Genomic DNA, 213,730 nt, shown 5'->3' with positions numbered 1-213,730 from the left:
CCTATCATCCGGCCCCTACGCTGCGCTGCGGGGTTCCCTCACTCCGGCGCCTTCCGGGCCCGCGCGGCCTACGACTTGCTGCGCAAGTCTACATCTCGCGCCTTCGGCTACGCCGAAGGGGTGCTGCGCACCCTGGCCCTCCAGACGCCTGCGCTCGGCCTCCTGAAGTCGCACTCAGCGTCGCCTGGGCTACCGCGCGCTTAGAAGCAAAATCAACAGCGAGAGCCAGAGCCAGAGCCAGAGCCAGAGCCAGCCGGGGCCGAGTACTGGGCAAAAAAAACCCGGGTTCTGGGGGGGGAATCCGGGTTAAGACCATTAGGAGTAAAACAAAGGTACGCGGTCCCTGAGCACCTTTATCAGCGCGCCACTTGGGGGGGATGCGCCGCGCCAACACTTCAAGTATTGGTCAGGTTTGGCACAGTGCCAGTGATTCTCTGTTCGTTTTTTAAACAGATTTGGAATACGCCCGCCGTCCCTTCCTCCTTCAAGGCATTCCCCTGTGCCTTGTCGGGTACCGTTTGCTCGATCCGCTGAAGGCAAACTCATCGTGAAACACAGACATGGTTGGATGATCCGTGCAATTTGCTGCAAGTTAGGCATAATAAACCGCTTCAATGTCATCCAGTCCTTCCTATGCAGAAAGAACCTCGTAAGGTCCGTGAGTTTCGCCGTCGCGAACAGGAAATCCTCGATACAGCGCTGAAACTGTTCCTCGAACAGGGTGAAGACAGCGTCACCGTCGAGATGATCGCCGACGCTGTAGGTATCGGCAAAGGCACGATCTACAAGCACTTCAAGTCCAAGGCGGAGATCTACCTGCGCCTGATGCTCGATTATGAGCGTGACCTGAACGCGCTGTTGCACTCGGCCGATGTCGATCGCGACAAGGAGGCGCTGTCGCGCGCCTACTTCGAGTTCCGCATGCGCGACCCGCAGCGCTACCGGCTGTTCGACCGCCTGGAAGAGAAGGTGGTCAAGGGCAACCAGGTACCGGAGATGGTCGAGGAGTTGCACAGCATTCGCGCCTCCAACTTTGACCGCCTGACCCAGCTGATCAAGGGCCGCATCAGCGAGGGCAAGCTCGAAGATGTGCCGCCGTACTTCCACTACTGCGCCGCCTGGGCGTTGGTGCACGGCGCCGTGGCGCTGTATCACTCGCCGTTCTGGAGCAATGTGCTGGAGGACCAGGAGGGCTTCTTCCAGTTCCTCATGGACATCGGCGTGCGCATGGGCAACAAGCGCAAGCGTGACCCGGAAGCCACCAACTAAAGGCACTCGTCATCATGGAGTGAGCCTGGCATGAAATGGGACTTGCAAAAACTTGAACCATGAGTCAAGTTTTGCCAGCCCCGATTTATCCATGCCGGAGTCATCCATGATCGTCGATCGTCAAGGCAGGCGTTTTCGCAACCTGCGCGTCAGCCTGACGGCTGCCTGCAATTACGCCTGCAGCTACTGCGTGCCGGATGGCAAGCGCCTGGTCGCGGCCCAGGATGAGCTGTCGGCTGAGGCCTTGGCCCGGGGCGTGGCCTACCTCATCGAGGCCGCTGGTATCGAGCGTTTGCGCATCACTGGTGGCGAGCCGCTGGTCAGCCCTCGGCTGGATGCCTTTCTGGCGGCGGTAACCAAACTTGACCTTGACGACATCGCGCTAACCACTAACGGCCAGCTGCTCGCCCGCAAGCTGCCGCAGCTGCAGGCGGCCGGTATTCGCCGGCTTAACGTGTCCCTCGATACCCTCGACCCTCAGGCTTTTCGTCGCATCGCCCGTGGCGGTGACCTAGCCAGCGTGCTGGCGGGCATGGACAAGGCCAGCACCATGGGCATGCGCATCAAGGTCAACATGGTACCCATGCGGGGGCAGAACCTCGATCAGGTGCTGCCGATGCTCGAGTACTGCATGGCGCGTGGTTTCGAGCTGCGTTTCATCGAGCTGATGCGCATGGGGCACTTGGCCCGGGACAGCAATGCGTTCCTGCAGCAGTTTGTCGGGCTTGATGCATTGCTCGATGTGATAGGCGCCCGTTATGGCTATCAACAGGTCGACGCCCCTCTCGATGCCACGGCGCTGCGCTACCAGATCCCGGGTCAAGGCCACTTCGGCGTCATTGCCAACGAAAGCGTGCCGTTCTGCCGGACATGCTCGCGGCTGCGCCTGTCGTCTACCGGTTGGCTGCACGGTTGCCTGTCTTCGGGCAATCGCCACTTTGTCGGTGACCTGCTAGAAAAACCACGCCATCAGGCGTTGCCAGGCTTGCAGCGGTTGCTGGTAAAAGCCCTGGCAGACAAGCAGGAGCTGGCGTTTTCCGGGGGTGTGACGGTGATGAAGGTGATTGGCGGCTGAAGCTGGCGCAAAAGCTGCATCCGCCGGCTATTCGCCGGTTTTTCGTCACCGGCCACTGGAGGAAAGATGCGTAGCCTGGTCTTGCTGCTGACGCTGATGGCGTTGGGCGGCTGCATGAATGTCAGCGATATGGGCGAGGGCGTCCGTTACCACATGAGCGATGCCGGCTTGCTGGACCACAGCGATACCCGTCGTACCCTGTCGATTCGCCTGCAGCCTGATTCGTTCATCTTCATCGGTCAGGGGGCGTTCATGCCGCCGGGCAAGGGCCCGCTGCCGAAGCAGAATGCGGTGGCCGAGGAGGCATTCAAGAGTTTCATCGAGTATTTCCCGCTGGTACGCCGTGCCCAAGGGCCGCTGGGCCTTGAGGAAGCCATTGCCCAGGCCCGTTCGGTCGGCGCCGATTATGTGCTCTACACCCGTTTCGCCCGCACCGACGACCGTATCGGCAATGGCGATGAATGGTATGACGAGCAGGCCGTCGACCGTCTGGGTTGGGACACCGGTGTGGTGCAGATGATGCTGATCGAGACCAACACCCGTTATCTGATCGACACCGCCCGGATCAAGAGCCGTGGCGGTTTGTTGACGTTCCACGACCAGTCACCGCAAGATTTGCTTGGCGCACCGATGCGCGAGTACGCTCGTAGCCTTCTGGGCATGAGCGAGTGAGGGCAGGGTGATGACGGATTCCGGCAAGGCCAGCGATCTATTGGCGCAGATCCCCAAGCACAAGGGGCTGCCGCCGGTGCATCTGTGGAATCCGGATTTCTGCGGCGATATCGACATGCGTATCGCCCGCGATGGCACATGGTATTACCTGGGTACGCCGATTGGGCGCAAGCCGATGGTCCGGCTGTTTTCCACCATCATGCGCCGCGATGGCGATGATTATTTCCTGATCACCCCGGTGGAGAAGGTCGGTATTCGCGTCGACGATGCACCGTTCGTGGCGGTGGCCCTTGAGGTGCTGGGCAGTGGCGAGGCGCAGGTGCTGCGCTTTACCAGTAATGTCGAGGATCAGGCCGAAGCGGGGCCGCAGAACCCGTTGCGGGTTGAGATCAACCCCGATACCCAGGAACCGTCGCCCTACGTGCTGATGCGCAGCAACCTTGAGGCGTTGATTCATCGCAATGTGTTCTACCAGTTGGTCGACCTGGCAGTGCCGCGGGTGATCGATGGCGACGAGTGGCTGGGCGTGTGGAGCCATGGCGTGTTTTATCCAATCGGGCGCAACTGCTGAGCGCGTCACGTCTGGCCTCCTGCTTTTCCTCCTGATTGGCCGTTTGCGCGCAGCGTCACCGGGCCTAACCTGCAGGCACTTGCCAACCAGGAGAAGCTCCGTGAAATCTGCCAACTTTTCGTATGCCTTGCTCATTGCTGCTGGATTGCTAGGTGGCCAGGCCACTGCCTGGGCTCACGGCGATGCCGCTGACCAGGTAAAAGTCCTGCAGCAACAACAGCCCTCGAACGCCCCAGGCAAGAACGCCGTCATGCTTACGGTCAGCTATGCTCCCGGGCAAGCGTCGCCTGGCCACCAGCATCCGGGTGCGGTCATGGCCTATGTGCTGGAAGGGGCAGTGGTATCGAAGCTCAACGACGAACAGGAAAAAACTTACAAGGCCGGTGAGTACTGGTACGAAGCGCCCGGCACCGTGCACAGCGTTTCGCGCAATGCGAGCAAGACCCGGCCTGCCAAATTGCTGGTGTGGAGTCTGGTGGATGAAGGCAAGCCGGTGACTGAGCCACTTGGCAAGTGAGGGATAGGGCTGAAAATCATCCGCCAGACAACGAAAAAGCCCCCGATGCTTGCGCATACGGGGGCTTTCTCAGTATTTGGCTCCGCGACCTGGACTCGAACCAGGGACCCAATGATTAACAGTCATTTGCTCTACCGACTGAGCTATCGCGGAATCTGCGCGTATCTTACCGATTGCCAGGAGGAAGTCAAGCGACCTCCTGACAAATCAATCAGTTACAGCACTTCAACGATGGCCTTGGTGACCACGTGAATGTTGCTCTGATTCAGCGCCGCGACGGCGATGCGGCCGGTGTCCAGGGCGTAGATGCCAAAGTCGTTCTTCAGGCGGGCAACCTGCTCAACGGTCAGGCCCGAGTAGGAGAACATGCCCACCTGGCGGCCAACGAAGCTGAAGTCGCGATTGGCGCCGTACTCGGCCAGCAGCGAGACCATCTGCTTGCGCATGCCGTGGATGCGCTCGCGCATTTCGCTCAGTTCGGCTTCCCACATCTGGCGCAGCTCGGCGCTGTTCAGCACGGTAGCGACGATGGTCGCGCCGTGGGTTGGCGGGTTGGAGTAGGTGGTGCGAATCACGCGCTTGACCTGCGACAGCACGCGGGTGCTTTCGTCTTTCGAGGCGGTGACGATCGACAGCGCGCCGACGCGCTCGCCGTACAGCGAGAACGACTTGGAGAACGAGCTGGAAACGAAGAATTCCAGGCCTGACTCGGCGAACAGGCGCACAGCGAAGGCGTCTTCAGCGATACCGTCACCGAAGCCCTGGTAGGCCATGTCGAGGAACGGTACGTGGCCCTTGGCCTTGACCACTTCCAGCACGTTCTTCCAGTCGTCCAGGGTCAGGTCGACGCCGGTCGGGTTGTGGCAGCAGGCGTGCAGCACAACGACCGAGCCGGACGGCAGGGCGTTGAGGTCTTCGAGCATGCCGGCACGGTTGACGTCGTTGCTCGGCGCGTCGTAGTAACGGTAGTTCTGTACCGGGAAGCCAGCGCTTTCAAACAGCGCACGGTGGTTTTCCCAGCTCGGGTCGCTGATGGCTACGACCGCGTTCGGCGAAATGCGCTTGAGGAAGTCGGCACCGATTTTCAGAGCGCCAGTGCCGCCAACGGCCTGCACGGTGACCACGCGGCCAGCGGCCAGCAGCGGCGACTCGGCACCGAACAGCAGCTTCTGCACGGCCTGGTCGTAGGTGGCGATACCATCGATCGGCAGGTAGCCGCGCGAGGCATGCTGGGCAGCACGCTGGGTCTCGGCTTCAATCACGGCGCGCAGCAGCGGAATGCGGCCTTCCTCATTGCAGTAGACGCCTACGCCCAGGTTGACCTTGTCGGTACGTGGGTCGGCGTTGAATGCTTCGTTGAGGCCCAGGATAGGGTCGCGGGGTGCCAGCTCGACAGCGGAAAACAGGCTCATTGTTACTTCGGCTCTGATTGGAGAGTGATAGGGCGTACACGCTCCAGCCGAATGCACTGAAGCGGTGCACAAACGGGGAGTCAGTATAGTGATACCGACCGGTCACTGCGACAGTCGGGCGCAGGTTTTCCGGCGATTTGCGCAAATATTTTTCGACCATTGGTCGAAATGCCCGGTCCACCGTAATGCGCACTCACAGCTTGGCCTTGAATCCGGCCCCTGGCGGGCGCATTTGGGTATAGACTACTGGCTAAATTTACAGTTGCTGCGTTACCGCGAGGTCCGTCATGTCCGAGTTCCAGCTCGTCACCCGTTTCCAGCCGGCCGGCGACCAGCCCGAGGCCATCCGCCAGATGGTCGAAGGCATCGACGCGGGTCTGTCGCACCAGACCCTGCTCGGGGTGACCGGTTCGGGCAAGACCTTCAGCATCGCCAACGTCATCCAGCAGGTGCAGCGGCCAACCCTGGTACTGGCGCCGAACAAGACCCTGGCGGCACAGCTGTATGGCGAGTTCAAGGCATTCTTCCCGAACAACGCGGTGGAGTACTTCGTTTCCTACTACGACTACTACCAGCCAGAAGCTTACGTGCCGTCGTCGGACACCTTCATTGAGAAGGACGCCTCGATCAACGACCACATCGAACAGATGCGCCTTTCGGCGACCAAGGCGCTTCTGGAACGGCGCGATGCGATCATCGTCACCACCGTGTCGTGCATCTACGGCCTGGGCAGCCCCGAGACCTACCTGAAGATGGTCCTGCACGTCGACCGCGGCGACAAACTCGACCAGCGCGCGCTGCTGCGCCGCCTGGCCGACCTGCAATACACCCGCAACGAAATGGACTTCGCCCGTGCCACCTTCCGCGTGCGCGGTGACGTGATCGACATCTTCCCGGCCGAATCCGACCTCGAAGCCATACGCATCGAGCTGTTCGACGACGAAGTGGAGAACATTGCTGCCTTCGATCCACTGACCGGCGAGGTTTTCCGCAAGCTGCCGCGCTTCACCTTCTACCCCAAGAGCCACTACGTGACCCCGCGGGAAACCCTGCTGCAGGCAGTGGAGAACATCAAGGAAGAACTCAAGGACCGCCTCGAGTACCTGCACAAGGCCAACAAGCTGGTCGAGGCCCAGCGCCTGGAGCAACGCACCCGCTTCGATCTGGAGATGATCCTCGAACTGGGTTACTGCAACGGCATCGAAAACTACTCGCGCTACCTCTCCGGGCGCCCGGCCGGTGCAGCACCGCCCACCCTGTACGACTACCTGCCGGCCGACGCGCTGCTGGTGATCGACGAGTCCCACGTCAGCGTTCCGCAGGTCGGCGCCATGTACAAGGGCGACCGCTCGCGCAAGGAAACCCTGGTCGAATACGGCTTCCGCCTGCCGTCGGCGCTGGATAACCGGCCGATGCGTTTTGACGAGTGGGAGGATGTCAGCCCGCAGACCATCTTCGTATCGGCCACTCCTGGCCCGTACGAAGCCGAGCATGCAGGCCGTGTAGTCGAGCAGGTGGTACGCCCGACCGGCCTGGTAGACCCTCAGGTCGAGATTCGCCCTGCGCTGACCCAGGTCGATGACTTGTTGTCGGAGATTCGCAAGCGTGTCGAGGCAGGCGAAAGGGTACTCGCCACCACGCTGACCAAACGCATGGCCGAGGACCTCAGTGATTACCTGGCCGACCACGATGTGCGAGTCCGTTACCTGCACTCGGACATCGACACCGTGGAGCGGGTAGAGATCATCCGCGACCTGCGCCTTGGGACCTTCGATGTGCTGGTGGGTATCAACCTGTTGCGCGAAGGCCTGGACATGCCTGAAGTGTCGCTGGTGGCGATTCTCGATGCCGACAAGGAAGGCTTCCTGCGTTCCGAGCGCTCGCTGATCCAGACCATCGGCCGCGCCGCGCGGAACCTCAATGGCCGGGCGATTCTGTATGCCGACAACATCACCGGTTCCATGCAGCGCGCCATCGACGAAACCGAACGGCGCCGCGAAAAGCAGATCGCCTTCAACCAGGCCAACGGCATCGTGCCCAAGGGCGTGGTCAAGGACATCACCGACATCCTGGAAGGCGCCACCGTGCCTGGTGCGCGCAGCAAGAAGCGCAAGGGCATGGCCAAGGCGGCGGAGGAGAGCGCCCGTTACGAGGCCGAGCTACGTACCCCGGGCGAGATCACCAAGCGCATCAAGCAGCTGGAAGAGAAGATGATGCAATTCGCCCGCGACCTGGAATTCGAAGCTGCCGCGCAATTGCGTGACGAAATTACCCAGTTGCGCGAGCGCCTGATCACCAGCTAAAAATCCATTACCTGTGCTGGCCTTTTCGCGGGTCAAGCCCGCTCCTACAGAGACGCCACAACTTTTGAGAGCTGTGAAGCACCTGTAGGAGCGGGCTTGACCCGCGAAGAGGCCAGTACAGGTTAATGAGCTTCCCCAGCTTTCAACCCCTCCGGCAGCTTCCGGGTCAACAGCACCGCCACCATGCTCACCGCCAGCCCAATACCCACAAAGTGGAAGGCATCGTTGTAGGCCATGATCAGCGCCTGCTGGTGGGCAATCTCGCTCAACTTGCCCAGTGCCGCATTGTCATTGCCCAACCGCTCCGCCAACTGCGCCAGCCGCTCCGCCACCTGCGGGTTGCTCGGCACCACCGATTCGCGCAGATAGTCGAAATACACCTTGGTTCGCGCATCCAGCAAGGTCGCCAGCAAGGCAATGCCGATCGCGCCGCCTAGGTTACGCAGGATATTGAACAGGCTCGATGCAGACCCGGCATCCTGCGGCTGGATATACGCCGTGGCGATCAGTGAAATGGTCACCATGATCATCGGTTGGCCAAGGGCGCGGATGATCTGGATATGGTTGAATTGCGGCCCGGCAAAGTCCGGGTTCAGGACCCCCGAACCAAAACTGGCGACACCGAACAGGCAGAAGCCGATGGCGCACAGCAATTTGGGCGACACCACCTTCATCAGCTGTGGCACCAGCGGAATCAGAAACAGCTGCGGGACGCCCATCCACATGATCACCTCGCCGATCTGCAGGGCGTTGTAGCCCTGGATCTGCGCCAAATACAGCGGCAGCAGGTAGATCGAGCCATAAAGCCCTACGCCCATGCCCAGGCTGGCAATGCTCGACAGGCCGAAATTGCGGTTGCCGAGGATGCGCAGATTGATCAGTGGGTGGGGCTTGGACAACTGGAGGATGACGAAGGTGATCAGGCTGATCAGGGCGACAGTCGCCAGACCGACGATCAGGTTGGATTCCAGCCAGTCCTTGCGGTGGCCCTCTTCCAGAAACACCTGCAGGCATCCCAGGCCCACGCCGAGGGTGACGATGCCGGCGTAGTCGGTGCTTTTCAGCAGCTCCCAGTGCGCCTCCTTCTTCTCCAGGCCGTAGAGCAGGCCGGCGATCATCACGAGCCCGGGCGGGATGTTGATGTAAAAGATGTATTCCCAGCCCCAGTTTTCGGTCAGCCAGCCACCCAGGGTCGGGCCGATCGATGGGGCGAACGTGGCGGTCATGGCGAACATTGCCATGCCTTTGGCGCGGTGGTGCTCAGGCAGCTTGATCAGGGTCAGGGTAAATGCCAGCGGGATCAGCGCGCCGCCAGTGAAACCCTGCAGGGCGCGGAACAGGATCATGCTCTCGAGGTTCCAGGCCATCGAGCACAGCAGCGAGGACAACAGGAAACCGCCTGACACCCAAACCGCCAGGCGCCGCGCCGAGAGCAGCTGCACCAGCCAGGCGGTCAGCGGAATCATGATGATCTCCGCCACCAGGTATGAAGTGGAAATCCACGAACCTTCCTCCAGGGTCGCCGACAGCGCGCCCTGGATGTCCTTGAGCGAGGAGTTGGTGATCTGGATGTCCAGCACTGCCATGAAGGCACCCAGCATCACGCTCATCACCGCGATCCAGTCGCGCCGGGTTGGCTCCGCAGTTGGGCGCAGCAGTTGATCACCGGCCATCGTGGCCTTCGTCTTCACGGCGCAGGTCGACGGTGGCGGTAACCGACATGCCGGGGCGAATGCGCCCATGCAGCGGGTTGTCGGCGGCGAAGGTCAGCTTGACCGGAATGCGCTGTACCACCTTGGTGAAGTTGCCGGTGGCGTTGTCTGGCGGCAGCAGGCTGAACTGCGCCCCGGAAGCGGCGAACAGGCTTTCGACGCGGCCCTCGATCGGGGTGTCGGGGTAGCTGTCGAACAGTAGCTCGGCGCGCTGGCCTGGCTGCATCTTGCCAATCTGGGTTTCCTTGAAGTTGGCCTGCACCCAGATGTTTTCATCGGGCACGATCGACAACAGATAGGCGCCGGCCTGCACCACCTGGCCATTGCGGGCATTGCGCTGGCCAATGGTGCCGCTAAGCGGCGCACGGATCTCGCAGCGGGTCAGGTTCAGTTCGGCCTGGGCCAGGTCGGCACGGGCATTGGCGATTTGCGCGTCAAGGCGCTTGAGGTCGGCATTCAGGGCCGTGACCTGCTGCCGCTGGCTTTGCAAGTCGGCGCGGGCCTTGTCGACCTGGGAGCCGGCCACATGGCTGTCCGCCGACAGGGTTGTAACCCGTTCCTCGGAAACGTAGCCAGGCTTGCGCAGTTTTTCGGCGCGGCCAAGGTCCAGGCGCGAGCGGTCGTAGGTGGCCTGGTTGGCGGCCACCTGCGCTTGGCCGGCGGCGATCAGGCTGCCTTGTTGGGTCAGGCGGCTCTGCGCCTGGGCATATTCGGCTTCGCGGGTGGCCAGGGCGGCGCGGGCGCGCTCGATGGCCAGCTCGAAGTCGGCGGCCTCCAGACGTACCAGCACGTCACCCTTGTTGACGTGCTGGTTGTCGTCGACCCGCACCGCTTCGATGCGTGCGCCGAGCTGGCTGGAGATACGAGTGATTTCGCCCTGCACGTAGGCGTTGTCGGTGCTCTCGTAGAAGCGACCTTTGAAATACCACTCGGCCAGAAAGGCGAGGGCGATGATGGCCACCAGGGTGAAGAAGATCGCCAGGCGGCGTTTGAGTTGGGCAGGCATGAGGACTATCGTTCCAGAAATGTAATCAAATTTAACAGCGGCAGATGGCCAGTCGACAAGTGGCGTTCGCGCCATTGCTGGAGCCCGGTGCCTGCTCCCTGCTAACATCCCGCCTTTGTTTCATCTTTCGTTCGAGACTCTCATGACCACCGTTCGCACGCGTATCGCGCCATCGCCCACTGGCGACCCCCATGTTGGCACCGCCTACATCGCCCTGTTCAACTACTGCTTTGCCAAGCAGCACGGCGGTGAGTTCATCCTGCGTATCGAAGACACCGACCAGCTGCGCTCCACGCGCGAGTCGGAACAGCAGATCTTCGACGCCCTGCGCTGGTTGGGCATCGAATGGAACGAAGGCCCGGATGTCGGTGGCCCGCACGGCCCTTACCGGCAGAGCGAGCGTGGCGAGATCTACGCCAGGTACGCCAAGCAGCTGGTCGATGCCGGCCACGCGTTTTACTGCTTCTGCACCGCCGAAGAGCTGGAGCAGATGCGCGCCGAGCAGATGGCCCGTGGTGAAACCCCGCGCTACGATGGCCGTGCACTGCTGCTGAGCGCCGAAGAAGTGCAGCGCCGCCTGGCCGCCGGCGAGCCACACGTGATCCGCATGAAGGTGCCGAGCGAAGGCATCTGTGTGGTCCCGGACATGCTCCGTGGCGATGTCGAGATTCCTTGGGATCGCATGGACATGCAGGTGCTGATGAAAAACGACGGCCTGCCGACCTACTTCCTGGCCAACGTGGTCGATGACCACCTGATGGGCATCACCCACGTGCTGCGTGGCGAAGAGTGGCTACCATCGGCGCCGAAGCTGATCAAGCTGTACGAGTATTTCGGCTGGGAACAGCCGAAGCTGTGCTACATGCCGCTGCTGCGCAACCCGGATAAGTCCAAGCTGTCCAAGCGCAAGAACCCGACATCGGTGACCTTCTACGAGCGCATGGGCTTCATGCCCGAGGCCATGCTCAACTACCTCGGCCGCATGGGCTGGTCGATGCCGGACGAGCGCGAGAAGTTCTCCCTGGCCGAGATGGTCGAGCACTTCGACCTGTCGCGTATCTCCCTGGGTGGCCCGATCTTCGACATCGAGAAGCTGTCCTGGCTCAACGGCCAGTGGCTGCGCGAACTGCCGGTGGAAGAATTCGCTGCGCGTGTACAGAAGTGGGCGTTCAACAGCGACTACATGATGAAGATCGCCCCTCACGTGCAGGGCCGGGTCGAGACCTTCAGCCAGGTCGCCCCACTGGGTGGCTTCTTCTTCGAGGGCGCGCTCAAGCTCGACGCCAAGCTATTCGAAAGCAAGAAGCTGTCCGCCGACCAGGTGCGCCAAGTGATGCAGCTGATCCTGTGGAAACTGGAAAGCCTGCGTCAGTGGGAGAAAGAGCGCATCACCGGCTGCATCCAGGCCGTGGTCGAATCGCTGGAGCTGAAGCTGCGTGACGCCATGCCACTGATGTTCGCCGCCATTACCGGCCAAGCCAGCTCGGTATCGGTGCTCGATGCCATGGAAATCCTCGGCCCCGACCTGACCCGCTACCGTCTGCGTCAAGCCCTGGACCTGCTCGGCGGTGTGTCGAAAAAAGAAAACAAGGAATGGGAAAAGCTGCTGGCCAACATCGCCTGAGGCTTCCCCCTGTCACGTGCAGGAGCGGCTTTGTCTGCTCCTGCAGGACCGAATACCCTCGCGACAGCAGGGCAGGGCGGTAAGTGATTGTTATCTGTGAAAAAAATTTTGAGTATTTTCAAAATTTAGTTTGACAGCCCTGCAATCCGATCTTAATATGCGCCCCGTCCACAGCGATGAACGAAAACGAAACGCCAGCCACCCAGGCAGCGCTTCTGTTCAAAGCGACATTGTGGGGCTATAGCTCAGCTGGGAGAGCGCCTGCATGGCATGCAGGAGGTCAGCGGTTCGATCCCGCTTAGCTCCACCAAATTCCGCTTGGCAGCCGAGGCTGTCGAGCAAGATCGGGTCCAGCAACCGGGTCTTGAAGGTGAGAAGGTTCGTCCCCTTCGTCTAGTGGCCTAGGACACCGCCCTTTCACGGCGGTAACAGGGGTTCGAGTCCCCTAGGGGACGCCAGTTTTACACAAGCGATGTTTCAGGATGTCGCTGGGCCGAGAGGCTAGAAATCCGGGGCTATAGCTCAGCTGGGAGAGCGCCTGCATGGCATGCAGGAGGTCAGCGGTTCGATCCCGCTTAGCTCCACCAATTTTGCCGCGGTTCGTGTAAACGGATCGGCACGAAGGTTACGTCCCCTTCGTCTAGTGGCCTAGGACACCGCCCTTTCACGGCGGTAACAGGGGTTCGAGTCCCCTAGGGGACGCCACTTTTACCCGCGTTTTGCGGGACTTAAAAAGGCTCGTTCGCTTATTGAATGAGTCTTTTGTTTCGGGGCTATAGCTCAGCTGGGAGAGCGCCTGCATGGCATGCAGGAGGTCAGCGGTTCGATCCCGCTTAGCTCCACCAATTCTGCCAGGGTTCGATTCATCGAATCTTCGCGAAGGTTACGTCCCCTTCGTCTAGTGGCCTAGGACACCGCCCTTTCACGGCGGTAACAGGGGTTCGAGTCCCCTAGGGGACGCCACTTTTACCCGCGTTTTGCGGGACTTTAAAGGCTCATTCGCTTATTGAATGGGCCTTTTGTTTTTTCTCTCTTCCCAAAAATCCTGGCGCCGACAAGCGGTGGGAGATTCTGCTTGCTTAAAAATATGATAAGCATAATATTTCGATCATCATATTTTGTTCGGTGAGCTGGCGAATGAGCGACAAGAAGAGCAAGACCCGCGAACGTATTCTTGAGGCTGCGCGCAGCGCGTTGATCCAGCACGGCCCAGCCGAGCCGAGTGTCAGCCAGGTAATGGGCGCGGCTGGCCTGACCGTTGGCGGTTTCTATGCGCATTTCGAGAGCAAGGACGACCTTATGCTCGAGGCCTTCCGCCAGTTGCTGGGCGAACGGCGTGCCTTGCTCGCCCAAATCGACCCAAACCTCGATGGGGAGGGGCGTCGGGCCCTGGCGAGTGCGTTCTACCTGTCGCGCAAGCACCGTGACGCCGAAGTGCATGCCTGCCCGCTGCCCAACTCGCTCGGCGAGATGCAGCGCCTGCCGGAAGCGTTTCGGGAGGTGCTGGCCGAGCATATCGAGCTGATGACAGCAGCCATGGTCGACCGCCCGGAAGACGCCGACAAAGCCTTGGCTGATCTGGCCCTGATGATTGGCGGTCTGGCGCTGGCACGTGCCCTGGGCTCGGGCGAGTTGTCCGACCGCATCCTGCGTGCCGCCAAGTCGGCAGTTCTCTGAAACCCCTGATCCTGGAGCAAGGCGATGACTACCCTGAGCTGGATTCGTGGCGTGAATGGCACCCTGGGCCGGCTAGCCCCCGAGCACATCGCCGGCAAGATGCGCCGTGCCTTCATGACCCCGCGCAACCTGCCGCCCCGGCAATGGGAGCTGCCGCTGCTGGCCAGTGCCGAGCGCATCACCTTGCGCTTCGGCCTGTCGGCCTTGCGCTGGGGTAAAGGGCCGACGGTGTTGCTGATGCATGGCTGGGAAGGGCGCCCGACCCAGTTTGCGGCGTTGATCGAAACCCTGGTGCAGGCCGGGCACACGGTGGTGTCGCTGGAAGGCCCGGCCCATGGGCGCTCGCCCGGCCAGCAGGCGCATGTGGTGCTGTTTGCCCGGGCGTTGCTCGAGGCGGCCGCCGAACTGCCGCCGTTGCGTGCGGTGATCGGCCATTCCATGGGCGGCGCTAGCGTGCTACTGGCGTTGCAGATGGGGTTGCGTGCCGAGGCTGCCGTGAGCATTGCGGCGCCAGCGCAGCTGCTGGGTGTGTTGCGTGGCTTTGCCCGTCACCTGGGCTTGCCAGCGCGGGCCAGGGCGGCGTTCATCCGACAGGTCGAACGGGATGTCGGCATGCAGATCGCCCGTCTCGATGTCAGAGGCTACCAGTTAGAGCTGCCGGGGCTGGTGGTGCATGCCGCTGACGACGCGCTGGTGCCGGCCGGTGAGGCGCAGGTCATCCACAAGGCCTGGTTCGACAGCCGGCTCATGCTGTTGGAGGAGGGTGGGCATCAGCGTGTGCTGGCTGACCCGCGCCTGAGCGAGGCGGTGCTGGAGCTGCTGGCCCGTGAACCTTCGCGGCAGAGCGCTTGAACATCCGTTACACTCGGCCCGTTCACTGATATCGGGAGCGGGCATGAGCTGGGACCTGGCAACGCCATTCATCATCGACTTGCGCGTCGGCAGCGAGGACATCGACGGCCTCGGGCACGCCAATAACGCGGTCTACGTCACTTGGCTCGAGCGCTGCGCCTGGCGCCACTCCCAGCGCCTGGGTCTGGACCTGGCCGAATACCGCCGTCTGGACAGGGCCATGGCGGTCGTGCGCCATGAAATCGACTACCTTGCCGCCGGCTACGAGGACGACGAGTTGCAGCTGGCCACCTGGATCATCGACTGGGACCAGCGTCTGCGCATGACTCGGCGCTTTCAACTCAAGCGCCCACGCGACGGCGTGACCTTGCTGCGCGCGCAAACCACCTTCGCTTGTATCGAGTTGTCCAGCGGCAAGCCCAGGCGCATGCCGGCGGAATTTGTCGACGGCTACGGGCCGGCGCTGATCGGCAGCTGAAGCTGCGTCTTTTTTTGCTAGACTGCCGGCTTTTTCCGCCGAGACCCAGAAATGCAAATTGCCCTGGCCCCCATGGAGGGGCTGGTCGACAACATCCTGCGCGACGTCCTGACCCGAGTGGGCGGCATCGATTGGTGCGTCACCGAGTTCATCCGCGTATGCGACCGCCTGCTGCCGGCTTCTTCGTTCGACAAGCTCGCCCCTGAGCTGCGCCAGGGTGCACGCACGGCAGCGGGCGTGCCGATGCGCGTGCAGCTGCTGGGGTCGGACCCGGTATGCCTGGCGGAAAACGCCGCGCTGGCCTGCGAACTGGGCGCACCGGTCATTGACCTGAACTTCGGCTGCCCGGCCAAGACCGTGAACAAGTCGCGCGGCGGTGCGGTGTTGCTCAAGGAGCCGGAGCTGCTGCATGCCATCGTGCGTGAAGTGCGCCGCGCGGTGCCGGCTCATATCCCGGTCACTTCCAAGATGCGCCTGGGTTTTGACAGCCCGGATGGGGCGCTGGATTGTGCCACGGCGTTGGCCGAGGGCGGTTCGGCGCACCTGGTGGTGCATGCGCGGACCAAGGTGGAAGGCTACAAGCCGCCCGCTCACTGGGAGTGGGTGGCGCGGGTGCAGGATGTGGTCAAGGTACCGGTGTTCGCCAATGGCGAGATCTGGACCGTCGACGACTGGCGGCGTTGCCGCGAGGTCAGCGGTGCCGAAGACATCATGCTCGGGCGCGGCCTGGTGTCGCGGCCAGACCTGGCCCTGCAGATCGCTGCTGCGCGGGATGGGCGTGAGTACCAGCCGCTGAGCTGGGACGACCTGCTGCCGTTACTGCGCGAGTTCTGGCGCCAGGCCCAGTCCAAGCTGTCGCCGCGCTATGCTCCGGGGCGGATGAAGCAGTGGTTGGCCATGCTGACCCGAAGTTATCCCGAGGCAGTGGTGCTGTTTGCCGAGTTGCGCCGAGAAGATGATTGCGCCCGCATCAGCCGGTTGCTTGGGCTTGAGGCGATCTCCTTCGAGCCATGTGTCGCCTGATCCGGCCTCTTCGCGGGCTCGCCCGCTCCCACAGGTATGGTGCTGCCTTCAGGGCCTGTGAAATGCCTGTGGGGGCGGGCATGCCCGCGAAGAGGCCAGCACCGATTTCAAATTTTTTCAGGGCTCCCCTTGAAAGCTTTTCTGTAGGCCCTATCTCTTGAGTACGCGATGCCGAAGTCGGGTCGCGCAGTGACTTTACTTGCTGAACCTCAGGAGTTTATGACCATGACTACCGCTTTCTCTCTCGCTCCACTGTTCCGCCATTCCGTTGGCTTCGACCGTTTCAACGATCTGTTCGAGTCCGCGGCACGCAATGAGGCGGGTAGCAGCTACCCTCCCTACAACGTGGAAAAACATGGCGATGACCACTATCGCATCGTGGTTGCCGCAGCCGGCTTCCAGGAGCAGGACCTCGACCTGCAAGTCGAAAAAGGTGTCCTGACCGTAATCGGTGGCAAGCGCGAGAACGGCACCGCTGAAGTGACCTACCTGCACCAGGGCATTGCCCAGCGTGCCTTCAAGCTGTCGTTCCGCCTGGCTGACCATATCGAGGTCAAGTCGGCCGGCCTGGCCAACGGCCTGCTCAGCATCGACCTGCTGCGCATCGTGCCGGAAGAGGCCAAGGCCAAGCGCATCCCGATCAATGGCGACCAGCCTGCACTGAACTGATGCTTACGGGCTAGGTTCACTAAGAAGAAAGGGCACCTTCGGGTGCCCTTTCTTCGTTTCAGTAGTCCGCCGGTGCTTCCAGCAACATCTGCCTGAACTCCGGCAGCGGCAGTGGCCGGCTGTGCAGGTAACCCTGGTACAGGTGGCAACCCAGGCGTTCGAGAAACGCCAGTTGCTCAGTCAGCTCCACCCCTTCGGCAATCACCGCCAGGTCCAGGCTTCGGGCCATGGCCACGATGGCACGCACAATTTCGGCATCGTTGGGGTCATCAGGGGCATCGCGGACGAACGTCTGGTCGATTTTCAGTGCATCCACCGGCAGGCGCTTGAGGTAAGTCAGCGAGGAGTAGCCGGTGCCGAAGTCGTCCATGGCAAAGCTCACGCCGTACTGCTTGAGTTCACGCATCTTGCTGATGGTGTCGTCCAGGTTCTGGATGACAATGCCCTCGGTGATCTCCAGCTTCAGCATCTGCCGTGGCAGGCGGTAGTCGTCCAGGCTGCGCAGCACCCGCCCGACGAAGTCGTTCTGGCGGAACTGACGCGGGCTGATGTTCACGCACAAGCTGAAGTCATTGGCGTCGATCAAGCCGTCTTCCAGCATGCGTGCGCAGGCATCACAGGCTTCGTCGAGGATCCAGCTGCCAACTTCGAGGATAAGGCCACTTTCTTCCAGTACCTGGATGAACTGTGCGGGGGGTTGCTGGCCCAGTTGTGGGTGGTGCCAGCGCAGCAGCACTTCGGCACCGACGATGCGATTGTCGCGGGCATCGACCTGGGGCTGGAAATGCAAGGCCAATTCGCCGCGGGCCAGGGCCAGGCGCAGGTCGCTTTCCATGCGCAAGCGCTCGCTGGCGGCCTTCTGCATGGTGGTGTGGAACAGTTCAGTGGTGTTGCGCCCGGAGTCCTTGGCCCGGTATAGGGCGATGTCGGCGCGCTTGAGCAGGTCGGCCGGCGTGGTGCCGTGGTCGGGGATCAGCGCTACGCCGATGCTCGGCGTCACCTGCAGGCGCTGGCCGTCCAGCGACATCGGTTCGGCCAGCAGTTCGCGCAGGGTGTCTGCCAGTTCGCGGACCTTGCCTTCCACCGCTTCGCGGCTGCCTTCCAGGCCGCTGAGCAGCACCACGAACTCATCGCCACCCAGGCGCGCCACGGTGTCTTCCAGGCGCACGCTGGCTTCCAGGCGTGCGGTGATGATTTTCAGCACGGTGTCGCCCACCGGATGCCCGAGCGAGTCGTTGATGTGCTTGAAATGGTCGAGGTCGAGGAACAGCAGCGCGCCACGCAGGTTGTGCCGGCGCAGCAGGGCGATCTGCTGGCTCAGGCGGTCCATCAGCAAGGCGCGGTTGGGCAGGTTGGTCAGCGGGTCGTGGTAGGCGAGGTGGCGGATCTGTGCCTGGGCGTTCTTCAGCTGGCTGACATCGCGGGCGTTCAGCAGCAGGCAGTCGACCTCGTTCAGGCTGATCGGCTCCACCGACACCTCCACGGTGAGGATGTCGCCGCGCTTGTTGCGCCCGAGCATCTCCCGGTGGTGCACCCGGCCACGTTCCTTGAGCTCGCTGAGCAGGGCGCTGCGCTGCTTGTCGTCGGCCCAGATGCCGATATCGTACACGCTGCGGCCGATCACCTCGTCGGCACTGTAGCCGGTCAGCCGGCAGAAGCCGTCGTTGACCTCCAGGTAGCGGCCGCTGCGGCGTTCGGTGATGGTGATGGCGTCGGGGCTGGAGTGAAAGGCCTTGGCGAACTTCTCTTCGCTGGACTTGAGCGCTGCCTCGGCACGTTGCTGCTGCGTGATGTCGCGCAAGGTGGTGACGCTGCAAGGCTGGTCGTCGACACTGATCAGGCGACTGGCAATCACGCAGGTCAGCGGCGCGCCATTGCGGTGGTTGACCACCACCGCAACATTGCTCAGCGCCTGTTCGCGGATCACCTGTTCGATGCGTCGGGCACGCTCGATCGATTCGGCCCACAGGCCGATCTCTTCGGCGGTGCGGCCAATCACCTGTTCGGCACTCCAGCCGAAGGTCTGGGTGAAGGCCGGGTTGATCTCGATGAACTGGCCAGTGTCCTGGCGCGTCACGCAGATCGGGTCGGGGCTGGCCTGGAACAGGCTGGCGAACTTTTCTTCCGAGGCGCTCAGGCGCTGTTCGCGTTCTACCTGCTCGGTGATGTCGAGCAAGGTGCCGGCCATGCGCAACGGGTTGCCTTGATCGTCGCGGTACAGGCGCGCACGGCTTTCGATGTAGCGCGAGGTGCCGTTTTCCAATTGCACGCGGTAGGTGATCTGGTAGTTGCCGGCGGGCCCTTCGCGCAGGCTGCGGTAAGCCTGGCGCATGCTGGCGCGCTCGTGCTCCGGCACGCCTTCGAAGAACGAATCGAACGACTCGTGGAACGGTACCGGGTCCAGCCCGTGCAGTTGCGCGGCGCGGGCCGAGCCATAGAGCATGCCGCTGGGAATATGCCAGTCCCAAGTGCCCAGTTGCGCCGAGTCCAGTGCCAGGTCGAGGCGTTCCTGGCTGTCTTTGAGGGCCTGCTCGGCGCGTTTGCGCTCGGTGGTGTCGACGAAGGTGCTGATCAGGTAGGTGACACCCTCCATTTCGATGCTTTGGGTGCACAGGATGCCGTCGTGGAGCTTGCCGGTGCTGGCGCGAAACTGCACTTCCATGATCGCTGGGCCGTGGCTGGCGCGGGTGGCCTCGATGACCTGGTGGCGTTGTTCGGGGTTGACCCAAAGGCCCAGCTCGAGGCTGGTCTTGCCGATCACCTGGCCGCCGGGCCAACCGAACATGTCCTCGAAGTGCTGGTTGACCTCGATGATCATGCCGTCCTGGCGACGGCTCAGCAAAATGGCGTTGGGGCTCAGGTGGAACAGCGTGGCGAAGCGCTTTTCCGAGTTGATCAGCGCGGTTTCCCGCTCGCGTTGGCGGGTGATTTCGCGGATCACCCCAATCATCTGTCGGCGGCCATGGCGGTCGTGGGTCAGGCTGCCGTTGATTTCCAGCCAGTGCAGGCTGCCGTCCGGCCAGCGGATGCGATGGCGCATGGCCTGTTCCACCGGCTCGCCATTGACCACGGCGTGGAACAGCTGACGCGTGCGGGCGCGGTCTTCTTCCGGCAGCAGGTCGAGGTAGTCGATGTCGTTGGGCAGCGGGCGTTGCGGGTCGAAGCCGAACAGCGCCTGGGTACCCCGTGACCAGCTGACCCGGCCAGTGTCGATATCCCACAGCCAGGCGCCCAGGCGTGCACCATTGAGCGCGGCCAGCAGCTGCGGAGCATTCTGCCAGGCCTGTTCCGATTCCTGGGGGTCGGCCGCAGGGATGCGCGGCAGGCGCGGAAAGCGATTAGCGGATTTGGGCATGGGTACCAGACCTTTGGCGTTTGACGCGTCCATGAGTTGGAAATGCCGTGCTGACGACCGGTCAGGCGGACCCTGCGTGGCTGTCGAGCAGGGCCATGAAGGCCCTTGCAGCGTTCGATAGCGTGCGCTCTGTATGCAGAATGTAGCCTAGCTGGCGCGACAGCTGTATGCCGGGCAAGGCGATGGGTGCAACCTGATCATCCAGCATAGTCCGGGGCAGCACGCTCCACGCCAGGCCAATCGACACCATCATCTTGATGGTCTCCAGGTAGTTGGTGCTCATGGCGATGTTCGGTGTCAGGCCCTGGCTTTCGAACAGGCGCTGGACGATGTGATGGGTAAAGGTGTTGCCGCCGGGGAACACCGCCGGGTGGCGAGCGACGTCGGCCAGGCTCACGGCTTGGTTGCTGGCCAGCAGATGCTCAGGCGCCGCCACGAAATCCAGGGCGTCGTCCCAGACCGGTATGGCCTTGACCAGATGGTGAGGCTCGGGGGCGAGGGTGATGACGGCAATTTCAGCGCGGCCATGGAGGATTTCATCGTAGGCCTGTTCCGAATCCATGAACTGAATATCCAACGCCACAGCCGGATACTGCCGGGTAAAGGCCCGTAATAACGGGGGCAGGCGGTGCAAGCCGATATGGTGGCTGGTGGCCAGGGTGAGACGACCGCTCACTTCCCCGGTCAAATTGGTCAGCGCCCGTCGGGTATCATCGAGGACGTTGAGGATCTGGTAGGCGCGGGGCAGCAGGGCGCGGCCGGCTTCGGTCAGGGTCACTTCGCGACCCAGGCGATCGAACAGGCGCACGTCCAGTTGCTGTTCAAGGCCAGCGATGCGTTTGCTGATCGCCGGCTGGGTGAGGAACAGGCGTTCACCTGCACTAGAGAAACTGCCGGTCTCGGCGATGGCGATGAATGCGCTCAGGTTGGCCAGGTCCACGATTTCGGATTCCTTTTGGTTATCCAAAGCATAAAAATTATGAATTTGAGTTATTCAATCTAACCCCATAGCATCGTCCGTACAAGCCAAGGGGTCTTTGGCATAGAAAGACGCTGATGAGGAACAGTCTGATGGCTGGCAAAACGCTCTACGACAAACTCTGGGAAGCCCATGAGGTCAAGCGCCGTGATGACGGCTCGTCCTTGATCTACATCGACCGCCATATCATTCACGAAGTGACGTCGCCCCAGGCCTTCGAAGGCCTGCGCCTGGCCAACCGCAAGCCGTGGCGCATCGATGCCAACATCGCCACCCCTGACCACAACGTGCCGACCACGCCAGAGCGCAAGGGCGGTATCGAAGCCATCGTCGACCAGGTGTCGCGCCTGCAGGTGCAGACCCTCGATGAGAACTGTGACGAATACGGCATCGTCGAATTCAAGATGAACGACGAACGTCAGGGTATCGTTCACGTCATCAGCCCGGAACAGGGCGCTACCTTGCCCGGCATGACCGTGGTCTGCGGCGACTCGCACACCTCCACCCACGGCGCGTTCGGTGCCTTGGCCCATGGCATCGGTACCTCCGAGGTCGAGCACGTGCTCGCCACCCAGTGCCTGGTCGCCAAGAAGATGAAGAACATGCTGGTGCGTGTCGAAGGCCAGTTGCCGGCCGGCGTCACCGCCAAGGACATCGTCCTTGCCGTGATCGGCAAGATCGGCACTGCCGGTGGTAACGGCCATGCCATGGAATTCGCTGGCAGCGCCATCCGCGAATTGTCGATGGAAGGCCGCATGACCATCTGCAACATGTCCATCGAAGCCGGTGCCCGTGTGGGCCTGGTAGCGACCGACGCCACCACCGTTGCCTACGTTGAAGGCCGGCCGTATGCGCCGAAAGGCGAGGACTGGAAGCGTGCCGTCGAAGCGTGGAAAGAGCTGGTTTCCGACGACGATGCCGTGTTCGACACCGTGGTCGAGCTCGACGCCGCGCAGATTAAGCCGCAAGTCAGCTGGGGCACTTCGCCTGAGATGGTGTTGGCCGTGGATCAACGCGTGCCGGACCCGGCCGCCGAGCCAGACCTGATCAAGCGTGGTTCGATCGAGCGCGCCCTCAAGTACATGGGCCTCGCCGCCAACCAGGCGATCACCGACATCAAGCTCGACCGTGTATTCATCGGTTCGTGCACCAACTCGCGCATCGAAGACCTGCGCGCCGCCGCCGAAATCGCCAAGGGCCGCAAGGTCGCCGCGACAGTCAAGCAGGCGCTGGTCGTACCGGGCTCCGGCCTGGTCAAGGCTCAGGCCGAGCGTGAAGGCCTGGACAAGATCTTCGTCGAGGCCGGCTTCGAGTGGCGTGAGCCCGGCTGCTCCATGTGCCTGGCGATGAACCCGGACCGCCTGGAAAGCGGCGAGCACTGCGCGTCCACCTCCAACCGCAACTTCGAAGGCCGTCAGGGCGCGGGTGGCCGTACCCACCTGGTCAGCCCGGCCATGGCCGCCGCTGCCGCGGTGACCGGTCACTTCATCGATGTCCGCGAGTTGATCCAAGGGAGCGCAGCATGAAAGCCTTTACCCAGCACACCGGCCTCGTCGCGCCGTTGGACCGTGCCAACGTCGACACCGACCAGATCATCCCCAAGCAGTTCCTCAAGTCGATCAAGCGCACCGGTTTCGGCCCCAACCTGTTCGACGAGTGGCGTTACCTGGATGTCGGCCAGCCGTACCAGGACAACAGCAAGCGCCCGCTGAACCCGGAATTCGTGCTCAACCACGCACGTTACCAGGGTGCCAGCGTACTGCTGGCGCGCGAGAACTTCGGTTGCGGCTCGAGCCGTGAACACGCGCCGTGGGCGCTGGACGAATACGGCTTCCGCAGCGTGATTGCGCCGAGCTTCGCCGACATCTTCTTCAACAACAGCTTCAAGAACGGCTTGCTGCCGATCATCCTCAGCGACGAGGAAGTCGACGAGCTGTTCAAGCAGGTCGAAGCCACCCCGGGCTACCAGTTGACCGTTGATTTGCAGGCGCAGGCGGTGACCCGTCCGGATGGCAAGGTACTGCACTTCGAAATCGACGCGTTCCGTAAGCACTGCCTCCTGAATGGCCTGGACGACATCGGCCTGACCTTGCAGGACAGCGACGCGATCAAGGCGTTCGAAGGCAAGCACCGCGCCAGCCAGCCTTGGCTGTTTCGGGATGCCTGAAGTTCGTAGTTAGCACTACTGGCCTCTTCGCGGGTAAACCCGCTCCCACATAGGTACCACAGGGCCTTAGGGCAGCGTTGTACCTGTGGGAGCGGGTCTACCCGCGAAGAGGCCGGTACAGGCAAAAAAACCAAAAGGATTTAGCCATGACCAGCACCACCCACACCGACGTGGTCCAACGCCAGTTCGGCGAACAGGCCAGTGCCTACCTCAGCAGCGCCGTGCACGCCCAAGGCAGCGAATTCGCGCTGCTGCAGGCCGCACTCGCGGGGCAGGGCAGCGCCCGCGTGCTGGACCTGGGCTGCGGTGCCGGTCATGTCAGTTTTCACGTCGCGCCCTTGGTTGCCGAGGTGGTCGCCTACGACCTCTCGCAGTCGATGCTCGACGTGGTCGCCAGCGCCGCCAGCGAGCGTGGCCTGGGCAATATCACCACCGAATGCGGTGCCGCCGAACGCCTGCCGTTCGCCGACGCTTCGTTCGACTTCGTCTTCAGCCGCTATTCGGCGCACCACTGGAGCGACCTCGGTGTGGCCCTGCGTGAAGTGCGCCGGGTGCTCAAGCCGGGTGGCGTGGCTGCGTTCATCGACGTGATGTCGCCGGGCAGCCCGTTGCTCGACACCTATTTGCAAACGGTCGAAGTGCTGCGCGACACCAGCCACGTGCGCGACTACTCCGCCGCCGAATGGCAGCGCCAGGTCAGCGAAGCCGGCCTGCACGTGCGCAGCCACACCCGCCAGCCGTTGCGCCTGGAGTTTGCCAGCTGGGTCGAGCGCATGCGCACCCCCGAGCCGATGCGCGTTGCCATCCTCCAATTGCAGCAAGCCATGGGCGAAGAAGTGCGGCAGTATTACCAGATCGAAGCCGATGGCTCGTTCAGCACCGACGTGCTGGTGTTGTGGGCCGAGCGATAAGAACTTTTCGGTGGGGCCCGCTTGGCCGCACCGCGTGAATGGATAGAGGAAAGCATGAGCAAGCAGATTCTGATTCTCCCAGGTGATGGCATTGGTCCGGAAATCATGGCCGAAGCGGTCAAGGTGCTGGAGCTGGCCAACGACAAGTTCCAGCTCGGCTTCAGCCTCGAGCACGACGTGATCGGCGGCGCCGCCATCGACAAGCACGGTGTGCCGCTGGCCGACGAAACCCTGGAGCGTGCCCGCCAGGCCGACGCCGTGCTGCTGGGCGCCGTGGGCGGCCCGAAGTGGGACAAGATCGAGCGTGACATCCGCCCGGAGCGCGGCCTGCTGAAAATCCGTTCGCAACTGGGCCTGTTCGCCAACCTGCGCCCGGCCATCCTCTACCCGCAACTGGCCGATGCGTCCTCGCTGAAGCCGGAAATCGTCTCGGGCCTGGATATCCTCATCGTCCGTGAACTGACCGGCGGCATCTACTTCGGTGCCCCGCGCGGCCAGCGCGAGCTGGAAGGCGGCGAGCGCCAGGCTTACGACACCCTGCCATACAGCGAAAGCGAAGTGCGCCGTATCGCCCGTGTCGGCTTCGACATGGCCCGCGTACGTGGCAAGAAGCTGTGCTCGGTGGACAAGGCCAACGTCCTGGCCTCCAGCCAGCTGTGGCGTGAAGTGGTCGAAGACGTGGCCAAGGACTACCCGGACGTCGAACTGAGCCACATGTACGTCGACAACGCTGCCATGCAGCTGGTCCGCGCACCGAAGCAGTTCGACGTGGTAGTGACCGACAACATGTTCGGTGACATCCTGTCGGATGAAGCTTCCATGCTGACCGGTTCCATCGGCATGCTGCCTTCGGCCTCCCTGGACGCCAACAACAAGGGCATGTACGAGCCTTGCCACGGTTCGGCGCCGGACATCGCCGGGCAGGGCATTGCCAACCCGTTGGCGACCATCCTGTCGGTGTCGATGATGCTGCGTTACAGCTTCAACCAGCACGCTGCGGCCGAAGCGATCGAGAAGGCGGTCAGCGTCGTGCTGGACCAGGGCCTGCGTACCGGTGACATCTGGTCGGCCGGCTGCGACAAAGTAGGCACGCAGGAAATGGGCGACGCAGTAGTCGCAGCGCTGCGGAATCTGTAATCTCTCTGGCCCGCCACCAAAAACTCGAGGTGGCGGCCCACTTTTAGCAAAGGTGTAGTTGCGATGAAACGTGTAGGTCTGATCGGTTGGCGCGGTATGGTCGGTTCCGTGCTCATGCAGCGGATGCTGGAGGAGCAGGATTTCGACCTTATCGAGCCAGTGTTCTTCACCACGTCCAACGTAGGTGGCCAGGGCCCGAACGTGGGCAAGGATATTGCTCCGCTCAAGGACGCTTATTCGATTGAAGAACTCAAGACCCTCGACGTTATCCTGACCTGCCAGGGCGGCGACTACACCAACGAGGTGTTCCCCAAGCTGCGTGAAGCCGGCTGGCAGGGTTACTGGATCGATGCTGCTTCGTCGCTGCGCATGCAGGACGACGCGGTCATCGTACTGGACCCGGTCAACCGCAAGGTCATCGACCAGCAGCTCGATGCCGGTACCAAGAACTACATCGGCGGCAACTGCACGGTCAGCCTGATGCTGATGGGCCTGGGTGGCTTGTTCGAGGCCGGTCTGGTCGAGTGGATGAGCGCCATGACCTATCAGGCGGCCTCGGGTGCCGGCGCACAGAACATGCGCGAGCTGATCAAGCAGATGGGTGCGACCCATGCGGCCGTTGCCGATGACCTGGCCAACCCGGCCAGCGCCATCCTCGACATCGACCGCAAAGTGGCTGAAGCCATGCGCGGCGAAGCGTTCCCAACCGAAAACTTCGGCGTGCCGCTGGCCGGCAGCCTGATCCCGTGGATCGACAAGGAACTGCCGAACGGGCAGAGCCGTGAAGAGTGGAAGGCCCAGGCCGAGACCAACAAGATCCTCGGTCGCTTCAAGAACCCGGTCCCGGTCGACGGTATCTGCGTGCGCATCGGCGCCATGCGCTGCCATAGCCAGGCGCTGACCATCAAGCTGAACAAGGATGTGCCCCTGGCCGACATCGAAGGCATGATCAGCCAGCACAACCCGTGGGTGAAACTGGTGCCGAACCAGCGCGAGATCAGCATGCAAGAGCTGACCCCGACCAAGGTCACCGGTACCTTGAACATCCCGGTTGGCCGCCTGCGCAAGCTGAACATGGGTTCCCAGTACCTGGGCGCGTTCACCGTGGGTGACCAACTGCTGTGGGGCGCCGCCGAACCGCTGCGCCGCATGCTGCGGATCCTGCTGGAGCGTTGATCCACACTCATCGCCGATGAGTGGCGCGTTATGAAATGACCCTGCAAGGTTGCGCCTTGCAGGGTTTTTTTTCTATTTTTGTATGGGGCTGGCAGAGCCGGAAGAGACGGGGGCGTAGGAGAAAATCTGAGTTTGACTCCAGTCCAGTGGCTCCAGCGATACTTCGCCGCTATCTGATACCTGCAGAAAACGCCCGTTCTTCATGTTCTGAAGACGGATTTTCCCTTCTGTGGTTTCCAGGTCTTTTCGGGGGTTCCAGCTCAGGCTGTCGGTACGAGGAAATGCGCAGCCACGCAGGATGAGTTCGTCGTCCAGGCATTGACCATCTGAGGTCATCAGCATGAATGAAGGCATTTTGTCGGGGAGGTCGTTGCCCATGATGTCCACCAGATACCATCCGTACAACCGGTTGGCGCGGGTCGTGGCGACCGTCCTGCCGCGGCCTTCAAGCGAGTGGCTGCCTTGTGTCAACGAGAATAGGGGCAGATAGTGCTTTTCAAAGCGCTGCTGGTCGGGATTACCCAGCGGCTCGAGTTGTATGGTTTCGCTTCCCTGGCGTGCGGTAATGAAACGGCCGGTCTGCGGATCCTGAAGGTAGATCTGCGGGATGGACGAAGCAAGGTCGGATCGAGTCCACCAAAGCGTATCTTTCTGTGGGTATTTACACGTGGTGGATGCCTGCTGGTAATCAATGCACTTGCCCATCATGTCCACAGGTTGGTAAGCATCGAACACGAACGGATAGGCATTTTTCTTTGGCAGCCGCCAGATTGCGTTTTCGTCGCATGCGGCCAGTTTCGTTCCCCGCTCGGTCGAGGCAAGACAGGTCCCGTACTTGGGCAGGTATAGCCATTGCGGTGGCGATGCCTGGGGGATTTCCTCGCCATGCTCGGCCCCCATGCGGATTACCTCAGGTAGCAGGTTGTCCTCAAGCTCGCGCGTCTGAACAGTCTGGTCATCCACTTTCAAAGTTGCAGTTCGGGGTTGGCGTCGAGAGTTGACGTTGATCGCTGCTGTTTTCAGCACATCTTTTGCGATGAGGGCATCGTACAGCATATGGGTGTCGACGCTTTTGTCTGCGTATTCAATATCGACGCTGTAGCGATGGGGGGTGCGATCGTCACCGGGGTAGAAAACCCCCAATTCATTCATATCGCTGTTGGCTTGCAGTTGTAGTGTGCCTGTGGGGGTAGGGGTAATGAATCGACCACTATGGCTTTCCTGAAGTTTGAATAGACGATCACTTTGAGTAAGGTCTTTGCGAGCCCGCCAGCGAACCTGTGGTTCTTCCGGGGTGCAGGTGCGAAATGCAAGATCGAAGTCCAGGCACTGTTCGGCTTTGTTACGGATGACTACCACTGGCGCGAGCTCCCTTTCGTCTGAGTCAAGCGGTGGCATTATCTGCAGTGACAGGTTGGTGGATGCCTCATGGCAGGCTTTGAGTACGAGGCTGCTCTGCTCCGACGCCAGGCACTGGCCTGCGACCGTCACGAGCGCAGAAGTATTGAAGGTGCTGGAAGTTGCATGTCCTGAAACAGGGGCGCGCAGCGGGGAATAGACATTGCCATAGTTGCTCACGATGGCAGGGTAGATCTGATTGATGCCATCCTGATTGTGGGAGGGGTCGGAAAAAGTCAATACCAGGGTGTGGACCGGCACCCCTTTTTCGGTGGGGCTTTCATCCGTCGTGGCTGAAATGACTGCGGGTCCGATGCGTGGGGTTTCAATTCCGGTGTCCGGAAGGGTGGGCCGTTCCGTGCTGGGCGCCATGGAGGTCAAGGCTTGGGGGGGCGGGGGCGCTCTGTGGTCATCGCCGATGCCAGCGTATTCGACGCCCTCGGGCAGGCTTCCGAATCGCTGTTGCACACGTAACGTCTGTTGGTGCGTATAAGGCGCGATGTAGCGCTTCCAGCTGGAGCCTTCCCGTGAGCCCAAACCCAGACTTTCGAATTCGTCGATCAGTGGTGCCGATGCGGTGCTTGGATGCCAAGGCGGGGCTGCAAGTGAGCCAAGGACATGCCCGAAATAGTGCTTGCCCAGATAGTCCACCGGCAATCCATAGGCCTTGGGGTTGGGGTGAGTATTGGGCAGGAAGACATTGTCATACGCGCGGTATGACCAATCCTCGTATCGGCCCGGGGTGTCATGGGGAAGGCCAAGGCCATGGCCGGTTTCATGCCAGAAACCATCAGGGAAGTACGGGTAGTTGCAGCTGCTGCCGCTGCAGCTAGCACCGACGCCGGGCGGGAGTACCGGCATGCCGTCCGGTACGTCCAGCAGTTGACCGGAAATCGCGACCGGATAACCTGGCTTCTTGTCGCCGAGAACCGAGGCCGCGCGCCAGTAGTTGCCCATGCCGGCCTTGGCGGGCAGTGTCTTGTCGCCGAAGTCGGCCCACTCCATTCCATTGATCTTGTCATACACATGGGGTTTGCCATCGCGCCCCATGGCCACGATTCGTGGCCAATAAGCTTTACCCACTCCTAGGTAAAGGCGTTGGGTCGGCAGCTCGGAGAGCATTTCCCGCGCTGCGATGCGTGCCGCGACAGGGTTGAGTTCACTATCGTACTGGTCGACCGTGGTTCTGCAGGTTGCCTCTTCCTTGAACAGGCATCCCTTGATGTTCATCAGCACCAGACCTTCGCTCTCCGGCGTCATGAACAGCAGCTTGTCCTTTGGCAGTGAACCCTGGTTGGCCTCATTCCCGACTTGCCGGAAGCTGATTTTCGTGTTGGCAGTGAAAAGATTCCAGGGAATCGTGTAGGAGAATGTCTGCTCCTTAAAATGTGGGTACTCGCCTTTGATAATTTTTCCTGAGAACGTGTTCTCCTCGTCGTAAAACGCAGCGCCAGGAAGGGCGTCTGGCCGGTTCATAGGAAACGTGGTTTGTTCCCCATCAAGTTCCACTACCAAATAAACATCGGTCATTGGAGTCTGGGGTCTGAGCATCACCAAGGTATCTTTATTGGGAACCAGAAATGGGTCGAAGATCCTTCGTGTCGCCGCGATCACGTGGGTCTGGGCAAAGTCAACCTGACCCGCCAGTGGGCCCAGCAAGTCGTTTCTGAGTGTTTTCGTGGGTAATGTCTGTGTCGGGCCATCCGGCGCCGTTACCGGTATTTGAGGCTGAGCGTAAGTGGGGGTCATGAAGCTCAGGGTTACCAAGAGGCCAGAGAATGCTCGCATGGCTGTACCTTTATGGGTTTCGATTCCCGGTCATTCTGAAAGGTGCAGTGGGTACGCGAAAACTGGTAGAAATATCAGGTGGGTGACATAGGGCGATGTGATCGATGGTTTACGGTATTCCCGGACTGATATTCCGGGTAAAGTGCCGCCCCCTTCCAGTAGAGGAATCGATATGACTCAGCCCATTGATGTTGCCGTAGTAGGCGCCACTGGCACCGTAGGCGAAACCTTGGTGCAGATCCTCGAGGAACTGGCCTTCCCGGTCGGCACTTTGCACCTGCTGGCCAGCATGGAATCGGCGGGTAGCAGCGTGATGTTCGCCGGCAAGAAGCTCAAGGTGCGTGAGGTCGACAGTTTCGACTTCGCCCAGGTAAAACTGGCCTTCTTCGCCGCCAGCCCCGCCGTCAGCCGTAGCTTTGCCAGCAAGGCCGAGCAGGCCGGCTGCACGGTCATCGACCTCTCCGGCGGCCTTGACGATGCGCTGGTCGTGGTGCCCGAAGCCAATGGCGACAGCATCGCCAACCTGAAGCTGCCTGCACGCATCACCAGCCCCAGCTGCGCAGCCGTTGCCGTGGCGGTTGCCCTGGCGCCGCTCAAGGGCCTGCTGGACATCGAGCGGGTGCAGGTCATGGCTGCCCTGGCGGTGTCCGCACAGGGTCGCGAGGCAGTCAGCGAACTGGCCCGGCAAACCGCCGAGCTGCTCAATGCCCGCCCGCTGGAGCCACGTTTCTTCGATCGGCAGATGGCCTTCAACGTGCTGGCCCAGGTCGGTGCTGTCGATGAGCATGGCCATACCGCTGTGGAGCGCCGCTTGGTGGGCGAGTTGCCTGTGCTGTTGGGCCTGCCGGAACTGAAGATTTCGGTGAGCTGCATTCAAGTCCCGGTGTTTTTCGGCGATAGCTTCAGTGTGGCGGTGCAGAGCCGCAACCCGGTCGATCTGGCACAGGTCAACCAGGCGCTGGAACACGCCGAAAGCGTCGAGCGGGTGGAAAACGATGATTATCCGACCCCGGTCGGTGACGCAGTCGGCCAAGACGTGGTCTATGTTGGTCGTGTACGCCATGGAATTGACGAAAACCAGCAGCTCAACCTCTGGTTGACCACCGACAATGTGCGCAAAGGTGCTGCGCTAAACGCCGTGCAGGTGGCGCAATTGTTGATTAAACACATGGCGTAAAAGATACTGGCGAGCACTTTTGTCCCGCGCCGCAGCAGGTTTTTGGGACGATTCATACAAGGGAAGAGGTCATGCTTCGAATTCGCAAACTGGTTCTGGCCATGGCGGCAGCGTCTGCGCTGACGTCGGGCATGGCGAATGCCCTGGGGTTGGGTGAACTGACATTGAAGTCGGCGCAGAACCAGCCTCTGGATGCCGAGATCGAACTGCTCGATGTGCGCGACCTCACCGCAGCCGAAGTGGCGCCGAGCCTGGCGCCACCGGAAGAGTTCAGCAAGGCCGGGGTGGAGTTTCCGAGTTACCTGGAAGACCTGACCTTCACCCCGGTGATCAACCCCAACGGCAAGAGCGTGCTGCGGGTTACCTCCAGCCAGCCGCTGCCTGGCACGGTGGTCAAGTTCCTGGTCCAGGTCATGTGGCCTCAGGGCCGCCTGCTGCGTGACTACAGCGTGTTGCTCGACCAGGCCAAGGCCCAGGGCCAGCAGCCCGCCGCGGGCAATGTCAACCCGGCTACCAGCAGCGCGGGCAGCTATACCACCAAGCGCCGCGACACCCTGTGGCAGATTGCTGCCCGCAATACGCAGGGTGGTGGTTCGGTGCAGCAGACCATGATCGCCATCCAGGCGCTCAATCCGGATGCCTTTATTGGCAACAACATCAACCAGCTGAAGGTTGGCCAGGTCCTGCGCCTGCCCGACCAGCAGCAGGTCCAGAGCATTCCTCAGGGCGAAGCCAATCGTGAAGTGGCCGAGCAGTACGCGGCCTGGCGTGAAGGCCGGCGTCTGGGGCCGCGTGCGAGGCAGCTGGATGCTACCCGTCGAGGCGCCGCCGACGCAGCACCCGAGCGGATTACCCAAGGCGACAACTTGCGCTTGGTCAGCCCCGGCAACCAGGCGAGCGGTAACAGCGCCAAGGCCATCAACGACAAGCTGGCCGTGGCCCAGGAAAGCCTGGACACCAGCCGTCGTGACAACGACGAACTGAAAAGCCGGGTGTCCGACCTGCAAAGCCAGATGGACAAGCTGCAGAAGCTGATCCAGCTGAAGAATGACCAGTTGGCGCGCCTGGAAGCCCAAGGCGCGGCACCTGAAGCACCGCCTGCGGCCGCCTTGCCGGGTGAGCCGGCACCTGTGCAGCCCCCGTCGGCTGATGCGGCCCCGGCCGAGCCGGTGGTGGCGCCAGCACCTGCAGCGGTCGATACCGCGCCTGCTGACGAGGCCGCTACCACACAGCCGAGCGCAATCGACGAGATGCTGGCAAACCCCGTCATATTGGGGCTGATCGCCGGTTCTGCGTTCCTCGTGCTGCTGCTTTTGCTGTTGCTGCTGGCGCGCAAGCGCAAGGCCCAGCAAGAAGCGGAGAAACATCTGCGCATGGCCCGCGCGCTGGCCGAGGAGGGCGAGCGCAACCCGGATCTCGACCTGCCACCGAGCAGCTTCGATGAGCTGGAAGTGTCCGCGCCGAGCGTGACCCTGTCGCCTGCCGTGGTGGCCGCCTCGGCTGCAGCCGCTGTCGCTGCAGAAAAGCTGGCTGCGCCTGCGGCTCCGGTTGTCGAGCCCGAGCCGGCCCGGGACCCGAATGCCGAGCTGTTGGCTGAAGTCGATCTGAGCCTGTCGCGAGGCCGTCTGAATCATGCGGCTGACCTGCTGGAAACGGCAGTGGCGGCGCAGCCGGAAAATGACACCCTGCGCCTCAGGCTGATGGACGTCTACGCCCGCCAAGGCGACCACAGTGCCTTCGTCGAGCAGGAGCGCAAGCTGCCTGCCACCGAAGCGAACACTGCTGAGCTCAGTAGCCTCAAGGAGCGCTACCCGGCCATGCTGGGTCTCGCTGCCGCCACCGCAGTTAGCGTGGGTGCTGCGGCGCTGGCCGCCGAAATGGGCGAGCAGTATGTGCAGGAGTTGCTTCAGGAAGAGCCGCAAACGCCAGCCGAAGTTGAAGCAGAGCCTGAACCTGAGCCGCAGGCACTCGTCGAGCCAGATTCGGCGCCAGAGCCAGAGCCAGAGCTTGAAGCCGCCGCCGAGGCCTTTACCGAGACCTCCGTGCTGGATGACAACGACCTGGACAGCGCTTTTGACCTGAGCCTGGGTGATGATCTGCCAGCGGATGATCAGCTCGAGCCGCCGATGCTGGACGAAGCACCACGGTTCGAGGCGCAGGCAGAAGCCGAGCCGGCAGCCGCAGAACCGGAAACCGACGCCGATGCCGATTTCGAAGCCTTGCTGGCCCAGGCCCAGGCCGAGCCGCAGAGCGTCGACGACCTGGATGATTTCGACCTGGCCGATTTCGATCTGGACAGTGGTGAAACAGCCGCCCCGGTCACGGCGGAAGAAGAGCCGGTGGATGTCGCCGCCGAACTGGCAGCCTTTGACGCCATCCCGGAATTCGACCCGATCTCCGAGCTGGAGCTGCCGGACGACTTCGACCTGTCGCTGTCGCTGGATGACGACTCGCCGGCAGCCAGGAGCTTTGCCTCGGAACTCAATGACGTCAACGCCGAACTCGACAAGCTGTCGCAGAGCCTGGAGTCGCCCTCGCTGGAGCCGCACTTCACCGCCGAAGACGCCGCCGCCGAGCCCGAGCCGCTGGATGACCTCGATTTCGACTTCTTCTCCGGTGCCGACGAGGTAGCGACCAAGCTTGACCTGGCGCGTGCCTACATCGACATGGGCGACCACCAGGGCGCCCGCGACATCCTCGACGAAGTGGTCAAGGATGGTGATGACGGCCAACGCCAGGAAGCCGAAGAGATGCTCGCGCGTCTCGTCTGACTCTGCTTCAGGCAGCAACGACCACGACGGCAGCCCTATACGGCTGCCGTTGTCGTTATAATCCCCGCCATTCCGTATCACCCACAGGTTTCACGCTCTTGGACATCATCGACACCGTCGCCACCGAATCGGCCGCTGAAGGCTTCACCCGCATTGCCCTGGGTGTGGAATACAAGGGCTCGCGCTATCGCGGCTGGCAGCGCCAGGCCAGCGGCGTGCCCAGCGTGCAGCAGGCCCTCGAGCAGGCGCTGTCGAAGGTGGCCGACGAGCCGATCAGCGTCATCTGTGCCGGGCGCACCGATGCCGGCGTGCACGGCTGCGGGCAGATCGTGCATTTCGACACCCGTGCCGTGCGCGACGAGCGCGCCTGGACCCTGGGCACCAACTTCAATCTGCCCCACGACATCAGCGTGGTCTGGTCGCGGCCGATGCCGGCGGACTTCCATGCGCGCTTCAAGGCCTGTGCACGGCGCTACCGCTACGTGATCTACAACGACCCGATCCGCCCCGCGCACCTGGCCGAGGAAGTGACCTGGAACCACCGCCCGCTGGATGTCGAGCGCATGGCCCAGGCTGCCCAGTACCTGCTGGGTACCCACGACTTCAGCGCCTTCCGCGCCAGCCAGTGCCAGGCCAAGTCGCCGATCAAGCATATCCATCACCTGCGGGTCACCCGCCACGGCCAGATGATCGTGCTGGACGTGCGAGCCACCGCCTTCCTGCACCATATGGTTCGCAATATCGCCGGGGTGCTGATGACCATCGGTGCCGGCGAGCGCCCGGTCGAGTGGGCCCGTGAAGTGCTGGAGGGGCGCAACCGCCGTGAAGGCGGGGTGACTGCCCACCCTTATGGCCTGTACTTGGTGCAAGTGGAATACCCGGAAGCGTTCGAGCTGCCAAAGCGTTACATCGGCCCACACTTTTTGACCGGTTACGAAGCGCTGGCCGACTGACGCGTCAGAAGTCATTTGCTACCATCGGGCCTTTCACCACTCACTCAGGGTTTGCTGTCCATGAGCAACGTTCGCAGCAAGATCTGCGGGATCACCCGCATCGAAGACGCGCTGGCCGCCGCCGAGGCGGGGGCCGATGCCATCGGTTTCGTCTTCTATGCCAAAAGCCCGCGTGCCGTGGACGTGCGCCAGGCGCGGGCGATCATAGCCGAGCTGCCGCCGTTCGTGACCACGGTCGGGCTGTTCGTAAACGCTTCGCGTTGCGAGCTGAACGAGATTCTCGAGGTGGTGCCGCTGGACCTGCTACAGTTCCACGGCGACGAAACCCCGGCCGATTGCGAGGGCTATCATCGCCCCTGGATCAAGGCCCTGCGTGTGCGCCCGGGCGATGATCTGGAAGCCGCCTGCCAGCACTATGCCGGCGCCCGCGGCATTCTCCTCGACACCTACGTGGCCGGTGTGCCTGGCGGTACCGGCGAGGCCTTCGACTGGTCGCTGGTGCCGGCGCGGCTGAGCAAGCCGATCATTCTCGCGGGTGGGCTCTCGGCCGATAACGTCGGCCAGGCGATCGCCCAGGTGCAGCCGTATGCGGTGGATGTCAGTGGCGGCGTGGAGCAGGCCAAGGGCATCAAGGATGCGGCGAAAATCGAAGCCTTCATGCGTGCGGTGAAACAGGCGTGACGGCAGATGTGACGGCTGGCGGCGCGCCATCGTCCATAGGTTTCGCAGCCCTGCGGGGCGGCCAGCGGCATGCCGTGTGGCCAAACGACAGATTGAAGACGGCGCGGTACAGCGGCAGCCCCAGCGGCCGGGCCGTCATCGTTTCATAGAAGAATTTGAGCTCAAGGGCAGGGCATGGCCGGCCAGTCCGGTCCCCGTCCGCCAATACTGGAGAAAGAAAGCATGAGCAACTGGTTAGTCGACAAACTGATCCCTTCGATCATGCGTTCCGAGGTGAAGAAGAGCTCGGTGCCGGAAGGCCTGTGGCACAAGTGCCCGGCCTGCGAGGCCGTGCTGTATCGTCCGGAGCTGGAAAAGACCCTGGATGTCTGCCCCAAGTGCAACCACCACATGCGCATCGGCGCGCGTGCCCGCATCGACATCTTCCTCGACCCCGAAGGCCGCGCCGAACTGGGTGCCGAGCTGGAGCCGGTCGACCGCCTGAAGTTCCGTGACGGCAAGAAGTACAAGGACCGCCTGACCGGCGCGCAGAAGCAGACCGGCGAAAAAGACGCCTTGATCTCCATGAGCGGCACCCTGATGGGCATGCCGATCGTGGTCAGCGCCTTCGAGTTCTCGTTCATGGGTGGTTCGATGGGTGCCATCGTCGGTGAGCGCTTCGTGCGCGCCGCCAACTACGCCCTGGAAAACCGCTGCCCGATGGTCTGCTTCTCCGCCTCCGGCGGTGCGCGCATGCAGGAAGCGCTGATCTCGCTGATGCAGATGGCCAAGACCTCGGCCGTGCTGGCACGCCTGCGCGAAGAAGGCATTCCGTTCATCTCGGTGCTGACCGACCCGGTCTACGGCGGCGTTTCCGCCAGCCTGGCAATGCTCGGCGACGTCATCGTCGGCGAGCCAAAGGCCCTGATCGGCTTCGCCGGCCCGCGCGTGATCGAGCAGACCGTGCGCGAAAAACTGCCGGAAGGCTTCCAGCGCAGCGAATTCCTGCTGGAGCACGGTGCCATCGACCTGATCATCTCCCGTGGCGACCTGCGTCCGCGCCTGGCTCGCCTGCTGGCGCAGATGACCGGCCAGCCAACCCCTGAGCAGGCTCTTGAGGTCGCTGCGGTCGCGTGATGAAACAACGATCCCTGGGCGAGTGGCTCGCCTACCTCGAGCAGTTGCACCCCTCGGCCATCGACATGGGCCTGGAGCGGTCGCAGAAGGTGCTTGCCCGGCTGGCGCTGGGCAAGCTGGCGCCGCGAGTGGTTACGGTAACCGGCACCAACGGCAAGGGCTCGACCTGCGCCTTCGTGGCCTCGTTGCTGCGCGCCCAGGGGTTGAAGGTAGGCGTGTATAGCTCGCCGCACCTGTTGCGTTACAACGAACGGGTACTGATCGATGGCCACGAAGCCACCGATGAGCGCCTGTGCGAAGCCTTCGCCGCCGTCGAGGCGGCGCGGGGCGAAATTTCCCTGACCTACTTCGAGATGGGCACGCTGGCAGCGTTCTGGTTGTTCTACCAGTCGCAGCTGGATGCCGTGGTGCTCGAAGTGGGCCTCGGTGGCCGCCTGGACACCGTGAACGTGGTGGATGCCGACCTGGCGCTGGTGACCAGCATCGGCGTCGACCATGTCGATTACCTGGGCGACACCCGCGAGCAGGTTGCCTTCGAGAAGGCTGGTATCTTCCGCCAGGGCAGGCCTGCGCTGTGCGGCGATCTCGATCCGCCACAGCCCTTGCTGGACAAGGCCGCCGAACTGGCGGCGCCGCTGTTCCTGCGCGGCCGTGATTTCGACCTGTCAAGCAGCGATTGTGGTTGGGACTGGCGCGGAGTCACTGCGGACGGCAAGCCGGTAGCGTTGCACGGTCTGCCACTGCTTGACCTGCCCATGGAGAACGCCACCCTGGCCCTGCAGGCCTATCTGCTGATGGGCTTGCCGTGGGAGGCCGGGCAAATCCGTCAGGCATTGCTCGACACCCGCATCACCGGGCGTCTCGACCGTCGCCAGTTGACCTGGCAGGGCAGGGCTGTGGAGCTGCTGCTGGATGTCGGGCACAACCCGCACGCTGCGGAGTATCTGGCCCGCCGCCTGGCTGCGCGCCCGGTGAAAGGTCGTCGCCTGGCAGTGTTCGGCCTGCTCGCCGACAAGGACCTGCCGGGCGTCATTGCGCCGCTGCGCGAACGGGTGGACGACTGGGCGGTTGCACCGTTGCACACCCCGCGCAGCCGTCCGGCTGCCGAATTGGCCGCTGCCTTGACGAACCACGGCGCAGCGGTGAAGTCTTACGCCAGCGTCGACGCCGCCCTTGAAGGGCAATGCGCGCAGGCAACGGCGGATGACCAGATTCTGCTGTTCGGTTCGTTTTTCTGTGTCGCCGAGGCCCTGGAATGGCTGGAGCGGCAGGCCCTGGAGGGGTGATTAGATGGCAGTGCTGGACAAAGGGATGAAGCAGCGCATGGTGGGTGCGTTGGTGCTGGTGGCGCTGGCGGTGATCTTCCTGCCGATGCTGTTCACCCGCCAGGACGAAATGCGCCAGGTGCACGTCGACGCCCCGCAGGCGCCGGCTATGCCGACCCTGCCCGAGGTCAAGGTGGAGCCAGTGGCAGTGCCTGAGCCACAGCCGCTGCCTGAACAATCCGAGCAGCCTGAGCAGCCGCCGGTGGTGGTCAGCGAGTCGACCGCGCCGCTGAAAACGCCGAGCCAGCCGATCACGCCGTCGCCGCAGACCCAGCCTCAGGCGCAAGCCCAGCCCAAGCCCCAGACGCCAGTGCCGACGTCGACGCCAGCGCCCGCCGCCAAGGCAGCAGCGCCAGTAGCAACTGCGCCTGCACCGTCGAAGATTGACGTCAACGGCCTGCCGGTGAGCTGGTCGATCCAGTTGGCCAGCCTGTCCAGCCGAGCCGGTGCCGAGAACCTGCAGAAGACCCTGCGCAGCCAGGGTTACAACGCCTACATCCGTTCGGCTGGTGGTCTCAATCGGGTGTATGTCGGGCCGTTGATCGAACGTGCCGAGGCTGACAAGCTGAAAGACGTGATCAACCGCCAGCAGAAGCTCAATGGCTTCGTGACGCGTTTCCAGCCTGAAAAAGGCTGAAGCAGCGGCACGCCCACAGAGGGGCGGGGCAGGGCTGAAAACCTGACCCGCCGATCCACCTGACATTCCGCTTACTCCCAGCCTTTTGCTCTGATAAAATGCGCCGCCTCAAACGTCTGCAGGCAGCACCGTGGCCTTTACCCTGGTTGATTGGGCGATCATCGCGATCATCGCCGTCTCCACACTGATCAGTCTCAAGCGCGGCTTCGTCAAAGAGGCCTTGTCCCTGCTCATCTGGATCGTTGCAGGGGCGGTCGCCTGGATGTTCGGTGGTTCGCTTTCGGTGTACCTTGAAAGCTATATCCAGACGCCGTCGATGCGCACCATCGCCGGCTGCGCCATTCTTTTCGTCGCCACCCTGCTGGTGGGGGCCATGCTCAACTTCCTCATCGGCGAGCTGATCCGCGTGACCGGGTTGTCGGGCACCGATCGTTTCCTCGGCATGGCGTTTGGCGCCGCGCGCGGGGGCTTGTTGGTGGTGGTGGCCGTCGGCCTGCTCAGCCTGGGGCCGGTGCAACAAGACACCTGGTGGCAGGAATCACGCCTGATACCGCAGTTTCTTTTGGTCGCTGACTGGTCGAAAAACCTGATCCTGGGTTTCACCCATCAGTGGTCTTCCAGTGGGGTGATCAGCGCTCCGGCTGATCTTCCATTCAAGGAGCAGTTGCTCGGGCCGGCAAAGCCCTGAGCGCTGTTCGTTCAAGTTTCATCAAAGTAGGGGTTGCGTCGCATGTGTGGCATCGTCGGTATCGTCGGTAAGTCGAACGTCAATCAGGCGCTGTATGACGCGCTTACGGTCCTCCAGCACCGCGGCCAGGACGCTGCCGGTATCGTGACCAGCCACGACGGCCGGTTGTTCCTGCGCAAGGATAATGGCCTGGTGCGCGACGTCTTCCAGCAGCGCCACATGCAGCGCCTGGTCGGCAGCATCGGCATCGGCCACGTTCGCTACCCGACCGCGGGCAGCTCTACGTCGGCCGAAGCCCAGCCGTTCTACGTCAACTCGCCATACGGCATCACCCTGGCGCACAACGGTAACCTGACCAACGTCGAGCAGCTGGCCAAAGAGATCTACGAGTCTGACCTGCGCCACGTCAACACCAATTCCGACTCGGAAGTGCTGCTGAACGTGTTCGCCCATGAGTTGGCCGTGCGTGGCAAGCTGCAGCCGACCGAAGAAGACGTGTTCGCCGCGGTTTCCCACGTGCACAGCCGTTGCGTCGGCGGTTACGCCGTGGTCGCGATGATCACCGGCTACGGCATCGTCGGCTTCCGTGACCCGAACGGCATCCGCCCGGTGGTCTTCGGCCAGCGTCACACCGACGAAGGCGTGGAATACATGATCGCCTCGGAAAGCGTCGCCCTCGACGTGCTCGGCTTCACCCTGATCCGTGATCTGGCACCGGGCGAAGCGGTGTACATCACCGAAGAAGGCCAGCTGTTCACCAAGCAGTGCGCCGATGCACCGAAGCTGCAGCCGTGCATCTTCGAGCACGTCTACCTGGCGCGCCCGGATTCGATCATCGACGGTATCTCGGTGTACAAGGCCCGTCTGCGCATGGGTGAAAAGCTTGCTGACAAGATCATGCGCGAGCGCCCTGAGCACGACATCGACGTGGTCATCCCGATCCCCGACACCAGCCGCACTGCCGCGCTGGAGCTGGCCAACCGTCTGGGCGTGAAGTTCCGTGAGGGCTTCGTCAAGAACCGCTACATCGGCCGTACCTTCATCATGCCCGGTCAAGCCGCACGCAAGAAGTCGGTGCGTCAGAAGCTCAACGCCATCGAGCTGGAATTCCGCGGCAAGAACGTCATGCTGGTAGACGACTCGATCGTGCGCGGCACCACCTGCAAGCAGATCATCCAGATGGCCCGCGAAGCTGGCGCCAAGAACGTCTACTTCTGCTCCGCAGCCCCTGCGGTGCGCTACCCCAACGTCTACGGCATCGACATGCCGAGTGTTCACGAACTGATCGCCCACAACCGTACCACCGAACAGGTGGCCGAGTTGATTGGCGCCGACTGGCTGATCTATCAGGACCTGCCGGACCTGATCGACTCGGTCGGTGGTGGCAAGATCAAGATCGATCACTTCGATTGCGCGGTGTTCAACGGTGAATACGTCACTGGTGACATCGACGAAGCCTACCTCGAACGCATCGAGCAGGCCCGTAACGACCTGGCCAAGGTGAAGAACCAGGCGGTCAGCGCGATCATCGACCTCTACAACAACTGATTTGGGAGCGACGGCATGACGGATCAATGGGATGCCGGGCGATTGGACAGTGACCTCGAAGGTGTCGGTTTCGACACCCTCGCGGTGCGCGCCGGTCAAAACCGTACACCGGAGGCCGAGCACAGCGAAGCGCTGTTCCTGACCTCCAGCTATGTGTTCCGCACGGCGGCCGATGCCGCTGCGCGGTTTGCCGGCGAAACGCCGGGCAACGTCTATTCGCGCTACACCAACCCGTCCGTGCGTGCGTTCGAAGAGCGCCTGGCGGCCATGGAAGGCGCCGAGCAGGCCGTAGCCACCTCCACTGGCATGGCGGCGATCCTCGCCGTGGTCATGTCGCTGTGCAGTGCCGGCGACCACGTGCTGGTGTCGCAGAGCGTGTTTGGCTCGACCATCAGCCTGTTCGAGAAGTACTTCAAGCGCTTTGGCGTGCAGGTGGACTACGTGCCGCTGGTCAACCTCGCTGGCTGGGAAAAGGCCATCAAGGACAACACCAAGCTGCTGATCGTGGAGTCCCCCTCCAACCCGCTGGCCGAGTTGGTCGACATCCCTGCGCTGGCTGAAATTGCCCACGCCCGGGGTGCCATGCTGGTGGTGGACAACTGCTTCAGCACACCGGCCTTGCAGCAGCCACTGAAGCTGGGGGCTGACATCGTGTTCCACTCGGCCACCAAGTTCATCGACGGCCAGGGCCGTTGCATGGGGGGTGTGGTTGCCGGCCGTGCCGAGCAGATGAAAGAAGTGGTGGGCTTCCTGCGTACCGCCGGGCCGACCCTCAGCCCGTTCAACGCCTGGATCTTCACCAAGGGTCTGGAAACCCTCAAGCTGCGCATGCGTGCGCACTGCGAGAGCGCCCAGATCCTGGCCGAATGGCTGGAGCAGCAGGAGGGCGTGGAGAAGGTGCATTACGCCGGCTTGCCAAGCCACCCGCAGCACGAACTGGCCAAGCGCCAGATGAGCGGCTTCGGTGCGGTGGTCAGCTTCGAGGTCAAGGGTGGCAAAGAGGGCGCCTGGCGCTTCATCGATGCGACCCGGGTGATCTCGATCACCACCAACCTGGGTGACAGCAAGACCACCATCGCCCACCCGGCCACCACCTCTCACGGCCGCCTGACGCCGCAAGAGCGTGAAGCAGCGGGTATCCGCGACAGCCTGATCCGGGTTGCCGTGGGCCTGGAAGACGTGGCTGATCTGCAGGCGGACCTCGCCCGTGGGCTGGCGGTGCTGTGATGGAAATCCGTAGCGGTGTACCCGGCCATAACGGCCGGGTTGCCCTGGTGACCGGTGCCGCTCGTGGCATTGGCCTGGGCATTGCCGCTTGGCTGATCTGCGAAGGGTGGCAAGTGGTGCTCAGCGACCTTGACCGCCAGCGCGGTGCCAAGGTCGCCAAGGCCCTGGGCGATAACGCCTGGTTCATCACCATGGACGTGGCCGACGAGGCCCAGGTCAGTGCCGGCGTGTCCGAGGTACTCGGCCAGTTTGGGCGGCTGGATGCGCTGGTGTGCAATGCGGCCATCGCCAATCCGCACAACCAGACCCTCGAAAGCCTGAGCCTGGCGCAGTGGAACCGGGTACTGGCGGTCAACCTCAATGGCCCGATGCTGCTGGCCAAGCACTGTGCGCCGTACCTGCGTGCGCACAATGGTGCCATCGTCAACCTGACCTCGACCCGTGCCCGGCAATCCGAGCCGGACACCGAGGCCTACGCGGCGAGCAAGGGTGGCCTGGTGGCCTTGACCCATGCTCTGGCCATGAGCCTGGGCCCGGAGATCCGCGTCAATGCGGTGAGCCCGGGCTGGATCGATGCCCGTGACCCGTCCCAGCGACGTGCCGAGCCATTGACCGAAGCCGACCATGCCCAGCATCCAGCGGGCAGGGTAGGGACGGTGGAAGATGTGGCGGCCATGGTCGCCTGGCTGTTGTCGCGCCAGGCCGGGTTCGTCACCGGCCAGGAGTTCGTGGTCGACGGCGGCATGACCCGCAAGATGATCTACACCTGAGCAGACAGCTACAAGGGAGGGGGGCCGAAAGGCCCCTTTTCCGTTTTTACCTTTTTTGAAAAAAATTCAACGGGGCTATTGACTTAGCATCGGTACCTGCGTAAATTTCGCGGCCTCAGCGAAGCAAACGCAACAAGCAACATCGCGAGGGTGATTAGCTCAGCCGGGAGAGCATCTGCCTTACAAGCAGAGGGTCGGCGGTTCGATCCCGTCATCACCCACCACTTCCTGAGATTGTTTCTGGTGCTGGACGCTTCTGATGAAGCCATAGCCGGAGAGAAACGCACTGCGCAGCGGTAGTTCAGTCGGTTAGAATACCGGCCTGTCACGCCGGGGGTCGCGGGTTCGAGTCCCGTCCGCTGCGCCATTTTTCAGTAACAGATGGGTGCCTGGCACCGGTCTGAAGCCAAAGGCGAAATGCCTGAGGCTGATCCCAGTTTCAATCGGGCGCAAGCCTGAACGATACGCAGCGGTAGTTCAGTCGGTTAGAATACCGGCCTGTCACGCCGGGGGTCGCGGGTTCGAGTCCCGTCCGCTGCGCCATCTTCGTTTCGAGGTCCCTAGAACACCTTGAAGCAAACACAAATGAAGCGATCACCTATCGCTTTTTTTGTGCCTGCCCTGAGGCCATCGCGCCGGAAGGGTAGACCCAGGTTTCAATCGGGCGCAAGCCTGAATGATACGCAGCGGTAGTTCAGTCGGTTAGAATACCGGCCTGTCACGCCGGGGGTCGCGGGTTCGAGTCCCGTCCGCTGCGCCATCTTCGCCTCGAGGCCCCTTGAACGCCTTGAAGCAACGAGAAAGCGACCTTCGGGTCGCTTTTTTCGTTTCTGCGCCTTGCCTGGGGCCAGATTTACACGATCCTGACACACTCTTCACCGATCAACGGTTCCTGTGCCTGCCTGCAGTGATGCACAATAGGCCTCTTTTGACTTACCCGGAATTCGCAATGACCAGATCCTCCGTCTTTGGTGCGCTCGGGCTGGCCCTGGTGCTGGCGGGCGTGACCGGTTGCTCTTCGAAGAAAGCCGCCATCTACGAACACGAAAACTTCGACGACTCGGGGACTTACTCGCGCAGCTTTGCGGTGAGCGATGCCGGCTCCTGCGAAGCGGCCCGCCGTGCGTTGCTCAGCCAGGGCTACATCATCACCAGCAGTGGCGCCAACCAGGTGATGGGCAACAAGAGCTTCCAGCAGAACAGCGAAAACCACCTGCAGATCAGCTTCAACGTGACCTGCGCGCCAGACGTCAACGACGACAAGCGTTCGACCATGTTCGCCAACGCGCTGCAGGACCGCTACAGCCTCAAGAAGTCCAACAGCTCGGCCAGCTTGGGTGTTGGTGTACTCGGCTCGGTATCCATGCCGATTGGCTCCAGCGACGACTCGATGGTCAAGGTGGCCAGCGAGACGGTGACAGCGGCGCAGTTCTACGACCGTTATTTCGCCCTGGTCGAAAGCTTCCTGCCCAAGCCGAAGAAGGTTGCCAAGGCCAAGGTCGAGGCACCCGTGCCCAAGCCCGAGAAGCCAGCGCCGGACCTGGGCTTGCCGGACCTGGGCTTGCCGGAGCAAGCCTCGGTGGCTCCGGTCGTTACAGCGCCAGCTGCTGCCCCCCTGGTCGAGGGCGCTCCGGCGCCTGCGGCGGCTGCACCTGCCAGTGAAGCTGCGGCCAAGCCAGTGGTCGATGACAGCCAGAGCTCGCAACCGGTGGCACCGCCGGCGGAAGCCGCACCGATTCAAGTGCAGCAGGACGCCCAGCCTGCACCGTCGTCGCTTTAATTCGCTGTTACAGATGAGCGGCGATAAGTTCCGGAACACCTGCTACGTTTACCTCTCATGAGCTTGTCATCATTCCTTCACCCGGCCCCCTTAGGTTGAAGGCATGACCAACGAAGACAGATGAGAAGAGGACGCAGGGCGATGGATGAGTATCAGGAAGAGTTGCTCGAGTTTCAGGCATACGAACTGGATCCACCGGAACCGGCAGACGACGCGACAGAGCTTTAACCTGCCCGCCGCTGGCTGCGGCGAAACTCCCCCGGCGTAAGGCCCGTCCAGCGCTTGAATGCGCGCTGGAAGGCCTCAGCCGATGCAAATCCCAACAGATAGGCGATTTCACCAAAGGCCAGCTCCGTATCGCGGATATAGGCTTCGGCAAGGTCGCGCCGTGTGTCATTGAGCAGGTCGCGAAAGCGCGTGCCTTCTTCAGCCAGTTTGCGCCGCAGTGTCCAGGTTGGCAGTTGCAGGTGCAATGCCACTTCTTCCAGGTCGGGTTCACGGCCACCATTGAGCAACGGCCCGAGCAAGTGGGTAATGCGCTCGCTCAGGCTGCGTACCCGGGTGCGCTGAAGCATTTCCGTTTCACACAACTGCATCAGGTGGCTGAAGGTGCTCGGGCAGTGTTCAGGGTTGACCCATTCAAGCGTGCTGCGGCCCAGGCGCACGCGGTTGGCGCTGGCGCCGAACTGCACGGGTGTGCTGCAAAGGGCCTGGTATTCGGCGGCATAGCCGGGCGCATCGAATTCGATTTCCAGTCGCTCGGCCAGTAGGGACGCGCCAGCCAGGGCGGCCAACTGGGCCAGCCAGCCGGCCAGCAGCGAATCGACCACAAAGCGGTTGTAGTCGTTGTAGGGGCTGATGGAGTAGAAGCGCAGCCATGCGCCCTGTGAGTCTTCCTGGTAGCTGGAGTGGCCACGGTAGTTGGCGGCATAAAGTGGCTCGAAGCGCAGCAGCGTGCGTGCCGCCTCGCCCAGGGTAGGGGCTTGGGCTGCCGTGACGCCGGCCAGCCCGGCCTGGGCCAGGCGACTAAGGCGCCCCATGCGCAGGCCCAGCGCTGGCTCGCCGCACAGCGCGATGGCTGCATGGCCAAGGTGCATGTAGCGCGGGATCGACAGGCGTGCGCCAGCTTCGGCCAGGCGTGTGGCATCGAGCCCGTATTGCTGCAAAAGTGGAGCCGGATCATGACCTTGCTCGCGCAGGGCTTCTGCCAGGGGCTGGACGAAGCCGACCGAAAGGTCGCCCAGGCGCACGCGGGGGCGGCTCATGTGCCTACAACCACAGGTTCAACAGGCGCGCGCCGTGGCTGGGAGGGCCTGCCAGCAACTCACCTGCCTGATGGGCGAAGCCCTGGCCGTCGCTGCCCTGTTCCCAGAACTGCCCACGCATGAACACGCTCATGCTGCTGACACCGTCACCTGCGGCCTGGGTCAGGCGTTGCCAGGCAGTCTGCTCGCTGACCTCGCCGCGTTGCAGGCTCAGCTCGGCAGTGGCGTCCTGGTGGCGATTGCCGCGCCAGGGTTCATCCCAGCTACCCTTGCCGCTGAGGAACACCGGGTTGGCGATCAGCTGGACCTGCTGTTGTTGCATCTGACGCTGGTTCTCGGGGTACCAACTGTCGCTGCCGATCAGCACGCCAAGGCGCCCGGCGGGGGTCTGCAATACCTGCAGCGGGAAATGCCGGCCGTGATGGATGTAGCGCCGTGTTTCGCTGTCAGGGTATTGCTGGTGTTGCGGCTGACCCAGCGGCGAGCCATCGGCGCCGAAGACCAGGCTGCTGTTGAACAGTGGCCCGTGGCCAATGTGCAGCACGCCCTGCTCGACGTACGGGGCGGGCAGCACGATCGAGCCTGCCACCAGGGTCACGCCGAACTCCTTGGCCAGGCCGCCGAACAGTTGCTGGTAATCGCTGGCCATCTGCTGGGCTTTCATGCGCAGGTGGGCATCGGCGCGCCGGTCATCGGCATTGGCGCTCAGCATCGCCAGGCCATAGCGCAATGGGTTGCTCAGCTCCAGCCACTGCTCGGCGTCACGGTTGCGGGTGACCTGGAACAGCTCGTTCTTCTCGCCTCGCGCCCATAGCCAGGTGCCGATGTGTTCCGGCAGCACCACGACCGTGCGTGGGCCAACCAGGCCATTGGCGCGTGCCTGCTCCAGGTAGGCGGAAAGCTTGCGGTGCAGGCGTTGCAGGTTCTGGTAGTCGCTGGGGAACAGCAACGGCTCGATACCCAGCAGGTTGCCATGCTCGCCAGGCACGCCATGGTTGAGCGCCAGTTCGATGCGCAGGTCGGAGAGGTAATGGCCTTCCGGGCGCTGTTGGGTCCAGAAACCGTAGCCGCACAAGGCGGTGATCGTTACCAGCGCCAAGGCGCCTGCCAGGAGTTTTCGCATCAAGCGGTACAGCACCTTGGGAATCGAGGGTTCCCTAGGGTAGTCCTGCTGCACGGGAGGATCAATAACTTGTCAGTTTCGATCATTGAGCGCGTTCAAACAGCTGTTTAATGTCGCAGGCAGATAAACGACGGGGCCCGTTGAGGTACCCGCATTCCGTGATCACGCCACCTGGGGAACCTTCCATGGCTGCCGACCGCTACCCGCATTTGCTGGCCCCGCTCGATCTGGGCTTCACCACCTTGCGCAACCGCACCCTGATGGGCTCGATGCACACCGGCCTCGAGGAACGCCCGGGCGGTTTCGAGCGCATGGCGGCCTATTTTGCCGAGCGTGCCCGGGGTGGTGTCGGCCTGATGGTTACAGGCGGCATTGCGCCGAACGATGAAGGTGGGGTGTACTCCGGGGCTGCCAAGCTCAGCACCGAGGAAGAAGCAGACAAGCACCGCATCGTCACCGATGCCGTGCATGCCGCTGGTGGCAAGATCTGCCTGCAGATCCTGCATGCCGGGCGCTACGCCTACAGCCCGCGCCAGGTAGCGCCTAGCGCGATCCAGGCACCGATCAACCCGTTCAAGCCCAAGGAACTGGACGAGGCGGGTATCGAGAAGCAGATCGCCGACTTCGTCAATTGCGCCGCACTGGCCCAACGCGCGGGCTACGATGGCGTCGAGATCATGGGCTCGGAAGGATACTTCATCAACCAGTTCCTCGCTGCCCACACCAACCACCGCACCGACCGCTGGGGCGGCAGCTACGAGAACCGCATGCGCCTGGCGGTGCAGATCGTCACCCGTGTGCGTGATGCAGTCGGGCCGAACTTCATCATCATTTTCCGCCTGTCGATGCTCGACCTGGTCGAGGGCGGCAGCACCTGGGACGAAATCGAACTGTTGGCCAAGGCCATCGAGCAGGCCGGCGCGACGCTGATCAATACCGGCATTGGCTGGCACGAGGCGCGGATCCCGACCATCGCCACCAAAGTGCCGCGTGCGGCATTCAGCAAGGTCACCGCCAAGCTACGTGGCGTGGTGAACATCCCGCTGATCACCACCAACCGCATCAATACCCCGGAAGTGGCCGAGGCGGTGCTGGCCGAGGGCGATGCCGACATGGTCTCCATGGCCCGGCCGTTCCTCGCCGACGCTGATTTCGTCAACAAGGCGGCCGAAGGCCGTGCCGACGAAATCAACACCTGCATCGGTTGCAACCAGGCCTGCCTGGACCACACCTTCGGTGGCAAGCTCACCAGTTGCCTGGTCAACCCGCGAGCTTGCCACGAGACCGAGCTTAATTACCTGCCGGTACGCGCCGTCAAGCGCATCGCCGTGGTCGGCGCCGGCCCTGCAGGCCTGGCAGCAGCGACCGTGGCAGCCGAGCGTGGTCATGAGGTGACATTGTTCGATTCCGCTGCCGAAATTGGCGGGCAGTTCAACGTGGCCAAACGGGTGCCGGGCAAGGAGGAGTTCCACGAGACCCTGCGCTATTTCCGCAACAAGGTGAAAAGCACTGGTGTTGACCTGCGCCTGAATACCCGGGTCGATGTGCAGGCGCTGGTAGGCGGTGGTTACGACGACATCATCCTCGCCACCGGTATCGCGCCACGTACCCCGGCCATCCCGGGTGTCGAGCATGCCAAGGTGCTCAGCTACCTGGACGTGCTGCTTGAACGCAAACCCGTGGGCAATTCGGTCGCGGTGATTGGTGCGGGCGGCATTGGTTTCGACGTGTCCGAGTACCTGGTGCATCAGGGCGTGGCCAGCAGCCAGGACCGTGAGGCGTTCTGGAAAGAGTGGGGGATCGATACGCAGCTTCAGGCGCGTGGTGGTGTTGCCGGGATCAAGGCCGAGCCGCATGCGCCAGCGCGGCAGGTGTACCTGTTGCAGCGCAAGAAATCCAAGGTCGGCGACGGGCTGGGCAAGACCACCGGCTGGATTCACCGTACCGGGCTGAAGAACAAGCAGGTGCAGATGCTCAACAGCGTCGAGTACCTGCAGATCGATGACGCCGGCCTGCACATTCGCGTGGGTGACGGCGAGCCGCAGCTGCTGGCAGTGGACAATGTGGTGATCTGCGCCGGGCAAGAGCCGCTTCGCGAGCTGCATGAAGGGCTGGTCGCGGCAGGGCAGTCAGTGCACCTGATCGGCGGGGCCGATGTGGCGGCCGAGCTGGATGCCAAGCGCGCGATCAACCAAGGGTCGCGCTTGGCCGCTGAACTCTGAGATCGGCGGGGCCGCTTTAGCGGCCCCATGGCATTCACTGATAAACTCCGCTCCATGTACTTGAACTTACCTCAAGCGCCTCTACAGATCCTGGATCTGCCTTGGCTGGCGAACGCCAAGATCGAATTAGCTATCCTGCGCCTGGACCTGATCGACCCCCTGATCAGCGGCAACAAGTGGTTCAAGCTCCGCCATCACCTTCAGCAAGCCCATCAGTCTGGTGCCCCCGGCCTGATCAGCCTGGGCGGCAACCATTCCAACCACCTGCACGCCCTGGCTGCCGCCGGCAAACGTTTCGGCTTCGCCACCGCCGGCCTGCTGCGTGGCCACCCGCAAGACACGCCCACGGTGCGCGACCTGCAAGCCATGGGCATGGAGTTGCACTGGCTGGGTTACGGTGGCTATCGGGCACGCCATGACCCGGGCTTCTGGGAGCCTTGGCAGGCCCGTTATCGGGGCTGGCATTGCATTCCCGAGGGCGGTGGCGGGGTGGCGGGTGCCGAAGGCTGTGCGCTGATCGTCGAGCAGGCCCGTTCGCAACTGTCGGCGCTGGGATGGTCGGGCTATGACGCCTGGTGGCTGGCTGCAGGTACCGGTACGACAGCGGCTGGTCTGGTACTTGCCGAGGCAGGGGAACACGCGGTGCATGCTGCCCTGGCGGTGCCGATGGATCACGGCGTGCCGGCGACAGTCGCTGGATTGGCTGGCTCACAGGGCTACCAACTGCACGATGCTTGCCGAGGTGGCTTCGGGAAGTTCGATGATGACCTGCTGGCTTTCGTCGCCGAGAGCGAGCGGCACAGTGGCGTGCCGCTGGAAGCCCTGTACACCGGCAAGGCCTTGCTGGCCCTGCGCGATCAGGCCGAGGCCGGGCTGCTCGCGCCCGGTACCCGCCTGATCTTCCTGCACACTGGCGGCCTGCAGGGCCGGCGCGGTTACTTGTAGGGCAGCATGCGCAGCAGCGTGTTGTCGCGCTGCACGTAGTGGTGGTACAGCCCGGCCAGCGCATGCACGCCGATCAGCCAGTAACCCCAGGTTGCAACCCGCTCATGCCAGCCCTTGATGAATTTGGCCTGGTCCGGGTCCGGGCCGATCAGGTGCGGCAGTTCCAGGCCGAAAAACGGTACCGGCTTGTCGGCGGCGCTGAGGATCAGCCAACCGGCCACAGGCAGGCCGATCATCAACAGGTACAGCGCCAGGTGCACCAGGTGCGCAAGGCCGGTCTGCCAGGCGGGTGGCTTGGGCACGATTGGCGGGGTCGGACGGCTCAGGCGCACGGCCAGGCGCAGCCAGACCAGCACGAACACACTCAGGCCGAGCATGAAGTGCAGGTCCTTCATCAGGTTGCGTTCGGCGCTGTCCTTGGGGAACAGGCCGCGAAATTCGATACAGGCGTACACGGCCGCCAGCAATAGCAACATCAGCCAATGCAGGGCGATGGAAAGGCGTGCGTAGTGGGGCGCAGGGGTGGATGAAACCATGATCGGTCCTCGTCATCAGGTCGGAATGGCGCTCTTGCTGGCGCTCAGATAGCACTCTAATGGCTATTTGAAACAAATCTTTGCGCTGGATCTGTGAAAATTCTGTTGTCTGGCAAATTTGGCCAACTGTCCGCCACCAGAAACACGCGCTCGACTTCTTGCCAGGCCCCTTCGCCATCCGGCTCCAGCCTGACCAGCAACTGCGCGGGTGCGTGCTCGTCCAACTGCGCCAGCCAGGCCTCGAACTGTGCCAGGGTCCAGCATGCCTCTTGCTCTGCCCGTGCCGGTGCTAGCCAGGCATGCCGCGGCAGCGGTTGCCAGTGTTCGTCTGCCGTCGCTGCCCAGTTCTGCCGTCGTATCCAGCGCCCGCGCAAATGCCGAGGGTTGGCACCCGCAGGCGGCTCGGCGTGCTCTGGCCACGGATAGAACAGATAGCCGCCCAGCCACAGGTGCGCCTGCACCTGATCGACCCCTACAGCGGCCAACGCTTCGCGACTCTGCGCCTCTGCCGACATAGGCAACTGATGCCCGGCCAAGTGTGCCAGTTTGGTTCCGAGGCGATCGTGGCACCCAGGCCCGAGCCAGTGCGCCGGGTCGTGTCCGTCGTCTTGGGTTGGCCCAAGGTAAAGCTTTATGGCCAGCTCCAGATGATGAGTGCCTTCGCCATCGCGCAACAGAATATCCAGCTCGCCCAGGGTCCGTCCCCGCGTGCGAATCGCCAGGTTGGACGCCAGCAGCTCCACCCCAGGCGCCTGTTTCAGGGCGAACTGCCACAGACCTTCGTAATACAGCCCCAGGCGCCGGCTGGTGATCGTTGCCAACCAGTTGCGCAGGGGCAGGTCATCGGCATCCAGTGCGTGCAGCCAGTCGTGCAAGCGCTGCGGATCGCCCGCCCAGGCACTGCCCGCCAGCGGATGGCGCTGGGGGCAGGGCGGGGCGCTCAGCAGCGCGGGCGACAGCAGGGTCCAGGCCAGGTCGCGCACGGCAGGGCGGCGCAAGCGGCGGGGCAGCTCATAAAGCTCGGCAAATGGCATCATGTTGCGAGCATAGCCGGTTTGCCGCTGCCCGGTCGTTTCGCCCATAATCGCGACATCGTCACCCCGCCGCAGAGCCTCGCAGGAGCCCCATGGAGCAATTTCGCAATATCGGTATCATCGGCCGCCTTGGCAGCTCGCAGGTGCTCGACACCATTCGCCGACTGAAAAAATTTCTCCTCGAGCGCCACCTGCACGTGATCCTCGAGGACACCATCGCCGAAGTGCTGCCCGGCCACGGCCTGCAAACCTCCACGCGCAAACTGCTTGGCGAGGTCTGCGACCTGGTCATCGTGGTCGGTGGCGACGGCAGCCTGCTCGGCGCCGCCCGCGCCCTGGCCCGGCACAATGTGCCGGTGCTGGGTATCAACCGCGGCAACCTGGGCTTCCTCACCGACATCCGCCCGGACGAGCTGGAGCAGAAAGTCGCCGAGGTGCTCGACGGTCACTATCTGGTGGAAAACCGCTTCCTGCTGCAGGCCGAGGTGCGCCGCCATCATGAGGCCATCGGCCAGGGCGACGCGCTCAACGATGTGGTCCTGCACCCGGGCAAGTCGACGCGAATGATCGAGTTCGAGATTTACATCGACGGCCAGTTCGTCTGCAGCCAGAAGGCCGACGGCCTGATCGTCGCCACCCCGACCGGTTCCACCGCCTACGCGCTGTCGGCCGGCGGCCCGATCATGCACCCCAAGCTCGACGCCATCGTCATCGTGCCGATGTACCCGCACACCCTCTCGGGGCGGCCGATCGTGGTCGACGGCAACAGCGAGCTGAAGATCGTGGTGTCCAAGGACCTGCAGATTTACCCGCAGGTGTCCTGCGACGGCCAGAACCACTTCACCTGCGCCCCGGGCGACACCATCACGGTGAGCAAGAAGCCGCAGAAGCTGCGCCTGATCCACCCGCTCGACCACAACTACTATGAGGTGTGTCGCACCAAACTCGGCTGGGGCAGCCGCCTGGGAGGCAGGGACGACTGATGCTCGATCCGGCGCGCAGTTTCGACATCATCGGCGACGTGCACGGCTGTGCACTGACCCTCGAACGCCTGCTCGACGCCCTTGGCTACAAACGCGTCGGCGGCGTCTGGCGTCACCCTCGGCGCCAGGCCCTGTTCCTTGGCGACATCGTCGACCGTGGCCCGCGCATTCGCGAGGCGCTGCACATCGTGCATGACATGGTCGAGGCCGGCCAGGCGTTCTGCATCATGGGCAACCACGAATACAACGCCCTGGGCTGGGTCACCCCGGCACTGCCAGGCAGCGGCAAGACGTTCGTGCGCGAACACACCCCGCGCCACGCCCGGCTGATCGATGAAACCCTGACCCAGTTCGCCCACCACCCTGGCGACTGGCACGACTTCGTCCAGTGGTTCTACGACCTGCCGCTGTTCGTCGACGCCGGGCGCTTCCGTCTGGTGCATGCCTGCTGGGACCCACGGCTGATCGAGCCGCTGCGCCAGCAGTACCCGGGCGGGCGTATCGATGAACACTTCATCCAGGCCTCGGCGGTGTCTGGCAGCTTCGCCGCCACCGTGTGCAACCGCCTGCTGCGCGGCACCGACATGCGCCTGCCGGATGGCCTGACCCTGACCGGTGGCGACGGCCTGACCCGCGCCTTTTTCCGCACCAAGTTCTGGGAAGAAGACCCGCAGACCTACGGCGACATCGTCTTCCAGCCTGATGCGCTGCCCGAGGACGTAGCCCGCACGCCACTCAGCCACACCGAAAAAAATGCCCTGCTGCGTTACGCCGAGGACGAACCCATGCTGTTTGTTGGCCACTACTGGCGCAGCGGCCGCCCGGCGCCGATCCGCGCCAACCTGGCTTGCCTGGACTACAGCGCGGTGCTGTACGGCAAGCTGGCGGCCTACCGGCTGGATGATGAAACCCGCATCGACCCGCACAAGTTCGTCTGGGTCGACGTCGAACGCCCACAGGCCAACCAATGAACATTATCGAAGTGATGCGCCTGCCGCTGTCGGTCGACCTCAGCGGCTTTGTCCATCTGTTGCAGCGCCTGCAGGTACCGCACCGGGTCAGCGAGGAGGGCGAGGAGCAAGTGCTCTGGGCCCCCGACACCCTGGTTGCCGACGTGCGCGAGCTGTATCAGCGCTTCCCCGACGGCAACGCCGATGTGGGAGCGGATTTATCTGCGATGGCCCCCACACAGCCCTCCCTGGCCGACCAGGCCAAAGCCTGCAAAGTCACCGCCACCGTACTGGTCCTCTGCATGATCGTTGCCGGCCTCACCAGCCTCGGCGACAACCTCAATGCCATCAGCTGGTTCACCTTTCTCGACTTCCGCGTCCAGGGCGACTACCTGCATTTCACCCCATTCGCCCAAGGCCTCGCCGAAGGCCAGTGGTGGCGGCTGGTGTCGCCCATGCTGCTGCATTTCGGCGTGCTGCACCTGGCCATGAACGGCCTGTGGTACTGGGAACTGGGCAAACGCATCGAGCTGCGCCAGGGCCCCTGGCTGCTGCTGGGCCTGACCCTGCTGTTCAGCCTGGTGTCCAACCTGGCCCAGCATTACACCAGTGGCCCGAGCCTGTTCGGCGGCCTCTCCGGCGTGCTCTACGGCTTGCTCGGTCACGTCTGGCTGTACCAGTGGCTGGCGCCCAACCCTCACTTCAACCTGCCCAAGGGCGTGCTGGTGATGATGCTGATCTGGCTGGTGATCTGCCTGACCGGCGTGGTCGGCCAGCTCGGCTTCGGCCAGATCGCCAATGCCGCCCACGTCGGCGGGCTGCTCATCGGATGCCTGACCGGGCTCTTGGGCGGGGCGCTGGCCCGGCGTAAACTGTCGGCTTGAATCAGGAGACACTATGTCCACTTTCGCGCAAATGATCGAAAACATTACCCCGGAAATCTACGAGAGCCTGAAACTGGCCGTGGAAATCGGCAAATGGTCGGACGGGCGCAAGCTCACTGCCGAGCAGAAAGAACTGTCGCTGCAGGCGGTGATTGCCTGGGAGATGAAAAATCTGCCCGAAGAGCAGCGTACCGGCTACATGGGCCCGCAGGAATGCGCGTCGAAGTCGGCACCCATCGCCAACATTCTGTTCAAGTCGGACTCGGTACATTGATCGAACTCGCTCGTGGCTCTTTGAGCAAGATGGCGGTCAGCCTGCAGGCACCGGTGGTGCAATACAGCTTCCGCCTGGATGACACCCAGGTGCCGGTCAACCCGCTGATCGGCCAGCGCCTGCGCCTGGAATACCTCGGCGCCATTCACTGCAGCCATTGCGGCAAGCGCACCAAGACCAGCTTCAGCCAGGGTTACTGCTACCCGTGCATGACCAAGCTGGCCCAGTGCGACGTGTGCATCATGGCCCCGGAAAGATGCCACTACGACGCCGGCACCTGCCGCGAGCCGTCGTGGGGTGAACAGTTCTGCATGACCGACCACGTGGTGTACCTGGCCAACTCGTCGGGGATCAAGGTCGGCATCACCCGTGCCACCCAGCTCCCCACCCGCTGGCTCGACCAGGGCGCCAGCCAGGCGCTGCCGATCCTGCGCGTGGCCACCCGCCAGCAATCGGGCCTGGTCGAAGACATCCTGCGCAGCCAGGTACCGGACCGCACCAACTGGCGCACGCTGCTCAAGGGCGACGCCGAAGTACTCGACCTGCCGGCCGTCCGCGAACAGATCTTCGAAGCCTGTGCCGACGGCCTGCGCGAGCTGCAGGGCCGCTTCGGCCTGCAGGCGATCCAGCCGCTGACCGACGCCGAAGTGGTGCAGATACGCTACCCGGTCGAGGCCTACCCGAAAAAGATCGTCAGCTTCAACCTCGACAAGGACCCGGTGGTCGAAGGCACGCTGCTGGGTATCAAGGGCCAGTACCTGATCTTCGACACCGGCGTGATCAATATTCGCAAGTACACGGCCTACCAGTTGGCCGTGCTCCAGTAAAAAGGACCTGCACATGCGTACCGAACAACCGCAAGTGATCTACCTCAAGGATTACCAGGCGCCCGAGTACCTGATCGACGAGACGCACCTGACCTTCGAGCTGTTCGAGGACCACACCCTGGTCCACGCGCAACTGGTCATGCGCCGCAACCCGGCACGCGGTGCCGGCCTGCCGCCGCTGGAACTGGACGGCCAGCAGCTGGAGCTGCTGCGCGCCTCGCTGGACGACCAGGAGCTGCAGGCAGGCGACTATCAGGTCGACGCCGACAGCCTGACTGTTTACCCCAAGGCCGAACGCTTCACCCTCGACACCAGCGTGAAGATCCACCCGGAGAGCAACACCGCGCTGGAAGGTCTGTACAAGTCCGGCAAGATGTTCTGCACCCAGTGCGAGGCCGAGGGCTTCCGCAAGATCACCTATTACCTCGACCGCCCGGACGTGATGAGCACCTTCACCACCACGGTGATCGCCGAGCAGCATCGCTACCCGGTGCTGCTGAGCAACGGCAACCCGATCGGCAGCGGGCCGGCAGAAGACGGCCGCCACTGGGCGACCTGGGAAGACCCGTTCATGAAGCCGGCCTACCTGTTCGCGCTGGTGGCCGGTGACCTGTGGTGCGTCGAAGACAACTTCGTCCGCCAGTCCGGCCGCGACGTGACCCTGCGCATCTACGTCGAACCCGAGAACATCGACAAGTGCGACCACGCCATGGTCAGCCTGAAGAAGTCCATGCGCTGGGATGAAGAAGTCTACGGTCGCGAGTACGACCTGGACATCTTCATGATCGTCGCGGTCAACGATTTCAACATGGGCGCCATGGAAAACAAGGGCCTGAACATCTTCAACTCGAGCTGCGTGCTGGCCCGCGCCGAAACCGCCACCGATGCCGCCCACCAGCGCGTCGAGGGCGTGGTCGCCCATGAGTACTTCCACAACTGGTCGGGCAACCGCGTGACTTGCCGCGACTGGTTCCAGCTGTCGCTCAAGGAAGGCTTCACGGTGTTCCGCGATGCCGAGTTCAGCGCCGACATGAACTCGCGTACGGTCAAGCGCATTGAGGACGTCGCCTACCTGCGCACCCACCAGTTCGCCGAAGACGCCGGCCCCATGGCTCACCCGGTGCGCCCGGACAGCTTCATCGAGATCTCCAACTTCTACACCCTGACCGTGTATGAAAAGGGCGCCGAAGTGGTGCGCATGGTCCGCACCCTGCTGGGCGCCGAGGGCTTCCGCAAGGGCAGCGACCTGTACTTCGAGCGCCATGATGGCCAGGCGGTGACCACCGACGATTTCATCAAGGCCATGGAAGACGCCAACGGCGTCGATCTTACCCAGTTCAAGCGCTGGTACAGCCAGGCCGGTACCCCGCGCCTGGACGTCAGCGAGGCTTATGATGCCGCCGCGCAGACCTACAGCCTGACTTTCCGCCAGAGCTGCCCGCAGACGCCGGACAAGGCCCAGAAGCTGCCGTTCGTGATCCCGGTGGAGCTGGGCTTGCTGGACGCCGCCGGCAACGACCTGCCGTTGCAACTGGTGGGTGAGTCCGCAGCTGCCGGCACTAGCCGCGTGCTGTCGGTGACCGAAGCCGAGCAGACCTTCACCTTCCAGGGCGTCGCCGCCAAGCCGCTGCCTTCATTGCTGCGCGGTTTCAGTGCGCCGGTCAAGCTGAGCTTCCCCTATGACCGCGACCAGCTGATGTTCCTCATGCAACACGACAGCGACGGCTTCAACCGCTGGGAAGCGGGCCAGCAGTTGTCGGTGCAGGTGCTGCAGGAACTGATCGGCCAGTATCAGCGTGGCGAAGCGCTCAAGCTCGACCAGCGCCTGATCACCGCCCTCGGCACCGTGCTGGGCAACGAATCGCTGGACCCCGCCATGGTCGCCGAGATGCTCTCGCTGCCGGGCGAGGCCTACCTGACCGAGATCAGCCAGGTGGCCGACGTGGACGCCATCCACGCCGCCCGCGAGTTCGCCCGCCAGCAGATCGCCGAGCAGCTGTTTGATGCCCTGTGGGCGCGTTACCAGGCCCACCGCGAGGTGTCGCGCAACACGGCCTACGTGGCCGCCGCTGAGCACTTCGCCCGCCGCAGCCTGCAGAACATCGCCCTGTCGTACCTGATGCAGAGCGGCAAGCCGCAGGTGCTGGAGGCGACCCTGGAGCAGTTCGAGCACTGCGACAACATGACCGAGCGCCTGACCGCCCTGGCCGTGCTGGTCAACTCGCCGTTCGAGGCCGAGCGCGCCAAGGCCCTGGAAAGCTTCGCCGAGCACTTCAAGGACAACCCGCTGGTGATGGACCAGTGGTTCAGCGTGCAGGCCGCCAGCACACTGCCGGGCGGGCTGGCGCGGGTCAAGGCGCTGATGCAGCATCCGGCGTTCACCCTGAAGAACCCGAACAAGGTACGCGCGCTGATCGGTGCTTTTGCCGGGCAGAACCTGGTCAACTTCCATGCCGCCGATGGTTCGGGGTATCGCTTCCTGGCGGACCTGGTGATCGAGCTGAACGCGCTGAACCCGCAGATTGCTTCGCGTCAACTGGCACCGCTGACCCGCTGGCGCAAGTATGACGATGCGCGGCAGGTGTTGATGAAGGGCGAGCTGGAGCGGATTCTGGCTTCCGGTGAGCTGTCCAGCGATGTGTATGAAGTGGTGAGCAAGAGCCTGGCTTGAGTTTTCGATAGCCTGAACTGGCCTATTCGCGGGACAAGCCCGCTCCTACGCAGTCCCTGTAGGAGCGGGCTTGTCCCGCGAAGCTTTTGGGCGGTTAACAAAACATAACGTCCCGTTCGTTGTAATCGCGCAACCTTCCCCGATACGATCCCCCCAAGCCTCTAACACAGGCTTTTCACAGCACAGACCCACCAAGAAGAACACAACAGGGGATGGTCATGAAGCAGCGGGTGATGACGCAGGCCAGGCGTGGTGCCTGGCCATTGGCGGCCGGCGCGATGCTGGCGCTGGCACTGGGGATGTGGGCTGACAGCGCGCAAGCCGCTGCCGCCGATGAATACTCGACCGAATCAGCCAAGGCCAGCCAGAGCCTGCTGATCGGCGCTGCCCATGCCGGCAAGCGCCTGGTGGTGGTCGGTGATCGTGGCCACATTCTGTTCTCCGACGACCAGGGCAGCACCTGGACCCAGGCCCGGGTACCCACCCGGCAACTGCTCACTGCCGTGTTCTTCCTCGACGACAAGCGTGGCTGGGCGGTTGGCCACGATGCGCAGATCCTCGCCAGCAGCGACGGCGGCGCCACCTGGAGCAAGCAGTTCGAAGACCTGACGCGCGAAGCGCCTTTGCTCGATGTCACCTTCCTCGACGCCCAGCACGGCTTTGCCGTGGGCGCCTATGGCGCGCTGCTGGAAACCAGCGACGGCGGCCAGCACTGGCAGGACATCGCCGAGCGCCTGGACAACCCCGACCAGTTGCACCTCAATGGCATCACCCGGGTACGCGACGCAGGCCTGTTCATCGTTGGCGAGCAGGGCAGCATGTACCGTTCCGGCGACAACGGCCAGACCTGGGCCAAGGTCCAGGGCCCTTACGAGGGCTCGCTGTTCGGCGTGATCGGCACCGCCAAGGCGAATACGCTGCTGGCGTACGGGCTGCGTGGCAACCTGTTCCGCTCCGGCGATTTCGGTGACAGCTGGCAGCCGATCGCGCTCAAGGCCGCGCGCGGCGAGCTCGAATTCGGCCTGGCAGGCGCTACGCTTGTCGAAGATGGCAGCCTGGTGCTGGTGGGCAACGGTGGCAGCGTGCTGCGCAGCACCAATGATGGCCAGACCTTCAGCGTCTACAACCGCAGCGACCGCATTGCCCTGGCCGGGGTCAGTGGCCTGGCCAATGGCGGTTTGCTGCTGGTGGGGCAGGGTGGTGTGCACCTGGCCAACGCCGAAGGTGCTGAGCCGGCTAACCAGGAGGTGCGTCCATGACCAGCAGGGAGAGCATTACCATGCACCCGCATCATCAGGACAAGGCCACGCTGCTCGAACGGCTGATCTTCAACAATCGGCCGGTGGTGATCGCCCTGTGCCTGCTGGTCAGCATCTTTCTGTTCTGGCAGGCCACGCAGATCCGCCCCTCGACCAGCTTCGAGAAGATGATCCCGCTGCAGCACCCGTTCATCGAACAGATGATGGAGCACCGCAACGACCTGGCCAACCTGGGCAACACCGTGCGCATCTCGGTCGAGGCGGTCAACGGTGACATCTTCGACAAGGACTACATGGAAACGCTGCGGCAGATCCATGACGAGGTGTTCTACATCCCCGGTGTCGACCGCGCCGGCCTCAAGTCGCTGTGGAGCCCCAGCGTGCGCTGGAGCGAGGTCACCGAGGAGGGGTTCTCTGGCGGCGAAGTCATCCCCAACACCTACAACGGCTCCCAGGACAGCCTCGACACCCTGCGCGACAACGTGCTCAAGTCTGGCCAGGTCGGGCGCCTGGTGGGCAACAACTTCAAGTCCAGCATCGTCGACATTCCGCTGCTGGAAAGCTTCCCCGACCCGCAGGACCCCGGCAAGCAGGTCAAGCTCGATTACCAGCAGTTCTCGCACCAGCTGGAAGAGAAGATCCGCGACAAGTTCCAGGCGCAGAACCCCAACGTGAAGATCCACATCATCGGCTTCGCCAAGAAGGTTGGCGACCTGATCGACGGCCTGGTGATGGTGGCGATGTTCTTCGGCGTGGCCCTGGTGATCACCTGGGTGCTGCTGTACTGGTTCACCTGGTGCATTCGCAGCACTATCGCCGTGCTCATCACCACGCTGGTGGCGGTGGTCTGGCAGCTGGGCCTGATGCATGCGGTGGGCTTCGGCCTGGACCCTTACTCGATGCTGGTGCCGTTCCTGATCTTCGCCATTGGTATTTCCCACGGGGTGCAGAAGATCAACGGCATCGCCTTGCAGTCCAGTGATGCCGACAATGCCCTGACCGCCGCCCGGCGTACCTTCCGGCAGTTGTTCCTGCCGGGCATGATCGCCATCCTCGCCGACGCCGTGGGCTTCATCACCCTGCTGATCATCGACATCGGCGTGATCCGCGAGCTGGCCATCGGTGCTTCCATCGGCGTGGCGGTGATCGTGTTCACCAACCTGATCCTGCTGCCGGTGGCGATTTCCTACGTCGGCATCAGCAAGAAAGCCATCGAGCGCAGCAAGAAGGACGCGACCCGCGAGCACCCGTTCTGGCGCCTGCTGTCGAACTTTGCCAGCGCCAAGGTGGCGCCGGTGTCCATCACCCTGGCACTGATCGCCTTCGCCGGTGGGCTGTGGTACAGCCAGAACCTGAAGATCGGCGACCTTGACCAGGGCGCGCCAGAGTTGCGCCCTGACTCGCGCTACAACCAGGACAACAACTTCATCATCAGCAACTACTCGACCAGTTCCGACGTGCTGGTGATCATGGTCAAGACCCCGGCGGAAAGCTGCTCGATCCACTCGACCATGGCGCCGATCGACGAGCTGATGTGGACCATGCAGAACACCCCGGGCGTGCAGTCGGCGATCTCCCTGGTGACCGTGTCCAAGCAGGTGATCAAGGGCATGAACGAGGGCAGCCTGAAGTGGGAGACGCTGTCGCGCAATCCGGACATCCTCAACAACTCCATCGCCCGCGCCGACGGCCTGTACAACGCCGACTGCTCGCTGGCGCCGGTGCTGGTGTTCCTCAACGATCACAAGGCCGAGACCCTGGAACGTGTCACCGCAGTGGCCAAGGCATTTGCCGACAGCCACAACAAGGAGGGTTTGCAGTTCCTGCTGGCGGCGGGCAACGCGGGGATCGAGGCGGCCACCAACGAGGTGATCAAGTCGGCCGAGCTGACCATCCTGATCCTGGTCTACCTCTGCGTAGCGGTGATGTGCATGATCACCTTCCGCTCGTTCGCCGCGACCCTGTGCATCGTCCTGCCGCTGGTACTGACGTCGGTGCTGGGTAATGCGCTGATGGCGTTCATGGGCATCGGCGTCAAGGTTGCCACGTTGCCGGTAGTGGCCCTGGGCGTGGGCATTGGCGTGGACTACGGCATCTACATCTACAGCCGCCTGGAAAGCTTCCTGCGTGCGGGGTTGCCATTGCAGGAAGCCTATTACCAGACGCTGCGCTCGACCGGTAAAGCCGTGCTGTTCACCGGCCTGTGCCTGGCGATCGGCGTGTGCACCTGGATCTTTTCGGCGATCAAGTTCCAGGCCGACATGGGGCTGATGCTGACCTTCATGCTGCTGTGGAACATGTTTGGCGCGCTGTGGCTGCTACCGGCGCTGGCGCGGTTCCTGATCAAGCCGGAGAAGATGGTAGGCAAGGAGGGTGGATCGATCTTCGCCCATTGATGTATCCCTGAGGGCCGCAATGCGGCCCTCGGGTTATACTGGCCGCTCATTTTTGATCGGTATCCCCATGTCCCCCCTCGCCACCGCCCTCGCATCCTGCGACATGCTCCTGATCGACGGCCTGCACGCCTTCGACTTCACCTGCGACGAAGCCGGCCTGACCATCGAGTGCATCGATGGCCGCCAACTGCGTCGCTGGACCTTCACCCCCGAGCAGATCGCTGCCGCCGTCGGTGCCGCTGATGAATGGCAACTCAACGATGCCCAGGGCGAGCATCGTCTAGTCTGTATGAGTGCCTTTCGCGCCCCGGATGAAGACGACGATGAACCGGATCTGGACGAGCCTGCTGACCACTAGCCTGATGAGCCTGACAATCACCGCCCATGCCGCCACACTGCTGGTGGGCAGCTACACAGACGGCCAGAGCCAGGGCATCTACCGCTACCTGTTCGACAGCAAGACGGGGCAGATCGACCCGACGCCGCAACAGGTGGTCAAGAGCGTCAGCCCGTCGTGGCTGGTGCTGTCGGCTGACCAGCGCCAGTTGTTCACGGTCAATGAAACGCCGAATGGCCATGTCAGTAGCTTCAGCGTCAGTGCCAAAGGCGAGATCAAGGCGCTGAATCAGGTGGCCAGCCGTGGCGACGAGCCGACCCACGCTAGCCTGAGCCGCGACCAGCGCTACCTGTTCGTCGCCAACTATGCCGTCGCCCCCGACCCGGGCGGCAGCCTGGTGGTGATCCCGGTAGCCAAGGACGGCAAGCTCAAGGACGTGGTGCAGCAGTTGCGTCACAAGCCCAGCGGCGTCAACCCTGAGCGCCAGGCTGGAGCCCATGTACATTCTTTGGTGCTGTCGCCCGATGGCCAGCATGTCTATGCCTGCGACCTGGGTGCCGACAAGGTGTTCATCTATCGCTACGACGGTGCCAGCGTCGATCACCCACTGAGCGCGGCAATCCCGGCGTCGGTGGACTTGCCGCCCGGGAGCGGGCCGCGGCATCTGCTGTTCGATGCCAAGGGCCGGCATGCCTACCTGACGCTGGAGATGAGCGGTGAAGTGGTGATGTTCGAGGTCAAGGACGATGCCTTGCTCGAGCGTCAGCGCCTGCCGCTGACCGACCACCAGGACGCCGCCGCCAAGGCCTCGGGTGGCCTGCACCTGTCGGCGGACGGGCGCTTCCTGTACGTCAGCAACCGCGGCACGGCGAACGAGATCGTGGTGTTCAGCGTGGGCAAGGACGATGGTCAGCTGGCCTTCCTGCAGCGCCGCTCGGTGGAAGGCGACCACCCGCGGGAGTTCGCCCTGGACCCGAGCGGCAACTTCCTCCTGGTGGCCAACCAGAAGAGCAACCAGATCGTGGTCATGCGCCGCGATCCGCGCAGCGGCAAGCTTGGCGAGACGGTGCAGACCTTTACTCAGGATGCGCCTTCGGACCTCAAGTTCATCGATTGAGGCTCGCTGCAAGACTATCGACAGCAGTGATAACGCTTACCAGCGCAATGAATTTCTGCGGGCGACCTCAGCGGCGTAAGTTTGACCCAAGGCCCAAGCGGCTGAACGTCAAACCCCATACGTCGAGGTCAGCCACCATGAACTTCAATCTCTTCCCTGTGATTGCCGCATCCGCCATCTCCGCCTCCGTTGTGCTGCCGGCCCATGCCCATGCCGACAGCAGCAAGGCCACCACGACTCACAGCTACACCGAGCAGTACCTGCGTCAGAGCGCCAACTTCCATGCAGCCTTGAGTGGCAAGCACAGCCACTGATTGAAGCCTTGCACGGCCCCTGTGGGAGCGGGCGTGCCCGCGAAGCAGACACCGCGGTGTGTGGCACCGGCTTTGCAGGTGTTCGCGGGCAAGCCCGCTCCCACAGGGATCGAGTTGCAGCCTGAAGCGTATTACCGAGCCATCACTGCCTTGAACAGGTCCGAAGCCAACCATCCCTCCAGCCAGCTCCGCACCCGCGGATAAGCCGCCTCGGCGAACCACTGCGGTTCGACCCCGGCAAACTGGCGCATCAAGGGCAACAGGGCGGCATCGACCAGGCTTGGGTGATCGGCCAGCAGGTACGGCCTGCCTTCGAGCAACTGTTCAAGCTCCGCCAGCCAGGCTTCGGCCTGCTGGCGATAGTGCGCGCGTGAATGCTCCGGGTAGCGTTCGGCGTACTTGTACAGGTTCACCTGCAGTTTAAACGTGCTGTCGTTGCGGGCAATCAGCGCCTCGGCGTGCTGCGCGGCTGAGGCGTCGGCCTGCAGGCGCCAGTCTTGCGGGTCGTGCTGTTCGAGCGCCCAGCGCATGATGTCCAAGCTCTCCTCCAGCACGGCAGCACCGATATCCAGCACCGGCACCGTGCCCTTGGGCGACAAGGCCAGCAGTGCTGCCGGCTTGTGCTTCATCGCCACCTCGACGATCTCCACCGCGCAGCCGGCATAGCGCAGCGCCAGGCGCGCACGCATCGCCCACGGGCAGCGGCGGAATGAGTAGAGGATCACCCGCACACCTCCACATCGCTCAGGCCATTGCCCTGGCGGCGCACCTGGATCTGCACTGGAATGCGCTCATGCATCTCCTGCACGTGGGAAATCACCGCGACCTTGCGGCCTTGCGCCTGCAGGCCGTCGAGGGCATCCATGGCCAGTTGCAGCGACTCCGGGTCAAGGCTGCCGAACCCTTCGTCGATGAACAGCGACTCGATGCGCAGGGTGCTCGAGGCCATCGACGCCAGGCCCAGGGCCAGCGCCAGCGAGACCAGGAAGGTCTCACCGCCGGACAGTGAGTGCACCGAGCGCAGCTCGTCGCCCATTTCGGTGTCCAGCACCAGCAGGCCCAGGGCGCTGCCGCCGCGCTTGAGGCGGTAGCGGCGCGCCAGCTGGCGCAGCTGGGCGTTGGCGTGGTGCAGCAGCAGGTCGAGGTTGTAGCCTTGGGCGATCTTGCGGAACACGTCGCCCGAGGCCGAACCGATCAATGCATTGAGCCGTGCCCAGCGTTGCCATTGCTGGTAGGCCTGCTCGATTTCCCCGGCCAGCGCCTGGCTCGCCTGTTGGCGGCGCTGGTCGTCGGCCTGTTGCGCTCGCAGTTCGGCGCATTGCTGTTCGTGGCCGGCCAGCCGCTCGCGCAGCTCGGCCAATGCTTGCTCAAGGTCTTCGACCGAAGCCTCGACACTCATCTGCGCAGCGTGTTGCTGCAGGCGCTGTTCGCGTTCCTGGAGCAGCACGCGGCTTTGCTCAATGGCCTTTTCGGCAAGTTGCAGGCGCTGGCGCAGCGCGTTCAACTGGGCATCGTCGATGGCCAGCAGGCGGTCCAGCCCGGCGTCGTCCAGCTCCGGATGCTCGGCGCGCCACTGGGCGATCTCGCCTTGCAGCTGCTGGCATTCATGCTCCAGCGCCTGCTGTTGCTGGATATTGGCCTTGAGCTCGCTGGCCAGTTGCACGCCTTGGGTGCGCAGCTCCTGCAAGCGCTGGGCGGTGTCTGCATCATGGGCGCGGGCCTGCTCCAGCTGGTTCTCCATGTGCTGCTGCCAGGCCTCGGCGCTGGCCTGTTCGCCAAGCAGTTCGGCCAGCGCGGCCTGGGCCTGCTGACGCTGCGTGTCGAGTGCGGCGAGCTGTTGCTGCGCCTGCGCAAGGGCCTGCACGCGCGCCTGTTGCTGGTCGCGCAGCTTGTCCAGCTGCAGCTGTCGCGCCTGCTGCTCTTCCTGCTCGTCCTTGCGCTGCTCCAGTTGCTGCAGGCGCTGGGCAATTTGCTGGTCGAGGGCCAGGAAGGCATTGGCCGGGTCATCGCCAAGGGCTTTGAGGACATCGCCAGGGAGCACGTTGGCCAGGTCATTGAGACCCTGCTCCAACTGTTGCTCATCGCTGGCCAAGGCTTGGTGCTGCTGGTCGAGATGGCGCTGGGCCTGCTGGTGGGCTTCCTGCGCCGCCTGCAATTGCTGGTTGAGGCGAGCGGCATCTTTCTGCAGGGCGAGCAGGGCACTCTGGCGCTTCTCGTCCTTGCCGATTTCTTCGTCCAGGCGCCTTAGCTGGCTGTCGAGCCAGATGCTGCGGGCCTTGTCGTCCTGCGGAGCGAGGGTGGGCCAGAGGCTGTGCGCTTGCACCTGCGCCACCAGGGGTTGCAACTGCTCGCCCAGGTGCTGCTGTTGCTGCTGGTAATCCTTGAGCTGAGCGTTGACCACACCCAGTTGGGTGCGCAGCTCGACCAGCTTGCCGTTGAGGGTTTCGACCTGTTTCTGCGCAGCTTCTTCTTCAGCCTGGTCATGGCGACCGAGGCTCTGCAACAGGGCTTCAGGTTGATGGAACGGGTGTTCGGCGCTGCCGCAGACCGGGCAGGGCTCGCCGTCGCGCAACTGGCCGCGCAGCTCTTCGACGCTGGTATTGCGTGCCAGACGCTGGCGTTGCAGCAACTGGCGGGTGAGGTTGAGCGCCTGTTCGGCAGCTTCCAGCTCAGCTTTGGCCGCCGTGCCCTCGCCGATCAGTTGCTGGCGTTGCTGCATGGCCTGTTGCTGCCGCTCGCGCAGGGCATCGAGCTGCTGGCGCAGTTCCAGTTCACGACCGTGCAGGCGCGACAGTTCCTCGACGGCGCGGTGCTGTTTGCGGTTGTCCTGCAGCATGTTGCCGAGCAGGTCGATCTGTTCGGCCAGGGCCTGGGGTTCAGCCTTGGCTTCGCGGAACAGCAGCTCGAAGTGATCACGCTGGGTCTGCAGCTGTACATTGGCCTGGCTGGCCTGGGCCTGCAGGCCGGGTAGCTCCTCGCGGCCTTTGGCCAGACGGCCGCCGATCAGCATCACCTGCTTGAGTTGCGGCAGGTAGGCCTGCCAGGCACTGGCCAGACCAGCCAGGTGCTGGCTTTCGGCCAGGGCGGTGTCGATCTGGGCCAGTTGCTGCTGGCTGCGCTGCTGGTTTTCTTCCGTTTGCTGCAGTTGCTGCTGGCCTTCGGCAACCTGCTGTTCGGCTTGCTGACAGGTCGCTTGCTGCTCCAGCTGTTGCTGGCCAAGCCGCGCCAGGCTGTCCTGGCCGGCGAAGGCCTGACGCAGGCGCGGGGCATTTTCGCTGTGCAGGGTCTGGCTTTGCGCCAAGGCTTCGCGAGCCGCCTGCAATGCCTGTTCCAGCTCGTCGGTGCGGGTCTGCAATTCGGTTTGCTGGCGCTGTTGCTCGGCAATCTGCGCCGCGAGCGGTGCCAGTTGCACGCCGAGCATCTGCTGGCGGTGGAACTGGTGGCGCTGCGGCGCCAGGCGCTCCAGACGCTGCAGGTCGAGGCGCTGCTCGGCCAGCTGCTGCCAGTCTTGCTCGGCGGCTTGCAGGGTGGCGCTGGCTTCGGCGTGCTGGGCGTGCAGCTGGCGGTGTTCGTTCAGCCAGTTGCGTTGCTGTTCCAGCTGGCGCTCGCCGGCCTGGTCGGCCTTGAACTGCTGCAGCGCCTGCTCCAGCTGCTGGTCAAGTTCGGCGCGGGCTTCGGCGGCCATCGGCAGCAGGTGGCTGGCGCGGTCACTGAGGGCTTTGTGTGCTTCGCCGGTTTCCCGCGCCTTGCTGAACGCGCGCTGGCCGAGGCGGGTGTAGATGGCAGTGTTGGTGAGCTTTTCCAGCAGCTCGCTGCGCTCTTTGTCGTCGGCCTTGAGGAAGGCGCCAAACTCGCTCTGGGCCAGCATCACCGCGCGGGTGAACTGCTCGAAATTCAGGCCCAGGCGGGCTTCGATCAGTTGCTTGTATTCGTTCTTGCCGCTGCCCAGCACCTGCTCGCTGTCCAGGTCGTACAGGCTCTGGCGGCTGAGCTGCAGCTTGCCGTTGGCCTTGTCGCGGGCGCGGTTGGCTTCCCAGCGGGCGCGGTAGCGGTGGCCGTCGATGCCGACGAAATCGACTTCGGCAAAGCCGCTGCCGGTGCCGCGGCGCAGCAGGTTGCGCGGGTCGGAGGTGGGGATTTCGCCGTCGGCGTCCGGCACCTTGGCTTCACGGCCGATGTCGTTCAACCGCGGCACGGTGCCGAACAGGGCCAGGCACAGGGCATCGAGCAAGGTGCTCTTGCCGGCGCCGGTCGGCCCGGTGATGGCGAACAGGCCGGCGCTGGCCAGGGGCTCGGCGGTGAAATCGATGTCGACCGGGCCGGCCAGGGATGCCAGGTTCTTCAGGCGGATGGCAAGAATCTTCATGGCTGTTCCTCTTCCAGCTGGACGTCCTGCAGCAGCAGGGCGAAGTCGGCCAGGGCCTGCTCGTCGACGGGGTTGCCGTAGGCCTGTTCCCAGGCGCGGCTGAACAGGTCCTGCGGGGTCATTTGCGCCAGTTCGACGAATTGCAGGTCATCGTCTTCGCGGTTGTTGCGGCCGGCGTATTCGGCGCTGATGCGGACCAACCGCACGGCCTTGCCCTCAAGCGCCGTTTCGATCTGCTGGCGCAGGTCGGGTTGCGGCTCGTCCAGCACGGCCCGCACCTCCAGCCAGGGCTGACGGTTGGGGTCTTCGAGCAGGTCGATCACCGGCAGCTCGGCCAGCTGTTCGAGCAGCTCGCCCAGCGGCGCCGGGCCGACCCGCTGCAGGGCCACGGCACGCGGCACCGGGCGCGGCTCGACGCTGACCAGCTCACTGCCTTCGAGCTCGACTTCCAGCACCTGGTGCGGGTAGTTGATTTCGGCGAACGACAGCGGGATCGGCGAGCCGCTGTAGCGGATGCGGCTTTCGCGGTTGACCTTCTGCGGCTTGTGCAGGTGGCCGAGCGCGACGTAGCTGATCGACTTGTCGAACAGCTTGGCCGGCAAGGCCTCGGCATTGCCGATGATCAGGCTGCGTTCGGAGTCTTCGGACACCGCGCCACCGGCCATGTGCGCATGGCTGATGGCGATCAGCGCCTGGTCTTTCTTGCGCTTCTTCTGCGCCGCGCCAATCAGCTGCTGGTGTACCTGGGTGATGCCTTGCAGGTAGTCGTCGCCCAGCTGCGGGCCGGTCACTTCAGCCGGGCGCAGGAAAGGCAGGGCCAGGCACCAGGCGGCGACCTTGCCACGGCCATTGGTCAGCGGGATGAGCAGGCGCTCGGCATCCAGCTGGCCTTCGTCGAGCCAGTGCACGCGCCCCAGCGCGTGGGTGCGCAGGCGGCGCATGAGCGCGGCGGGCAGCTCGATGCGCGAGCCGGAGTCGTGGTTGCCGGCGATCATCACGATGTCCAGCTTCGGCTGCTGCTCGTGGGCCTGGACGATGAAGTCGTAAAGCCGCTCCTGGGCTTTGACCGGCGGGTTGACCGTGTCGAAGATGTCGCCGGCGATCAACAGCGCGTCCGGCTGGCGCAGGTGCAGCTGGCCGAGCAGCCAGTCGAGGAAGCAGGCGTGTTCGAAGTCGCGTTCCTGGCCGTGCAGGCTTTGGCCAAGGTGCCAGTCGGAGGTGTGAAACAGACGCATGGATGACCTGTTGGTGTCGAGTCAGCAAGCCGGGGGCTTGGCGTGAATGATGGGCTTTTGCGCAGGCGGGTATGGTAACTCATTGCCCGGGTGGCACGGCAGAGCAAAGGGCTGGAAGTCGATTGAGGGGCAGGGTTGTTTGAGCTGTTGATCGCATCAGGGCTGACAGGTGCATTTCAGGAGAATTTCAGCGCCTGTGAGATCGAGCGCCGCCCGCGCGGCGCTTCGCGGGGCAAGCCCGCTCCTACATTTGTTTCGGGCCAATTTTTCCTGCCACCATTGGCGCGCGTACCCTTGTTTGTCCCCTTCGATATCGCGTCGTGCACCAAGGGGGCGCGCGCCGGTGGATGCAGAAGAAACTGGCCCGAAACAAATGTAGGAGCGGGCTTGCCCCGCGAAGCGCCGCGCGGGCGGCGCTCGATCTCACAGGCGCTGAACATTTGAAGGCATGCACCTGCGAGCCACACCCGTCACTTCGGATAAAGCGGCGGCAAGCTCCCACTCTCGCCCGCAGGCAACAACACCTGCTCCGCCGGCGGAATCGTCCCAATGGCCCGCCACAGATCCTCCCCCTGCCAATACTGCCCACTCTCGCTATACAGCGCCCCGTTCAACCCATCCAGCGCATCCGACAGCGGCACGAACCGCGCCGCCATCTCGGCCAGGGTCTCCGGCTGCTGCCGCGCCCAAGCGTCCAGCGCCTGGCGCGTAGCCTGCGGGTCGTTGGCCTGGCACGCGCGCTTGAGGTCATCCAGCAAGGTACGCGGGCTCGGCCCGTTCTGCGCAGCACGCAGCACCGCCGGTTGCGAGCGGGCACGCCACCACAGGGCGAACCCCAGCACCGTGGTCAATGCAAGCACCAGGGTAGCCAGCTGCCAGGGCCAGAGCAGCTGATTCGCACTGCCAAGTTCGCCAACCGGGCTGTCGGCGCTCAGGGCCGGGTTGTCCTGCACGTCCAGCGTGCGCGCCGGCAGGCTGCTGTGCTCCAGGTGGTCTTCGCGGGTGTTCCACCAGGTGACTTCCAGCGCCGGCAGTGCCAGGTTGCCGCTGTGGGTCGGCACCAGCGCTTCACGTTCTTCGCGGTTGGCGGTCATGCCGCGTTCGTTGATCTCGTTGCGCAGTACCGGCTGGTCCGGGTAGCGGCGCAGGCCGACAATCTCGGTGGCGGGCAGCTGCGGCAGCTGGGTGCTCGACAGGCCTTCGGCGCGCAGGGTGATGCTGCGCGTCAGCGAGTCGCCGATCTGTGGCTGCTGGCTGGCCGGGTCGGGGTTCCAGTGTTCTTCCAGGGTCAGGTCACGTGCCGGCAGCCAGGGGACGTTGGCGGGCCAGTCGGCCGGGATCGGGCGCACGGTCAGGCGCAGCGGCAATGAACTGACCTGCACCTGGCGGCCGACCCGGGTGGTGCCAGCGGGTTGCTGACCATTGTCGGCGGCGGTGGCGGTGAAGGTCAGCGGCGGGATGTCCAGGTCGCCGCTCTGCTGCGGGTACACCGCGTAGCGGGTTTCGATCACCCCGTGGCGCACGCCGTTGATTTCCTTCTCATAGGTGCGCGACTCACCCAGCGGCTCGACCTTGGCGTTCTCCAGCTGCAGCGGACTCAGGCTGCTGTCGTCGTACAGCGACACCGAATGGTAGATGCGCAGGGTCAGCACGGCCTGGGCCTGGACGTACACCGCGTTGCGGTCCAGGGTCGCCTCGACGAACACCTGCGAAGCGACTTCCGGGCGGCTGCCGTCGGCCTGCAGCACTTGCAGGTCGATGGCCTGGCTGCGCGACTGGCCCAGCTGCAGCTCGGGGATGCGCAGGCTGCCGCTGCGCCGGGGCAGCAGGGTGATGATCCAGCGGGTGCTGGCGCGGGTTTCGCCGTCGAGGGTGTGCAGGCTGTTCAGCTGGCGCGTGCCGCGCACTTCGAAGTCGTTGTCCAGGGTGTGCAGGTCGGGTTTGCCGAACTGGGTCACGTCCTGGCTTTCGAGGGTCAGCTCAAGGGTTTCGCCGGCCTCCAGGCGTGTGCGGTCGACGCTGGCCTGCAGCGTGGGGAGGGCCTGGGCCATGACGGCCCAGAACAGGCCGAGTACAAAGACGCCGAAGCGACTCATCGTGTTTTTTCCTGATGCAATTGCTGTTCATACCAGAATTTGCGCCGCAACAGTTCCGCCGGGTTGTCGGGGATCTCGCGCAGCCATTGTTCCAGGGCTTGGCGCTGTTCGGCATCGAGGCTGGTCGATACCGGGCGCTGCGGCGGCTGGGTGATGCTGTCGTCATCGCCCCCCTGGTTGCCAGGCGCCGCCTGGCTGTTGCTGCTACCTTCACCGGGTTTTTCGGCGTTGGCCTGTTCATCACTGCCGGGCGTCCCTTGCGCGGGGCTGCTGGCCGAGCTGCTGTTGCCCTCGGTTTCACTGCCGGGGCTGCCTTGGGCGTCGCTGTCGGCCGGTTTTTCTTCCGCCTGGGCTTCGCGTTGCTGCAGCAACTGCTGTACCAGCGCCTGGTTGGCCAGCGCCGGTTGCAAGTCGGGCTGGCGCTCCAGGGCCTGCTCGTAGGCATCCACCGCCGCTTCCAGCTCGCCGCTGCGGGCCAGGGCATTGCCTCGATTGTAGTGGTCTGCGGCGCTGTCGCCCTGGGCGAAGGCCTCGGCGGCACCGGCGTAGTCGCCCGCCTGGTACAGCGCCATGCCGCGCCACTGCGGGTTCTGGAAGTGCCGGGCGGCGTCTGCCGGGTGCTGCTTGCGCAGCAGCATCTGGCCCTGTTGGTCGGGGCGCAGCCATAGGTCGTTGAATTCGAACGCCTGGCTGGGTTGTGGCAGGACCACCAGCAGTGGCAGGCAGAATAGCCAGCCGCGGCGCCCGGCACAGGCGGCCAGCAGCAACAGCGGCAGCAACAGCCAGTAACCCTGGTCGGCCCAGCTGTCCAGTTGCAGGGTCTGGCCGGCATCGCGCAGATGGCGGGGGTTGTCGAACAGGCCCAGGCCGCGCAGGTCGAGGTCGTCGATGCGGGCGTGGCGGTAGCGCCCACCGGTGCCATTGATGAAAGCCTTGAGGCTGGCGCTGTCGAGGCGTGGCAGGAGGATGCCACCTTGGTCATCCTTGAGGAATTCACCATTGGCCTGGCGTACCGGCGCGCCGTCGCTGGTGCCGATGCCGAGCATCAGCAGGCTTGGGCCCTGGCGGCCGAGGGCCTGGGTGATGCCCTGGCGTTCCGGTGCGCTCAGGGCCGAACCGACCAGCAGCAGACGGCCCTGGCCGAGGCCGCTCTGGGCCAGCAGGGCCAGGCCTTTCTGCACGGCCAGGTCGGCGCGCTGGCCGGGTTTGGGCATGATCGACGGGTCGATGGCTTCCAGCAGGTTGCGCGTGGTACCCAGGTCATCCGAGAGCGGCACCAGGGTGTGTGCACTGCCGGCATAGACGATCAGTGCGGTCTGGCTGTCGTGGCGGTGTTCGAGCAGGTCGAGGATCTTGCGCCGGGCCTGTTCCAGGCGGTTGGGGGCAACGTCCTCGGCGAGCATCTGCGGGGTCAGTTCGAGCAGGATCACCAGCGGGTCGGCCGGGCGCTGGCGGGTTTCTTCCAGGCGTTGCCAGCTCGGCCCGAGCAGGGCCAGGACCACCAGCAACCAGGCCAGGCCCAGGGCCACCCACGGCAGCTTGCTGTTGCTGCCGCTACCGCCGCCAAGCAACACCGGGTGGAAGGCCGGTGGCAGGATCATCTGCCAGCGCCCGGCGCGCTTGCGCCGGTGCCACAGCTTGAACAGCAGCCAGGCGAGCAGGGGTACCACCAGCAGCCAGAGCGGGCGCAGCCATTGGGGCCAGAGATCGATCATCGCCGTTTCCTCAGGCGCAGGCGTTTCAGGCGCTGGCGCCATTCCGGATGGGGCTGCAGGAATCGCGGTTTGCGCAGCACCTTGTGCAGCAGGTTGTCGGGCCATTGCGCCGCCACCACCAGCAGCACGCTGAGCAGCAGGGCCAAGGCCAGCGGCCAGGCATACAGGGCCTTGGCGGTACGCGCCTGGGTTGGTTGCTGGGCCACTGGTTCAAGCTGGTCAAGGGTGTCGCCAATGGCATTCAGTTCGGCGCCGTCGTGGGCGCGGAAGTAGGCGCCATGGGTGATGTCGGCAATTTCTTTGAGTGACGCTTCGTCGAGGTCCAGGCTCGGGTTCAGGCCGAGCAGCCCGGGCGTGCCGCTGGCCTCGGGGTTTGCGCCAATGCCGATGGTGTAGATGCGCACGCCTTCCTGGGCGGCCAGGCGGGCGGCGGTCAGTGGGTGGATCTGCCCGCCGTTGTTGGCGCCATCGGTGACCAGTACCAGCACCCGGCTTTGCGCCGGGCGTTGGCGCAGGCGCTTGACCGCCAGGCCGATGGCATCACCAATGGCGGTGTTCTTGCCGGCGATGCCGATCTGCGCCTCGTCGAGAAAGGTGCGCACGGTGCGCCGGTCGAAGGTCAGCGGCGCCTGCAGGTAGGCCTGGCTGCCGAACAGGATCAAGCCAACACGATCGCCTTGGCGGTCCTGCAGGAAGTCGCCGAGCAATGCCTTGACCAGGTCGAGGCGGCTGATGTCTTCGTCCTTCCACTGCATGTCGGGGAAGTCCATCGAGCCCGAGACATCCACCGCGACCAGCAGGTCGCGGCCACTGGAGGCCACCGGCACCGGTTCGCCAAGCCATTGCGGGCGCGCGGCGGCCAGCAGCAGCAACAGCCAGATCACCATATAGGGCGCTTGTTGGCGCAGGGTCGGCAGGTTCAGGCGTGCACGGCGCCCGGCCAGGCCTTCCAGTTCGTCGAGGAAGCCAACCTTGAGCACTGGCTCGCCGCTGTCGGCGGCCGGCAGCAGCAGGCGCGCCAGCCACGGCAGCGGCAGCAGCGCGAAGATCCACGGCCAGGCCAGTTCAAACATGTTTGCGAATCCAGGTTTCGACCGCCTGGCTGAGCCCGGCGATGGCCTTGTCGTCGAGCTTGCATTCGGGCTTGTAGGCGCCTTCGACCAGCACCATCCAGCGGGTCAGGCCGGCGGCGGGGCAGCGGTTGTCGAGAAAGGCCAGCCACTGGCGGCCGTTCAAGGTATGGCTGTTGGCGCCCGGGTAGTGGTTGCGGCACAGGCGCTTGAGCAGGGCGTTGATCTGCTGCAGCCAGGCGCCGGCCGGCGCGCCGTCGTAGGGGCGGGGCAGGCGGGCAAGCTCGGCCAGGGCTTCCAGGCGCACCGGGTCGAGCGGCAGCTCGGCACGCACCACCGGGCGTTTGCCCGGGCGCCAGCGGCGCACCCGCCACAGGCCCCAGGCCAGCAGCGGCAGCAGTGCGAGCAGCAGCCACCAGCCCGGCGCCGGCGGCCACAGGCCGATCGCCGGCGGTGCGATCAGCGGTTGCAGCTGGTCCAGCGGGTTCATTGACCGCTCCCGGGGCGTTGGGCGTTCAGGTATTCGCGCAGTTGTTCGATCATCTCGCTCTGGGTGCTCAGCGGCATCAGTACCACGCGCAGCTTCTGCGCCATCAGCTCCCAGCGTTCGATGCGCGCTTCGGCCTGTTGACGGTAGGCCTGGCGCAGGTTGGCGTCTAGGGTATCGAGCTCCAGCTGGGCGCCGCGCTGGGCGAAGCGCAGCAGGCCGGCAGCGGGCAGCGCGTGGTCGAGCGGGTCGGACACCGGCATCAGCAGCAGGTCGCAATGGCGCGAGAGCATGGCCAGGTGTTGCTCGGCCTGGGCGCTGAGCGAGCGTTCATCGCAGATGACGATGGCCAGGCTGCCGGGGCGCAGCACTTCGCGGGCGCGGCGCAGGGCCAGGCCGAGGCTGTCGGTCTGGGGCGCGGCTTCGGTGTGCAAGGCCTGGTTGACCTTGGCCAGGCGGTTAAGCAGCTGCAGCAGGCTTTGCTTGCTGCGCCGAGGTTTGATCTCGTGGTGCTCGTTGTCGCCGAACACCAGGCCGCCGATGCGGTCGTTGTGGCCCAGGGCGGCCCAGCCGAACAGCGCGGCGGCTTCGGCCGCGAGCACCGACTTGAACATCAGCCCCGAGCCAAAGAACAGGCGCTGGCTCTGTTCGACGAGGATGAAGATCGGCCGTTCGCGCTCTTCATGGAACAGCTTGGTGTGCGGCTCCTGGGTACGTGCGGTCACGCGCCAGTCGATGTTGCGCACATCGTCACCGGCCTGGTACACGCGCACCTGGTCGAAATCCACGCCACGCCCGCGCAGCTTGGAATGGTGCAGGCCAACCAGCGGGCTGCGCTGACCGGGGCGGGAAAACAACTGGATTTCGCGCACGCGGTGGCGCATGTCGATCAGTTCGGCGAGGCCGATGCGGATGCCGGGTTCGGCCTGCGGCGCGGTGGGCATGGGTCAGGCGACGGCCACGACGTCGAGGATGCGCTGGACCACGCGGTCCTGGTCGATCCCCGCCGCTTCGGCTTCGAACGACAGGATGATGCGGTGGCGCAGCACGTCGAACAGCACCGCCTGGATGTCTTCGGGGCTGACGAAGTCGCGCCCGGCCAGCCAGGCATGGGCACGGGCGCAGCGGTCGAGGGCGATCGAGCCGCGCGGGCTGGCACCATAGGCGATCCAGTCGGCCAGCTCGGCGTCGAACTTTGCCGGGGTGCGGGTGGCCATGACCAACTGCACCAGGTATTCCTCCACGGCGTCGGCCATGTACAGGCCGAGGATTTCCTTGCGCGCGGCAAAGATCGCCTGCTGGCTGACCCGGCGCTCGGGTTTCACTTCGCCGCCCAGCGCTTCGCCACGGGCCTGGGCCAGGATGCGGCGCTCGACGGCGGCATCGGGGAAGCCGATCTTCACATGCATCAGGAAACGGTCGAGCTGGGCTTCGGGCAGCGGGTAGGTGCCTTCCTGCTCGATCGGGTTCTGCGTGGCCATTACCAGGAACAGCGGTGACAGGTCGTAGGTACTGCGGCCCACGCTGACCTGGCGCTCGGCCATGGCTTCGAGCAATGCCGATTGCACCTTGGCCGGGGCACGGTTGATTTCGTCGGCCAGCACCAGATTGTGGAAAATCGGCCCCTGCTGGAACACGAAGCTGCCGGTTTCCGGGCGATAGATCTCGGTGCCGGTGATGTCGGCCGGGAGCAGATCGGGGGTGAACTGGATGCGATGGAACTGCGCCTCGATACCTTCGGCCAGCTCTTTGATGGCCTTGGTCTTGGCCAGGCCCGGTGCACCTTCGACCAGCATGTGGCCGTCGGCCAACAGCACGATCAACAGCCGCTCGACCAGCTTCTCCTGGCCTAGGATCTGAGAGGAAAGAAAGGTGCGTAGCGCGATCAGCGCTTCACGGTGTTCCATCGGCGGCGGTTCCTGGATTTGCGCCAGGGTGCGGGCAGCCTGGCAGGGGGGGATACTTTAATCTATCCGCGGTGCCGCGTCGAAATCTGCACGCAGGCATTGCGGGGTTGGCTGATGTTGCCCGTGGGCTGTTTGTCGTTTTCTGTCGCCTCCAGAGCGAACAGGAATACGACCATGGGCAAGCAATACAGCGGTGTGCGGGTGGGTATCTTCTTTGACGGTACAGGCAACAATCAGGGCAATGCCACTCAGCCTCCCAGCAACATCGCACTCTTGCATGGGCTTTACCCGCAAGGGCAAGTGGGTGCCCAGCAGTTCATCAAACTGTATGTAGAAGGCGTCGGTACCACCACGGGGGCGCCAGATTCGCTGTATGCGCAAGCAACCGGCAGAGGCGCAACGGGTGTGCAAGCGCGTGTGTCCCAGGCTTTGACGGGGGTCGCCGAGCAGTTGCGCCTGCTGGCAGTGCCCGAGCGGGTCGAGTTCGACCTGTTCGGTTTCAGTCGCGGTGCGGCCGCTGCCAGGCATCTGGCCAACCAACTGGGCACCGAAGAGGACCTGCCGGCCGAGCTGCAACGGGCGCGCGCGATTAACTTCATCGGCCTGTTCGACACGGTGGCTGCCATCGTCGACCCCCTGCGCGGTCATTTCGACCCCGCCGATGGGCACCAAGGTGACCTGCGCCTCGGGTTGCCCGCAAGCATTGCCCGGCAAGTGGTGCAGTTGGTGGCCAGGGATGAGCATCGGCACAATTTTGCCCTGGTGCGTAGCTGCAACGACATCATCGTGCCTGGCGTGCATGCCGATATCGGCGGTGGCTATCCGGAGTCGATGCAAGAGCAGGTGTTGTTGAGCAGACCCTTTTCGAACCAGGTGACGCAGGCAACGCCAGCCGAACGAACCCAGGCCTATGCCAAGGCCAGTGCTTCGCTCGCCGACTTTGGCGAACCGTTGCCGCGGGTGTTGACCTGGGAGGTGCCCGCCAATGGGGGCAGGGCGCAGCGGGACGAGGTGCAGAAACACGTGTACGCGGCGGCTTACCGGGAGCGCCAAGTGAGTGGCCATTTGTCGCGGGTCTACCTGAGCATCATGCGTGAACTGGGGCTGCGCAATGGCGTGCCTTTTCTGCCAGTGGGCGATGTCGAGGCTCACAGGGTGCCGGAGGAGTTGCAGGGCGTCAGCGGCACGCTGCACGATCACGTGCTGAACGGCGGTGCGGGGTTGTCTGCTGAGCAAGAGACGTTGTTGCAAACAAGGTACATACATGCCTCGGCACACTGGAACGCATTGAAGGGATTGCACAGCAGTGGGCTGGATACGCTGTTTGTCGACCGGCCGGCGCAGGGTGGGCGGGTGGTGCATGACAACCCTGTTGGCTGAAGGATTGCGCCGACGGGGCCTGCCTCATCGCCGGTCTGGCGATGAGGCAGGAGCCGGCTTCAGTTCTTCGCGCTGGAGTGCTTGCGGCCCTGGTCGCACAGGGCGAACACCACCACCAGCACCCCGGCAATCGCCAGGATCAGCGCCACGCCATCGGTGGAATGGGTTGCCGAACTGGCCACCAGGGCCAGCCCGCCCAGTGGCGCCAAGCCGCCGGCCACCGCCGTGCCGATCTCGCGACCGGTACCAAAGCCGGACGAGCGTGTCTGGGTCGGGAACTGACGACTGAGAAACGAACCCTGCGGGGCGAACATCATCGGTGCGAGGATGCCGGTGCCGATCGCGATGGCGATGTAGATCTGGGTCGGCTCACCGGTGCTCAGCAGCTGCAGGAACGGGTAGGCGAACAGGGCCGACAGTACCCCGCCGAGCATCAGCACGGTCTTGCTGCTCCAGCGGTCGCACAGCCAGCCGAAGAACGGCACGGCGAAGATCGCCACCAAGCTGGCGATGGTCACCGACAGTGAGGTGACATGCGCTTCGACGCCCTTGAACTGGGTCAGGTAGGCCAGCGAGAAGGTCTTGAAGATGTAGCTCAGGGCGTTGTAGCCGATGGCCACGAAGAACACCACGGCCAGGCCCTTGAGGTCGTTCCTGAACAGCAGCTTCAGCGGCGACACCTGCGGCTTGCTGCTGTCGGCCTTGTCCAGCTCCTTGAAATCCGGTGTCTCGGGGATGCTCTTGCGCACCCACAGGCCGATCGCCACCAGGGCGATGCTGGCGATGAACGGGATGCGCCAGCCGCCGGCGAGCAGGAATTCGTTGCCGTTCATGGTCAGCAGATACACCGTGAGCGACGACAGCAGCAGGCCCAGGTTCAGCCCCAGCGCCGGCCAGGCGCCCTGGCTGCCGCGCTTGCCTTCGCTGGCGTGTTCATAGGAGGTGACTGCCGCGCCGGACAGTTCGGCACCGGCACCCAGGCCCTGAATGATGCGGATCACCACCAGCAGGATCGGTGCCCAGATGCCGATGCTCGCATAGCTCGGAATCAGCCCGATCAGCGCCGTGCACACACCCATCATGCAGAAGGTGATCACCAGCACATGCTTGCGCCCGAAGCGGTCGCCCAGGTAGCCGAACAGGATGCCGCCGAAGGGGCGGGCGATGAAGCCGATGGCAAAGGTGGAGAAGGCCAGCAGCGAGGCTACCGCCGGGTTGCTGGCATCGAAGAAGATCTTCGAGAACACGATCGCCGCCATGGTCGCGTAAAGGTAGAAGTCGTACCACTCCAGCATCGAGCCGAAGATGGTCGCCGCCGCCACCTTGCGCAGGCGCTGGCGTTGCTGTTGTGGGGTTTCGTGCGCGGCCGGGGCCGCCTGGTGTACCGACATGAGGGTTCCTTATTGTCTTTGTAGTTGTGGGTGCGGCAGGTTTCAGCGGGCCTTGAGGATCTTTTCGGCGATCATCTGGCCGATGGGAATGGCCGAGGTGGCAGCCGGCGACGGTGCGTTGCAGACGTGCACCATGCGCGGGGTCTCGGCGAACAGGAAGTCATGCACCAAGGCGCCGTTGCGCATCACCGCCTGGGCGCGGATGCCGGCTTCATAGGGCAGCAGGTCTTCCACTTGCAGCGACGGGCAGTACTTGCGGCACTGTTCCAGGTAACCGCGCTTGAACAGCGAGTTCTTCATCTCGGTGGTGCCGGAGCCGAGGTTGTTCCAGATAGTTTTCCAGAAGCCCGGAAAGCTCGCGTACTCGGCCACGTCGCGCCAGTTCACCGAAAACTTGCGGTAGTTCTCGCGGCCAAAGCCGAGCACGGCATTCGGGCCGACGGTGACGCTGCCGTCGATCATGCGGGTCAGGTGCACGCCGAGGAACGGCAGCTCCGGGTCGGGGATCGGGTAGATCAGGTGGTTGACGATCTGGTTTTTGCTCGCCGGCAGGCGGTAGTACTCGCCGCGGAAGGGGATGATCTGGTGGTCGATCTTCACCCCGGCCAGGCGCGCCAGGCGGTCCGACTGCAGGCCAGCACAGGCGACCAGCTGGCGGGCGCGCCAGGTGTGGCTGTCGGTGGCGATGGCGACGTGGTCGGGGTATTCCTGGATAGCGTTCACCCGGGTCGACAGGTGCACCTCGCCACCGGCCTGGCGGATCACCTTGGCCATGGCGTTGCACACCTGGGTGTAGTCGACGATGCCGGTGGCATCGAGGAACAGCGCGCCCTTGCCGACGATGTTCGGCTCACGTTCAGCCAGCGCGGCGGCGTCCAGGCGCTCGACCTTCAGGCCGTTCTGCTGCGAGCGCTCGTACAGCGCTTGCATGCGCTGCACTTCCAGGTCATTGGAGGCCACCAGCAGCTTGCCGCACACCTCGAAGGCGATGCCGTGTTCGCTGCAGAAGTCCTTGGTCGCCTGGGCGCCGCGCTTGCACAGTTCGGCCTTGAGGCTGCCCGGTGCGTAGTAGATGCCCGCATGGATCACGCCACTGTTGTGGCCGGTCTGGTGGCGGCCCAGGCTGGTTTCTTTTTCCAGGATCAGCAGGGAGGCGCCCGGGCGCTGTTCGAGCAGGGCCATCGCGGTGGCGAGGCCGACGATGCCGCCGCCGATGATGCAGTAGTCGTAGGTCATGCAGGGGTACCTTGGTGTTCTTGTCGGTGGATCTGCTTATCAGGTTGTCAGACTAATTGATGCGTAAAAGGGCCCGCGTCAGGCCGCGTCGGTATCTCCGGGGTCAGTCGAGGGCGGGGAGTTCGATCTTCAGGCGCTTGGCCGAGGCGCGCAGGTGCGCTTCGGCGCAGGCTGCGGCCGCCTGGCGGTCGCCATCGGCAATAGCCTGATACAGCGCTTGGTGTTCGCAGTTGGCATCGGCCGAGCCACCCACCGAGTGGGCGGCTGAGTTTTCCCAGGCGGTGCGCCGGGCGCTGGCCAGCTGGCCACCGAGGAAATCGTGGAAGGCCACGAAGTAATCGTTCTTGCTGGCTTCGGCAATTGCCCTGTGGAAGGCCACGTCGGCGGCCGAGGCGGTGGCGAAGTCGCTGCGTTTGTCGAGCATTTCCTTCAGGGCCTTGGCCATGTGAGCCAGGTCCTGTTCATCGCGACGGCGGGCGGCGATGGCGGCGGCCTGGGTTTCGATCCACAGGCGCATTTCGAACATTTGCACCAGGTCCGGCTTGCGGCCCTGGCTGCCGGGGAAGCGGAACACGGTGCCGGCTGGGGTTTGCGAGATGTAGGAACCGAGCCCCCGACGGGCGATGAGCACGCCGTCGGCCTTGAGCTGCGCCACGGCCTCGCGCACCACCGAGCGGCTGACGTTCAGCTGTTCGGCCAGTTGCTGTTCGGTGGGCAGGCGCGATTCGGCGGCCAAACGGCCGGAATCGATTTCGGCGCGGATGGCACTGACAACCCGGTCTACCAAGGTGTCGGGGCGCTGGAGCTCTAGCATGGAAACGGTTGCCTAGTTATCAGGTTGTCAGACAATGCCTGTGGTGGGGCAGGGTGTCAATGGTTTCAGCAGGTTATGAGGCAGGCCCGGCCCTTTCACGGGCACTCCCGCTCCCACAGGTTCGGTGGCAATCCATCCCTGTGGGAGCGGGCGTGCCCGCGAAGAGGCCGGAACAGGAAGACTCAGAGCTCGCTGACGAAGGTGCCGGTGCCGTCGAGGATGTTCCTCAGGGTCAGCGCCACTTCCTCAAGGTCGGTCCCCGCCGAAGTCAGTACGATCTCCAGCGCCTCATCGCCTTTCAGCGCATCACGATCCCCGGCCGCCACCTCGATCAGCAAGCGTTGCGCACTCAAGGTCACCTTCAGCCCATCCAGCGTTGATGGCTCGTCATCCAGGGTCAGGTCGACAGTGTCTTCATCCGGATAACGAGTCAGCAGAAACATCTGCCCCTTGTCGCTGTGGCAGCACAAGGTCGCCATGTTGTCTTCCTCGTCGTCGCAAGGGGTGGCGAACAGCAGGGCGGTCTTGATTTGCATGGCAACGGCTCGGGTTTGTGGAAATGAGAGGGAATTCTGACAGCCTTGAACACATCCATAAACGTAAAGTTGCCAGCCCTTGACCGAAATTGTCGCAGCCTCGCAAGCGGTAATGACCGCTCAGTCGTTAAGCTTCGGCGAGCCCTGAACGTGCCTGCCACGTTCAACGTCTGGTTTTTACCGTCCGGCTTGCCATGGGTTGGCTATCGTTGATCCGTACATGGCGGACATGCACGACGCTTCAACTATTACAAAGCCCAAGCGGAGTACCACAGATGGCGTTCTTCACCGCAGCCAGCAAAGCCGACTTCCAGCATCAACTGCAAGCGGCCCTGGCGCAGCACATCAGCGAACAGTCCCTGCCACAAGTGGCGCTATTCGCCGAGCAGTTCTTCGGCATCATCTCGATGGACGAACTCACCCAGCGCCGGCTTTCGGACTTGGCCGGCTGCACCCTGTCGGCATGGCGCATCATTGAGCGCTTCGACCCCGAATACCCGCAAGTGCGGGTGTACAACCCCGATTACGAGCGCAATGGCTGGCAGTCGACCCATACCGTGGTCGAAGTGCTGCACCACGACTTGCCGTTCCTGGTCGACTCGGTGCGCACCGAGCTGAACCGCCGCGGCTACAGCATCCACACCCTGCAGACCACGGTGCTGAGTGTGCGCCGGGGGGCCAAGGGCGAGCTGCTCGAACTGCTGCCCAAGGGCACCCAGGGCGAGGGTGTGCGCCATGAATCGCTGATGTACCTGGAGATCGATCGCTGCGCCAATGTCGCCGAATTGACGGTGCTGACCCGCGAGCTTGAACAGGTGCTGGCCGAAGTGCGCGTGGCAGTGGCCGATTTCGAGCCGATGAAAGCCAAGCTGCGCGAAGTCGTCGCCGAGGTGGAAAACACCGCCTACGGCCCGGTCCAGCATGAAAAGGGCGAGGTCAAGGCCTTCCTCGAATGGCTGCTGGACAACCACTTCACCTTCCTCGGCTATGAAGAATTCACCGTTCAGGCCGACAGCTCCGGCGGCCAGATGGTCTACGACGAACAGTCGTTCCTCGGTTTGCCGCGCCGCCTGCGGGTGGGGCTGACGGCAGAAGAGCTGCGCATCGAAGACTATGCCGTGGCCTACCTCAACGAGCCGCTTCTGCTGTCGTTCGCCAAGGCCGCATTGCCCAGCCGTGTGCATCGCCCGGCCTATCCGGACTACGTGTCGATCCGCCAGCTGGATGCCGATGGCAAGGTCATCAAGGAACACCGCTTCATGGGCCTGTACACCTCGTCGGTGTATGGCGAGAGCGTGCATGCCATCCCGTACATCCGCGTGAAGGTCGCCGAAGTCGAACGCCGCTCCGGCTTCGATCCCAAGGCGCACCTGGGCAAGGAGCTGGCCCAGGTGCTCGAAGTGCTGCCGCGCGACGACCTGTTCCAGACCCCGATCGACGAACTGTTCAACACCGTGATGTCGATCGTGCAGATCCAGGAGCGCAACAAGATCCGCGTGTTCCTGCGCAAAGACCCATACGGTCGCTTCTGCTACTGCCTGGCCTACGTACCGCGCGAGATCTACTCCACCGAAGTGCGGCAGAAGATCCAGCAGGTGCTGATGGAGCGCCTGAAGGCCAGCGACTGCGAGTTCTGGACCTTCTTCTCCGAATCGGTGCTGGCGCGCGTGCAGCTGATCCTGCGGGTCGACCCGAAGAACCGCATCGACATCGATCCGCAGCAGCTGGAAAACGAGGTGATCCAGGCCTGCCGCTCTTGGCAGGACGACTACTCGGCGCTGGTCATCGAAAACTTCGGCGAAGCCCAGGGCACCAACATCCTCGGTGACTTCCCCAAAGGCTTCCCGGCGGGCTACCGCGAGCGTTTCCCGGCGCATTCCGCCGTGGTCGACCTGCAGCATGTAGTGGCGTTGTCCGAGAACAAGCCACTGGCGATGAGCTTCTACCAGCCGCTGACCCGCCTGGGCGACCGCCTGCTGCACTGCAAGCTGTACCACGCCGACACCCCGCTGGCGCTGTCGGACGTGCTGCCGATCCTGGAAAACCTCGGCCTGCGCGTGCTCGGCGAGTTCCCTTACCGCTTGCGCCATACCAGTGGGCGCGAGTTCTGGATCCACGATTTTGCCTTCACCTACAGCGAAGGCCTGGACCTGGACATCCAGCAGCTCAACGACACCCTGCAGGATGCTTTCATCCACATCGTCAAGGGCGACGCCGAGAACGATGCCTTCAACCGTCTGGTGCTCACCGCCGGCCTGCCATGGCGTGACGTGGCGTTGCTGCGCGCCTATGCCCGCTACCTCAAGCAGATCCGCCTGGGCTTCGACCTCGGCTATATCGCCAGCACCCTGAACAACCACACCGACATCGCCCGCGAGCTGACCCGGTTGTTCAAGACCCGCTTCTACCTGGCGCGCAAGCTCACCACCGACGACCTGGACGACAAGCAGCAGCGCCTGGAGCAGGCGATTCTCACGGCACTGGACGATGTCCAGGTACTTAACGAGGACCGCATCCTGCGCCGCTACCTGGACCTGATCAAGGCCACCCTGCGCACCAACTTCTACCAGCCGGACGCCAACGGCCAGAACAAGTCGTACTTCAGCTTCAAGTTCAACCCCAAGCTGATCCCCGAGCTGCCCAAGCCTGTGCCGAAGTTCGAGATCTTCGTCTATTCGCCACGGGTCGAGGGTGTGCACCTGCGCTTCGGCAACGTCGCCCGCGGCGGCCTGCGCTGGTCGGACCGCGAGGAAGACTTCCGCACCGAAGTACTGGGCCTGGTGAAAGCCCAGCAGGTGAAGAACTCGGTGATCGTGCCGGTCGGTGCCAAGGGTGGCTTCCTGCCGCGCCGGCTGCCGCTGGGCGGTACCCGCGACGAGATCGCTGCCGAGGGCGTGGCGTGCTATCGCATCTTCATCTCCGGGCTGCTCGACATCACCGACAACCTCAAGGACGGTGGCGTGGTGCCGCCGGCCAACGTGGTGCGCCACGATGACGACGACCCGTACCTGGTGGTGGCCGCCGACAAGGGCACCGCGACCTTCTCCGACATCGCCAACGGCATTGCCATCGACTACGGCTTCTGGCTCGGCGACGCGTTCGCCTCGGGCGGCTCGGCCGGTTATGACCACAAGAAGATGGGCATCACCGCCCGTGGTGCCTGGGTTGGCGTGCAGCGCCACTTCCGCGAGCGCGGCATCAATGTGCAGCAGGACCCGATCACCGTGATCGGCATCGGCGACATGGCCGGTGACGTGTTCGGCAATGGCCTGCTGATGTCCGACAAGCTGCAACTGGTGGCGGCGTTCAACCACCTGCACATCTTCATCGACCCGAACCCGGACCCGGCGACCAGCTTCGCCGAGCGCAAGCGCCTGTTCGACCTGCCGCGCTCGGCCTGGAGCGACTACGACGCCAGCATCATGTCCGAAGGCGGCGGGATCTTCCCGCGCAGTGCCAAAAGCATCGCCATCAGCCCGCAGATGAAGGAACGCTTCGCCATCGAGGCCGACCGCCTGACCCCGACCGAACTGCTGCACGCGCTGCTCAAGGCGCCGGTCGACCTGCTGTGGAACGGCGGTATCGGCACCTACGTCAAAGCCAGCAGCGAAAGCCACGCCGATGTCGGCGACAAGGCCAACGACGCGCTGCGCGTCAATGGCAATGAGCTGCGCTGCAAGGTGGTGGGCGAGGGCGGCAACCTCGGCATGACCCAGCTGGGCCGCGTCGAGTTCGGTCTGAACGGCGGCGCCACCAACACCGACTTCATCGACAACGCCGGTGGCGTGGACTGCTCCGACCACGAGGTCAACATCAAGATCCTGCTCAACGAAGTGGTGCAGGGTGGCGACATGACCGAGAAGCAGCGCAACCAGTTGCTCGGCAGCATGACCGACGAAGTGGGCAATCTGGTGCTGGGCAACAACTACAAGCAGACCCAGGCGCTGTCGCTGGCAGCCCGCCGTGCCCGCGAGCGGATCGCCGAATACAAGCGCCTGATGGCTGACCTCGAAGGCCGTGGCAAGCTGGATCGGGCCATCGAGTTCCTGCCGTCCGAAGAGCAGTTGGCCGAGCGCCTGGCCGCCGGCCATGGTCTGACCCGCGCCGAACTGTCGGTGCTGATCTCGTACAGCAAGATCGACCTCAAGGAGCAGCTGCTCAAGTCGCTGGTGCCGGACGACGATTACCTGACCCGCGACATGGAAACCGCCTTCCCACCGTCGCTGGTCAGCAAGTTCGCCGAGGCCATGCGCCGTCACCGGCTGAAGCGCGAAATCGTCAGCACCCAGATCGCCAACGACCTGGTCAACAACATGGGCATCACCTTCGTCCAGCGTCTGAAGGAATCGACCGGCATGAGCCCGGCCAACGTCGCTGGGGCCTATGTGATCGTGCGCGACATCTTCCACCTGCCGCACTGGTTCCGCCAGATCGAGGCGCTGGACTATCAGGTGCCAGCGGAAATCCAGCTGACCCTGATGGACGAGCTGATGCGCCTGGGCCGCCGCGCCACCCGCTGGTTCCTGCGCAGCCGGCGCAACGAGCAGGATGCCGGGCGCGACAGCGCGCACTTCGGGCCGAAGATCGCCCAGCTGGGTCTCAAGCTCGACGAGCTGCTGGAAGGCCCGACCCGCGAGCGCTGGATGGTGCGTTACCAGAGCTTCGTCGACGCCGGTGTGCCGGAGTTGCTGGCGCGCATGGTGGCCGGTACCACCCACCTGTACACCCTGTTGCCGATCATCGAGGCTTCGGACGTGACTGGCCATGACCCGGCGCAGGTGGCCAAGGCGTTCTTCGCCGTGGGCAGTGCACTGGACCTGACCTGGTACCTGCAGGAAATCAGCAACCTGCCGGTGGAAAACAACTGGCAGGCCCTGGCCCGCGAGGCGTTCCGCGACGACATCGACCTGCAGCAGCGGGCGATCACCATCTCGGTCCTGCAGATGGCCGATGCCCCGGATGACATGGATGCCCGTGTGGCGCTGTGGGCCGAACAGCACCGGGTGATGGTCGAGCGCTGGCGCGCCATGCTCGACGACCTGCGCAATGCCACCGGCACCGACTATGCGATGTACGCGGTGGCCAACCGCGAGCTGGTCGACCTGGCTTTGAGCGGGCAGGCGGCGGTGGTGCCGTCCTGATCCTGGCGCTGAAATGAGAAAGCCCCGGCAGTGATGCCGGGGCTTTTTCGTACCGCCAGAACCGGCCTCTTCGCGGGGCAAGCCCGCTCCTACAGGTACAGCGCGGACCCTGTAGGAGCGGGCTTGCCCCGCGAAGAGGCCGGTATCGGCTTACTTGAATCTGCGCTCGACGCCTTTCTCGACCAGGATCTTCGCCGAAATCTCTTCCACGGAAAAATGCGTGGAGTTGATGTTGGGAATGTTCTCGCGACGGAACAGGTTCTCCACCTCGCGCACCTCGAACTCGCACTGGGCAAAGCTCGAATAGCGGCTGTTGGGCTTGCGCTCGTGGCGGATGGCGGTCAGGCGGTCGGGGTCGATGGTCAGGCCGAACAGTTTGCTGTGGTGCTTTTTCAGCACCGCCGGCAGCTGCAGGCGTTCCATGTCGTCCTCGGTCAATGGGTAGTTGGCGGCCCGGATGCCGAACTGCATGGCCATGTACAGGCAGGTCGGGGTTTTGCCGCAGCGCGACACGCCGACCAGAATCAGGTCGGCTTTGTCGTAGTAGTGGGTGCGCGCGCCGTCGTCGTTGTCCAGGGCGAAGTTCACCGCCTCGATGCGTTCCATGTAGTTGGAGTTGCCACCAATCGAGTGCGATTTGCCCACGGAATACGACGAATGGGCGGTCAATTCCTGTTCAAGCGGGGATAAAAACGAAGAAAAGATGTCGATCATGAAGCCGTTCGACGTTGCCAGGATCTCACGGATGTCTTGGTTGACAATGGTGTCGAAGATGATCGGCCGCATGCCGTCCCGCTCGGCGGCGGCGTTGATCTGCTGCACCATGGTCCGCGCTTTTTCCGGGCTGTCGATGTACGGACGGGTGAATTTATTGAACGGAATGCTCTCGAATTGAGCGAGCAGGCTCTGACCCAGAGTTTCGGCAGTGATGCCGGTGCCATCGGAGATGAAGAACGCGGTTCGTTTCATTTGCGATCTGGGCCTTAAGCTGATGACGTTTCTTGGATATGATAAGTTCGGTTTGCCGAATGCGGCTGTCGCCATTCTGCCATATTTTGCGAACCTATTTTCCAGGTACAGGCCACAAGCGTCCGGCCCAGTCAACGAAGGCAGGCGGGCGCCCTTGAGCTTTTCCAATACAGTTAGTGGAGAGATCACCTTGGTAGAGTACGTAGTTTCCCTCGATAAGCTCGGCGTCCACGATGTGGAGCATGTGGGGGGCAAGAACGCATCCCTCGGCGAGATGATCAGTAACCTCGCTGGTGCCGGCGTGTCGGTGCCGGGCGGCTTTGCCACTACGGCTCAGGCGTACCGTGATTTTCTCGAACAGAGTGGCCTGAACGACCAGATTCACGCCGCCCTCGACGCACTGGACGTGGATGACGTCAACGCCCTGGCCAAGACCGGCGCGCAGATCCGTCAGTGGGTGATGGAGGCCGAATTCCCGGCGCGTCTGGATTCGGAAATCCGTACCGCCTTCGCCGAGATGTCCAAGGGCAACGACAACATGGCCGTGGCCGTGCGTTCCTCGGCCACCGCCGAAGACCTGCCGGACGCCTCGTTCGCCGGCCAGCAGGAAACCTTCCTTAACATCCGTGGCGTCGACAACGTGATCCGCGCGGCCAAGGAAGTGTTCGCTTCGCTGTTCAACGACCGCGCCATCGCCTACCGCGTGCACCAGGGCTTCGACCACAAGCTGGTGGCCCTGTCCGCCGGCGTGCAGCGCATGGTCCGTTCCGAAACCGGCACCGCCGGCGTGATGTTCACCCTCGACACCGAATCGGGCTTCCGTGACGTGGTATTCATCACCGGCGCCTACGGCCTGGGTGAAACCGTGGTGCAGGGTGCGGTCAACCCTGACGAATTCTACGTACACAAACAAACCCTGGAGGCCGGCCGCCCGGCCATCCTGCGTCGCAACCTGGGCAGCAAGGCGATCAAGATGGTCTATGGCGACGAAGCCAAGGCCGGTCGCTCGGTCAAGACCGTCGAGGTCGAGCGCGCCGAACGTGCGCGCTTCTGCCTGAGCGACGACGAAGTCAACGAGCTGGCCAAGCAGGCGATGATCATCGAGCAGCACTACCAGCGCCCGATGGACATCGAATGGGCCAAGGACGGTGACGACGGCAAGCTGTACATCGTCCAGGCCCGCCCTGAGACCGTGAAGAGCCGCGCCAGCGCCAACGTCATGGAACGTTACCTGCTCAAAGAGAAGGGCACCGTGCTGGTTGAAGGCCGCGCCATCGGCCAGCGCATCGGCGCCGGCAAGGTCCGCGTGATCAACGACGTGTCCGAGATGGACAAGGTGCAGCCGGGCGACGTGCTGGTCTCCGACATGACTGACCCGGACTGGGAACCGGTCATGAAGCGCGCCAGTGCCATCGTCACCAACCGTGGCGGCCGTACCTGCCACGCGGCGATCATCGCTCGTGAGCTGGGTATCCCGGCCGTGGTCGGCTGCGGCAATGCGACCCAGGTGCTCAAAGACGGCCAGGGCGTAACCGTCTCCTGCGCCGAAGGCGATACCGGCTTCATCTTCGAAGGCGAGCTGGGCTTCGACGTCAAGCAGAACTCGGTGGACGCCATGCCGGAGCTGCCGTTCAAGATCATGATGAACGTCGGCAACCCGGACCGCGCCTTCGACTTCGCCCAGCTGCCGAACGCGGGTGTAGGCCTGGCGCGTCTGGAATTCATCATCAACCGCATGATCGGCGTGCACCCCAAGGCGCTGCTGAACTACGCGGGCCTGCCAGCCGAGCTGAAGGACAGCGTCGACAAGCGCATCGCCGGTTACGACGACCCGGTCGGCTTCTATGTCGAGAAGCTGGTCGAAGGCATCAGCACCCTGGCTGCGGCCTTCTACCCGAAAAAGGTCATCGTGCGGCTGTCGGACTTCAAGTCCAACGAATACGCCAACCTCATCGGCGGCAAGCTGTACGAGCCGGAAGAAGAAAACCCGATGCTGGGCTTCCGCGGTGCCTCGCGCTACATCAGCGAGTCGTTCCGTGACTGCTTCGAGCTCGAGTGCCGTGCGCTGAAGCGCGTGCGCAACGAAATGGGCCTGACCAACGTCGAGATCATGGTGCCGTTCGTGCGTACCTTGGGCGAAGCCAGCCAGGTCGTCGACCTGCTCGCCGAAAATGGCCTTGCCCGCGGCGACAACGGCCTGCGCGTGATCATGATGTGCGAGCTGCCGTCCAACGCCATTCTCGCCGAAGAGTTCCTCGAGTACTTCGACGGCTTCTCGATCGGTTCGAACGACCTGACCCAGCTGACCCTGGGCCTGGACCGCGACTCGGGCATCATCGCCCACCTGTTCGATGAGCGTAACCCTGCGGTGAAAAAGTTGCTGGCCAATGCCATCCAGGCGTGCAACAAGGCCGGCAAGTACATCGGCATCTGCGGCCAGGGCCCATCGGACCACCCGGACCTGGCCAAGTGGCTGATGGAGCAGGGCATCGAAAGCGTGTCGCTGAACCCGGACTCGGTACTCGAGACTTGGTTCTTCCTGGCTGAAGGCCAAGGCGCGGCCTGATGCGGTAAGTTGCGGGGGGCGCGTCTGGCGCGCCCCCGCCTGGTTATTTCCAGGGCGAGTTCCAGTGATGGATCCCGCCCTTTTTTGTGCACCAAGCAACCTTATGCAAAGCAGCAGCAACCTTTTTCCCGTGGCCTTGCTCAGTGCCGAGCGCCGCGGTGACCTCAGCGAAGACGTGTACCGGATCAAGGCCGGCAACAGCCCTGACCCCACCGTCGAGCTGGCCATTACCCGTCTGGGCCTGGCTGATCTGGGCCGGGCCCAGGGCGTGCCGGTGATTCTGCTGCATGGCAGTTTCTCCAACCGGCGCTTCTGGTATTCGCCCAAGGGCATTGGCCTTGGGGCCCATCTGGCGCGTGCCGGGTTCGACGTGTGGATCCCGGAGATGCGCGGCCACGGCCTGTCACCGCGTAACCGCAACTGGAAACACAACAGCGTGGCGGACTATGCCCGTGACGACCTGCCGTTGATCGCGGCGTTCGTGCGCGAGCAGTCTGGCCAGTCGCCGCATTGGGTCGGCCACTCCTTGGGTGGCACCACCTTGGTGGCGGCCTTGGGTGGCGGCTTTCTCAAGGCAGATCAAGCCGCCAGTGTCGCGCTTTTCGGTACCCAGATCAGTCGGGTCTACTGGCCGCTTAAAGTCCCGCCGCTGACCTGGGGGGTGAAACTGCTGCTCAAACGATGGGGGCAGATTTCCGGGCCGCGTTTCAAGCGTGGGCCGGAGGACGAGCCGATCGGCCTGGCGCTCGAAAGCATGCGCTGGCATAGGCTGTTCGGGCGTTTTGGCGACAAGCAGAACGACTGGTGGGCGGGGTTGGCCGACGTGGATGTGCCGTTGCTGGCGGTGGCCGGCGCGGGGGACTTCCAGGACCCGGTCTGGGCCTGCCGCAAGCTGTTCGATCAGCTCGGTGGCGAGCGCAAACAGTTCCTGCGGCTGGGCCGTGAAGAGGGCTTCGAGGCCTTCGGGCATGTCGACATGCTTGTAAGCAAGGCGGCGCAGGCGCAGGTCTGGCCGCTGGTGGAGCGCTGGTTGCGCGATCCGCTGTTGCCGGTGCATGAGTCGACGGTGGTGCGCGAGCCTGTCCCTATCGGTTGAGCACAACTGACTGCCCGGTCCCGGATGACTGCGACAGCGTCTACGGTGTAGCCTTGGCCGACACCCGCTTTCGTTGTGACTGACAGGAGCTTCCCATGCAGCATTACGTAACGCCCGACCTGTGTGACGCCTACCCGGACCTGGTTCAGGTGCTGGAACCGATGTTCAGCAACTTCGGAGGTCGCGATTCCTTCGGTGGCCAGATCGTCACCATCAAGTGCTTCGAAGACAACTCCCTGGTCAAGGATCAGGTCGAGCTCGATGGCAAGGGCAAGGTCCTGGTGATCGATGGGGGGGGGTCGCTGCGCCGTGCGCTGCTCGGTGACATGCTCGCGGAAAAGGCGGCCAAGAATGGCTGGGAAGGCTTGGTGATCTATGGCTGCGTGCGTGACGTCGACGTGTTGATCCAGACCGACGTCGGTGTGCAGGCCTTGGCCAGCCATCCAATGAAGACCGACAAGCGCGGCATTGGCGACCTCAACGTGGCCGTGACCTTTGCCGGTGTCACCTTCCACCCGGGTGAGTACCTGTACGCTGACAACAATGGCGTGATCATCTCGCCAAGCCCGTTGAAAATGCCAGAGTGACGCGCAGTACGCGCTGATGGAGCTTTGATGTTCGAGGAAGACAACGCGCAGTGGGGGCTGGTGCATGCCCTGGTGCTCGATGGCAAAGGCGGCGCGCGTTCGATCGCCCGGACCGAGCTGGACGGCTTGCAATTGCAGCCGCAGGAAAGCCTGTGGTTGCACTGGGACCGCAGTCATCCGCAGACCCGCACCTGGCTGTTGCAGGACAGCGGCCTGAGCGAGTTCGCCTGCGACCTGCTGCTGGAGGAAAACACGCGGCCACGGTTGTTGCCGCAACCTGGGGAGCAGCTGCTGCTGTTCCTGCGTGGGGTCAACCTCAACCCGGGCGCCGAGCCCGAGGACATGGTCTCGGTGCGCATCCATGCCCAGGCGCAGCGGGTCATCTCGTTGCGCTTGCGGCCGTTGCGTGCCAGCGATGAAATCCTTCAGCAGCTGGAAGAGGGCAGGGGGCCGAAATCGGCGTCTGAACTGTTGCTGTTGATGGGCGAATTGCTGACCGAGAAGGTCCAGAGCCTGGTCAGCGACCTCTCGGAACTGGTCGACGACGAAGAAGAAAAGGTCGAATCCGACGAACGGTATACCCCGGAGCATGGCAGCCTGCAGCAGATTCGTCGCCGCGCCGCAGGGTTGCGCCGCTTCCTGGCGCCACAGCGGGAAATCTACGCCCAGCTGTCACGCAGCAAGTGGAGTTGGTTCTGCGATGCCGATGCCGATTACTGGAACGAGCTGAACAACAGCCTGATCCGCTACCTTGAAGAACTCGAACTGACCCGCGAGCGGGCAGCGCTGGTGCTGGAAAGCGAAGACCGCCGGCGCAGCGAGCGGATGAACCGGACCATGTACCGCTTCGGCATCATCACCTGCATCTTCCTGCCCATGAGCTTCATCACCGGCCTGCTGGGCATCAACGTCGGTGGCATTCCGGGAGCGAGCAATCCCTATGGTTTCCTGTTGGCCTGCATTGTCGTGCTGGCCCTGGCAGTGGGGCAGTGGTGGTTGTTCCGGCGGTTGCGTTGGGTATGAAGGTGTCGAGTCATCTTGAAACATTCGTCGCATGGCGATGTGTGACCCATCGCCTGGCCATCTCGTCTCTGAGTGACACTGCGCGAGGTGCCTATGCACGATCCGTTTGAACAATCCCTGCGTGACCTGCTCAACGCGTCGCCCTCTGGTGAGGAGCGAGACGACGCCGCGTGCCTGGGTCGCGTGCTGAAAACCGCCAACCGCCAGGTCGGTGCCGGTGATCTGTTCAGCTTGCTTGGCCGCTGGAGCCAGGCGCTGCTGATCGCCGTGAACAATGGATCGGCGCACGTTGCGCCGGTGCGTCGACACTCTACCCGCAACGCTGCCAAAAGCAGCAAAGCAGATAAGGCCGATTGACTATGGAACTGAATCTCTGGACCCAGAGCCTGCTCACTGCGATGACCGCTCTATGGACCAAGGTAGCTAACTTCATCCCCAACCTGTTCGGCGCGCTGGTCGTGGTGCTGCTTGGTTTCGTGGTGGCCAAGCTGCTCGACACACTGCTTTCCAAACTTCTGGCCAAGTTCGGCCTGGACCGCCTGATGGCCGGTACCGGGCTGACCAAGATGCTGGGCCGGGTTGGCATTCAGGTGCCGATCTCGACCCTGATCGGCAAGATCGTCTATTGGTTCGTGTTGCTGATCTTCCTTGTCTCGGCGGCTGAATCGCTGGGCCTGGAGCGCGTGTCGGCAACGCTCGACATGCTCGCCCTGTACCTGCCCAAGGTGTTTGGTGCAGCCCTGGTGCTGCTGGCCGGCGTACTGCTGGCGCAGGTGGCCAATGGCCTGGTGCGCGGTGCTGCCGAAGGTATCGGCCTGGAATACTCCGCAGGCCTGGGCCGCATCACCCAAGGCCTGGTGATCATCATCAGCATATCGGTGGCCATCAGCCAGCTCGAGGTCAAGACCGACCTGCTCAACCACGTGATCGTCATTGGTTTGATAACCGTTGGTCTGGCCGTTGCGCTTGCCATGGGCCTTGGCAGCCGCGAAATCGCCGGCCAGATCCTGGCCGGTATCTACGTTCGCGAACTCTACCAGGTCGGCCAGCAGGTGCGGATTGGAGAGGTTGAAGGCATGATCGAAGAGATCGGCACGGTCAAGACGACGCTGCTGACCGATGATGGCGAACTGGTGTCGCTGTCCAATCGCGTGCTCCTCGAGCAGCGAGTCAGTAGCCGCTAACCGCACAAAAGCTGTTAATGTATGCCGCCGCGAAAATCGCCCCATGGGGCTGAGCGGCGACATTGACCTGACTGTCGGCCAGATCCGTTTTGAATAAAGTTCAATCGCCGCCCATGCGTTATGACCCACGCGAACTCACCGACGAGGAGTTGGTGGCGCGTTCGCATGAGGAGCTGTATCACGTAACCCGCGCCTATGAGGAGCTCATGCGGCGCTACCAGCGGACCCTGTTCAACGTCTGTGCGCGTTATTTGGGGAACGACCGCGATGCTGATGATGTCTGTCAGGAAGTGATGCTGAAAGTGCTGTACGGTCTGAAGAACTTCGAGGGCAAGTCCAAGTTCAAGACCTGGCTCTACAGCATTACCTACAACGAATGCATTACCCAGTACCGCAAGGAGCGTCGTAAACGCCGGTTGATGGATGCCTTGAGCCTGGACCCTATAGAAGAGGCGTCCGAAGAGAAGGCTCCGAAACCGGAAGAAAAAGGCGGGCTGGACAAGTGGCTGGTGCATGTGAACCCGATCGATCGGGAAATTTTGGTGCTGCGCTTTGTCGCGGAACTGGAATTTCAGGAAATCGCCGATATCATGCACATGGGCTTGAGCGCAACGAAAATGCGCTACAAGCGCGCGCTAGACAAGCTTCGTGAGAAATTTGCAGGTCTGGATGAAACTTAGTCCCTTGTAAATATCTCTAACGGATCGGCGAGTTCTGCTAGACTTGCCGTCGAGTTGTCCCCCGGATGTTGGTGGGACTGCTTAACTATCACCAGATGGGGATTTAACGGATGAAATTGAAAAACACCTTGGGCTTGGCCATTGGCTCGCTCGTCGCAGCTACTTCGTTCGGCGTTTTGGCTCAAGGCCAAGGCGCAGTCGAAGTCGAAGGCAACGTGACCAAGCAGTACTACGACAGCGAGCGTAACTTCAAGAACGACGGCACCAACCCTGGTGTTCGTCTGGGTTACTTCCTGACTGACGACGTATCCCTGGACCTGGGCTACAACGAGACTCACAACGCTCGTGGCGAAGTCTTCAACAAAGACATCAAAGGTTCCAAGGCCAAGCTGGACGCTACCTACCACTTCGGTACCGTCGGCGACGCTCTGCGTCCGTACGTTTCCGCTGGTTTCGCGCACGAGAGCCTGGGCCAGGCCACTCGTAACGGCCGTGACCACTCCACCTTCGCCAACGTTGGCGCTGGCGCCAAGTGGTACATCACCGACATGTTCTTCGCCCGTGCCGGCGTTGAAGCCAACTACAACATCGACGACGGCAACACCGAGTGGGGCCCAGTCGTGGGTGTTGGTCTGAACTTCGGTGGCAGCGGTGGCAAAGTTGCTGCAGCGCCTGCTCCAGTCGCTGAAGTGTGCTCCGACTCCGACAACGACGGCGTTTGCGACAACGTCGACAAGTGCCCAGACACCCCAGCCAACGTTACCGTTGACGCTGATGGCTGCCCGGCTGTTGCCGAAGTCGTTCGCGTTGAGCTGGACGTCAAGTTCGACTTCGACAAGTCGGTCGTCAAGCCAAACAGCTACGGCGACATCAAGAACCTGGCTGACTTCATGAAGCAGTACCCACAGACCACCACCGTGGTTGAAGGTCACACTGACTCCGTGGGCCCAGACGCTTACAACCAGAAGCTGTCCGAGCGTCGTGCCAACGCTGTGAAGCAGGTTCTGACCCAGCAGTACGGCGTAGAATCCAGCCGTGTTGACTCGGTTGGCTACGGCGAAACCCGTCCGGTTGCCGACAACGCCACCGAAGAAGGCCGCGCTATCAACCGTCGCGTTGAAGCTCAGGTAGAAGCCCAGTCCAAGTAATTGGCCTGAAGCTTCAATGAAAAACCCGGCCTCGGCCGGGTTTTTCTTTGCCTGAAATTTGTGCCGTCAACCGCGAGCGAGTTCAGCCCTTGAGCAGGGCGAAGAGCAGAATCAGGTTGAACAACAGGGACAGCAGGGCCAGGGTTTGCCAGACCTTCAGTGGCTCGCGCTCGAGCAACGGGCGCGGACGGCTTGGCAGTGGCTGGCGGTCGCCGCGTTCGAGCAGAAGCAACCACTGTTCGGCGGTTTCAAAGCGTTGCGCCGGGTCCGTCTCCACGGCTTGCTGCAGGTTGTGCTGCAGCCATTCAGGCAAGTCGGGGCGATAGCGCGAGGCGTTGACCGCCTGGCCGAAGCGGGGGCGCTGGAAAGCCTCGATCTCGCCGTAGGGGTAGTGCCCAGTCAGCAGGTGATAGAGGGTGACGCCGACCGCGTACAGGTCCTGGCGTGGGCTCGGCGGCTGGCCTTCGAAGGCTTCCGGGGCAATGAACGAGGGCGTGCCGGGCAGTTCGTGCAGCGGCTCTTGGGAAAGGCCGGGGCAGTACGCCAAGCCGAAATCCAGCAGCCGCAGCTGGCCGTCATCACCCAGGTGCAGGTTGTCGGGGTTGATGTCACGGTGCAGCAGGTTGCGCCGGTGCAGCACGCCGACCGCTTGCAGCAGTTGGCGGGCGATTTCCATCCACTGGGCCAGCGCCAATGGACCCTGCTCGGCGACGTGGGCCGCGAGGGTCTTGCCGCTGTGCTCGCGCATCACATAGTAAAGGTGCTGGCGCTGGCTGGCAGCATGCAGCTCGGGAAAGTGGCGGCCTGCAACCCGGCGCAGGAACCACTCCTCCAGCAGCAGGGCTTGGGCGGCGCCGGGCTCCTGTTCGCGGTGCTCAGGCAGGGTCTTCAGCAGCCATGGCCGGCCTTGGGTGTCGCGTACACGATAGAGCAGTGACTGGCGGCTTTGTTTCAGGCGCGTTTCAACCTGCCAACCATCGATCGTTTGGGTGTCCCGCAGCGGGCCTGGCAATGGCCACTGCTGCAGTTGCACCAGGGTGTCGCCGAGGTTGGCCGTACCCAATTGCTCGACCCGCACCAGCAAGGCACTGGCATTGTCCTGGCTGCCATTGTGATGGGCGCTGGCAACCAGGGTATCGGCGGCCACCTGCAGGTCGGGCTGCTCGCGCAGCACGGCCTGGATGTGCTGGTCGCCCAGGCTGGCCCATACACCATCGCTGAGCAGCAAGTAGCATTCACCGGCCTGCAGTTCGCCGTCCAGGTAGTCGACCAGCAGGTGCTGGTCCAGGCCCAGCGCGCGCTTGAGCACGTGCTGCATGCCGGCTTGGTCCCAGACGTGGTCTTCGCTCAGGCACTGCAGGCGCCCGGCGTGCCAGCGATAGGCCCGGCAGTCGCCCACGTGTGCCAAGGTGAAGCGGCGCCCGCGCAGCACCAGGGCGCTCAGTGTGGTTAGCAGCGGTTGATTGCCCTGGGCGCGCAACCAACGGTTCTGTGCCAGCAGCAGGCGGTCCAGGGCCTGGGCCACGCCCCAGGTGGCGGGCGTGGCGTAGTAGTCCATGGCCAGTGCCTGCAGGCTGGCGCGGGCTGCGAGGCCACCGTCGGCGCACTGGCTGACGCCATCGGCGAGCGCAAACAGGTAACCCTTGCTGGCGGCCAGCTCCGGCGCCGGCGTGACCAGGCGCAAAGCGTCCTGGTTCTCCGTGCGAGGCCCGGTGGCGCTGGCCTGGGCAAAACTCAATTGCAGGCTCATGGCGCTGCCTCAGACCCGTGCCGCAGTAACCGCTGCCGAGCCCCAGGTGGTGCGCCAGCGTTGCTTGACCCCATGCAGGCCGAACCAGGCAATCAGGCCAAGACTGGCAAACAGCCACAAGCCCAGTTGATAGTCGCCGGTGTGCTGCTTGAGGGTGCCGAGTCCTGCTGCCAGCAGGAAGCCACCGATGCCACCGGCCATGCCGATCAGCCCGGTCATCACGCCGATCTCTTGACGAAAGCGTTGCGGTACCAGCTGGAACACCGCGCCATTGCCGGCACCGAGGCCGAGCATCGCGCAGACGAACAGCGCCAGGGCGGCTGCGGCACTTGGCAGGTTGAAACCGACCGCGGCGATGCAGATGGCGGCCACGCTGTACATGGCCAGCAGGGTGCGGATGCCGCCGAAACGGTCGGCCATCGCGCCACCCAGCGGGCGCATCAGGCTGCCGGCGAACACACAGGCAGCGGTGTAGTAACCGGCGGTGACCGGGCTCAGGGCGTACTGGTCGCTGAAGTAGCCGGGCAGCGCGCTGGCCAGGCCAATGAAGCCGCCGAAGGTGACGCTGTAGAAGAACATGAACCACCAGCTGTCACGGTCGCCAAGGGCCTTGAGGTAGTCGGCCGCAGCTTTTGGTTTGGGCCGTTGTGGGGCATTGCGGGCGAGCAGGGCGAACAGCGCCAGGGTCAGCAGCAGCGGCAGCACGGCAAAGCCGAACACATTGTTCCAGCCAAACGCAGCGGCGAGCACCGGCGCCAGCAGGGCGGCGAACACCGTGCCGGAGTTGCCCGCGCCAGCGATCCCCATGGCCTTGCCCTGATGTTGTGGCAGGTACCACTGCGAGGCGAGCGGCAGCGACACGGCGAACGAGGCACCGGCAACACCGAGGAACACGCCCAGCAGCAGGGCTTGCCCATAAGTGTGCACGCCCAGGTACCAGGCGCCGGCCAGGGCGACGATGACGATCACCTGGCCAATCAGGCCGGCGGTCTTCGGCGACAGGCGATCGACCAGCACGCCCATGACGAAGCGCAGCACCGCACCGGCAAGGATCGGCGTGGCCACCATCAGGCCACGCTGCTGGGCGCTCAATTGCAGGTCGGCAGCGATCTGCACCGCCAGCGGGCCCAGCAGGTACCAGACCATGAAACTCAGGTCGAAGTACAGGAACGCGGCGAACAGCGTGGGCACATGCCCGGATTTCCAGAAGCTGGTACTCATCGAACACCTCACTCGGCAAAGCAACGGGAACGAAAAAAGACGCCGCTACCCGGTCCACTGGCGTGGAGGGGAGAGCGACGTCTTTGTCGGGAGTCTTATGAGGCAACCGCCGTTGGCTACCGGTGAAGTATTTTGAGCAAGAGCTGGGCCAACTCGATCAGCCGAGCATTTCATGCATGGCAATGATCTGTTCGGCCACCTGGATCAGCTTCTGCTGCCGACTCATGGCCTGTCGGCGCATCAGGGTGTAGGCCTGCTCCTCGTTGCAGTCCTTCATTTTCATCAGCAACCCCTTGGCCTGCTCGATGCGCTTGCGCTCGGCCAGTTGCTGGTCGCGTGCGAGCAGCTGGGCCTTGAGCGCCTGGTCGCTCTCGAAGCGGGCCATGGCCACATCGAGTATCGGCTGCAGCCGGGCGGCATGAATGCCTTCCACGATGTAGGCGCTAACCCCGGCCTGGATCGCCTGGCGCATCATCGCCGGGTCGTGCTCGTCGGTGAACAGTAGGATGGGGCGCGGCTGGTCTCGGCTGACCAGCACCACCTGTTCCATGACATCGCGGTCGGGTGAGTCGGTATCGATCAGCACGACATCCGGGCGCACTGTTCCGACGCAAGCGGGCAGATCAATGGTCAGGTCTGGGGCCTCGATCACTTCGAACCCCGCTTCGCGCAGTGCGGCCTTCAGGCGGCCAAGCTTTTTTTGGGTATCGTCTATCAGCAAGATGCGCAGCATGGCCATGGTCCTCACAGACCGATCCGGGCATCGGGCATTTCGCCCAAGGCGTGCAGGTGGAAGCTGCGGGCATAGGCATACGGATCACTGCCGTCCCAGCGCGTGCCGTCGATCAGCAGGCTGCTGCGCATCGCTGACGCGGGGCAAGGCACGCCGAGTGCGGTAGCGGCCTCGATATACAGCTCCAGCTGCTGCACCTGCCGCGCCACGGCTAGGTAATCGGGGTCGTCGCGCAACAGGCCCCAGCGACGGAACTGGGTCATGAACCACATGCCGTCCGACAGATAAGGCAGATTGACGCGGCCCTGGTCGTACAGGCGCAGGCTGTGACGGTCGTGCCAGGCGTTGCCCAGGCCGTCCTGATAGTCGCCTAGCAAGCGCGGCTCGAGGTTTTCCAGCGGCGTGTCCAGGTAGGGGCTGCCGCTGAGCAATTGTGCGGTGCTGCGCAGGTTCTCTGGACTCTGTTCGATGAACCGGCTGGCAGCTAGCACTGCCTTTACCAGAGCGCGTGCGCTGTTGGGATAGTGCTCGACGAAGGCGCGGGCGCAGGCCAGTACCTTCTCCGGGTGGTCGGGCCAGATCGACTGGCTGGTGGCCAGGGTAAAGCCCTGGCCTTGGCTGACGGCAGCGGCGGACCAGGGTTCGCCGACGCAGAAGCCGTCGATGCGACCGGCCTGGACATGTGCCGCCATCTGGGCCGGTGGCACCACCACGCTGTTGACGTCGTGCAGCGGGTGGATGCCCTGGCTGGCCAGCCAGTAATACAGCCACATGGCGTGGGTGCCGGTGGGGAAGGTTTGGGCAAAGGTCAGTCGTGCGCCTTGCTGGTGCACCAGCTTAGCCAGTGCCTCAGGGCTGGTCACGCCCCTGTGCTGCAGGGCCGGCGACAGGTTGATCGCCTGGGCATTCTGGTTCAGCCCCATGAGCACCGCCATGTCGCTGGCCGGCACACCACCGATGCCCAGGTGCACGGCGTAGACCAGCCCGTAGAGGCAATGGGCGGCATCCAGTTCGCCGCTGGCCAGCTTGTCGCGCAGGCCGGCCCAGGAGCCCTGACGCTTGAGGTTGAGGGTCAGACCGTGTTGCTGGGCGAAGCCCTGGGTGGCGGCGACCACCACCGAGGCGCAATCGGTCAGGGCCATGTAGCCGATGTTGAGGCTGGGTTTTTCCGGCGCGTCGCTGCCGTTTACCCAGGCTAGGGGAGCGGTATTCACAAAGGTCCTCGCCCGTACGCAATAGGCTGATGGCGAGGGAAGTAGCAACCCATGTGCCAAGCCCCTGTCATGCCGGGCGCGCGCTGGCTATAATCGCTGCCTCACTCACCCCGAGCCTTCCCCGCCCATGTATACCCTGGCCCGCCAGCTGCTGTTCAAGCTTTCCCCGGAAACCTCCCATGACCTGTCCCTGGACCTGATCGGCGCCGGTGGCCGGCTTGGGCTCAACGGTGTGCTGTGCAAACAGCCGGCCGCGCTGCCGGTGACCGTGATGGGCTTGAACTTCGCCAACCCGGTAGGGCTGGCGGCGGGCCTGGACAAGAACGGTGCGGCCATCGACGGCTTCGCCCAGCTGGGCTTCGGCTTCGTCGAGATTGGCACCGTGACCCCGCGCCCGCAGCCGGGCAACCCCAAGCCGCGGCTGTTCCGCCTGCCGCAGGCGACGGCGATCATCAATCGCATGGGCTTCAACAACCTGGGCGTCGATCACCTGCTCGAGCGCGTGCGTGCTTCGCGCTATGACGGTGTGCTGGGCATCAACATCGGCAAGAACTTCGATACCCCGGTCGAGCGGGCGGTCGACGACTACCTGATCTGCCTGAACAAGGTCTATACCGAAGCCAGCTACATCACCGTGAACGTCAGCTCGCCAAACACGCCTGGCCTGCGCAGCCTGCAGTTCGGCGACTCGCTCAAGCAACTGCTCGATGCTCTGGCCGAACGCCGGGAGCAGCTGGCCGCCGAGCATGGCAAGCGCGTCCCGCTGGCGATCAAGATCGCCCCGGACATGAGCGACGAGGAAACCGCACTGGTGGCAGCGGCGCTGATGGAATCGGGAATGGATGCGGTAATTGCCACCAACACCACCCTGGGCCGAGTGGGCGTCGAAGGGCTGGAGCATGGTGGTGAGGCCGGTGGCCTGTCGGGTGCGCCAGTGCTGGAGAAGAGCACGCACATCGTCAAGGTGCTGGCGGGCGAGCTGGGTGGCAAGCTGCCGATCATCGCCGCCGGTGGCATTACCGAAGGCCGTCATGCGGCAGAGAAGATCGCCGCGGGTGCGAGCCTGGTGCAGATCTACTCGGGCTTCATTTACAAGGGGCCAGCGCTGATTCGCGAAGCGGTCGATGCGATCGCCGCAATGCCCAAAGCCTGAAGGCGGACATAAAAAAGGGCCCCTTCAAGGGGCCCCTGGGCCGAAGCCCGCCGCCCGGATAGGGCGCGCATGGTGACTCGAATTCAGTGTCCTCGTTCAGCCAACGGCGTGATTTTCGTTGAGTCTATGGATGCCAGCGGTGCCAGTCATTCCGTCCCAGTTATCACCGCGCCCTTCGCGCCAGCCGTTGATCCAGGCTTGGCGAACAGAAGGAAGAGTAAAGGGGCAAAGTTCGCGGGATTTGCCGGTGACCCCGTATTGGTAGCCACGTGAATATGCTCTTTCCAACGGATCACGCTTAAGTCTTCTCATAGGGTGTTGCCCTCACTTGTTGACTGTAATGTCCCGTCGGCCTCTCCGAGGCCGGGCAGAGTCTTTCTGCCGGTTTTGCGCTCGCTGCCGGCGTGGCGAGCTGAAAGTGCCGCCTCGTTGCGAAGCGGCCTGAGACCAGTTCTAACGAATGCGAGTCACCCTGTGAATGATCGATTTGTCATAAGCACGTAACCTTTCCAAGGGTGAGGGGATAAGTAAATAAATGCGACTCAACCTTGTTTGACGTTGAGCCCGCTATGATCGGGGTTTGCCGAACCTTGACGTCATTTCGCCAGCGTTGGCGCGGTATGACAGAAATATTTGGTAATGCGACGAAGGGTCACACCGGCCCCGACGTCGACGGAAATTATTGGTACTGCCTGATGATCTAAGCTGTTTTTGCCACCTGGCGAGCAGCAGATCGATCAGGCGGCCCGGCCCCCCGGCTGCGATGGCGCACTGGGGAAGGCCACTCGGACGCTTGCTGGAAGGGCGTTCGGGCAAACATCGGCCAGGCGATGCGTCGCCTCGTCACTTACATAGCCCAAGGCGCTGGAAAACTCATGTCGGACCGTTTCGAACTTTATCTCACCTGCCCCAAAGGCCTGGAAGGCCTGCTTGCCGAAGAGGCCCGAGGCCTCGGCCTGGATGACGTGCGTGAGCACACCTCGGCCATTCGCGGCGCCGCCGACATGGAAACCGCCTACCGTCTGTGCCTCTGGTCGCGTCTGGCCAACCGCGTGTTGCTGGTGCTCAAGCGCTTCTCGATGAAGAATGCCGACGACCTCTACGATGGCGTGAATGCCGTCGACTGGGCCGACCACCTGGCCGCAGACGGCACTCTGGCCGTGGAATTCAGCGGCCACGGTTCGGGCATCGACAATACCCATTTCGGTGCGCTCAAGGTCAAGGACGCAATCGTCGACAAGCTGCGCAACCGGGAGGGCCTGCGCCCGTCGGTGGAAAAGGTCGACCCGGATGTGCGCGTGCACCTGCGGCTGGACCGTGGCGAGGCGATCCTCTCGCTCGACCTCTCCGGCCACAGCCTGCACCAGCGTGGCTACCGCCTGCAGCAAGGCGCCGCGCCGCTGAAGGAAAACCTGGCGGCGGCGGTGCTGATCCGCGCCGGCTGGCCGCGCATCGCCGCTGAAGGCGGCGCCCTGGCCGACCCGATGTGCGGTGTCGGTACCTTCCTGGTGGAGGCGGCCATGATCGCCGCCGATATCGCGCCCAACCTCAAGCGTGAGCGCTGGGGCTTTAGTGCCTGGCTCGGCCATGTGCCGGCGACCTGGCGCAAGGTCCATGAAGAGGGCCTGGCGCGCGCGCAAGCCGGCCTTGCCAAACCGCCGCTGTGGATTCGCGGTTATGAAGCCGACCCGCGTCTGATTCAGCCCGGTCGCAACAACGTCGAGCGTGCTGGCCTGGGCGACTGGGTGAAGATCTACCAGGGCGAAGTCAGCACCTTCGAGCCGCGCCCGGACCAGAACCAGAAAGGCCTGGTCATCAGCAACCCGCCGTACGGCGAGCGCCTGGGGGACGAGGCCAGCCTGCTGTACCTCTACCAGAACTTTGGCGAACGCCTGCGCCAGGCCTGCATGGGCTGGGAAGCGGCGGTGTTCACCGGCGCGCCGGAACTGGGCAAACGCATGGGCATCCGCAGCCACAAGCAATATGCCTTCTGGAACGGCGCCTTGCCGTGCAAACTGCTGTTGTTCAAGGTCCAGCCTGACCAGTTTGTCACCGGCGAGCGCCGCGAGGCCCAGGCCGACAATGGCGAGACGCGTAACCCTGCGGCGGTTGCCAGTGAGCCGGCACGCCTGTCGGAAGGCGCGCAGATGTTCGCCAACCGCCTGCAGAAGAACCTCAAGCAGTTCGGCAAGTGGGCCCGCCGTGAGCAGGTCGACTGCTATCGCCTTTACGATGCCGACATGCCTGAGTATGCCCTGGCAGTCGACCTCTACCAGGACTGGGTGCACGTGCAGGAATACGCAGCCCCGCGCTCAATCGACCCGGACAAGGCCCAGGCGCGCCTGCTCGATGCCCTGGCGGCGATCCCCCAGGCACTGAACATCGACCCGCAACGCGTGGTGCTCAAGCGCCGCGAGCGCCAGAGCGGCACTCGCCAGTACGAGCGTCAGGCTACCGAAGGGCGTTTCCAGGAGGTCCACGAGGGCGGCGTGAAGCTGCTGGTCAACTTGACTGACTACCTCGACACCGGGCTGTTCCTCGACCACCGCCCGATGCGCATGCGCATCCAGCGCGAGGCCAACGGCAAGCGCTTCCTCAACCTGTTCTGCTACACCGCCACCGCCACCGTGCATGCGGCCAAGGGCGGTGCGCGCAGCACCACCAGCGTCGACTTGTCAAAAACCTACCTGGACTGGGCGCGGCGCAACTTGTCGCTCAACGGCTTCTCCGATCGTAACCGCCTGGAGCAGGGCGATGTCATGGCCTGGCTGGAAGCCAACCGCGACAGCTATGACCTGATCTTCATCGATCCGCCGACCTTCTCCAACTCCAAACGCATGGAAGGCGTATTCGACGTCCAGCGCGACCATGTGCAGTTGCTCGACCTCGCCATGGCCCGCCTGGCACCCGGTGGCGTGCTGTATTTCTCCAACAACTTCCGCAAATTCCAGCTCGACGAGCATGTGAGCACGCGCTATGCGGTGGAGGAAATCAGCGCCCAGACCCTGGACCCGGACTTCGCTCGCAACAACCGAATCCACCGCGCCTGGCGCCTGCAGTTGCGTTAATTCGACGAGGCGCATTGCGCGCCTAATGGCCAATAGCTATAACTCTGCACAGGGCCAGAGAATTCGCAGGACGCTGACGTGATGAGATCGATCTATGTCGAAGTTGGGCGTGCGTGCGAAGGTGCTGGGCCTGTGCAGCGAGGCGATGGCTGCGTGGGCAGTGGCGCTGGTGGCGCTGGTGGCCGGCGTTTTGCTGTCGGCTGGGCTGGCGCTGGCCGCGCAGGCATTCTACAAGCAGCAGTTGCGCCAGCGCTTCGAGCTGCTGGCCAGCGAGCGCCATAGCCGCATCGCCGAGCGCTTCGACGACCAGGAGCAACGCCTGGATGGCTTGCGGCGCTTCTTTACCTATTCCAACGAAATCACCCCGAACGAATTCAATGGTTATGCGCGGCCCTTGCTGCAGCGGACCCAGGCCTATTCCTGGGCGCCGCGAGTCGAGGCCGGCCAGCGCCGCGAGTTCGAGCGCCAGGCCAGTGCCTGGCTGGGGCAGGATTACTTGATCCGAGAGCTGGATGGCGCCGGTAACTGGCACCCTTCGCCACGGCGCGATCATTATTACCCGGTGCTCTACACCCAGGCCGGCACGTTGCAAGGCCAGCCCTACGGGCTCGACCTGCGCAGCCAGCCGGCCCGTGAGCAGACCTTGGCGCGGGCAATGCAGCCTGGCAGCATGGCGGTTTCCGAGCCGCTGGACATGCTCAACGTCGCGCCCGGCCTTGGCCGCGGGCTGTTGATGGTCGCACCGGTCTTCTCCGATGCACGGCCGGATGATCCGCCAGCAGGGTATGTCATGGCCTTGCTGAACATGCGTCAGCTGGTCACCGAAGGCCTGCCCGTCGCTGCGGATGACAACCTGGTGGTGCGCATCATCGACCCGAGCGGGCGCGATGGCCGCGAAGTGCTGTTCGATTCGCAAAACCCGGTGGCGGCACTGGCCATGTTCAGCACGCAGTTGCTACGCCTTGCCGATCATTCTTTTCAGCTCGATATTCGCCCGAGCCAGGCCTTCCTGCAGGCTAACCAGTCCGCCGCCGCCTTGGCCGTGGGGCTGCTCGGCGGCTTGCTGAGCCTGCTGCTGAGCGCGTTGCTGTACAGCCTGTTCAGCCAGCGTCAGCGTGCCTTGACGCTGGTCGAGCAGCGCACGGCGCAATTGCGCACCAGCGAGCAGTCGTTGCGCCATACCCATAACCAGTTGCGCAGCGTGCTGGATGCCGCAACCCAGGTGGCGATCATCGCGACCAGTCTCAAAGGCGAGGTCAGCACCTTCAACGCCGGTGCCGAACGCATGCTGGGCTATTCAGCCAGTGAAGCCATCGGGCACCTGCAACTGGAAGATCTGGTGATGCCTGAAGAGCTTAGCCAGCGCGCCCGTGCCTTGAGCCTTCGCTATGGGCGGCACATCCCCGGTGGGCAGGCAATGTTCGCCGAGACCATCCAGGACAGTGGGGGCGAGCCGGGCGAGTGGACCTTGGTGCGCAAGGATGGCAGCCAGTTGCTGGCCAACATGCTGGTGACCGCCGTGCTCGACGAGCAAGGCCTTTGGGTGGGCTACCTGGCGATCTGTATCGATGTCACCGAGCGGCGCCGTGTGCACGAGGCGCTGGCGCTGCGTGATCGCTTGCTGGAGAAACTCAGTGCCGAAGTGCCCGGCGGGATCTATCAGTACCAGCTCAATGCCGATGGCCATTCTTGCTTCCCCTATGCCAGCCAGGGGCTGTTCGACATCTACGAAGTCGACCTGCAACTGCTGCGCGAGGATGCCAAGGCGGTATTCGAGCGCATACATCCCGATGATCTGGAGCGCGTGCGCCGTTCGGTGCGCTATTCCGCCGAACACCTCTCGCCGTGGCGCGAAGAATACCGGGTGTGCCTGCCGCGTGCCGGGTTGCGCTGGGTGCGTGGCGAAGCGACGCCGGAGCCCGGCGAACACGGTTGCACGCTATGGCATGGCTACCTCACCGATATCTCCGACCTCAAAGGGGTCGAGGAAGAGCTGCGAGCGTTGTCGGTGACCGATGCGCTGACCGGTATTCATAACCGCCGCTATTTCCAGGAACGGCTCAAGGTCGAGCTGGACCGCGCCCAGCGCGATGGGCTGGACCTGGCGGTGATCATGCTCGATATCGATCATTTCAAACGGATCAACGACCAGTACGGCCATGCTGTGGGTGACCATGTGCTGCGCAGCTTGTGCCAACGGATCGGGCAGCGTTTGCGCCGCACCGATGTGTTCTGTCGGTTGGGTGGTGAAGAATTCATGGTGCTGTGCCCAGGCAGCAATGTCGAGCAGGCCCGGATGCTGGCCATGGAGCTGTGGCAAGGGGTGCGCGGTGTGCCGGTCGAAGGGGTGGGCAAGGTGACCGCAAGCTTTGGGGTGGCCGGTTGGCGGCTGGGAGAAGGGGCGGACGCCTTGCTGTTGCGGGCCGATGCGGGGGTGTATGCGGCCAAGCAGGCAGGTAGAGACAGGGTCGAGGCAGAGCTGACCTGACGCCTGCGCCGGCCTTTTCGCGGGCTTGTCTGCGAAAAGGCCGGAACACGTTATCGCAGCATCAAGGTGCCGCTGCAGTCGCGCTGTTGTTCAGCTTCGGCTGGCGATACAGGTCAAGCAGCACTTGATCGAGCACCTGCGAGGCCCCCCAGGGCTTGGGGTCGTTGAGGATCGCCGCCACCGCCCAGGTGTTGCCGTTGCTGTCGCGGCTGAAGCCGGCAATCGCCCGCACGGTGTTCAGGGTACCGGTCTTGATGTGACCTTCACCGGTCATGGCGGTGCGCTTCAGGCGTTTGCGCATGGTGCCGTCCATGCCCACCAATGGCATCGAACTCATGAACTCGGCGGCGTACGGGCTGTTCCACGCCGCTTGCAGCAGTGCCGCCATCTCGCGGGTGCTGACCCGCTCGGCACGCGACAGGCCGGAGCCGTTCTCCATCACCAGGTGCGGCGCGGTGATGCCTTTCTTGGCCAGCCACTGGCGTACCACGCGCTGCGCAGCACGGGCATCGTCGCCATCGGCGTCGGTGCGGAACTGAGCACCCAAGCTCAGGAACAGCTGCTGAGCCATGGTGTTGTTGCTGTACTTGTTGATGTCGCGGATCACTTCCACCAGGTCGGGCGAGAAGGCCCGGGCCAGCAGGCGTGCGCTCTTCGGCACGTTCTCGACGCGGTCACGGCCCTGGATGCTGCCACCCAGTTCGTTCCAGATCGCCCGCACGGCGCCAGCGGCATAGGTCGGGTGGTCAAGCAGCGACAGGTAGGTTTGTGAGTTGCAGCCGTCGCCCAGTTGGCCGGTGACGGTCACGCTGATGCCGTCGGCCTGCTGCACCGGGTTGTAGCGCACGTCGCCGCTGCACTGCTTGGCCGCCACGGCCTTGACCTGGTTGTCGATGTGGATGCTGGCGATCGGTGGTTCGACCGCAACGGTGACCTTGCCGCCGTCGTTGCGCGCAACGAAACGCAGGGCCTTGAGGTTGATCATCAGCGAGTCGGGCTTGACCAGGAATGGCTTGTTGACGTCGCCGCCGTCATCGTCGAACTGCGGCAGGTTGGGTTGCACGAAGTGGCTGCGGTCCAGCACCAGGTCGCCGGTAACGGTGCGTACGCCATTGGCGCGCAGGTCACGCATCAGCAACCAGAGCTTTTCCATGTTCAGCTTGGGGTCGCCGCCGCCCTTGAGGTACAGGTTGCCGTTGAGCACGCCGTTGCTCAGGGTGCCGTCGGTGTAGAACTCGGTTTTCCACTGGAAGGTCGGGCCTAGCAGTTCGAGGGCGGCGTAGGTGGTGACCAGTTTCATGGTCGAGGCCGGGTTGACCGATACATCGGCGTTGAACACGGTGGCCGGGCCCGGACCGTTAAGCGGCAGCATGACCAGCGACAGTGCGTTGTCCTGCAACTTGTTGGCCTTGAGCGCCTGCTGGACTTTCGGCGGCAGGGTGGTATTGACGGCGGCAGCCTGGCTTGGCAAAGCGAGCGGCAGCAGCAGGCTGGCGAGAACGAGGGGGCGGAGCTTTTTGATCATATGGATTAAATACCCTGCGGACGAGGGAAAAAGACAATGGGGCTGTAAGAGATGATCACCCCAGGACAAAATATAGTGCGCATTATGCCCCAAGCGCAGCGTTCATGTGCCACGTTCGACGGAAAAGCGCCTTTGTAGCGCGGAAACTGGTAAAGTGCCGCGCGTTATTACTCAAGAGGATTGTTTCATGGCTACCAACCGTTCCCGTCGTCTGCGCAAGAAGCTGTGCGTTGATGAATTCCAGGAGCTGGGTTTTGAACTGAACCTGGGTTTCAAGGAAGACCTGTCCGACGAAGCCATTGATGCCTTCCTCGACGCCTTCCTGGCAGAAGCCATGGATGCCAACGGCCTGGACTACGTCGGCGGCGATGATTTCGGCTTGGTCTGCCTGGCCAACCGCGGCTCGGTCAGCGAAGAGCAGCGCGCTGCAGTCGAAGCCTGGCTCAAAGGCCGCAGCGAACTGACCAGCATCGAAGTCAGCCCGCTGTTGGACGCCTGGTATCCGGAAAAGCCGATCAACCCGGCTTCCTGATGCGTGCGTGAGCGGCGGCCCGCGCGGGCGCCGCTCCGTCAAGCCCTGGCCAGTTCCCTGGCCAGCGCTTTCTCCGCTCGGCGCATATGCCGTGCCAATACCTGCCGCTGCAGTTTGATGCAGGACGCAGGCGATTGTTGCTCCTCCAGGGCCGCGCAGGCCTTCATCATGCCCTTTGCTTCCAGCAGCCGTGCGGCGCTGAGGATCTTGTGCGCCTGCTCGCGTATTTCGGCGGCTTGGTAGAGGGGGTCGAGGCTCATCAGCAGCGCCAGGTCTTCCTGCAGGCTCGCATGCAGGGCGGTGAGAAAACGGTTACGGCTTTCGGCGTTGTCGCCGACGATGCCGGCCAGGCCCACAAGGTTGAACGGTGGGGGCGCGACATGCCGTCGACGGGGCGTGATCCTGGCCAGGCATTGGCTGAGGGTACGCAGGGTGATGGGCTTGAGCAGGCAATCGTCCATGCCGGCACTGAGGCACTTCTGCCTGACTTCTGGTTGGGCGTTCGCGGTGTAGCCCAGGATGACGCAACGCGGGCGCCCGCTCTGGCGTTCTTCGCAACGAATGGTGGTGGCAACCTGGTAGCCGTTGATGTGCGGCATATTGCAATCGAGCACCAGCACGTCGAACGGGGTGTGGCGCCATTTTTCCAGGCCTTCGCGTCCACCGCTGGCACTGGCATGGCTGAGCCCCAGGTAACCCAGTTGCTGCGCCATCAGCATCAGGTTGGCAGGGTGATCGTCGATGACCAACACCATCAAGTCGGGAGCGGGTGCCTCGACCTCTTCTACCTCCAGTGCGGGTGCCGGCGGGGTGTCGACGCGCTCTAGCGGCAGCATCAGGCGAACCTGGGTACCCAAACCCGGATGGCTCTTGATGCTCAGGTTTGCGCCCATCATCTCGCACAGGCTGTGGCAGATCGCCAGGCCAAGCCCGGTACCTGCACGAGCACCCTGGCTGTGGGGGTTGGCCTGGACGAACGGGTTGAACAGCCGCTGCAAGTCATCGTCATCAATGCCTATGCCACTGTCACGCACTTCGAGTTCCAGCGTAGGCCGCACGCCTGGGCCTTCGTCACGCAAGCCCAGCGTGACGTGGATCTGACCTTGCTCGGTGAATTTGATGGCATTGCTGACAAGGTTGGACAGGATCTGCTTGAAGCGCAGTGGGTCGAGTGATGCATGGCCGCGGGCGCTGGGGTGGATGCTGACGTGCAGGGCCAGGCCTTTCTGACGCGCTTGACCATCGAAAACGCGGCCAACCGACTCGACCAGTACCGCAGGGTCGACCGCTTCCGGACTGAGCGACAGATGGCCGGACTCGATGCGCACGATATCCAGGATATCGCCAATCAGGCCAAGCAGGTCCCTGGCCGAGTGGTGGGCGACTTCCAGCGACGAGGGGTCCGCTTGCCCCTGCAGGGCGCGCCTCAGTGCCAGTTCGAGCATGCCAATGACGGCATTCATCGGGGTGCGGATCTCGTGGCTGATGGTAGCCAGGAAGGTGCTCTTGGCGCGGTTGGCGTCGTCGGCCAGGCGCTTGGCTTCGCGCAGTTCCTGCACCAGCTTGCGGCGCTCGCTGATGTCGATCCAGCCGCCAATGATCCCTTGCACTTCGCCCAAGGAGTCACGATAGGGCAGGATCCAGTGGTAGATGGTGATCTCCCTGTCCTTGAAACGCACAGGCCGATCAATGATCAGCGGCACGCCAGCAGCCATTACCTGCTGGTAGTCGGCCTGGATCTGGCGGGTGTTTTCTGCACTCGAGAACGGGCTCTCGTCCAGGCGCTTGCCAACCACTGCTTCAAGCGTGGATTGGACGGCATCGAGGTAGCTGGCGTTGCAGCTTTGCAGGCGACCTTCGCGGTCGCGCACATACATCGGATGCGGGGTGCCGTTGAGCAGCGCACCCATGAACTCCAGCTGATCGTTCAGCGCGCGTTCGGCGTGTTGGCGCTGCTTGATCTGGCCCCGAAGGCGGGCGTTCCAGATCAGGGCCAGCAACAGCAACACGCCAGTGCCCAACAGCACTTGCAGGACCAGGCGGCGCAAGGCTGGCCAGCTGGCATTTTCATGCACATCGTAGCCGCGCCAACGACTGTTTATGACCCCCAGCTCTTCCGGCGAAATACTCAGCAAAGCCTTGTTGAGGATGGTGGCAAGCGGCATGTCCTGTTCGCGGGTGGCCATGGCGAAGATCGCCGGCTCGCCGCTCACCGTGCTGCGAATGATCAGGTCGCTGTCACCGGCCAAGGCGTGATTGGCGTCGATCAGGGGCGTGATCACCGCATCGACGGCACCACTGCTGAGCAGTGCCACGGAATAGTAGGGGCTCTCGGTCTCGACCCAGCCGATTTGTGGAAAGCGGGTAGCCAGCAGATCGTCCAGGTTGCTGTAACGGGAAATCGCAATGCGATGCCCGTTCAGTTGCTCCAGTGAGCCGAACTGTTTGTCTGTAGCGCGGGTAACCAGCACATGCGGGCTTTCGAGATAGGGGCGGCTGAGGAGCAGGCGTTTGTCAGTGATCCCATCGCTGGCGATCGCGGCAATCATGTTTACCCGACCGTTTTCCAAGCGGGCAAGCATGTCAGCAATACCATTGGCCCGTTGCACCTCGAAGCGAAGGCCGGTACGCAGACGTAGCAGGTCCAGCAGGTCGGCGGTTATCCCGCGAAAATGGCCACTGCCATCGAAATAGGAAAGCGGAGCCGCCGTTTCGTCGATGGCAACCTGCATGATCGGGTGGCTGAGCAGCCACTGCTCTTCCTCGGGCGTCAGCTGGAGTTTGCGATCGCTCAGCAGCAGATCGCCGCCCGCGCTCCAGCGCTTTTGAATGCTGGCCCGCACGGCACTGGACTGACGGTCGAGCGTTGCATTGACCAGGCGCTTGAGCTGCGCGTCTTCAGCGCGCATGGCAAAACTGAAACCCACGTTTTCGTGCTGGCCGAAACTGGCCATGCGCAAGCGTGGCAAGTGACCGCGATTGAGTTGGTAGTGTGTCGAAATGGTGTCGCCGATGAACACATCGGCCTGGCCAAATGCTACGGCATTGAGTGCCTGGGTGGAGGAGCCGAACGCCAGCACCTCGGCCTTGGGGTAGGCTGCATGTACGTGCTCCTCGGGCAGGTAGTGATAGAGCATGCCCAGGCGCATGCCGGCCAGGCCACCGTTGAGGGGCTGCTGTTCATCCTCCCGAGTGACCAGCACGGGCTGGTCAACGGCATAGGGGTGCGAAAGCGCCAGTCCCTCGGTTGCCGCTTCATAACCATTGGCACTACCTAACAGGTCGATTTCGCCTCGTTTGAGCGCCTTAACCGCCGCTTGCCTGTGCGGGTAGCGCATGACCTGCACCGGGAGGTTCAGCGCCTTGCCGATCAGGCTGGCATATTCGGCGGTGAGGCCCTGGTAGACCTGGCCGCCTCCAGTGATGTCGAAGGGTGGATAGTCGGGCGCCGAGGTGCCCAGGACCAAGGCGTGCCGGCCCTGCAGCCACTGCGATTGCTGATCCGTCAATGGCGGGCTTTGCGTCACGGTTGAAGAACGGGCCAGCAGTGTATAGGGCACAGCTTCATGGGATGAAGCCTGCGCCAGATCGCAGGCCAGCGCCAGGACCAGGCCCAGGCAGGTAGTCAATTGCACCATCAAGACCTCAGACCAGCGCGTTGCGTTTGGCCATTTCAATCAGATCGACCAAGGAGTTGACCTGCAGTTTCTGCATGAGTCGCTTCTTGTAAGTGCTGACGGTCTTGTTGCTCAGAAACATCCCTTTGGCGATCTCCTGATTGCTGCGGCCTTGGGCAAAAAGTTGCAGGACCATCAGTTCCCTGTCGTTAACGAGTCGGAAAAGGCGCAGATCGGAATCCGCTGTTTCGTGGTTGCTGTGAATGGCCTGACTGGGGAAATAGTTATATCCAGCAAGCACGGCTTTGATCGCACTGAGCAGTTCGCTCAAATCCTCCTGCTTGCATACATAGCCTGCCGCGCCTGAGTGCATGCAACGGACGGCGAACAAGGCCGGGGACTGCGCGGTGAGGATCAGAACCTTCAGCGGCAGGGCCATGGCCTGGAAGCGCGACAGTACCTCCAAGCCGTCAAGCCTGGGGATGCTGATGTCCAGTATCACCAGTTCTGGCTGGGTTTCACGAATCAGCTGCATGGCATCCACGCCGTTGTCCGATTCGCCCACGACCTTGTAATTCTGGTTTTCAAGCAACATGCGAACAGCAAGGCGGATGACGGGATGGTCATCGACAATAAATACAGTATTCATGTTTAAGTTCCCTGCGGCGGATGGCGGAGGCAGGACGCACCTTACCCCAGTTGCAAGTCATCAGGGGCACGCGGCATGGAGATTCGCTATATATGGGAAACGGCTTACAGCTGAAGTCAAATTGGGCTACGAAGTGTAAGAATTTACTTCGCAGCCAACGGTGTTTTGGTAACTTTTTGTCTCCTGTTTAGTTGCTGTTTAGTCAGCTAGCGTTACTTGTAGGAAATTTCCGAACAGCAAGGAGCGCCGCTTGGCATTGCACCGGGCGACGCTGCCGTGTCTTCAGATGGGGCTGGAATGCCCGGTCATTTCCCGAGCCATTTCGCTGGCATAGCTGTCGGTCATGCCGGCGATGAAATCGATCATGCGCAGGAACGCCTTGTGCAGCGAGTCGCGTGGGTTGGGGGCGTTGTTGCCGATCAGGTCGAGCACACGCCGGCTCTTGAACGAAGGGGCACGCCCGCCGTGCTGCTCCAGGGCGGCACCACAGAACGTGTTGAGTAGAATTTCCAGCGTGGTGTAGGCGCCGATCTCATGCAGCGTCTTGCGTTTGTCCTGGAAAATCTTGTTGCGCGCCATGTCTTTGGCCTGCAATACGCAGCGCTTGGCCGGGCCGTGCATGTGCTCGACCAGGTCGCCGCTCAGGTGCCCGCTCAGCAGCGCCTGCTGCTGCTCGACAAAGGCGCGGGCAGCCGCGTTGGTCAGGTGTTCGATAGCTTTGCCACGCAGTATGGCCAGTTTGCGTCGACGGGAGTCGGCAGGGCCAAGCTGGCGATAGGTTTCCGGCAAGTCGTCGCCCACCAGGTCGAGCAACAGCGCCTCGACTTCGGCGTAATGCAGCAGCTCCATCTCCAGGCCGTCTTCCAGGTCGATCAAGGCGTAGCAGATGTCATCTGCCGCCTCCATCAGGTAGACCAGTGGGTGACGGGCCCAGCGCTGATCTTCGAGCAGCGGTAGACCGAGCTTGCGGGCAATCTGTTCGAGCAGTGGCAGTTCGCTCTGGTAGCAGCCGAATTTGTGCTTCTTGTACCCGAGGGCGTCGGCGTGCCGGGCTGTCCAAGGGTATTTGAGGTAAGTGCCAAGGGTGGCGTAGGTGAGCCGGGTACCACCATCGAACTGGTGGTATTCGAGCTGGGTGAGTACGCGAAAGCCTTGGGCGTTGCCCTCGAAGTTGAGGAAGTCGCCACGTTCGTCGTCACTCATGTCGTCCAGCCAGCCACGCCCGGCTGCCTGCTGGAACCAGTGGCGGATGGCATCTTCGCCGGAGTGGCCGAATGGCGGGTTGCCGATGTCGTGAGCCAGGCAGGCTGATTGCACGATCATGCCCAGGTCGCTGGGTTCGCACCAGTCGGGCAGGCTGCCGCGCAGTGTTTCACCCACGCGCATGCCCAGTGAGCGGCCTACGCAGCTGACCTCCAGGGAGTGGGTCAGGCGCGTGTGGATATGGTCGTTGCTGTAAACGGGATGGACCTGGGTCTTGCGCCCCAGGCGGCGGAAGGCCCCTGAGAAGATGATCCGGTCATGGTCTTTGTGGAAAGGGCTGCGGCCCAGTTCTTCGGCGCTGTAGAGGGCTTTGCCAAGGCGTTCGCGGGTGAGCAGGGTGTGCCAGTCCAAGGCGCGGTCTCCTGTCGATCGAAGGGTATAGCTTCCGGTGTCGTGAGCAGGCGTGCAAGGGGGAGATCGAAACCGGCCCTGTGGGACCAGGGCCGGTAAGGGCGTTCAGGGGCGCCGGTTGCCCTGCAGGTAGAGGCGCACCAGCGGCAGCAAGCTGGTGCCCAAGCGGACCAGGCGGCTCAGGTTGCCGCTGCGTACCCCTTTGCCGGTCAGGAAGCCCAGCGCGACGACGGCGCCAATGCCCCACAACGGCGCGTGCTTGATGCCCAACCCGTCGTGCAGCGAGCTGCCCATGCCGCGCAGCCGCTGCAGGGGCTGCAGCAACTGGCCGGACTCGTGGCGTATCTCCTGGCGGTGCATTTCCATGCGCAGGCGCAGCAGTGCCTTGCGCAATTCCCGTGGGTTGCGGGTATTCGGCAGTTCAGGCAGGTTCATGGCAACAGGCGCTCCCGGTCCTTGGCCAGTTCCTCGAGCGTCGCACCAAATGGCGATGACTCATCGAACACGGCAGCTTTGAGACGCAGCCCGCAGTACAGCGCCGCCAAGCCATAGAAGATGCACAGGCCGATGATACCGGCCAGGCGATAGCTGTCCCACAGCAGCACCAGCAACAAGCCCGACAACGCGGTCAGCAGCAGCAGTGCGAACACCAGTGCCAGGCCAGCGAACAGCAGCAGGCTGAGTGTGCGTCCTTTCTGCTCCTGCAGTTCGATGCCGAACAGTTCGATATGGCTGTGCAGCAGCCCCAGCAGCGCCGCGCCCAGGCGCTTGCCCGAGGCGCTGGTGCCTATGCTGTCATTCTCCATGAGAGCTCCTCAACGCCGATTGGCCAGCAGGCCGATCAGCAAGCCGACGCCTGCGGCAATACCAATGGCCTGCCAGGGGTTTTCCTGGACGTACTGTTCGGCGCTGCCCAGTGCGGCCTGGCCGCGCTCGCGCACTGAATCCTGGGTCAGTTGCAGGGTTTCGCGGGCTTGGGTCAGGCGGTCGTGGATCTGCTCGCGCAGCTCGTCGGCCTGATCGCCCGCCAGGTTGGCGGTATCGGCCAGCAGTTTCTCAGTATCACGGACCAAGGCCTGGAAGTCAGCCATCAGTATCTCTTGTGCAGTCTTTGCCGATTTGCTGGCCATTGAGCTCTCCCTGTGTAGGTGTGGTAGGTAGTTCGAGTGACGGGGTGCGTGGAAGGTTCACTAGCGGCGCTGGTATGACCCTTGCTATTGAGATTTGCCACAACGCGGGGCGTCCCCCGGTGCGGTGCGCCGAACCGGGGCGACGACCTTGGCGCATACCGATAAACCTTAACCCAATCCACGACAAACCCAAGAAAAAACCACGCAGGCTGCGCCCATTTCGGCAAAACAGGGTAGAAGCTGGCACCGATTCGGTGCAGGGATGCAGGTTCTTGAACTGTCCTGGTGCTTTCTTTCAGCAGGTCTGCCACTTACATGGAAAACATGCACAGCGCGATGGACTCTCTGGTCCACGGCTCCAATACCCTGTTCATCCTCATGGGCGCCATTCTGGTGCTCGCCATGCACGCCGGGTTCGCCTTCCTCGAAGTGGGCACCGTGCGCCACAAGAACCAAGTGAACGCGCTGTCGAAAATCCTCAGCGACTTCGCTATCTCTGCGCTGGTGTACTTCTTTATCGGCTACTGGATCGCCTATGGCGTGAATTTCTTGCAGCCTGCGTCGCAGCTGGCCATGGATCACGGCTATGCACTGGTCAAATGCTTTTTTCTGCTGACCTTCGCTGCGGCGATTCCCGCGATCATCTCGGGGGGGATCGCCGAACGCGCGCGGTTTGCACCGCAGCTGTGCGCCACGGCGCTGATCGTGGCGTTCATCTACCCTTTCTTCGAGGGCGTGGTGTGGAATGGCAATTTCGGCGTGCAGGCCTGGTTGCAGGCTCGTTTCGGTGCGCCATTCCATGACTTTGCCGGCTCGGTGGTGGTGCATGCCATGGGTGGCTGGCTGGCACTGGCGGCGGTACTGCTGCTGGGGGCTCGGCGTGGGCGTTATCGCGACGGTCGCCTGGTGGCCTTTGCGCCGTCGAGCATTCCGTTTCTGGCGCTGGGCTCGTGGATCCTGATCATCGGCTGGTTCGGCTTTAACGTGATGAGCGCCCAGACCCTGCAGGGGGTCAGCGGCCTGGTGGCGATCAACTCGCTGATGGCCATGGTCGGCGGTACCCTCGCGGCCTTGCTGGCCGGGCGCAACGACCCGGGCTTCCTGCACAACGGGCCGCTGGCCGGTTTGGTGGCGATCTGTGCCGGCTCCGATCTCATGCACCCCATCGGTGCGCTGGCCACCGGCTTGGTGGCAGGTGTGCTGTTCGTCTGGAGTTTCACCGCCGCGCAGAACCGCTGGAAGATCGACGATGTGCTTGGTGTCTGGCCGTTGCACGGTTTGTGTGGCCTGTGGGGAGGGATCGCCTGTGGGGTGTTTGGCCAGGCGGCACTGGGTGGCATAGGCGGGGTCAGCTTGATCAGCCAGCTGCTTGGCAGCCTGGCAGGGGTCTTGGTCGCTCTGGTCGGTGGTTTCGCCGTGTACGGCCTGATTCGGCAGGTGCATGGCCTGCGTTTGAGCCATGAACAGGAGTTTCAGGGCGCAGACCTGTCGTTGCACCGGATCGGTGCAACCAGCCAGGATTGAGCAGGGTCAGGTGCAGAGGGGGCAGGACAGACTTAGAATGAGTGCTTCCTACAGCCAAATCGGGTTTTGCCTCCCATGCTGCCTGAATGCCAACTCTTCGGTACCGTCGGGTGCCACTTGTGCGAAGTGGCCGAAGCCGTGCTGATGCCCTTTGTTGAACACGGCTTGCTGATCGAGTTGGTCGACATCGCCGATGACCAGGCGTTGTTCGAACGGTATGGATTGGTCATTCCGGTGTTGCGGCGCAGCGATACTGCGGCGGAGCTGCACTGGCCATTCGATGCCGAACAGGTAGTGGCCTTCCTTGCCCAGTGACGGGCAGCGGGAATGCTTGCCCTCGTGCATGGCCTACAGGCCAGAAATGATGATGTCGCACCGTTGAATGGTTCATCGGTACTTTTGCATCGTCGTCGAGAGCCTTGTCATGCTGATCACGCCACATTTCACCCTGCAAGAACTGATTACTTCGCAAATTGCTGCGAGGGAGGGGTTGGACAATACCCCGACGCCTGAAATCGTCAGTAATTTGCGCCTGCTTTGCCAGGTGCTTGAGCAGGCCCGGGGGTTGTTCGGTCGCCCCCTCATCGTTAGCAGCGGATATCGCAGCGCGCAGGTCAATGCGCGTGTCGGTGGGGCACGAGGCAGCCGGCATCTGGAGGGCCTGGCTGCGGACTTCACGATAATCGGCGTCGACAACCGGGAAGTGGTGCGGCGGATCAGCAACAGTGACCTGGCGTTCGACCAGTTGATCCTGGAGTACGACAGCTGGGTTCATCTGTCGGTATCGGCAGCCGCGCCGCGCCGTGAGGTACTGACCATTCGCAAGGGTTCGGGCTATCTGCCTGGCTTGCAATAGCATTCGAGCGATTGACGCAGTGGTGTCGCTCTTCGTATGCTGTATATAAATACAGTATCGAGGTGAAACCATGCTCAACGTCGAGCAACTCAAGTACAGCGTCAACCGCATGCCGGTGGAGCGGGTGTGCGACGCTGTGCTGGAATTGCGCCTCGAAGGCCTGGTCACCGATGACCGCACGCCATTCGGCAAGGTGCATTTCAACACCTGTTTTGCCGAGATCGAGGCCTTGTTCCAGCGTGCCGGTTACCACCGGGGGCTGGATGTCGTGGGTTACCAGGGCCTGGTCTATGCACTCTATGACCCCGGGCGTTGGGAGCCTGTGCAGGTACTGCGCTGGTTGAAGGCCTACAGCGAGGGGATGGTAGAGGCTGGTTGAGGCGTCTGGCTTGGGGGATAATGTTCAGCTTTGATTGCTCGAGCCCTGCCATGACCACGCCTTTCGACCCCGCCCACCAGCAAGCCAGCACGGTCTGCCTGCCGCCCGGCAACTGGGCGACCGTGCTCGATTGCTTGTGCGACCATTTCAAGGCCATCGAACGGGCGCAGTGGCTAGACCGCTTCGCGCGCGGTCGGGTACTTGACGCCCAGGGCAGGGCGATTGCCGCCGACTTGCCGTACCGTCGTGGCATGCGCCTGCACTATTTTCGCGAGGTGCCCAACGAGCGACCCATTCCGGTGCAGGAAACCCTCCTGCATGTGGATGAGCATCTGGTGGTGGCTGACAAACCGCACTTTTTGCCGGTGACACCCACCGGCGAGTACGTCGAGCAAACCCTGTTGCGCCGCCTGATCCGCCGCCTGGACAACCCGCATCTGGTGCCGTTGCACCGCATCGACCGGCACACCGCTGGGCTGGTGCTGTTCTCTGCCAATCCACACACGCGCAGCGCGTATCAACGGTTGTTCCCGGAGCGGCGTATCGACAAGCGCTATCAAGCAATCGCCGGTGCCTTGCCACAGCATGCTTTCCCGTTGGTGCACAAAAGTCGTCTGGTGCATGGCGAGCCGTTTTTCCGCATGCATGAAGTGGCAGGCGAAACCAACAGCGAGACCTTGGCTGAAGTGCTGGAACAGAATGGCGAGTTGTGGCGTTACGGCCTGTCGCCCGTAACGGGCAAGACCCACCAGCTGCGAGTACACATGGCGGCCCTGGGGGCGGGGATTTGCAATGATCCGTTCTACCCTGAATTGCTCAAGGAAGAAGATGATTACCAGCGGCCGTTGAAGCTGCTGGCGCAAAGCTTGCGATTTGCCGATCCATTGACCGGCGAGGAACGCTACTTCGAGAGCCGGCTGACGCTGGACTGGTAGTGCTCGCGGCCTTTCTGTGGGAGCGACGCGGGGCCGCTCCCACAGTGACTGCGCAGGCCAGAACTAGCGGTTGAACCGCTCCACCAGTGAATACTGGCTGCCGGCAGTGGTGGTCAGCTCTTCGCTGAGCAGCGCCGAGTGTTGCGCCTGCTCGGCTGTCTGGTCAGCCAGTTCGGCGATGGTGCTGATGTTGCGGCTGATCTCGTCGGCCACCGCAGTCTGCTCTTCGGTGGCGGCGGCAATCTGGGTTGCCATGTCGGTGATGTTGGCCACCGCTTCACTGATCCCGACCAGCGCCTGGTCGGCTTGCATGACGCGGTCCACGCCTTCCTGGGCTTGGCGGTGGCCGGTTTCCATGGTCAGCACGGCGTTGTTGGCGGTCTGTTGCAGCTTGGCGATCAGGCCGTGGATCTGCCCGGTCGATTCGGCGGTGCGCTGGGCCAGCTGACGTACCTCGTCGGCGACCACGGCGAAACCACGGCCCATCTCGCCGGCACGGGCTGCTTCGATGGCAGCGTTGAGCGCCAGCAGATTGGTCTGGTCGGCGATACCCTTGATCACATCGACCACGCCACCGATCTCGTCACTGTCCTTGGCCAGCTGGGTCACGGTCTGGCCAGTTTCGCCCACGGCGGTCGACAGGCGCTCGATGGCATCGCGGGTTTCCCCGGCGATCTGCCGGCCCTGGCTGGTCAGGCGGTTGGCTTCCTGGGTAGCGTCAGCGGTGCGCTGCACGTGGTTGGCCACTTCCTGCGTAGTGGCGGCCATCTGGTTGACAGCGGCGGCGACCTGTTCGGTCTCCACGCGCTGGCGCTCCAAGCCTGAAGAACTCTTGTGGGCCAAGGCATCGGACTGGCGCGCCTGGTCGCTGAGGTGCTCGGCGCTGTCCTGCAGGCGAGTCAGGCAGGTCTTCATGCGCGCGTCCTGGCTGAGCATGGCCATCTCCAGGCGTGCTTGCACCCCACGGCTGTCGGTGTACATCTGCGCGATCAGCGGGTCGGAGGTGGTCTGTTCGGCCAGGCGCAGCAGGCGCTTCAGGCCACGTTGCTGCCAGCTCAGGCCGAGCAGCCCGAGCGGTACCGACAAGCTGGCGGCCAGTGCGAAACCCCACGAGTGACCGAGCCAGTTGCCAATCAGGAAACCGACCTGGCTGATCAGGATGAACGGCAGCCAGTCCTGCAGCACGGGCAGCCAGCGATCGCGGCGCGGTATGGCGGTCTTGCCATCATTGATGCGCTGGTAAAGGGCTTCGGCGCGGCGGATCTGCTCGGCGGTAGGCTTGACCCGCACCGACTCGAAACCGACAACCTGGTTGTTTTCGAAAATCGGGGTGACGTAGGCGTTTACCCAATAGTGGTCGCCGGATTTGCAACGGTTCTTGACGATGCCCATCCACGGCAAGCCCTGCTTGAGGGTTTGCCACATATGGGCAAACACCGCAGTCGGCACATCGGGGTGGCGAACCAGGTTGTGGGGTGCACCATTCAGCTCTTCGCGGGTGAAACCGCTGATCTCGACGAATGCATCGTTGCAGTAGGTGATCACACCCTTGGCATTGGTGGTGGAGATCAACCGTTGTTGGGCAGGGAAAGTCCGTTCCCTCTGGGTAATCGGCTGGTTGTTACGCATGAGCTGAAGAGTCCGTAAGGCTTTCGACAGATATCGGCAAGCCACTGGTTTTATTGAATGGATATTTAATCTGCTTGATCTGGGGCAATTTGCTGCTCTTGCTGATGCGCTATGCGAACCTTGGGGTTTGCAGCAAATCGTCTATGTTTGTGACCAATTCGTGACAAATTGCGGGAATGATGACTTACGGGCCATTAAAGTGCTACTGCTAGGTGCCTGACGTTCTTTTTGTAGAGGCGCATAGATCGAGCGCCGCCCGCGCGGCGCTCGATCTCACAGACACTACAACTCCCAAGCCAATCAGCTGCGAATCATCTGCCGCAGGACGTAGTGCAAGATCCCGCCTGAATTGAAGTATTCCACTTCGTTGAGTGTGTCGATTCGGCACAGCACTTCGATCTGCTGCTGTTGCCCATCTTCGCGGGTAATACGCAGCGGCAGGGTCATGCCCGGCCTGATCTGCGCGCCGTCGAGCCCCAGCAGGTCGATCTGCTCCTTGCCAGTCAGCGCCAATTGCTTGCGATCCTGCCCGGCCTTGAACTGCAGCGGCAGCACGCCCATGCCCACGAGATTGGAGCGGTGGATGCGCTCGAAGCTCTCCGCCAGTACCGCCTTGACGCCCAGCAGGTTGGTGCCTTTGGCCGCCCAGTCGCGGCTTGAGCCGGTGCCATATTCCTGTCCGGCGATCACCACCAACGGTGTGCCTTCGGCCTGATAGCGCATGGCGGCATCATAGATCGACAGCTTCTCACCGCTGGGCACATGCACCGTATTGCCACCTTCTTCGCCGTCCAGCATCTCGTTGCGGATGCGGATGTTGGCGAAGGTGCCGCGCATCATGACCTCATGGTTGCCACGCCGCGAGCCGTAGGAGTTGAAGTCCCGTGGTTCGACGCCTTTGCTGCGCAAGTAGCGTCCGGCCGGGCTGTCAGCCTTGATGTTGCCGGCCGGGGAGATGTGGTCGGTGGTCACCGAGTCGCCGAGCAGGGCGAGGATACGTGCACCGTGGATGTCTTTGATCTCGGGCAGCGGCCCGCCGATGTCATCGAAGAACGGTGGGTGCTGGATGTAGGTGGAATCGTCCTGCCACACATAAGTCGCCGCCTGCGGTACTTCGATGGCCTGCCATTGCGCATCGCCAGCGAAGACCTCGGCGTATTCCTTGTGGAACATGGCGGTGTCGACCTTGGCCACGGCGTCGGCGATTTCCTGTTGGCTTGGCCAGATATCACGCAAGTACACCGGTTGGCCGTCCTTGCCGGTACCCAGTGCATCCTGGGACAGGTCGACGCGCACGCTGCCTGCCAGCGCGTAGGCTACCACCAAGGGCGGGGAGGCCAGCCAGTTGGTCTTGACCAACGGGTGCACGCGGCCTTCGAAGTTGCGATTGCCCGACAGCACCGAAGCCACCGTGAGGTCGGCACTGCCGATGGCTTTCTCGATAGCCTCGTCCAGGGGACCAGAGTTGCCGATGCAAGTGGTGCAGCCGTAGCCGACCAGGTCGAAGCCAAGCTGGTCGAGGTAGGGCGTAAGGCCTGCGGCCTTGTAATAGTCGGTGACTACCTTGGAACCGGGCGCCAACGAACTCTTGACCCAGGGTTTGCGCTGCAGGCCTTTTTCCAGGGCTTTTTTCGCCACCAGGCCGGCCGCCATCATCACGCTGGGGTTGGAGGTATTGGTGCACGAAGTGATCGCGGCGATCACAACGGCGCCGTCGCGCAGGGTGTAGGTCTGTCCGCCATGGCTGTAGTCGATTTCGCCAGCCTGGTCGGCGTTACCGACCGCCACGCCGCCGCCACCTTCACTCTCCAGGCGGCCAACTTCCTTGGCCAACGGTTTGGGCTGCAGCTCGATGAAGTGGTCGAACGCCTGGCTGACCTGGCCGAGAGCAACCCGGTCTTGTGGCCGCTTCGGCCCGGCCAGGCTGGCCTCGACGTCATCCATGTCCAGCGCCAGGGTGTCGCTGAACAGCGGTTCTTGCCCAGGCAGGCGCCACAGGCCCTGGGCCTTGCAATACTGTTCGACCAGTTGCACCGTTTCGCTGGGGCGGCCGGACAGGCGCAAATAGTCGAGGGTGACCTCATCGACCGGGAAGAAGCCACAAGTGGCGCCATACTCCGGTGCCATGTTGGCGATGGTCGCGCGGTCGGCCAACGGCAGATCGGCCAGGCCATCGCCGTAGAACTCGACGAATTTGCCCACCACGCCTTTCTTGCGCAGCATCTGCGTCACGGTAAGGACCAGGTCGGTGGCGGTGATGCCTTCGCGCAGCTTGCCGGTGAGCTTGAAACCGATCACTTCCGGGATCAGCATCGACACCGGCTGGCCGAGCATGGCCGCTTCGGCCTCGATGCCGCCCACGCCCCAGCCGAGCACGCCGAGGCCGTTGATCATGGTGGTGTGCGAGTCGGTGCCGACCAGAGTGTCCGGGAAGGCGTAGGTGCGGCCCTCGGCTTCGCGGGTCCAGACCGTGCGCCCGAGGTATTCCAGGTTGACCTGGTGGCAGATGCCGGTGCCTGGCGGTACCACACGGAAGTTGTCGAACGCGCTCTGGCCCCAGCGCAGGAAGGCGTAGCGCTCGCCATTGCGTTGCATCTCGATGTCGACGTTTTCGGTGAAGGCCTGTGGCGTGGCGTAGCGATCGACCATCACCGAGTGGTCGATCACCAGGTCCACTGGCGACAGCGGGTTGATCCGTTGCGGGTCGCCGCCGGCCTTGGCCATGGCGGCGCGCATGGCGGCAAGGTCGACCACCGCCGGCACACCCGTGAAATCCTGCATCAGTACCCGCGCCGGGCGGTACTGGATCTCGCGGTCGGAGCGGCGCTCCTGTAGCCAGGCGGAAAGGGCGCGCAGGTCGTCGCCGGTAACGGTCTTACCGTCTTCCCAGCGCAGCAGGTTTTCCAGCAGTACCTTGAGCGACAGGGGCAGGCGTTGCAGGTCGCCAAGCTGCTGGGCGGCTGCGGGGAGGCTGTAATAGTGGTAGGTGCGGTCAGCCACCTGGAGGGTCTTGAGGGTGTTCAGGCTATCGAGCGAGGGCATTGCCAACTCCTTTTGCGGCGGTGCCCGGCATGGCTGGTTATGGCCGGTGCCACCGCGCTGTTTCGGCCCGCACGGCACGGACCTGGCTGAAGGGTCAGGTTAGCCCCGTTTGGCGCCCCTGACTCTATTCTGGACCGGCGGGGCATGTTGCAGGTTCCGATCTTCCTTTATCATCGCCGCCCTGCCGGCGCCCGTGGTGCGCCAGCCGTAGTGGAGTGAGAGATGAATACCCTGTTCATGCATTGCCGGCCCGGTTTCGAGGGTGAGGTCTGCGCCGAGATCAGCGAACATGCCGCCCAGCTGGGTGTGACCGGCTATGCCAAGGGCAAGGCGCAGAGCGCTTGTGCCGAGTTCGTCTGTGCCGAGGCCGAAGGGGCCGAGCGCCTGATGGCCCAGCTGCGCTTCGCGCAACTGATTTTCCCGCGCCAGTGGGCCCGCGGCACTTATATCGAGCTGCCGGAGAGCGACCGCATCAGCGTGCTGCTGGCGCATCTGGCTGAACACGGGGTGTTTGGCAGCCTGTGGCTGGAAGTGCTGGACAGCAACGACGGCAAGGAACTGTCGACCTTCTGCCGCAAGTTCGAAGTGCCGTTGCGCAAGGCCCTGGAAAAGGCTGGCCGACTGGTCGACAACCCCAGCCTGCCGCGCCTGCTGCTGACCTTCATCAGCGGCCGCCGGGTGTTCGTCGGCATGGCTGAGGCGAACAACAGTGCGCTGTGGCCGATGGGCATCCCGCGCCTGAAATTCCCGCGTGAGGCCCCCAGCCGTTCGACCCTCAAGCTGGAGGAGGCGTGGCACCAGTTCATTCCGCGTGATCAGTGGGAACAGCGCCTGAATGATGACATGACCGGGGTCGACCTGGGGGCTTCGCCGGGTGGCTGGACTTACCAGCTGGTGCGCCGTGGCATGTTGGTTACGGCCATCGACAATGGGCCGATGGCCGAAAGCCTGATGGACACCGGTCTGGTACAGCACCTGATGGCCGATGGTTTCACCTGGCAGCCGAAGCAGCCGGTGGACTGGATGGTCTGCGATATCGTCGAGAAGCCGGCGCGTACTACCTCGCTGATCGAGACGTGGTTGGGTGAGGGGTTGTGCCGTGAAGCGATAGTCAACCTGAAGTTGCCGATGAAGCAGCGCTATGCCGAGGTGCGCCGCTTGCTGGATCGCATGGAGGCGACGTTCAAGGCGCGTAAGGTCAAGGTGTCGATTGTCTGCAAGCAGCTGTATCACGACCGCGAGGAAGTGACTTGCCACCTGCGCAGGCTGGACTTGAAACAACGCTGACATCCGCCGTTGCCGTTGATCTTGTTTTTGCTTTTGCTTCTAAGCGCGCGGTAGTTCGGCCTCCTGAAGTCGCACTCAGCGTCGCCTGAACTACCGCGCGCTTAGAAGCAAGATCAACGGCAACGGCAACGGCAACGGCAACGGCAACGGCAACGGCAACGGCAACGGCAACGGCAACGGCAACGGCAACGGCAGTCAGAGCTGGCGCTCATGAATGGCTATTGGTCCTTGTGGCGCGATGCGCCACAATAGCGATCATTTGCGGAGCCCCCCATGACTGATTTCACCCCCGATGCGATCCTCGACGCCACCGGCCTGAACTGCCCGGAGCCGGTGATGATGCTGCACCAGCACGTGCGCAACCTGGCCGCAGGCGGCCTGCTCAAGGTCATCGCCACCGACCCGTCGACCCGCCGTGACATCCCCAAGTTCTGCAATTTCCTCGGCCACGAATTGCTGCAGCAGCAGGAAGAGGCCGGTACCTACCTGTACTGGATCCGCAAGAAAGCCGACTGAACCGCGCTGGAACACACCTCGCGTAGCGCCTACACTGCGCTCCCCAGACAGGAGAGCGCCATGCTGATAGTTGCCGACGAGAATATCCCGCTGCTCGATGCCTTCTTCGAAGGCTTCGGCGAGATCCGCCGTTATCCCGGCCGCAGCCTCGACGCCGCCAGCGTCAAGGACGCCGATGTGCTGCTGGTGCGCTCGGTGACCAAGGTCGACCGGCAACTGCTCAAAGGCAGCAAGGTGCGCTTCGTGGGCACCTGCACCATCGGCACCGACCACCTTGACCTGGACTACTTCGCCGAAGCCGGTATCCACTGGAGCAGCGCGCCGGGCTGCAATGCCCGTGGCGTGGTCGATTACGTGCTCGGTAGCCTGCTGACCCTGGCTGACCTGGACGGCGTGGCACTGGCGCAACGCACCTACGGTGTGGTGGGCGCCGGCGAGGTCGGTGGCCGCCTGGTGCGCGTGCTCAATGGCCTGGGCTGGAAGGTGCTGGTCTGCGACCCGCAGCGCCAGGCCGCAGAGGGCGGTGACTATGTCAGCTTGGCGACGGTCCTAGAACAGTGCGACGTGATCAGCCTGCACACCCCGCTGCAGCGCGGCGGTGAGCATCCGACCTGGCACCTGCTCGGCGCCGCACAGCTGGCGCAACTGCGCCCCGGTGCCTGGCTGATCAACGCCAGCCGTGGGCCGGTGGTGGACAACGCGGCGCTGCGTGAGCTGCTGCTGGATCGTGAAGACGTGCACGCGGTGCTCGATGTCTGGGAAGGCGAGCCGCAGGTCGACCTGCAACTGGCCGACCTGTGCACCCTGGCCACGCCGCACATCGCCGGCTACAGCCTGGATGGCCGCCAGCGCGGCACAGCGCAGATCTATCAGGCTTTGTGCCGCTACCTGGGAGAGGCCGAAAAGGTACAGCTGGCCGACCTGCTGCCACCGCCGCCGTTGGCGCACATCGAACTGGATGGCGCTGCGGAACCTGCCTGGGCCCTGGCAACGCTGTGCCGGGCGGTGTATGACCCCCGGCGTGACGATGCCGATTTCCGTCGCAGCCTGAGTGACGATGTGGCTGAACAGCGGGCGGCGTTCGATCAGTTGCGCAAGCAATACCCACCGCGGCGGGAGATTGAAGGATTGGCGGTACGCGTCAGGGGCGAGGCACCGCAGTTGGCGCAGATTATCAGCGCCCTGGGTGGCGTGCTGGCCTGATTACGGGCCCGCAATAAAAAACCCGGCATAAAGCCGGGTTTCAAAAGATTCATGCTTCAGCCGTGGCGAACTTTCTTCACGCGGCTGTCTTCCAGGGCCTTGCAGGCCTGCTGGATCATCTGCTCGGTGATCTCGACCTCGCGGCCCTGAGCGTCGATGATCGAACCACAGGCCTTGGGTTGTGGTTTGCTCTGGGTTTTCACCGTGTCGCTGCCATGTTGCAAGCTCATTGAATATCTCCTCATCAGGTTCTGGCTCAGGTTAAACCTGTGCCATGAATGGCCTGTTACAAAAAGTTATCGGGCACCAAGGCCTGCACAGTCCACCAGAAAGCTCGGCAAAGCTCCAGAGGCCTGTTAGAACGATGGGCTATAGGCACTGCCAGCATGGATGAATGGTAGTCTTCAATCTCCTTGCAATTCTGGTTCACGCCATGCCCGATCCGGCTTCTTCCCGCCAGCGCCGCGCCCTGCGCCTGGCCTGGCAGTTCATGCGTCCCTACCGCCGGCAGGCGCTGCTGGCCTTGCTGGCGCTGGTGGTCACCGCTGGCATCACTTTGTCCATGGGCCAGGGCATCCGTTTGTTGGTCGACCAAGGCTTCATGACCCGCTCGGCGCACCAGCTGAACCAGACCATCGGCCTGTTCCTGGTGCTGGTACTGGCCCTGGCAGCGGGTACGTTCAGCCGCTTTTACCTGGTGTCGTGGATCGGCGAACGCTGCGTTGCCGATATCCGCCGCGCGGTCTTCGATCATCTGGTGGGCTTGCACCCAGGCTTTTTCGAGGACAACCGCAGCTCTGAAATCCAGTCACGGCTGACCGCCGACACCACCTTGTTGCAATCGGTGATCGGCTCGTCGCTGTCGATGTTCCTGCGCAATGCACTGATGGTGATCGGTGGCGTGGTACTGCTGTTCATCACCAACCCCAAGCTCACCAGCATCGTGGTGGTGGCGTTGCCACTGGTGCTGGCGCCGATCCTGCTGTTTGGCCGGCGGGTGCGCAGCCTGTCGCGGCAGAGCCAGGACCGGGTAGCCGACGTGGGCAGCTATGTGGCCGAGACCCTAGGGCAGATCAAGACCGTGCAGGCCTACAACCACCAGGCACGCGACCGCGAGCTGTTCGCCGATACGGTGGAAGCCGCGTTTGCCGTGGCCCGGCAACGTATCGCCCAGCGCGCCTGGCTGATCACCCTGGTGATCGTGCTGGTGCTGGGTGCGGTCGGGGTGATGCTGTGGGTGGGCGGCATGGATGTGATCGCCGGGCGCATTTCCGCAGGGGAGCTGGCAGCGTTCGTGTTCTACAGCCTGATCGTCGGCAGTGCCTTCGGCACCCTCAGTGAAGTGATCGGCGAGTTGCAGCGTGCCGCCGGGGCCGCCGAGCGCGTTGCCGAGCTGTTGGCAGCGAACAGTACGATCCTGGTTCCCGAGGCCCCAGTGACGCTGGCACAGCAGCGGGCCAGTGGCCGCATCGAACTGCAGCAGCTGACCTTCGCCTATCCCTCGCGGCCATCGGTGGCTGCCATCGATCGCCTCAGCCTGACCATCGAGCCGGGCCAGACTGTCGCATTGGTAGGGCCGTCGGGGGCGGGCAAGTCGACGTTGTTCGACCTGCTGTTGCGTTTCTACGATCCACAGCAGGGGCGCATCCTGCTCGATGGCCAACCGATCACGGCGCTGGCCCTGAACCACCTGCGCGGCCAGTTCGCCTTGGTGGCGCAGAACCCATCACTGTTCCGCGGCACGGTCGAGGCCAACATCCGCTACGGTCGGCCCGAGGCGACCCTCGCCGATGTCGAGTCGGCAGCCCATGGCGCCCATGCCGACGCGTTCATCCGGCAACTGCCACAGGGTTACCAGACGCCGTTGGGCGAGGGTGGCGTCGGCCTTTCCGGTGGCCAGAAGCAGCGCCTGGCAATCGCCAGGGCGCTGCTGGTAGATGCGCCAATCCTGCTGCTCGACGAAGCCACCAGTGCCCTCGATGCGCAAAGCGAGCACCTGATCCAAGAGGCGCTGCCGAGCCTGATGGCCGGCCGTACCACGCTGGTCATCGCTCACCGCCTGGCCACGGTGCAGCACGCCGACCGCATTGCGTTGATCGACAAGGGGCGTGTGATCGCGGTCGGCACGCACCGGCAGTTGATCGAGGAAAGCCCGTTGTATGCGCGCCTGGCCGAATTGCAGTTCACCACGGGCTAGCTGTCGCGCGGCTGTAACATTTATGTAGCAATTGCCTGAGAGTATTGTGTTCAACTGTTGCGTAAGTGCTCGACCTGGCTGCTATCGATTGATGGCAGCTTTTTTTTGGCCAGCGAACGAGGACAAGGATGTCTGTCGCGGCGCTGCAACGGCGCGCCGTTTCCTTATTCCTTGTTCCCGAGATCCGCGATGTTGCGTAAATCACTCCGAGTGCAATTTCTCACCCTGCTCGGCGGCAGCTTGGCGGCGATGCTGCTGATCGCCCTGGTGTGCTTCCAGTTCCTGTCCTCCAGCGTCCGTGGCTATGGCGAACTGGTGGACGGGCCGCTGCGGGCTTCGCAACTGATCGATGAAGCCAACCTGCAATTCAAGATTCAGGTGCAGGAATGGAAGAACGTGCTGCTGCGTGGCCGCCAGCCAGCCGAGCTGGACAAGTACTGGCAGCAGTTCCAGGCCCGGGAGCAGCAGGTTCAGCAACTGCTCGGTCAACTGATCGACAGCAGCGATGTCAAGCTCAAAGCACCGCTGCAGCAGCTGCGTGAGAGCCACCGCCAACTCGGCCAGGCCTACGAACAAGGGCGTCTGGCATTCCTGGCGGCGGGGGGCGACCCGGTCGCTGGCGACCAGGCGGTAAAGGGCGTGGATCGTGCTGCCAGCGAGCAGATGAGCGCACTGGTCGAGCAATTGCGCGCCGAAGCGCGTGATCGTGCTGCCCAGATCAATGCCGCTGCAGAACGCACCGTGTGGTTAGGCGTGTTGGTGATGCTGGGCTCGGCATTGCTGGTTGGCTTGCTCAGCCTGTGGCTGCTCAACCGCAGCCTGATCGAGCCGATCCGCCAACTGATCGAATACGTTGCGCAGCTTAGCCAGGGGCGCTTCGCCGCCCGCGTCGACAGCCGCCGTGAGGACGAACTGGGCCGCCTGGCGCGTGCCGCCAACACCTTGCGTGATTTTCTTGCCGAGACCGTTGGCCGGCTGAAGGACAACGCCCAGGAACTGGAAGGTGCCAGTGGCCAGTTGCGCACTATCGCCGGTGACATGGCCCGTGGCACGCACGATCAGTTCCAGCGTACCGATCAGGTGGCCACGGCCATGCACGAAATGTCCGCCACTGCCCAGGAAGTGGCCCGTCACGCCGCGCAGGCCGCACACGCCGCTGACGATGCCGACCAGAGTGCGCAGGCGGGCGAGCAGGTAATGCAGCAGACCATCGACATCATCGGCGTGGTCAACCGAGAGATCGCCGGCACTGCCGCCGTGATTCGCGACCTGGAAAATGACAGCTCACGCATCGGCAAGGTGCTGGAAGTGATCCGCGGTATCGCCGAGCAGACCAACCTGCTGGCGCTCAATGCCGCCATCGAGGCGGCGCGCGCCGGTGAAGCCGGGCGCGGCTTTGCCGTGGTCGCCGACGAAGTGCGCAGCCTGGCCCAGCGCACGGCGGCGTCGATCGCCGAGATTCAGCAGATCATCGAAGCCGTGCAGTCGGGCGCGGTGGAAGCAGTCAAGGCCATCGAGAGCGGCCAGCAGCGCAGCGAGGAGGGTGCCGAGCAGGTGCAGCAGGCCGGGCAGATGCTGCAGCGCATCACCTTGGCGGTGGAGGCGATCCGCGACATGAACCGGCAGATCGCCACGGCGGCCGAAGAGCAGACCAGCGTCGCCGAAGACATTTCGCGCAACCTGATTGAAATCACCCGGATTGCCACCGCCAACCAGGAGGCGGTGCAGCATACCGAGCAGGCGGGGCAGCGCCTGCATGGGCTGTCGGGGCAGTTGGGTGAGGTCACCTCGCGCCTGACCGCTTGATGGTTTGCATGGGCTGCGAAGTGGGCAGTACCGGAAATACAGTTTTCAGGCCCAACAAAAAGCCCGCACAAAGCGGGCTTCTTGTAGAGATTTTGGTCGGAGAGACAGGATTCGAACCTGCGGCCTTCTCGTCCCGAACGAGACGCGCTACCTGGCTGCGCTACACTCCGATGAACAAAATCCTACTGCATGGATTTTTCAGGCGCAAGCCCTTGCAGTTCAAGGGCGAGCGCCAATAAAGCGTGCGGGTCAGAGCTCCTTGACGGTGCGGATCTGGTCCTTGTTCAGGCGCGTGCGCTTGCCGTCGAGCTGTTCGAATTCGTAGAAACCGGAGTCCTCGTCAAAAGAGGGGGTATCCACTGCCTGGATTTCGCGGCCGTCGTTCAGGGTGATCACGGTCGGCGATGCACAGCCGGCGAGGGCGCCAAGGCCCAGGGCGAGCAGAAAGGCGGGAAGGGTCCGTTGAATCATCGTGTTTCTCCAGTGCGATGGTGCTAGATGACGTTATGACGCAGGGCGTCCGCGCAAGTTCCTTTTACATTCCAGCATAGCGGCAAGCCGGGGATATTGACCTGTGCCTGCCTGCACTGCCGCCTGTGATATAACTGCGCCCATTCCCTTTTATTGCGACGGACACCCATGAAAGCCAAGGCCGATACCCCCTTCGTGGCGCTGAACATTGCCGTGCTCACGGTCAGCGACACCCGTACCTTCGAAACCGACACCTCCGGGCAGACCTTCGTCGACCGCCTTACCGCCGCTGGTCACACGCTGGCAGCACGGGTGCTGCTCAAGGACGACTTGTACAAGATCCGCGCCCAGGTCGCGACCTGGATCGCCGACGACAATGTGCAGGTCGTGCTGATTACCGGAGGCACGGGATTTACCGGCCGTGACAGCACGCCTGAGGCAGTCGCCTGCTTGCTGGACAAGCAAGTCGAGGGCTTCGGCGAACTGTTCCGGCAGATTTCCGTGGCTGATATCGGTACCTCCACCGTGCAGTCGCGCGCCTTGGCTGGCCTGGCCAACGGCACCCTGGTGTGCTGCCTGCCCGGCTCGACCAATGCCGTGCGCACCGGTTGGGACGGCATCCTCGCCGAGCAACTGGATGCCCGCCACCGGCCGTGCAACTTCGTTGCCCACCTGAAGCAGGCAGCGGCCTGTGACAGCCGTGGCTGAGGCGCCGGCTGCCCGGCCACTGATGGCGGTGGAAGAGGCCCTGGAGCGCCTGCTGGCACTGGCCGAGGCCGCACCGATCAAGGAAATCGAACGTGTCTCGCTGGCCGAAGCCGAAGGCCGTGTGCTGGCCACCGAGCTGGTGGCCACGCTTGACCTGCCGCCGTGGCCGAACAGCGCCATGGACGGTTATGCCTTGCGCCTTGCCGACCTCAAGGGCGAGCCGTTGCCGGTCAGCCAGCGGATTTTCGCCGGGCATGCGTCCGAGGCTCTGCAGCCCGGCACCTGTGCACGGATCTTCACCGGTGCGCCGATGCCGGCAGGTGCCGACTGCGTCGAGATGCAGGAAAACACCGAGGTGCTGGAAGATGGTCGGGTACGCTTCCTCAAAGCGCTGGCGCTTGATCAGAACGTTCGCCCACAGGGCCAGGAAACCCGCAAGGGTGAGCAGGTAATGGTCGCGGGCACGCGGCTTGGGCCCATCGAGCTGGGCCTGGCGGCGACCCTGGGGCATGCCGAGCTGAACGTGGTGCGGCGGGTGCGGGTGGCAGTGCTGTCCACTGGCGATGAGCTGGTCGAGCCTGGCCTGCCACTGGGCCCGGGGCAGATCTACAACAGCAACCGGCGCCTGCTGGTCAGCTGGTTGCAGCGGCTGGGCTGTGAAGTGCGCGACATGGGCATCCTTCCCGATGACCTTGAGCGTACCCGCGAGTGCCTGGGCAGCCTGGGCGATGTCGACTTGATCCTGTCCACCGGCGGCGTTTCCGTAGGTGAAGCCGACTACCTCGGCGCCGCCCTGCGCGAGGCGGGCGAGTTAGCGTTGTGGAAGCTGGCGATCAAGCCCGGCAAGCCGTTGACCTTCGGGCATTACCGTGGAGTGCCGGTGATCGGCCTGCCCGGCAACCCGGCGTCGACCCTGGTCACCTTCGGCCTGCTGACGCGGCCCTACCTGCTGCGCCGCCAGGGTGTGGCCGATGTCACCCCGCTGCGCTTCGATGTGCCTGCCGGGTTCCAATGGACCAAGGCCGGTACCCGCCGCGAGTACCTGCGCGCGCGTATCGACAATGGCCAGGTGCGCATCTACAAGAACCAGAGTTCCGGCGTGCTGCGCAGCGCGGCGTGGGCCGAGGGGCTGGTGGAAGTGCGTGAAGGCAGCACTCCGCAACCGGGTGACAGCGTGCCGTTCATACCGTTTAGCGAACTACTCGGCTGAGCGCCCGAGCCAGGCGCCACGGCCTTGCGTGGCGTCGGCCGGTGCCGACTGGGTGAGGCGCATGTGCACCGTCTCCAGCTGCTGGGCGGCCACGCTCCAGTCGTGGCGGTTGCGGGCAAACTGGCGGCCGGCCTCGCTCAGCTGGCACATGCGCCATGGCTGGTTGAGCAATTGCGTGATCAGCAGCGCCAACTGGTCACCGTCATCACTGCCCAGGTAATGCTCGCTGTTGTTGGCGGCCAGGCTTGATATACCTTTGTTGGTGCTGATCACCGGCAGCCCGGCGGCCATGGCTTCGAGGATCTTCACCTTGGAGCCACCGGCATAGCGCAACGGTGCGAAGAACAGTGCAGAACGGCGTTGCAGCTCGCGCAGGTCGGGGCGATAGCCAACCCACTCGATACGCGGGTCGTTCCAGCGCAGTTTCCAGCTGACCGGCAAGGCATGCCCGGCGATGGCCAGGCGTACCGCCGGATTGCTCATCCACACCTGTGGCAGGATTTCTTCCAAGGCCCATTCGATGGCCTCGACGTTGGCGGCGTACTCGAAATTGCCAACGAACAGCAGGCGCTGGCTGTGCAGGGCCGGGTGGACGTTCTGGTAGTAGTCGCAATCGACGCCATTGACCACCACGTTGACCGGGCGGCCGCTTACCTGGCTGATCAGATCGGCATCGTGTGGGCTTACGGCCACCACCTCGGTGGGCTGGCGCAGCACGCGCTGTTCCCAGCGCCGATAACGCCAGCGGTCGAAGGCGTTGAGCGGGCGCAGCCACAGCGGCAGGCGGTCATGGCAGGCGGCGCCGGTGACGGACTCCAGGTTGTGTTCGCTGAGCATGTAGGGCAGCTCGCGTGCCTGCAGCGCTTTTTCGAAAGGCTGGAAGCTGTAGCTGTGTTCGATCTGGATGACATCCCATGGCTCGTCCAGCAGTTGCTCGAACTGATGGCGCAAGCCAGGGGCGAGGCCGTTGATGATGGCCCGCATCGGGTAATCGATGATCGGTGAGGCGAACAGGTTGAGCGGACTGTGCAGCGGACGCCTGGGCAGCACGATCAGGCGTTCGAGCAAGGGTTCGAGGGCTTCGCGGGCGGCATCGCATAACGGGATTTTCGACTGCACCAGCAAGGTGATCCGGTGGCCCTGCTGCGCGAGCGCGCGCAGCAGGTGGTATTGCCGGGTCTTGCTGCCACTGGTGGTGGGCCAAGGCAGGTAGGGCAGTGTCCAGAGAATGCGCATGAACCGGAAACCTCGCTGAAGGCTGCGGACAAAAAACGCGTCCGCCAGCCCTCAGCCGATGGCTGCTGCCGGGACGCGTCCATAAATATCAGTAAAGCGCACGATGTCGTCTTCGCCCAGGTACTCACCGCTTTGCACTTCGATCATTACCAGGTCGATGACGCCGGGGTTGGTCAGGCGGTGGGTGCGGCCGGGTTTGATGAAGGTCGACTCGTTGGTGTCGAGCAGGAATTCTTCTTCGCCGTTGGTCACGCACGCCATGCCGCTGACGATGATCCAGTGCTCGCTGCGGTGGTGGTGCATCTGCAGCGACAGCGATTCGCCTGGGCGCACCATGATCCGCTTGATCTTGAAACGCGGGCCTTCTTCGAGCACGGTGTACATGCCCCAGGGGCGCGTGACGGTGCGGTGCAGGCGGTAGGCTTCGTGGCCTTGGTGCTTGAGCTGCTGGGCGATCACCTTGACATCCTGGCTGCGCGCGGCATCGGCGATCAGCAAGGCATCTGGGGTGTCGATGACGATCAGGTTGTCCAGGCCGACCGCGCCGACCAGGCGTTTTGGCGAATCGATGTAGCAGTTGGTCACATCGTGCAGCACGGTTTCGCCATTGCAGTGGTTACCGTCGTCGTCGGTGTGGCGCAGTTCGCGCACCGCTTCCCAGCTGCCGATGTCGCTCCAGCCCAGTTCGCAAGGCACCACGGCCACCTTGTCGGAGCGCTCCATCAGGGCGTAGTCGATGGAGATATCCTCGGCCAGGGCAAAGCTGGCCGGATCCAGCTCCACCTGCAGCGCCTTGCCGCCTTCCTTGGTCGTGCTCTGTTCCAGGCAGCAGGTCACGCAGGCCAGCAGCTCCGGGGCATGCGCCTGCAGTTCGGCGAGCACGGTGCCCACGCGCAGGCAGAACATGCCGGCATTCCACAGGTGGCGGCCGCCTTCGAGGTAGTCGCGAGCGGTGAGGGCGTCGGGCTTCTCCACGAAGCAGCTGACTTGATGCGCATGTTTGCCGATGGCTTCGCCTTGCTCAATGTAACCGAAGCCGGTTTCGGCGCGGCTGGGCAGCAGGCCGAAGGTGGCCAGCCAGCCATCGTGGGCCAGTTGCCGGGCGTGCTCGACGGCGCTGGTGAAGGCCTCGGCGTCTGTAATCAAGTGATCGGCCGGCAGCACCAGCAGCACGCTGTCGTGGCCGTAATGGCTGGCACAGTGCAGCGCGGCTGCGGCGATGGCGGGGGCAGTGTTGCGGCCGTTGGTTTCCAGCAGGTAGTCGAGGGCAAGGTTGTCCGGGTTGACCTGGCGGTACTCGTCCTGGGTGCGGAAGAACACTTCGCGGTTGGTCACTGTCAGAACGCGCTCGACGCCGGGTAGCGCGGATGCGCGGGCGAAGGTTTTCTGTAGCAGGCTCTGGCCATCGGGCAAACGCATGAAGGGTTTTGGCATGGCTTCTCGAGAAACCGGCCACAGGCGGGTGCCGGCACCGCCAGCGATGATGCAGGGGATCAGAACGCTCATTTCACAGCCTCGACGCTAGGCGCTGGTTACAGCGCAGTGAAGGGAAACTTCGCGACCTGTCACGGTTTTGGCGGAAAAGTCAAAAAACCGACTTTTCGATGCAGCTTCGTCCATGAAGGCCAAATATTTGTCGATCATGCGCCGAGTGAGAAAAGCTTTCAATGATATTTATGTGAATCAGGCTGTTTCTTGTTCGATCCATGCTCCAGCTCAACGCGCGATTCAGGGCAGTTTTCTTGCGTTGTGCAGTATTTCGGTGAAGTTTGTGGTCGAGATCTGGATGGAACGATCCCTACGGAGAAGCACGATGCCAAAGCGCAAGGCAATCTTGATCCTGCATGGAAAGCAGGCGATGAACGAAGCGGTGCGCCAGGCTGTGGGCGCCATGCGCGAGCGTGGCTGGACGCTGGATGTGCGGGTGACCTGGGAAGGCGGCGATGCCCAGCGGCTAGTAGGTGAAGCGCTTGCGGCCGGGTACAGCCATGTGATTGCTGGCGGTGGTGATGGCACGTTGCGTGACGTCGCCGAAGCCATGGGCCGGGTGCGCAGCGAAGCCAGCCTGGCGCTGTTGCCGCTGGGGACGGCCAATGACTTCGCCAGGGCAGCCGGCATTTCACTGGAACCTGCCGAGGCGCTGGCATTGCTTGAATTGCCGCCAAGGCCGATCGACCTGGGCCAGGTTGGCGACCAATTGTTTTTGAACATGGCCACGGGCGGTTTCGGCAGCCAGGTTACCGCCAGCACGTCTGAAGACCTCAAGAAGATGCTTGGCGCCGCGGCCTACCTGTTCACCGGGTTGTCGCGCTTCAGTGAGCTGCAGGCCGCCTCGGTCGAGCTTTCAGGGCCTGGGTTCGACTGGCAGGGCGACCTGCTGGCGCTGGGGATCGGCAACGGTCGTCAGGCCGGAGGCGGCCAGGTACTGTGCCCGGATGCGCAAGTCGATGATGGCCTGCTCGACATCGCCATCTTGCCGGCGCCCCAGGAAATGGTCGGCGCGCTGCGCGATTTGCTGGCGGGCGAGGGGTTGTTCGTGCGGGCGCGTTTGCCGTGGGTCGAGATCACCTGCTCGCAGGGGCTCGACATCAACCTCGATGGCGAGCCCCTGCAGGCCGACAGCCTGCGCTTTGCCGCAGTGCCAGCAGCACTGAAGCTGCATCTGCCGTTGAATTCGCAGCTGATCAGTCGTCCAGGCTGATGATCTTTTCGCGTACGGCGAACAGCACCAGGCCGGCCACGTCGTAGATCTGCAGGCGTTTCATGATTTGCGAGCGGTGGGTTTCCACGGTCTTGATCGACAGACCCAGGCCGGCAGCGATTTCGCGAGTGGATTTGCCGCGCACGATCAGGCGCAGGATCTCAAGCTGCCGTGCGGTCAGGTTGTGGCGGTCGACACCAGCAGGCTGCCTGCCGTGTTGCGCACGCATCAGGGCCTGGTTGATCACGGTGTGGGCGATGGCCGGGCTGAGGTAGCGCTCACCATTGCGCAGGGCGGCAAGGGCCTGCTCCAGTTCGGTAGCCGTCGTATCCTTGAGCAGATAGCCATGGGCGCCGCTTTCCAGGGCTCGCATGATCAGGTCCGGGTCGGTATGCATGGACAGGATCAGCACCCGACACGTATTACCTGTGGCGCGCAACTGGGTAAGGGCATCGAGGCCGCTGGTGGAGCGCATGGAGATGTCCAGCAGGACAATGTCGGGTGCCAGGTGGCGAACCTGCTCGAGCAGCTGGTCGCCGTCATCGGCCTCGCCGACCACGGAATAGCCGGTGATATCAGATACCAGGGCACGGACCCCGGCACGAATCAGCGAGTGATCGTCCACCAGCAGCAATCTACAGGTCATGTTGAAGCGATAGTCCTGGCGCGTTCATGGGTACGGGGTGGCCACGGGAACAGCACGTCGATCGTCGTGCCCAGGCCGAGCTGGCTGGTGATTACCAGGCTGCCGTTGAGGGCGGTGGCGCGCTCCTGCATGCCGGCCATGCCGCGCTGGCCGGCCTCGGCGGGGTTGGCTGAAGGGACGAAGCCTTGGCCGTCGTCCTGAATTGAAAGGGCAAGCCCTGCGGCGCTGCGCTGCAGGCGGATGGTCAGGTTGCGCGCCCGGGCGTGGCGTAGCATGTTGGTGACCGCCTCCTGAGTGATGCGAAACGCTGCCATGGCGACTTCTTCTGAAATACCGCCCAGTCGCTGGTGGCACTCCAGGCTCCAGTGCACATCGGTGCTGTCCAGCGTACGCACCAGGTGCGCACGCAGGCTGGCTTCGAGGCCAAGGCTGGCCAGTTGCCGTGGGTTGAGGATGGCGGAAACGTCGCGCACCTTGCTCAGGGTGTCTTCGAGGGTGCTGCGCAAGCTGCCACAGTGCACCTGCAAGTCGTTCGGGGCACGGCGTTGCAGCCATTCCAGCTGCATCTTGGCGGCGGTGAGCAACTGGCCGATGTCGTCATGCAGTTCGCGGCTCAGGTGCTGGCGCTCGGTTTCCTGGACTTTGAGCATGCGCCCGGCCAGCTCCGCCGGGCGCAGGCTGATCGACTTGGCGCCGTGGCTCAGGTGCCAGCAGACGCCAAGCGTGGCCACCAGTTGCAGGAGCAGAAGGCTGGCAGGCATGCCGTGCCCACCAGCAAACAGGATCAGATTGGCAAGCAGGGACACCACGCACAGCAATGCCGTCGCCCAGCGCAGCAAGGTGGTGCGTGAACGGCAGCGCAGAGATATCTTCAAACGTGGGAACATAAAATTGAGAAGCCACTGAAGTCTTGCTGATGGGGGCGTGCACAGGTCTCGGCAGAGGCTTTGGCGTCGTGCTTGCAACAAATGACAAGCCTGGGTTGATGCGATAAATGGATGGCCGGCCGACATTTGTTTGCGCGCATCTTAACACTTCGGTTCGTTTTGGTCGCGGCTGGGTAATGCTTTGAAACCACAGTATTCCCGGGCTTGGAGGAGGGGTTCGGCAGGACTGATGCTTGTCAAAATGCCACTATTCAATCGAGTGATTGAAGCCACAAGTTCAACTTGCGCAAGACCGATCAAGTGCAAGGGGCTGAACTAGCGCGGTACTCCAGAAGTTCAGGCTTCTTCAGCTTGAGTCATGAGCTTAGTTGCTTCTGCCACGCCGGTTAGTGGCGCTGCGCAGGTCGGTCGGTTGACGGGCTGAATGACGCTGTCGGATGCGGATGCACGCATTGGCTGCCGTTGTCGTTGCAAGGCGCACACGTTTGCGGCAAGGGCTGATTGAGGGCGGCAGCCAGTTCGCTCAGCAGCGTCATTTGCTCGCAGGTGTCGAGGGCGAGCCGGCCGGTGTGCGGGTCAATCAGCTCCAGTTGCCAGGCCAGCAAGGTCAAGCAGGCATTCAGCATCGGCAGGGCTTCGTTGGCCAGGCACCGCTGCTGGCAGGCCGGGGCGAGCAGCTGTTGCAAGACGCTAGCATAGTGGGCGACTTCGAGCAGGCCCAGGGCGCTGGCGCGTCGAGCCAGGGTATCCAGGGCGCCGTTCAGGCATTGGCAGGCGTCCGGATCATTGGCGATGAGTTCCAGATGTTGCAGGCATTCCTGGGATTGGGTCAGCAAGACCTGGGCATCCAGCAGGAACCCCTGCAGGGTGTCGGTGTTAGAGACGCTGCTGTGCATCAAAACACTCCGGCGCGTAGGGCTGGAGCAGGGGATGGACACGCCATGTCGATCGCTAGCAAAAGCCTGACTCCATTCATGCAGTGAGAATGGCGTCACATTAATGGCTAAAGGATAGCGCGAACATCAGGTTGCACCTGATTGCTCCTAGGGGTTTCCCTGAGGGCGCCTAGGGGGCGACAGGTAGTTCCGGAATGGATCCAAGCGTGGCATGTCGCAGTTAAGCATGATGGTAATATGATATCAATTGCCCTGCGACGCATTTTCTTTCAAGGGTCAAGATGCGCAGCAAAGCGCCGATATAGAACGGATAATTTCATACTTTTCGCTACAACCCTGGGGGTTTTCCAATGGCTGGCATTCTCGACACGGTAGACCAACGCACGCAATTGGTGGGTGAGAACCGTCTGGAAATCCTGATGTTCCGGCTGGCTGGCCGGCAGTTGTTTGCAATCAACGTATTCAAGGTGCAGGAAGTGCTGCAACTGCCCAAGCTGACCCTGATGCCGCAGCGCCACGCGTTCGTCTGTGGCGTGGTCAACCTGCGTGGGCAGACGCTGCCGGTGATCGACCTGTCCCAGGCGATCGGCATGCGCCCGCTGCAGCCCGGGCCGGATAGCACCATCATCGTCACCGAGTACAACCGCTCGGTGCAGGCGTTTCTGGTGGGGGGCGTTGATCGCATCGTCAACATGAACTGGGAAGCCATCATGCCGCCGCCTGCCAGTGCCGGGCGCCAGCATTACCTGACGGCCATCACCAAAGTGGATGACAAGCTGGTCGAAGTGATCGATGTGGAGAAGGTGCTGGCCGAGATCGTGCCGTATAACGCCCGGGTCTCCGGCGACAAACTGGCCGACCCGGTACTGGCCCGTGCGCGCGGCCGTGAAGTGTTGCTGGTGGACGATTCCAGTGTGGCCCTGGCGCAGCTGCGCGATACCTTGTCGCAACTGGGCGTGAAGTTGCATGTGGCCAGCGATGGCCTGAAAGCGCTGCGCCTGCTCAAGGGCTGGGCTGATGCGGGGGAGGATGTCTGCGAGAAACTGCTGATGGTCTTCACCGATGCGGAAATGCCAGAGATGGACGGCTATCGGCTGACCACCGAGATTCGTAGCGATGCACGCCTGCGCAGGCTTTACGTGGTGCTCCACACCTCCTTGTCGGGCAGCTTCAACGAGTCGATGGTGAAGAAGGTCGGTTGCGACAATTTCCTCTCCAAGTTTCAGCCCGACCGTTTGGTCGATGTGGTCAAGCAGCGTCTGCTGCTGGATACCAGCAACGCGTGATCCCGTTGCCGGCCAGGTATAAGCTTGGCTTTTGACAAGGCATGAGGCGGGCAGGGATGTTTCTCAGTGAGTTGTATCGATACCCGGTGAAGTCGGGGCAGGCGCAATGTTTGCAAGCTTCGCCGGTGGGCCTTTTGGGGTTGCAGGGTGATCGACGCTGGATGGTGGTCGAGGAAGAGAATGGACGCTTCCTCACCCAGCGAGCCTGGCCACAACTGGGCCAGCTGAAGGCCAGCGCGGGCGAGGCAGGCGAACTGCTGCTTGAGCTGCCTGGGCAGGCGACACTGCGGGTGGCGGTGCCAGGCGCGGACGATGCGCTGCGCGGCGTTACCCTCTGGCGCGATACCTTGCGTGTGCCGGACGCGGGCGACGAGGTGGCCGCCTGGTTGTCGCAATGGCTCGGCAAGGCGGTGCGCCTGGTGCATTGCCCGGAGCAGCGAGCACGCTACCTGCCCAATGGTTACGGCCTGAACAGCGACCGTGCGGCGTTCCCTGATGGCTTTCCGTTATTGCTGATCGGGCAAGGTTCGCTGGATGACTTGAGCCGGCGGATTGGCCGGCCCATGGAGATGCTGCGCTTTCGGCCAAACCTGGTGGTGCAAGGGGCGGAGCCGTTTGCCGAGGATGGCTGGAAGCGGATTCGCATTGGCGAGCTGGAGTTTCGAGTGCTCAAGCCCAGTGTGCGGTGCATCTTCACCACGCTCGACCCGGCGACCGGAGAGCGCAGTGCTGACCGTGAGCCGTTGACGACCTTGAAGACATTCCGCGAGAAGGAAGGCGACATCCTGTTCGGGCAGAACCTGGCCGTGGATGGCAGTGGTTGGCTTGAGGTGGGGATGAAGGTCGAGGTACTCGAGTAACCTGTATTGGCCTCTTCGCGGGACAAGCCCGCTCCTACAGGGAGCGCGTATCCCTGTAGGAGCGGGCTTGTCCCGCGAAGAGGCCAGTACAGGCTCAGCTGCAATCACATGTCATCGAAATACCGCTCATGCCAGTCCACCAGCGGCTGCGGCACGTTTAGCTTCTGCCCGTAGATCACCGAATACGACAGCACGTTCTGCACATATTGGCGCGTTTCGTCGAACGGGATCGACTCAACCCACACGTCGAAGCTCAAGTGCTTGGCGCCCTTGAGCCACTGTCGCACGCGCCCCGGGCCGGCGTTGTAGGCCGCAGACGCCAACACCCGGTTGCCATTGAACTGGCCATGCACCTGGCTCAGGTAGGCCGCACCGACCTGAATGTTCTTCTCCGGGTTGAACATCTGCTGCGGCGAGGCCAGCGGGATGCTGAACTTGCGTGCGGTTTCCTTGGCGGTGGCTGGCATCACCTGCATCAGGCCGCTGGCACCGACGCTGGAGCGAGCATCCTCCATGAACGCGCTTTCCTGGCGGGTGATAGCGAACACCCAGCTCGAGTGCAGCCCGCGCACTTTGGCTTCACGCACCAGGGTGTCGCGGTAGGCCATTGGGAAGCGGATATCCAGGTCGTCCCAGTACTGCGCCTGGCTGATGGTGCGGATGGCCGGGAAGTACCAACGCATGTCGTAGGCCAGGCGCGCCTGGGCGACCATCTCATCGCGGTTGAAGTGACGGCTGACGTGGTACCACTCGCGGCGGCCTTCGACCACTTGGCCACGTGCGTGGAACTCGAGGGCACGCTGAATGCCTGGCGTGTTGCGCACCTTGTTGACCAGTTGCGGGCTCAACACCAGTGGCCTGTTGTTCAGTTGGTAAGGCGTTTTGGCCCGGTCAGCCGCGAGGAAACCGTAGAAATCACGTTCGCGAGCCACGTTTTTGTACAGCAACGGGATCTGCGGGTTGTTCGGTTGGGCGAGTTCCAGGGTGCGTGCCTGCCAGTACTTCCAGCGGTTGCTGGTGGCCAGGTCCTGTGGCAGGCGTTTGGTCAGCTCGTAGGCGTCTTCCCAACGGCCCAGGCGCAGCAGCAGGCGCAGGCGCCATTCGCTGACTGTGTTGTCACGCAGTTCGGGGTCGTAGCGGGTCATCAGGTCCAGCGCGCGCGGGTCGTAGCGGCGGGCAAGGGTCAGGCCGATCTCGCGGGCGATGGCGACCTTCTCGTCACGTGAGAAATGCATGCGCTGGGCGTAGTCGTCGAGCAGTGCCATGGCCCGATCAGGGTCCTGCCTGGCCAGGCGACGCAGGCCGAGGCTGACCACGTCGGACATGGCCTCGTTGGCAGGGGAGAAGCGCGAGGGCTGGTTGAGCAGTTCCGGCTTCTGTGCCACGTCGATTAGCAAACGGCCCTGCGGCCCGAGTGTGGTCAGGCCCTGCACCATGTTGTTGGCCAGCGGGTAGTTGCGTGCCTGGGCCGCAAGTTTGGCGCGGTTCCAGCGCTTGGCCTCGGTCAGCTGGCCTTCTGCGGCCCACATGCCGAACAGGGTGTCGCAGGCAGCCGGTTGCGTCTTGCCGACGTTCCACAGTTTTTCGGCGCTGGCAAAGCCTTCGGCGCGCTGGCCGTGGCTCAGCTGGTACTGGCCATTGAGGCAGTCCAGCTCAGTGAAATTGAGCTTGGGGTCGTAGTACTTGGCGAAGGTGTTCCACTCGCCACGTTCGGCCAGCCAGCGCAGCCAGCGCAGTTTCATCCAGTTGGCCTGGGGCAGGTCGCCGTGCTTGGCGAGGAAACCTTCGATCTCCTCGTTGCTGGCACTCTTCAGGCGCGCGGTCAGCTCGTCGTAGGCCAGGTACGGCGTGAGCGGGTAGTCGCGCAGTTGCTGGGCGTAGCGCAGGTAAGGGCCTTTGTCGCCCTTGGCCAGCGCACGCTTGGCCTCGTCGTAGTACTGGCGTTGCGTGGAAAGGTCGATGGCCTGCGCCGCACTGGCAGTGGCGGCGGTGAGCAGCAGGCAGGAAGCAATCTGTAACAGGCGGCTGCGCATGATACGTCCGGGCAGTTGAACCATGGGGAAGTGACGGCGAAGCCAGCACTGTTGAAATCTGATTGCCTTAGCTTAGCCGTTTGCCGGCGGCGGGTGATAGCGCTGTGCTTGTAACCAGGCGTTAACGCTGACCGGGCGTCGCCAAGCCCCTGAACAACCGTCTACTTAATGCCGGAAAGGGCCAAGTCAGGTAGAATGCGCGCCCGCTTTCTGGAGACGAACATGACCCTGCTCAAATTCAGCGATGTGTCCCTCGCATTCGGCGCGATGCCGCTGCTGGACAAAGTGTCCTGGCAGATCGCCCGTGGCGAGCGGGTGTGCATCATCGGCCGCAACGGTACCGGCAAGTCGAGTATGCTGCGCCTGGTCAAGGGTGAGCAGAAGGGCGACGACGGCGAGATCTGGCGCGCCCCTGGCCTGAAAATCGGTGAGCTGCCGCAGGAGCTGCCGGTCGCCGACGAGCGTACGGTGTTCGACGTGGTCGCCGCTGGCCTGGATGGCGTTGGCGAGTTGCTGGCCGAATTCCATCACCTGAGCCAGAACATCCAGGGCGATGACGATCTGGAAAAGCTCATGCACGTCCAACACGAGCTGGAGGCCCGCGACGGCTGGCGCTTGCAGCAGGTGGTGGAAAGCACCCTGAGCCGCCTGCAGCTGCCTGCTGACAAGACCCTGGCCGAGCTCTCCGGTGGCTGGCGCCGCCGCGTGCTGCTGGCCCAGGCGCTGGTGTCCGAGCCGGATCTGCTGCTGCTCGACGAGCCGACCAACCACCTGGACATCGGTGCCATCGCCTGGCTCGAAGAAGCCCTGCGCGGCTTCAACGGCGCGGTGTTGTTCATCACCCACGACCGTTCCTTCCTGCAGAACCTTGCCACGCGCATCCTCGAACTGGACCGCGGTGGCCTGATCGACTGGAACGGCGACTACGCCAGCTTCCTGGTGCACAAGGAGGCCGCGCTGGCCGCCGAAGAGACTGCCAACGCATTGTTCGACAAGCGTCTGGCCCAGGAAGAAGTGTGGATCCGTCAGGGCATCAAGGCCCGCCGTACCCGTAACGAAGGCCGCGTGCGTGCACTCAAGGCCCTGCGCGTGGAACGTGGCGAGCGACGCGAGCGCCAGGGCAAGGCGAACATCCAGATCGAAGCGGCGGACAAGTCCGGTAAGCAGGTGATGGTGCTGGAGAACGTCAGCTTCCATCACGCCGATGGCCCGCTGCTGGTCAAGGACTTCTCCATGGTCCTGCAGCGCCAGGACCGTATCGGCTTGCTGGGTGCCAACGGAACCGGCAAGACCACCTTGCTGAAGATGATGCTCGGCGATCTGGAGCCTACCTCAGGCAAGGTCGAGCGCGGTACCAAGCTGGAAGTGGCCTACTTCGACCAGATGCGTCACCAGCTCGACCTGGAGAAGACCGTCATCGACAACCTCGCCGAAGGCCGTGACTTCATCGAGATCGACGGCCAGAACCGGCATGTCCTGAGCTATCTGGGCGATTTCCTGTTCAGCCCGCAGCGTGCGCGCACGCCGGTCAAGGCGCTGTCGGGTGGTGAGCGTGCACGCCTGCTGCTGGCCAAGCTGTTCAGCAAGCCGGCCAACCTGCTGGTGCTCGACGAACCGACCAACGACCTGGATGTGGAAACCCTCGAGCTGCTCGAAGAGGTACTTTCCAACTACAAGGGTACCGTGCTGATGGTCAGCCACGACCGGGCCTTCCTCGACAACGTCGTCACCAGCACCCTGGTGTTCGAAGGTGAGGGCAAGGTGCGCGAGTATGTCGGTGGCTATGAAGACTGGATCCGCCAGGGCGGGTCGGCGAAGTTGCTTGGTGTGACCGAGAGCAAGGGTGGCAAGTCCGAGCTCAACAGTGCCGTGGTCGAGAAGCCGGCAGAAGTGGCAGCGCCTGCGCCAGCCGCGCCGGTGGCAGATGCTTCGAAGAAGAAGCTCAGCTACAAGCTGCAACGCGAGCTGGAAATGCTGCCGGGGCAGATCGATGAGGTCGAGCAGCGCATGGCCGAGGCGCAGGAAGAAGTGAACGCTGCCGGTTTCTATCAGCGGCCGATTGCCGAGACTTCGGCAGTGCTGGCCAGGATCGAGAAGCTGCAGGGTGAGCTGGATGCCTTGGTAGAGCGCTGGGCTGAGCTGGAAGGCTGATCAACCTGTACGGCCCCATCGCGGGTGCACCCGCTCCCACAGGTACTGCACCAGTCTTCAGATCTGTGCGATACCTGTGGGAGCGGGTTTACCCGCGAATAGGCCGGTACTGGTTCATTCTTTCTTCAGCAGTCGTACCGCCAGCACATCGCATGGCGCGCCGTGCAGCACGTCATTGGCGGTGGAGCCCAGCAGCAACGCCAGGCCATGCCGACCATGGCTGCCCACCACGATCAGGTCGCAATGCTGCTCCTTGGCCAGCTGGTGAATTTCCTGGCGCGGCTGGCCATAGGTCAGGTGCGAGTCGCCACGATTGATGCCGGGGTACTTGTTGAACAGGCGGTCCATGCGCTCCTTGGCCTGGTCGAACTGCTGCTGTTGCAGTTGCGACAGGTCCATCGGCACGTCGCCGCCAAAGGCCATGGCCATCGGTTCGACGATATGCACCAGCGAGACCTTGGCGCCTGTGGGCTCGGCGAGCTTCATGGCACGTTTGATCACCGGGTCGCATTCCTCGGTGAGGTCGACGGCGACCAGAAGGTGTTCGTAAGACATGAGCTGTACTCCTGACAATCGCGATAGTAGAAGTATGGTCGCTTTCCGGCAGGTCATCCGTGAATACTGAGTAACCCGCTCATTTGCAACGCTTTATGGAATCTACAGATATGACGGTATGGCTGGTTGTGTCAATCCTTGCGCTGATTCTCAGCCCGCTTTCCTGGTTGCGCCTTTCACGCAAGCAGGGGCAGCAGATGAGCCTGCGCATGGAGGCGCGGCGCATGGGCCTGGCCATGCAGCTGGCACCGCAGCAGTGGCCGCACTGGTTCGAGCAGGAGCCGCCGAGCCCGTGCCCGCAGTACCATCGCGGGCGCCGCCGGGGGCATGAAGACAGCTGGTGCTATTGGCAGGTCAGCCCTGGTGTCTGGTTGAACCAGTGGAAGGAAGTGTGCGAAGAGCCGCGCCTGAACGAGGTGTTCGCGCGCCTGCCGGAGACCGTGTACAAGGTCGAGGCTGACAAGCGCATGATCGCCCTGTGCTGGAGCGAGCGCGGTGATGAATCTGTATTGCAGGATATTGCCCACGCCTTCGACACCCTCGCTTGAAGCCCCACAACGACGAAGCGGCAACCCGGTAGCTACCAGGTTGCCGCTTCGTCGTTTCTGCAGTGCAGAAAAGGCCAGGCAGGCCGGGAAATTTCTGAATTCAGTCGCAGTGTAGCCACTGCTTGGCCGGTTGCATGAAAAAAGATGCAGCGACGGCCGATTCCCTGTGGTCAATCGCTGACGTGAATGATCGGCAATCACTGTCATCATGTTTTGCTCCCCAGCGATACAAAATGACCGGAAAGTCGCGTTTTCACCCCGTTCGGGAGCATTTGACAATGCCGATCTTTTCGGAGAATGTGTGCATACCCAAATCAAACGGGCGTATGAATTGAGCGTTTGTATGTCATCTCGCTCATACAGAATCCCGACTAGCGCGCTGACGGGTGTGCCTGGGGCAGGGGCGGCAAGGCCAGCTCTTCCACCAGCGTTCGGCGTGTACAGTTCAGCTTCCATATCGTGGAGATCAGTTGATGATTTACGAAGGTAAAGCCATCACGGTTAAGGCTCTTGAAAGCGGCATCGTCGAACTGAAGTTCGACCTCAAGGGTGAGTCCGTCAACAAGTTCAATCGCCTGACCCTGGACGAGCTGCGCCAGGCCGTCGAAGCCATCAAGGCCGACGCCTCGGTGAAAGGCGTGATCGTCAGCAGTGGCAAGGACGTGTTCATCGTCGGCGCCGACATCACCGAATTCGTCGATAACTTCAAGCTGCCCGAGGCCGAACTGGTTGCCGGCAACCTGGAAGCCAACCGCATCTTCAATGCCTTCGAAGACCTCGAAGTGCCGACCGTGGCGGCCATCAATGGCATCGCCCTGGGTGGCGGTCTGGAAATGTGCCTGGCGGCCGACTACCGGGTCATGTCCACTAGTGCCAAGATCGGCCTGCCGGAAGTCAAGCTGGGCATCTACCCGGGCTTTGGCGGCACCGTGCGCCTGCCGCGCCTGATCGGCTCGGACAACGCCATCGAGTGGATCGCCGCCGGCAAGGAAAACCGTGCTGAAGACGCCCTGAAAGTCGGCGCCGTCGATGCCGTGGTCGCCCCTGAGCTGCTGCAGGCCGGTGCACTGGACCTGATCAAGCGCGCCATCAGTGGCGAGCTGGACTACAAGGCCAAGCGCCAGCCCAAGCTGGAGAAGCTCAAGCTCAACGCCATCGAGCAGATGATGGCTTTTGAAACTGCCAAGGGCTTTGTCGCTGGCCAGGCTGGCCCGAACTACCCGGCGCCGGTCGAAGCCATCAAGACCATCCAGAAGGCTGCCAACTTCGGCCGCGACAAGGCCTTGGAAGTCGAGGCCGCAGGCTTTGCCAAGCTGGCCAAGACGTCGGTTGCCGAAAGCCTGATCGGCCTGTTCCTCAATGACCAGGAGCTCAAGCGCAAGGCCAAGGCCCATGACGAGATCGCTCACGACGTGAAGCAGGCCGCTGTACTCGGCGCCGGCATCATGGGTGGCGGCATCGCCTACCAGTCGGCGGTCAAGGGCACCCCGATCCTGATGAAGGACATCCGCGAGGAAGCCATCCAGCTGGGCCTGAACGAGGCCTCCAAGCTGCTCGGCAACCGCGTCGAGAAAGGCCGCCTGACCCCGGCGAAAATGGCCGAAGCACTCAACGCCATTCGCCCGACCCTGTCTTACGGCGACTTCGCCAACGTCGACATCGTCGTCGAGGCCGTGGTCGAGAACCCGAAAGTCAAGCAGGCCGTTCTGGCCGAAGTGGAAGGCCAGGTGAAAGCGGATGCGATCCTTGCTTCCAACACCTCGACCATTTCCATCAATCTGCTGGCCAAGGCGCTCAAGCGCCCGGAAAACTTCGTCGGCATGCACTTCTTCAACCCGGTGCACATGATGCCGCTGGTGGAAGTGATCCGTGGCGAGAAGTCCAGTGAAGTGGCCGTTGCCACCACCGTGGCCTACGCCAAGAAGATGGGCAAGAACCCGATCGTGGTCAACGACTGCCCGGGCTTCCTGGTGAACCGTGTGCTGTTCCCGTACTTCGGCGGTTTCGCCAAGCTGGTCAGTGCGGGCGTCGACTTCGTGCGCATCGACAAGGTCATGGAAAAGTTCGGCTGGCCGATGGGCCCGGCCTACCTGATGGACGTGGTCGGCATCGACACCGGCCACCACGGCCGTGACGTGATGGCCGAAGGCTTCCCGGACCGCATGAAGGACGAGCGCCGCTCGGCCGTCGACGCCCTGTATGAGGCCAACCGCCTGGGCCAGAAGAACGGCAAGGGCTTCTACGCCTACGAGACCGACAAGCGCGGCAAGCCGAAGAAAGTCTTCGATGCGACTGTGCTGGATGTGCTCAAGCCAATCGTCTTCGAGCAGCGTGAAGTGACCGACGAAGACATCATCAACTGGATGATGGTGCCACTGTGCCTGGAGACCGTGCGCTGCCTGGAAGACGGCATCGTCGAAACTGCCGCCGAAGCCGACATGGGCCTGGTCTACGGCATTGGTTTCCCTCCATTCCGGGGTGGTGCGCTGCGCTACATCGACTCGATCGGTGTGGCTGAATTCGTTGCCCTGGCCGACCAGTACGCCGACCTTGGGCCGCTGTACCACCCGACCGCGAAGCTGCGTGAAATGGCCAAGAGCGGCCAGCGCTTCTTCAACTGAGTGGTCAACGAGCTAGAGCGAGAGATTTGATATGAGCCTGAATCCAAGAGACGTGGTGATTGTCGACTTCGGTCGCACCCCCATGGGCCGCTCCAAGGGTGGCATGCACCGCAACACCCGCGCTGAAGACATGTCCGCGCACCTGATCAGCAAACTGCTGGAGCGCAACGGCAAGGTCGACCCGAAAGAAGTCGAAGACGTGATCTGGGGCTGCGTCAACCAGACCCTGGAGCAGGGCTGGAACATCGCCCGCATGGCGTCGCTGATGACCCAGATCCCGCACACCTCGGCCGCCCAGACCGTCAGCCGCCTGTGCGGCTCGTCGATGAGCGCGCTGCACACCGCCGCTCAGGCGATCATGACCGGCAACGGTGACGTGTTCGTGGTCGGCGGCGTCGAGCACATGGGCCACGTCAGCATGATGCATGGCGTCGATCCCAACCCGCATATGTCCCTGTATGCGGCCAAGGCGTCCGGCATGATGGGCCTGACCGCGGAGATGCTGGGCAAGATGCATGGCATCAGCCGTGAGCAGCAGGACCTGTTCGGCGTGCGTTCGCACCAACTCGCCCACAAGGCGACGGTCGAAGGCAAGTTCAAGGATGAGATCATCCCGATGCAGGGCTATGACGAGAACGGTTTCCTGAAGGTCTTCGATTTCGACGAGACCATTCGCCCGGAAACCACCCTCGAGGGCCTGGCGTCGCTGAAACCGGCGTTCAACCCGAAAGGCGGTACCGTGACTGCCGGTACTTCGTCGCAAATCACTGACGGCGCTTCGTGCATGATCGTCATGTCCGGTCAGCGTGCCATGGACCTGGGCATCCAGCCACTGGCGGTGATCCGCTCAATGGCGGTGGCCGGTGTCGACCCTGCAATCATGGGCTACGGCCCGGTGCCAGCGACCCAGAAAGCCCTCAAGCGCGCCGGCCTGACCATGGCTGATATCGACTTCATCGAGCTCAACGAAGCCTTCGCTGCACAGGCCCTGCCAGTGCTCAAAGACTTGAAAGTGCTCGACAAGATGGATGAGAAGGTTAACCTGCACGGCGGCGCCATCGCTTTGGGCCACCCGTTCGGTTGCTCCGGTGCGCGGATTTCCGGCACCCTGCTCAACGTCATGAAGCAGAATGGCGGCACCCTGGGGGTGGCGACCATGTGCGTCGGCCTTGGCCAAGGTATCACCACTGTCTTCGAACGCGTCTGATCGCGTTGCGAGACAGCAACCGGGGCCTAGTGCCCCGGTTTTTGTTTTTTACAGAATTTGTTTCAAGAGGAAGGGCGACATGCAGATACAACCAGGCGTATACCGGCATTACAAAGGGCCTGAGTACCGTGTCTTCAGTGTTGCACGGCACTCCGAGAACGAAGAGTGGATGGTCTTCTACCAATGCCTGTATGGTGATTACAGCTTCTGGGTGAGGCCGCTTGCGATGTTCCGGGAGTCCGTCGAGGTTGACGGCGAGCAGGTGCCGCGCTTTGCTTTGGTCAAGGCCGAAGAAGGGCTGCCTGAGCTGTCTGGCAAGTCGCAGGCGTGATCGACCACGCTTGACCTCACTCTTTCGCCACTATATATAGCGGTGCCGCGTCCGGCACCTGACGCGTTTTTCATCTTCAGATTCAGGAATACTCCGATCCATGGGCAAATCGCTGGTCATTGTGGAATCCCCGGCCAAGGCCAAGACCATCAACAAGTACCTGGGCAACCAGTACGTGGTGAAGTCGAGTATCGGCCATATCCGAGACCTCCCCACCAGCGGTTCGGCCAGCGCAAGCAAAGAGCCGGCCGCCAAGCGTGGCAAGGCTGCTGCGGGTGAGGCTCCGGCGCTGTCGCCGAAAGAGAAGGCCCGTCGCCAGCTGGTGGCGCGCATGGGCGTCGACCCCGATCACGGCTGGAAGGCCAAGTACGAGATCCTTCCCGGCAAGGAAAAGGTGATCGAAGAATTGCGCCGCCTGGCCAAGGATGCCGACACCATCTATCTCGCAACCGACTTGGACCGCGAAGGGGAAGCCATTGCCTGGCACCTGCGCGAAGCCATCGGCGGTGACGACACCCGCTACAAACGCGTGGTGTTCAACGAAATTACCAAGAAGGCGATCCAGGAAGCGTTCTCGCAGCCTGGCGAGCTGGACATCGACCGGGTCAACGCCCAGCAGGCGCGGCGCTTCCTCGATCGCGTGGTGGGCTACATGGTCTCGCCGCTGCTGTGGGCCAAGATTGCCCGCGGCCTGTCTGCCGGCCGTGTTCAGTCGGTAGCGGTAAAGCTGGTGGTCGAGCGCGAGCGCGAGATCCGCGCCTTCGTGCCGGAAGAATACTGGGAAGTGCACGCCGACCTCGGCACCGCCAAGAACGCCAAGGTGCGCTTCGAAGTGGCGCGTGAGAAGGGCGAAGCCTTCAAGCCGCTGAACGAAGCCACGGCCATGGCTGCGCTGGAAAAGCTCAAGGCTTCCAGCTACAGCGTGATCAAGCGCGAAGACCGCCCGACCAGCAGCAAGCCGTCGGCACCGTTCATCACCTCCACCCTGCAGCAGGCTGCGAGCAACCGCTTGGGCTTCGGTGTGAAGAAGACCATGATGATGGCCCAGCGTCTGTACGAAGCGGGTTACATCACCTACATGCGTACCGACTCGACCAACCTGTCGGCCGACGCCCTGGACATGGCGCGCAGCTACATCGAGCGCGAGTTCGGCAAGCAGTACCTGCCGGAAGCCCCGCTGGTATACGGCAGCAAGGAAGGCGCCCAGGAGGCGCACGAGGCGATTCGCCCTTCCGACGTCAATACCCACCCGACCAAGCTCAGCGGCATGGAGCGGGACGCGGAGCGCCTGTACGAGCTGATCTGGCGCCAGTTCCTGGCCTGCCAGATGCCGCCGGCGCAATACCTCTCCACCAGCGTCACCGTGGCCGCTGGCGATTTCGAGCTGCGCGCCAAGGGTCGCATCCTCAAGTTCGACGGTTACACCCGCGTGCTGCCACAGCAGAGCAAGCCGGGCGAAGACGACGTGCTGCCGGAAATGGCCCAGGGCGAAGCGCTCAAGCTGATTCAGCTTGACCCGAGCCAGCACTTCACCAAGCCGCCAGCGCGCTTCACCGAAGCCAGCCTGGTCAAGGAAATGGAAAAACGCGGCATTGGCCGCCCGTCGACCTATGCGGCGATCATTTCCACTATCCAGGACCGCGGTTACGTCACCCTGCATAACCGCCGCTTCTACTCTGAGAAGATGGGCGACATCGTCACCGAGCGCCTTTCGGAAAGCTTCTCCAACCTGATGGACTACGGCTTTACCGCCGGCATGGAAGAGAACCTCGACGACGTGGCCCAGGGCGAGCGTGACTGGAAGAACGTGCTCGACGAGTTCTACGGCGATTTCAGCAAAAAACTGCTGAACGCTGAATCTGCTGAGGGCGGCATGCGTGCCAACCAGCCGACCATGACTAACATTCCGTGCAAGGAATGTGGCCGGCCGATGATGATCCGCACGGCTTCCACCGGCGTGTTCCTCGGATGCTCGGGTTACAGCCTGCCACCGAAAGAACGCTGCAAGGCCACCGTGAACCTGGTGCCGGGCGATGAAATTGCTGCGGACGACGAGGGTGAGTCGGAATCGCGTGTTTTGTTGGGCAAGCACCGCTGCCCGATCTGCGCCACAGCGATGGATGCCTACCTGCTGGACGAGAAGCACAAGCTGCACATCTGTGGTAACAACCCGGATTGCGTCGGCTACGAAATCGAAGAGGGCAGCTACCGCATCAAGGGTTACGAAGGGCCGAGCCTGGAGTGCGACAAGTGCGGCAGCGAAATGCAGCTCAAGACAGGGCGTTTCGGCAAGTTCTTCGGCTGCACCAACCCTGCGTGCAAGAACACCCGCAAGTTGCTCAAGAGCGGCGAAGCAGCGCCACCGAAGATGGACAAAGTGGAGATGCCGGAGCTCAAGTGCGAGAAGGTCGACGACACCTATGTGCTGCGTGACGGCGCTTCGGGGCTGTTCCTGGCTGCCAGCCAGTTCCCGAAAAACCGCGAAACCCGTGCGCCGCTGGTGATGGAGATTGTGCCGCACAAGCACGAGATCGATCCGAAGTACCACTTCCTGTGCGATGCGCCGCAGAAAGACCCGGAGGGTCGCCCTGCGGTCATTCGCTACAGCCGCAAGACCAAGGAGCAATACGTGCAGTCCGAGGTTGATGGCAAGCCGACTGGCTGGAAGGCGTTCTATGACGGTGGTAGCTGGAAGGTCGAAGACAAGCGCTGATCTGACAGTGCAGTAATTGGGGCCGCTTTGCGCCCCTTCGCGGGTAAACCCGCTCCTACAGGTACGGCGTCGCTCTCAGGGGCAGTGCTATCTCTGTGGGAGCGGGTTTACCCGCGAAGGGGCGCGAAGCGGCCTCAATCATTTATGATGCAGTCATCCGCCTCGCAGCCATACGGAGGGCATTGTAATGGCCCAGGAACTCTACACCCGCACCAACCAGAAACTGTTCTTCGCTGGCCTAGCCCTCGAATCGATGGCCAAGGCCGAACAAAGCCAGGCCATGAACGCCCAGGGTCTGGTCCAGGCCGAGCGTGAGTCGGCGCTGTTCCACCTCTACGGCGCGCTACTGGGGCTGTGTCATGAAATTGGTGGTTTCTACCGCCTGCCCGTAGTGGCTTCGGTCGAGCAGGCGCTCGCCGACGAGGCGTTGAACAGCCTCGCTATTCCTGAGGTTGCGGAGATGCTCGAACTGGTTCGTCAGCGCGAAACCTGGTTGGCGCAACTACTGAGCGCTTATGCCGATTTGTTCCGACCACCGGTCGCGAAAAAAGCGCCAAAAACCGACGCTACCCAGCCGCTGATTCAGGCCGTCAATCTCGATGAGCCCGAGCATCCTGCGCGCTCGCGCGAAGAACTGGAAAGCTGGCGTAATAACCTCAAAGGCTTGGTGAGACGTTTCCGCGACGCGTTGAGTGAGTGCTGATAGCTGCAACGGCTGGTACACTAAGGGCCTTTCGTGGAGAACTGCCCTATATGTCTACGTCGTTTCTGGAAATTGTCGAGTTGCCTGATGGCCGTATCGAGCTGCGTCGCGCCGAGGATGAAGGCTCCCTGGTAACCTTGGATTTCTCGGAAGACGCCAAGACGTTCCTGCAGGGCCAACATGTCGAGGTCGCCAAGGCCATGCTGAGCGTTGGTGTGCAGATGGCCGGTCGCCTGATGGACGGCGAGCTGGAGCGCGACGAAGGGCCGCGCGTACTGCACTGAAGCGTCTGTTTGCATAGCTTCACAGGCAAAGCCTGAACATCAGCCAAGGCGGATGTTCAGGCTTTGTGCGTTTCCGGCACTGGCTGCGCGTAGCAATTGCTGGCGAGCTGTCGCGTTAACGCTGCCAAGCCAGCTGACCACGGTGTGGCTGCGGCCCAGGCGCAGTGCTTCACAGGCCAGCTGCAGTGCGCTCTGATTGCCGCGGGGGTGCAGCAGCAGGATCCGTTCGCGGTTGAGCCCTGCATCACGCAGCCAGGCCTGGGTCAGGCTGGCGGGCGGGGCGATCAGCGTCAGCCAGCGGGCTTCTTCCTCTTCGCTCAGTTCGCGCAAGACCGGGGCCAGCAGGCTCTGGCAATGTTCGGGGGCGCCACGCAGGGTCAGTTCGCTGAACAGCTCCGGATGGCTGCTCTTGCGTGCCTGCTCGCTGGCCTTCAGGCCTGGCAGTACCGGCTGGGCGAGAAATGCTTCGAACAGCGGAAGCTGGACCTGCTGATGTGCTTGGATGGACTGCTGCATGACGCCTCCTGAATCAGCGGCGAATAACGCCGACACTCAAACCCTCGATCACCAGATCCTGTTCTTTCAGGTCGACTTCGATAGGGGCGAACTCGGGGTTTTCAGCGATCAGCCAGACCATGCTGCCTTCACGCTTGAAGCGTTTGACGGTCACTTCATCGCCAATGCGGGCGACGACGATCTGGCCATTACGGGCTTCGCGGCAGGTGTGCACCGCCAGCAAGTCGCCGTCGAAGATGCCCACGTCCTTCATACTCATGCCGTGCACGCGCAACAAATAGTCGGCGGGGGGGTGGAAGAAGGTCGGGTTGATGTTGCAGGATTGCTCGATGTGCTGCTCGGCGAGGATCGGTGCGCCTGCGGCGACCCGGCCAATGATAGGCAAACCGTTTTCTTCGGCCTTGGCTTCAAAGCCCGGGATGCGGATGCCACGGGAAGCGCCCGGGGTCATCTCGATCGCGCCTTTGCGGGCGAGGGCCTTGAGGTGCTCCTCGGCGGCGTTCGGTGATTTGAAGCCCAGTTCCTGAGCGATTTCCGCACGCGTCGGCGGAAAGCCGTTGTCTTCGAGGCAGCGTTTGATGAAAGCCAGGATCTCGGCTTGGCGTGGCGTCAGTTTCAACATGGCGGGCGCTCTGTCTTTTTATACAGTGACTGGGATTATATACAGTACTGGATGCGCTGCAAGCATAAAGCTGCAGGAAATACACAGGATGGCCCTTGCAGCCATCACTCAGGCGCTTTTAAATGGCGACCGCCCGGTCACCTAGCCTTGACATAAGCAGGGCTGAAACGTATGTTTCAAACACCTGTTTGTCTCTGTCTGGCGGAGTAGTGATGGCCCAATCTGAAACCGTTGAACGCATCCTCGATGCTGCCGAGCAGCTGTTCGCGGAACGAGGCTTCGCGGAAACCTCATTGCGGCTGATTACCAGCAAGGCCGGGGTCAACCTCGCAGCGGTCAACTATCATTTCGGCTCGAAAAAGGCCCTGATCCAGGCTGTATTTTCGCGCTTCCTCGGGCCGTTCTGCGCCAGTCTCGAGCGCGAGCTTGAACGGCGTCAGGCCAAGCCCGAGCAGAAGCCCAGCCTCGAAGAACTGCTTGAAATGCTGGTCGAGCAAGCGCTGGTCGTGCAGCCGCGCAGCAATAACGACCTGTCGATCTTCATGCGCCTGCTTGGCCTGGCCTTCAGCCAGAGCCAGGGCCACCTGCGGCGCTATCTGGAGGACATGTACGGCAAAGTCTTCCGCCGCTACATGCTGCTGGTCAACGAAGCCGCTCCGCGCATTCCGCCGCTGGAGCTGTTCTGGCGCGTGCACTTCATGCTCGGTGCCGCGGCGTTCAGCATGTCGGGGATCAAGGCGCTGCGCGCCATTGCCGAGACCGATTTCGGTATCAACACGTCGATCGAGCAGGTGATGCGCCTGATGGTGCCGTTCCTGGCAGCCGGCATGCGTGCCGACACCGGCGTCACCGACAACGCCATGGCCAGCGCCCAGTTGCGCCCGCGCAGCAAGTCCGGCAGCGCCACCGCCAAGGCCTGAAGGCTGGGCGGGGCAGGGCGCTTCGGCTAAGCTAGCGCCCATGCCCGACCTCGATTTCCTGCACGTTTCCCTCGCCGACCAGCGCCTCTATGGCTTTGCCCATGGGCAGCTGCGCGTGCGCCTTGCAGTATCCACCGCGCGTAATGGCGCCGGTGAGCGCAACGGCTCGGGTTGCACGCCCCGCGGGCTGCACCAGGTGCGTGCGCGAATCGGCGCAGGCTTGCCGGTCAACGCTGTGTTGCAAGGCCGACGCTGGACGGGCGAGGTCTGGTCACCCGCGCTTCATGCGCAACATCCCGGGCGTGACTGGATCCTCACCCGCATTCTCTGGCTCAGCGGCTGCGAGCCGGGCATCAACCGCCTGGGTAGTGTTGACACCTTTCGCCGCTACATCTATCTGCACGGCACGCCGGACACGGAACCCTTGGGCATGCCGCTGTCCCATGGCTGCATACGGTTGCACAACACTGATCTGCTTGGCCTGTTCGAGCGGGTGCCGGCACATTGCCCGGTACGCATCGACGAGGCCGCCTGCCCCCAGTGGGCTTCACTGAATCTGTAATGTAAGGATTGTCTATGACCGCCAGCCTGCAAGGCTCTCTGATGGTGGATATCGCCGGTAAATGGCTGACTGCTGAAGACCGCCAGCTCCTGCGCCAGCCGGAAGTGGCCGGCCTGATCATCTTTGCCCGCAACATCGACAGCCCGCGCCAGGTGCGCGAGCTGTGCGCCTCGATCCGCGCCATCCGCCCCGACCTGATTCTTGCGGTCGACCAGGAAGGCGGGCGGGTGCAGCGCCTGCGCCAGGGCTTCGTGCGCCTGCCAGCGATGCGCGCCATCGCCGATAACGCCAACGCCGAGTACCTGGCCGAGCAGTGCGGCTGGTTGATGGCGACCGAAGTACTGGCGGTCGGCCTGGACCTGAGCTTCGCTCCGGTGCTCGACCTCGATCATCAGCGCAGCGCAGTGGTCGGCAGCCGCGCCTTTGAAGGCAACCCCGAGCGCGCCACGCAGTTGGCCGGGGCTTTCATCAAGGGCATGAACGCGGCGGGCATGGCGGCCTGTGGCAAGCACTTCCCGGGGCATGGCTGGGCCGAGGCGGATTCGCACGTGGCGATTCCTACCGACGAGCGCAGCCTCGAGCAGCTGCGCCAGGCAGACCTGGTGCCGTTCTCGCGTCTGAGCGGGCAACTGGCGGCAGTGATGCCGGCGCATGTCATCTACCCGCAGGTCGACAATCAGCCGGCCGGCTTCTCACGGCGCTGGCTGCAGGACATTCTGCGCGGCGAGCTGGGGTTTGACGGGGTGATCTTCAGTGACGACCTGTCGATGGCGGGTGCCCATGTGGTCGGTGATGCCGCCAATCGTATCGAGGCAGCGCTGAGCGCTGGTTGCGACATGGGCCTGGTGTGTAATGACCGAGCGGCGGCGGAGCTGGCGTTGACTGCGGCGCAGCGTTTGAAGGTCACGCCTTCGCCGCGCATTGCGCAGATGCGTGGGCGTGGCTTTGCGCGCACCGATTATCGCCAGCAGCCGCGTTGGCTGGAGGCTCTGGGGGCGTTGAAGGGCGCACAGCTGGTCGATTGAGCATGCTGGCCCCTTCGCGGGTTTACCCGCGAAGAGGCCAGTACTGGCTAACGGCTTCGTTTGCCAGGTAGCGGGGCAAACAGTGCTTCGATCTCCTCATCGCCCAACCGCCACTGCCCCGCCTGCCCACCATCGAGCAGGCTGGCCGCCAGCGCGGCTTTCTCCTGCTGCAGCGCCTGGATCTTCTCTTCCACCGTCCCCCGGGTAATCAGCTTGAACACGAATACCGGTTTGTCCTGGCCTATCCGGTAGGCGCGGTCGGTCGCCTGGTTCTCGCTGGCTGGGTTCCACCACGGGTCGAAGTGGATCACGGTGTCCGCAGCGGTGAGGTTCAGCCCTACACCCCCAGCCTTGAGGCTGATCAGGAACACCTCGCTCTCACCCTGCTGAAACTGTTGCACCGGCGTGCGTCGGTCGCGGGTGTCGCCGGTGAGCAGGCTGTAGCGGATCTTGCGTTTTTCCAGCTCTTGCTCGATCAGTGCCAGCATCGAGGTGAACTGCGAAAACAGCAGCACTCGGCGCCCCTCGCTGAGCAGCTCTTCGAGCATCTCCAGCAGGGCGCCTAGCTTGCCCTTGTCGGCTTGGTTGCCCTTGGTCTCGACCCCTTTGACCAAGCGCAGGTCGCAGCATACCTGGCGCAGCTTGAGCAGGGCGTCGAGGATCACGATCTGGCTGCGCGAAGCGCCATTACGGGCGATTTCGTCGCGGACCTTCTTGTCCATAGCCACGCGCACCGCTTCGTAGGTGTCGCGTTGGGCGTCGCTGAGCTCGACCCAGTGCACCATCTCGGTCTTGGCCGGCAGCTCAGTGGCCACCTGTTCCTTGGTGCGGCGCAGCAGGAACGGGCGCACCCGGTTGACCAGATGGGCCAGGCGCTCGGCATCGCCGTGGCGCTCGATCGGACTGCGGTAATCCTGGTTGAAGCGTTTCACGTCGCCCAGCCAGCCGGGCATGAGGAAGTGGAAGATCGACCACAGCTCGCCCAGGTTGTTCTCCATGGGCGTACCGGTCAGGCACAGGCGCTGGTTGGCCTGCAGTTCACAGACGGCGAGGGCGGCCTTGCTGGTGCTGCTCTTGATGTTCTGTGCTTCGTCCAGCACCAGCACATGCCAGGCTTGCGCACGCAGATGTTCGAGGTCGCGCGGTACCAGAGCGTAAGTGGTGAGCACCAGATCGTATTCGTGCAGCTTGGCGAAATGCTTGCTGCGGCCGGGGCCTTGCAGGGCCAGCACGCGCAGGTCAGGGGCGAAGCGTTGGGCTTCGTCGAGCCAGTTGGGTACCAGGCTAGTGGGCATTACCGCCAGTGCCGGGGCGGTCAGGCGCCCGGATTGTTTTTCCAGCAGCAGGTGGGCCAGGGCCTGCAGGGTCTTGCCCAGGCCCATGTCGTCGCCAAGGATGCCACCGGTGCCCATTTCGCGCAGCGCCTGCAGCCAGTTCAGGCCCTGCTGCTGGTAGGGGCGCAGGGTGGCGTTGAGCCCGCTTGGCACTTCGACCTGCAGGTCGCGGGCATCGCGCAGACGCCGGCCGAGGTCGCGCACATGGGCGCCGCCTTCCCAGTGCAGTGGCAGGTGCTCGATGTCGTTCAGGCGTGCGGCGTCGGCTCGGCTCATGCGCAGGCTCGGGCCGAGCGCGTCCTCGTGCAAGTACAACTCGCCGAGGGTGCCCATCACTGCCTTGATGCGGCCATAGGGCAGGGCGACGCGCAAGGCCGGGCTGTCCAGGCGGCCGCGGTTGAGGTCGATCAGCAGGTGCTCGTCGTCGCTGCGCCGCGCCAGCTCGCTGGGGCGCAGCAGCTCGGGGTTGCTGCGCAGCAGTTGCAGCACGATCGGCAGCAGGCTGTGGCGCTGGCCTTCGACCACGATGCCTAGTTCCAAATCGAACCATTCATGGCCTGGCGCTTCGTCGATGCTGGCGTACCAGTCGTCTACTTCTTGCAGGTTGAAAGCGAAGTCGCGGTGGATATCGATGTCCCAGCCGGCCTCGCGCAAACGTTGCAGGCCATCGCGGGCGAAGCGCAGCCAGGCTTCGTCGTCGGGCAACTGGAGCATCTCGCCAGCGCTGTCGGGCAGTGCCTTGCTCTGCCGGGTGGCGGGCTTGAACCCAAGGTCGCGCAATACTTTGCGCAGCGCCTGCTCGGCCTGGGGCTGGCGGCGGATGCGCTGGCTGGTGGTGTCGACGAGGCGGGTCAGTGGCTTGTCATCCGGCCCGCTGGCGCGCAGGCCATCATAGTCGAAGGCCAGCGCGGCGCGGTGCTGCATCTGCCGTTGCATGCGCCCGGTCTTGGGCATGTAGGCACTGAATTCCAGGCTGCCCAGTGTCAGGTGGGGCTTGGGTTGAATGTGCTCGATCACTTCACTGCGCACGCTCGTGGGGGTGGGGACCTGGCGATTCAGCGCGTTCAGCCGGTGGCTCAGCGGTATGACCAGATGCTCCGGCACGGTAGGTGCGCTGGCCAGTTGGCTGGCAACGAAGGGATCCAGATTATGCAACAGCTTGCCGGTAACACCAGTCTGGGTATCAATGTAGTAGAGCGGGTCCAGTGGCAGTGCCGTGTCATGCACTTTGCCATCATGCTGCCAGGCGCCGCGATAGCTACCGTTGTCGAGCCTTACCCAGCGAAACTCGGCTTGCAGCGTGGGGCCGGGGGACAATGGCGTTTGGTGGCCCCATAGCAAGCGCTCGCTTGCCAGAGCGAATTCGTACAGCTGCGCGCCTTTTTTTCCCTCCAGCCTGGCAATGGGCAGGCTGTAATCTTTGCCAAGTGCATCAATCAGCCTAAGGATGCGCAGGTCTTCATCCGTTACATAGCGTGGCGTGTAGTAAAGCAACTCAGGCAGTGAGCTCGGGCGCCCCAGGTTCAACTGGCCATCGGCTTGTCGGGTGCCTTTGAAAACGCTGAGCATGCACCTGCCGTGCTCGTTACTGAGCAGATAGTAGAGCGAAGTGCCTTTGCGCTTGGCGGGCTCTGGGGGCTCTGTCGAAACTTCCAGGGCCTCGACCCAATGGGCAAGCTCAGGAGGCAGGTCAAGTGACTGCTGTGTGGTTTGCATGGGGGCAGGCGACGTTTCTTGATCGCCTTCGGGGCAATCCGGTCCCTGTTCCAGCAGGTAGAGCGCGGCAGCGCAATGCTTGCAGTTTTCTCCGACAGGGCAAGAGCACGTGCCTTCGCATTCCAGGCCATCTTCAGTCATGTCGAGGGTGATGCGCTGGCTATAAATGCGACCCTCGGAGCCCGTGCATTGAGCCCTGATCGTCATGTCGAGGATCGATACGATCTCGCTTCTACCGTCTTCGGCATAATCCAGGCCGCGCCGCAGGGACTTGCGGTCAAACGCCAGCGTCCAGCCGTTGTGTGCCCGGACAAAGAACTGCGCATCGCTCTCGCTCACATCACTGCTCCATCATCTCCGGGTCCATCACCGGCATCTTCGTCGTGCCCGGTGGCGTGACCTTCAGCAGCAGGGCCAGATGGCCGCCATCGAGGAAGGTCAGCTGGCCGCCTTTCATGTTGCTGTTGCTCTGCTTGAACTGCTCGCTTTGCAGCACGTTGCCGTTGCCGTCCAGCTGGTTGACCCAGAAGTTGGCCTCTACGGCGATGAAGCGGCCGGCGGTGATGCCCAGGTTGCCCTCGATGGGGAAGTGGCCGAACTGCTCTGTGCCGGCGCCCAGGGCGACGCGGCTTTTATCGCTGCTGACCGGCTGTTGCCAGGCCTTGTGCAGCAGCACGGTGTAGTCGGCGGTAGCTTCAAGCCGGGTGGCTTCGTCCTGCAGTGCCAGCGGGCGTTCGGCGCCCTTGTCCAGGCGTGGGGCGCCCGCGCTCCAGTCTTCCGGGGCGAACGGGCTGGTGAAGGCCGGCACGCTGTTCTGCCGCACCAGAATCATTTCTACCTGATACATACCTTCGGCGAAGGCAGCTGGCGCGAACAGCGCGAGCAGCAGGGTCAGGCAACGGATGGCACGCATGGATCTTCCTTAGGCAGGCTGTGGGGTCAGGCGCTCGAACAGCGCCTCCAGGGTATTGAAGCGTTCTTCAGGGCGTTCCATCGGTACCAGGAAGCGGAACTGTGTTGCGCCTTCGAACTTGTAGCGTTTGGGCTGGCTCTGGATCAGCTTGATCAGGGTCAGTGGGTCGACCGGGGTCTCGGCCTCGAATTCGAGCTTGCCGCCATTGGGGCCGGCGTCGACTTTCTTGATGCCGAGGGTTTCTGCCTGCAGCTTGAGTTGGGTCAGGCGCATCAGGTTCTTGGTCGGTTCGGGCAACAGGCCGAAGCGGTCGATCATCTCCACTTGCAGGTCCTTGAGGCCTTCTTCGTCGGCCGCCGAGGCGATGCGCTTGTAGAGGATCAGGCGCGCATGCACGTCGGGCAGGTAGTCCTCGGGGATCAGCGCCGGCAGGCGCAGGTTGATCTCCGGGCCACCGCCCAGCGGCTGCTCGAGGTTCGGTTGGGTACCCTTGCGGATGGCCTTGACCGCACGTTCGAGCATTTCCATGTACAGGGTGAAGCCCACGGCCTGGATCTGCCCGCTCTGGCCTTCGCCAAGCAGCTCGCCGGCGCCGCGAATTTCCAGGTCGTTGGTGGCCAGCACGAAGCCGGCACCGAGGTCCTGGGTGTTGGCGATGGCTTCAAGGCGCTTTTCGGCATCGCTGCTGATCTTCTGCCGCTGCGGTGTCAGCAGGTAGGCGTAAGCCTGGTGGTGACTACGGCCTACGCGGCCACGCAGCTGGTGCAGCTGGGCCAGGCCGAACTTGTCGGCACGCTCGATGACGATGGTGTTGGCGCTGGGCACGTCGATGCCGGTCTCGATGATGGTCGAGGCAATCAGCACGTTAAAGCGCTTGTGGTAGAAGTCGCTCATCACCTGTTCCAGCTCGCGCTCGCGCATCTGCCCGTGGCCGATGCCGATACGCGCTTCCGGGACCAGTTCGGCCAGGTCGGCGGCGCACTTTTCGATGGTTTTTACATCGTTGTGCAGGTAGTACACCTGGCCGCCGCGCAACAGCTCACGCAGCAGCGCTTCCTTGACCGTGCTCTTGTTCTGCTCCATGACGAACGTGCGTACCGACAGGCGTCGCGCCGGCGGAGTGGCAATGATCGACAAGTCGCGCATACCCGCCACCGCCATGTTCAGCGTGCGCGGGATCGGCGTGGCGGTCAGGGTGAGGATGTCCACCTCGCTGCGCAGGGCTTTGAGCTGCTCCTTCTGGCGCACGCCGAACCGGTGTTCCTCGTCGATGATCGCCAGGCCCAGGTCCTTGAAGCGCACGTCATCCTGCAACAGCTTGTGGGTGCCGATAAGGATGTCGATCTTGCCTTCGGCAAGGTCTGCCGCAGCGGCGGCCACTTCCTTGGCCGACTTGAAGCGGCTCATCACCTCGACTTTCACCGGCCATTCGGCGAAGCGGTCGCGGAAGCTGTTGTAGTGCTGCTGGGCGAGCAGGGTAGTCGGCACCAGCACCGCCACCTGGCGGCCGCTGTGCACGGCGATGAAGGCGGCGCGCATGGCCACTTCGGTCTTGCCGAAGCCAACGTCGCCGCACACCAGGCGGTCCATCGGCTTGGGCGCCAGCATGTCGAGCCGCACCGCCTCGATCGCCGCTTGCTGGTCGGGGGTTTCCTCGAACGGGAAGCCGGCGCTGAAGGTGGCATAGTCGGCGGCCGGGTCGGCAAAGGCATAACCCTTGCGCGCGGCGCGGCGGGCATAGATGTCGAGCAGCTCGGCCGCCACGTCGCGGACCTGTTCGGCGGCCTTGCGCTTGGCCTTCTGCCAGGCTTCGGAGCCCAGCCGATGCAGTGGCGCCAGGGCGTCATCGCTGCCGGTGTAGCGGGCAATCAGGTGCAGGTTGGCTACCGGCACATACAGCTTGGCGCCCTCGGCGTATTCCAGGGTGAGGAATTCGGCGGCCTGGCCGTCGATTTCCAGGGTGGCCAGGCCCAGGTAACGGCCCACGCCATGGTCGATATGCACCACCGGCGCGCCTTCACGCAGCTCGGTGAGGTTCTTGATCACCGCGTCGTTGGCTGCTTCGCCGCGCTTTTCACGGCGCCGGCGCTGCATCACGCGCTGGCCGAACAGCGGGCTCTCGGCGACCAGGGCGACGGCCGGGTCGTCCAGCAGCAAGCCGTCGTCCAGCGGGGCGATGGTGATCGCCAGTCGCTCGCGGCCGGTAATGAAGTCGGCCCAGCTGTCGACCGTCTGCGGGCGCAGCTTGAGGCGTTCGAGCAGTTCCAGCAGCACCTCGCGGCGCCCCGCCGATTCGGCGGTGAACAGCACGCGGCCACTGAACTGGTCGAGGAATTCGGCCAGCGCCGCCAGCGGCTGGTTGGCCTTGGCTTCGATGGCCAGGTTGGGCAGGGCGCGTGCGGGGAAGCGCTCGCGGCCGGCGCCGGCTTCGATCTCGTCGGCGCTGACCACCACCCGAGGCCACTGCTTGAGCTGGGCGAAGCAGTCTTCCACGGGCAGGAAAAGTTCGGCCGGCGGCAGCAGCGGGCGGGTCAGGTCGCCGCGGCGCTCTTCGTAGCGCCCGCGCACGTCGTTCCAGAAGTGCTCGGCCGCCTGCTCGACCCCTGGCAGCGAGAACACCTGGGTGTCGGCGGGCAGGTAGTCGAACAGCGTCGAGGTTTCTTCGAAGAACAGTGGCAGGTAGTACTCGATGCCCGCAGGGATAATGCCGCTGGCCAGGTCCTGGAAGATTGCACTGCGGCGGAAGTCGACATCGAACCGCTCGCGGAAGCGCGCCTTGAAGCGGGTCACCTCTTCCTTCTGCATGGGGAACTCGCGCGCCGGCAGCAGGCGGATCGAGTCGACCTTGTCGATCGAACGCTGGGTCTCCGGGTCGAAGGTGCGCAGGGTCTCGATCTCGTCATCGAACAGGTCGATGCGATAAGGCAGCTTGCTGCCCATCGGGAACAGGTCGATCAGCGCCCCACGCACGGCAAACTCACCGTGCTCGTAGACCGTGTCGACACAGCGGTAGCCGGTGGCTTCCAGGCGCGTGCGCATCTGTTCGACGTCGAGGGTCTGGCCCACGTCCAGCACCAGGCTGCTGCCCAGCAGGAAGCGGGTCGGCGCCAGGCGGTGCAGGGCGGTGGTGATCGGCACTACAAGAATGCCGTGGCTTAGCTCCGGCAGGCGGTAGAGGCTGGCAATACGCTGGGAAATGATGTCCTGGTGCGGCGAGAACAGGTCGTAGGGCAGGGTTTCCCAATCGGGGAACGGCAGCACCGGCAGGTCTGGGGCAAAGAAGCGCAGCTCCTGTTCCAGACGATCGGCCGCCTGGCTGTCGGCGGTCAGCAGCAGGGTGAAGCGGCCCGCGCTGCTGGCGGCCTCGGCGATGGCCAGGCTGAGGGCGGCCCCGGGCAGGTTGCCCCAGGTTTGTTTGCCGGCCGTGGCCGACATTTGCGGAAGGCGCAGAACTGACACGGGAGATTGCACTCCAAGCGTTGCGGCAAAGAGATCGATTGTACCGGTGACGGTGCCTGCTGTCAGGCTTCACAGGCCATGAACAGCAGGCTTTGCCATCGGCGACAGGCGCTCATTGCCGGTTACGCGCTGGGGCGTCATAATGTAGCCCCTTTTTTCTGTCCCTACATGTGGAAGGTTCCCGTGACTCAGAAGCCCGACCAGTGTCTTGGTGAGTGGATCGATCGTGAAGCTCTGGCTGAAGCGATGATCCCGCTTATCGGTCAGCTCTACCGCAACAACAATGTGGTGAGCTCGATTTATGGCCGTAGCCTGATCAACCGTTCGGTTATCTCGATCCTCAAAGCCCACCGCTTTGCGCGTCACCGTCAGACTGACGAGACCGAGCTGTCCGTACACGAGACATTCCCCCTGCTCAAGGCCATGAGCGAGCTGAAACTGGGCGCCGCTTCGGTCGACCTGGGCAAGCTGGCCAACAAGTTCAAGCAGGAAGGCAATGGCCGCACTGCCGAGCAGTTCGTCCGTGAAGAGCTGGCCGACGTGGTTGGCCAGCAGAACGCTTCGGCCCGCAAGGGGACCGACGTTGTTCTGTACGGCTTCGGCCGCATCGGTCGCCTGCTGGCGCGCATCCTGATCGAGAAGACCGGTGGTGGCGACGGCTTGCGCCTGCGCGCCATCGTTGTGCGCAAAGGTGCCGAGAACGACCTGGTCAAGCGTGCCAGCCTGCTGCGCCGTGACTCGGTGCACGGCCCGTTCGATGGCACCATCACCATCGACGAAGCCAACAACACCCTCACCGCCAACGGCAACCTGATCCAGATCATCTACGCCAAGAGCCCGAGCGAAGTCGACTACACCCAGTACGGCATCAACAATGCGCTGATCGTCGACAACACCGGTGTATGGCGTGATGCCGACGGCCTGAGCCAGCACCTGGCTTGCCCGGGTGCTGCCCGCGTGATCCTCACCGCTCCTGGCAAAGGCGCGCTGAAGAACATCGTGCACGGCATCAACCACGGCGAAATCACTGCCGATGACAAGATCATCTCGGCAGCGTCCTGCACCACCAACGCCATCGTGCCGGTGCTCAAGGCCATCAACGACCAGTACGGCATCGTCAATGGCCACGTCGAAACCGTTCACTCGTTCACCAACGACCAGAACCTGATCGACAACTTCCACAAGGGCAGCCGCCGTGGCCGTGCCGCGCCGCTGAACATGGTCATCACCGAAACCGGCGCCGCCACCGCTGCCGCCAAGGCACTGCCAGTGCTCAAGGGCAAGCTGACCGGTAACGCCATTCGCGTTCCGACGCCGAACGTTTCGATGGCCATTCTCAACCTGAACCTCGAGAAGCCGACCACCCGCGACGAGATCAACGAGTACCTGCGCCAGACCGCCATGCACTCGGAACTGCACAAGCAGATCGACTACGTCAGCTCGCAGGAAGTGGTTTCGACCGACTTCGTAGGTTCCCGCCACGCCGGTGTGGTGGATGCCGAGGCGACCATCGCCAACGACAACCGCGTTGTCCTGTACGTCTGGTACGACAACGAATTCGGTTACAGCTGCCAGGTCGTTCGCGTGATGGAAGAGATGTCGGGTGTGAACCCGCCAGCGTTTCCGCGCTAATCCGCTTGTAAGCGCATGAAAAAACGGGAACCTTCGGGTTCCCGTTTTTTTTATCCAGATTTGTGTTGCCTGAGCGTGCCTCTTCGCGGGTTTACCCGCGAAGAGGTCCGCTCAGGCAACCGAGAAGCCGACCTTTGCGCACAGCCCTCCTGTTCATCCTGATGCTCCTCACCGCCTGTAACCAGGGTCCGACCCTGGAACGCCTGGGTGGCCCGACCATGGGCAGCAGTTACAGCATCCAGTACGTTCGCGAACCCGGCGGCCCGGCACCGGCCCAGGTCCAGGCGGCGGTCGAGACCATTCTCAACGACATCGACCAGCATTACTCGACCTACCGCGGCGACTCCACGGCCAGCCAGTTCAACCAGTTGCCCGCCAACCAGTGCATGGCCTTGCCGCCGGACATGCTCGAACTGGTAACCCTCGGCCAGCACCTGGCCGAATTGAGCGACGGTGCGTTCGACCTCACCGTCGAACCGCTGCTCGACCTATGGGGCTTCGGCCCGCAGGCTCGCCACGAGCAGGTGCCCGACCCGCAAGCCCTGGCCCGGGCCCGCCAGCGTGTCGGCTACCGCCACCTGCGTATCGACGGCCAGGCACTGTGCAAGGATGCCCCCGTGCAACTGGACTTCAACAGCATCGCTGCCGGCCACGCCGTCGACCTGATCGCCCGCCGCCTACGCGCCATGGGCGTGGCCAGTTTCGTCGCCGAAGCCACTGGCGAGCTCAAGGCCGTGGGCCGCAAGCCCGACGGCAGCCCTTGGCGTATCGCCCTGGAGTTACCGCGCGAAGACCGCCAGATCGCCCGCCAGATCATCCCGGTCAATGGCCTGGGGGTGTCGACCTCGGGTGACTATCGCCACTATTTCGAGGAGAATGGCCGGCGCTATTCGCATACCTTCGATGCCCGCCTGGGGCGCCCGGTCGACCACGACTTGGCCGCGGTCACCGTGCTCGATGCCTCGGCGCTGCAGGCCGATGGTTATTCGACCCTGCTGTTGATCCTGGGGCCGGAGCGTGGCTGGGATTTCGCCGTGGCCCATGATCTGGCGGCGGTTTTCGTGACTCGGGCCGAAGGTGGCTTCGTCTCCCGAGCTACCCCCGCATTCGAGCAGGCGGTGAAAGGCGATTGAAAGCGTTGGCAGGGATGATCGCCGCCAGGGATCGGTGAATGACATGTAGTGCAGGCAAAATTGGCCTACGACGCGACCAAGGGTTAATGTGCGCGGCGTTCACGCTTGATTAGACTGCACCCGAATTTTCTCATGACGCCCCGGCGGCATGATCGAGTCCCGCGGGTAACCGTAACCCCGGGCCAGTTCTGAAGGAGTACGCATGGCTGTCTACAACTACGACGTAGTGGTGCTGGGTTCCGGCCCGGCCGGTGAGGGCGCGGCAATGAACGCCGCCAAAGCGGGGCGCAAGGTGGCAATGGTCGACAGCCGCCGTCAGGTCGGCGGCAACTGCACCCACCTGGGCACCATCCCGTCCAAGGCGCTGCGTCACTCGGTGCGGCAGATCATGCAGTTCAACACCAACCCGATGTTCCGGGCCATCGGTGAGCCGCGTTGGTTCTCCTTCCCTGACGTGCTCAAGAGCGCCGAGAAGGTCATCGCCAAGCAGGTCGCCTCGCGCACCGGCTACTACGCCCGCAACCGCGTCGACCTGTTCTTCGGCACTGGCAGCTTCGCCGACGAGCAGACCGTCGAAGTGGTCTGCCCCAATGGCGTGGTCGAGAAACTCAACGCCAAGCACATCATCATCGCCACCGGCTCGCGCCCGTACCGCCCGGCCGACATCGACTTCCACCACCCGCGCGTCTACGACAGCGACACCATCCTCAGCCTCAGCCACACCCCACGCAAGCTGATCGTCTACGGCGCCGGCGTGATCGGTTGCGAGTACGCGTCGATCTTCAGCGGCCTGGGTGTGCTGGTGGAGCTGGTCGACAACCGCGGCCAGCTCCTGAGCTTCCTGGACTCGGAAATTTCCCAGGCGCTGAGCTACCACTTCAGCAACAACAACATCACCGTACGCCACAACGAGGATTACGAGCGGGTCGAAGGCCTGGAAAACGGCGTAATTCTGCACCTGAAGTCTGGCAAGAAGATCAAGGCCGACGCCTTGCTGTGGTGCAACGGCCGTACCGGCAACACCGACAAGCTGGGCCTGGAAAACATCGGCATCAAGGTCAACAGCCGTGGCCAGATCGAGGTCGACGAGGCTTACCGCACCAGCGTGCCAAACATCTACGGCGCCGGTGACGTGATCGGCTGGCCAAGCCTGGCCAGTGCCGCCCACGACCAGGGCCGCTCGGCCTCTGGCAGCATCGTCGACAACGGCAGCTGGCGCTTCGTCAACGACGTGCCGACCGGCATCTACACCATCCCGGAGATCAGCTCGATCGGCAAGAACGAGCAGGAGCTGACCCAGGCCAAGGTGCCGTACGAAGTGGGCAAGGCGTTCTTCAAGGGCATGGCGCGCGCGCAGATCGCCGGCGAGCCGCAGGGCATGCTGAAGATCCTGTTCCACCGCGAAACCCTGGAAATCCTCGGTGTGCACTGCTTCGGCTACCAGGCTTCGGAAATCGTTCACATCGGCCAGGCGATCATGAACCAGCCGGGCGAGCAGAACAATCTGAAGTACTTCGTCAACACCACGTTCAACTACCCGACCATGGCCGAAGCCTATCGGGTAGCTGCCTACGACGGCCTGAACCGGCTTTTTTGAGCGGCTCCGGCCGGTGGCCTGAGCCGGTCGGGGAGACCGATTTCAGCCCTACCCGAGGGTGGTCTTGGCCAAACCGGGAAAGTCTGTAATCAGGCTGTCCACGCCAAAATCAGCGAGCCGGCGCATCAGTGCCGGTTCGTTGACCGTCCACACCGACACGTGCAGGCCCTGACCCTGTGCCTTGAGCAGGCGCTCTGGGGTGCACAGCGTCCAATTCAATGCCAGCAGCTCGCAGCCGTAGTTCTGCGCAACCTTCAGCGGGTCGAGCCAGGCGTATTCGGCCACCAGCCCGCGTTTCACATCCGGTACCAGCTCCTGGGCCGCGCCCAGCACTTCGCGTGAACTGGAGGTGATGGTCACTTTGTCCAGCAGGCCGTATTGCTGCGCCAGTTCGCGAATCGCCAGCACGGTGGTGGCGGCACGGGTGCGCGAGGCGCTCTTGACCTCCAGCTGCCAATGCTCGAAGGCGCACTTCTCGAACAGCTCTTCCAGCTTTGGGATAGGGCAGGGCTGCACGTGCCCTGGGCCGCCCTTGCGGGCATCGATCTTGATCAGTTCTGCAGCCGGGTGCTCGACCACCTTGCCGCGACGGCCGGTGGTGCGCTTGAGGGTAGGGTCGTGGATCACCATCAGCTCGTTGTCGGCCGACAGGTGCAGGTCCAGTTCGCAGCGGTTCACGCCATGGGACAGGCACTGCTGAAAACTCTTCAGGGTATTTTCGGGGGCTTCGCCCTTGGCGCCGCGGTGGCCGTAGATCAGGGTCACGTTCGTTCCTTCAAATCAGGGGAATAGGGCTCAGGAGGCGGGGCCGTCTTGTTCCAATTGCTGGCGCCGTTGCTGCTGTTGGCGTTGCAGAATATAGCGGGCCAGCAGTTGCCGTTGGGCATCGGTCATGTCGGTGAATTCCGTGCCAACCTCAAAATCGCCGCCTTGGCGCGGGTCGCAGTGGGTGACCTTGCCGCGCAGCAGCAAGCCGTGGGCGCGCGGCATCAGCACCATCTTCACTTTCACCCGGGTGCCGGGGGCGATCGGCTGGGCTTGTGCGAATTCGATGCCGCCTTCGGAAATGATTACCCGTTGTGGCTGGCCGATTTCACCGAGCAGCGTCTGCGCGACCACGGCGCTGAGCAGGTCCAGGCGCTTGTTCTGCGCCCGCAGGAAGGCCGCCAGGGTGCGGTCCTTATCGCTCAGCTGGCGCAGCAGGTGCTGCGACTCGAAGTCGGACAGGTGCAGCTCGCTAAGCAGGTTGAACAGCGGCGAATCATCTTGCAACAGTTCTGGCTCAAGGGCTTCGGCCGCGCTGAGGGGGCTGATTTCCAGTGCGATCCGATCTTCGATGCGGTAGTATTCGCGGCGATCTTCTTCGTCTAATGTCGTCATGGCGAACCCATGGTTGCGGCGGTGGTCCGAGTGTAAAGCCGCCGTAGGCGCCTCGCCACAAGGACGTTCCCTTTCATCCGAACAAGCCCCGACATGTTCAGACCTCTTTTCGCATTCATCGGTACGCGTTATACCCGTGCCAAGCGCCGTAACCACTTCGTCTCGTTCATTTCCCTGACCTCGATGATCGGCCTCGCCCTGGGCGTGGTGGTGATGATCGTGGTGCTCTCGGTCATGAACGGTTTCGACCACGAGATGCGTACCCGCGTGCTGGGAATGATCCCCCACGCCACGCTGGAGAGCGGCCAGCCGATCAACGACTGGTCTGCCCTTGCCCAACAAGTAAAGCAGAATCCGCAGGTGCTGGCGGTTGCGCCGTACACGCAGATGCAGGGCCTGCTGACCCATGACGGCAAGGTACAGAAGGTGTTGCTCAACGGCATCGACCCGGCGCGCGAGCGCGAGGTGTCGATCATCGACAATTTCATTCAGCAGGGCAGCCTCGACAAGCTGGCGCCGGGCGAGTGGGGCATCATGATCGGCGACAAGGCGGCGGCCAAGCTGGGCGTCGCCATCGGCGACAAACTGACCTTCGTCGCCCCCGAGGTCAGTGTGACCCCGGCCGGCATGTTCCCGCGCATGAAGCGCTTCACCGTGGTCGGCACCTTCCACGTTGGCGCTGGCGAGATCGACGGCTACCTGGGCCTGACCAATATCACTGACCTGTCCCGCCTGCACCGCTGGAAGCCGGACCAGGTGCAGGGCCTGCGCCTGAAGTTCGACGACCTCTTCCAAGCGCCGCGGGTGGCCTGGAGCATCGCCCAGCAGTTGGGCGAGCAGGAATACTACAGCCGCGACTGGACCCGTACCCACGGCAACCTGTACCAAGCGATCCGCATGGAAAAGGCCATGATCGGCCTGCTGTTGCTGCTGATCGTCGCGGTGGCGGCGTTCAACATCATTTCCACCCTGGTGATGGTGGTCAACGACAAGCGTGGTGACATCGCCATCCTCCGTACCCTGGGCGCCACGCCCGGGCAGATCATGCTGATCTTCATGGTCCAGGGCACGGTGATCGGGGTGATCGGCACCCTGATCGGTGCCGTGGTCGGGATCGTCGCCGCGCTGAACGTGAGCGCGGCGATCGCCGGCATCGAGAAGCTGATCGGGCACAAGTTCCTCAATGCCGACGTGTATTTCATCGATTACCTGCCTTCGCAGATCCAGGCCCAGGACGTGTACATGGTCTGCGGTGCGGCATTGGTCCTGAGTTTCTTCGCCACCCTGTACCCGGCCTGGCGTGCGGCCCGCACCCAGCCTGCAGAGGCGCTACGTTATGAGTGAGTTGCGCATGAGTGATAAAGCCGTTCTGAGTTGCCGCAACCTGGGCAAGTCCTACGACGAGGGCCCGGAGTCCGTGCAGGTGCTGGCCGGGCTCAACCTGGAACTGCACGCCGGTGAACGGGTGGCCATCGTCGGCAGCTCCGGCTCGGGCAAGAGTACCTTGCTCAACCTGCTCGGCGGCCTCGACCGGCCGACCCAGGGCAGCGTATGGCTGGCCGGCCAAGAGCTGTCGGCCCTTGGCGAGCGCGCCCGTGGGCTGCTGCGCAACCGCGAGCTGGGCTTCGTCTACCAGTTCCACCACTTGTTGCCAGAGTTTACCGCCATGGAGAACGTGTGCATGCCGCTGCTGATTGGCCGCACCGCCATCCCGGAAGCCCGTGAGCGTGCCGAAGCGCTGCTCAAACGGGTCGGCCTGGGCCATCGCCTGCACCACAAACCGGCCGAACTGTCCGGTGGCGAGCGCCAGCGCGTGGCGATTGCCCGTGCCCTGGTCAACCGCCCTGGCCTGGTGATGCTCGACGAGCCGACCGGCAACCTCGACCACCACACCGCCCAGGGCATCCAGGAATTGATGCAGGAGTTGTCCAGTGCATCGCGTACCGCCTTCCTGGTGGTGACCCACGACCTCAACCTGGCGCGCCAGATGGACCGCGTTCTGAAGCTCGACGACGGCCACCTGGTGGCGATCTGACCGAGTGCACGGGGTGGCGATGCCGCCCCGTTTTCCCGTTTTAATTGGGTGTTTCCTACATGTTCAGACCCTTGCCCATTTTCATCGGCGCGCGCTACACACGGGCCAAGCGCCGCAACCACTTCATCTCGTTCATTTCGATGACCTCGATGATCGGCCTGTCGCTGGGCGTGCTGGCGATGATCGTGGTGCTGTCGGTGATGAACGGCTTCCAGCGCGAAATGAGCTCGCGCATTCTCGGCCTGGTGCCGCATGCCTCGATCCTTGGTGTGCAGCCGCTGGACGACTGGCACAAGGCGGCTGACGCTGCGTTGCAGAATCCGGCGGTGATGGCTGCGGCGCCGATCACCGAGATGGAAGGCATGCTCTCGTACAAGGGGGCGATGCAGCCAATTCAGGTCAGCGGCATCGACCCGGCTGAGGAAAACAAGGTTTCCATCGTTGGCCAGCACATCGTCCAGGGCCGCCTGCAGGATCTGCAGCCGGGTGAGTACGGTGTGGTCATCGGTGAACTGACTGCGCGACGTTTCCGCCTCAATACTGGCGACAAGCTGACCCTGATCGTGCCGGAAATCAGCAAGGAACCCGGTGGTATCACCCCGCGTATGCAGCGCCTGACCGTGGTCGGCATCTTCAAGGTCGGTGCCGAACTGGACGGCTCGCAAGCCTACATACACGTGGCTGATGCCGGCGAAATGCAGCGTTGGGTGCCCGGCCAGGTACAGGGCGTGCGCCTGAAGCTGCACGACCTGTATGCCGCGCCGCAGGTGTCCAAGGCAATCGCTGGCGGCCTGGGCGATGGCTACCGCGCCGATGACTGGTCGCACACCCAGGGCAGCCTTTTCAGCGCCATGAAGATGGAAAAGACCATGATCGGCCTGTTGCTGCTGATGATCATCGCGGTGGCGGCGTTCAATATCATCGCCACCCTGGTGATGGTGGTGAACGACAAGGGGCCGGACATTGCCATCCTGCGTACCCTGGGCGCCACGCCGGCGCAGATCATGGGCACGTTCATGGTTCAGGGCAGCCTGATCGGTATTGTCGGCACGCTGATTGGCGGTGTGCTCGGGGTGATTGCTGCGCTCAATGTCAGCCAGATCGTCGGCTGGCTGGAGCGGGTGAGTGGGCAGCACATCTTCACTTCTGATGTTTACTTTGTCAGCAGCCTGCCGTCCGAACTGCAGGGCGGGGATGTGTTGATGATCTGCGCTGCCGGGTTGGTGATGAGCTTCCTGGCGACCATCTACCCGGCGTATCGGGCGTCGCAGGTGCAGCCAGCGATTGGACTGGCGGTTTGATGTTTGCCTGAGATTGTGGGGGCGCTCTGCGCCCTTTTCGCGACACAAGGCCGCTCCTACAGGTCATGCACCCTCCTGTAGGAGCGGCCTTATGTCGCGAAAAGGGCTGCAAAGCAGCCCCATTTCACCGAGTTCCAGGTAACTCGATCACAAACCTTGTCCAGCCATCCTGGCTTTGTGCCTTAATGATCCCGCAATGGGCCAGCACGATCGACCGGGTAATCGCCAACCCCAACCCCGCATGCTCGCTGACGCCTTCCCGCCGAGCCGGGTCCACCCGGTAGAAGCGATCAAACAGGCGCGGTAATGCCGCAGCTTCGATTGCCACCCCGGTATTGGCCACGCAAATCCGTACCCCCGGCTCCAATGTCACCCGTATCTGCCCGCCTGCGGGGGTAAAGCGCAAGGCATTGTCGAGCAGGTTCGACAGGGCCCGGCGCAGCATGTGCCGGTCGCCCTGCAATACTGCTTCACCCTCGCGCAGCAGTTGCACCTCATTATCCTCGGCCAATGGCGCGTAGAACTCCAACAGCGCATCCACGTCTTCGTGCAAGGCCAGCGCCGTCTGCCCCGGTACCAGCAGCCCGTGGTCGGCCTTGGCGAGGAACAGCATATCGTTGATCATCTGCGCCATCCATTGCAGTTCTTCGAGGTTGCCATGAAGGGCCTCGCGGTATTCTTCCAGGCTGCGCGGGCGGGTGAGGGTGACCTGGGTGTGGGTCAGCAGGTTGGAAAGCGGCGTACGCAGTTCGTGAGCGATGTCGGCGGAGAACGCTGACAGGCGCTGGAAGGCGTCGTCCAGGCGTTGCAGCATGGCGTTGACGGTAGTGGCCAACTCTGCCAGTTCCTCGGGCATCTGTGCCACCGGCAAGCGCGTGGTCAGGGAGCGCGCCGACACGCTGGCGGCCACCTGGCCCATCTGGCGCAAGGGGTGCAGGCCGCTGCGTGCGGCCCAGGCACCGAGCAGGGCAGTGGCCAGGGCCGACAGCCCGACGGTGAGCCAGATCAGGCGCTGCATGCCCTGCAGGAAGTGCTGGTGATGGGTGATGTCGAGAAACAGCGTCAGTTGCGCTGATGTCTTAGCGTCCGCTGGCACGGTGAGGCTTCGGTAATCGACGCCGTCAGCGTGCAAGGTTGTCAGCGCGGACGTTGATGGTATGGCTGGCAGGCTGTCGCGGCTGGCGAACCAGTTTGCCCCGCCGGGGCCATCGATGCGCAGCGCCAGGTCTGCCTGATGGCTGAGTTCATTGCGCAGCGCTGGCAAGCGGCCTTGCAATTGATCGAGGTCCTTCACGCCGGCGAGCTGGCTGCGAAACAGGGACAGGCGCGACTCCAGCAACTGCTGGTCCAGCTCGACGAAATGCTGCTCGCTGGCACGGTTGAACAGCAGCCCGGCGCCCAGCGACACGGCGGCGGTGCAGGCGGCAAACAGCAGTGCCAGGCGCGTGCCGAGGGAAAGCCTGCGCATCAGTCGTGGCGCTCTTCGAGTACGTAGCCCATGCCGCGTACGGTATGGATCAGCTTGTTCGGGTGCGGGTCGTCGATCTTCAGGCGCAGGCGACGTACTGCCACTTCGATCACATTGGTGTCGCTGTCGAAGTTCATGTCCCACACTTGCGAGGCGATCAGCGATTTGGGCAGCACCTCGCCTTGGCGGCGCAGCAGCAGTTCGAGCAGGGCGAACTCCTTGGCGGTCAGGTCGATGCGCGTGCCGGCCCGTTCGGCACGGCGGCGGATCAGGTCCAGGCGCAGGTCGGCGAGGGTCAGGGTGGTGTCCTGGCTGGGGCTGGCGCCGCGGCGCAGCAGGCTGCGCACCCGGGCCAGCAGCTCGGAGAAGGCGAACGGCTTGACCAAATAATCATCGGCACCCAGCTCCAGGCCATGCACGCGGTCTTCGACGGCGTCGCGGGCGGTGAGGAACAGCACCGGCGTGTCCAGCCCGGCCGCGCGCACGGCCTGCAGGATCTGCCAGCCGTCGCGCCCGGGCAGCATCACGTCGAGGATCAGCAAATCGTGGTCGCCGGTTAGAGCCAGGTACTGGCCGGTCTCACCGTCGGTGGCCAGTTCGGTGGCGAAGCCGGCTTCGCTCAGGCCCTGGCTCAGGTATTGGCCGGTGCGGGTCTGGTCTTCGACGATCAGCAGTTTCATGGGGCTCCTGCAGGGTAGGGTGATGGCTGAAATGATACGTGACGATGTGCCTGCTCGCCCAAACTGACAAAGTTGTAATCTTCCTGTCAGCCAAGCGCCAGCCACACCTTTCTAGAGTGGCCTCATCCTGCTGTGATCTTCGGAGTCATCATGAAACACCTGTTCATCGCCGCCGCCCTGGCCCTGGTCAGCCTGCCCACCCTGGCAGGCGAGGCGAAAACCTTCGCATTCGGCGAACCGGCCCCGGCTGCCAAGGCCACCCGCACTGTCGAAGTGGTGCTCAAGGACATCGCCTTCGAGCCCAAGAGCCTGCACGTGAAGGCGGGCGAGACCGTGCGCTTCGTGGTCATCAATGAGGGCAAGTTGCCCCATGAGTTCAACCTCGGTGACAAGGCCATGCATGCCGAGCACCAGAAAGAAATGATGGCCATGCAGGGCAAGCTGTACAACGCGGCCATGCAGCATGAGGGCATGGACCATTCGCAGATGGGCCACATGCCGGCCAAACCGATGGACCACGGATCCCATGGCCACAATGGCGGCAACACCGTGCTGGTGCAACCCGGCCAGCGCGCCGAGCTGACCTGGACTTTCCGCAAGTCGGCGCCCATCGAGTTCGCCTGCAACGTACCTGGGCATTACCAGGCCGGTATGGTCGGGGAGCTGACCATCGAGTGACTGGCACTCCAAGGCGGGGGGCAAAACCGGTAGACTAGGGGCAATTTCGAACCTTCAGGTCAGTTTCCATGCATCCCGCCGCCGAACATTCCCCGCTGGGCAAATCCAGCGAATACATTGCCACCTACACGCCTTCGCTGCTGTTCCCGATCCCGCGCACGGCAAAGTGGGCAGAGTTGGGTGTGACCGCCCAGACCCTGCCGTGGCAGGGCGTGGACTACTGGAACTGCTTCGAGCTGTCGTGGTTGCTGCCCTCGGGCAAACCGGTGGTGGCCATCGGTGAATTCGCCATCCCGGCCGACTCGCCGAACATCATCGAGTCGAAGTCGTTCAAGCTCTACCTCAACTCGTTGAACCAGACCGTATTTGCCTCGATCGGCGAGCTGCAGGCGTGCCTGGTGAAAGACTTGTCGGCCGCCGCTGGCAAGCCGGTGGGGCTGCAGGTGCGCACGCTGGCTGAAGTAGAGGCCCAAGGTGTGGTGGCGTTGCCGGGGCAGTGCATCGATGGGCTGGATGTGGCGATCGACAATTACGAGCAGCCACAACCCGAGCTGCTGAGCTGCAACCCGGAGCGCATTGTCGAAGAGACCGTGCACAGTCACCTGCTCAAATCCAACTGCCCGGTGACTGGCCAGCCGGACTGGGGCAGCGTGGTGGTGGAGTACAAGGGCAGGGCGCTCGACCATGCCAGCCTGCTGACCTACCTGATCAGCTTCCGCCAGCATGCTGACTTCCATGAGCAGTGTGTGGAGCGGATCTACCTGGATTTGAAGAACTTGCTGCAGCCCGAGCACCTGACCGTGTATGCGCGGTATGTGCGCCGCGGTGGCCTGGATATCAACCCGTACCGCAGCACCGGGGCGATCAGCCCGGCGAACCTGCGATTGGTTCGCCAGTAAGTTCTGTGTAAATGGGGCCGCAAAGCGGCCCCAGCTGTTTCAGATCCCCATGCTGTGCAGCGAGTTGGCAATGCTGCGCAGGGTGGCGGTCAAGTCCGGGTGTTCGGCCTCGAAACGTTCAATCGCCAGGTTCACCCCATCGACCACGTTGTTGTCCGGCGTGGCTTCTTCGAGCTTCAACTGCGCTTCGATCTGCCTGGCCTCTTCGTGCAGGGCGGCCAGTTCTTCATCCGTAAGCGGTACGTTACGGTCCAGTTGCTCGCGCAGGCTGTTCAAGCGCTCTTGCAATTCGCGGGCAGGCATTGGCAATTCTCCATCAATGGCTTGGCAAGGCATGGACCTCAGCGAAGCGGCAAAGGTTCTCGCCTGTCTCCTAGCGTAATCCACTCGCTGGCGCTTTGCATGATTCGCATCAATGGGGCTGTGTCAGGGTTTTTCACCCTTGCTGCAGCGCAGGGCGATGTCGGCAAGGCAGGTGTCCAGCTCTTCGAGGTGGTCGATCACCGAGTGCACGCCCAGGCTGAACAGGGCCAGGGTGGCCTTGCCGCGGGCCAGATCCTGCTCTTGTTGGGTCATGGCCTGCCATTGCGCGGAAGTCAGGTTGCACGAGGGGCTACAGCCTGCCAGGCCCACCGTCCACAGTCCGGCATTGAGGCCTGATTGCAAGAGCTTTGGCTCACCGCTGACCAGTACGCAGCCCTCTAGCCGTTCGCTGTCCAGGCTCATCAAGGCTTGCCAGCAGGCGTTCGGTGCCGGCCAGCGCACGCCGTTGACCGAGTGGCCTGGCAGCCAGTCCGGCAGTACACTGGCCAGGCGCCTGCTTTGCAGCGCGCTCAGGTCGTCCAGCCAGATGCACGGCACTTGGGCGTGGCGCAGACCGGCCAGCGTGTCGAGAGCGCCAGGGGCGGGCAGGGGGCTGCCGTCAGTGGCCTGGACCAGGCAGCCGCGCAGGCCGAACAGCACAGCGGTAATGGCGGGGGCAGCGAGCATGGTAACGTCCCTGAAATAGCCCGCAGGCTATTGGACGATTGTTACCGTGCTGTGACGGGCAACAGATGTTCACAATTTATTGAGCAAAAATGTGTAAAGCTGTTTATCAGCCTACAAGGCTCTATACTGCCGCCGTACAGCAGCGCACCCGTTGCGCCTGCGGCCGAGAATTTCGATGGAGAAACATCATATGCGCAGGATTGGTGCCGGTGTGATCGAGCGAGTCACCCAGGCCTTTGTCTGTGCCAGCTTGCTGCTGGCGCCCGTGGCAGCTACCCATGCCGCCACCGAGGAAGATCCCTGGGAAGCGGTCAACCGCCCGATCTTCCGTTTCAACGACACGATCGACACCTATGGCCTCAAGCCATTGGCCAAGGGTTACCAGTGGGTCACGCCGCAGTTCCTGCAGGATGGCATCCACAACATGTTCAACAACGTCGGCGATGTCACCAACCTTGCCAACGACGTGCTGCAGTTCAAGCCCCATGCGGCGGGCGTGGACACTGCGCGGTTGATCGTCAACACCGTGTTCGGCATTGGCGGCTTCTTCGATGTGGGCACCAAAATGGGCCTGCAGCGCAACGACGAAGACTTCGGCCAGACCCTCGGTCACTGGGGCGTGCCCAGCGGTCCGTATGTCGTAATCCCGCTGCTGGGCCCGAGCACGGTGCGTGATGGCCTGGCCAAGTACCCGGACAGCTACACCGAACCCTACCGTTACATCAACGATGTGCCAGTGCGTAACTCGATCTTCGCCCTCAACGTGGTCGACACGCGGGCCAGCCTGCTGTCGGCCGAGAAGCTGATTCAGGGTGACAAGTACATCTTCATCCGCAATGCCTACCTGCAGAACCGCGAGTTCAAGGTCAACGATGGCGAAGTCGAAGACGACTTCTGAGTTAAATGGCGCCTGAATCAGGCGTCGATTATAAGTCTTTTTCAAAAGAATCCGGCACTTGTGGAAGTGTCGGATTTTTTCGTTAACTGATGGGGTCAACTTCTCGGGCATCCTGCACCTATCATTTTTACCAGTATCATCTTCTTGCCTTGGGCGCTATAAGTGTTGCTTGCTTACTTCAGAGGAGTGCTTGCAATGACCAGTATGGCCAAACAGGCAGGTGATCTTGATCCCGATTTCAATGGTGGGAAGGTCGATCTTTCTCATTTGGGCTTTAATCCTGTATTCATGAATCAACTCAGGCCAACGCCCGATGGCGGTGTCTTGGTCACCGCAGAAGGGTTGAAGGGTGAGCGATTCATCAGTAAGTTTACCTGGCAAGGTAAATTAGATCAGGGGTTTCGCGGGAATGGATATTTCGCAATATCACCGCAGCAGCAACTTCTCGTTGCGGCGGATGGCGGCTTTTATCTTGTTGATAAATTGTCTGGAACACAGATTTTCGTAGAAAAATTTTATGCAAATGGTCAGCACGATGAGCGCTATGCAGAAAAAGGCAAAGCCATTGTCGACTTCGCAAAAGCCGGTGTGGAGCAACTGATTGATTCGAGAGGTCCCTGGCATGTTCCTGCCCTGGGTGCGAATGTGCGAGCCGCGCTGGACGGTGGATCGCTTTACGTCGTGTCGGCGGGATACTGGGGTGGTTTTGACGGCTATCGGACCGTGCTCGCACGCTTGGATGAAGACGGGTCGCTTGACACACGCTTTGGCCAGGAAGGTTTTGTCTTGTTCGATCGTCCGGGCGATAAATTCAATTTGCCGGATACGGTGCAGGTACAGAAAATTTCCGGGCGGCCGGCAAATCTACTCCTGAGCGTTTCTGAAGTAATGCCTAGTATCGCTTGGGAGCCGGGATATAACATTTATCTGTATCGTATTACAGGTGCTGGCTCATTGGATGAGACTTTTGGTGATCAGGGCGCAATTACTGTGTATCAGGATGAATGGCTGCGTTTTGATTTTTTTGTAGATGAGCAACAAACGCTCAAGACTCGGCATCTCTATAATTTTGATAGGCTTGAGGTTAAGGGCTGGACGGTAGACGGTCGGCAAGACGAGTCTTTCCAGGAGTGGTCGATTTCCATGCCGCCAGATATAAATATTGGAGTGGGTTTGAAATCGTACGGTGCAGGCGAAAATTACCGCGTCGTACACTTTGGTTATCAAATTGACGGTCCGCTTGGAAAGCGAGATGTGTACCGCTACCTGGCTAATGGACAGGGGGACCCTGCGTTTGGCGAAAATGGCAAGGTTACACTTGATGTCAGAGAGTCAGGCTGGGGGATGAATGTAGAACTGCAGGTTGTACCTGATGTACATGATCTGTTTTTCACAGCTCTGGATGATGTGTTCCGTTTGAAGGGCTCCTGAGAGGCTAGGCTCTGGCAGGGGTCAGTGCATCGCAAGTATGCGCAAGCCTAACTTGTGTTGCCCGCCGGGCTGATCGGCGATCCACACTACCTCGGTGCTGGCGTGCAGGCCCTTCAGTGCGGGGTGATCGGAGTCGATGCGCACTTCCAGGTGGTCACCGACCGTGAATTGCTGCGGCGCCTGTACCTGCATGCCGCCGCTGGAAAGGTCCAGGCACACGGCGGCGACCACCTGCCCCTCGTGCAACAGGCTGACCTCGGTGTCGATGCGCATGCGGATGAAATCGCGTTTCTCGCTGTGACTGGAGGGCGTATGGGGCATGCTGCATCCTTCCCAATAGTTAGTACTGGTCGCATTCTTATAACTCTCGGCGATTTGCCCTGTAAAGAGCAGCGAACTCGACCGACGTATGCTTGAAACGCCTGGCGGATGGGAGTACCGTCTGCGCCTTACGAGGTATCTCGACTGGTTGCCTGAGCCGGCTTCTTGGCCTACAACTCAAGTAGAGCGTTACCACAGAGTATTCCAGCAGTTGGATGTCAGCCTTGCAGACGCCCCTGCACCAACCCCAATCGGCGCCGTTCGCCCACATGCAGAATATCAGTGCAACGCTGCTGATCATCGATGATGACGACGTGGTCCGTGCGAGCCTCGCCGCCTATCTGGAAGACAGTGGCTTCAGCGTCCTCCAGGCCGGTAATGGCCAGCAGGGGCTCCAGGTCTTTGAAGAACACCAGCCCGACCTCGTGATCTGCGATCTGCGCATGCCGCAGATGGGCGGCCTCGAACTGATCCGCCAGATCAGCGAGCGCGCGCCGCAGTTGCCCGTGATCGTGGTGTCCGGTGCCGGCGTGATGAGCGACGCGGTCGAGGCCTTGCGCCTGGGGGCCGCCGACTACCTGATCAAGCCGCTGGAAGACCTGGCCGTGCTCGAACACTCGGTACGCCGGGCGCTCGATCGTTCGCGTCTGGTGCTGGAAAACCAGCGCTACCGCGACAAGCTGGAGGCGGCCAATCGCGAACTGGAGGCCAGCCTGCACCTGTTGCAGGAGGACCAGACCGCGGGTCGCCAGGTGCAGATGAACATGCTGCCCGAAAGCCCCTGGAAGCTTGGCGAGTTCACCTTCGAGCACCAGATCATCCCGTCGCTGTACCTGTCAGGCGACTTCGCCGACTACTTCCGCGTGGATGAGCGGCGCATTGCCTTCTACTTGGCCGATGTCTCCGGGCATGGCGCGTCGTCGGCGTTCGTCACGGTGTTGCTGAAGTTCATGACCACGCGGCTGTTGTTCGAATTCAAGCGCAGCAGCAAGCTGCGTGAATTCAAGCCTTCGCAAGTGCTCAGCCACATCAACCGCGGCCTGATCAACTGCAAGCTGGGCAAGCACGTGACCATGGTCGGCGGTGTGATCGACGAAGAAACCGGCCTGCTGACCTACGCCGTGGGTGGCCATCTGCCGCTGCCGGTGCTGTATACCCCAGGCGAGGCCCGTTACCTGGAGGGCCGAGGCCTGCCGGTCGGGTTGTTCGACGAAGCGACCTACCAGGACCTGGTGATCGAGCTGCCGCCGCAGTTCAGCCTGAGCTTGATGTCCGATGGCATTCTGGACCTTTTGCCGGGGCATACGCTCAAAGATAAAGAAGCTTCCTTGCCGGATATCGTCAAGGCGGCGGGTGGTAGCCTGGATGGGCTGCGCCAACGATTCGGATTGGCTACGCTTGGGGAGATGCCGGATGATATCGCCCTATTGGTGTTGAGCAGGAACCTTCAATGAGTACCGGTAGAATCCAGTTCGCCGAGCAAAGCGGTACCTTTGTACTGAAATTCGTCGGTGAAGTGCGCCTGACCCTGTGTTCGGCGCTGGATGCGACGATCGAGAAGATTTTCACCGCACTGAACTTCTCGACCATCGTCATCGACCTGACCGAAACCGAAAGCATCGACAGCACCACGCTGGGCCTGCTTGCCAAGCTGTCGATCCTGTCGCGGCAGAAGGTGGGCCTATTGCCGACCGTGGTCACCACCAACCCGGATATTTCGCGCCTGCTGCAGTCCATGGGCTTCGACCAGGTGTTCAACATCGTCGACCGCCCGGTGCCGCGCCCTGAGTGCCTGACCGACCTGCCGTCGCAGGACCAGAACGAGGACGTGGTGCGCTCCAAGGTACTGGAGGCGCACAAGATTCTCATGGGGCTCAATGACTCCAACCGCGAAGCCTTCCATGACCTGGTGAATGCGCTGGAGCGGACCTGATCGCTTTCGGAATTCCAGCCCCGCCTCTAGGTCTGACCCGGCCTTTGTAGGAGCGGGCTTGCCCCGCGAAAGGGCCATCAGCTCACACCCAAATCGCCTCCCAGTGTGGGTAGTCTCGCGCCCGCGTCACCAAGCCAGCCCTTATCGGATTGGCAACGATGTACCTTGCTACCTCTCGCACCTGCTCTTCCTTACGCAGCGCACGGTCGTAATAGCCTGGTTGCCATATTTTGCGCCGCGGCATACCCGCTTGATAAAGCGCATGGCTGCTGCATGATTTGAACCGGCGCATCAACTGGCACAGGGTTCCAGTTTTCAGTTCGATCAGCCAATGCACATGATCCGGCATGACGACCCAGGCCAAAGACTGGGACAAACCATCAGTATCGGTTTTTCGCAGTTGAAGAATCACGGCTCGGGCGAAGCGCATCTGAGTAAAAAAGTGTTGTCGTTGTTGGGTGACAGTGGTGAGCAGATAGAGACTGCCAGGTTGAGAAAAGCGGCCACGCCGCAGGAGGTGGTTGTGGGCACGGTCCATGTGCTGTCCCTTGATGAGTGTTCAAGGCAAACATAGGTCACATGGCTGGGGCTTGAGGCGGGAAATGTTTGCGGGATATTGGTTGCCAGTACGGGCCCTTCGCGGGGCAAGCCCGCTCCTACAGAGCCCGTGACCCAGCCAAGGATCTTCACGCTCTACGGGAAAACTCGGTCGCTTCGCCTTCATCCGCACTCAGCTGAAACACCCGCGTCGGCCGCCCCTGCTCATCGAACATTACCAGCCCCAGACCTGCCCCATTCCATAGTCGTTCGCCCGCCTTGCTGCGGCTGGGCGTGCGCGGCACGACCTCCATCTGCCGTCGCTTGGTAAACCAGTTCAGCGGTGAGCGCGGCGAATACAGCCAGCGGTTGAGCCGGTCCAGTACGTCCAGCAAGCGCCGCGGGAACTCGTTCTTTATCCCGCTGCTGGTCACCTGCCACAGATGCGGGCTGCGCTGGCGATGGCGAATCAGCACCTCGTAGACGAACGAATAGTGCACATCACCCGACAGAATCACGTAATGCCCCGGTGTGCGCGAATGGCGGAAGATGTTCAGAATCACCTGTGCCGCGCCACGGTGGGCCATCCAGTTCTCGGCATCCACCAGCAACGGGTAGCCCAGCCAGCTGAACACCCTCTGCACGGTTTCAATCAGCTTGACGCCAAAGATCGGTGCCGGTGACACGATGATTGCCGAAGGGTGGTCCAACAGCGCCTGCTGCAGCTCGCACAGCGCTTCCCAGTCGAGCAGGCCGGATGGCGTGCCCAGGTCGTTCTCGCTGCGCCAGCGGCGCGTGCGGGTGTCCAGCACCCGTAGTGGTGGCTCGCTGGGCAGGCTGTACTGCCAGCCCTGAAAGCGCAGCAGCTCGCCGATCAGTTCGTCCTGCTGGCGGGGCAGCGTCTGGCACTGCCCGACCAGCCCGTTGCAGCCATCCGGGTCATTGCCCCAGGCCTGGCACAGCAGATAGCCGAGCAGCGCATTGCCGATGATCCGCCGCGAGAACGGGTGGCCGTAGGCGGTTTCTTCCCACTGCGCCGAAAGGTTCCAGTCGTCGGTGATGTCGTGATCGTCGAAGATCATCAGACAGGGCAGGTGGGCCATCGCCCGGGCCACCTGGCCCAGGTTGGCGGCGAAGGCCTCGATCAGCGGCAATTCCTCGCAGTAGCGCTGCTGATGCCGAGGGCTCAGGCCTGTAGGCATATTTAGGTCGATCAGCCTCCAAGGCTGCGGCGACCACACCAGCAGGTACATGGCCATGACCTCGGCGAAGGTCACCAGGTGGTTGTCGGCATTGCTGGAGGAGAAGATCGGCTTGCGCTTGCCGCCGAAGAAGCGCTCACGCAGGGTTGCGTTGCTCTCCTGGGCGGGCAGCAGGTCGGCGCGATGGTAGTAGCTGGCCGGGTGGCGGTAGAGCGCCTGGCTGTCGGTAACCACCGCGCCGTCCAGCGCTTCGTCGAACAGCCCCAGGCGCTCGATCAGCGAATGGATGGCGCGCAGCATCGGGCCGGCGACGTCGTCGGCGTAAACCTGGTCGCCGGTCATCATCAGCACGGCGGGGCGGTCTTCCGGGCTTTGGCAGGTCTGCAGCAGGCGGTCGGCGCAGAGCAGGCCATCGGCGGCTGGATGATGCGGTTTGCGACAGGACCCGTGCAGCAGTTGGTCGAGGCGGTCGCGCAGCACCAGGCTTGGGCGTTGGCTGCCAGGGTAGAGCAGGTACGGGGCCCAGCCGGCAATCCCCTGGCCGTCGATCAGCAGGTCGTACTCGATGGCGACATTGCGCGGCAGGGGCTCGGCGAAGTGGACGTCTAGCAGGTGAATGAAGGCGTGCTGGCCGACAGCGACGACCTGGCAATTGACCTTGGCGCTGGCGTCGAGGATGAATTCGGGCTGCAGGGGCTGGCTACCGACCAGCCAGACGGCCAGCCTTTGCGGTTCGAGGCGGCGCAGTACCGGGCCGGCAAGTACGAGGGGCAGTGGAAATGAGGTCATTTTGCCTTTGAATTCAGGACGCGTTCACAGCCCGCTGAAACAAAACGGGCGGAAATGCTGAACATTTCCCGCCCGCCTGGCAAACCTTAGATGTATCAGGCTTTTTCAGCCATCAGCTTCTCGAGTTTTTCCTGGTCGCGGGCAAACTGGCGGATACCTTCAGCCAGCTTCTCGGTGCCCATGGCGTCTTCGTTCATCGCCCAGCGGAACTGGCTTTCGTTCAGTACCTGTTTGGCTTCACCGGCATTGCCCGGCTTGAGAATGCGCGGCAACTCGCCCTGGTCGCTGCTCAGTTTGTCCAGCAGGTCTGGGCTGATGGTCAGGCGATCGCAGCCGGCCAGTTGTTCGATCTGGCCGAGGTTGCGGAAGCTGGCGCCCATGACCACGGTGTCGTAGCCATTGGCCTTGTAGTAGTTGTAGATGCGTGTGACCGACTGCACGCCCGGGTCTTCGGCACCGACGTATTCCTGGCCGGTGCTCTTCTTGTACCAGTCGTAGATACGGCCCACGAACGGCGAGATCAGGAACACGCCGGCATCGGCGCAGGCCTGGGCCTGGGCGAAGGAGAACAGCAGGGTCAGGTTGGTCTGGATGCCTTCCTTCTCCAGTTTCTCCGCGGCGCGGATGCCTTCCCAGGTGGAGGCCAGCTTGATCAGCACGCGGTCTTTCGACACGCCTGCGGCTTCGTACAGGCTGATCAGCTGGCGCGCCTTGTTCAGCAGCGCCGGCTCATCGAAGGACAGGCGGGCGTCCACCTCGGTGGAAATGCGCCCCGGGATGACCTTGAGAATGCCCGAGCCCACGGCCACGGCGAACTTGTCGCAGGCCAGGTCGACATTGCCCTTGGCATCGGCCTTCACCTGCTTGAGCAGCTCGGCATAGCCCGGGATGGCGGCGGCCTTGAGCAGCAGCGACGGGTTGGTGGTGGCATCGACCGGTTTGAGACGGGTGATGGCATCCAGGTCCCCGGTGTCGGCGACCACGGTGGTGAACTGCTTGAGTTGTTCCAGCTTGGAGGTCATGGGCGTGCTCTGTCCTGTGCATTTACTCGACATTACCCGAGGCCCGACGGGCGCTCAAGAGGCCAGTAGGGCGGGGCAGAATTGCCGAAGGTGATGATTCGAGTCAGCAGCTCGCGCGAGGTTCCCAAGCTATTCCAGATCTGGCGCGTACTCGTTGAAGGAGCGGCCTTGTGTCGCGAAAGGGCTGCAGAGCAGCCCCGACAATCTATGGGTCGACTCTAAGTCCGAGGGGCCGCTCTGCGGCCCTTTCGCGACACGAGGCCGCTCCTACAGGACAGTGTCGGGCTTGAGGTCAACGCCCCTGCATCAACTCCGCCGCCTGGTCGAACACCTTCAGCGGCTCCGCCGCTTTGTGAATGTCCGCCGACAACAACTGCCGGAACCGCCGTGCGCCCGGGAACCCCTGGCCAAGCCCCAGGATATGTCGGGTAATGTGGTGCATCGCGCCGCCACTCTCCATATGCGCCACGATATAAGGCCGCAATTGCTCCAGTGCCTCGCTGCGTCTTACCACCGGCGCTTCGCTGGCAAACAGCTGCTGATCCACCTCGGCCAGCAGGTAAGGGTTGTGGTACGCCTCACGCCCCAGCATCACGCCATCGAAAATCTCAAGATGCGTCTGGCACTCCGCCAGGGTCTTTATCCCGCCATTGAGCACGATCTCCAGGTCCGGAAAGTCCGCCTTCAATTGCGCGGCGACGTCATAGCGCAGCGGCGGGATCTCGCGGTTTTCCTTCGGCGACAGCCCTTCGAGAATGGCGATCCGCGCATGCACGGTAAAACTCCGGCAACCGGCCTCGCGCACCTGACCGACGAAATCGCACAGTTCGGCATAGCTGTCGCGGCCATTGATGCCGATGCGGTGCTTTACCGTTACCGGCGTGGATACCGCATCCTGCATGGCCTTTACGCAATCGGCCACCAATGCCGGGTGGGCCATCAGGCAGGCGCCGATCATGTTGTTCTGCACCCGGTCGCTCGGGCAGCCGACGTTGAGGTTGACCTCGTCGTAACCAGCTTCCTCGGCCAGCTTGGCGCAGGCGGCCAGGTCAGCCGGCACGCTGCCGCCCAACTGCAGGGCCAGCGGGTGCTCGGAGACGTCATGGCGCAGGAAACGGTGGGCGTCGTTGTGAAGCAGGGCTCCGGTGGTGACCATTTCGGTGTAGAGCAGGGTGTGCTTGGAGAGCAGGCGCAGGAAGAAGCGGCAGTGGCGATCTGTCCAATCCATCATCGGCGCGACGGAAAAACGCCGGGAGAGTGGGGCGGGTGTGCTGGAGATTGGGGACATTGGTGTAGAAAATCGGTGTGGCTGGGAGGTGGGGGGAGTTTATCAGGAATGACCGGGTGGGCTCAGAGATATCCGGCGTACCACCTCATCCAGTGTGGGATTAAGCAAGACAGCCATGCAATCGGCTGATAGCATCTGGCTATCAGTCAGACTTAGGAAGGGACCCCATGCTGAAGAAAGTCGCGTCATCCATTCTCGTTGCCGGCGCCTTGTTCGCCTCCGCTCAAGGGGCTTTGGCGGAAGAAAAGCTGTTCAAGAACTACGTCTACCAAACCCCGCTCGCAAAATTCACTGAGGCTGCCGGTTACTACGACTGCTCCGAAGACGTCGGTGGGACCGCGAGGTGTATCGACGATGTCGATTTCCTGGAAGAGAAATTCACCGTCGCGCTGATCTTCTCTGGTGGCAAGCTGATGATGGTTTCACTGATCAGCCCGTTTGATCAAAACGCGTATGCCAAAGCTATCGCAGGGCTTTCCAACTCATTCACGCTGGTTTCCATGAACGATGAAAAGTCCATCCTGGATGTGTTTGATACTGCGAGAAACTCGAGAAGCAAAGAAGAACTGACGACGAAGATTTCCAATTTTGAGCAGGTCGCCCTGGCATCCGGCAGTCTGACTTACACCTTTCTCGAAGGGCTGAGCGCTGAAGGGCAAACCAATGCAGTGAGTGCGTTGGCTACTGCACCAGAGAATATTCGCTCCGCTGAGTTGGTGATGGCTGGGCAAGGTGCGGATGCGGGGATAATTATTCGGTTTACGTTTCCTCGGTTAGAGGCGAATAAGGTTCTGGCTGAGTCCAAGAGGCCTGTTGAGTCGTTTTGATGTGTTGATGCGTTGCTCCTGAGTGACATTGTGGGTTGGGGCAACGATCGGGGCCGGTGGCGCGGTCAGTCAGTCCGCGCAGATCGGCCTTGAGATAGAGTTTGCCTTGGTTTACCAAGCGTGCCGGGCGTTCGCCCGTTATCAACGAGGATTTCACGTGCTCTTCAAACTTCCGACCCTGGTGCTCGGCCTCGCGCTGGGCGCCACGGCCCAGGCTGCCCCCAGCGCCGAAACCGAGGCGGTGTATCAGCGCGCCATGCAAATGGCTCAGGCCAACGAGCACTGGCTTGACCGGCTGGTGGAGCAGGAGAAGAACGGCCAGCTGGACAAGCAGATCATGATAGAGGCCGCGGCGGATCTGGAGGGCAAACTGGCCGCCTTCGAAGCCGAACTGCATAAGGCTAGCGACGGTGGCCATGCCGTTGCCACCTACCTGCTCGGCAACATGGAGGAGCGTCGCAAGACGCTGCAGTCTGGGCATTATGAGGCCAAGCATGCCCAGGCCTGCGCGCTCTACCAGCTCGCAGCCGATCAAGGCCTGCTTGCAGGTGCGGTAGCGGTATTGCGTGACTGCGACCGAGCTTCCATGCGCTTTCAGTTCGACGACCCGCAGTTGCTGCGCATGCGTGAGCAGCTGCAGGCGGCGCTGGACAAGCCTGACCCTTTTGCGCGGGAATACCCACTGCCGGCCTTGAACTCATTTTGCTTCAAGCCGTTCAAGCGCCCAGAGTTGCATACACAGCGGCCGCTGGGCGCGCTAACTGAGAGCATGGCGCCGGTGCTGCTGGAGCTGGACCAGTACCGAGCCGACGCCCATTATCTGCTGGCGGTCAAGGGGGACCCGAAAACGTCGATGTTGCGCGAGCATTACAAGAAGATGCTGGCCCTGACAGGTGACTGCCTCGACCCCCTTGGGTTGGCTTACGCTGATGAGGTGGAGCGTAAGAAAGCCGCGCAGCATTGATGCGAAGTGGCCGGGCGGGCCTGCCCATTGCCAGGATGGCGATGTAATCTCGGTTGCATTTCACCCCCGCAACCAACCCGCCCTGATCGGCACCGCCATCAGGCTGCGATAGCACCGCTCCGCCAGGCCAGTGAATGGCTGGCCGATACGTCGCCAGATGGGCGAGAACCCCGAGTAAACCAGGAACGAAACGACCATCCCTCCCACCATGTCGAGCGGGAAGTGCACGCCCAGGAAGACCCGCGCCCAGGCGACACTGAGCCCGGTCAGCAGAATGATCAGGCCCCAGCCCGACAAACCATCCAGCAGCAAGGTCAAGCCGATGCAGCCGAAGACTGTCATGTGGTCGCTAGGGAAAGACGAATCAGGTGCGTGCAGCATCCACGTATGCCCCAACCCGATCATGAACGGCCGTGGATGCGGCCAGACCGCGCCGATCACCTGACTGACGACCAACGCAATCACTGTAATCAGCGTCGCCTTGAGCACCAGCCTGCGTTCTCCACGGTGCCCCCACAACCAGAAGCCCAGCAACAATACGGGAAGCAGAAAGATCAGCCCCTTGGCAATACCAATGGCGAGCAGGATCACCCCGTGGGGCGTGTCACTGCCGGCATTGATCAGCAGGAAGAGGGAGCGGTTGAATGTTTCGATTTCGCCCATGGTGTGTTGCCCTGCCGTGCGTTCAGACGCTGTATGGATTCAAGTAAAGCTGCTTGCGTGCATTGCGCAGCAAACCGGTAAAGAAAAAGCCGATGGCGTGATCAGGGAGCTCGCCATCGGCCTTCAGAGCGGTGGGTATCCGTCCGCTCGTTACGGCTGCGAATTGGCCGCAGTCTGTTGAGTCTGCTCCGGCTTGTCCTGCGGCAGCTGGTCGAATTCATGCAGCCCATCCTTGCGGTAAGGGTCGCCAATCCAGCGCGGCATTGGCGTGAACTGCGCGCTCACCAGGCTCTTGGCTGGCTCGTACCTGTCGTAGCTCAAGCCTGCCAGGTCCGACAGCGTATGAATCAGGTGCGAGCTGCTGTAGGAACGGTTGGTCATCGACTGCAGGTCCCGTGGGTGTTCGGCCTGCCAGCTTGGTGACGTCCACAGCAGGAACGGCACGGTGTACATCGGCCGGGTCGGCGCGCCTTCGTTGCGGCCCAGGCGGTCGTGGTTGCCGGAGCTGTACACGTCTTCGCCATGGTCGGACAGGTACATCAGGAAGCCGTTGGGCGTGGTTGCCGAGTACTGCTTGATCAGGCTGGACACTACGAAGTCGTTGTAGCGCACGGCGTTGTCGTAGAAGTTGTAGGTTTCAACCTGTTCATCGGTCAGTGCATCCGGCGCACCCTTGCGGTCGGTGAAGTGCTGATACGCATCCGGGTAGCGGTACCGGTAGTCCATGTGCGTGCCCAGCAGGTGGACGATGATGAACTTCTTCGGCGCCGGGTCCTTCAGGGCCTTCTCGAACGGCGGCAGCACCACTTCGTCGTACTGGCTGGCGTTCTGGTTGCGCTGGTTGTTCAAGTACACCGGCTCGTCCGTCTGCTGCGAGAAGGTGGTGAGCATGGTGTTGCGCTTGGTCATGGTCTGCTGGTTGGTGATCCAGAAGGTCTTGTAGCCCGCCTGTTTCATCAGGTTCATCAGCGACGGCTCGGTGAGGAAGCGGTCGGGGTGTTCTTCGTCACCGAAGGTGAGGATCTGCTGCATCACCTCGATGGTGTACGGGCGCGGGGTGACCACGTTCTGAAACACGCTCAGGCTCTTGTCGGCGGCGGCCAGTGCATCCAGGTTGGGAGTGGTGTCGCGGTTGTAGCCGTACAGGTGCATGTGTTCGCGGGTGGTCGACTCACCGAGCACCAGCACCAGGGTGCGCGGGGCTTCGCCGCTGCTGTCCTGGAGGTTTTGCAGCGGGGGCAGGGCGGCGTTCTGGGCCAGCAGGTTCTGCATGTTGTTCAGCTGCTGCAGGTATTGGCGGTAGCCGACCACCAACTGCCAGGGCACGGCAGGTTCCATGCGCTGCTGCACTTTCTCCACCGCGTCGGCGAAGTTGCGCTCTTGGGTGACCATCTGCTTGTAGAACGGCAGCACCAGGTTGGCCACCAGCAACAGCACCACCAGCGGGATGCGGCTGCGCAGGCGCAGGGTGACCGGGCGCACGCGGGTCCACAGCAGTACGGCGCCCACGGTGTAGGCCAGCAGGCCGAGCATCAGGCCAACGCTGAAGTACTGGCTGAAGTATTCGCCCGCTTCGGCGGTGTTCGACTCGAACATCACGAAGATGACGCTTTGCGAGAATTCCTGGTGGTAGATGCCGAAGTAGCTCAAGCCCACCAGCGAGGCAGCCCACAGCACCACGCCGATGACGGCGGCGACGGTGCGGGTAATGCGGGGCAGCAGCAGAACCGGGACGAACCACAGGGTGCTGAGGAACAGCGCATCGCGGAAACCGGCGAAACCGGTGGTGCCGCTGAACAGCAGCAGCGCCTGGGTGACGCCGGAGAAATACCAGAAGAACAGCAGGAGCCAGCCCAGGCCGGCCCAGTCCACGCGCTTGGGCGCGGATGGGGATGCAGTGTTTGCCACGTGTGCCTCGTAGAACCATGGCGGCAACCAGGAGGGTGGGCTGCCGGAAAGGCAGAGAGGCTAGAGCGTGGAACGTGAAAATTACGTTAATGAAAGATGGAAAGAATCTTAACAAAGCATTACGAAAATGCCGAAAGTGGGTGGCTCCTACAAAAGAAGAAACAGATTTTTCCTCTGGCTTGTAGGACGCGTCTGAATCAGTCTTTGGGGCATTGCGGTGGAAGTTTTAGCTACCTAGTCTGGCGGTGCCGTTGCAAATACAACGGCCGGGTCTGCAAGCCTGTCGAAGCCTCAGAATGTGTACTCACCGTGTTCTATGGTGGCTGCGTACGGGTGACCTTATGGTCAGCCGGGAATTCTCGAGGCCTCGGTCTTGCAGGCCCGTATGCAGCCGCCACCCATTTCTCTGCAAGCGATGGGCAGTGGTTTCTCTCACAACGCCTCGAGATATGACCATGCTCAAGATTGTGCCTGATCCACCCTTCACCCCTGATGCATCCCATTACCTCGAAGACACCCTGGTCGAGGCCACCGAGTACCTGCTCTGCGGCTTGGCCGTGGCCCAGCAGGCCGTCACCACGCTACCCAAGTCACCCGCCACCGTCATGACCCTCTCGATGATTCATGAGATGGAGGCAGTTCGCACGTTGCTGGAGTCGGCGATTGCGCAGGTGCAGTTGAAGCGGCCGCGGCAGGTGCACACGCTGCACTGAGGTGTTGGCTCATTCGGCTGATGGCTCGGATAGAGGTGTTGCCTGGGCAATTGCATTCGCGGGTAAACCCGCTCCCACAGGGATCGCGCAAGGTCTTGATTCTGCGCAAGGCTTAGGCCCGACAGAGTACCTGTGGGAGCGGGTTCACCCGCGAAGAGGCCATCAGCCTCAGCAAATGAAGAGGATTGAGAATGGACAAGGAACTCCCCGAAGCAACCAGTAGGCTTGGCGTCACCGTCGGCTCGGCCACCTGCCTGGAAGGCGTGGCCAAAGGCAAACGCCTGTTCCGGGTCGAACCCGGCAACTGCTGCGACCACGCTATGGCGCAGGCCTCTGTACTGATGGACTGCTCGCGCCGCGCCTCCTTCATCGGCGTGATGGACGACGAACCCGCGCTGGTCTGGGCCTCGCACTACCTGTGCGAGATGGCCAAGGCACTGATGGACGATGCGCACCTGGGCGTGCTCAAGAGCAACTGAAGCCACGTCACAGCGGCATTCGAAACATTGCGCAAAGCCCTGAAAGCGACGGTTACATTGCTGCGCGCCGTCGCTTGAGCAAAACGCCCATAGTTCATCCGGTATTCCGAATTCACTTCACTGCCTGGTCGAGGCGCCGTTGGTCGCCTCGGAGTAACAGGGGTGGCATCGACTCGGGTTTTGTACGATGATTTTCGTATTGGTAGGAATGAATGATGGAAATCGGCTTCAGGAAGGCCAGGCGGGCAGTGATTGCTGCTCTTGAATCAGGCAATTATCTGCACGTTTCCCGCGGTGATATCGAAGTGAAAAACCTGCTGGCCTCAGGGGCCCTTTCTGCCAGTGAGGTTGCCGACATCATCCGTTCCTGCAAGGAAGTGCACCACAGCAGCAGCCCTCACCACAGCGTCGCTGCTATCGAAGTCCATGTGATCAAGCGGCTGGGGTGGTACATCAAGTTCTACTTCATCGAACCAGACACCTGGTTCATCAGTGTTCACCAATGAGTAACCCGATCATGAAGATCCTGTTCGAAGGGGAGACCGGCAAGGCACTTTGTGAGCATTGCCAGGCAGTGGTGCACACCCACTACGCCCGCCGGGACGTACCGTTCAGTGATGGCCAGGGTATCGCCAAGGATATTCTTGTGGGCGTATGCAACCAGTGCGATACCGTGGTGGCCATTCCCCCGCAGTCAACGCCTGCCATTCGAGAGGCACGCAAGCAACAATTGAAATCCATCGAAGCGCGTTTGCCCGCCGTTTACCTCGATGTGCTGGATGCTGCCATGCAAGCGGTCAGCTGCGAGGCTGGGGCAAATCTGCGCAAGCTGTTCCTCGCTCACTACTTCCAGCTCCTGGTGCAGAGTCACCAGAGTGATCAGTTGCAGCCTGCCCATGAAGCGTTCATCCGGAGCCTGGAGCAGCATTGGCGCGAGCGTGGGTTGGCGCCTTCCACTTCGACCCGTCGTCTGTCGATGAAAGTTAACACGTACATGGCAGAAGATTTCATGGCCCTGCAGGAGCAGACCCAAATGAATCAGACCGAGTTGCTCAAGTCTGTCATCGCGCGGATTCAAGCGGATGTACTGGAGGTTAGGGATCAAAAGGTAATCCATACCTTGCAGCATTTGGCCCGGCTGGCGGTGTAGGTGTTGGCTGGCTAACAGTGTTTCAGCAGCTTGCCTTGCTGCAGGCAGGCAACTCTCCCAAACCTGTTCGTCATCTCGTTGAGCTGAAAGCACTTTATGCCCTGGCACGGTTGCTGCTCCGTTCCCTGGACTCTCTCAAGTCCTGCCAAGGAGCACCCGCATGAGCCAGCAACCGATCAAATTCGCCTATTGGGTTCCCAATGTCAGTGGCGGCCTGGTAGTCAGCACCATCGAGCAGCGCACCAGCTGGGACATCGGCTACAACCGCAAGCTGGCGCAGATCGCCGAGCAGGCCGGTTTCGACTATGCCCTGTCGCAAATCCGCTTCACCGCAGGCTACGGCGCGGACAACCAGCACGAATCGGTCACCATCAGCCATGCGTTGCTGGCAGCCACCGAAAAGCTCAAGGTCATCGCCGCCATTCTGCCTGGCCCTTGGAACCCGGCGCTGGCGGCCAAGCAACTGGCGAGCATCGACCACTTCACCAATGGCCGTGTCGCTATCAACGTGGTGTCGGGCTGGTTCAAGGGGGAGTTCCACGCGATTGGTGAGCCTTGGCTGGACCATGACGAACGCTATCGCCGCTCCGAGGAGTTCATCCGTGCCCTCAAGGGCATCTGGACTGAAGACAACTTCACTTTCAACGGCGATTTCTATCGCTTTCGCAACTACAACCTCAAGCCCAAGCCGTTGCAGCAGCCGCACCCGGAAATCTTCCAGGGCGGCAGTTCGCGGGCGGCGCGGGACATGGCGGCGCGGGTGTCGGACTGGTACTTCACCAATGGCAATACGGTTGAAGGGATCAAGGCGCAGGTCGATGACATCCGTGCCAAGGCCGCTGCCAACGGGCATTCGGTAAAGATCGGGGTGAATGCCTTCATCATTGCCCGCGATACCGAGGAACAGGCGCGGGCGGTGTTGCAGGAGATCATCGACAAGGCCAACCCCGAGGCGGTGAAGGCTTTCGGGCACGAAGTGAAGCATGCCGGCTCCGCCAGCCCGGAGGGCGAAGGCAACTGGGCCAAGTCCAGCTTCGAGGACTTGGTGCAGTACAACGATGGTTTCAAAACCAACCTGATCGGCACGCCACGGCAGATCGCCGAACGCATCGTGGCGTTGAAGGCGGTGGGTGTGGACCTGATTCTGTCCGGGTTCCTGCATTTCCAGGAGGAAGTGGCGTACTTCGGGGAGCATGTGTTGCCGTTGGTGAGGGAGCTGGAGGCTGGTAAGGCAGAGGTGCAGGCTGTGGCTTGAACTGCGCAACACGCTGGGTTCATCGCCGGCAAAACCGGCGATGAAGTCGGAAGTAACATCACATTTCCAGCGACAAGAATGCTCACACCGTCAGTATTGGCCTAGGTGATTAAACCCGTTAAGGTGTCGCCCCCAGCAAGGAACGCCGCGACCCCAGGGAGTAGTCGATGTCGCTTTTCAATCGGGCCAGCCCGCCTTTCGGCCTGCGCAATGGCAGTATTTTCACGCCTGCCCAAACGCTTGAACCATTGCTTGACGGTTACTCTGAACTCCAGCTCCCAGGCTCGGAAGTGGTGTGGGCCTGCGGCGAAGTCGACCTTGGCCAGTCAGTACACTTGCTGCGTTACTACCTGGACAACGAAGATTACTGGCTGCAAGTGCTGATGCGCGGCAGCCAGGCGGGCGATATCGTGCTGTTCGGCTACCACAGCGCCATTGCCGTGCGTGACGAGGCGCACCGGCAGTACCTGGTCGGCTGCCTGTCCAAGGTCGGCCTGCCGATCTACACCCATGATGGCTGCCTCTACTCCCGCCAATGGGGCCAGGCCCAGGGGCAGGCTGAACTGGTCCAGTTCCATGAGCAGGTGGTCAGCCCGAAAGCCCGCTATGGCGTCCAGCACCTGTCGATGCTTTATGCCCGCGACACGGGCCTGCCCGACCGTCGCGAATTCCTGCTGTTTTCCCTCGAGGAAGATGAGCACGGCGCGCTCACCTTTACCACCTCGCTGGGTGTCACCCTGTTCCCCACGGACTTCAACGTAACCTGACAAGGATTCACCATGCTCGACGCGCTTCGCCTGTCACTCAATGCTTCGGCAGTGACCGGTTTCATCCTCTATATCAGTGTGGCGCTGCTGCTGTTCTGGCTGTTCCAGTTCATCTATACGCGCATTACGCCCCACCGCGAGTTTTCGCTGATCCGCGAGAACAATCCGGCGGCGGCCATCGCCTTGGGTGGCTCGCTGATCGGTTTCTCGCTGCCAGCCAGCAACATCATCGCCTACAGCGTGAGCATTCTCGATTTCGTCGCCTGGGTGGTGATCGCGGCCGTGGTGCAGTTGCTCGCCTTTGGCATCACCAGCCTGGTGCTGCGCGACCTGTCCAGGCGCATCGCCAAGGGTGAAGTGGCTGCGGCCATCTACGCGGCCAGCGTGGCAATCAGCGTGGGCTTCCTCAACTCGGCCTGCATGACCCCAGCGGCCTGACGAGCAAGGAGCCCCCATGAAGCCCCCTATTCGACGCAGCTCCGTCAAGCTGGTGCTGGCCGGTTCGCTGCCGCTGGCGCTGACCGCTTGCGGCCCGCAGGAAGAGCTGTACACGGTCACCCAGCAAAGCAATTACGACAGCGTAGCCGCCTGCGTCGCCGACAAGGTGCCGGAAACCGCCTGCAACGATGCCTTCAAACGGGCGCTGGCGGATTACCAGCGCAATGCGCCGACCTTTTTCACCCAGGCGGAGTGCGAGGCGCAGTTCACCCCGGACGGTTGCCAGATTACCGTTGCTGGCCGCTACATGCCGCGCATGAGTGGCTTCGAGCTGCAGACCAGCGCTGAGGTGACGCAGTCTCAGCTCGACGCGGGTTATGCCCAGGGCGGTGGCTACGGCCATGTGGCCACCGCCGCCGTGGCCGGTATGCTGCTCGCGCAGCTGGGCAATAGCGCTGGCCGTCACTACAACGCGCAACCGTTGTATGCCTACCGCGACGGTGCCGGCCAGCGGCACGGCTTGCTTGGCCAGCGCTACGGTGCCACCGGTGGCGGCATTCAGCGCGTGAAGCAGGACGAAGAGAGCAGCAGCTCTTCAAGTGGCGGAGGCGGTGGCGGCAGCTACGGCGGCTCGAGCCGCAACGAGTCGCGTTCGGCGACTTCGGCCACGGTCACGCGCGGTGGCTTTGGCGGCCAGGCCACTGCGCGCAGCGGTTGGGGCGGCCGGTCCGGCAGTTTCTTCGGGGGGTAGGCATGCGCAAGGTCGAACTGGCGGAGCGTCCCGACTGGCGCACGACGGCCCTGCGCGAGGGCTTTGCTTTTCACACGATCGACGGTGAGCGTTACTGGGACGAACGTGGGTACTACCAGTTCAGCGAGGCGCAGGTGATGCATGACCTGCACGCCCCGACCGCAGAGCTGCACGCGATGTGCCTGGACGCGGTCGGGCGCATCGTCGAAAGTGAGGCACTGATGGCGCGCCTGGCGATCCCGCCAGCCTTCTTCGATCTGGTGCGTCGTTCATGGCTGGAAGGCCAGGCGCACCTCTACGGGCGCTTCGACTTCAGCTATGACGGCAACGGCCCGGCGAAGTTGATCGAGGCCAACTACGACACGCCCACCTCGCTGTATGAAGCCGCGGCGTTCCAGCTGATCTGGCTGGAAGAGCAGATCGAGCGCGGCGTTCTCCCCGCCGAGGCTAGCCAGTTCAATACCCTGGCCGAAGACCTGGTGCAGGCATTTGCCACAATGCCGGGGCATGGCGAGTTCCATTTTTCGACTATCTCCGGTTCGCTGGAGGACCGCGGCACCACCGACTTCCTACGCAAGATGGCCGAGCATGCGGGCATCCGCACCCGGCACATCGACCTGGAGGACATTGGCCTGGACGGCGAGGGCCGCTTCGTTGACCTGCAGGGGCGGGCGATTACGCGGCTGTTCAAACTGCATGCCTGGGAGCACATCTTCCACGAGGATTTCGGCCAGGCGATTGCCGGGTGCGACACGCAGTTTGTCGAACCGCCCTGGAAGGCGTTGATTTCCAACAAAGGCATTCTGCCGTTGCTCTGGGAGTGGCATGAGGGCCATCCGAACCTGCTGCCGGCCGTTGTCGACCACAGCCCGCAGTTACCGGTGCCCAAAGGCTGGGTACGCAAGCCCTATTTCTCGCGGGAGGGGGCCAACGTGGACATCCGCACCGCCGAGGGGGAGCGGGTTTTCGAGGACGGGCCGTACGATGATGCGCCCTACATCCTGCAAGGGTTTGCGCCGCTGCCGAGGTTTGGTGACAGCTATACCCTGATCGGCTCGTGGGTAGTGGGAGGCAAGGCGTCGGGGATCGGCATCCGTGAGGATGATTCGTTGATCACCAAGGACAGCTCGCGGTTCTTGCCCCATGTGGTGATCGGCTGAAGGGCCTTTCGCGGGGCGAGCCCGCTCCTACAGGTGTGCACAAACCGCAATACCTGTAGGAGCGGGCTTGCCCCGCGAAAGGGCCGGCAACCCCACCACGAATCCCAGGTCGGTTTCAGGATGCGCCTGGTCGCTCGCACGCAACCTCCTGGCGCCATAAGTGCCATGCTTGCAGGATGCCCATGAGTCCAGTGCGCGCAGACGCACGGCCATCGGCAAGGAGGCCTCCGTGCCCACGCCACCGTGACGTGGCCGGTGTGCCGCAGCAGAACACGCCGGATACCTGCCCTTCACAACAATTCAGGCAGGGTCCGTGATGCCGAGGTCCGCTGAATGCCTGATGAACTGCTTCACCTGCCTGTTATCCAGAGCATCCTGAGCCGTGAAAAGGACACACCCGGCGCGCTGTTGCCGATCCTTCACGCCATTCAGGAAGCCATCGGCTTCATCCCCGAAGCCGCCGTCCCTGAAATCGCCCATGCCCTGAACCTCAGCCTCGCCGAGGTACGCGGGGTGACCAGCTTCTACCACGACTTCCGTACCACACCCCCGGCCCGTCACACCCTGCGCTTGTGCCGCGCCGAGTCGTGCCAGAGCCGGGGGAGTGAGGCCCTGGCCGCGCAGTTGCGCGAACAGCTGGCGCTGGATGACCACGGCACCAGCGCCGACGGCGCCATCAGCCTGCGTCCGGTTTACTGCCTGGGCGCCTGCGCCTGTTCGCCGGCGCTGGAGCTGGATGGCCAAGTGCATGCCCGGCTCACCCCCGAGCGCCTGCGGACGCTGGTGAACGGTTGTCTGGAGGGCGAAACATGCTGAGGCTGTTCATTCCCTGTGATTCAGTGGCCCGCGCAGTCGGTGCCGATCAGGTCGCCGATGCGATCAAAGCCGAGGCCGAGCGCCGCCAGCTGCCTATCGATATTCAACGCACCAGCTCACGCGGCCTTTACTGGCTGGAGCCGCTGGTGGAATGTGAAAGCGCGCAAGGGCGTCAAGGCTTCGGCCCGGTCAGCCTGGCAGACGTACCGTCGCTGCTCGACGCTCTGGTCGGTGAACCTGGCGGTCATTCGCTGGCGCTGGGCCCGGTTGAAGAAATCGCCTACCTGAAAACCCAGCAACGCCTGCTGTTCGCCCGCGCCGGCATCACCCGGCCATTGTCGCTGGACGACTACCGTGCCCACGGCGGTTTCAGGAGCCTGGAAAAGGCGGTGGCGATGGACGGCGCCGCCGTGGTTGCTACCGTGCTCGATTCCGGCCTGCGCGGCCGAGGCGGCGCGGCGTTCCCGGCTGGCATCAAGTGGCGCACCGTGCGCGAGGCTAGTGCAGGGCAGAAGTATGTGGTGTGCAACGCCGACGAAGGCGACTCCGGCACTTTTGCCGACCGCATGCTGATGGAGGGCGACCCCTTCCTGCTGATCGAAGGCATGACCATCGCCGGCCTGGCTGTCGGGGCCGACAAGGGCTACATCTATGTGCGCTCGGAGTACCCCGATGCCATTCGTGTGCTCAACCAGGCATTGGTCATCGCCCGTGATGCCGGTTACCTGGGCAGCGACGTGGTTGGCAGCGGCCAGGCCTTTGACCTGGAGGTACGGGTGGGGGCGGGTGCCTATATCTGCGGCGAAGAAACCGCGCTGCTCGAATCCATCGAAGGCAAGCGCGGCATCGTCCGCGCCAAGCCGCCGCTGCCTGCGCTCGAAGGCCTGTTCGGCCTGCCGACACTGGTGCACAACGTGCTCACCCTGGCTTCGGTGCCGACCATCCTCGCCGAAGGGGCGGCGTTCTACCGCGATTTCGGCATGGGCCGCTCGCTGGGCACCATGCCGTTCCAGCTGGCCGGCAACATCCGCCACGGCGGACTGGTGGAACGCGCCTTCGGCCTGACGCTGCGCGAGCTGGTGGAAGACTACGGCGGCGGCACTGCCAGTGGCCGCCCGCTCAAGGCCGCCCAAGTTGGCGGCCCGCTCGGCGCCTGGGTGCCGCCCAGCCACTTCGATACCCCACTGGACTACGAGGCCTTCGCCGCCATGGGCGCCATGCTCGGCCACGGCGGCGTAGTCGTGGCCGACGATACCCTCAACATGGCCAGCATGGCGCGTTTCGCCCTGCAGTTCTGCGCCGAGGAATCCTGTGGCAAATGCACCCCGTGCCGGATCGGCTCGACCCGCGGCATGGAGGTGGTCGACCGGCTGATCGCGACCAGCGACTTCAGTGAACGGCATGACCAGGCCCTGCTGCTGCGCGACCTGTGCGACACCCTGCAGTACGGCTCGCTGTGCGCCATGGGTGGCATGACCGCCTACCCGGTGGCCAGCGCGCTCAAGTACTTCCCCGCCGATTTCGGGCTGACCACCACGGAGGCCGCACAGTGATCAACTATTTCGATCCCGAGACCGACTTGGGCACGCCTGCCCGCAACAGCGACGTGCAGGTCAGCCTGAACATCGACGGCCGCAGCGTCAGCGTACCGGCCGGCACCTCGGTGATGCGCGCCGCCGCCATGCTCGGTACCAGCATCCCCAAACTGTGCGCCACCGACAGCCTCGAAGCCTTTGGCTCGTGCCGCATGTGCATGGTGGAAATCGACGGTATGCGTGGCTACCCGGCCTCGTGCACCACCCCGGTCAGCGAAGGCATGGTGGTGCGCACGCAAACCCCGCGCCTGGCCGACCTGCGCCGCAACGTGATGGAGCTGTACATTTCCGACCACCCGCTGGATTGCCTGACCTGCTCGGCCAACGGCAACTGCGAGCTGCAGACCGTTGCCGGCCAGGTCGGCCTACGCGAGGTGCGCTACGGCTATGGCGGCGCCAACCACCTGGCCGAAAAGAAGGACACCTCCAACCCATATTTCGACTACGAGCCCAGCAAGTGCATCGTCTGCAGCCGCTGCGTGCGTGCCTGCGAAGATATCCAGGGCACCTTCGCTTTGACCATCACCGGGCGCGGTTTCGATTCGCGGGTGGCGGCGGCCGGCGGCGACAACTTCCTCGCCTCTGAATGCGTGTCGTGCGGCGCCTGCGTGCAGGCCTGCCCGACGGCGACCCTCACCGAGAAGAGCCTGGTCCAGCTCGGCCAGCCCGAGCGTGCAGTGATCACCACCTGCGCCTACTGCGGCGTTGGCTGCTCGTTCCGCGCCGAGATGAAGGGCGACCAGCTGGTGCGCATGGTCCCGGACAAGAACGGCGGCGCCAACCACGGCCACGCCTGCGTCAAGGGCCGCTTCGCCTGGGGCTATGCCACCCACCCTGACCGCATCACCAAGCCGATGATCCGCAAGCGTCTGGAAGACCCGTGGCAGGAAGTCAGCTGGGACGAGGCGGTCACCTATGCCGCCAGTGAGTTCCGCCGCATCCAGCTCAAGTACGGGCGCGATTCCATTGGCGGCATCACCTCCAGCCGCTGCACCAACGAGGAAGCCTACCTGGTGCAGAAACTGGTGCGCACGGCGTTCGGCAACAACAACGTCGACACCTGCGCACGGGTTTGCCATTCGCCGACCGGCTATGGCCTGAAGCAGACCCTCGGTGAGTCGGCCGGCACCCAGAGCTTCGACTCGGTGATGCAGGCCGACGTGATTTTGGTGATCGGCGCCAACCCCACCGACGCCCACCCGGTGTTCGGTTCGCAGCTCAAGCGCCGCCTGCGCCAGGGCGCACGGCTGATCGTCATCGACCCACGGCGCATCGACCTGGTCGACTCGCCCCACGCCCGTGCCGAACTGCACCTGCAGCTGCGCCCGGGTACCAACGTGGCCATGCTCAACGCCCTGGCCCATGTGATCGTCAGCGAGGGCCTGCTGGCCCAGCGCTTCATCGACGCCCGTTGCGAGACCGAGGCCTTCGCCCGCTGGCGCGATTTCGTCAGCCTGCCGGAAAACGCCCCGGAAATCCTGGGCCCGGTATGTGGCGTGCCTGCCGAGCAGATCCGCGCCGCCGCCCGGCTGTATGCCACCGGCGGCAATGCGGCCATCTACTACGGCCTGGGGGTGACCGAGCACAGCCAGGGCAGTACTGCGGTGATGGGCATCGCCAACCTGGCCATGGCCACCGGCAACATTGGCCGTGAAGGGGTAGGGGTGAACCCGCTGCGCGGGCAGAACAACGTGCAGGGCTCCTGTGACATGGGCTCGTTCCCCCACGAGCTGCCCGGCTACCGGCACATTTCCAACGAAGGCGTGCGCGCCGAGTTCGAGCAGGCCTGGGGCGTGACCCTGCAGCCCGACCCGGGGCTGCGCATCCCCAACATGTTCGAGGCGGCGCTGGACGGCAGCTTCAAGGCGCTGTACTGCCAGGGCGAGGACATCGCCCAGAGCGACCCCAACACCCAGCACGTCACCGCCGCCCTGCGGGCGATGGAGTGCGTGGTGGTGCAGGACATCTTCCTCAACGAGACGGCCAAGTTCGCCCACGTGTTCCTGCCGGGCAGCTCGTTCCTCGAGAAGGACGGCACCTTCACCAACGCCGAGCGGCGCATCTCGCGGGTACGCAAGGTCATGGAACCGCTTGCAGGCAAGGCCGACTGGGAGGCGACAGTGGCCCTGGCCAATGCCCTGGGCTACCCGATGAACTACCGCCATCCGTCCGAGATCATGGACGAGATCGCCCGCCTGACACCGAGCTTCCACCGCGTCAGCTATGCCGAGATCGACCGCCACGGCAGCCTGCAATGGCCGTGCAACGAGGCCGCCCCGGACGGTACCCCGACCATGCACATCGACCAGTTCGTGCGCGGCAAGGGGCGCTTCATGCTGACCGGTTATGTGCCCACCGACGAGAAGGTCAACAGCCGTTTCCCGCTGCTGCTGACCACCGGGCGTATTCTTAGCCAGTACAACGTCGGCGCCCAGACCCGGCGCACCGGCAACACCGCCTGGCACGATGCCGACCGGCTGGAGATCCACCCCAGCGACGCTGAAAGCCGTGGTATTCGCGACGGCGACTGGGTCGGTATCGGCAGCCGCGCAGGGCAGACCGTGCTGCGTGCCAAGGTCAGTGCGCGAGTGGCCCCGGGGGTGGTGTACACCACGTTCCACTTCCCCGAGTCCGGCGCCAACGTGATCACCACCGACAACTCCGACTGGGCCACCAACTGCCCGGAATACAAGGTGACGGCGGTGGAGGTGGTGAAGGTGTTCCACCCGTCGGAATGGCAGAAGCGTTATCAGGACTTCAGTGATGAACAGCGGCGCCTGCTCAAGGAGCGCCGCACTGCGGAAAAAGCCGAGGTGCGCCGATGAGCAGCGACAACCTGGTCAAGATGGCCAATCAGATCGCCCACTATTTCGACAGCGAGCCAAACCGGGCGCAGGCGGTGCAGGGCGTGAGGCAGCATTTGAACAGCTTCTGGACCCCGGCGATGCGCCGGCAACTGGGGGAGTGGATTGCCGAGCATGGTCAGGACGGGTTGGATGCCAAGGTGGTGGAGGCCCTGGCTTAGCGCTTGCCTGTTGCGGCCCTTTCGCGGGACAAGCCCGCTCCTACGCAGGTCTCAAGGCCTGTCGTGGGCCTGTAGGAGCGGGCTTGTCCCGCGAAAGGGCCAGTACCGAAAAATGAAATGTCCGTCATTTATGCAAGACGAATCCCAGCGCAATGCTACGCTCGCGGAAACTCTCGTCACGGATATTTCCTATGGACATGAACTGGCACCAGGCCTTGCAAGAGAGCCTGAGCTGGCTTGCAATCGCCTCGTTCATCACCCTCATCGGCTTCACCGCCGCTGCCTTCCTGGCCGTGCGCTACACGCGCTGGGGCAGCCAGTTCTGGCAGTTGGCGGGGCCTTACTTCACCTTCCGGCGCAGCTGGCGCCCGCTGCTGGTGTTCGGCCTGCTGCTGGTGCTGACGCTGTTCTCGGTGCGCCTGAACGTGCTGTTCTCGTTCTGGTACAACGGGTTCTACAGCGCCCTGCAGGCGCTCGACCAGACGGCCTTCTGGTACCTGCTGGGGGTGTTCGCGGTGCTGGCCACCATCCATGTGCTGCGTTCGCTGTTCACCTTCTACGTGACCCAGGCGTTCAGCATTCAGTGGCGGGTGTGGCTGACCGAGCGCCTGACCGGCGACTGGATGAAAGGCGATGCTTATTACCGCGGTCGCTTCCTCGCCGAGCCGGTGGACAACCCCGACCAGCGTATCGAACTGGACGTCAGCGCGTTCGTCACCAATTCGGTGTCGCTGGCCCTGGGTGCGGTCAGCGCGCTGGTTTCGCTGGTGGCCTTTACCGGCATCCTCTGGGGCCTGTCGGCGCCGCTGACGGTGGCGGGGTACGAGATACCCCGGGCGATGGTGTTTGCAGTGTATGTCTATGTGCTGATCGCCACCTGGATTGCGTTCCGCCTCGGCCAGCCGTTGATCCGCCTGAACTTCCTCAACGAAAAACTCACGGCGAACTTCCGTTATGCGCTGATGCGCCTGCGCGAGAATGCCGAGAACATCGCCTTCTACCAGGGCGCGCCAGTCGAACGGGCTACCTTGCTCGGGCGCTTCGGTGCACTGATCGTCAACGTCTGGGCGCTGGTGTTCCGGAACCTGAAGTTCAGCGGCTTCAACCTCGGTGTCAGCCAGGTGGCGGTGGTGTTCCCGTTCATCCTTCAGGCGCCGCGTTTCTTCAGCGGGGCGATCAAGCTCGGCGACGTGATGCAGACCTCACAGGCATTCGGCCAGGTGCAGGATTCGCTGTCGTTCTTCCGTGAGTCCTACGACACCTTCGCCCAGTACCGCGCCACCCTCGACCGTTTGACCGGCTTCCTCGATGCCAACGACCAGGCCAGCGCGCTGCCACGGGTGCAGACCGAAAACCAGCCACGAGCCCTGGATATCATTGGCCTGCAGGTGCTGCGCCCGGACGGGCATGCGCTGATTGCCGACCTCGACCTGCGCTTGCACGGCGGCCAGGCGCTGCTGATCAAAGGGCCGTCGGGCAGTGGCAAGACCACCTTGCTGCGCGCCCTGGCGGGCCTGTGGCCGTATGCCGAGGGCGAAGTCCGGCGGCCGTTGGGCACCCAGGCGTTGTTCCTGTCGCAGCGGCCTTACCTGCCGCTGGGCGACCTGCGCACCGCCATTGCCTACCCGGCCGACAGCCAGCCGGAGGATGAAGCGCGCATGCAGGAGGCCCTGCGCGCGGTCAACCTGGCGCACCTGGCCGAGCGGCTGGCAGTGAGTTGCGACTGGTCGAACATTCTCTCGGTCGGCGAGCAGCAGCGCCTGGCGTTTGCCCGGGTCCTGTTCAACCGGCCACAGGTAGTGTTCCTTGACGAATCCACCTCGGCGATGGACGAAGGGCTGGAGCATGCGATGTATGCGTTGCTGCGCAAAGAGATGCCCGAGACCTTGCTGGTGAGCGTGGGGCATCGCAGTACCTTGGCCGACTTCCATACCCACCGGCTGGAAGTGGATGGGCAGGGCGGCTGGTCGCTGCGCCAGCAGGAGGTCTTGGCTTAACCTGCGGCAGGCCGACCTCTTCGCGGGTTTACCTGCCAAGAGGCCGGCACTGGCAACGAAATTTCAGGGCTGATGCTCGGCATCGAGCATCACGATCAGCTCAGCCCCTTCGTTCCTCACATTCCCCACCTCCTTGCCCACCGCAAACCACTCGAACGCCTCCACCGGCAGGCACTGCTCGCGTGCCAGGCGTTCGGCCTCCTCGGCAGGTACCTCCGGGTCAATCCAGGCCCGGGCATGCTCCGGGCCCAGCACCAAGGGCCGGCGGTCATGGATATCGACCATTCCTGCATCGCTGGCGGCGGTGATGATCACGAAGCCATCCCCCTCGTTCGGCTCCAGCCCTGCATGCACCTCGGCCAGCGCCGCCATGAACATCGGTGCCTGGCTTTTCAGGCGGATGAAATAGGGTTGTTTGCGCTTGGGGTCCTGCGGGTCGGCCACCCACTCGTACCAGCCGTCGGCCATCACCAAGGCCCGCCCTTGCGGCCAGAGGGCCTTGAAGAACTTGCCGGTGGTCACCGTCTCGATCCGCGCGTTGATCGGCGCCGGCCGTTTGCCCGTGGCCCAGAACGGCGCCCAGCCCCAATGGCAGGGGTCGATACGCAGGCCATCGGTGGCGTGGTGCAGGATCAGCACACGGCTGCCGGGGGCGACGTTGTAGCGACCGATCGGCACGTTGTCGTAGCCGCTGATCACGTGCTGTTCAGCGTCCAGTTCACGCAGGTAGTCGGCCAGGCCCTGGTACTGGGCGAAGCGTCCGCACATGGCATGTACCCCCACTTGTCGAAATATCCTACGGCGAAATTGACCGGATACTCGCTACGTCGTTTACTGTATATGCATACAGTTTAATATCAAGGCCGTCTCATGACTTCCATCCTGGGTCCTATCACCGGCGGCAATGTTGCCGTGCCGCGCTATCTGTTCCGCATCCCGGCGGGCTTTCCGTCGCCAGCCGCCGACCACATGGAGCAGCCTATCTCGCTGGATGAGTTGCTCAACCTGCGCGCGCCGCACATCTATCTGGTCAGGATAGACGGCGACAGCATGCAAGGTGCCGGTATCTTCGATGGCGACCTGGTGCTGGTCGACCGCTCGATCGAGGCGCGCCATGGCCATATCGTGATTGCCGCGGTCAACGGCGAGCCGTTGTGCAAGCGGCTGCAGCACGTCGCCGGGCAAGTGCTGCTGCGCTCGGAAAACCCACGCTATGCGCCACGCTACATCATGGAGGGGGACGACTTCATGATCTGGGGTGTGGTGACCTTCAGTGTGCGCAGCCATGACCCGGCCTAGCGCAGCAGTTTCACCCCGACGAGGGTGGCACCGGCAAAGCCCGCCCCGACCAGGAAGGTCGCCTGGAACCCGGCGCCATCCCACAGCAGCCCGGCCACCACGCTGGCGACCAGCAGCGCCACCCCAGTCAGCAAGTTGAACAGGCCGAATGCCGTGCCACGCAGGTTGGCCGGCGCACTGTCGGCGATCAGCGCGGCAAAGATGCCCTGGGTGAAGCCCAGGTGCAGGCCCCAGGCCGCCACCCCGAGTGCCAGCCCGGCCCAGCCTGGCAGCAGGGCCAGCAACAGGTCGGCGGCGATCAGCAGGCCCAGCCCCATCATCAGCACACCACGGCGGCCCACGCGGTCCGACAGCGCCCCGGCCGGGTAGGCCGACAACGAATAGGCCAGGGCCATGAGCACCAGCACCGCAGGCGCCCACAATGGCGCCAGGCCCATGTCCTGGGCGCGCAGCAGCAGGAACGCCTCGCTGAAACGGGCGAGTGTGAATACCATGGCCAGGCCGATCAACCGCCAATAGGGCGGGCCCAGGCGCGCCAGTTCACGCAGTGCCAGCGGCGAGCGTACCGGCCGCGCGTTGGGCGCCGCCTCGGGTTCGCGAACGAAGGCAACGAGAATGTACACGGCGACGAATGCCGGGATCACCGCCACCCAGAACACCGTCTGGAAATGGCTCGCCGTCAGCCACATCAGCACGATCGCCAGCAACGGGCCGAGAAAAGCCCCCACGGTGTCCAGCGTCTGACGCAGGCCGAACGCCGCGCCACGCAGCTCGGGCGGGGTCACATCGGCCACCAGTGCATCGCGGGGGGCGCCGCGAATGCCCTTGCCAATACGGTCGACGAAGCGCGCCGCGGTCAGCCACTCCAGTCCGGAGGCCATGGGGAACACCGGCTTGGTCAACGCGCCCAGGCCATAGCCCAGCACCGTCAGTAGCTTGCGCTTGCCGAGGCGGTCGCTGAGCGCGCCGGAGAACACCTTGGTGATCGACGCGGTGGCCTCGGCGATGCCTTCGATGAAGCCGACGGCGACCACCGAAGTGCCGAGTACGGTGACCATATACAGCGGCAGCAGGGCGTGGATCATCTCGGAGGAAATGTCCATGAACAGCGACACGAAGCCCAGTGCCCAGACACTGCGGGGGATCTTCGGCACGGCCTTGGCGGTGCTGCCTTGCTCGGTCTTTTCGGCGCTGCGCATTGGGGGCCTCGGCGAGGTTGTCACAGTTCGAAACTGTAGGACTCCGTGGGCAGGATGCAAATCGGATGAGTGGCTGGAGGCATCGGCAGAGCATTGTGATTAACTGTATATAAATACAGTATTGCTGGCGCTGCCCGATGAAACCCACACCCGTTTTTGCCTTGATCGACTGCAACAGTTTCTACGCCAGCTGCGAACGGGTGTTTCGCCCCGACCTGCAGCGCACGCCTATCGTCGTGCTCAGCAACAACGACGGCTGCATCGTCGCTCGCAGTGCCGAGGCCAAGCCGCTGGTGAAGATGGGCCAGCCGTACTTCCAGGTGAAGGACCTGCTGCGTCGGCACGGGGTGGTGGCGTTTTCGTCCAACTATGCGCTGTACGGCGACATGAGCCAGCGGGTGATGACGGTGATCGAAGGCATGGTGCCGGCGCTGGAGGTGTATTCCATCGACGAAGCTTTCGCCGACCTGGCCGGCATGCCTGGTGACCTGGAGCGCCTTGGCCGTGACATCCGCGCCCGGGTGTTCAAGCACACCGGCATTCCGGTGGGGGTCGGTATCGCGGCTACCAAGACGCTGGCCAAGCTGGCCAACCACGCGGCCAAGCGCTGGTCGGTGCAGAGCGGTTGGGTGGTCGATCTGCGTGATCTGAAGACGCGCGAGTGGGTGTTGAAAAAGTGCGATGTGTCGGAAGTCTGGGGCATCGGCAAGCGCCTTACGGCCCATTTGCAGGAGCTGGGCATCCGCACTGCCTGGGACCTGTCCCGCGCCAACCCCGGCCTGCTGCGCAAGACCTTCAGCGTGGTGGTGGAGAAGACCGCCCGTGAACTGGCCGGCACGCCTTGCTTGCAACTGGAAGAGGTCGACCCGCCACGCCAGGAGATCTGCTGCAGCCGCATGTTCGGCCAGCGCCTGACCGAGTTGGCGCCGCTCAAGGAAGCGGTGGCCACCTATGTGATGCGCGCGGCGGAAAAGCTGCGCAAGCAGCGCTCGCTGGCACAGCGGATGCGGGTGAGTATCCGCACCGGCATGTTCAACCCCGACGAGCCGCGCTACGCCAATGGCGTGGTGGTGCAGTTGCCGTATCCTACCGATGACGAACGGCTGCTGACACGCATGGCACTGGAGGCCGTGGAACGGGTGTATCGAGAGGGGTTCCGCTACAGCAAGGCTGAAGTGTTGCTGATGGAACTGTGCCAGCGCGGGGAGGTGACAGACGACCTGTTTGCACCAGCGCAGACCGTGAAGGCCGAGCGGGTGATGCAGGTGATCGACGGCGTCAACGGGCGCTGGGGGCGGGGGACGCTGCGCTGTGCGGCGGTGCCGGCGGCGGCGCAGTGGGCGATGCGCCGGGAGTTGATGAGTGCGGGGTTTACCACGCAGATGGCGCAGTTGTGGCGGATTACCGCTTGATGGCCTAAAGGGCCGTCCACCATGGGCGGGTAAACAGATCATCCTTGCGGCCGCGGTCCGTGCGATAGAAATACAGGCTGACCCGGCCGCCAATCAGGAGGACCGTAAAGATGATCAGCATGAACCAGTCGTCGCCGATCAAGGGGATCAAATAGCTGTGCAAAGCCGCCAGCTCGGTCAGCAGCACGATCAGTCCCATTACAAACTTGTTCAAATTCGACATACAGCCTTCCATTAACGAGCCTGAAGCACCTCACGGAACACATCCGGGCGAGAAGCCGCAATGTGCAGAAGAGACCGGGCTGCCCCTGACGGCATGCGCCGACCTTGCTCCCATTCTTGAAGCGTACGCACCGAGACGCCCAGTAGCTCCGCAAATTTGATTTGGGAGAGTCCAGTTCTGCTCCGAGCTTCCGCTGCTTCGGTCACTTCCACTAGATGCACAGCGCCAAAGCGACCAGCCTTTACATCGCGGATGGATTCCAGCAATTCCTCACCGATGTTGCGAGTGGCATCCCGGAGCATCATTTCTTTTTCAGTCAGGGGCATGATTAAGCTCCTTCGCAATATTGCGCAGCGCGTGCGCGGGAGCATAGTGCATCCCTACGTCTTTGACGTATATATATTGCTTTGCTTGTCTGGGATCAAGACGCGAGAGGCTCTATCGAGGGGCCGATGAGTGGTGGGGTTCAAGATCGCCGGGGCTGC

The 213,730-nt window shown here is 63.1% G+C and carries 181 protein-coding genes, 12 tRNA genes and 1 pseudogene; 123 read left to right on the top strand and 71 right to left on the bottom strand.

Going from position 1 to position 213,730, the window contains the following annotated elements; translation table 11 throughout:
* The first annotated feature begins 633 nt into the window (after positions 1–633).
* The 5 genes from APH28_RS06655 (at position 634) to APH28_RS06635 (ending at position 4,104) form a co-directional block, all read left to right on the top strand.
* Complete coding sequence (locus APH28_RS06655) at positions 634–1,269, top strand: TetR/AcrR family transcriptional regulator (RefSeq protein WP_008096393.1); 636 nt, start codon at positions 634–636, stop codon at positions 1,267–1,269.
* 106 nt (positions 1,270–1,375) lie between these two features.
* Positions 1,376–2,344, top strand: a complete 969-nt coding sequence (locus tag APH28_RS06650; RefSeq protein ID WP_060508168.1) for a GTP 3',8-cyclase MoaA — start codon at positions 1,376–1,378, stop codon at positions 2,342–2,344.
* A gap of 66 nt (positions 2,345–2,410) precedes the next feature.
* Entirely contained in the window at positions 2,411–3,016 is a 606-nt protein-coding gene (locus APH28_RS06645; protein ID WP_060508167.1) for a DUF4823 domain-containing protein, read from the top strand.
* 10 nt (positions 3,017–3,026) lie between these two features.
* Positions 3,027–3,587 (top strand): DUF1285 domain-containing protein, encoded by a 561-nt coding sequence (locus APH28_RS06640; protein WP_060508166.1) that lies wholly within the window; start codon positions 3,027–3,029, stop codon positions 3,585–3,587.
* Between the two features lie 100 nt (positions 3,588–3,687).
* Positions 3,688–4,104 (top strand): cupin domain-containing protein, encoded by a 417-nt coding sequence (locus APH28_RS06635; protein ID WP_060508165.1) that lies wholly within the window; start codon positions 3,688–3,690, stop codon positions 4,102–4,104.
* 77 nt (positions 4,105–4,181) lie between these two features.
* On the opposite strand, the gene APH28_RS06630 is transcribed toward APH28_RS06635, so the two are convergent.
* Positions 4,182–4,257: transfer RNA gene (locus tag APH28_RS06630), tRNA-Asn, on the bottom strand.
* A 62-nt stretch (positions 4,258–4,319) separates the two neighbouring features.
* Entirely contained in the window at positions 4,320–5,516 is a 1,197-nt protein-coding gene (locus APH28_RS06625; protein ID WP_060508164.1) for an amino acid aminotransferase, read from the bottom strand.
* Between the two features lie 287 nt (positions 5,517–5,803).
* On the opposite strand from APH28_RS06625, the gene uvrB reads away from it, so the two are divergent.
* Positions 5,804–7,819: an excinuclease ABC subunit UvrB gene (gene uvrB, locus APH28_RS06620; protein ID WP_060508163.1), complete on the top strand. Its 2,016-nt coding sequence runs from the start codon at positions 5,804–5,806 to the stop codon at positions 7,817–7,819.
* 122 nt (positions 7,820–7,941) lie between these two features.
* Here the strand turns inward: uvrB and APH28_RS06615 are convergent, their stop codons facing one another.
* Both APH28_RS06615 and APH28_RS06610 read right to left on the bottom strand, forming a co-directional pair.
* Complete coding sequence (locus APH28_RS06615; protein ID WP_177334231.1) at positions 7,942–9,432, bottom strand: MDR family MFS transporter; 1,491 nt, start codon at positions 9,430–9,432, stop codon at positions 7,942–7,944.
* Positions 9,433–9,481: 49 nt separating this feature from the next.
* On the bottom strand, positions 9,482–10,537 hold the full coding sequence (locus APH28_RS06610; RefSeq protein ID WP_060508161.1) for an HlyD family secretion protein: 1,056 nt from the start codon (positions 10,535–10,537) through the stop codon (positions 9,482–9,484).
* A gap of 142 nt (positions 10,538–10,679) precedes the next feature.
* Between APH28_RS06610 and gltX the strand changes: the two genes are divergently transcribed.
* From gltX to APH28_RS06550, 12 genes are all read left to right on the top strand, one after another.
* A complete protein-coding gene (gltX, locus tag APH28_RS06605; protein ID WP_060508160.1) occupies positions 10,680–12,161 on the top strand; it encodes a glutamate--tRNA ligase in 1,482 nt (493 codons plus the stop codon).
* Between the two features lie 234 nt (positions 12,162–12,395).
* Positions 12,396–12,471: transfer RNA gene (locus APH28_RS06600), tRNA-Ala, on the top strand.
* Between the two features lie 72 nt (positions 12,472–12,543).
* Positions 12,544–12,619, top strand: a tRNA-Glu gene (locus APH28_RS06595).
* A 53-nt stretch (positions 12,620–12,672) separates the two neighbouring features.
* A tRNA-Ala gene (locus APH28_RS06590) sits at positions 12,673–12,748 on the top strand.
* A 42-nt stretch (positions 12,749–12,790) separates the two neighbouring features.
* Positions 12,791–12,866: transfer RNA gene (locus APH28_RS06585), tRNA-Glu, on the top strand.
* 64 nt (positions 12,867–12,930) lie between these two features.
* A tRNA-Ala gene (locus APH28_RS06580) sits at positions 12,931–13,006 on the top strand.
* 42 nt (positions 13,007–13,048) lie between these two features.
* Positions 13,049–13,124, top strand: a tRNA-Glu gene (locus tag APH28_RS06575).
* A gap of 174 nt (positions 13,125–13,298) precedes the next feature.
* Complete coding sequence (locus APH28_RS06570; protein ID WP_060508159.1) at positions 13,299–13,838, top strand: TetR/AcrR family transcriptional regulator; 540 nt, start codon at positions 13,299–13,301, stop codon at positions 13,836–13,838.
* A gap of 24 nt (positions 13,839–13,862) precedes the next feature.
* Entirely contained in the window at positions 13,863–14,690 is an 828-nt protein-coding gene (locus APH28_RS06565; protein ID WP_060508158.1) for an alpha/beta fold hydrolase, read from the top strand.
* 43 nt (positions 14,691–14,733) lie between these two features.
* On the top strand, positions 14,734–15,168 hold the full coding sequence (locus tag APH28_RS06560) for a thioesterase family protein (protein WP_060508157.1): 435 nt from the start codon (positions 14,734–14,736) through the stop codon (positions 15,166–15,168).
* Positions 15,169–15,219: 51 nt separating this feature from the next.
* Positions 15,220–16,191, top strand: a complete 972-nt coding sequence (locus APH28_RS06555) for a tRNA-dihydrouridine synthase (protein WP_060508156.1) — start codon at positions 15,220–15,222, stop codon at positions 16,189–16,191.
* Positions 16,192–16,416: 225 nt separating this feature from the next.
* Positions 16,417–16,860, top strand: a complete 444-nt coding sequence (locus APH28_RS06550; protein WP_054885738.1) for an Hsp20 family protein — start codon at positions 16,417–16,419, stop codon at positions 16,858–16,860.
* Positions 16,861–16,918: 58 nt separating this feature from the next.
* Here the strand turns inward: APH28_RS06550 and APH28_RS06545 are convergent, their stop codons facing one another.
* Positions 16,919–20,215: a PAS domain S-box protein gene (locus APH28_RS06545; protein ID WP_060508155.1), complete on the bottom strand. Its 3,297-nt coding sequence runs from the start codon at positions 20,213–20,215 to the stop codon at positions 16,919–16,921.
* Positions 20,216–20,276: 61 nt separating this feature from the next.
* Complete coding sequence (locus tag APH28_RS06540; protein WP_060508154.1) at positions 20,277–21,155, bottom strand: LysR family transcriptional regulator; 879 nt, start codon at positions 21,153–21,155, stop codon at positions 20,277–20,279.
* A gap of 131 nt (positions 21,156–21,286) precedes the next feature.
* Between APH28_RS06540 and leuC the strand changes: the two genes are divergently transcribed.
* From leuC to asd, 5 genes are all read left to right on the top strand, one after another.
* Positions 21,287–22,720, top strand: coding sequence for a 3-isopropylmalate dehydratase large subunit (gene leuC / locus APH28_RS06535; protein ID WP_060508153.1), 1,434 nt, complete (start codon positions 21,287–21,289; stop codon positions 22,718–22,720).
* The gene (gene leuD / locus APH28_RS06530) at positions 22,717–23,361 is read left to right on the top strand and encodes a 3-isopropylmalate dehydratase small subunit (protein WP_060508152.1); all 645 of its coding nucleotides are present in this window, start codon (positions 22,717–22,719) and stop codon (positions 23,359–23,361) included. Before leuC ends, leuD begins: the two co-directional genes overlap by 4 nt.
* 146 nt (positions 23,362–23,507) lie before the next feature.
* Entirely contained in the window at positions 23,508–24,272 is a 765-nt protein-coding gene (locus APH28_RS06525; RefSeq protein WP_060508151.1) for a class I SAM-dependent methyltransferase, read from the top strand.
* A gap of 54 nt (positions 24,273–24,326) precedes the next feature.
* On the top strand, positions 24,327–25,409 hold the full coding sequence (gene leuB / locus APH28_RS06520) for a 3-isopropylmalate dehydrogenase (protein WP_060508150.1): 1,083 nt from the start codon (positions 24,327–24,329) through the stop codon (positions 25,407–25,409).
* A 63-nt stretch (positions 25,410–25,472) separates the two neighbouring features.
* The gene (gene asd / locus APH28_RS06515) at positions 25,473–26,585 is read left to right on the top strand and encodes an aspartate-semialdehyde dehydrogenase (RefSeq protein WP_060508149.1); all 1,113 of its coding nucleotides are present in this window, start codon (positions 25,473–25,475) and stop codon (positions 26,583–26,585) included.
* Positions 26,586–26,657: 72 nt separating this feature from the next.
* On the opposite strand, the gene APH28_RS06510 is transcribed toward asd, so the two are convergent.
* Entirely contained in the window at positions 26,658–29,771 is a 3,114-nt protein-coding gene (locus APH28_RS06510; RefSeq protein ID WP_060508148.1) for a TagA domain-containing protein, read from the bottom strand.
* Between the two features lie 172 nt (positions 29,772–29,943).
* On the opposite strand from APH28_RS06510, the gene APH28_RS06505 reads away from it, so the two are divergent.
* The 16 genes from APH28_RS06505 to APH28_RS06430 all read left to right on the top strand — a co-directional run bounded on the left by APH28_RS06505 (position 29,944) and on the right by APH28_RS06430 (position 44,444).
* Complete coding sequence (locus tag APH28_RS06505; protein WP_060508147.1) at positions 29,944–30,948, top strand: aspartate-semialdehyde dehydrogenase; 1,005 nt, start codon at positions 29,944–29,946, stop codon at positions 30,946–30,948.
* Positions 30,949–31,019: 71 nt separating this feature from the next.
* On the top strand, positions 31,020–33,719 hold the full coding sequence (locus tag APH28_RS06500) for a FimV/HubP family polar landmark protein (RefSeq protein WP_060508146.1): 2,700 nt from the start codon (positions 31,020–31,022) through the stop codon (positions 33,717–33,719).
* A 98-nt stretch (positions 33,720–33,817) separates the two neighbouring features.
* Positions 33,818–34,672 carry a tRNA pseudouridine(38-40) synthase TruA gene (gene truA, locus APH28_RS06495; protein ID WP_060508145.1) on the top strand — a complete coding sequence of 285 codons (855 nt, stop codon included), beginning with the start codon at positions 33,818–33,820 and terminating at the stop codon, positions 34,670–34,672.
* Positions 34,673–34,732: 60 nt separating this feature from the next.
* On the top strand, positions 34,733–35,353 hold the full coding sequence (locus APH28_RS06490) for a phosphoribosylanthranilate isomerase (protein WP_060508144.1): 621 nt from the start codon (positions 34,733–34,735) through the stop codon (positions 35,351–35,353).
* 222 nt (positions 35,354–35,575) lie between these two features.
* Positions 35,576–36,469 (top strand): acetyl-CoA carboxylase, carboxyltransferase subunit beta, encoded by an 894-nt coding sequence (gene accD / locus APH28_RS06485; RefSeq protein WP_060508143.1) that lies wholly within the window; start codon positions 35,576–35,578, stop codon positions 36,467–36,469.
* Positions 36,469–37,755: a bifunctional tetrahydrofolate synthase/dihydrofolate synthase gene (gene folC / locus APH28_RS06480; protein ID WP_060508142.1), complete on the top strand. Its 1,287-nt coding sequence runs from the start codon at positions 36,469–36,471 to the stop codon at positions 37,753–37,755. Before accD ends, folC begins: the two co-directional genes overlap by 1 nt.
* A 4-nt stretch (positions 37,756–37,759) precedes the next feature.
* On the top strand, positions 37,760–38,431 hold the full coding sequence (locus tag APH28_RS06475; protein ID WP_060508141.1) for an SPOR domain-containing protein: 672 nt from the start codon (positions 37,760–37,762) through the stop codon (positions 38,429–38,431).
* Positions 38,432–38,561: 130 nt separating this feature from the next.
* A complete protein-coding gene (locus APH28_RS06470) occupies positions 38,562–39,119 on the top strand; it encodes a CvpA family protein (RefSeq protein ID WP_060508140.1) in 558 nt (185 codons plus the stop codon).
* 42 nt (positions 39,120–39,161) lie between these two features.
* Positions 39,162–40,667, top strand: a complete 1,506-nt coding sequence (gene purF, locus APH28_RS06465) for an amidophosphoribosyltransferase (RefSeq protein WP_060508139.1) — start codon at positions 39,162–39,164, stop codon at positions 40,665–40,667.
* 15 nt (positions 40,668–40,682) lie between these two features.
* Positions 40,683–41,894: an O-succinylhomoserine sulfhydrylase gene (locus tag APH28_RS06460; protein ID WP_060508138.1), complete on the top strand. Its 1,212-nt coding sequence runs from the start codon at positions 40,683–40,685 to the stop codon at positions 41,892–41,894.
* On the top strand, positions 41,894–42,664 hold the full coding sequence (locus APH28_RS06455; protein ID WP_177334228.1) for an SDR family oxidoreductase: 771 nt from the start codon (positions 41,894–41,896) through the stop codon (positions 42,662–42,664). The genes APH28_RS06460 and APH28_RS06455 overlap by 1 nt, the downstream gene beginning before the upstream one ends.
* Positions 42,665–42,812: 148 nt before the next feature.
* A tRNA-Val gene (locus APH28_RS06450) sits at positions 42,813–42,888 on the top strand.
* A gap of 66 nt (positions 42,889–42,954) precedes the next feature.
* A tRNA-Asp gene (locus tag APH28_RS06445) sits at positions 42,955–43,031 on the top strand.
* Positions 43,032–43,130: 99 nt separating this feature from the next.
* Positions 43,131–43,207 (top strand) — tRNA-Asp (locus APH28_RS06440).
* Positions 43,208–43,347: 140 nt separating this feature from the next.
* Positions 43,348–43,424: transfer RNA gene (locus APH28_RS06435), tRNA-Asp, on the top strand.
* A gap of 189 nt (positions 43,425–43,613) precedes the next feature.
* Positions 43,614–44,444, top strand: coding sequence for a DUF2242 domain-containing protein (locus APH28_RS06430; RefSeq protein WP_060508136.1), 831 nt, complete (start codon positions 43,614–43,616; stop codon positions 44,442–44,444).
* A 224-nt stretch (positions 44,445–44,668) separates the two neighbouring features.
* On the opposite strand, the gene APH28_RS06425 is transcribed toward APH28_RS06430, so the two are convergent.
* Positions 44,669–45,709: an AraC family transcriptional regulator gene (locus APH28_RS06425; protein ID WP_060508135.1), complete on the bottom strand. Its 1,041-nt coding sequence runs from the start codon at positions 45,707–45,709 to the stop codon at positions 44,669–44,671.
* A 4-nt stretch (positions 45,710–45,713) separates the two neighbouring features.
* Positions 45,714–46,832, bottom strand: a complete 1,119-nt coding sequence (locus tag APH28_RS06420) for a nitrilase-related carbon-nitrogen hydrolase (protein ID WP_060508175.1) — start codon at positions 46,830–46,832, stop codon at positions 45,714–45,716.
* A 185-nt stretch (positions 46,833–47,017) separates the two neighbouring features.
* Between APH28_RS06420 and APH28_RS06415 the strand changes: the two genes are divergently transcribed.
* A complete protein-coding gene (locus APH28_RS06415; protein ID WP_060508134.1) occupies positions 47,018–49,054 on the top strand; it encodes an NADPH-dependent 2,4-dienoyl-CoA reductase in 2,037 nt (678 codons plus the stop codon).
* 54 nt (positions 49,055–49,108) lie between these two features.
* The gene (locus tag APH28_RS06410) at positions 49,109–49,999 is read left to right on the top strand and encodes a 1-aminocyclopropane-1-carboxylate deaminase/D-cysteine desulfhydrase (protein ID WP_060508133.1); all 891 of its coding nucleotides are present in this window, start codon (positions 49,109–49,111) and stop codon (positions 49,997–49,999) included.
* Here APH28_RS06410 and cybB read toward each other — a convergent pair.
* Both cybB and APH28_RS06400 read right to left on the bottom strand, forming a co-directional pair.
* Positions 49,990–50,535, bottom strand: coding sequence for a cytochrome b561 (gene cybB / locus APH28_RS06405; protein ID WP_060508132.1), 546 nt, complete (start codon positions 50,533–50,535; stop codon positions 49,990–49,992). The two genes, APH28_RS06410 and cybB, sit on opposite strands and share 10 nt — an antisense overlap.
* A 56-nt stretch (positions 50,536–50,591) precedes the next feature.
* Positions 50,592–51,617, bottom strand: coding sequence for a DUF1853 family protein (locus tag APH28_RS06400; protein ID WP_060508131.1), 1,026 nt, complete (start codon positions 51,615–51,617; stop codon positions 50,592–50,594).
* Between the two features lie 44 nt (positions 51,618–51,661).
* Here APH28_RS06400 and APH28_RS06395 point away from each other — a divergent pair, with 44 nt between their 5' ends.
* From APH28_RS06395 to APH28_RS28835, 11 genes are all read left to right on the top strand, one after another.
* Entirely contained in the window at positions 51,662–52,552 is an 891-nt protein-coding gene (locus APH28_RS06395) for an NAD(+) kinase (protein WP_027919132.1), read from the top strand.
* Positions 52,552–53,523, top strand: coding sequence for a metallophosphoesterase (locus tag APH28_RS06390; RefSeq protein ID WP_060508130.1), 972 nt, complete (start codon positions 52,552–52,554; stop codon positions 53,521–53,523). The genes APH28_RS06395 and APH28_RS06390 overlap by 1 nt, the downstream gene beginning before the upstream one ends.
* Positions 53,520–54,386 carry a rhomboid family intramembrane serine protease gene (locus tag APH28_RS06385; protein WP_060508129.1) on the top strand — a complete coding sequence of 289 codons (867 nt, stop codon included), beginning with the start codon at positions 53,520–53,522 and terminating at the stop codon, positions 54,384–54,386. Before APH28_RS06390 ends, APH28_RS06385 begins: the two co-directional genes overlap by 4 nt.
* Before the next feature lie 13 nt (positions 54,387–54,399).
* Complete coding sequence (locus APH28_RS06380; RefSeq protein ID WP_016485539.1) at positions 54,400–54,660, top strand: YeaC family protein; 261 nt, start codon at positions 54,400–54,402, stop codon at positions 54,658–54,660.
* On the top strand, positions 54,657–55,487 hold the full coding sequence (locus APH28_RS06375) for a DUF2797 domain-containing protein (protein ID WP_060508128.1): 831 nt from the start codon (positions 54,657–54,659) through the stop codon (positions 55,485–55,487). The genes APH28_RS06380 and APH28_RS06375 overlap by 4 nt, the downstream gene beginning before the upstream one ends.
* 13 nt (positions 55,488–55,500) lie before the next feature.
* On the top strand, positions 55,501–58,158 hold the full coding sequence (gene pepN / locus APH28_RS06370; RefSeq protein ID WP_060508127.1) for an aminopeptidase N: 2,658 nt from the start codon (positions 55,501–55,503) through the stop codon (positions 58,156–58,158).
* Between the two features lie 233 nt (positions 58,159–58,391).
* Positions 58,392–59,417: a WD40/YVTN/BNR-like repeat-containing protein gene (locus APH28_RS06365; protein WP_371263067.1), complete on the top strand. Its 1,026-nt coding sequence runs from the start codon at positions 58,392–58,394 to the stop codon at positions 59,415–59,417.
* A gap of 20 nt (positions 59,418–59,437) precedes the next feature.
* Complete coding sequence (locus tag APH28_RS06360; RefSeq protein ID WP_060508173.1) at positions 59,438–61,813, top strand: RND family transporter; 2,376 nt, start codon at positions 59,438–59,440, stop codon at positions 61,811–61,813.
* Positions 61,814–61,880: 67 nt separating this feature from the next.
* Positions 61,881–62,171, top strand: a complete 291-nt coding sequence (locus tag APH28_RS06355; protein WP_060508172.1) for a DUF5629 family protein — start codon at positions 61,881–61,883, stop codon at positions 62,169–62,171.
* On the top strand, positions 62,137–63,267 hold the full coding sequence (locus APH28_RS06350) for a lactonase family protein (RefSeq protein WP_177334227.1): 1,131 nt from the start codon (positions 62,137–62,139) through the stop codon (positions 63,265–63,267). Before APH28_RS06355 ends, APH28_RS06350 begins: the two co-directional genes overlap by 35 nt.
* A 137-nt stretch (positions 63,268–63,404) precedes the next feature.
* Positions 63,405–63,581 (top strand): hypothetical protein, encoded by a 177-nt coding sequence (locus APH28_RS28835; protein WP_177334226.1) that lies wholly within the window; start codon positions 63,405–63,407, stop codon positions 63,579–63,581.
* Between the two features lie 131 nt (positions 63,582–63,712).
* Here the strand turns inward: APH28_RS28835 and APH28_RS06345 are convergent, their stop codons facing one another.
* The 9 genes from APH28_RS06345 to APH28_RS06305 form a co-directional block, all read right to left on the bottom strand.
* Positions 63,713–64,306, bottom strand: a complete 594-nt coding sequence (locus tag APH28_RS06345; RefSeq protein ID WP_060508125.1) for a glutathione S-transferase — start codon at positions 64,304–64,306, stop codon at positions 63,713–63,715.
* The gene (locus APH28_RS06340; RefSeq protein WP_060508124.1) at positions 64,303–67,947 is read right to left on the bottom strand and encodes an AAA family ATPase; all 3,645 of its coding nucleotides are present in this window, start codon (positions 67,945–67,947) and stop codon (positions 64,303–64,305) included. The genes APH28_RS06345 and APH28_RS06340 overlap by 4 nt, the downstream gene beginning before the upstream one ends.
* Entirely contained in the window at positions 67,944–69,182 is a 1,239-nt protein-coding gene (locus APH28_RS06335; RefSeq protein WP_060508123.1) for an exonuclease SbcCD subunit D C-terminal domain-containing protein, read from the bottom strand. The genes APH28_RS06340 and APH28_RS06335 overlap by 4 nt, the downstream gene beginning before the upstream one ends.
* A gap of 470 nt (positions 69,183–69,652) precedes the next feature.
* Positions 69,653–71,278, bottom strand: a complete 1,626-nt coding sequence (locus tag APH28_RS06330) for a BatD family protein (protein WP_060508122.1) — start codon at positions 71,276–71,278, stop codon at positions 69,653–69,655.
* Positions 71,275–72,993, bottom strand: coding sequence for a tetratricopeptide repeat protein (locus tag APH28_RS06325; RefSeq protein ID WP_060508121.1), 1,719 nt, complete (start codon positions 72,991–72,993; stop codon positions 71,275–71,277). The genes APH28_RS06330 and APH28_RS06325 overlap by 4 nt, the downstream gene beginning before the upstream one ends.
* The gene (locus APH28_RS06320) at positions 72,990–74,066 is read right to left on the bottom strand and encodes a VWA domain-containing protein (RefSeq protein WP_060508120.1); all 1,077 of its coding nucleotides are present in this window, start codon (positions 74,064–74,066) and stop codon (positions 72,990–72,992) included. The genes APH28_RS06325 and APH28_RS06320 overlap by 4 nt, the downstream gene beginning before the upstream one ends.
* A complete protein-coding gene (locus APH28_RS06315) occupies positions 74,059–74,553 on the bottom strand; it encodes a DUF4381 domain-containing protein (RefSeq protein ID WP_060508119.1) in 495 nt (164 codons plus the stop codon). The genes APH28_RS06320 and APH28_RS06315 overlap by 8 nt, the downstream gene beginning before the upstream one ends.
* Positions 74,550–75,494 carry a DUF58 domain-containing protein gene (locus APH28_RS06310; RefSeq protein WP_060508118.1) on the bottom strand — a complete coding sequence of 315 codons (945 nt, stop codon included), beginning with the start codon at positions 75,492–75,494 and terminating at the stop codon, positions 74,550–74,552. The genes APH28_RS06315 and APH28_RS06310 overlap by 4 nt, the downstream gene beginning before the upstream one ends.
* A gap of 3 nt (positions 75,495–75,497) precedes the next feature.
* On the bottom strand, positions 75,498–76,457 hold the full coding sequence (locus APH28_RS06305) for a MoxR family ATPase (protein WP_027919334.1): 960 nt from the start codon (positions 76,455–76,457) through the stop codon (positions 75,498–75,500).
* Positions 76,458–76,631: 174 nt separating this feature from the next.
* Here APH28_RS06305 and APH28_RS06300 point away from each other — a divergent pair, with 174 nt between their 5' ends.
* Entirely contained in the window at positions 76,632–77,837 is a 1,206-nt protein-coding gene (locus APH28_RS06300; protein ID WP_060508117.1) for a DUF2235 domain-containing protein, read from the top strand.
* Positions 77,838–77,896: 59 nt separating this feature from the next.
* Here the strand turns inward: APH28_RS06300 and APH28_RS06295 are convergent, their stop codons facing one another.
* The 4 genes from APH28_RS06295 to APH28_RS06280 all read right to left on the bottom strand — a co-directional run bounded on the left by APH28_RS06295 (position 77,897) and on the right by APH28_RS06280 (position 81,814).
* Positions 77,897–79,228: an MFS transporter gene (locus tag APH28_RS06295; RefSeq protein WP_060508116.1), complete on the bottom strand. Its 1,332-nt coding sequence runs from the start codon at positions 79,226–79,228 to the stop codon at positions 77,897–77,899.
* Between the two features lie 42 nt (positions 79,229–79,270).
* Positions 79,271–80,464, bottom strand: a complete 1,194-nt coding sequence (lhgO, locus tag APH28_RS06290; protein WP_060508115.1) for an L-2-hydroxyglutarate oxidase — start codon at positions 80,462–80,464, stop codon at positions 79,271–79,273.
* A gap of 103 nt (positions 80,465–80,567) precedes the next feature.
* Positions 80,568–81,278, bottom strand: a complete 711-nt coding sequence (locus APH28_RS06285; protein ID WP_060508114.1) for a FadR/GntR family transcriptional regulator — start codon at positions 81,276–81,278, stop codon at positions 80,568–80,570.
* Between the two features lie 182 nt (positions 81,279–81,460).
* Positions 81,461–81,814 (bottom strand): hypothetical protein, encoded by a 354-nt coding sequence (locus tag APH28_RS06280; protein WP_060508113.1) that lies wholly within the window; start codon positions 81,812–81,814, stop codon positions 81,461–81,463.
* Between the two features lie 275 nt (positions 81,815–82,089).
* On the opposite strand from APH28_RS06280, the gene APH28_RS06275 reads away from it, so the two are divergent.
* Positions 82,090–86,955, top strand: a complete 4,866-nt coding sequence (locus tag APH28_RS06275; RefSeq protein WP_060508112.1) for an NAD-glutamate dehydrogenase — start codon at positions 82,090–82,092, stop codon at positions 86,953–86,955.
* Between the two features lie 150 nt (positions 86,956–87,105).
* On the opposite strand, the gene APH28_RS06270 is transcribed toward APH28_RS06275, so the two are convergent.
* Entirely contained in the window at positions 87,106–87,924 is an 819-nt protein-coding gene (locus tag APH28_RS06270) for a pyruvate, water dikinase regulatory protein (protein ID WP_054885785.1), read from the bottom strand.
* Positions 87,925–88,114: 190 nt separating this feature from the next.
* On the opposite strand from APH28_RS06270, the gene ppsA reads away from it, so the two are divergent.
* The 8 genes from ppsA to APH28_RS06230 all read left to right on the top strand — a co-directional run bounded on the left by ppsA (position 88,115) and on the right by APH28_RS06230 (position 96,208).
* Positions 88,115–90,490: a phosphoenolpyruvate synthase gene (gene ppsA / locus APH28_RS06265; RefSeq protein WP_060508111.1), complete on the top strand. Its 2,376-nt coding sequence runs from the start codon at positions 88,115–88,117 to the stop codon at positions 90,488–90,490.
* Positions 90,491–90,593: 103 nt separating this feature from the next.
* Positions 90,594–91,586, top strand: coding sequence for an alpha/beta fold hydrolase (locus tag APH28_RS06260; protein ID WP_256248661.1), 993 nt, complete (start codon positions 90,594–90,596; stop codon positions 91,584–91,586).
* Positions 91,587–91,681: 95 nt separating this feature from the next.
* Positions 91,682–92,173 (top strand): ribonuclease E activity regulator RraA, encoded by a 492-nt coding sequence (gene rraA, locus APH28_RS06255; RefSeq protein WP_060508109.1) that lies wholly within the window; start codon positions 91,682–91,684, stop codon positions 92,171–92,173.
* Positions 92,174–92,200: 27 nt separating this feature from the next.
* The gene (locus APH28_RS06250; RefSeq protein WP_060508108.1) at positions 92,201–93,196 is read left to right on the top strand and encodes a zinc transporter ZntB; all 996 of its coding nucleotides are present in this window, start codon (positions 92,201–92,203) and stop codon (positions 93,194–93,196) included.
* 93 nt (positions 93,197–93,289) lie between these two features.
* A complete protein-coding gene (locus APH28_RS06245) occupies positions 93,290–93,553 on the top strand; it encodes a hypothetical protein (RefSeq protein WP_060508107.1) in 264 nt (87 codons plus the stop codon).
* 2 nt (positions 93,554–93,555) lie between these two features.
* Complete coding sequence (locus APH28_RS06240) at positions 93,556–94,380, top strand: mechanosensitive ion channel domain-containing protein (RefSeq protein ID WP_060508106.1); 825 nt, start codon at positions 93,556–93,558, stop codon at positions 94,378–94,380.
* Positions 94,381–94,493: 113 nt separating this feature from the next.
* Positions 94,494–95,060 carry an RNA polymerase sigma factor SigX gene (gene sigX, locus APH28_RS06235; RefSeq protein WP_060508105.1) on the top strand — a complete coding sequence of 189 codons (567 nt, stop codon included), beginning with the start codon at positions 94,494–94,496 and terminating at the stop codon, positions 95,058–95,060.
* A 110-nt stretch (positions 95,061–95,170) separates the two neighbouring features.
* The gene (locus APH28_RS06230) at positions 95,171–96,208 is read left to right on the top strand and encodes an OmpA family protein (RefSeq protein WP_060508104.1); all 1,038 of its coding nucleotides are present in this window, start codon (positions 95,171–95,173) and stop codon (positions 96,206–96,208) included.
* 82 nt (positions 96,209–96,290) lie between these two features.
* Here the strand turns inward: APH28_RS06230 and APH28_RS06225 are convergent, their stop codons facing one another.
* The 4 genes from APH28_RS06225 to APH28_RS06210 form a co-directional block, all read right to left on the bottom strand.
* Positions 96,291–97,958: a bifunctional protein-serine/threonine kinase/phosphatase gene (locus tag APH28_RS06225; protein ID WP_060508103.1), complete on the bottom strand. Its 1,668-nt coding sequence runs from the start codon at positions 97,956–97,958 to the stop codon at positions 96,291–96,293.
* Positions 97,959–97,967: 9 nt separating this feature from the next.
* Complete coding sequence (locus tag APH28_RS06220; protein ID WP_060508102.1) at positions 97,968–99,179, bottom strand: NarK/NasA family nitrate transporter; 1,212 nt, start codon at positions 99,177–99,179, stop codon at positions 97,968–97,970.
* Between the two features lie 157 nt (positions 99,180–99,336).
* On the bottom strand, positions 99,337–99,912 hold the full coding sequence (locus APH28_RS06215) for an ANTAR domain-containing response regulator (RefSeq protein ID WP_060508101.1): 576 nt from the start codon (positions 99,910–99,912) through the stop codon (positions 99,337–99,339).
* Positions 99,913–99,923: 11 nt separating this feature from the next.
* Positions 99,924–101,126 carry a CmpA/NrtA family ABC transporter substrate-binding protein gene (locus APH28_RS06210; RefSeq protein ID WP_060508100.1) on the bottom strand — a complete coding sequence of 401 codons (1,203 nt, stop codon included), beginning with the start codon at positions 101,124–101,126 and terminating at the stop codon, positions 99,924–99,926.
* A 127-nt stretch (positions 101,127–101,253) separates the two neighbouring features.
* Between APH28_RS06210 and APH28_RS06205 the strand changes: the two genes are divergently transcribed.
* Entirely contained in the window at positions 101,254–102,279 is a 1,026-nt protein-coding gene (locus APH28_RS06205; protein WP_060508099.1) for a quinone-dependent dihydroorotate dehydrogenase, read from the top strand.
* Between the two features lie 96 nt (positions 102,280–102,375).
* Here the strand turns inward: APH28_RS06205 and rmf are convergent, their stop codons facing one another.
* Positions 102,376–102,591: a ribosome modulation factor gene (rmf, locus tag APH28_RS27830; protein WP_079227119.1), complete on the bottom strand. Its 216-nt coding sequence runs from the start codon at positions 102,589–102,591 to the stop codon at positions 102,376–102,378.
* 563 nt (positions 102,592–103,154) lie between these two features.
* Between rmf and rlmKL the strand changes: the two genes are divergently transcribed.
* On the top strand, positions 103,155–105,347 hold the full coding sequence (rlmKL, locus tag APH28_RS06200; protein WP_060508098.1) for a bifunctional 23S rRNA (guanine(2069)-N(7))-methyltransferase RlmK/23S rRNA (guanine(2445)-N(2))-methyltransferase RlmL: 2,193 nt from the start codon (positions 103,155–103,157) through the stop codon (positions 105,345–105,347).
* Between the two features lie 94 nt (positions 105,348–105,441).
* Complete coding sequence (locus APH28_RS06195; protein WP_060508097.1) at positions 105,442–107,835, top strand: diguanylate cyclase; 2,394 nt, start codon at positions 105,442–105,444, stop codon at positions 107,833–107,835.
* A gap of 61 nt (positions 107,836–107,896) precedes the next feature.
* On the opposite strand, the gene dacB is transcribed toward APH28_RS06195, so the two are convergent.
* On the bottom strand, positions 107,897–109,360 hold the full coding sequence (dacB, locus tag APH28_RS06190) for a D-alanyl-D-alanine carboxypeptidase/D-alanyl-D-alanine-endopeptidase (protein ID WP_060508096.1): 1,464 nt from the start codon (positions 109,358–109,360) through the stop codon (positions 107,897–107,899).
* Between the two features lie 187 nt (positions 109,361–109,547).
* Between dacB and APH28_RS06185 the strand changes: the two genes are divergently transcribed.
* Positions 109,548–109,892, top strand: a complete 345-nt coding sequence (locus APH28_RS06185; RefSeq protein WP_060508095.1) for a YggL family protein — start codon at positions 109,548–109,550, stop codon at positions 109,890–109,892.
* A 38-nt stretch (positions 109,893–109,930) separates the two neighbouring features.
* Here APH28_RS06185 and APH28_RS06180 read toward each other — a convergent pair whose 3' ends face one another.
* From APH28_RS06180 to APH28_RS06155, 6 genes are all read right to left on the bottom strand, one after another.
* Entirely contained in the window at positions 109,931–113,530 is a 3,600-nt protein-coding gene (locus APH28_RS06180; RefSeq protein WP_060508094.1) for an ATP-binding protein, read from the bottom strand.
* 7 nt (positions 113,531–113,537) lie between these two features.
* The gene (locus tag APH28_RS06175; protein WP_060508093.1) at positions 113,538–114,158 is read right to left on the bottom strand and encodes a response regulator transcription factor; all 621 of its coding nucleotides are present in this window, start codon (positions 114,156–114,158) and stop codon (positions 113,538–113,540) included.
* Positions 114,159–114,440: 282 nt separating this feature from the next.
* Entirely contained in the window at positions 114,441–115,772 is a 1,332-nt protein-coding gene (locus APH28_RS06170) for a deoxyguanosinetriphosphate triphosphohydrolase (protein ID WP_060508092.1), read from the bottom strand.
* Positions 115,773–115,877: 105 nt separating this feature from the next.
* Entirely contained in the window at positions 115,878–116,207 is a 330-nt protein-coding gene (locus tag APH28_RS06165; RefSeq protein ID WP_060508091.1) for a hypothetical protein, read from the bottom strand.
* A complete protein-coding gene (locus APH28_RS06160) occupies positions 116,204–116,578 on the bottom strand; it encodes a phage holin family protein (RefSeq protein ID WP_060508090.1) in 375 nt (124 codons plus the stop codon). The genes APH28_RS06165 and APH28_RS06160 overlap by 4 nt, the downstream gene beginning before the upstream one ends.
* A 9-nt stretch (positions 116,579–116,587) precedes the next feature.
* The gene (locus APH28_RS06155; protein ID WP_060508089.1) at positions 116,588–116,902 is read right to left on the bottom strand and encodes a YqjD family protein; all 315 of its coding nucleotides are present in this window, start codon (positions 116,900–116,902) and stop codon (positions 116,588–116,590) included.
* A gap of 315 nt (positions 116,903–117,217) precedes the next feature.
* On the opposite strand from APH28_RS06155, the gene APH28_RS06150 reads away from it, so the two are divergent.
* The 5 genes from APH28_RS06150 (at position 117,218) to APH28_RS06130 (ending at position 120,596) form a co-directional block, all read left to right on the top strand.
* Positions 117,218–118,426, top strand: a complete 1,209-nt coding sequence (locus APH28_RS06150) for an ammonium transporter (protein ID WP_060508088.1) — start codon at positions 117,218–117,220, stop codon at positions 118,424–118,426.
* A 75-nt stretch (positions 118,427–118,501) separates the two neighbouring features.
* Positions 118,502–118,741 carry a glutaredoxin family protein gene (locus APH28_RS06145; protein ID WP_060508087.1) on the top strand — a complete coding sequence of 80 codons (240 nt, stop codon included), beginning with the start codon at positions 118,502–118,504 and terminating at the stop codon, positions 118,739–118,741.
* Between the two features lie 109 nt (positions 118,742–118,850).
* Entirely contained in the window at positions 118,851–119,282 is a 432-nt protein-coding gene (locus APH28_RS06140; RefSeq protein WP_060508086.1) for a D-Ala-D-Ala carboxypeptidase family metallohydrolase, read from the top strand.
* A 70-nt stretch (positions 119,283–119,352) separates the two neighbouring features.
* On the top strand, positions 119,353–119,661 hold the full coding sequence (locus APH28_RS06135; RefSeq protein WP_060508085.1) for a hypothetical protein: 309 nt from the start codon (positions 119,353–119,355) through the stop codon (positions 119,659–119,661).
* A gap of 50 nt (positions 119,662–119,711) precedes the next feature.
* Positions 119,712–120,596, top strand: a complete 885-nt coding sequence (locus APH28_RS06130; protein WP_060508084.1) for a pseudouridine synthase — start codon at positions 119,712–119,714, stop codon at positions 120,594–120,596.
* Between the two features lie 63 nt (positions 120,597–120,659).
* Here APH28_RS06130 and APH28_RS06125 read toward each other — a convergent pair whose 3' ends face one another.
* Together APH28_RS06125 and acnA are read right to left on the bottom strand one after the other, a co-directional pair.
* Positions 120,660–122,225, bottom strand: a complete 1,566-nt coding sequence (locus APH28_RS06125; protein WP_060508083.1) for a PAS domain-containing methyl-accepting chemotaxis protein — start codon at positions 122,223–122,225, stop codon at positions 120,660–120,662.
* Between the two features lie 300 nt (positions 122,226–122,525).
* Positions 122,526–125,267, bottom strand: a complete 2,742-nt coding sequence (gene acnA, locus APH28_RS06120) for an aconitate hydratase AcnA (RefSeq protein WP_060508082.1) — start codon at positions 125,265–125,267, stop codon at positions 122,526–122,528.
* A gap of 222 nt (positions 125,268–125,489) precedes the next feature.
* On the opposite strand from acnA, the gene rlmM reads away from it, so the two are divergent.
* From rlmM to pdxB, 3 genes are all read left to right on the top strand, one after another.
* On the top strand, positions 125,490–126,554 hold the full coding sequence (gene rlmM / locus APH28_RS06115; RefSeq protein WP_060508081.1) for a 23S rRNA (cytidine(2498)-2'-O)-methyltransferase RlmM: 1,065 nt from the start codon (positions 125,490–125,492) through the stop codon (positions 126,552–126,554).
* Positions 126,555–126,827: 273 nt separating this feature from the next.
* On the top strand, positions 126,828–127,070 hold the full coding sequence (gene tusA / locus APH28_RS06110) for a sulfurtransferase TusA (RefSeq protein ID WP_027919534.1): 243 nt from the start codon (positions 126,828–126,830) through the stop codon (positions 127,068–127,070).
* A 60-nt stretch (positions 127,071–127,130) separates the two neighbouring features.
* Positions 127,131–128,273, top strand: a complete 1,143-nt coding sequence (gene pdxB, locus APH28_RS06105) for a 4-phosphoerythronate dehydrogenase PdxB (protein ID WP_060508080.1) — start codon at positions 127,131–127,133, stop codon at positions 128,271–128,273.
* A gap of 56 nt (positions 128,274–128,329) precedes the next feature.
* Here pdxB and APH28_RS28830 read toward each other — a convergent pair whose 3' ends face one another.
* The gene (locus APH28_RS28830) at positions 128,330–128,503 is read right to left on the bottom strand and encodes a PA1571 family protein (protein WP_177334224.1); all 174 of its coding nucleotides are present in this window, start codon (positions 128,501–128,503) and stop codon (positions 128,330–128,332) included.
* Between the two features lie 203 nt (positions 128,504–128,706).
* Here APH28_RS28830 and APH28_RS06100 point away from each other — a divergent pair, with 203 nt between their 5' ends.
* From APH28_RS06100 to APH28_RS29435, 3 genes and pseudogenes are all read left to right on the top strand, one after another.
* Positions 128,707–130,470: an ABC transporter transmembrane domain-containing protein gene (locus tag APH28_RS06100; RefSeq protein ID WP_060508079.1), complete on the top strand. Its 1,764-nt coding sequence runs from the start codon at positions 128,707–128,709 to the stop codon at positions 130,468–130,470.
* A gap of 189 nt (positions 130,471–130,659) precedes the next feature.
* A pseudogene (locus tag APH28_RS29440) lies at positions 130,660–131,391 on the top strand (HAMP domain-containing protein); the annotation flags it as partial.
* 117 nt (positions 131,392–131,508) lie between these two features.
* Positions 131,509–132,276 (top strand): methyl-accepting chemotaxis protein, encoded by a 768-nt coding sequence (locus tag APH28_RS29435; protein ID WP_371263065.1) that lies wholly within the window; start codon positions 131,509–131,511, stop codon positions 132,274–132,276.
* Positions 132,277–132,369: 93 nt separating this feature from the next.
* On the opposite strand, the gene APH28_RS06090 is transcribed toward APH28_RS29435, so the two are convergent.
* A tRNA-Pro gene (locus APH28_RS06090) sits at positions 132,370–132,446 on the bottom strand.
* Positions 132,447–132,525: 79 nt separating this feature from the next.
* The gene (locus APH28_RS06085) at positions 132,526–132,747 is read right to left on the bottom strand and encodes a YgdI/YgdR family lipoprotein (RefSeq protein WP_027596642.1); all 222 of its coding nucleotides are present in this window, start codon (positions 132,745–132,747) and stop codon (positions 132,526–132,528) included.
* A 168-nt stretch (positions 132,748–132,915) separates the two neighbouring features.
* Between APH28_RS06085 and moaB the strand changes: the two genes are divergently transcribed.
* Positions 132,916–133,455 (top strand): molybdenum cofactor biosynthesis protein B, encoded by a 540-nt coding sequence (gene moaB, locus APH28_RS06080; RefSeq protein ID WP_060508077.1) that lies wholly within the window; start codon positions 132,916–132,918, stop codon positions 133,453–133,455.
* Positions 133,439–134,665, top strand: coding sequence for a gephyrin-like molybdotransferase Glp (gene glp, locus APH28_RS06075; protein WP_060508076.1), 1,227 nt, complete (start codon positions 133,439–133,441; stop codon positions 134,663–134,665). Before moaB ends, glp begins: the two co-directional genes overlap by 17 nt.
* On the opposite strand, the gene APH28_RS06070 is transcribed toward glp, so the two are convergent.
* Both APH28_RS06070 and APH28_RS06065 read right to left on the bottom strand, forming a co-directional pair.
* Positions 134,654–135,901 (bottom strand): glycosyltransferase family 4 protein, encoded by a 1,248-nt coding sequence (locus APH28_RS06070; RefSeq protein ID WP_060508075.1) that lies wholly within the window; start codon positions 135,899–135,901, stop codon positions 134,654–134,656. The two genes, glp and APH28_RS06070, sit on opposite strands and share 12 nt — an antisense overlap.
* Positions 135,902–135,952: 51 nt before the next feature.
* Positions 135,953–137,407 carry a mannose-1-phosphate guanylyltransferase/mannose-6-phosphate isomerase gene (locus tag APH28_RS06065; protein WP_060508074.1) on the bottom strand — a complete coding sequence of 485 codons (1,455 nt, stop codon included), beginning with the start codon at positions 137,405–137,407 and terminating at the stop codon, positions 135,953–135,955.
* 307 nt (positions 137,408–137,714) lie between these two features.
* Between APH28_RS06065 and yegS the strand changes: the two genes are divergently transcribed.
* Positions 137,715–138,602, top strand: a complete 888-nt coding sequence (yegS, locus tag APH28_RS06060) for a lipid kinase YegS (protein ID WP_060508073.1) — start codon at positions 137,715–137,717, stop codon at positions 138,600–138,602.
* On the opposite strand, the gene APH28_RS06055 is transcribed toward yegS, so the two are convergent.
* The 3 genes from APH28_RS06055 to APH28_RS06045 form a co-directional block, all read right to left on the bottom strand.
* Entirely contained in the window at positions 138,586–139,248 is a 663-nt protein-coding gene (locus APH28_RS06055; protein WP_060508072.1) for a response regulator transcription factor, read from the bottom strand. The two genes, yegS and APH28_RS06055, sit on opposite strands and share 17 nt — an antisense overlap.
* Entirely contained in the window at positions 139,245–140,135 is an 891-nt protein-coding gene (locus tag APH28_RS06050; protein WP_060508071.1) for a sensor histidine kinase, read from the bottom strand. Before APH28_RS06050 ends, APH28_RS06055 begins: the two co-directional genes overlap by 4 nt.
* A gap of 386 nt (positions 140,136–140,521) precedes the next feature.
* Positions 140,522–141,031, bottom strand: a complete 510-nt coding sequence (locus APH28_RS06045; protein WP_060508070.1) for a hypothetical protein — start codon at positions 141,029–141,031, stop codon at positions 140,522–140,524.
* A 350-nt stretch (positions 141,032–141,381) separates the two neighbouring features.
* Here APH28_RS06045 and APH28_RS06040 point away from each other — a divergent pair, with 350 nt between their 5' ends.
* Both APH28_RS06040 and APH28_RS06035 read left to right on the top strand, forming a co-directional pair.
* Entirely contained in the window at positions 141,382–142,317 is a 936-nt protein-coding gene (locus tag APH28_RS06040) for a chemotaxis protein CheV (protein ID WP_060508069.1), read from the top strand.
* Between the two features lie 56 nt (positions 142,318–142,373).
* Positions 142,374–143,177, top strand: a complete 804-nt coding sequence (locus tag APH28_RS06035; protein WP_060508068.1) for an MOSC domain-containing protein — start codon at positions 142,374–142,376, stop codon at positions 143,175–143,177.
* 104 nt (positions 143,178–143,281) lie between these two features.
* Here APH28_RS06035 and APH28_RS06030 read toward each other — a convergent pair whose 3' ends face one another.
* The gene (locus APH28_RS06030; RefSeq protein WP_060508067.1) at positions 143,282–145,210 is read right to left on the bottom strand and encodes a transglycosylase SLT domain-containing protein; all 1,929 of its coding nucleotides are present in this window, start codon (positions 145,208–145,210) and stop codon (positions 143,282–143,284) included.
* A 222-nt stretch (positions 145,211–145,432) separates the two neighbouring features.
* On the opposite strand from APH28_RS06030, the gene APH28_RS06025 reads away from it, so the two are divergent.
* The gene (locus APH28_RS06025; RefSeq protein ID WP_060508066.1) at positions 145,433–147,361 is read left to right on the top strand and encodes an ATP-binding cassette domain-containing protein; all 1,929 of its coding nucleotides are present in this window, start codon (positions 145,433–145,435) and stop codon (positions 147,359–147,361) included.
* Positions 147,362–147,475: 114 nt separating this feature from the next.
* On the opposite strand, the gene APH28_RS06020 is transcribed toward APH28_RS06025, so the two are convergent.
* Positions 147,476–147,916 carry a universal stress protein gene (locus APH28_RS06020; protein ID WP_060508065.1) on the bottom strand — a complete coding sequence of 147 codons (441 nt, stop codon included), beginning with the start codon at positions 147,914–147,916 and terminating at the stop codon, positions 147,476–147,478.
* A gap of 110 nt (positions 147,917–148,026) precedes the next feature.
* Here APH28_RS06020 and APH28_RS06015 point away from each other — a divergent pair, with 110 nt between their 5' ends.
* From APH28_RS06015 to APH28_RS05985, 7 genes are all read left to right on the top strand, one after another.
* A complete protein-coding gene (locus tag APH28_RS06015) occupies positions 148,027–148,464 on the top strand; it encodes a hypothetical protein (protein WP_060508064.1) in 438 nt (145 codons plus the stop codon).
* Positions 148,465–148,937: 473 nt separating this feature from the next.
* Entirely contained in the window at positions 148,938–151,085 is a 2,148-nt protein-coding gene (fadB, locus tag APH28_RS06010) for a fatty acid oxidation complex subunit alpha FadB (protein WP_060508063.1), read from the top strand.
* A 31-nt stretch (positions 151,086–151,116) separates the two neighbouring features.
* Positions 151,117–152,292, top strand: coding sequence for an acetyl-CoA C-acyltransferase FadA (gene fadA / locus APH28_RS06005; RefSeq protein WP_060508062.1), 1,176 nt, complete (start codon positions 151,117–151,119; stop codon positions 152,290–152,292).
* A gap of 79 nt (positions 152,293–152,371) precedes the next feature.
* Positions 152,372–152,623, top strand: coding sequence for a DUF1653 domain-containing protein (locus tag APH28_RS06000; RefSeq protein ID WP_060508061.1), 252 nt, complete (start codon positions 152,372–152,374; stop codon positions 152,621–152,623).
* A gap of 100 nt (positions 152,624–152,723) precedes the next feature.
* Entirely contained in the window at positions 152,724–155,336 is a 2,613-nt protein-coding gene (gene topA, locus APH28_RS05995; RefSeq protein WP_060508060.1) for a type I DNA topoisomerase, read from the top strand.
* Positions 155,337–155,523: 187 nt separating this feature from the next.
* Positions 155,524–156,039: a DUF6586 family protein gene (locus APH28_RS05990; protein ID WP_060508059.1), complete on the top strand. Its 516-nt coding sequence runs from the start codon at positions 155,524–155,526 to the stop codon at positions 156,037–156,039.
* Positions 156,040–156,089: 50 nt separating this feature from the next.
* A complete protein-coding gene (locus APH28_RS05985) occupies positions 156,090–156,323 on the top strand; it encodes a hypothetical protein (RefSeq protein WP_060508058.1) in 234 nt (77 codons plus the stop codon).
* Positions 156,324–156,362: 39 nt separating this feature from the next.
* Here the strand turns inward: APH28_RS05985 and sulA are convergent, their stop codons facing one another.
* Both sulA and lexA read right to left on the bottom strand, forming a co-directional pair.
* Positions 156,363–156,839 (bottom strand): SOS-induced cell division inhibitor SulA, encoded by a 477-nt coding sequence (sulA, locus tag APH28_RS05980; RefSeq protein WP_060508057.1) that lies wholly within the window; start codon positions 156,837–156,839, stop codon positions 156,363–156,365.
* 13 nt (positions 156,840–156,852) lie between these two features.
* Positions 156,853–157,461, bottom strand: a complete 609-nt coding sequence (gene lexA, locus APH28_RS05975; RefSeq protein ID WP_060508056.1) for a transcriptional repressor LexA — start codon at positions 157,459–157,461, stop codon at positions 156,853–156,855.
* 212 nt (positions 157,462–157,673) lie between these two features.
* Here lexA and APH28_RS05970 point away from each other — a divergent pair, with 212 nt between their 5' ends.
* The 3 genes from APH28_RS05970 to nagZ are packed head-to-tail and all read left to right on the top strand — an operon-like array spanning position 157,674 to position 159,968.
* Positions 157,674–158,381 (top strand): TetR/AcrR family transcriptional regulator, encoded by a 708-nt coding sequence (locus APH28_RS05970; RefSeq protein ID WP_060508055.1) that lies wholly within the window; start codon positions 157,674–157,676, stop codon positions 158,379–158,381.
* Between the two features lie 40 nt (positions 158,382–158,421).
* On the top strand, positions 158,422–158,943 hold the full coding sequence (locus APH28_RS05965) for a L,D-transpeptidase (protein WP_060508054.1): 522 nt from the start codon (positions 158,422–158,424) through the stop codon (positions 158,941–158,943).
* A gap of 26 nt (positions 158,944–158,969) precedes the next feature.
* On the top strand, positions 158,970–159,968 hold the full coding sequence (gene nagZ / locus APH28_RS05960; RefSeq protein WP_177334230.1) for a beta-N-acetylhexosaminidase: 999 nt from the start codon (positions 158,970–158,972) through the stop codon (positions 159,966–159,968).
* Between the two features lie 47 nt (positions 159,969–160,015).
* On the opposite strand, the gene APH28_RS27825 is transcribed toward nagZ, so the two are convergent.
* Genes APH28_RS27825 through mfd form a run of 3 tightly spaced genes read right to left on the bottom strand, consistent with a single transcriptional unit; the run spans position 160,016 to position 167,390 of the window.
* Positions 160,016–163,357, bottom strand: coding sequence for a DEAD/DEAH box helicase (locus APH28_RS27825; RefSeq protein WP_082432266.1), 3,342 nt, complete (start codon positions 163,355–163,357; stop codon positions 160,016–160,018).
* 1 nt (position 163,358) lies between these two features.
* Complete coding sequence (locus tag APH28_RS05950) at positions 163,359–163,931, bottom strand: CsiV family protein (protein ID WP_060508052.1); 573 nt, start codon at positions 163,929–163,931, stop codon at positions 163,359–163,361.
* A 9-nt stretch (positions 163,932–163,940) separates the two neighbouring features.
* Positions 163,941–167,390 carry a transcription-repair coupling factor gene (mfd, locus tag APH28_RS05945; protein ID WP_060508051.1) on the bottom strand — a complete coding sequence of 1,150 codons (3,450 nt, stop codon included), beginning with the start codon at positions 167,388–167,390 and terminating at the stop codon, positions 163,941–163,943.
* A 168-nt stretch (positions 167,391–167,558) separates the two neighbouring features.
* Between mfd and APH28_RS05940 the strand changes: the two genes are divergently transcribed.
* From APH28_RS05940 to sthA, 3 genes are all read left to right on the top strand, one after another.
* Entirely contained in the window at positions 167,559–169,022 is a 1,464-nt protein-coding gene (locus APH28_RS05940; RefSeq protein ID WP_060508050.1) for a glyceraldehyde-3-phosphate dehydrogenase, read from the top strand.
* 134 nt (positions 169,023–169,156) lie between these two features.
* Complete coding sequence (locus APH28_RS05935; RefSeq protein WP_060508049.1) at positions 169,157–170,155, top strand: FAD:protein FMN transferase; 999 nt, start codon at positions 169,157–169,159, stop codon at positions 170,153–170,155.
* A gap of 202 nt (positions 170,156–170,357) precedes the next feature.
* Positions 170,358–171,752 (top strand): Si-specific NAD(P)(+) transhydrogenase, encoded by a 1,395-nt coding sequence (sthA, locus tag APH28_RS05930; RefSeq protein WP_060508048.1) that lies wholly within the window; start codon positions 170,358–170,360, stop codon positions 171,750–171,752.
* Between the two features lie 48 nt (positions 171,753–171,800).
* Here sthA and APH28_RS05925 read toward each other — a convergent pair whose 3' ends face one another.
* Both APH28_RS05925 and APH28_RS05920 read right to left on the bottom strand, forming a co-directional pair.
* The gene (locus APH28_RS05925) at positions 171,801–172,517 is read right to left on the bottom strand and encodes a glycerophosphodiester phosphodiesterase (protein WP_060508047.1); all 717 of its coding nucleotides are present in this window, start codon (positions 172,515–172,517) and stop codon (positions 171,801–171,803) included.
* A 30-nt stretch (positions 172,518–172,547) separates the two neighbouring features.
* Positions 172,548–173,132, bottom strand: coding sequence for a PilZ domain-containing protein (locus APH28_RS05920; protein WP_060508046.1), 585 nt, complete (start codon positions 173,130–173,132; stop codon positions 172,548–172,550).
* A 93-nt stretch (positions 173,133–173,225) separates the two neighbouring features.
* On the opposite strand from APH28_RS05920, the gene APH28_RS05915 reads away from it, so the two are divergent.
* Genes APH28_RS05915 through APH28_RS05905 form a run of 3 tightly spaced genes read left to right on the top strand, consistent with a single transcriptional unit; the run spans position 173,226 to position 176,468 of the window.
* Positions 173,226–174,476: a lipoprotein-releasing ABC transporter permease subunit gene (locus APH28_RS05915; RefSeq protein ID WP_060508045.1), complete on the top strand. Its 1,251-nt coding sequence runs from the start codon at positions 173,226–173,228 to the stop codon at positions 174,474–174,476.
* Positions 174,477–174,483: 7 nt separating this feature from the next.
* A complete protein-coding gene (lolD, locus tag APH28_RS05910; RefSeq protein ID WP_177334223.1) occupies positions 174,484–175,167 on the top strand; it encodes a lipoprotein-releasing ABC transporter ATP-binding protein LolD in 684 nt (227 codons plus the stop codon).
* 59 nt (positions 175,168–175,226) lie between these two features.
* The gene (locus tag APH28_RS05905) at positions 175,227–176,468 is read left to right on the top strand and encodes a lipoprotein-releasing ABC transporter permease subunit (protein WP_060508043.1); all 1,242 of its coding nucleotides are present in this window, start codon (positions 175,227–175,229) and stop codon (positions 176,466–176,468) included.
* Between the two features lie 124 nt (positions 176,469–176,592).
* Here APH28_RS05905 and APH28_RS05900 read toward each other — a convergent pair whose 3' ends face one another.
* Together APH28_RS05900 and cinR are read right to left on the bottom strand one after the other, a co-directional pair.
* A complete protein-coding gene (locus tag APH28_RS05900; RefSeq protein WP_177334222.1) occupies positions 176,593–177,936 on the bottom strand; it encodes a heavy metal sensor histidine kinase in 1,344 nt (447 codons plus the stop codon).
* Positions 177,936–178,616, bottom strand: coding sequence for a two-component system response regulator CinR (gene cinR / locus APH28_RS05895; RefSeq protein WP_060508042.1), 681 nt, complete (start codon positions 178,614–178,616; stop codon positions 177,936–177,938). The genes APH28_RS05900 and cinR overlap by 1 nt, the downstream gene beginning before the upstream one ends.
* A 150-nt stretch (positions 178,617–178,766) precedes the next feature.
* Here cinR and APH28_RS05890 point away from each other — a divergent pair, with 150 nt between their 5' ends.
* A complete protein-coding gene (locus APH28_RS05890; protein WP_060508041.1) occupies positions 178,767–179,294 on the top strand; it encodes a plastocyanin/azurin family copper-binding protein in 528 nt (175 codons plus the stop codon).
* A 68-nt stretch (positions 179,295–179,362) separates the two neighbouring features.
* Positions 179,363–180,193: an NADPH-dependent 7-cyano-7-deazaguanine reductase QueF gene (gene queF / locus APH28_RS05885; protein WP_060508040.1), complete on the top strand. Its 831-nt coding sequence runs from the start codon at positions 179,363–179,365 to the stop codon at positions 180,191–180,193.
* Positions 180,194–180,232: 39 nt separating this feature from the next.
* Here the strand turns inward: queF and APH28_RS05880 are convergent, their stop codons facing one another.
* Complete coding sequence (locus APH28_RS05880; protein ID WP_060508039.1) at positions 180,233–180,496, bottom strand: DUF4404 family protein; 264 nt, start codon at positions 180,494–180,496, stop codon at positions 180,233–180,235.
* A gap of 123 nt (positions 180,497–180,619) precedes the next feature.
* Complete coding sequence (locus tag APH28_RS05875; protein WP_060508038.1) at positions 180,620–181,183, bottom strand: hypothetical protein; 564 nt, start codon at positions 181,181–181,183, stop codon at positions 180,620–180,622.
* A 190-nt stretch (positions 181,184–181,373) separates the two neighbouring features.
* On the opposite strand from APH28_RS05875, the gene APH28_RS05870 reads away from it, so the two are divergent.
* Both APH28_RS05870 and APH28_RS05865 read left to right on the top strand, forming a co-directional pair.
* A complete protein-coding gene (locus APH28_RS05870) occupies positions 181,374–182,081 on the top strand; it encodes a VacJ family lipoprotein (RefSeq protein ID WP_060508037.1) in 708 nt (235 codons plus the stop codon).
* 195 nt (positions 182,082–182,276) lie between these two features.
* Entirely contained in the window at positions 182,277–183,512 is a 1,236-nt protein-coding gene (locus APH28_RS05865) for a hypothetical protein (RefSeq protein WP_060508036.1), read from the top strand.
* A gap of 21 nt (positions 183,513–183,533) precedes the next feature.
* On the opposite strand, the gene APH28_RS05860 is transcribed toward APH28_RS05865, so the two are convergent.
* The gene (locus tag APH28_RS05860) at positions 183,534–183,833 is read right to left on the bottom strand and encodes a PilZ domain-containing protein (RefSeq protein ID WP_060508035.1); all 300 of its coding nucleotides are present in this window, start codon (positions 183,831–183,833) and stop codon (positions 183,534–183,536) included.
* 269 nt (positions 183,834–184,102) lie between these two features.
* Here APH28_RS05860 and rssB point away from each other — a divergent pair, with 269 nt between their 5' ends.
* Positions 184,103–185,287: a two-component system response regulator RssB gene (gene rssB / locus APH28_RS05855; RefSeq protein WP_060508169.1), complete on the top strand. Its 1,185-nt coding sequence runs from the start codon at positions 184,103–184,105 to the stop codon at positions 185,285–185,287.
* A complete protein-coding gene (gene rssC, locus APH28_RS05850) occupies positions 185,284–185,766 on the top strand; it encodes an anti-sigma factor antagonist RssC (protein WP_027919583.1) in 483 nt (160 codons plus the stop codon). Before rssB ends, rssC begins: the two co-directional genes overlap by 4 nt.
* 82 nt (positions 185,767–185,848) lie before the next feature.
* Here the strand turns inward: rssC and APH28_RS05845 are convergent, their stop codons facing one another.
* From APH28_RS05845 to dusA, 4 genes are all read right to left on the bottom strand, one after another.
* Positions 185,849–186,304: a transposase gene (locus APH28_RS05845; RefSeq protein ID WP_060508034.1), complete on the bottom strand. Its 456-nt coding sequence runs from the start codon at positions 186,302–186,304 to the stop codon at positions 185,849–185,851.
* 148 nt (positions 186,305–186,452) lie between these two features.
* The gene (locus APH28_RS05840; RefSeq protein ID WP_060508033.1) at positions 186,453–188,294 is read right to left on the bottom strand and encodes an alkaline phosphatase D family protein; all 1,842 of its coding nucleotides are present in this window, start codon (positions 188,292–188,294) and stop codon (positions 186,453–186,455) included.
* A 95-nt stretch (positions 188,295–188,389) separates the two neighbouring features.
* Positions 188,390–189,316: a transaldolase gene (tal, locus tag APH28_RS05835; RefSeq protein WP_060508032.1), complete on the bottom strand. Its 927-nt coding sequence runs from the start codon at positions 189,314–189,316 to the stop codon at positions 188,390–188,392.
* Positions 189,317–189,608: 292 nt separating this feature from the next.
* The gene (gene dusA, locus APH28_RS05830; protein ID WP_060508031.1) at positions 189,609–190,604 is read right to left on the bottom strand and encodes a tRNA dihydrouridine(20/20a) synthase DusA; all 996 of its coding nucleotides are present in this window, start codon (positions 190,602–190,604) and stop codon (positions 189,609–189,611) included.
* A 167-nt stretch (positions 190,605–190,771) separates the two neighbouring features.
* On the opposite strand from dusA, the gene APH28_RS05825 reads away from it, so the two are divergent.
* Both APH28_RS05825 and APH28_RS05820 read left to right on the top strand, forming a co-directional pair.
* On the top strand, positions 190,772–191,431 hold the full coding sequence (locus APH28_RS05825; RefSeq protein ID WP_060508030.1) for a hypothetical protein: 660 nt from the start codon (positions 190,772–190,774) through the stop codon (positions 191,429–191,431).
* Between the two features lie 157 nt (positions 191,432–191,588).
* On the top strand, positions 191,589–192,395 hold the full coding sequence (locus APH28_RS05820; RefSeq protein WP_060508029.1) for a hypothetical protein: 807 nt from the start codon (positions 191,589–191,591) through the stop codon (positions 192,393–192,395).
* Positions 192,396–192,455: 60 nt separating this feature from the next.
* Here APH28_RS05820 and APH28_RS05815 read toward each other — a convergent pair whose 3' ends face one another.
* Entirely contained in the window at positions 192,456–193,058 is a 603-nt protein-coding gene (locus tag APH28_RS05815) for a phosphatase PAP2 family protein (RefSeq protein ID WP_060508028.1), read from the bottom strand.
* Between the two features lie 150 nt (positions 193,059–193,208).
* Complete coding sequence (locus tag APH28_RS05810) at positions 193,209–194,966, bottom strand: phosphoethanolamine transferase CptA (RefSeq protein ID WP_082432265.1); 1,758 nt, start codon at positions 194,964–194,966, stop codon at positions 193,209–193,211.
* A 455-nt stretch (positions 194,967–195,421) separates the two neighbouring features.
* Here APH28_RS05810 and APH28_RS05805 point away from each other — a divergent pair, with 455 nt between their 5' ends.
* From APH28_RS05805 to APH28_RS05740, 14 genes are all read left to right on the top strand, one after another.
* A complete protein-coding gene (locus tag APH28_RS05805) occupies positions 195,422–195,679 on the top strand; it encodes a hypothetical protein (RefSeq protein ID WP_060508026.1) in 258 nt (85 codons plus the stop codon).
* Positions 195,680–195,870: 191 nt separating this feature from the next.
* A complete protein-coding gene (locus APH28_RS05800) occupies positions 195,871–196,158 on the top strand; it encodes a DUF3077 domain-containing protein (protein WP_060508025.1) in 288 nt (95 codons plus the stop codon).
* A 215-nt stretch (positions 196,159–196,373) separates the two neighbouring features.
* Positions 196,374–196,664 (top strand): hypothetical protein, encoded by a 291-nt coding sequence (locus APH28_RS05795; protein WP_060508024.1) that lies wholly within the window; start codon positions 196,374–196,376, stop codon positions 196,662–196,664.
* An 11-nt stretch (positions 196,665–196,675) separates the two neighbouring features.
* On the top strand, positions 196,676–197,308 hold the full coding sequence (locus tag APH28_RS05790) for a hypothetical protein (protein ID WP_060508023.1): 633 nt from the start codon (positions 196,676–196,678) through the stop codon (positions 197,306–197,308).
* Between the two features lie 160 nt (positions 197,309–197,468).
* The gene (gene sfnG / locus APH28_RS05785) at positions 197,469–198,563 is read left to right on the top strand and encodes a dimethylsulfone monooxygenase SfnG (protein WP_060508022.1); all 1,095 of its coding nucleotides are present in this window, start codon (positions 197,469–197,471) and stop codon (positions 198,561–198,563) included.
* A 167-nt stretch (positions 198,564–198,730) separates the two neighbouring features.
* Positions 198,731–199,330 (top strand): DUF2491 family protein, encoded by a 600-nt coding sequence (locus tag APH28_RS05780; protein ID WP_060508021.1) that lies wholly within the window; start codon positions 198,731–198,733, stop codon positions 199,328–199,330.
* 12 nt (positions 199,331–199,342) lie between these two features.
* Positions 199,343–199,768: a DUF350 domain-containing protein gene (locus APH28_RS05775; RefSeq protein WP_060508020.1), complete on the top strand. Its 426-nt coding sequence runs from the start codon at positions 199,343–199,345 to the stop codon at positions 199,766–199,768.
* 16 nt (positions 199,769–199,784) lie between these two features.
* Positions 199,785–200,519 (top strand): DUF1190 domain-containing protein, encoded by a 735-nt coding sequence (locus APH28_RS05770; RefSeq protein ID WP_060508019.1) that lies wholly within the window; start codon positions 199,785–199,787, stop codon positions 200,517–200,519.
* Between the two features lie 2 nt (positions 200,520–200,521).
* Positions 200,522–201,679, top strand: a complete 1,158-nt coding sequence (locus APH28_RS05765) for a glutathionylspermidine synthase family protein (protein ID WP_060508018.1) — start codon at positions 200,522–200,524, stop codon at positions 201,677–201,679.
* A 333-nt stretch (positions 201,680–202,012) separates the two neighbouring features.
* On the top strand, positions 202,013–202,495 hold the full coding sequence (locus APH28_RS05760; RefSeq protein ID WP_060508017.1) for a formate dehydrogenase subunit gamma: 483 nt from the start codon (positions 202,013–202,015) through the stop codon (positions 202,493–202,495).
* Positions 202,489–204,048, top strand: a complete 1,560-nt coding sequence (locus APH28_RS05755; protein WP_060508016.1) for an NADH-quinone oxidoreductase subunit NuoF — start codon at positions 202,489–202,491, stop codon at positions 204,046–204,048. Before APH28_RS05760 ends, APH28_RS05755 begins: the two co-directional genes overlap by 7 nt.
* Positions 204,045–206,915: a formate dehydrogenase subunit alpha gene (fdhF, locus tag APH28_RS05750; protein ID WP_060508015.1), complete on the top strand. Its 2,871-nt coding sequence runs from the start codon at positions 204,045–204,047 to the stop codon at positions 206,913–206,915. Before APH28_RS05755 ends, fdhF begins: the two co-directional genes overlap by 4 nt.
* Positions 206,912–207,115: a formate dehydrogenase subunit delta gene (locus APH28_RS05745; RefSeq protein WP_060508014.1), complete on the top strand. Its 204-nt coding sequence runs from the start codon at positions 206,912–206,914 to the stop codon at positions 207,113–207,115. The genes fdhF and APH28_RS05745 overlap by 4 nt, the downstream gene beginning before the upstream one ends.
* A 191-nt stretch (positions 207,116–207,306) precedes the next feature.
* Complete coding sequence (locus APH28_RS05740; RefSeq protein WP_060508013.1) at positions 207,307–209,112, top strand: ABC transporter ATP-binding protein/permease; 1,806 nt, start codon at positions 207,307–207,309, stop codon at positions 209,110–209,112.
* A gap of 63 nt (positions 209,113–209,175) precedes the next feature.
* Here APH28_RS05740 and APH28_RS05735 read toward each other — a convergent pair whose 3' ends face one another.
* Positions 209,176–209,880, bottom strand: coding sequence for an SOS response-associated peptidase family protein (locus APH28_RS05735; RefSeq protein ID WP_060508012.1), 705 nt, complete (start codon positions 209,878–209,880; stop codon positions 209,176–209,178).
* Positions 209,881–209,982: 102 nt separating this feature from the next.
* Between APH28_RS05735 and APH28_RS05730 the strand changes: the two genes are divergently transcribed.
* Positions 209,983–210,411, top strand: a complete 429-nt coding sequence (locus tag APH28_RS05730; protein WP_060508011.1) for a LexA family transcriptional regulator — start codon at positions 209,983–209,985, stop codon at positions 210,409–210,411.
* Here APH28_RS05730 and APH28_RS05725 read toward each other — a convergent pair.
* A complete protein-coding gene (locus tag APH28_RS05725; RefSeq protein WP_060508010.1) occupies positions 210,408–211,610 on the bottom strand; it encodes an MFS transporter in 1,203 nt (400 codons plus the stop codon). The genes APH28_RS05730 and APH28_RS05725 overlap by 4 nt on opposite strands.
* Before the next feature lie 137 nt (positions 211,611–211,747).
* On the opposite strand from APH28_RS05725, the gene umuC reads away from it, so the two are divergent.
* Positions 211,748–213,022 carry a Y-family DNA polymerase gene (umuC, locus tag APH28_RS05720; RefSeq protein WP_060508009.1) on the top strand — a complete coding sequence of 425 codons (1,275 nt, stop codon included), beginning with the start codon at positions 211,748–211,750 and terminating at the stop codon, positions 213,020–213,022.
* Between the two features lie 4 nt (positions 213,023–213,026).
* On the opposite strand, the gene APH28_RS05715 is transcribed toward umuC, so the two are convergent.
* Positions 213,027–213,245 carry a hypothetical protein gene (locus tag APH28_RS05715; RefSeq protein ID WP_060508008.1) on the bottom strand — a complete coding sequence of 73 codons (219 nt, stop codon included), beginning with the start codon at positions 213,243–213,245 and terminating at the stop codon, positions 213,027–213,029.
* An 11-nt stretch (positions 213,246–213,256) separates the two neighbouring features.
* Positions 213,257–213,571, bottom strand: coding sequence for a DNA-binding transcriptional regulator (locus APH28_RS05710; protein WP_060508007.1), 315 nt, complete (start codon positions 213,569–213,571; stop codon positions 213,257–213,259).
* Positions 213,572–213,730: the final 159 nt, after the last annotated feature.

This window comes from Pseudomonas sp. NBRC 111124, from assembly GCF_001320245.1.
Classification (GTDB): domain Bacteria; phylum Pseudomonadota; class Gammaproteobacteria; order Pseudomonadales; family Pseudomonadaceae; genus Aquipseudomonas.
This window is presented reverse-complemented; position numbering and strand designations above follow the sequence as displayed.

Excerpts from the sequence above, each read along its gene's own strand:
- APH28_RS06655 (WP_008096393.1), top strand. The coding sequence starts at position 634 with ATGCAGAAAGAACCTCGTAAGGTCCGTGAGTTTCGCCGTCGCGAACAG.
- APH28_RS06650 (WP_060508168.1), top strand. The coding sequence starts at position 1,376 with ATGATCGTCGATCGTCAAGGCAGGCGTTTTCGCAACCTGCGCGTCAGC.
- APH28_RS06645 (WP_060508167.1), top strand. The coding sequence starts at position 2,411 with ATGCGTAGCCTGGTCTTGCTGCTGACGCTGATGGCGTTGGGCGGCTGC.
- APH28_RS06640 (WP_060508166.1), top strand. The coding sequence starts at position 3,027 with ATGACGGATTCCGGCAAGGCCAGCGATCTATTGGCGCAGATCCCCAAG.
- APH28_RS06625 (WP_060508164.1), bottom strand. The coding sequence starts at position 5,516 with ATGAGCCTGTTTTCCGCTGTCGAGCTGGCACCCCGCGACCCTATCCTG.
- uvrB (WP_060508163.1), top strand. The coding sequence starts at position 5,804 with ATGTCCGAGTTCCAGCTCGTCACCCGTTTCCAGCCGGCCGGCGACCAG.
- APH28_RS06610 (WP_060508161.1), bottom strand. The coding sequence starts at position 10,537 with ATGCCTGCCCAACTCAAACGCCGCCTGGCGATCTTCTTCACCCTGGTG.
- gltX (WP_060508160.1), top strand. The coding sequence starts at position 10,680 with ATGACCACCGTTCGCACGCGTATCGCGCCATCGCCCACTGGCGACCCC.
- APH28_RS06570 (WP_060508159.1), top strand. The coding sequence starts at position 13,299 with ATGAGCGACAAGAAGAGCAAGACCCGCGAACGTATTCTTGAGGCTGCG.
- APH28_RS06565 (WP_060508158.1), top strand. The coding sequence starts at position 13,863 with ATGACTACCCTGAGCTGGATTCGTGGCGTGAATGGCACCCTGGGCCGG.
- APH28_RS06560 (WP_060508157.1), top strand. The coding sequence starts at position 14,734 with ATGAGCTGGGACCTGGCAACGCCATTCATCATCGACTTGCGCGTCGGC.
- APH28_RS06555 (WP_060508156.1), top strand. The coding sequence starts at position 15,220 with ATGCAAATTGCCCTGGCCCCCATGGAGGGGCTGGTCGACAACATCCTG.
- APH28_RS06550 (WP_054885738.1), top strand. The coding sequence starts at position 16,417 with ATGACTACCGCTTTCTCTCTCGCTCCACTGTTCCGCCATTCCGTTGGC.
- APH28_RS06545 (WP_060508155.1), bottom strand. The coding sequence starts at position 20,215 with ATGCCCAAATCCGCTAATCGCTTTCCGCGCCTGCCGCGCATCCCTGCG.
- leuC (WP_060508153.1), top strand. The coding sequence starts at position 21,287 with ATGGCTGGCAAAACGCTCTACGACAAACTCTGGGAAGCCCATGAGGTC.
- leuD (WP_060508152.1), top strand. The coding sequence starts at position 22,717 with ATGAAAGCCTTTACCCAGCACACCGGCCTCGTCGCGCCGTTGGACCGT.
- APH28_RS06525 (WP_060508151.1), top strand. The coding sequence starts at position 23,508 with ATGACCAGCACCACCCACACCGACGTGGTCCAACGCCAGTTCGGCGAA.
- leuB (WP_060508150.1), top strand. The coding sequence starts at position 24,327 with ATGAGCAAGCAGATTCTGATTCTCCCAGGTGATGGCATTGGTCCGGAA.
- asd (WP_060508149.1), top strand. The coding sequence starts at position 25,473 with ATGAAACGTGTAGGTCTGATCGGTTGGCGCGGTATGGTCGGTTCCGTG.
- APH28_RS06510 (WP_060508148.1), bottom strand. The coding sequence starts at position 29,771 with ATGCGAGCATTCTCTGGCCTCTTGGTAACCCTGAGCTTCATGACCCCC.
- APH28_RS06505 (WP_060508147.1), top strand. The coding sequence starts at position 29,944 with ATGACTCAGCCCATTGATGTTGCCGTAGTAGGCGCCACTGGCACCGTA.
- APH28_RS06500 (WP_060508146.1), top strand. The coding sequence starts at position 31,020 with ATGCTTCGAATTCGCAAACTGGTTCTGGCCATGGCGGCAGCGTCTGCG.
- APH28_RS06490 (WP_060508144.1), top strand. The coding sequence starts at position 34,733 with ATGAGCAACGTTCGCAGCAAGATCTGCGGGATCACCCGCATCGAAGAC.
- accD (WP_060508143.1), top strand. The coding sequence starts at position 35,576 with ATGAGCAACTGGTTAGTCGACAAACTGATCCCTTCGATCATGCGTTCC.
- folC (WP_060508142.1), top strand. The coding sequence starts at position 36,469 with ATGAAACAACGATCCCTGGGCGAGTGGCTCGCCTACCTCGAGCAGTTG.
- APH28_RS06475 (WP_060508141.1), top strand. The coding sequence starts at position 37,760 with ATGGCAGTGCTGGACAAAGGGATGAAGCAGCGCATGGTGGGTGCGTTG.
- purF (WP_060508139.1), top strand. The coding sequence starts at position 39,162 with ATGTGTGGCATCGTCGGTATCGTCGGTAAGTCGAACGTCAATCAGGCG.
- APH28_RS06460 (WP_060508138.1), top strand. The coding sequence starts at position 40,683 with ATGACGGATCAATGGGATGCCGGGCGATTGGACAGTGACCTCGAAGGT.
- APH28_RS06455 (WP_177334228.1), top strand. The coding sequence starts at position 41,894 with ATGGAAATCCGTAGCGGTGTACCCGGCCATAACGGCCGGGTTGCCCTG.
- APH28_RS06430 (WP_060508136.1), top strand. The coding sequence starts at position 43,614 with ATGACCAGATCCTCCGTCTTTGGTGCGCTCGGGCTGGCCCTGGTGCTG.
- APH28_RS06425 (WP_060508135.1), bottom strand. The coding sequence starts at position 45,709 with ATGAGCCGCCCCCGCGTGCGCCTGGGCGACCTTTCGGTCGGCTTCGTC.
- APH28_RS06420 (WP_060508175.1), bottom strand. The coding sequence starts at position 46,832 with ATGCGAAAACTCCTGGCAGGCGCCTTGGCGCTGGTAACGATCACCGCC.
- APH28_RS06415 (WP_060508134.1), top strand. The coding sequence starts at position 47,018 with ATGGCTGCCGACCGCTACCCGCATTTGCTGGCCCCGCTCGATCTGGGC.
- APH28_RS06410 (WP_060508133.1), top strand. The coding sequence starts at position 49,109 with ATGTACTTGAACTTACCTCAAGCGCCTCTACAGATCCTGGATCTGCCT.
- cybB (WP_060508132.1), bottom strand. The coding sequence starts at position 50,535 with ATGGTTTCATCCACCCCTGCGCCCCACTACGCACGCCTTTCCATCGCC.
- APH28_RS06400 (WP_060508131.1), bottom strand. The coding sequence starts at position 51,617 with ATGGGCGAAACGACCGGGCAGCGGCAAACCGGCTATGCTCGCAACATG.
- APH28_RS06395 (WP_027919132.1), top strand. The coding sequence starts at position 51,662 with ATGGAGCAATTTCGCAATATCGGTATCATCGGCCGCCTTGGCAGCTCG.
- APH28_RS06390 (WP_060508130.1), top strand. The coding sequence starts at position 52,552 with ATGCTCGATCCGGCGCGCAGTTTCGACATCATCGGCGACGTGCACGGC.
- APH28_RS06385 (WP_060508129.1), top strand. The coding sequence starts at position 53,520 with ATGAACATTATCGAAGTGATGCGCCTGCCGCTGTCGGTCGACCTCAGC.
- APH28_RS06380 (WP_016485539.1), top strand. The coding sequence starts at position 54,400 with ATGTCCACTTTCGCGCAAATGATCGAAAACATTACCCCGGAAATCTAC.
- pepN (WP_060508127.1), top strand. The coding sequence starts at position 55,501 with ATGCGTACCGAACAACCGCAAGTGATCTACCTCAAGGATTACCAGGCG.
- APH28_RS06365 (WP_371263067.1), top strand. The coding sequence starts at position 58,392 with ATGACGCAGGCCAGGCGTGGTGCCTGGCCATTGGCGGCCGGCGCGATG.
- APH28_RS06360 (WP_060508173.1), top strand. The coding sequence starts at position 59,438 with ATGCACCCGCATCATCAGGACAAGGCCACGCTGCTCGAACGGCTGATC.
- APH28_RS06355 (WP_060508172.1), top strand. The coding sequence starts at position 61,881 with ATGTCCCCCCTCGCCACCGCCCTCGCATCCTGCGACATGCTCCTGATC.
- APH28_RS06350 (WP_177334227.1), top strand. The coding sequence starts at position 62,137 with ATGAACCGGATCTGGACGAGCCTGCTGACCACTAGCCTGATGAGCCTG.
- APH28_RS28835 (WP_177334226.1), top strand. The coding sequence starts at position 63,405 with ATGAACTTCAATCTCTTCCCTGTGATTGCCGCATCCGCCATCTCCGCC.
- APH28_RS06340 (WP_060508124.1), bottom strand. The coding sequence starts at position 67,947 with ATGAAGATTCTTGCCATCCGCCTGAAGAACCTGGCATCCCTGGCCGGC.
- APH28_RS06335 (WP_060508123.1), bottom strand. The coding sequence starts at position 69,182 with ATGCGTCTGTTTCACACCTCCGACTGGCACCTTGGCCAAAGCCTGCAC.
- APH28_RS06330 (WP_060508122.1), bottom strand. The coding sequence starts at position 71,278 with ATGAGTCGCTTCGGCGTCTTTGTACTCGGCCTGTTCTGGGCCGTCATG.
- APH28_RS06325 (WP_060508121.1), bottom strand. The coding sequence starts at position 72,993 with ATGATCGATCTCTGGCCCCAATGGCTGCGCCCGCTCTGGCTGCTGGTG.
- APH28_RS06320 (WP_060508120.1), bottom strand. The coding sequence starts at position 74,066 with ATGTTTGAACTGGCCTGGCCGTGGATCTTCGCGCTGCTGCCGCTGCCG.
- APH28_RS06315 (WP_060508119.1), bottom strand. The coding sequence starts at position 74,553 with ATGAACCCGCTGGACCAGCTGCAACCGCTGATCGCACCGCCGGCGATC.
- APH28_RS06310 (WP_060508118.1), bottom strand. The coding sequence starts at position 75,494 with ATGCCCACCGCGCCGCAGGCCGAACCCGGCATCCGCATCGGCCTCGCC.
- APH28_RS06305 (WP_027919334.1), bottom strand. The coding sequence starts at position 76,457 with ATGGAACACCGTGAAGCGCTGATCGCGCTACGCACCTTTCTTTCCTCT.
- APH28_RS06300 (WP_060508117.1), top strand. The coding sequence starts at position 76,632 with ATGGGCAAGCAATACAGCGGTGTGCGGGTGGGTATCTTCTTTGACGGT.
- APH28_RS06295 (WP_060508116.1), bottom strand. The coding sequence starts at position 79,228 with ATGTCGGTACACCAGGCGGCCCCGGCCGCGCACGAAACCCCACAACAG.
- lhgO (WP_060508115.1), bottom strand. The coding sequence starts at position 80,464 with ATGACCTACGACTACTGCATCATCGGCGGCGGCATCGTCGGCCTCGCC.
- APH28_RS06285 (WP_060508114.1), bottom strand. The coding sequence starts at position 81,278 with ATGCTAGAGCTCCAGCGCCCCGACACCTTGGTAGACCGGGTTGTCAGT.
- APH28_RS06280 (WP_060508113.1), bottom strand. The coding sequence starts at position 81,814 with ATGCAAATCAAGACCGCCCTGCTGTTCGCCACCCCTTGCGACGACGAG.
- APH28_RS06275 (WP_060508112.1), top strand. The coding sequence starts at position 82,090 with ATGGCGTTCTTCACCGCAGCCAGCAAAGCCGACTTCCAGCATCAACTG.
- APH28_RS06270 (WP_054885785.1), bottom strand. The coding sequence starts at position 87,924 with ATGAAACGAACCGCGTTCTTCATCTCCGATGGCACCGGCATCACTGCC.
- APH28_RS06260 (WP_256248661.1), top strand. The coding sequence starts at position 90,594 with ATGCAAAGCAGCAGCAACCTTTTTCCCGTGGCCTTGCTCAGTGCCGAG.
- rraA (WP_060508109.1), top strand. The coding sequence starts at position 91,682 with ATGCAGCATTACGTAACGCCCGACCTGTGTGACGCCTACCCGGACCTG.
- APH28_RS06250 (WP_060508108.1), top strand. The coding sequence starts at position 92,201 with ATGTTCGAGGAAGACAACGCGCAGTGGGGGCTGGTGCATGCCCTGGTG.
- APH28_RS06245 (WP_060508107.1), top strand. The coding sequence starts at position 93,290 with ATGCACGATCCGTTTGAACAATCCCTGCGTGACCTGCTCAACGCGTCG.
- APH28_RS06240 (WP_060508106.1), top strand. The coding sequence starts at position 93,556 with ATGGAACTGAATCTCTGGACCCAGAGCCTGCTCACTGCGATGACCGCT.
- sigX (WP_060508105.1), top strand. The coding sequence starts at position 94,494 with ATGCGTTATGACCCACGCGAACTCACCGACGAGGAGTTGGTGGCGCGT.
- APH28_RS06230 (WP_060508104.1), top strand. The coding sequence starts at position 95,171 with ATGAAATTGAAAAACACCTTGGGCTTGGCCATTGGCTCGCTCGTCGCA.
- APH28_RS06225 (WP_060508103.1), bottom strand. The coding sequence starts at position 97,958 with ATGAGCCTGCAATTGAGTTTTGCCCAGGCCAGCGCCACCGGGCCTCGC.
- APH28_RS06220 (WP_060508102.1), bottom strand. The coding sequence starts at position 99,179 with ATGAGTACCAGCTTCTGGAAATCCGGGCATGTGCCCACGCTGTTCGCC.
- APH28_RS06215 (WP_060508101.1), bottom strand. The coding sequence starts at position 99,912 with ATGCTGCGCATCTTGCTGATAGACGATACCCAAAAAAAGCTTGGCCGC.
- APH28_RS06205 (WP_060508099.1), top strand. The coding sequence starts at position 101,254 with ATGTATACCCTGGCCCGCCAGCTGCTGTTCAAGCTTTCCCCGGAAACC.
- rmf (WP_079227119.1), bottom strand. The coding sequence starts at position 102,591 with ATGAGAAGACTTAAGCGTGATCCGTTGGAAAGAGCATATTCACGTGGC.
- rlmKL (WP_060508098.1), top strand. The coding sequence starts at position 103,155 with ATGTCGGACCGTTTCGAACTTTATCTCACCTGCCCCAAAGGCCTGGAA.
- APH28_RS06195 (WP_060508097.1), top strand. The coding sequence starts at position 105,442 with ATGTCGAAGTTGGGCGTGCGTGCGAAGGTGCTGGGCCTGTGCAGCGAG.
- dacB (WP_060508096.1), bottom strand. The coding sequence starts at position 109,360 with ATGATCAAAAAGCTCCGCCCCCTCGTTCTCGCCAGCCTGCTGCTGCCG.
- APH28_RS06185 (WP_060508095.1), top strand. The coding sequence starts at position 109,548 with ATGGCTACCAACCGTTCCCGTCGTCTGCGCAAGAAGCTGTGCGTTGAT.
- APH28_RS06180 (WP_060508094.1), bottom strand. The coding sequence starts at position 113,530 with ATGGTGCAATTGACTACCTGCCTGGGCCTGGTCCTGGCGCTGGCCTGC.
- APH28_RS06175 (WP_060508093.1), bottom strand. The coding sequence starts at position 114,158 with ATGAATACTGTATTTATTGTCGATGACCATCCCGTCATCCGCCTTGCT.
- APH28_RS06165 (WP_060508091.1), bottom strand. The coding sequence starts at position 116,207 with ATGAACCTGCCTGAACTGCCGAATACCCGCAACCCACGGGAATTGCGC.
- APH28_RS06160 (WP_060508090.1), bottom strand. The coding sequence starts at position 116,578 with ATGGAGAATGACAGCATAGGCACCAGCGCCTCGGGCAAGCGCCTGGGC.
- APH28_RS06155 (WP_060508089.1), bottom strand. The coding sequence starts at position 116,902 with ATGGCCAGCAAATCGGCAAAGACTGCACAAGAGATACTGATGGCTGAC.
- APH28_RS06150 (WP_060508088.1), top strand. The coding sequence starts at position 117,218 with ATGGAAAACATGCACAGCGCGATGGACTCTCTGGTCCACGGCTCCAAT.
- APH28_RS06145 (WP_060508087.1), top strand. The coding sequence starts at position 118,502 with ATGCTGCCTGAATGCCAACTCTTCGGTACCGTCGGGTGCCACTTGTGC.
- APH28_RS06140 (WP_060508086.1), top strand. The coding sequence starts at position 118,851 with ATGCTGATCACGCCACATTTCACCCTGCAAGAACTGATTACTTCGCAA.
- APH28_RS06135 (WP_060508085.1), top strand. The coding sequence starts at position 119,353 with ATGCTCAACGTCGAGCAACTCAAGTACAGCGTCAACCGCATGCCGGTG.
- APH28_RS06130 (WP_060508084.1), top strand. The coding sequence starts at position 119,712 with ATGACCACGCCTTTCGACCCCGCCCACCAGCAAGCCAGCACGGTCTGC.
- APH28_RS06125 (WP_060508083.1), bottom strand. The coding sequence starts at position 122,225 with ATGCGTAACAACCAGCCGATTACCCAGAGGGAACGGACTTTCCCTGCC.
- acnA (WP_060508082.1), bottom strand. The coding sequence starts at position 125,267 with ATGCCCTCGCTCGATAGCCTGAACACCCTCAAGACCCTCCAGGTGGCT.
- rlmM (WP_060508081.1), top strand. The coding sequence starts at position 125,490 with ATGAATACCCTGTTCATGCATTGCCGGCCCGGTTTCGAGGGTGAGGTC.
- tusA (WP_027919534.1), top strand. The coding sequence starts at position 126,828 with ATGACTGATTTCACCCCCGATGCGATCCTCGACGCCACCGGCCTGAAC.
- pdxB (WP_060508080.1), top strand. The coding sequence starts at position 127,131 with ATGCTGATAGTTGCCGACGAGAATATCCCGCTGCTCGATGCCTTCTTC.
- APH28_RS28830 (WP_177334224.1), bottom strand. The coding sequence starts at position 128,503 with ATGAGCTTGCAACATGGCAGCGACACGGTGAAAACCCAGAGCAAACCA.
- APH28_RS06100 (WP_060508079.1), top strand. The coding sequence starts at position 128,707 with ATGCCCGATCCGGCTTCTTCCCGCCAGCGCCGCGCCCTGCGCCTGGCC.
- APH28_RS29435 (WP_371263065.1), top strand. The coding sequence starts at position 131,509 with ATGGCCCGTGGCACGCACGATCAGTTCCAGCGTACCGATCAGGTGGCC.
- APH28_RS06085 (WP_027596642.1), bottom strand. The coding sequence starts at position 132,747 with ATGATTCAACGGACCCTTCCCGCCTTTCTGCTCGCCCTGGGCCTTGGC.
- moaB (WP_060508077.1), top strand. The coding sequence starts at position 132,916 with ATGAAAGCCAAGGCCGATACCCCCTTCGTGGCGCTGAACATTGCCGTG.
- APH28_RS06070 (WP_060508075.1), bottom strand. The coding sequence starts at position 135,901 with ATGCGCATTCTCTGGACACTGCCCTACCTGCCTTGGCCCACCACCAGT.
- APH28_RS06065 (WP_060508074.1), bottom strand. The coding sequence starts at position 137,407 with ATGAGCGTTCTGATCCCCTGCATCATCGCTGGCGGTGCCGGCACCCGC.
- yegS (WP_060508073.1), top strand. The coding sequence starts at position 137,715 with ATGCCAAAGCGCAAGGCAATCTTGATCCTGCATGGAAAGCAGGCGATG.
- APH28_RS06055 (WP_060508072.1), bottom strand. The coding sequence starts at position 139,248 with ATGACCTGTAGATTGCTGCTGGTGGACGATCACTCGCTGATTCGTGCC.
- APH28_RS06050 (WP_060508071.1), bottom strand. The coding sequence starts at position 140,135 with ATGTTCCCACGTTTGAAGATATCTCTGCGCTGCCGTTCACGCACCACC.
- APH28_RS06045 (WP_060508070.1), bottom strand. The coding sequence starts at position 141,031 with ATGCACAGCAGCGTCTCTAACACCGACACCCTGCAGGGGTTCCTGCTG.
- APH28_RS06040 (WP_060508069.1), top strand. The coding sequence starts at position 141,382 with ATGGCTGGCATTCTCGACACGGTAGACCAACGCACGCAATTGGTGGGT.
- APH28_RS06035 (WP_060508068.1), top strand. The coding sequence starts at position 142,374 with ATGTTTCTCAGTGAGTTGTATCGATACCCGGTGAAGTCGGGGCAGGCG.
- APH28_RS06030 (WP_060508067.1), bottom strand. The coding sequence starts at position 145,210 with ATGCGCAGCCGCCTGTTACAGATTGCTTCCTGCCTGCTGCTCACCGCC.
- APH28_RS06025 (WP_060508066.1), top strand. The coding sequence starts at position 145,433 with ATGACCCTGCTCAAATTCAGCGATGTGTCCCTCGCATTCGGCGCGATG.
- APH28_RS06020 (WP_060508065.1), bottom strand. The coding sequence starts at position 147,916 with ATGTCTTACGAACACCTTCTGGTCGCCGTCGACCTCACCGAGGAATGC.
- APH28_RS06015 (WP_060508064.1), top strand. The coding sequence starts at position 148,027 with ATGACGGTATGGCTGGTTGTGTCAATCCTTGCGCTGATTCTCAGCCCG.
- fadB (WP_060508063.1), top strand. The coding sequence starts at position 148,938 with ATGATTTACGAAGGTAAAGCCATCACGGTTAAGGCTCTTGAAAGCGGC.
- fadA (WP_060508062.1), top strand. The coding sequence starts at position 151,117 with ATGAGCCTGAATCCAAGAGACGTGGTGATTGTCGACTTCGGTCGCACC.
- APH28_RS06000 (WP_060508061.1), top strand. The coding sequence starts at position 152,372 with ATGCAGATACAACCAGGCGTATACCGGCATTACAAAGGGCCTGAGTAC.
- topA (WP_060508060.1), top strand. The coding sequence starts at position 152,724 with ATGGGCAAATCGCTGGTCATTGTGGAATCCCCGGCCAAGGCCAAGACC.
- APH28_RS05990 (WP_060508059.1), top strand. The coding sequence starts at position 155,524 with ATGGCCCAGGAACTCTACACCCGCACCAACCAGAAACTGTTCTTCGCT.
- APH28_RS05985 (WP_060508058.1), top strand. The coding sequence starts at position 156,090 with ATGTCTACGTCGTTTCTGGAAATTGTCGAGTTGCCTGATGGCCGTATC.
- sulA (WP_060508057.1), bottom strand. The coding sequence starts at position 156,839 with ATGCAGCAGTCCATCCAAGCACATCAGCAGGTCCAGCTTCCGCTGTTC.
- lexA (WP_060508056.1), bottom strand. The coding sequence starts at position 157,461 with ATGTTGAAACTGACGCCACGCCAAGCCGAGATCCTGGCTTTCATCAAA.
- APH28_RS05970 (WP_060508055.1), top strand. The coding sequence starts at position 157,674 with ATGGCCCAATCTGAAACCGTTGAACGCATCCTCGATGCTGCCGAGCAG.
- APH28_RS05965 (WP_060508054.1), top strand. The coding sequence starts at position 158,422 with ATGCCCGACCTCGATTTCCTGCACGTTTCCCTCGCCGACCAGCGCCTC.
- APH28_RS05950 (WP_060508052.1), bottom strand. The coding sequence starts at position 163,931 with ATGCGTGCCATCCGTTGCCTGACCCTGCTGCTCGCGCTGTTCGCGCCA.
- APH28_RS05940 (WP_060508050.1), top strand. The coding sequence starts at position 167,559 with ATGTGGAAGGTTCCCGTGACTCAGAAGCCCGACCAGTGTCTTGGTGAG.
- sthA (WP_060508048.1), top strand. The coding sequence starts at position 170,358 with ATGGCTGTCTACAACTACGACGTAGTGGTGCTGGGTTCCGGCCCGGCC.
- APH28_RS05920 (WP_060508046.1), bottom strand. The coding sequence starts at position 173,132 with ATGACGACATTAGACGAAGAAGATCGCCGCGAATACTACCGCATCGAA.
- APH28_RS05915 (WP_060508045.1), top strand. The coding sequence starts at position 173,226 with ATGTTCAGACCTCTTTTCGCATTCATCGGTACGCGTTATACCCGTGCC.
- lolD (WP_177334223.1), top strand. The coding sequence starts at position 174,484 with ATGAGTGATAAAGCCGTTCTGAGTTGCCGCAACCTGGGCAAGTCCTAC.
- APH28_RS05905 (WP_060508043.1), top strand. The coding sequence starts at position 175,227 with ATGTTCAGACCCTTGCCCATTTTCATCGGCGCGCGCTACACACGGGCC.
- APH28_RS05900 (WP_177334222.1), bottom strand. The coding sequence starts at position 177,936 with ATGCGCAGGCTTTCCCTCGGCACGCGCCTGGCACTGCTGTTTGCCGCC.
- cinR (WP_060508042.1), bottom strand. The coding sequence starts at position 178,616 with ATGAAACTGCTGATCGTCGAAGACCAGACCCGCACCGGCCAATACCTG.
- APH28_RS05890 (WP_060508041.1), top strand. The coding sequence starts at position 178,767 with ATGAAACACCTGTTCATCGCCGCCGCCCTGGCCCTGGTCAGCCTGCCC.
- queF (WP_060508040.1), top strand. The coding sequence starts at position 179,363 with ATGCATCCCGCCGCCGAACATTCCCCGCTGGGCAAATCCAGCGAATAC.
- APH28_RS05880 (WP_060508039.1), bottom strand. The coding sequence starts at position 180,496 with ATGCCTGCCCGCGAATTGCAAGAGCGCTTGAACAGCCTGCGCGAGCAA.
- APH28_RS05875 (WP_060508038.1), bottom strand. The coding sequence starts at position 181,183 with ATGCTCGCTGCCCCCGCCATTACCGCTGTGCTGTTCGGCCTGCGCGGC.
- APH28_RS05870 (WP_060508037.1), top strand. The coding sequence starts at position 181,374 with ATGCGCAGGATTGGTGCCGGTGTGATCGAGCGAGTCACCCAGGCCTTT.
- APH28_RS05865 (WP_060508036.1), top strand. The coding sequence starts at position 182,277 with ATGACCAGTATGGCCAAACAGGCAGGTGATCTTGATCCCGATTTCAAT.
- APH28_RS05860 (WP_060508035.1), bottom strand. The coding sequence starts at position 183,833 with ATGCCCCATACGCCCTCCAGTCACAGCGAGAAACGCGATTTCATCCGC.
- rssB (WP_060508169.1), top strand. The coding sequence starts at position 184,103 with ATGCAGAATATCAGTGCAACGCTGCTGATCATCGATGATGACGACGTG.
- rssC (WP_027919583.1), top strand. The coding sequence starts at position 185,284 with ATGAGTACCGGTAGAATCCAGTTCGCCGAGCAAAGCGGTACCTTTGTA.
- APH28_RS05845 (WP_060508034.1), bottom strand. The coding sequence starts at position 186,304 with ATGGACCGTGCCCACAACCACCTCCTGCGGCGTGGCCGCTTTTCTCAA.
- APH28_RS05840 (WP_060508033.1), bottom strand. The coding sequence starts at position 188,294 with ATGACCTCATTTCCACTGCCCCTCGTACTTGCCGGCCCGGTACTGCGC.
- tal (WP_060508032.1), bottom strand. The coding sequence starts at position 189,316 with ATGACCTCCAAGCTGGAACAACTCAAGCAGTTCACCACCGTGGTCGCC.
- dusA (WP_060508031.1), bottom strand. The coding sequence starts at position 190,604 with ATGTCCCCAATCTCCAGCACACCCGCCCCACTCTCCCGGCGTTTTTCC.
- APH28_RS05825 (WP_060508030.1), top strand. The coding sequence starts at position 190,772 with ATGCTGAAGAAAGTCGCGTCATCCATTCTCGTTGCCGGCGCCTTGTTC.
- APH28_RS05815 (WP_060508028.1), bottom strand. The coding sequence starts at position 193,058 with ATGGGCGAAATCGAAACATTCAACCGCTCCCTCTTCCTGCTGATCAAT.
- APH28_RS05805 (WP_060508026.1), top strand. The coding sequence starts at position 195,422 with ATGCTCAAGATTGTGCCTGATCCACCCTTCACCCCTGATGCATCCCAT.
- APH28_RS05800 (WP_060508025.1), top strand. The coding sequence starts at position 195,871 with ATGGACAAGGAACTCCCCGAAGCAACCAGTAGGCTTGGCGTCACCGTC.
- APH28_RS05795 (WP_060508024.1), top strand. The coding sequence starts at position 196,374 with ATGGAAATCGGCTTCAGGAAGGCCAGGCGGGCAGTGATTGCTGCTCTT.
- APH28_RS05790 (WP_060508023.1), top strand. The coding sequence starts at position 196,676 with ATGAAGATCCTGTTCGAAGGGGAGACCGGCAAGGCACTTTGTGAGCAT.
- sfnG (WP_060508022.1), top strand. The coding sequence starts at position 197,469 with ATGAGCCAGCAACCGATCAAATTCGCCTATTGGGTTCCCAATGTCAGT.
- APH28_RS05780 (WP_060508021.1), top strand. The coding sequence starts at position 198,731 with ATGTCGCTTTTCAATCGGGCCAGCCCGCCTTTCGGCCTGCGCAATGGC.
- APH28_RS05775 (WP_060508020.1), top strand. The coding sequence starts at position 199,343 with ATGCTCGACGCGCTTCGCCTGTCACTCAATGCTTCGGCAGTGACCGGT.
- APH28_RS05770 (WP_060508019.1), top strand. The coding sequence starts at position 199,785 with ATGAAGCCCCCTATTCGACGCAGCTCCGTCAAGCTGGTGCTGGCCGGT.
- APH28_RS05765 (WP_060508018.1), top strand. The coding sequence starts at position 200,522 with ATGCGCAAGGTCGAACTGGCGGAGCGTCCCGACTGGCGCACGACGGCC.
- APH28_RS05760 (WP_060508017.1), top strand. The coding sequence starts at position 202,013 with ATGCCTGATGAACTGCTTCACCTGCCTGTTATCCAGAGCATCCTGAGC.
- APH28_RS05755 (WP_060508016.1), top strand. The coding sequence starts at position 202,489 with ATGCTGAGGCTGTTCATTCCCTGTGATTCAGTGGCCCGCGCAGTCGGT.
- APH28_RS05745 (WP_060508014.1), top strand. The coding sequence starts at position 206,912 with ATGAGCAGCGACAACCTGGTCAAGATGGCCAATCAGATCGCCCACTAT.
- APH28_RS05740 (WP_060508013.1), top strand. The coding sequence starts at position 207,307 with ATGGACATGAACTGGCACCAGGCCTTGCAAGAGAGCCTGAGCTGGCTT.
- APH28_RS05735 (WP_060508012.1), bottom strand. The coding sequence starts at position 209,880 with ATGTGCGGACGCTTCGCCCAGTACCAGGGCCTGGCCGACTACCTGCGT.
- APH28_RS05730 (WP_060508011.1), top strand. The coding sequence starts at position 209,983 with ATGACTTCCATCCTGGGTCCTATCACCGGCGGCAATGTTGCCGTGCCG.
- APH28_RS05725 (WP_060508010.1), bottom strand. The coding sequence starts at position 211,610 with ATGCGCAGCGCCGAAAAGACCGAGCAAGGCAGCACCGCCAAGGCCGTG.
- umuC (WP_060508009.1), top strand. The coding sequence starts at position 211,748 with ATGAAACCCACACCCGTTTTTGCCTTGATCGACTGCAACAGTTTCTAC.
- APH28_RS05715 (WP_060508008.1), bottom strand. The coding sequence starts at position 213,245 with ATGTCGAATTTGAACAAGTTTGTAATGGGACTGATCGTGCTGCTGACC.
- APH28_RS05710 (WP_060508007.1), bottom strand. The coding sequence starts at position 213,571 with ATGCCCCTGACTGAAAAAGAAATGATGCTCCGGGATGCCACTCGCAAC.